The following is a 223,997-nucleotide window of genomic DNA, read 5'->3' as shown; positions in this document are numbered from 1 at the left end:
GGCGTCGGGGTCCCGGTGGGGGTCGGGGTGTCCGTGGGGCTCGGGGTGACGGCGGGGCCCGCCATGAACGTCTCCAGGACCTGGCTGGGCGTGTAAGCGGCCGGGTCGGCGGGGGTGTACCGCGCGAGGACGGGGAAGGAGGCGTTGACCGTGTCGTGCATGGTGGCGGTGACCTCCGCCTTGCCGTCCACGAGGTCCTCGGTGCCGAGCTCCTTGATCTCGCCGGTCGCCTCGTCGAGGGTGAGGAAGGTGACGGTGCCCGCCGCGGCGGCCGGTTCGATCTCGGCCCGGATCGGGAAGGCGCGGCTCACGGGCGGGGTGGCGCTGTCGGAGCCGACCTTCAGGTTGGTCGCCTGCTGGCCGATGGAGGACCAGTTCTCCCCCGTGACCTCGATCATCCGGGAGAAGTACGCGGCCCGCGCCTCGGAGTCCGCCGTCTCGCAGGAGAGCCGCAGCTCGTACCGGCCGTCCAGGGGCCCGGAGGGCACGAGCTCGCGCAGCCGGTCCTGGAGGGTGGCGTGGCCGGCGCCGGAGCCGGTGAGCGGGCCGGATATCGGGGTGGTGCCGAGCGGCCCGCCGGGGGCGACCTCGGCGATCGGCGCGGTGAGCGTCGGGTCGCCGGGATCGACCAGGGCCAGGACGCCCTTCACGTACGGCTTGTCGGCCTCGGCGGGCGTGGGGCAGGGCCCGTCGGCGGTGACGGAGGTCAGGCCGGCCGCGAGGGTGCCGGTGGCGGGGTCCGCCGTGAAGCCGCCGTGCCGGGTGACGGCGGAGGCGGGCGTGGACAGGCCCAGGACGAGGGCGAGGGCCCCGCAGAGGAGGGCGAGGGCCGTGAGCAGTGCCACGGGTGATCTGAGGGGCGTGACCTGGTGCATGGGACGGATGTCCTCCGGGGCGGATGGTGGCCGGCGACGCGGACGCGGCACGGGAGGTCGCGGGCGGTGGGCGGGGGTACGCCGTGGGGCCGGGCACCCTGGGGTGCCCGGCCGGCGCGCGGTCAGGGGAGCGTGGTGGTCAGCGCTCGCCCTTGAGGGTCGTGGTGCCGCAGTTGGCGCCGAGGGTGCCGAAGCCGTAGTTGGCGATCGTCGTGCCGGCGGCGCAGACCTTGGAGGTCGAGCCGACGAAGGTGGAGGCGATCGTGGCGTTCGTCAGCTTCGCGGTCGGGACGACGTTGTAGACGTCACGCGTGAAGGGGAAGGAGAGGTTGAGCGTCTTGTCGGCGTTGCGCGGGGCGATGGTGGCGACGGAACCGAGCACGGCGGCGCCGCGGCGGTCGGCGACGACGGCCTTCTCCTGCGCCGTGTACGGGGCGACCGAGTACGGGGCGATGTCGCCGGCGGTGTCGAGGACGGTGCCGTCGTTCTCCTGGACGCCCTGGGTGACGCAGGCGCCCGGGGTGGTCACGCCGATGGAGGAGAGGAAGAACTGGCGGGTGCCGGAGTTGGCCTGCGGCAGGATCGGGGTGAGGGCCACACCGTTGAGGGAGGTGGTGGTGCACTCGTAGATCGCCTTGAGCTGCGCGGCCGTCAGGTCGGACGGCAGGGCGCTGTCGGAGCGCTTGGCCCAGGACACCGCGTCCTTGGCGAAGGGGATCCAGGTGAGGTCCGTGGTGCTGCTGTCGGCCGGGCCGCGCGAGGAGCGGGCGAAGTCGAGGCAGCCGGAGTTGGTGTCCACGGCGTTGCGGAGCGCGTCGATGCCGGCCGAGGAGCCGTTCGGGCGGTTGATCACGCAGCCGGTGGCCTTGGTCTTGATGGTGGCCGTGCCCGTGGCGTTCCAGGAGGCGATGATCTTCTGGCCGAAGGCGTTGACGACGACGTCGCCGAGGCCGTTCATGACGTCCTGGGTCGTGTCCGAGCCGGCACCGGCCAGGGTGCGGTACTGGGTGACCGGGTTGGGGTCGGCCTGGGCCGCCGGGGCGAAGGCGGCACCGAGACCGAGGGCGGCCACACCGAGGGCGGCACCGAGACGAGCGCGGGACTTGACGTTCACTTCTGATCTCCTCCGTGAAAACGGATGTCATGGAATGGACGCACAAGCAGAATCCGGATTCTCAATTCCCGGCCGGTCCGTCGACCGGCCGGGAACAACAATTCCGCACGGGCGGATCCGGGAACCACCACGTTCAGTCGCTCTTTAGGTGACGAATTCCTGTCCTAGGTGAATCCGAGGGCGTCGGGCGGCGGCCGGTGAATCCCAGGAGTGCGGGTCCGGCGAGGCCGGCCGCGCCGCCGACGAGGAGGACCGCCAGAAGGACCCAGCGGACGGCGCCGAGGAGCTGGGACGGGGTGCTGCCGGTGCCGGCGAGCTTCTCCGGCGGGGCTCCCCCGGAGCCGTTCCCGGCCCCGCCGGACGCCGGCGGCGCCGAGGACGGCGGGGCGGAGGCGTCCGTACCCGCCGTCGCGTCCCCGGCCGTACCGCCGCTCGCGCCGCCGCCCGGTCCGGTGCCGTCGCCCGGGCCCGGGGAGCCCGCGGCCCCGCCCGGTCCGGACGCGGAGCCCGTCCCCCCGCCGGACGAGGTGCCGGAGCCGGTGCCCGTCCCGCCGTCGGAGCCGGAACCCGAGGCGGAGCCGGCGGACGTGCCTCCGGCCGTGTCGCCGGGTCCGGCCGGCGCCCCGCGCTCCAGGCGGTCGGCGGCCGCGACGGCCTGGAGCCTCAGCTTCCGGGGCAGCGGGGCGTAGCCGGGCGGCAGCTGGCCGGGGGCGGTGCCCTGGCGCTGTCCGGCGTCGGCCGCGTACCGGATGACCCGGGCGTAGTCCTTGCGGGCGTCGGCGGGGAGGCTGGTGGAGGCGGCGGCGTAGCCGACCACGGTCAGCGGGTAGGCGCCCTTCCCGGCCCGCGCCGGGTCGGGGGCGAGGACGCCGCCGACGGAGGAGTCCTCGAACTGCTCGACGGCCTGGATCATGGAGCCGGTGGCGGGCAGGACGAAGGCGCCGTCGGCGTTGGCCAGGGCGGCGGTCTGCAGCTGGTAGCGGGAGGCGGAGGCGCTGTCGGTGATGCCGTAGGCGCGCCGGGAGCCGACCAGGACGTCGGCGGAGACGAGGCGCAGGGCGTTGCTGACCGAGTCGCGGGAGACGTTGTCCTTGGCCCCGTTGGTGCCGCGCCGGATCCAGCGCGCGGCGTCGTGCATGTCGTTCGCGTACGGGGAGCGCTCGACGATGCCGTAGCTGATGGCCTCCTCGCCCTCCACGAGCCGGAGCTCGGTGAGGGTGGGGTCCGCCTTGGGGAACTCGTCGCTGCTGCGGGAGGCGAGCCCCAGCTCCTTGAAGTAGGGGTTGATCCTCATGCCCCAGGGATCCGGCTTTCCTTCGAGGAAGGCACGTGCGTCGGCATTGCTCCGCAGATAATCCCAGACGACCTTCGTGGTGTCCGAGCGTTCGACGGAAAGGAGGATTCCGCCGGGGTAGACCTGCGGCGGCTGCGGGACCTCCTCGAATTTCGGATTGAGCTTGAGGAATTCCGGGTCCCTGACGATGGACTGCGGATTGTCCTTCAGGTGCTCCGGTGCGGGCGCCTTGTCGGTGAGCATCCGGACGTCGTACGGGTACGAGGCGGTGAGCAGCTTCGCGAGGAGGCGCTGGTTCAGCCGGATCTCCTTGACGAGCCCCATCGCGTTGGCCTCCCAGTAGAAGCCGACGGTGAGCGCGTTGACGGCCACGGGGGCGTGGACGAAGCCCGATTTCTCCCCGTCCGCGACCGGTTCGACGGTGAAGGCGAGCCCCGGGGAGGTGGACGTCGGGGCGAGCAGGCTGCTGCGGGCCAGTTCCTCGCCCCGCTGGGAGAAGGTGAAGCGGCTCGTGCCGGTGGCGCACAGGGACGCCTGCCAGGAGGTGACGGCGTCGGTGACCAGCTCGGAGCCGGTCATCCGGCGTTCGGCCTTGTCGGCCGGGCAGGCGTCGCCGACGGGCAGGAAGTCGAGCGGGAAGACGATCCGCTGGTCCCAGTTGGCGGTGGAGAGCGGTGAGGTGACCGGGAAGCCCCGGGTCCCGTTCGGGTCGTGGGAACCGCGCGGCACCACGACGAGCCAGCACTTCCGGCCGCGCGGCTCGGCGCCCGTGCCGAGCGGGTCGCCGCAGCCGAGGTGCGGGGCCTCCCGGGTGGACTGGAGGTTGAAGCCCGCCTCGCCGGTGCCGTCGGGCTGGGTGACGGCGAAGAACTCCTCGTTGGTGTCGCTGGGGCTGTAGTAGGTCCAGTCGGTGATCTTCGTCGTCGGCGGGCCCGAGACGGGCGTGAAGGGGACGAACGGGTCCGCCATCTGCCCGGGGTACTCGGGGCTCGGGACGAGTTCGTCGTACTCCGTCTCCCGGGGGTCGCTGCCGACCGGGATCAGCCGCTGCGCGACGAAGCTGCCGAAGCCGCCGTTGCCGGTGGCGCCGGCCCCGAACTGGCACTGCTCGCGCCGGGGTCCGGCCGGGTCGTCGCCCCAGCACTGCATGAGCTGGAGGTAGTCGGTCCGGTTGGAGTTCGTCGGCTTCCCGCCCTTCCAGCTGACCCGCACTCCCTGCCCGCGCAGGTTCCTGGTCTGGTGGACGGTCACCTCCAGGGCGGAGAAGTCGTCGTACGGGCCCGCCGTGCCGCGCTTCGTCATCGCCGAGCTCTCCGGCTCGGCGGCGACCGCGGCGGTGTCCCGGGGCAGCGGGAGGAGGGCGAGGACGACGGCGGCGAGGAGGGCTCCGAGGCCGCCGGCGCGGGCGCGGTTCCGCCTCATCGGAGGCCTCCCCGGCGGTCGGCGCGGTGGGTCATGAGCCGGCCGACGAGCGGCGGGGCGATGACCGTGGCGAGGAGCAGGAAGGCCGAGAGGACCATCAGGAGGCCCCGCAGGCCGGCGCCCGAGTCGGCGGCGAGGGTGACGGGGGTGCCGACGACGGTGGTCCCGCCGCCGAGGCCGCCCGCGTCGGTGCCGGCGCCGCCCGCGCCGCCGTCGGCGATGATCTCGCCGGTGTCGGGGTCGACGGCGGCGCCGCCGGTGCCCGTGGCGCCGGTGCCGGAACCGGCCCCGGAGCCGGAGCCGGAGGCCGCACCCGCGCCGGCCGTGGACCCGCCGGTGCCCGAGGTGCCGGTCGCGCCGGTGGACCCCGTACCCGTGCCCGTGCCGCCGCCGTTCGCGCCGCCGCCCGGACCCGAGCCCGTACCGCCGACCGAACCGCCGCCGGAGCCGGAGCCGTTGGCGCCGCCCGAGGCGGAACCGCCGGTGGCCGAACCGCCGGTGGCGCCGCCGGACGACGATCCGCCGGAGGAGGAGCCGCCGCCGACGTGGGTCGGGACGCCCCGGGCCCCGCCGGTGCCGTCCGCGCACTGCTGCGCGCCCTGCTTGTCGCAGGCCTTCGGCCTGGGGGCGTTCTTGGCCAGGGTGTTGGAGCCGTCGGCGGAGAAGGTGGGGTTGCGGCAGGTGGAGAGGTCCACGGCGCCGGTCGGGGCGCCGGGGATGCGGCGGACCTGGTCGAAGCCGGCCTGGACGAGGTTCTTCGGGAGCGGCGAGTAGCCCAGCTCCTCGGCCTGCTGCTGGCCCTCGCAGAGGAAGTAGCGGGCGAAGGTGCCGAGCGAGCGGCCCTTGTCGGCGGTGTGCGGGGCGGTCTGCGAGGTGGGCACGACCATGTAGCTGTAACTGGACAGCGGATAGGCGCGGTTGTCGCCGGAGCGGTACACGCCGTCGAGGATCTGGGTGAGGTGGTCCGGGGAGGAGCGGTCGGTGTTGATGCGGGCCTGGAGGAGGGCGACGGCGACGGCCTGGGCGGTCGGCTCGACGTAGTGGCCGGAGCGGTTGAGGACCTTGGCGACCGGGAAGTGCGCGTTGACGGCGTACGAGTACTCGACGTAGGTGATCGCGCCCTCGCCCTGCGGCTGGCGGACGTGCGCGGAGACGCCGAGGGAGCCGGACTTGGCGACCGTCGTCGTGCCGGGCACGACGGGGAAGTAGGAGGTCATCCCGCAGGGGGTGGAGCGGCCGGCGCGGCGGCAGTGGTCGTTCCAGACCGAGCCGTGCTCCTTGGCCAGCCAGGTCGTGAACTGGGCGGTGGTGCCCGAGCCGTCGGAGCGGACGACCGGCACGATCCGGCGGGCGGGGAGGACCAGGCCGGGGTTGTCGGCCTTGATCTCCGGGGCGTTCCACATGGTCAGCTGCCCGGTGAAGATCTTCGCGAGGACGGGGCCGGAGAGGCGCAGGTTGGTGACCTGGCGGCCGCCGATGCGGAGGTTGTACATGAAGGCGGTGCCGCCGGCGACGATCGGCATGTAGGCGTAGCCGCGGCTCGGCGGGACGTCGGTGGCGCCGCCGTCGGTGAGCCCGTAGGGGATCTCGGAGACGGCGAAGTCGACGGTGCCGTTCTTGAACTGCTCGCGGCCCTGGGAGGAGCCGTTGGCGTTGAAGTTGACGGTGAGTCCGGCGTTGGCGCCGATGTTGCGGCGCCACTGCTCGACGGCGTTGGAGCTCCAGGTGGAGCCGGATCCGGTGATCTTGGTGTAGCCGGCGGCCTGGGCGGCGGGCGGGCCCGCGAGGAGGGCGAGCAGCGCGCAGAGCACGGTGCCCAGGCCCAGGAGGGTGCGGGTGAGCGGGACGGGCGATCTCACGACGTGCTCCTCGGAGGTACGGGCGGGGAAGGTGCGAGGGGGGCGCGGGCGAACCGGGCCGCGTCCTGGCGGGAGGCCGCCGCCCGCCGCCGCTCCTGGCGTTTCGTCAGCTGCCCGGGTCCGCGCCCGCCGGCGATCCGGGCGAGCACGAAGAGCAGCAGGACGAGGAGCATCAGCACGGCGGCGGTGCCGAAGCCGCGGGCGATCATGTTCGGTTCGGGCGACTTGACCAGTTCGAAGGTGGCGAGCGGCAGGGAGACCTGGGCGCCGGAGGTCGGCAGCGCGTTGAGCTCGGCGGTGAAGCCGGCCGTGAGCAGCACCGGGGAGGTCTCGCCCACCCCGCGCGCGGTGCCGAGGATGACGGCGGTGGTGAGCCCGGAACGGGCGGTGGGGAGCACGACGTGCCGGACGGTGCGCCAGCGGGAGGCGCCCATGGCGTACGAGGCCTCGCGCAGCGTGCCGGGGACGAGCCGGATGACGACGTCGGAGGCGCGGATGACGATCGGCAGCATCATCACGGCGAGGGCGAGGGCGGCGGCGAACCCGGAGCGCTCCATGCCGAGCGCCAGGATGACGGTCGCGTAGACGAAGAGTCCCGCGACGATCGACGGCAGGGCGGTCATCGCCTCGACGATCGTGCGGACCAGCCGGGCGAACGCGCCGGGGACCTCGTTGAGGAAGACGGCGCAGACGATGCCGGCGGGGACGGTGAGGACGAGCGCGATGCCGACCTGTTCGAGGGTGCCGACGACGGCGTGCAGGACGCCGCCGACGTCGAGGGGTTCGAGCGGCCCGGCGAGGCTCATGTCCTCGGTGAAGAAGTTGAGGTGGGCGAGGGCCTCGCGGCCCTCCCAGAGGGTGAAGGCGACGACGAAGACGAGGACGGCGAGGAGGACGAGCCCGAGGGTGCGGACGACCACGCCGGCGACCCGGTCGCGGACGGTGGGCCCGTCCTCGTCGAAGGAGACGAGCAGGGCGTAGAGGCCGAGGAAGAGGGCGTACGCGACGAGGACGAAGCCGACGGTGCCGCTGAAGGGCAGCAGCCGGGCGAAGAGCAGCCAGGCGAGGGCGAGCGCGGCGGCGCCCGCGCCGAGGACGGCGTACACGTCGGTGGCGCGCGTGCCGCCCGTGGCGCGGCGCCGTTCGGATCCCGGCGGCGGGTCCTCCTTGGCGGCCGGCCGCACGGTCGGCCGCTCCGGGGCGATGGTCATGGGGTTCCCCTGTTACGCGTCGCTGGAGGCGCCGGAGCGGCTGCGGGCGACGATGGACGAGGCGGCGAAGTTGACGATCAGGGTCATGACGAAGAGCGCGAAGCCGGCCGCCATCAGGGCGGACATGCCGAAGGCGGTGGCCTCGCCGTAGCGCAGGGCGATGAGCGAGGAGACCGAGCTGGTGCCGGTCTGCAGGACGTGCCACTGGATCGTGAAGACCTGCGAGATGACCATGTAGACGGCGATGGTCTCGCCGAGGGCGCGGCCGAGGCCGAGCATGGTGCCGCCGATCATGCCGCCCTTGCCGAAGGGCAGGACGACGGCGCGGATCATGCCCCAGCGGGTGGCGCCGAGCGCGTAGGCGCCCTCGCGTTCGCCGGCGGGGGCCTGGGAGAAGACCTCGCGCATGATCGAGCAGATGATCGGCGCCACCATCATCGCGACGACGAGGCCGGCGACGAAGGTGGAGGAGGTGTAGACGGTGGGCGGGGCGAGCGGGTCGTCGGGGTCGGCGCCGTCGACGCGCAGGAAGGGGATCCAGCCGAGGTAGGCGGAGATCCAGCGGGCGATCGGCAGGATCGATTCCTCCAGCCAGAACACGCCCCACAGGCCGTAGACGACCGAGGGCACGGCGGCCATCAGGTCGACGGTGGAGATCAGGGTGCGGCGCAGCCGGGGCGGGGCGTACTCGGAGATGTAGAGCGCGGCGCCGGTGGCGAGCGGCACGGCGACGGCGATCGCGACGAGGGCGATGAGGACGGTGCCGAGGAGCACGGCGGCGATGCCGAACCGTCCGGCGTCCGGCTCCCAGTTCTCGGTGGTGAGGAAGGAGCCGCCGGCCCGGTCGAGGGCCTGCCAGGCGCGGTGCAGCAGGAAGCCGCCGACGAGGAGCATCACGGCGAGGACGAGACCGCCGCCGGCGCGGGCGACGCCGCGGAAGACGCGGTCGGCGGGGCCGGGGTCGGCGTACAGCCGCCGCGGCGTGTCGTGCGGGGCCCCGTGCCGCGGGCCGGCGGCGCCGGGAAGCACGGTCGGATCATTCGGATCGGTCGTCGCGGTCGTCACGTCCCTGACGTAAGTCCCGCCTGGTTGACATGCGCGCCACGAGACGTGAACGAGGGACTCCTGCGAGGCAACTTCCGTTCACCATAAGGCAGTTGATGTCCACTGCGTCGCCTCGGCGGTCAGCAGCGCGCGGAAGCGGGCGTAGGCGGCACGACAGGTGGAGTGGCGCTCGTACGCCCTCCCGGAGTAGGCCACGGGGTGTCCGTCGGCGTCCCTCAGCAGCCACACCCAGCCGTTGCCGGTGGCGGTGTGCTGCACCCCGCCGCCCATGGCCGCGTGCCCTTCGCAGAGCGCCGCGAACGCCGCCCGGCAGGCGGCGTGGTCGGCGAAGCACTGCCCCGACCGCGCCACCACCCGCCCGTTCTGCGCGACCAGCCGCCAGCCGTATCGTCCGTCGGCTCTGACGTCCACCAGACAGCGCGTCCCGGACACACCGGTGCCCTTGGCCATTGCCCCCACCCCCACAGTCTCGGCACAGGCAATCTAGGGACACGGCCGGGATCGTTGGGGGCTAAACCAACGGCCGGGGGCATGCTTCACCCCGCCGTTGCCCCTAGGACACCGGCGGGGTGAGGGAGGACGCGGGCCGGGGCTCAGCCGGTCGCGCCGAGCACCACCAGGAGGACCAGGCCGACGACGGCCGGCGCCATGATCTCGTACGCCCACCGGACCGCCGGCGCGCCCTGCGCACCGTCCCGGCCCTGGTACCGCTCGGCCATCTCCCGCAGGTCGGCGACGTTCTGGTCGCCGACCGCGACGCGCGAGGCGGAGTCCCGGACGTCGGCGGTCACGGAGGTGCGCCCGTGGGGGTCGTCCTGGGAGGCGCGGGCGGCCTGGCGCGCCGCCTTCTTCCGCTGGCGCAGCGAGACGGGCATGGCCCACAGCTGGTACTTGGCGCCCTCGTGCGTGAACACCTCGCTGGAGTACCCGGCCCGGACGTCGGCGACGGCGGCCCAGGGCAGCACGATCGACCGGAACGGGTTGCGGATCCGGAGCCGGTCCTCGTTGGCGTGGACGGCGGGCCGGAGCGTGAAGGCGGTGATCAGCGGCACGGCGAGCAGCAGTCCGGCCAGCGCCAGCCAGGGCGCCCGCCCCTCGCCGCGCACCAGCGCGTCGCCCGCGAAGACGAGCGCCAGGGCGATCAGGAAGACGCCTCCCGCGATCCCGAAGGAGGAACGGTAGACGCGATCGGCGGAGGTCGGCTCGGGGTTCGACCCGGAGTTCGGCTCGGAGGGCGCGGGGCTCGTCATGCCGCCGATTCTGCCTCAGGAGGCGGCGCGGGGCGCTCCCCGGGGGCTCAGCCCCGCCGGACCTCGGCCAGGTCCGCGTACAGGATGATGTTGTCCGGCCGGTGGCCGTCGACGAGCTCGCCGCCGCAGGTGATCAGGCGCAGCTCGGGCCGGCGGGTGTTCCCGTACACCTTCTCCGTCGGGAAGGCGCCCTTGTCGACCTGCTCCAGCTCGCGGACCCGGAAGACCGCGACGGTGCCGTCGGCCCGGGTCACGGTGACCGGGTCGCCGACCCGGACCTTGGCGACGTCCTTCAGGACGGCGGGCCCGCGCTCGGTGTCGAAGTGCCCGATGAGGACGGCGGGGCCGGTCTCGCCGGGCGTGACGCCCTTCCCGTACCAGCCGATCCGCTCGGCCTGGGCGACCGACGGCACCTCGACGGTCCCGTCGGCGTTCAGCCCGAGCTCCAGGACGCCCCGCGCGTCCACCCCGGCCGCCGGCAGCTCGACCCGCACCGGCAGCGAACGGGCGAGCGGCTTCACGGGCGCGGCGGTGGCGGCGGGCGCCGGCGCGGCCGACTCCACGATCCGGGCGGGCGGGGTGACGGCGTCGGGCGCGCCCCCGGCCGAACAGCCGGCGAGGGCGGCCACGAGGAGGACGGCGGCGGTGACGGTACGACGGCGGCGCATGCGGGGCTCCGGGAGGACGGGGTGCGGCCGGCCGCCGCGTGGAGAGCGACGGCCGGCCGGGGGTGGGGTGGAGACGCTCCGAGCTCGGGTCAAGGGGCGGGGAGCGGGGTACGACGGGGCGGGTACGGGCCCGTGCGGGGTCAGCCGCGGTCGCCGGCGGTGCGGCGGCGCATCGCCAGGAAGCCGAGCCCGGCGGCGGTCAGCGCGGCGGCACCGGCGCCGGCGGCGACCAGCGTGCCGGACCCCTCCTCGGCGGCGAACTCGGCACCGGCCGCGACGCCGCCCCTCGGCACGACGGAGGTCTGGCCGCCCTGGGTCTGGGTGCCGTTCGAGGTGCCGTTCGAGGTGCCGTTGCCGTTCTCGTTGCCGTGGGCCTGCCCGGCCGGGGCCGGGCCCTCCACGGAGCAGCCCTTCGGGAGCGCGGGGAAGGAGTAGGTGCCGCCCTTGGCCTCGCCGCCCTCCAGCTTGGCGTACAGGGTCGGGGTGGCGGTGAAGGCGCCGTCGATCCGGGCGACGATGCCGGCGCTCGCGGGCAGCGAGGGGTGGGCGCGGTCGAGGACGCCGATGACCTTCTCGTCGCCGGCGGTGACGAGCTTCGCCTTCGGGCCCTTGGTGGTCATGGTCAGCTCGGCCATGGTGCCCGCGCCGATGGCGACGCCGAGGGTCTGCGGCAGGCAGTGGTCGACCTTGCCGGTCTCCATGTTGTAGGGCTGCGGGGCGGACTGCCGGGCCGCGCCGGGGACGTAGGCGGCGAAGTGCCCGGTGGCCTCCAGGACGACGACGGCCTTGCCGTAGAAGAGGATCTTGCGGCCGTGGTCGTAGGGGTAGGTGAAGCCGCTGCCCTTGCCCGTGGCCGGGTCGACGGTCTGGAGACCGGTGGCCGTGCCGTTGTAGCGGGCCTCCAGGATCGTGCCGTCGACGAGACGGTAGAAGCCGTACTTGAGGGGAGCGGTGGTGCCGGTCCAGTTGTAGGTGGTGCCGTCCGGGTTGAGGACGAAGTACTCGGTGCTGGGCTCCCAGTCGGCGACGGGACGGCCGACCGACTGGAGCTCGCCGACCTTGCGGCCGTCGAGGAAGAGCTCCGCGATGTGGTGCTGGTCCTTGAGCTTGTAGATCTTGGCGGTCCGGCCGCCGATCAGCTTCTCGGTGCGGACCAGCGTGGCGTGCTCCGCGCCCGCCTCGACGGCGGTGACCTTGCCCTCGGCGTCCAGGGTCACGGCGTACCCGGAGAAGATCCCGGTGTCGGTGGCGTCGTAGCCGCCGCCGGCCTTCAGCTCGCCCAGGACGGTGGTGCCGCGCAGGACGGTCGCGGTGAAGTACCGGTGCTGGGTGCCCTTGTCGTACACCTTCGCCGTCAGGCCCCCGTCGAGCTCCACGGTGCGGACCAGGACGTCGGCGTCGGGGGCGGCCTCGGCGGCCGGAGCCGTGGTGGCAGCAGCCGGCGCGGCGGTCTTCGCGGGAGCGGTCGCGGCGGTCTTCGCGGGAGCGGTCGCGGCGGCCTTCGCGGGAGCGGTCGCGGTCGCGGTGGCCGTCGGCGCCGGGGTCGTACCGGCGGCGAAGGCGCTGCCCGCCGCGAGGACCGGAGTGGCGGCGACGCCGGCGACGAGCGCGGCGGCGAGGGCGGTGCGGAGGGCGGTGCGCATAACGACTCCCGAGAAGATTCGGTGGCGGATGGAAGAGCCGCATGCCTGGCTGATGTCTCGATCGGGGAGGGCCGGTGAGTTCTCGCTGGCTGCTGATAAAGAATCTAAAGATCTCGTATGGGGGAGCGGTCCGCTCCGTGTCACAGGCATGTGACAGCCGCCCCCCGCCCCTGCGAACCGCTCCTGACCTCGCCTTTCACGGGACCGAACACGGAAAGGCCGGCCGTCACGGAAGACGTGACGGCCGGCCTGGGGTGGGGTGGGGCGGGGTGGAAACGCTCCGGGCTCGGGTCAAGGGGCGAGGAGCGGGATACGGCAGGGGTGCGACAGGGACGGGCCAGGGACGCGGGTCAGCCGCGGGCGGCGGCGGAGCGGCGGCGCAGCACCGTGAAACCGAGCCCGGCGGCGGCCAGCGAGGCGGCCCCGGCACCGGCCGCGACCAGCGCGCCGGAGCCCTCCTCGGCACCGGACTCGGCACCGGCCGCGACGCCGCCCTTCGGCACGACGGAGGTCTGACCGCCCTGCGCCGAGTTCGCGGGCGCGGAGGCGGAGGGGGCCGAGGGGGCGGGCGCGGCGGCCGCGTCGCAGTCCTTCGGCAGGGCGGGGAAGGCGTTGTAGCGGTAGGGCGTGTCGCCGCCCTGGGTGCGCTGACCGAGGCGCGGGGTGGCGGTGTCCGCGCCGTCGATGCGCAGGCCGTTGGCCCCGTCGACGGGGTGCGCGCGGTCGACCCGGGAGACCACCTCGTGCCGCGGGTCCTTGAGGACGGCCCAGGGGCCCTTCTCGGGGTCGTTGGTCATGACGAGGAGCCAGCCCGCCCCGTAGGAGGAACGGATCTCCTGGGTGATCGCGCACTTCCCGACGACGAACGGCCCCTCCAGGACCTCGGCCGCGGGAAGGGACGCCGGGACGGTCGCGGCGGGCGTCGGCACGAAGAGGGCGCCCAGGTACTCGGGCGCGGCGGGACGCCCGGACCGGAGGTCGTACGCGGCGAGGGTGCGGTCCGCCTCGACGACGAGGAGGACGGAGTCGAAGGCGTAGACGGAGTTGTTCGCGTACAGGTAGGAGAAGCCGTTGCCCTTGCCGGTGGCGGGGTCGATGGCCTGGATGCCGGGGCGGCCGTCCTGCGGGTGCCTGCCGAACTCCAGGACGGTGCCGTCGGCCAGCCGGTAGAAGCCGTGCGCGGCGCGGACCGTCCGGCCGCCGCTCCAGTGGTGGACCTCGCCCTCGTTGGTGAGGACGAAGATGCTGCCGTTGTCGTCGAGGGCGGCCGGGCGGTTGCCGGTCTCCAGGGAGCCGATGCCCGTGGTCAAGCCGGAGATCTCGGCGCGGTGCCAGACGGCGCCGAGCTTGTAGACCTTGACGGAGGTGCCGTCCGGAAAGCGGTCGGTGCGGACGTAGGTGCCGCGGGGCGTCTCGGCGGGCGCGGACGACGAGGTGGGCTCGGCGGAGGCGGCCGGCTTCGCCGGGGCGGTGGTGGCAGCGGCAGCGGGCTTCTCGGCGGCCTTCGCGGCGGCCTTCGCGGGCGCGGCGACGGGCGCCGTGGCGCTCGCGGTCGCCGTCGGGGCCGGGGTGGTCCCGGCGGCGAAGGCGCTGCCGGCGGTGAGGACCGGGGTGGCGGCGACGCCGGCGACGAGCGCGGCGGCGAGGGCGGTGCGGAGGGCGGTGCGCATAACGACTCCCGAGAAGATTCGGTGGTGGGTGGAAGAGCCGCATGCCTGGCTGATGTCTCGATCGGGAAGGGCCGGTGAGTTCTCGCTGGCTGCTGTGGAAAAAACTAAAGATCTTGTATGGAGAATCGATCCGCCGCGCGTCACAGGCATGTGACAGCCGTCACGGCCGCACCGGCCCTCTGCGGCGGGAGCCGCGACGAGACACACGACACCCCGCCTCGGACACCCTCCCCTGTACAGGTCGCTACGCGCGTAGATATGCTCGACTGGTGACCATGCCCACCACTGCATCCGCAGCAGCAGCTTTCGCCGACGTGACCGCGTCCGAGAGCACGCTGCGCCGCTTCCTCCACGGGCTGCCCGGCGTCGACGCCGTGGGCCTGGAGGCGCGCGCCGCGTCCCTCGGCACCCGCTCGATCAAGACCACGTCCAAGGCGTACGCCATCGACCTGGCCATCTCCATGATCGACCTGACGACGCTCGAAGGCGCGGACACCCCGGGCAAGGTCCGGGCCCTCGCCGCCAAGGCCGTCCGCCCCGATCCGACCGACCGCACGACCCCGACGACCGCCGCCGTCTGCGTCTACCCCGACATGGTGGCCACGGCCAAGGCCGCCCTCGCGGGCTCGGACGTCAAGGTCGCCTCGGTCGCCACCGCCTTCCCGGCCGGCCGGGCCGCCCTCCCCGTGAAGCTGGCCGACACCGCCGACGCGATCGCCGCGGGCGCGGACGAGATCGACATGGTCATCGACCGGGGCGCCTTCCTCGCCGGCCGCTACCTGGAGGTCTTCGAGCAGATCGCCGCGATCAGGGCCGAGTGCGGCGACCGCGCCCGGCTCAAGGTGATCTTCGAGACCGGCGAGCTGTCCACGTACGACAACATCCGCCGCGCCTCCTGGCTCGGCATGATGGCCGGCGCCGACTTCATCAAGACCTCGACCGGCAAGGTCGCGGTCAACGCCACCCCGGCGAACACCCTGCTCATGCTGGAGGCGGTGCGCGACTTCCGCGCCCAGACCGGCGTGCAGATCGGCGTGAAGCCGGCCGGCGGCATCCGCAACACCAAGGAGGCCATCAAGTTCCTGGTGCTGGTCAACGAGACCGTCGGCGCGGACTGGCTGGACAACCACTGGTTCCGCTTCGGCGCCTCCAGCCTGCTCAACGACCTGCTGATGCAGCGCCAGAAGATGGCCACCGGCCACTACTCCGGCCCCGATTACGTGACGGTGGACTGATCGACATGACCTCCCCCTTCGAGTACGCCCCCGCGCCCGAGTCGCGCGCGGTCGTCGACATCGCCCCGAGCTACGGCCTGTTCATCGACGGCGAGTTCACCGACGCGGCCGACGGCAAGGTCTTCAAGACCGTCTCCCCCTCCACCGAGGAGGTCCTCTCCGAGATCGCCCAGGCGGGCGAGGCGGACGTGGACCGCGCGGTGAAGGCCGCCCGCAAGGCCTTCGAGAAGTGGTCGGCGCTGCCCGGCGCCGAGCGCGCCAAGTACCTCTTCCGGATCGCCCGGATCATCCAGGAGCGCAGCCGCGAGCTGGCCGTCCTGGAGACCCTGGACAACGGCAAGCCGATCAAGGAGACCCGCGACGCGGACCTCCCGCTGGTCGCCGCGCACTTCTTCTACTACGCGGGCTGGGCCGACAAGCTCGACCACGCCGGCTACGGCCCCGCGCCGAAGCCGCTGGGCGTGGCCGGCCAGGTCATCCCGTGGAACTTCCCGCTGCTGATGCTGGCGTGGAAGATCGCCCCGGCGCTGGCGACCGGCAACACGGTCGTCCTGAAGCCGGCCGAGACGACCCCGCTCTCCGCCCTGTTCTTCGCGGACATCTGCCGCCAGGCGGGCCTGCCGAAGGGCGTCGTCAACATCCTCCCCGGGTACGGCGACACCGGCGCCGCCCTGGTCGCGCACCCGGACGTGAACAAGGTCGCCTTCACCGGCTCGACCGCCGTCGGCAAGCTGATCGCCCGCACGGTCGCCGGCACCGACAAGAAGGTCACCCTGGAGCTGGGCGGCAAGGGCGCCAACATCGTCTTCGACGACGCCCCCATCGACCAGGCCGTCGAGGGCATCGTCAACGGCATCTTCTTCAACCAGGGCCAGGTCTGCTGCGCGGGCTCCCGCCTCCTGGTCCAGGAGTCGATCCAGGACGAGCTCCTGGACAGCCTCAAGCGGCGTCTGTCGACGCTCCGCCTCGGCGACCCGCTCGACAAGAACACCGACATCGGCGCCATCAACTCCGAGGAGCAGCTGGCCCGCATCACCTCCCTCGTGGAGCAGGGCGAGGCGGAGGGCGCCGAGCGCTGGACCGCCGCCTGCGACATCCCGGAGTCCGGCTACTGGTTCGCCCCGACGCTCTTCACGAACGTCACCCAGGCGCACACCATCGCCCGCGACGAGGTCTTCGGCCCGGTCCTCTCCGTCCTCACCTTCCGCACCCCGGACGAGGCCGTCGCCAAGGCCAACAACAGCCAGTACGGCCTCTCCGCCGGCATCTGGACGGAGAAGGGCTCCCGCATCCTCGCGGTCGCGAACAAGCTCCGCGCCGGCGTCGTCTGGGCCAACACGTTCAACAAGTTCGACCCGACCTCGCCCTTCGGCGGCTACAAGGAGTCGGGCTTCGGCCGCGAGGGCGGCCGTCACGGTCTGGAGGCCTACCTCGATGTCCGATAAGACCGAGCAGAGCCGTCTGGGCGTCTTCAAGACCTACAAGCTGTACGTCGGGGGCAAGTTCCCCCGCTCCGAGAGCGGCCGGGTGTACGAGGTGACCGACTCCAAGGGCAACTGGCTGGCGAACGCCCCGCTCTCCTCCCGCAAGGACGCCCGTGACGCGGTCGTCGCCGCCCGCAAGGCGCAGGGCGGCTGGGCCGGCGCGACCGCGTACCTGCGCGGCCAGATCCTCTACCGCGTCGCCGAGATGCTGGAGGGCCGCCGGGACCAGTTCGTCCGCGAGGTCGCCGAGGCCGAGGGCCTGTCGAAGTCGAAGGCGGCGGCCCAGGTGGACGCGGCCATCGACCGCTGGGTCTGGTACGCGGGCTGGACCGACAAGATCGCCCAGGTCGTCGGCGGCGCCAACCCCGTCGCGGGCCCGTTCTTCAACCTCTCCACCCCGGAGCCGACCGGCGTCGTCACCGTGCTCGCCCCCCAGGAGTCGTCCTTCCTGGGTCTGGTCTCGGTGATCGCCCCGGTCATCGCGACCGGCAACACCGCCGTCGTCATCGCCTCGGAGAAGGCCCCGCTCCCCGCCCTCTCCCTGGGCGAGGTCCTGGCCACCTCCGACCTCCCCGGCGGCGTGGTCAACATCCTCTCCGGCAAGGCCTCCGAGATGGGCCCGCACCTCGCGGCCCACCTGGACGTCAACGCGATCGACCTGACGGGCGCGGACGCCGACCTGGCCCGCGACCTGGAGATCGCGGCGGCGGAGAACCTGAAGCGCGTCCTGCGCCCCCGCACCGAGGACTTCGCCGAGTCCCCCGGCACGGACCGCATGACCGCGTTCCTGGAGACGAAGACCGTCTGGCACCCCACGGGCTCCCTGGGCGCGAGCGGCTCCTCGTACTAGACGGGGTACGGCACGGCCCCCGGGCAGCAGCACTGCCCGGGGGCCGTCCGGCATGCCCGCGCTACGGCAGCAGCTTCTGCGTCAGCGGGCCGGCGACCGGCAGGTCCGCGACCGCGCCGCCCTGGGTGACGTGGTCGGTGACCAGGTTGGTGCCGACCGGCTTGAAGTCGGCGACCTGGGTGCCGATGCCGTTGGCGAGCGGGTCGACGCCGGTGTTGGCCAGCGGGTCCAGCTGGAGCCGGGTCAGCGGGCCGATCCCGTGGGTGACGCCGGTCAGCGCGCCCGCGCCGGCCGCGCCGGCGTCCGTGCGGGTCAGCGAGTCCACCGGCAGCGGCACGGCGGGGACCGGCGCGGCCTGGGCGGCGGCGGCCGCCCCGAACACGGCGGCGCCGGCCGCGGTGACGCCGAGGCCTGCCTTGAACAGGAGACCGCGACGGGGGTCCTTCGGCTCTGCGTGACGCGCCATGAGGGTCCTTCCAGGGGGTGAGCGGGCGGCCACCGACAGTAGTGGAGGTGTGATGCTCGATACCAACGGCCCTCCTCGGTGGTCCCCTGGACGGGGTAATGCCTCACACTGGTGTTCCGTGAGTTCCCTACCGATCCCGACCCGGGTCGTCCTGCTCGCGGGCCCCTCCGGCTCCGGCAAGTCGTCCCTCGCCGCCGTCACCGGCCTCCCGGTCCTGCGCCTCGACGACTTCTACAAGGAAGCCGGCGACCCGTCGCTCCCGCTCGTCGAAGGCAGCGGTGACGTCGACTGGGACTCCCCGCGCTCCTGGGACGCGGACACCGCCGTCGACGCGATCGTCGAGCTGTGCCGCACGGGCCGCACCGACGTCCCGGTGTACGACATCGCCAGCAGCTCCCGCACCGGCAGCGACCGCCTCGACATCGGGCGGACCCCGCTCTTCGTCGCCGAGGGCATCTTCGCCGCCGAGATCGTGACCCGCTGCCGGGAGCTCGACGTGCTCGCCGACGCGCTCTGCCTGCGCGGCCGCCCGTCCACCACCTTCCGCCGCCGTCTCCTGCGCGATCTGCGGGAGGGCCGGAAGTCGGTCCCGATGCTGCTGCGCCGCGGCTGGCGCCTGATGCGCGCCGAGCGGGCCATCGTGGCCCGCCAGGCCGCGCTGGGCGCCCACCCGTGCGCCAAGCCGGAGGCCCTCGGCCGCCTCGCCGCCGCCGCGGCCGGCCGTCACCGGACCCCGGCGAACAGCGCCGGGTGACACGACGAAGCGGGCCGCACGAGACCCCCCGGACTCGTACGACCCGCTTCGCTTCTTTCCTCAGGCCCCGTTTCCCCCGTGGGACCTCCCCCGTGCTTCCCCCGTGTCCCCCCGATCCTCAGGCGACCAGCTCGCCGAAGGACTCCTCCTGGTCACGGCCGAAGCTCAGCACCTCGTCCTCGCGCAGCCGCCGCAGCGACCGCCAGATGCTCGACTTCACCGTGCCGACACTGATGTCCAGGATCTCCGCGATCTCCGGATCGGTCCGGCCCTCGTAGTAGCGCAGCACCAGCATGGTCCGCTGGAGCTCGGGCAGCCGGGCCAGCGCCTGCCACAGCACCGCGCGCAGCTCGGTGCCGCGCATCGCGTCCGTCTCGCCGACCGTCTCCGGCAGCTCCTCGGTCGGGTACTCGTTGACCTTGCGCCGGCGCCAGGCGCTGATGTGCAGGTTGGTCATCGTGCGGCGCAGATAGCCGCCGACGGCCGCCTTGTCGCTGATCCGGTCCCAGGCGCGGTACGTGGAGAACAGCGCGCTCTGGAGCAGGTCCTCGGCCTCGAAACGGTCACCGGTCAGGTGGTAGGCGGTGGCGTACAGGGAGGCCCGGCGCTCCTGGACGTAGGCCGTGAACTCGGCCTCCGACCCGGAACGCTCCCCCGTGGCCTCCCCGTACGCCGCTCCCCCGTCAGCGATGGCGACCATGTACGGCGCCTTGCGCTGACGCCCGACGGTACGAACGCACCCCCGTCCGCTCACACCCCCGGACTTCTCGGTGCTCCGCACGACGTCGTGGAGCCGCGTGACGACTGCGCTGGAGGTGGTGCTGTGCAGTGCGTTCATCTCGCGCCCCCCTGTCGGTCGGAGTCTGTGTTTCGGTCCGTGTGCCAAGAAGCTTGCCCGGCGGACTTCATGGCGTTGTCCGCCGACTGTCACAGACGTGTCACAGGGGCCGTCGCGGAAGCGCGCCTCCGGGCGGTCGAACTCGGACGGCTCATGAGCCAGAATGACGTCCGTGCCTTTTCTGTTGCTGATCGAGGACGACGACGCCATCCGCACGGCCCTCGAACTCTCCCTGTCCCGGCAGGGCCACCGGGTGGCCACCGCCGCGTCGGGCGAGGACGGCCTGCAGTTGCTCAAGGAGCAGCGCCCCGACCTGGTGGTGCTCGACGTCATGCTGCCCGGCATCGACGGCTTCGAGGTGTGCCGGCGCATCCGCCGCACCGACCAGCTGCCGATCATCCTGCTCACCGCGCGCAGCGATGACATCGACGTCGTCGTGGGCCTGGAGTCCGGCGCCGACGACTACGTGGTGAAGCCGGTGCAGGGACGGGTCCTCGACGCCCGGATCCGGGCGGTGCTGCGGCGCGGCGAGCGGGAGTCGACGGATTCGGCGAGCTTCGGGTCGCTGGTCATCGACCGGGCCGCGATGACGGTGACGAAGAACGGCCAGGACCTGCAACTGACCCCGACCGAGCTGCGGCTGCTGCTCGAACTGAGCCGGCGGCCCGGACAGGCGCTGTCCCGGCAGCAGTTGCTGCGCCTCGTGTGGGAGCACGACTACCTGGGCGACTCGCGCCTGGTGGACGCTTGTGTGCAGCGGCTGCGGGCGAAGGTGGAGGACGTGCCGTCCTCGCCGACCCTGATCCGTACCGTGCGGGGTGTCGGTTACCGGCTGGACGTCCCTGCGTGACCGGGGGGAACAGGGGGGTCTTCGCGCGGCTGCGGCTGTCCAGCCTGCGCCTGCGCCTCGTCGTGGTGTTCGCGCTCGTGGCGCTGACGGCGGCGGTGTCGGCTTCGGGCATCGCGTACTGGCTGAACCGGGAGGCGGTCCTCGGGCGCACCCAGGACAGCGCGCTGAACGGCTTCCGGCAGGAGATGCAGAACCGGGTGGCGACGCTGCCGCTGCGGCCGACCCAGGAGGATCTGCGGCGCACGGCCGAGGAGATGACGGCGGGCAGCGCCGGCTACCAGGTGCTGCTGCTCGGTGAGCGGGCCGTGGGCAAGCCGATCGTGGCGGCCTCGGACCCGGACGTGTTCACGCTGGCCGACGTGCCGGTGTCGCTGCGGGAGGCGGTGGACACCCGGCGCCCGGTGACGGACGCGAACCCGTATCCGTACCACCTGTTCTGGCAGCGGATCGAGCGCGGCGGGACGCCGTACCTCGTGGGCGGGACGCGGATCGACGGCGGCGGGCCCGCCGGTTACATGTTCAAGTCGCTGGCGGCGGAGAAGGCGGACCTCAATTCGCTCGCGTGGTCGCTGGGGATCGCGACCGGGCTCGCGGTGATCGGTTCGGTGCTGCTCGCGCAGGTGGCGGCGACGACCGTGCTGCGGCCGGTGCGCAGGCTGGGCGAGGCGGCCCGGCAGCTCGGCGAGGGCAAGCTGGACACCCGGCTGCGGGTCTCCGGCGCGGACGAACTGTCCGATCTGTCGCGGACGTTCAACAGCGCCGCGGAGAACCTGCAGAAGAAGGTGGCGGACATGAGCGCCCGGGAGGAGTCCTCCCGGCGGTTCGTCGCCGACATGTCGCACGAGCTGCGGACCCCGCTGACCGCACTGACGGCGGTGACGGAGGTCCTGGAGGACGAGCAGGACTCCCTGGACCCGATGATCGCCCCGGCGGTGGCGCTCGTGGTGTCCGAGACCCGGCGGCTCAACGACCTGGTGGAGAACCTGATGGAGGTGACCCGCTTCGACGCGGGCACCGCCCGGCTCGTCCTGGACGACGTGGACATCGCCGACCAGATCACCGCGTGCATCGACGCGCGGGCCTGGCTGGACGCGGTGGACCTCGACGCGGAGCGCGGCATCGTGGTGCCGCTCGACCCTCGGCGCCTGGACGTGATCCTGGCGAACCTGATCGGCAACGCGCTGAAGCACGGCGGATCGCCGGTGCGGGTGTCGGTGCGCACCGACGACCACGAGCTGGTCATCGCGGTGCGCGACCACGGGCCCGGCATCCCCGAGGAGGTGCTGCCGCACGTCTTCGACCGCTTCTACAAGGCGAGCGCCCAGCGCCCCCGGTCGGACGGCTCCGGTCTCGGCCTGTCGATCGCCATGGAGAACGCGCTCATCCACGGTGGAACGATCTCCGCCGCCAACTCGGTGGGCGCGGACGGCGCCGTGGACGGCGCGGTGTTCACCCTGCGGCTGCCCCGGGACGCGTCGGCGGCCGACCGCACGGGAGACACCGGGCCCCGGCCGGGCGAAGGAGTGGACGAGTGAGGGCGCGTACGGCGCTGACGACGGTGGCGCTCGCGCTGCTGGCGCTGCCGGTCACGGGGTGCGGGATCCGGACGACCTCGGTGCCGGTGGACGCGGGCGCTGCCCCGTCCCGGGTGCCGTGCAACGTGGCGGAGGCGGCGGCGCCCGCGACGGGGGTGCCGGTGCGGGCCTTCCTGGTGTGCGGCTCGCAGCTGGAGCCGGTGGACCGCAGGTCGCCGCAGCCGGAGGACAAGGCGAGCGGCGATCCGGTGCGGACGGCGTCGGCGCTGCTCGCGCAGCTCCTCGCGGAGCCCTCGGAGGCCGAGCGGCAGGCCGGTTTCACCACGGCGGTGCGGGCTCCGCTGTCGGTGGCGGGCGGCCGGGCGGGCGACCCGGAGGGGACGCTGCGGCTGAGCCGGCAGCCGGAGGACCTGGCGCCGGCGGCGCTGTCGCAGCTGGTGTGCACCTTCGCGGAGAGCTCGGCGGGCGCGGGCGGGCACACGGTGCTCCTCGCGGGCCCGGGGGCGTACCCGCCGAAGCGCTACCGCTGTACGACGGAGCTGCGGGAGCGGCCGGAGTCGGCCCCTCCGACGGCGCCCGCTCCGACGCCCGCGGGCTGAACCGGAACCGTTCGCGGCGCGGGCGGCGTCTTGGGGGGCGTGCAGCGTCAAGGTTCGGGCGGGAACGCCGCCGTGGTCGTCCGCGTGATCGGGTCCGTGCTCCTGGTCGCGCATCTGCTGCTCGTCGCCTGGGGCGGTCTGCTCCCACGGGACGTGGCCTGGGTGACCGCCCCGAACACGGTGCCGCTGGCCGGGCTCCGGGCCGATCTGGCGCTTGGACCGGCCGAGGCGGCCCGGCTGATCGCCGAGGGACTGCTGCTGCTCGCCCCGCTGGGGGTGCTGCTCCCGATGTGCGAGGGGCGGCTCGACGTCTCGGGGTGGGGTTCGCTGATCCGGACGACGGCGGCGGGGGCGCTGGTGTCGCTGGCCCTGGAGCTGCTGCAGACGGCGGTGCCGGGGCAGGTCGTGGACGTGGACTCGGTGCTCCTGAACACCCTCGGGGTGGCGCTCGCGCACGTCCTGGTGGTGCCGGTGGCGCGGAGGCGGATGCGGCGCCGTCAGGCGTCCCGTGAGGGGCGCCCTCAGGGGCGTGTCGTGACCGGGAACGAGCGGGCTCAGGGTCGCACCCCGAGGATTCCCAGGGTTCCGATCGCCCGGTAGACCGACGTCGAAGGGCGGGCCCGGGCGGCACCATGGAGTCATCGGGAGGCCCGTCGGAGCGGCCGCCCGGATCCGACGAAGGAGCCCACCATGGCCGCACTTGTCCGCCCGCGTGAAGGCCGGATGATCGGCGGGGTGTGCGCGGCGCTCGCCCGGCGCTTCGGCACCTCCGCCCTGACGATGCGGGTGATCTTCCTGGCCTCGTGCCTGCTGCCCGGCCCGCAGTTCCTCCTCTACCTGGCGCTCTGGCTGCTGCTGCCGAGCGAGTCGCGGACGAAGGCGGCGGCCTGGTAGCCGTCACGACCCCGCCGTACGCCGAAGGGGCGCGGACCCGGATGGACCGGGTGCGCGCCCCTTCGGCGTGGGGTGGTGCGGGTCAGCCGATCGGCAGGCCGCCGGCGCCGAGCGGGAGGCCGCCGAGGAGGCCGGTGACAGCGCCGAGCGGGGTGGCGCCGAGGGCGCCGGTGGCGGCGTCGGTCGGCAGGTTCTGGGTGGCCTGGCCGGCCGCCTCGGGGAGGGTCTTCACACCCTGGTCGAGGCCCTGGCCGAGGGCGCCCTGACCGGCGGCGAGGGACTCTCCGGCGCCGTCGGGGAGCTGGGTGAGACCGCTGCCCAGCGGGGCGACCTGGCCCACGGTGGACAGGGCGTCCACGCCGTCCAGCGGGGCCGCGGAGGCCGTGCCGGCGGCGGCAGCGGCGAAAGCGGCACCGAGGGCGGCGACACCGAGCTTCTTGGCGGCAGACTGCTTCATCTGAAAATCATCCTTGGCTTGGAGGGCTGAGCTTCGGGCCATCAGGAGAACAAATCCGGAACAGGGGAATCCGGACATGCAGAGCAGCTCCGCAAACTAACCGCCCCGCCCCCGCTCCGCAAACACCGGAAAGCCGCCGGGTGTCGTGCTCCCCGGCGGCCTCCGGCCCCTCCCCCACGCCTTTCTCAGCCCTCCTGGCCGGAAGAACCGCTGGTCGTGGCGGTCTGACGGAAAAGCCACTCGGATTTCAGTTCGGCATATCCGGGCTTGATCACGTCGTTGATCATGGCCAGTCGTTCATCGAAAGGAATGAACGCTGATTTCATCGCATTGACCGTGAACCACTGGATATCGTCGAGCGTGTACTCGAATGCGTCGACCAGGAGCTCGAATTCCCGGCTCATGCTGGTGCCGCTCATGAGCCGGTTGTCGGTGTTCACCGTCGCCCGGAAGTGGAGCTTGCGGAGCAGCCCGATGGGGTGCTCGGCGTACGAGGCGGCGGCGCCGGTCTGGAGGTTGGAGGTGGGGCACATCTCCAGCGGGATCCGCTTGTCGCGGACGTACGCGGCGAGGCGGCCGAGCCGCACCGAGCCGTCCTCGCCCACCTCGATGTCGTCGATGATCCGGACGCCGTGGCCGAGCCGGTCGGCGCCGCACCACTGGAGCGCCTGCCAGATCGAGGGCAGGCCGAAGGCCTCGCCGGCGTGGATGGTGAAGTGGTTGTTCTCCCGCTTGAGGTACTCGAAGGCGTCGAGGTGGCGGGTGGGCGGGAAGCCGGCCTCGGCGCCCGCGATGTCGAAGCCGACGACGCCGTCGTCCCGGTAGCGGTTGGCCAGCTCGGCGATCTCCAGGGCGCGGGCCGCGTGCCGCATCGCGGTCAGCAGGGCGCCGACCCGGATCCGGTGGCCGGACTCGCGGGCCCGCCGCTCGCCCTCGCGGAAGCCCTCGTTGACCGCCTCGACGACCTCCTCCAGGGTCAGGCCGGCCTCCAGGTGCTGCTCGGGGGCGTACCGCACCTCGGCGTAGACGACGCCGTCCTCGGCGAGGTCCACGGCGCACTCGGCGGCGACGCGGAAGAGCGCCTCGCGGGTCTGCATGACGGCGCAGGTGTGCGCGAAGGTCTCCAGGTACCGCTCCAGGGAGCCGGAGTCGGCGGCCTCGCGGAACCAGATGCCGAGCTTGTCGGGTTCGGTCTCGGGCAGCCTCGAATAGCCCTGCTCACGGGCGAGTTCGATGATCGTGCCGGGGCGCAGTCCGCCGTCGAGGTGGTCGTGGAGCAGCACCTTCGGGGCACGGCGGATCTGGTCCGCGGTGGGGACGTGGGATGTCTGGCTCGTCATTGCCGCACTCTAGCCCCTACGCGCGTAGAACGCCCCCTGTCGGCGCCGGAGATGAGGCGGCTTTCTCGGGTGCGCGGCCGGGTGCGGGCTGCCTACGCTGGCCGCATGAGCACCCCGTCCGGCCCGGCCGCCGACCCCGCCGCGCCCTCCGCCGGCGCCGGCACGCCCTCCGTGGCCGACCCCGCGCCCTCCGCCGTCGACCCCGCCGAACTCCGGCGCATCCACGGCTTCGTGTCCGCCTTCACCCGCCGGCAGGCCGCCCGGACCGTCGACTTCCCCGGCGGGTTCGCCGCGCTCGACGACGCCTACGCCCTGTCCCACGGCAACAACCACCTCCTCGTGGACGGACCGACCGACCCCGAGGCCCTGCCCGGCCGCGCCGAGGAACTCCTCGCGCACCTCCCCCACCGGACCGTGTACGTGCTCGACGGGCCGGCCGCGGCGGCGTGCGCGGAGCCGCTGGCACGGGCCGGGTACACCCGCGAGACCGTCCTCCTCATGCGCCACGAAGGGCCGGTGCCGGAGCTCGGCGGGGCGCGCGAGGTGGACCTGCCGGCCCTCAGGGGGCCCGTCGCCGAGAGCTGGCGCCGTTTCCTGCCGGAGGCGGGCGACGAGGTGATCCGGGACCTGGTCGACCGCCGGGCCGCCCGCCTCCGGGGCGCACCCGACGTCCGCTTCCTCGCCTCGCACGACGAGTGGGGCGAGGTGGCCTCCTGGGGCGACCTGTACCTGGACCCGGCCTCGGGGGTGGCGCAGATCGAGGACCTGGTGACGGCCGCCTCCCACCTGCGGCAGGGCCATGCCGGAGTCGTCCTGGACACGGCGCTGCGCATCGCCGCCGGCGCGGGCTGCGCCACCGTCTTCCTCACCGCGCTCGGGGACGACTGGCCGCGCCGCTGGTACGAGCGGCGCGGCTTCGTCCCCGTCGGTTCCGTGCACTGCTTCGAACGGGCATAGACCGGAGGGAAGTTCGCCCCGGGGACGATACGTAACAGAGACCGCGCGTACGACTGCCGTACACCTCCGCTTCTGAGACTGTTCTGTCATGGCGCAGTACGCACTCGTGGGGACTGCCGACGGCCGGAGACCCCGGCTCGGTCGGCCTGTCGGGGTTTCTCGGTCCGCGGCGGCGGTGGGGGGCGTGGCGCTGCTCCTCCCGGACGGCGACCCGGTCTCGGGCCGCCGGGCGTCGGCCCGGGCGCACGCGGCCGTGCTGCCGCTCGGGCGTGAACTCGCCCGCGCGGGACGGCCGGAGGGACTGGTCCCGCAGGTGGTGCGCTACCGGGGGCGGGGCTGGAACGGCACGGACGCCGAGCTCGCGGTGGACGCCTCCTGGGCGGTCGCCGAGGCGGTACGCCGCTACGGCGACGTCCCGGTCTGCCTGATCGGCCACGGCATGGGCGCCCGGGCGGCGCTGCGGGCGGCCGGGCACCCGGCGGTCGGCGCGGTCCTGGCGCTCGCCCCCTGGCTTCCCGAGGACGACGTGGCCGCCGAACCCGAGCCCGTGCGGCAGCTGGTGGGGCGGCGGGTGCTCATCGTGCACGGCACGAACGACGCCCGCACCGACCCCGAACTGTCCTTCCGCTTCGCGGCCCGCGCCAAGAAGGCGAACCGCGAGACCTGCCGCTTCGAGGTGCACACGGACGGGCACGGGCTGCGCCAGTACGCCGACGAGGTGCGGGCGCTCGCCGCCGACTTCGTCCTCGGCGCGCTCTTCGCCCGCCCGGTCGCCCGGCCGCTGACGGACGCGATGGCGGCCCCGCCACCGATCGGCCTCCGGATGCCGCTGGCGGCCGGCTTCAGGTCCGGCTCACGCCGGGCCTAGGGGTCCTCCGGCGGTGGCTGGGACCCCTTCGGGAGGAGGTGGCCCCGGCGGCTCAGGAGGAACTTCTTGAAGGCGGCCACCGGGGGCGTGTCCGGGTGGCCGTCCAGCCAGGCCACCCCGACCTCGCGGACCGCGCGCGGCGCGGTCACGGTCAGTTCGACGACGCCGGGGCGGGCCACGGCCGGCGGCGGCAGGAGCGCCACCCCGAGCCCCGCGGCGACCAGGCCGCGCAGGGTCTCGGCCTCCTCGCCCTCGAAGGCGACGCGGGGCGTGAAGCCGGCCTCCGCGCACAGGTCGTCGGTGATGCGGCGGAGCCCGTAGCCGGGTTCGAGGGTCACGAAGGTCTCCTCGGCGGCCTCGGCGAGCCGGATCCGGCGGCGGCCGGCGAGCCGGTGGTCGTCGGGGACGACGAGCCGCAGCCGCTGCTCGTCGAGCCGGCGGCCGACCAGGTCGGGGGCGTCCGGCACCGGCGAGGTCAGACAGAGGTCGAGCTCGCCGGCGCGGAGCCGTTCGATCATCGCCTCGCCGTAGTTCTGGACGAGGGTGAAGCGGACCCGGGGGTGGTCCACCCGGAAGGCCCGGATCAGCGCCGGGACGGTCTCCGAGCCCATGGTGTGGAGGAAGCCGAAGGCGACCCGCCCCGCGGCGGGGTCGGCGTCGGCCCGTACGGTGTCGGCGGCCCGCTCGACCTCGGCGAGGGCCCGCTCGGCGGCGGTGAGGAAGCGGCGGCCGGCCGGGGTCAGCGCCACGGTCCGGCCGCGCCGGGCGAACAGCGCGACGCCCAGGTCCGCTTCGAGCCGGACCATCGCCCGCGACAGCGTCGACTGGGGCACGCCCAGCTCGGCCGCGGCCCGGGTCACGTGCTCGTGCCGGGCGACCGCGGCGAAGTACGCGAGCCGCGGAGCCAGTACCGGCCCCATGTCTTCTTCGTTACTGTTCGGTGACAGCCACGGCTGTGACCTGTACTCATGCGCCACGGGAACGATTACAGCAGATCCATGCATTGGACGCATGAAACGGAGCGTCCTACGTTCGTGGCATGCCTTCCGCCAGTACCAAGGCGGACGCCGCCACCCCCGCGTCCGCCGACACCGCAGCCGACACCCGCCTCGCCCCCGGCGCCCCCGGCCACCGCCGGATGAGCCTCGCGCTCTTCGCCGCCGGACTCGCCGCCTTCGCGCTCCTCTACTCCACCCAGGCCCTCCTCCCGGCGATCTCCGCCGAGTTCGGCGCGACCGCCTCGGCCGCCTCCTGGACCGTCTCCGCCGCGACCGGCGCGCTCGCCCTGTGCGTGCTGCCGCTCAGCGCGCTGTCGGAGCGCTTCGGCCGGCGCACGATGATGACCGCCTCCCTGACGGTCGCGGTCGGCGTGGCGCTCCTGGTGCCCCTCGCGCCGAACCTGGAGGTGCTGATCGCGCTGCGGGCGCTGCAGGGCGCGGCGCTGGCCGGACTGCCGGCCTCGGCGATGGCGTACCTGGCCGAGGAGGTGCGGCCCCGGGCGCTGATCGGCGCCATCGGCCTCTTCGTCGCGGGCAACTCGATCGGCGGCATGAGCGGCCGGATCGTCACCGGCTGGATCGCCCAGCTGTGGGGCTGGCGGGCCGGACTCGCCGCGGTGGGCCTGACCTCGCTGCTGTGCGTGCTCGCCTTCCGGGCGCTGCTGCCGAAGGCCCGCCACTTCACCCCGGGCACCCTGAACCCGAAGGCGCTCGCGGCCACGGTGAAGGGCCACCTGGCGGACCCGCTCCTGATGCGTCTGTACGGGATCGGCGCGCTGTTCATGACGGTCTTCGGCGCGGTGTACACGGTGATCGGCTACCGGCTCGCGGAGGCGCCGTTCTCGCTGCCGCAGGGCGTGATCGGCTCGATCTTCCTGGTCTACCTGGTGGGCACGGTCTCCTCGGCGGCGGCCGGGAAGCTGGTCGGCCGGCTCGGCCGGCGCGGGGCGCTGTACCTGGCGGTCTCCACGACCGCGGCGGGCCTGCTGCTCTCGCTCTCCGACTCCCTCACGGCGGTCCTCGCGGGCCTGGTCCTCATCACGGCCGGTTTCTTCGCGGGCCACGCGGTGGCGTCCTCCTCGGTGAGCCGGACGGCGAAGACAGGCCGCACGCAGGCCTCGGCGCTCTACCAGTCCGCGTACTACCTGGGCTCCAGCGCGGGCGGCACGCTCGGCGCGATCGCCTTCCACGCGGGCGGCTGGGCCGGGACCGTGGCCATCGGTCTGGTGGCGGTGCTCGGCGTCGTCTCGATCACCCTGTACGGCTCGCACAGCGCGCGCGTCGAGGCCCGTCGGATCCGTCCGGTGACGGCCTGAGCGCGCCCGTGTGACCGTACGGTCACGGGTCCGGCCTCGGTGCAACCGGTCCGCTCCCCCGCTCGTCCCATATTTCAGGACTCTAGGGGGAGTTGACGATCATGAACCGATTCGCGCACCGGGCGGGGAAGAGAGCCGGCATAGCCGCCGGCCTCACCTCGCTGCTCGTGCCCGCCGCCCTCGTGCTGGGCGCCTCGCCGGCCCAGGCCGCGTCGTGCAACGTGACGACGGGGCCGTACCAGAAGCAGGTCGAGAAGTTCCTCGGCCGCACCGTCGACGGGCGCCAGTCGTCCGCCGACTGCAAGGCCATCCAGGACTTCCAGCGCAAGCACGGCATCACCCCGACCATGGGGTACGCCGGCCCGCTGACCTGGCGCACCATGAACACGATGATCCAGCAGAAGGCGGCCGGGACCAACCCGAACAAGGACCGCAAGTGCCCGACCAACAAGGGCCGGATCGCCTGTGTGGACCTCACCCGCCAGCTCAGCTGGATCCAGGACGGCTCCCGCCTGAAGTACGGCCCGGTGCCGGTGCGCACCGGCAAGGACGGCACCGAGACCCGTACCGGCCTGAAGAAGATCTACTGGCGGAACATCAACCACTGGTCGACGATCTACCACGTCTCCATGCCGTACTCGCAGTTCTTCGACGGCGGGCAGGCCTTCCACTCGACGACCAAGTCCATGTGGAACCCGCCCGGTTCGGGCGGCTGCGTCAACATGCGCTCGGCCGACGCCAAGGCGTACTGGAACCTCCTGCGCAACGGCGACGACGTCTACGTCTACGGCCGCAAGCCGGGAACCTGACCCCGGCTGTCGGCGCGCTGCGGTAGCTTCGCTCTCACCGGTGCCGAACCCCGGCGCCGGTGAGGGGTGAGTGGGGACGCGATGGGCGAGACCGCCGTGGTGACGACCGATGAACTCGACAAGTACCGGCGCGAGCTGACCGGTTACTGCTACCGGATGCTGGGCTCCTCCTTCGAGGCGGAGGACGCGGTGCAGGACACGATGGTGCGGGCGTGGAAGGCGCTCGACTCCTTCGAGGGGCGGTCGTCGCTGCGGTCCTGGCTCTACCGGATCGCCACCAACGTCTGCCTCGACGCGCTCAGCGCGGGCAACAAGCGGGCCCGGCCCATGGACCTGTCCGGGCCGACGCCGGTCGCGCAGGCGCAGCTCGTGAAGCAGCCGGAGATCACCTGGCTGGAGCCGGTCCCGGACGGCCGCGTGCTGCCGGCCGCCGGCGACCCGGCGGAGGCGGCGCTGCACCGGGAGACCGTGCGGCTCGCGTTCGTCGCCGCGCTCCAGCACCTGGCGCCGAAGCAGCGGGCCGTCCTGATCCTGCGCGAGGTCCTCGCGTGGAAGGCCGCCGAGGTCGCCGAACTGCTCGACACCTCGGTCGCCTCGGTGAACAGCGCGCTCCAGCGGGCCCGGGCCACCATCGCCGAGCAGGCCCCCGCCGAGTCCGACGCGGCGAACCCGCTCGACGAGGAGCAGCAGGCGCTCCTGGAGCGGTACGTGGCGGCGTTCGAGGGCTACGACATGCAGGCCCTGACCGCGCTCCTCCACGAGGACGCGACCATGACCATGCCGCCGTTCGACCTCTGGCTCCGGGGCCACGACGACATCGTGGGCTGGATGCTGGGCGTCGGCGACGTGTGCCGCGGCTCGAAGCTGGTGCCGACGGTCGCCAACGGCTCCCCGGCCTTCGCGCACTACCACCCGGACCCGGAGGGCGGCTACAGCCCGTGGGCGCTGATCGTCCTGGAGCTGCGGGACGGCAAGGTGGCCGGGATGGACTTCTTCCTGGACACCCCGCGCTGGTTCCCGCTCTTCGACCTGCCGGAGCGCCTGGAGGCGTAGCTAGAGGACCTCGTCGAGGCCGGTGAGACGGAGCAGGGCGGTGAGCTCGGGCCCCGCTCCGTCGAAGGTCAGCCGGTGGCCGTGGCGGCGGGCGGTGAGCGCGAGGCGGGCCAGGGCGTCGACGGCCGCGAGGCCGTACGCCTCGGCGTCGACCAGGCACCGCACCTCCCCCGGCGGCGCGGCGGCGAGCCCCGCGCAGAGCCGGGCGACCTCCTCGCGGGTGGGCGCGGCGGGCAGGGTCACGACGAGCGGCTGACTGGTGTCCACGCCATGGTGACCGGGCGGGACGCCGGAACTCATCGCGTGAGAGGCTCGTGATCATGACTTCTCACCCCGTCGAACTGGTGATCTTCGACTGTGACGGCGTTCTGGTGGACAGCGAGCGGCTCTACTGCCGGGTGGACCGTGAGGTCTTCGCCGAGCTGGGGGCCGAGTTCTCCGAGGCGGAGCTGGTGGAGCACTTCGTCGGCTCCCCGCACGAAATCTGGACGGCCCTCGTGGAGGAGCGCCGGGGCCGCCCGCTGGAGCCGGGCTGGCAGGAGCCGTACCGCGTCCGCTACGAGACGGTGCTCGACGCCGAGCTGACGGCGGTCGAGGGCGTCACGGAGGCGCTGGACGCGCTGGCGGTCCCGTACTGCCTGGCCTCCAACGGCAGCCACCCCGAGATCCGCCGCAACCTCACCCGCACCGGCCTGCTCGACCGCTTCGAGGGCCGGATCTTCAGCGCCCGCGACGTCGCCCGCGGCAAGCCCGCCCCGGACCTCTTCCTGCACGCCGCCGCCACGATGGGCGTCCCGCCGGAGCGGTGCGCGGTGGTGGAGGACAGCCCGTACGGCGTCCGGGCGGCGCGCGCGGCCGGCATGCGCGCGTACGGCTACACGGGCGGCCTGACCCCGGCCCACCGCCTGGAGGGCCCCGGCACGGTCGTCTTCACGGACATGCGGGAGCTGACGGGGCTGCTGGCCGGCTGAGGACGGGAACGCGTACGGGCCCGGCGCGGGGTGCGCCGGGCCCGTACGCGTCGCGGCCAGCCGTTACGCGATGCGGTCCAGGACGATCGGGCTCGGGGTGAAGGCGGTGCCCTCGGGGGCGATGTCCCAGGCGGCGTCCAGGGACTTCAGGGCGTAGTCGAACTTCTCCGGGGTGTCCGTGTGGAGGGTCAGCAGGGGCTGGCCCGCCGTCACCGTGTCACCCGGCTTGGCGTGCAGCTCGACGCCCGCGCCGGCCTGCACCGGGTCCTCCTTGCGGGCGCGGCCGGCGCCGAGGCGCCAGGCGGCGATGCCGATGTCGTACGCGTCGAGGCGGGTCAGGACGCCGGAGGCGGGGGCCGTGACGACGTGCTGCTCGCGGGCGACCGGGAGGGTCGCGTCCGGGTCGCCGCCCTGCGCCGCGATCATCCGGCGCCAGACGTCCATCGCCGAGCCGTCCTTGAGGGCCTTCGCCGGGTCGGCGTCCTTGATGCCGGCCGCGGCGAGCATCTCGGCGGCGAGGGCGACCGTCAGGTCGACGACGTCCTTCGGGCCGCCGCCCGCGAGGACCTCGACGGACTCGCGGACCTCCAGGGCGTTGCCGGCCGTCAGGCCGAGCGGGGTCGACATGTCGGTGAGGAGCGCGACCGTCTTCACGCCGCTGTCGGTGCCGAGCGCGACCATGGTGGAGGCCAGCTCGCGGGCGTCCTCGATGGTCTTCATGAAGGCGCCGGTGCCGACCTTGACGTCGAGGACGAGGGAGCCGGTGCCCTCGGCGATCTTCTTCGACATGATCGAGGAGGCGATGAGCGGGATCGCCTCGACGGTGCCGGTCACGTCGCGGAGCGCGTACAGCTTCTTGTCCGCGGGGGCCAGGCCGTCGCCGGCCGCGCAGATGACCGCGCCGGTGGTGTCGAGGACGTGCAGCATCTCCTCGTTGGAGAGCAGGGCGCGCCAGCCGGGGATGGACTCCAGCTTGTCGAGGGTGCCGCCGGTGTGGCCGAGGCCGCGGCCGGAGAGCTGCGGGACGGCCGCGCCGCAGGCGGCGACGAGCGGGGCGAGCGGGAGGGTGATCTTGTCGCCGACGCCGCCGGTGGAGTGCTTGTCGGCGGTCGGGCGGGAGAGCGCGTCGAAGTTCATGCGCTCGCCGGAGGCGATCATGGCCGCCGTCCAGCGGGCGATCTCGTCGCGGTTCATGCCGTTGAGCAGGATCGCCATCGCCAGGGCGGACATCTGCTCGTCGGCGACCGCGCCGCGGGTGTAGGCGTCGATGACCCAGTCGATCTGCTCCGGGCTCAGCTCGCCCTTGTCCCGCTTGGTGCGGATGACGGAGATGACGTCCATGTCGTGGTGCCTCTTTCTACGCGCATAGAGGGGGGAACGGAAGGAGCGGCCCTTCCATCGTGCCGGAAGGGCCGCTCCGGTGTGCTACTTGGCGAGGTGATCGGGGCCGAACGCCTGCGGCAGCATCTCCGCCAGGGTGAGGAACCCGGCGGGCGTCTCCAGGACGAGCTCGGCGCCGCCGAACTCGTACAGGAGCTGCCGGCACCGGCCGCAGGGGACCAGCGGCTCGCCCCGGCCGTCCACGCACACGAAGTGGGTGAGCCGGCCGCCGCCGGTGGCCTGGAGCTGCGAGACCAGGCCGCACTCGGCGCAGAGGCCGAGCCCGAAGGAGGCGTTCTCGACGTTGCAGCCGGAGACCGTCCGGCCGTCGTCGACGCGGGCGGCCGCGCCGACCGGGTAGCCCGAGTACGGGGCGTAGGCGCGGGCCATCGCGGCCCGGGCCTCCGTCCGCAGGGCCTCCCAGTCGGGCCCGTCGGCGGGCGTCGTCACTTGCCCTGGCCCTTCCGGTAGGGCAGGCCGTCCGCCTTGGGCATCCTCAGCCGCTGTGCCGACAGGGCGAGCACGAGCAGGGTGGTGACGTACGGGGCGGCGTCGACGAACTGGCTCGGGACCTCGTCGGTGAGGGCGTACCAGAGGAAGAAGCCGACCGCGAAGACCGCGGAGATCACGGCGGGCACGTACCTCTTCTTGTACAGCTGCCAGGCGGCGGCGAGCACCAGGAGCAGGGCGACGAGCAGCAGCAGCGCGTGGACGTTCTCGGCGCCGCCGCGCAGCTTGAGGCTGTCGGTGAAGCCGAAGAGGCCGGCGCCGAGCGCCATGCCGCCGGGCATCCAGTTGCCGAAGATCATCGCGGCGAGGCCGATGTAACCGCGGCCGCCGGTCTGGCCCTCCTGGTAGATGCCGGTGGCGACGATCGCGAGGAAGGCGCCGCCGAGGCCGGCGAGGGCGCCGGAGGCGGTGACCGCGATGTACTTGTACTTGTAGACGTTGACGCCGAGGGACTCGGCGGCGACCGGGTTCTCACCGCAGGAGCGGAGCCGCAGGCCGAAGGCCGTGCGCCACAGCAGCCACCAGGTGGCCGGGATCAGCAGGATCGCGACGACGGTGAGCAGCGACAGGTTGGTGACCAGGCCGCCGAGGATGCCGGCGATGTCGGAGATCAGGAACCAGTGCTTCTGCTGGAGGTCCTGGAGCCAGTCCGACAACCCCGGGATGGTGATCTGGGTGATCTGGTCGATGCGCGGGGACTGCTTGGAGGAGCCGCCCTCGGCCTCGCCGAACGTGAAGTTCGACAGGTACATCGTGAAGCCGGCCGCGAGGATGTTGATCGCCACACCGGAGACGATGTGGTTCACGTTGAAGGTGACCGTGATGATCGCGTGCAGCAGACCGCCGATGGCGCCGCCGATCAGGCCGAAGAGGACGCCCACCCAGGGGCCCCACTGGTAGCCGGCCCAGGCACCGAACCAGGTGCCGAGGATCATCATGCCTTCGAGGCCGATGTTGACGACGCCCGCGCGCTCGGACCACAGGCCGCCGAGGCCGGCGAGGCCGATCGGGACGGCGAGCTGGAGCGCGCCGGAGACCTGGCCGACGGAGGTCAGGTCGTCGGCGCCGGAGATGACGCGGACGAGCGAGAAGAGGACGAGGCCGGCCGCGACGATCAGCAGGATCCACGGCCAGGTGAGCTTGCGGCGCCCGGTCTTCTTCGGTGCGGCGCTCGGCTTGGCGGCGGTGGCGGTGCTCATGCCGAGACCTCCTTGTCGGTCTTGAGGGCACCACCGGCGGCGAGCTCCTCGCCGACCTTCTGCTGCTGGCGGCGGGTGCCGTAACGGCGGACGAGTTCGTAGGAGACGACCACGGCGATCACGATGATGCCCTGCATGATCTGCGTGATCTCCTTCGGGTAGCCCGAGACGTCCAGGTTCGAGGACGCCTTGTCGAGGAACGCGAAGAGCAGGGCCGCGAAGAGGATGCCGACCGGGTGGTTGCGGCCGAGCAGCGCGATCGTGATCGCGGTGAAGCCGACGCCGACCGGGAAGGAGAGGCTGTACGTGTGGGTGTCGCCGAGCAGCGTCGGCATGCCGGAGAGGCCGGCGAGCCCGCCCGAGATGAGCATCGAGGTGAGGATCATCCGCTTGGCGTCGACGCCGCTGGCCTGGGCCGCCGACTCGCTCTCGCCGGTGGCGCGCAGGTCGAAGCCGAAGCGGGTGCGGTTGAGGACGAACCAGTAGACGACGCCGAGGGCGAGGGCGACGAAGGTGAAGCCGTAGATCACGCCGTTGCCCTGGCCCATGTCGATGCCGGGGAACCAGCCGGACTCGGCGATCTCACCGGTGGTGAGGTCGTTGGAGCCCTCCGGCTGGACGCCGAAGTTGTCCGGCAGGATCAGCCAGGCGATCAGGGAGGTCGCGATGGCGTTCAGCATGATCGTCGAGACGACCTCGGAGACGCCGCGGGTGGTCTTCAGGATGCCGGCGATGCCGGCCCAGAAGGCACCGGTGAGGATCGCGACGACCACGATCAGCAGGATGTGCAGCGGGCCGGGCAGCTCGACCGCGGCGCCGACCACGGCCGAGACCATCGCGGCGAGGCGGTACTGGCCGTCGACGCCGATGTTGAAGAGGTTCATCCGGAAGCCGATGGCGACGGCCAGGGCTGCCAGGTAGTAGATCCCCGTCTGGTTGACGATCAGGACCTGGATGTCCGAGTAGCCGGCGTTCTCGATCATCAGCTGGATCGGCTCGATCGGGTCGAGACCCGTCGCGAGCAGCACCAGCATGGTGAGCACGAACGAGGAGACGAGCGCGAGCACCGGGCCGGCGGCCCCGATGATCAGCTTGTCCTTGTCGATCTTCATCATCGGGCGTCACCGTCTTCGGACTGCTCGGACTGCTCGGGCTGCTCTTCGCCGCCTTCGAGGTGGCCGCTGGCCGCGCCGGTCATGGCGGAGCCCAGCTGCTCGGGCGTGATGGTGGCGGGGTCCGCGTCCGCGACGAGCTTGCCGCGGTACATGACCCGGAGGGTGTCGGAGAGGCCGATCAGCTCGTCGAGGTCGGCCGAGATCAGCAGGACGGCCAGGCCCTCGCGGCGGGCGTCGCGGATCGCGTCCCAGATCTGCGCCTGCGCGCCGACGTCCACACCGCGGGTGGGGTGGGCGGCGATCAGGAACTTGGGGTTGTGGCTCATCTCGCGGCCGACGATCAGCTTCTGCTGGTTGCCGCCGGAGAGGGAGGCCGCGGTCACGTCGATGCCCGGGGTGCGGACGTCGTACTCGCGGACGATCCGCTCGGTGTCCTGGCGGGCGGCCTTCGGGTCGAGGATGCCGCGCTTGGAGTTGGGCGCCTCGGTGACGTGGCCGAGGATCCGGTTCTCCCAGAGCGGGGCCTCCAGGAGCAGGCCGTGGCGGTGGCGGTCCTCGGGGATGTAGCCGATGCCGCCCTCGCGGCGCTTGCGCACCGGGAGCGCCGAGATGTCCGCGCCGTCCAGGCTGATGGCGCCGGCGTCGGGCGAGCGCAGGCCCATCAGGGCCTCGATCAGCTCGGTCTGGCCGTTGCCCTCCACGCCCGCGATGCCGAGGATCTCGCCCTTGTGGATGGTGAGCGAGACGTCGTCGAGGAGCTTGCGGCCGACCGCGACCTCCTCGTGCACCGTCACGGCGGCGGCCGGGTCGGCCGGGGCGGCGGTGGTCAGCGGGGCGCCGGTGGTGCCGCCCTCCAGGAGGGTCAGCCCCTTCACCTGGAGCATGGCGACGTCGGTGACGGTCGACTCGCGGGTCTCCGGGGAGGGCAGCTCGCTGCCGACCATCAGCTCGGCGAGCTGCTTGGTGGTGGCGGTCCTGGGGTCGGCGGTGCCGACGGTGGTGCCGCGCCGGATGACGGTGATGTCGTCGGCGACCTTCAGGACCTCGCCCAGCTTGTGCGAGATGAAGATGACGGTGAGGCCCTCGGCCTTGAGCTCGCGCAGGTTGTCGAAGAGCGCGTCGACCTCCTGCGGGACGAGCACGGCGGTCGGCTCGTCGAGGATGAGGATCTTGGCGCCGCGGTAGAGCACCTTGAGGATCTCGACGCGCTGCCGGTCGGCGACGCCGAGGTCCTCGACGAGGGCGTCGGGGCGGACGCCGAGGCCGTACGCGTCGGAGATCTCCTGGATCTTCCTGCGGGCCTTGGCGCCGATCCCGTACAGCTTCTCGCCGCCGAGGACGACGTTCTCCAGGACGGTGAGGTTGTCGGCGAGCATGAAGTGCTGGTGCACCATGCCGATGCCGCGCGCGATGGCGTCACCGGGGCTGGAGAAGGTGACCTGCTCCCCGTCGATGGCGATGGTGCCCTCGTCCGGCTTCTGCATGCCGTAGAGGATCTTCATGAGGGTCGACTTGCCGGCGCCGTTCTCGCCGATCAGAGCATGGACCGTGCCCTTGCGGACGGTGATCGCGATGTCCTTGTTGGCGACGACGCCGGGGAAGCGCTTGGTGATGCCGTGGAGTTCCACGGCAGGGGGGCTGGACGCGTTGATGACGCACTCTCCTTGGCCGAAAGGAGTGGGAGCGGAGGGCAGGGCGGGGCGAAGTTATCGTGCCGGTGCGACATCTACACGCGTAGCGCTGCCGAAAAGTGAAAACCCGTACGGGAATGGGCCCGGGGCCCGGTCCTGGTGGGAGTCCCACCGGGGCCGGGCCCGCGGGCAACTGGTCTGGAGCCGCGCGCCTTACGGGGCGGTCTTGACCGTGATCTTGCCGTCGATGATGTCCTGCTTCGCCTTGTTGACCGCGGCGATGAGGTCCGTCATCTCCTTGTACTTCGGGTTCGAGTCGGCGAGGCCGACACCGTCGGTGGCGAGGCCGTAGCGGACCTCACCGGTCTGCGGCTTGCCGTCCTTGACCGACTTGATCAGGTTGTAGACGGAGTCGGAGACGTCCTTGGTGACCGAGGTCAGGATCGAGTCCTTGTACGCGGCGAGACCGGCCTGGTTGTACTGGTCGGAGTCGACGCCGATGGACCACTTGCCGGCCTTGGAGGCGGCCTCGATCGCGCCGGAGCCGGCGAGACCGGCGGCGGCGTAGACCACGTCGGCGCCCTTGTCGAGCTGGCCCTGGGCGGCGGCCTTGCCGAGGTCGGGCTTGGCGAAGCCGTCGAAGTTCGGCGGCTGGGTCAGGTACTGGGTGAGCACCTTCGCCTTGGGGTTGGTGTCCTTGACGCCCTGGACGTAGCCCGCCTCGAACTTCTTGATCAGCGGGACCTCGACACCGCCGATGAAGCCGACCGTGCCGGTCTTGGACGCCTTGGCGGCGGCGACGCCGGCCAGGTAGGAGCCCTGCTCCTCGTTGAAGACGAGGTTGGCGACGTTCGCGCCGGTCACCGAGGTGTCGTCGATGATGCCGAAGGTGGTCTTCGGGAACTGCGCGGCGACCTTCTTGATGGCCGGGGCGTAGGCGAAGCCGACACCGATGACCGGGTTGTTGCCGGCGCGGGCCAGCGAGGTGAGGCGCTGCACCTTGTCGGCGTCGCTCTCGCCGGACGACGGCTCGGCCTCGGCGCCCTTGACGCCCAGGTCGTCCTCGGCCTTCTTCAGACCCGCGTAGGCGGCGTCGTTGAAGGACTGGTCGCCGCGGCCGCCGATGTCGTACGCGATGGCGGCCTTGGCCGTCTCCGAGTCGGAGCCGGAGCCGCCCTCGGAAGAGGACTTGCCACAGGCGGTGACGGAAAGCGCGAGCGCCGCGGAGGCGATGCCCACGGTGGTGATCCTGGTGATCCGGCGCAAGAGGAGGGTCCCTTCAAGACTGACCGAAAGCGCCTCTTCCGGCGCTGGCTTTGCGGCGATCGTAACGCGCGTAGATGTCAGTTAAAGACCCGTTCATGAGTCGTTACCGTATCGACGCGAACCCACGGGTCACAGTACCCGTGCACACTTCGCGATCAAGGCGCAACCCCGTGTCATCAGCCGAGATGGGGGTGCCGCCCCCTCGCCTGGCGGGAGGGGGCGGCACAGGTCCCGGCCGGATTCAGCGCGCGCCGTCGGCGTCGATCAGGGCGGCGGCGGTGAAGAGCTCCACGGCGGTCTGGACGCACCGCTCGTCGACGTCGAAGTCGCCCGCGTGCAGGTCGCGGACGCGGGGGTCGCCGGGGGTGCGGACGCCGAGCCGGGCCATCGCGCCGGGCACGTGCTCCAGGTACCAGGAGAAGTCCTCGCCGCCGAGGCTCTGCTCGGTGTCCTCGACCGAGTCGAGGCCGCGGCGGGCGGTCATGGCGTCCCGGAGCAGCTCCACGATCACCGGGTCGTTGACGACCGGGGGGACGCCGCGGACGTAGTTCACGGTGGACTTGGCCCGGTGCAGGGCCGCGACCTCGTCGACGGCGGCGTGCACCAGGTCGGGCGCGTCGTGCCAGGCGGGCAGGTCGAGGCAGCGGACGGTGCCGGAGAGTTCGGCGTGCTGCGGGATGACGTTGGGCGCGTGGCCGGCCTCGATCCGGCCCCAGGTGACCGAGAGGCCGGAGCGGGCGTCGACCCGGCGGGCGAGGACGGCGGGCACGTCGGTGGCGATCCGGGCGGCGGCCGTGACCAGGTCGGTGGTGAGGTGCGGGCGGGCGGTGTGGCCGCCGGGGCCGTCGAGGGTGATCTCCAGACGGTCGCAGGCCGAGGTGATGGGGCCGGTGCGGATGCCGATCTTCCCGACGTCGACCTTCGGGTCGCAGTGGACGGCGATGATCCGGCCGACGCCGTCGAGGACGCCGGCCGCGACCGCGTCGGCCGCGCCGCCGGGCAGCACCTCCTCGGCGGGCTGGAAGATCAGCCGCACCGGGCGCGGCAGCCGGCCCTCGCGCGCCAGCTCGGCGAGGACGAGCCCGGCGCCGAGGACGGTGGTGGTGTGCACGTCGTGGCCGCAGGCGTGGGCGCGGTTGGGCACGGTGGAGCGGTACGCGACGGTCTTGGCGTCCGGGATCGGCAGGGCGTCGAGGTCGGCGCGGACGGCGAGCATGGGGCGCCCGCCGTCCCAGGTGCCGATGTCACACATGAGTCCCGTGCCGCCCGGGAGGACGCGCGGCGCCAGGCCGGCCGCCTCCAGGCGGGCCTTGAGCGCGGCGGTGGTACGGAACTCCTGGTTGCCGAGCTCGGGGTGCATGTGCAAGTCCCTGCGGAAGGCGATGAGTTCGCCGCGCAGGGAGGAGGACAGCGTTCCGGGCAGGGTGACGGATCCGGGCTCACGGGACTTCAACTGGTTCACCCTTTGAAGCGTAGGCCCATCCGGTGATCAACTGCCTGTCGATCACGAAAAGTTCAGCCCGTTAGGGTAAAGAATCTCGGTTTACCGCGCATGGGACACACTCCGTATGGGTATGGTCACCCGAATTCGAGCCGGTCGACCGCGGAAGCGTTCCGCGGAGTGAGCCGGTCCGCCCCCGACGCCGTACCGGCGACGCCCGCCAGGAAGCCCTGCGCGCGCGGCGAGGCGGTGGCCTTCAGCCACTCGGGCGCGATCTCGCAGACCGCGACCTTCACCCCGGTGCCCGCCAGGGCGAGCGGCAGGGTGTGCACGACGGTGGACGGGAAGCTGACGATGGTGGCGCCGATCGGGCCGCGCCGGGCGATCAGCTCCAGCGGCAGCTCGGGACGGACCACCTGGAGCCCGGCCTCGACCGCGATCCGGTGCAGCTTCTCCGGGCTCTCGCGGCGGTGCGCGAAGTAGCGGGTGGCGCCGTGGGCGCGGGCGAGCTGCCCGACGACCCGCAGATAGTGGTCCGCGTCGATCACCCCGGTCTCGACGAGCGAGGTGCCCACGAGATCGGCGCCGCCGGTGAGCGGCGGCGGGCCGAACCGCTCCCGCGTCCACGCGTAGGCGTTCTCGGTGACCTCGGTGCCGGGCGGCGCCTGCACGGGCAGCGAGGTGAAGATCTCGACGGTCCTGCCGGGGCCCGGGGCGAGCCGGCGCCGGGCCAGCGAGGTGACCGGGGCGAGCAGCAGCTCGCGCGGCCCCAGGTCGCCCTTGCGGTGCCAGCGGACCAGCCGCTCCCCGCCCGCGAGCTGGGCGGCGAACTCCATGGTCGCGGTGCCGTCGTCGACGACGGTGACGTGCCGCGGCCCGAAGAGCGTCAGCAGCAGCTGGACGTAGCGGGAGAAGGGATCGCCGACGACCACCCGCTCGGCGGCGCGCAGCGGCCCGCCGAGCTCCCGCAGGGTGCGCACCAGCGCGCCGCGGCCGGCCCGCGCCTCCTGCCAGTGCACCTCGAAGCCCTCGTCCCGGGCGAGCTGGGCCATCCGGCGCAGCTGGCCGCGCGACATCGGGTCGTTCGGCGAGAGGACGACGATCCTGAGGTCGTCGGGGGTGCCGGGTTCCGGCGCCGGGACGGTGCCCGGCGCCGGGGAAGGAGCGGGCGCGGGGGCGGCGGCCGGGGCGTGACCCCGGCCGCGCGCGTGCGCCCACTCCAGGACGTTCAGGAGCTGGACGGGGCTCTCGACGAACGCCAGGCGGCCGGTCATGCGGAGACGGGCTCCAGGACGCGGCGGAGCTTCTTCATCGGGCCGAGCTCCGACTCGTACACCTTCTTCACGCCGTCGCCGAGGGCGGTCTCGATGGTGCGGATGTCGCGGACGAGGCGCTCCAGGCCCTGCGGCTCGACGGAGGCGGCCTGGTCCGAGCCCCACATGGCGCGGTCGAGGGTGATGTGGCGCTCGACGAAGGTGGCGCCGAGGGCGACGGCGGCGAGGGTGGTCTGGAGGCCGGTCTCGTGGCCGGAGTAGCCGATCGGGACGTTCGGGTACTCCTCCTGCAGCGTCTGGATGACGCGCAGGTTCAGCTCCTCGGCCTTGGCCGGGTAGGTGGAGGTGGCGTGGCAGAGCAGGATGTTGTCGCTGCCCAGGACCTCGACGGCGTGGCGGATCTGCTTCGGCGTCGACATGCCGGTGGAGAGGATGACGGTGCGGCCGGTGGCGCGCAGCTCGCGCAGCAGCTCGTCGTCGGTGAGGGAGGCGGAGGCGACCTTGTGGGCGGGGACGTCGAACTTCTCCAGGAAGGCGACGGCCTCGGTGTCCCACGGGGAGGCGAACCAGTCGATGCCGCGCTTCCTGCAGTGCTCGTCGATCTGGCGGTACTCGTCCTCGCCGAACTCCACGCGGTGGCGGTAGTCGATGTACGTCATCCGGCCCCAGGGGGTGTCGCGCTCGATGTCCCACTGGTCGCGCGGGGTGCAGATCTCCGGGGTGCGCTTCTGGAACTTGACGGCGTCACAGCCGGCCTCGGCGGCCACGTCGATCAGCTTGAAGGCGTTCTCGAGGTCGCCGTTGTGGTTGATGCCGATCTCGCCGGTGATGTACACGGGCTGACCCGGGCCGGCGGTCTTCGAGCCGAGGGTGCGCAGACGGGAGTTCATGGTGGTGCTTCCTTCAGTTCGGGAGAGGGGTGGGGGTGGGGGTGTTCAGCTCGGGTCCGAGGAGCCAGGCGGCGATCTCGCGGATCGCTCCGAAGCCGCCCGGGGTGGCGGTGACCGCGCGGGCGGCCGCCCGGACGGAGTCGTGGGCGCTGCTCACCGCGACGGGCCAGCCGACGAGGTGGAAGCAGGGCAGGTCGTTCACGTCGTTGCCGGCGTAGAGGACGCGCGCCGGGTCGATCCCCTCGGCCTCGCACCACTCCTTGAGGGCGAGGTCCTTGCGGTCGATGCCGTGCAGGACGGGGATCTTCAGCTTCCGGGCGCGGGCGGCGACGACGGGGTTCTGCTCGGTGGAGAGGATGAGGACGGGCAGTCCGGCGCGGCGCAGGGCCGCGATGCCGAGGCCGTCGCCGCGGTGGGCGGAGACGAACTCCCGTCCCTCCGCGTCGAGGTGGACCCGGTCGTCGGTCTGGGTGCCGTCGAAGTCGAGGACGACCGCGTCGACGTCGGCGAAGGACGGGGTGGCCGGCTCGTCGAGGAGCGGGGCCAGGGCCTTCGCGCGGGCCAGGTCGTGCGGGTCGTCGATCTCCAGGACGCGGGCCGGGTCGGTGACGACGAGCGCGGTGCGGCCGAAGAAGCGGTGCCCGTGGGTACGGAACCCGGCCGCGTCCATCGCGTAGACGGCGCCCGTCTCCAGGTACTCGGCCTCGCGGTCCTGGCGGCGCGGGCGGTGCGCCTTGTCGTGGTTGACGCCGGTGGCGCCGTCCGCCGTCCCCCGCCAGAGGAAGCCGTGCGAGGGGGCGGCGGTGAAGGCGGTGTCGGCCTCCCCGTCGACGATCCGGGCGACGGCCTCGGCGACCTCGCCGGAGGTCAGGAAGGGGCTGGTGCACTGGACGAGGAGGACCACGTCGGCGGTGCGGCCCGCGGTGGCCTCGAAGGCGTCCAGGGCGTGCAGCACGGCGGACTCGCTGGTGGCGGTGTCGCCGGCGATGGCGGCGGGGCGCTGCACCGCCTCGGCGCCGAAGGAGCGGGCGGCGGCGGCGATGGCGTGGTCGTCGGTGGAGACGACGACGTCGGTGACGCCGACCGCGCCGAGGCAGGCCCGGACGGCCCGGCCGACCAGCGGGATCCCGGCGACCGGGGCGAGGTTCTTGGCGGGGACGCCCTTGGAGCCGCCCCGCGCGGGGATGACGGCGAGCACGGTGGGGCTCGGCTTCTTCACGGTCATCACAGTTCTCCCAGGCGTCGGACGACGGGGGCCACGCGCTGCACGCCGTGGCGGTAGGCGCCGCGCGCCGCCTCGCGGACGATCCGGCGCAGCCCGCTGTCGCGGACCGGCGGCGCGGTGACGTCCAGGCGGTGGCGGGCGAGGATCCCCGGCAGGTAGCCGGGGGCCGTCTCCGCGGTGTAGTAGGGGCTGATCGGGGGCAGGCCGGGCAGCGCGAGGAGCTTCGCGACGCGCTCCCGGGCGGCGTCGAAGGCGGAGTCGTACCCGCCGTCGGAGGCGACGCCCTGCCGGGACAGCCACTCCTCGTCGGGCTCGGGCACCTCGCCCCGGTCGAGCCGGTCGAAGGAGGTGAGGAGGCCGGAGCCGATGAAGTGGTGGTTGCCGTTCACCTCGCGGACCCCGCAGTCGGTCAGGATCGCGGTGGGGATCCGCCGGTGCAGGGCCTCCAGGGCGGCCGTGGAGGAGACGGTGACCAGCAGGTCGGTGCGGTCCAGGACCTCGCCCATGTGCCCGTACACCAGACGGAAGTTGGCGGGCGGATCGAGGTCGCGCACCAGCCGCTGGTACGGGTGCTCCTCCAGGTGCGTGGTGTGCTCGCCCGGCTTGGAGCGGAGCTTGAGGAGGACCTCGCGCTCCGGGTGCAGCCGGGCGTGCCGGACCAGGCGCTCCAGGACGTACGCCCGCTCGTTCCGGGTGACCGGGACGGACGGCTGGGCGGCGAACACCAGGGTGTCGCGGCCCTCCTCGCGGCGGTGCGGGGCGCCGCCGAGGAACGGCAGGGCGGCCTCGACGACCGACTCGGCGCCCGCGCCGACCCCTTCGTACACGGCGCGGAACCGCTCCGCGTCGTGACGGGAGTTGGCGAGGACCACGTCGGCGCCGTGGCGCAGGAGCAGCCCGTCGGCCAGCTTCTCGTAGACGACGCCGACGTAGCCGGTGACGATCACCGGCCGGCGGTCGAGACCGAGGTCGGCGAGGCCCTGGAGGACGGCCCGGACGGTGCCGCCGACCAGCGCGAGGACCACGACGTCGTACCGCTCGCCGCGCGCCTCCGCGTCCCGCACCTCGCGCAGGAACTCCGCGCCGGTCACCTCGCGCGGGGCGGCCGTGGAGGCCCCCGTCTCGGCGAGCTGGCGGGCGGTGGGGGTGGCCCGGCCGCGGAGGACGAAACCGGTCGGCTCCTTCTCGGAACCTGAGGCGTCCGCCGGGGTGATGCGGCGCGCGGTGAGCGCACCCCATTTCCACCGGGTGTCGGAATCCGCGAGTACGGCGACCCGTACCGCTTCACTGGAACTTGCTGGCACGTCGAGGACGCTAGAAGTCCATTCCGGTCAGCGGCCCAACTGGGCCACAACAAACGGTGAACAGCACCTCTCCGTGATCTGAAGCGGCCCGGGATTCAGCCGTTGGACGGCCCGAAATCCCCTCGGGTAAAGGCGGTTAATCAGCCCGCCGCTTCGTGTTCACCGAAAGTCCCCCGGCCGGTCGGCGAAGCGGCCGGGGCGGCGCCTAGCGTCGGCCGCGTGGTCAAGCTCTCCGTCGTCGTGCCGTTCTTCAACGTGCAGACATACGCCCCCGACACCCTCGCCAGTCTGCGCGCCAACGCCCGCGAGGACGTCGAGTTCCTCCTCGTCGACGACTGCTCGTCCGACGACACCTCCGACATCCTCGAACGGGCCGCCCGCACCCTGCCCGGCGCCGTCCTGATCCGGCACGAGCGGAACGAGGGCCTGGCGACCGCCCGCAACACCGGCCTGGACGCCGCCCGCGGCGAGTACCTCACCTTCCTCGACGGGGACGACTGGCTCTCCCCCGGCTACTACGGGCGGCTGCTCGCCGCCGCCGAAGGCCTCGGCTGCGACTTCCTGCGCACCGACCACACCTCCGTGACGGGCCGCGCCCGCTCGGTCCGCCGGGTGCCCGTGCCCCGCCGCGGCGAGGTCCTCGACCCGCGCGAGGCGATCCTCCCCGCCCACCGCACCACCTCCGTCGACTACCCCTTCGCCTGGGCCGGCGTCTACCACCGCCGCCTCCTCGACCAGGGCCTGCTGCACTTCCCGCACGGGCTGCGCACCGCCGAGGACCGGCCCTGGATCTGGCGGCTGCACCGCGAGGCGAAATCCTTCGCCGCCATCGGGGAACTCGGCGTCTTCTACCGGCGCGGAGTGACGACTTCCCTCACCCAGATCGGCGACGTCCGGCAATTGGATTTCATCCGCGCCTTCGACCTCGTCGTCGAGGAGACCGCCAAGGACAAGGACGCGGACCGCTTTCTCCCGAAAGCCGTCCGCACCTATTGCGCGGTGATCGCCCACCACATCGGCTCCATCGAGAAGTTCGAGCCCGACGTGGCCCGGCAGCTGAAGGCGATGAGCGCGGGCGCGCTGCGCCGCATGCCCCAGGACGTCCTCGACGCGGCGCTGACCGCGATGGGCGGCGACCGGGCCGCCGTCCTGCGCAAGCTGCGCCGCCGGCGCCCCGCACCGCCGCCGCCGGCCCCGCCGGGCGGCCGGGGCCCCTCGACCGGCCCGACCCCCTCGGAGGTGGCCGCGTGAGCACGGCCCGTACGACCCAGATCTTCGCCGCGTCCACCCTGTACGGCGCGGTCACCCTGGCCGCCGCCATAGACAGCGGCTGCTTCGGCGCCGCCGCCCGGCGGATCCTCCTCGTCACCAACAACGCGCCCATCCCGGAGACCACCCCCGCCTTCGTCGAGGCCGAGGGCTTCGACCGGATCCGCGGCCGCTTCGACGAGGTGATCTCCTGGAACGAGACCGTCTCGCCGCTCCACCCCGGCGGCTGGACCCCGCGCGGCCAGGACGTGCCGATGCTCCAGCGCCACCTCCACAAGCTGTGGGGGCTCGGCGACGACCGGCTCGAACTCGTCCTGGAGTCCATCCAGGTCACCCCGGCGCTCGCCATCGCCACCCTCCTCCCCGAGGCGGCGATCACCGTCTACGCCGACGGCCTGATGAGCTACGGCCCCACCCGCAACAAGATCGACCCGCTGATCGGCGGCCGCGCCGTCCGCCTCCTCCACCTCGACCTGGTGCCGGGCCTGCGGCCGCTGCTGCTCGGCGAGTTCGGCGCGGTGCCTCGGACCGTACCGGTGGAGGCCTTCACCAAGGCCGTCGAGGAGCTGGCCGGCACCGACGCGCCCGCCGGCGGCGGCGAGGGCCCCGCCCTCCTCCTCGGCCAGTACCTCGCGGCCATCAACCTGATGACGGCCGCCGAGGAGGAGGAGCTGCACCTGAGCATGGTGCGCGGCACGATCGCCCGCGGCCACCAGCGGCTCGTCTTCAAGCCGCACCCCAACGCCCCCGACTCCTGGACGGCCTCGCTCACCGAGGAGGCGGCCCGGCTCGGCGCCGAGCTGACCGTCGAGACCCGCCCGGTCCTCGCCGAGGTGCTCTACCGCGAGCTGCGGCCCGCCCTGGTCGTCGGCTGCTTCTCCACGGCGCTGATGACCGCCCGCACCTTCTACGGCCTGCCGGTCGCCCGGGTCGGCACCCGGGAGCTGCTGCAGCGGCTCACCCCGTTCCAGAACAGCAACCGGATCCCGCTGACGGTCGTCGACGCGGTCCTGCCGCCGCTGGTGCCGGGCCCGGACGACGAGGAGCCGGTGACGGACCCGGCCCGCCTCGACGACCTCGTCGCCGCCGTCGGATTCGCGATGCAGCCGAACATAAGGGCCGACCTGCGGGAGGCGGCGGTACGCCACCTGTCCGGGCCGTACGCCGAGCGCACCCGGCACCACTTCACCCGCCGCCGGCTCACCGTCCTGGACCTCCCGGGCGGCCTCCCGGTCCCCCGCCACCCGAGGGTCCGCCGCCTGGCCCGCCGGGCCCTGCGCCTGCGCAAGGCCCTGAAGAAGTAGGCGCACGGGACGGGCCCGGGACCCGTGCGGAGGTCCCGGGCCCTCCGGGTCACCGGCGGCTGATCGGCTCCTGGATCTCGGTCACCCACCCGGCCGGGTCCTCCGGGCACTCCAGGTACAGCTCACGGGCGTAGCCGGCGGAGGCGTACCCGTTGGTGTCGATCCAGGCGGCGAGCGCCTGCGAGGTCGCCAGGACGTCGTCCATCGAACCGCGGTGGACGATCGTCGCGGCCTCCTCCAGGCCGGCCAGCACGTGCACGAGCACGCCCTCCGCCTCGGTGCCCTCCGGCACGGTCGTGCCGGCGTGCACGACGACCGAGCCGTCGCCCTTCCCGGCGTCCTCGTAGTACGCGATCCCCGGCCCGAAGCCGGTGACCCCGGCCGCTTCGAGCCGGCCGCACAGCTCCTCGTACAGCGGCCCGATCACGGGCGTGATGTCCTCCGGCTCGAACCCGGCGGCCGACGCGCTCAGCTCGGCGATCCGGACGGCCGGGATCTTCTTGACGACGACGTCCTGCGTGGACATGCGTCCCTCGCTCTCGATGGCTCGGAGCCTCGCACCGACCTGGGCGAGCCGTGCCCGCGCCGCCTCCAGGGCCGCTTCGAGGTCGGCCTGGCGCAGCCGCAGCATCCCCCGCAGCTCCTCCGCGCCGATCTCCTCGTCGAGGATGGCCCCCACCTGTTCCAGCGTGAAGCCGAGGTCCTTGAGCGCGATGACGCGATTGAGCCGCGCGAGCTGGCCGGCCGTGTAGAAGCGGTAACCGCTGTGCGGGTCGACATGGGCCGGGCGCAGCAGTCCGAGCGCGTCGTAATGACGCAGCATCCGGACCGACACCCGCCCGTGCCGGGCGAAGTCTCCGATGGCAAACATGACGCCCCCTACGGAACGGCCTCACACGGTGTGAGGGTCAAGCTGCGTCAGGCGGCGCTGCTCAGGGAGAGCTTCACGGCGAAGCCCAGGAAGAGGGCGCCGGCGGCGGAGGTGGCGCCGGCGGAGAGGCGCTTGCGGCGGCGGAAGGCGGCGGAGAGGCGGGTGCCGCTGAAGATCAGGGTCGTCAGGTAGAGGAAGCTGCCGAGCTGGAGCAGGGTGCCGAGGACCAGGAAGGAGAGCGCCGGGTAGGCGTAGGAGGGGTCCACGAACTGCACGAAGAAGGAGATCAGGAAGAGGATCGCCTTCGGGTTGAAGAGGCTGATGACGAGCGCCCGGCGGTACGGGTGCTCGGAGGGGCCGGTCTCGGCCGCCTCGGCCGTGGCCCCGGTGGGTTCGCGGCGGGAGCGCCACATGGCGAGGGCGGCGCGGAGCATGCCGTACGCCATCCAGGCCAGGTAGCCGGCGCCCGCGTACTTGACGACGGTGAAGAGGACCGGGGTGGTCTGGAGCAGGGAGGCCGCGCCGAGGGCGGCCAGGGTCATCAGGATCGTGTCGCCGGTGAAGACGCCGGCGGCGGCCTTGTATCCGGTCCGGGTGCCCTTGCGGGCGGCGACGGACAGCACGTAGAGCGAGTTCGGCCCCGGGAGGAGGATGATGAGGACGAGCCCGGCGAGATAGGTCGGCAGATCGGTGACACCCAGCATGAAGCGGAGTGTCGCACACCGGTACCGATAAGACGCTTATGGGGTTGGTCACCTCGTCATGCCCCCGCGACTCACGGGCTCGGTGGGTGCACGACCATCGGGGCAACGCTCAGCCTCCAGGCCGCACTGACCTCGCTGCGGCTGCACCCGAACGGCGGGCGCCGCCACGGCCTTCATCGCAGACCGGCGCCGACAGGGCTGACCCCGTGAACACCGCCCCCACCTTCTGGGCGGCTTCGTCGTCTCCAGGGTCAGTCGTCGAGCGGCTCGGCGAGGTGTGCGGCGGCGATGGCGTCGATGCGGCGGGCGAGGTCGAAGTCAGCGGCCGTGAGCTTGCGGCCGGCGTCGTGGGTGGTGATGCCGAACCGAACACGCCCCCACCTGAGGTCGATGTCGGCGTGGTGGCTGATGAGCCGCTCGACGTCAGCGACGTGCACAATCATGGCGACGCCACCGTGGTAGCGGATGGCGTAGCTGCGGGTGATCTCGTCCCCTTCACGTCGCCAGCCGGGCACACTGGCGAGTGCTTCCTCGATCTCGGTCTCCGTCATCGGCACCTTCTCGTCCGACATCAGGCCCCCTCCGTCATCGGCGCCAGGGCTTCGGCGAGATCCTGGCCTACGGGCGCATCGTGCCACGGCCGCATCGCCCGCTCCAGCGTCTCCAGCTCCCTCCGCATCCGGGCCGAGCCGGTCTCCACCGCGATGGCCGCCACCTCCCGCACGATCTCCACAGCCTGTTCCGGCTCGCGTGCGGTGGCAGCGGCGGTGGCGTACCGCGCCATGTAGACACCACGGTCTCGGCGTGCGGTCGCAGGTACGACGGTGAGCACTTCCTCCCACAGAGCACTCGCCTCGACGCCCAGGCCGAGCCGCCCGTAGCAGGTGGCGCGTTGCACCTCCAGATAGCCGGGCGTCCGCCTGCACGCGTTGCCCCAGGGGAGGTCGTCGTCGACCTGGGGCAGGAGCCTTCCTGCCTGGTCGATGAGCCGGTCGACCTCGGCCCGGTCGCGTAGCAGGCTGGCGCCGTGGGCCTGTTGCTGCATGGCCATGACGTGGATCTTCGGAACGACGGCCGCTGGTTCGTCGAGAGCCGCCTCGCACAGGTCGACGACTCCGGCCCCGTCGCCGAGGTCCGTACTCACGACGGCGGAGTTGACCATGGCGTAGCCGATAAGGTGCGGGTCTCGAGCGCGGAGCGCAATCTCCTGGGTGATGCCCCGCCAGAACGCGGCCGCGCTCATGTCGCCGGCGTCCTGATAGAGCCAGCCGACGAGCGCGGCGCAGGCGGCGCCGACGCGGAGCAGGCCGCGACGGGTCTCTCCGGTCGCACTGCGGGTGAGCTTGTCGATGAGCTGGTACTGGGGGCCGAGGGTGCCGATCAGGTCGTGCGGGCCGAGGATCATGTCGGCGCGGTAGTGGCCTTCAAGCTGGGACTCGAAGTAGTCGACGAGCGCAGGGTCGACCTGCTGCCGGGAAAGCGGTCCGGGAACGAGCGCGGTGGCGGCGACGTCGAGAAAGCGGACGGCTTGCACGCTGGTCTCTTCGTGGTGCTCGGGCCTGATCCAGCCCGGCGGGGTGGTGAATCCGAGGCTCTCGGGCCACTTCCCGAAGGCGTCATGAAGGACGAGCGCGGTCTCCTCGGAAGGCCATCCCGGGCGAGGCCCTTCCCATCGGCGCCAGGTCCTCGGTGACACGGTGAAGTGCGGGTCGTCGAGCAGTTGCCGACCGTGCGCCGTGAGGGCGGTGGCCGCAGCGTCAGCAGATCTCCAGCCGGACTTCAGGCGGGCGGCTCGGAGAGCGTCGTTGCGGCTCATGCCGCCAGTGCGAGGTGTCACGCCGGTCCCTCAGGGCCGTGGCCGCGACGTGGCCGTACGTGGCCACTCGATGGCCTGTCTGTGCGGTGCCGTGTCCGCCCATCATCGAGCCACAGCCACCGGGGCGTACGACGCATTGCGGGAATGCCCCCGACGGAGGGAGCACCCATGCCTGAGCACAACCGGACACGCGAGACCACCATGGAGGTTCACCTCGGCGCGCTCCTGGTCCAGGACCGCGCCTCGGTAGACCGGCGAGTTGAGCGGCAGGCGAAGGCGACCATCCGTACCGTCCTCGCCTTGCGGGACCACCCCGGCGAGTCCGAAGTGGCCCGCTTGACGGACACCCTGCTCACGTACTGCGCCGTCCTGGCCAACGGCGTTGCCGCCGTCCCCGAGGCCGACCGGTGCGCGCGGGGCCGAGCGGCCCTGATCGTCTGGGACGGCCTACGTGAGTCCGGTCCGGCCGACGGGCCTCTCGGTACGTGGTCGTACCCACGGCACCTCGCTGTCTGCGCCCGGGACATGCTGCTCTCGGTCCGCGACTACCGGGAGACGGCTGCGCCGGCCTCGTTCATCGGCCGGACCGGTCTGCCGCCCGTACGCACGGACACTCCGTGACGGAGCACGGGCGGCAGGTCCTGTACGCACTCACCGTCCTCGGGCTCCTCGCCGCCCTCGTCTACGGCATCACCCGCTGAGGTCCAGGACCATCGCCCCTCAGTCCATAGGATGGACGGGCCGCCCGCGAGAGGAATGATCACAAATGCGCCCCCAGCGATTCACCGACTATGTCCTCGACCTCGTGAAGAACCATCCGACGGTCAGCCGCGTGCAGACGCTCGCCGAGGCCGGTGACACCAAGCATCCCTTCGGGCTGGCGATCACGACGAGCAGCGGCGAGACCCGGTGGCAGTTCGCCGGCCAGCTCCCCGACGGAGCCAAGCACGAAGGCTTCACCGACGAGCCGGTGACCGGGGCGCCGGTGGCCCCGCTGGGTGACCCCGCGTCGGCCGACTCCCCCGAGGAGTGGCTCGCGGCCCTGCTCGCTCAGGCCGAATGCCCGGAGATCTCACAGATCGAGCGGTGGTCCACCCGCGAGGGCGCGGGACCTCAGCGCGGCGCCACCATCAGCTTCTACGACGGCTCGCGCATCTTCGCGCGCCAGTTTTAGACCCTCCCCGGCATCGCCCGGGGAGCGCACGTCGCACCACCGTCAGCACCGCCTATCCCAAGGAGGACTGCACTGTGACCAAGCGATTCGACCCCGGCATGTGTGAGGGGAACTGCCCAGTCTGCGGGGCCGGAGTGGGCGCCGAGCCCGGCCAGCCGACCGCTATGCACCAGCGTGCGGGCACCGGCACCGAGACATGCCCGGGGAGCGGCGCGCCCGCCGTGTAGCCGACCGTAGAACGCCCCCGGCCGGAGCTCCGACCGGGGGCCACTCCGGCTCCGCGTCCCTGACCGGGAGACGGGGCCGTGGTGTGATCAGAACACGTCGCTGGGCGTGTACGTGCCCCAGACCTCGCGGAGCGCGTCGCAGACCTCGCCGACGGTGGCGCGGGCCTTGAGGGCGTCCTTCATCGGGTAGAGGACGTTGTCGGTTCCCTCGGCGGCCTTCTTCAGGGCGGCGAGGGCGGCGTCGACGGCCGGCTGGTCGCGCTCGGCGCGCAGCTTGGCGAGGCGGTCGGCCTGCTGGGCCTCGATCGCCGGGTCGACGCGCAGCGGCTCGTACGGCTCCTCGACGTCGATCGTGTAGCGGTTGACGCCGACGACGACCCGCTCGCCGGAGTCGGTGTCCTGCGCGATGCGGTAGGCCGAGCGCTCGATCTCGCTCTTCTGGAAGCCGCGCTCGATGGCGTTGACCGCGCCGCCCAGCTCCTCGACCTTCGCCATCAGTTCGAGGGTGGCCGCCTCGACGTCGTCCGTCATCTTCTCGACCACGTACGAGCCGGCGAAGGGGTCGACCGTGGCCGTCACGTCGGTCTCGTACGCCAGGACCTGCTGGGTGCGCAGCGCCAGGCGGGCGGACTTGTCCGTCGGCAGCGCGATGGCCTCGTCGAAGGAGTTGGTGTGCAGCGACTGCGTGCCGCCGAGGACGGCCGCCAGGCCCTGGACGGCGACGCGCACGAGGTTGACCTCGGGCTGCTGGGCCGTCAGCTGCACGCCGGCGGTCTGGGTGTGGAAGCGGAGCATCAGCGACTTGGGGTTCTTCGCGCCGAACTCCTCCTTCATCACCCGCGCCCAGATCCGGCGGGCGGCGCGGAACTTCGCCACCTCCTCCAGGATCGTCGTGCGGGCCACGAAGAAGAAGGAGAGCCGGGGGGCGAAGTCGTCGACGTCCATGCCGGCCGCGACGGCGGTGCGGACGTACTCGATGCCGTCGGCGAGGGTGAACGCGATCTCCTGCGCGGGCGAGGCGCCGGCCTCGGCCATGTGGTAGCCGGAGATCGAGATCGTGTTCCACTTCGGGATCTCGGCCTTGCAGTACTTGAAGATGTCGGCGATCAGCCGCAGCGAGGGCTTCGGCGGGAAGATGTACGTGCCGCGGGCGATGTACTCCTTCAGCACGTCGTTCTGGATCGTGCCGGTGAGCTTCTCGGCCGGCACGCCCTGCTCCTCGCCGACCAGCTGGTACATCAGGAGGAGGAGGGAGGCGGGGGCGTTGATCGTCATCGACGTCGACACCTTGTCGAGCGGGATGCCGTCGAAGAGGACCCGCATGTCGTCGACGGAGTCGATCGCCACGCCGACCTTGCCGACCTCGCCGCTGGCGATCGCCGCGTCGGAGTCGTGGCCCATCTGGGTGGGCAGGTCGAAGGCGACCGAGAGGCCCATCGTGCCGTTGTCGATCAGCTGCTTGTACCGGGCGTTGGACTCCACGGCGGTGCCGAAGCCGGCGTACTGCCGCATCGTCCACGGCCGTCCGGTGTACATCGACGGGTACACGCCGCGCGTGAAGGGGTACGCACCCGGTTCGCCCAGCTTCTCCGCCGGGTCCCAGCCCTCCAGGGCGTCCTCGCCGTAGACCGGCTCGATGGGCAGTCCCGACTCCGACTCGCGTGCCATGTGCTGTGCCTCCCGTTGGGTGTGCTGCCGCGCTCCTGTACCGACCCTCGCGACGGACTGTAGCCGCGGGTGCGCGGTCCGGTGGAGGCCAGCAGGCTGGGACCTTGCTCACAGCATCGGAGCTTCGCCCGGCCGGGTGCGCAACCAAGGGCGAACGGGAAGCATCCCTATGGGCACAGTCGAGTTCCCGGGGGGCCACCATGAAGCGTTCGTCCGTCATACGCAGAGCCGTGCTCGCGACCGCCGCCGTCGCGCTCGTCGCGACGGGCTGTACGGCCCAGGCGGCCGGATCAGGGAGCGGGGGGCGGGGCTCCACGGCGCCGGCCACGGGCGCGCCGGTGACCACGGCGCCCTCCGCGTCCGGCGGGTCCGGCGGGTCCGGCGGGTCCGGCGGGTCCGGCGGGTCCGACGCCAAGCCGTCGTCTCCCGCGCCCACGTCCGCGCCCGCGTCCGCGCCCACGCCCGCCGCGAAGGTCCTCATGAAGGACGGCGACGAGAACGAGCAGGTGCGGGAGCTCCAGGCGCGGCTGCGGCAGCTGGACTACTTCGACCGGGCGCCCACCGGCTTCTACGGTTCGATCACGGGGAAGGCGGTCGCGGCCTTCCAGAAGAAGCGGGGGCTGCCCGCGACGGGCTCGGTGGACGAGACGACCTGGCAGCGGCTACTCGGCATGTCGAGGAAGCCGACGGCGGACGAGCTGAAGCCGTCCACCACCAACAAGCTGGACACCCCGGACGCGCGCTGCATGAAGGGCCGGGTGCTCTGCATCAGCAAGGAGAGCCGGACGCTGGCCTGGATGATCGACGGCCGGGTGGTGTCGTCGATGGACGTGCGCTTCGGTTCGGAGAACACGCCGACGCGCGAGGGCACCTTCGCGGTGGGCTGGAAGGCGAAGGACTGGACGTCGACGATCTACCACACGCCCATGCCGTACGCGATGTTCTTCAGCGGCGGCCAGGCGGTGCACTACTCGTCGGACTTCGCGGCCCGCGGCTACAACGGGGCCTCGCACGGCTGCGTGAACGTCCGGGACCGGGCGAAGATCTCGGCCCTCTTCGACCAGGTGAAGGTCGGCGACAAGGTCGTCGTCCACTGGTAGCGGACGGGAAGGGAAGAAGGGGCGCGGGTGGGGCCGGGGGAACGTGCCCCACCCGCGCCGGGTGCGCGGAGCCGTAGGTACGGGGGGAACCCCGGCTCTCTGCGCGGCCGATGACCAGTCGGCTCACTCAGTACTGCGCCGACGGGCCCGAAAGTGTCACACCCGCGTCGCCGGGGCGGGCACGGGACGCTCCGAAACCGCTGTGACCTGCGACTTCACCTTCGGCTTGGCTTTGGGCCGGTCCTTCGGGTCGGGCCTGTCCGCGCCGCCGCTCCGGCCGCGCTTGCGGCTGGGGTCGGAGGGGGTGGGGACGGTGCCGTGGCCGAGGTCCGTGCCGGCGTCCCGGCTCTCCTCGTCCCCGTCCTTGCCCGGGTCGCCGTTCTCCGCGTCCTCGCCGCTCTCCCCGTCGTGTCCGTCCCCGCCCTTGTCCGTGGCGGGGCCGAGGAGCGCGTCGCAGTAGGCGCGCAGGGACTCGCCGGTGCGCAGGGCGGCGGCGAGCCGGCGGCGGCCGGCGTCGTCGAGGCTGCCGTCGCGGTAGGCGCGGCAGGCCTTGGTCCTGGTCTCGCGGGTGTCGGCGTCCCGGTCCCCGGTGGCGTCGTCGTCCCCGGGGTGGCCGGTGCGCTTGCCGGAGGGGGTGACGCCGGGGCGGGGGGTCGCGAGGGTGCCGTCCTCGGGTCCGGCCGTGGGGCCGGTACCGGGGGCGGGCGTGGTGGTGGGCCGGCCCGGGTCCGCGTTCCCGGACGGGTCCGGGCGGCCTTCGATTCCGGCGGTGGGTTCGCCCGGGTCGCCGGTCGGGATCGCGGGGTCGGCGGCGGTGACCGTACGGGACGGTTCCTTGTCGACCAGCGGGAGGACTCCGGTCCCGGCGGCGACGGCGACCCCGCCGACGGTGACGGCGGCGAGCGCGGCGGTGAGCCCGTACCGCAGGGAGCGTCCCCAGCGGCGGCCCGCGCCGGGGGCGGCCGCGCGGGCGGCGGCGGCCGTGCGGGCGGTGGTGGCGGTGCGGAAGGCGGCGAGGGCGGCCTCCTCCCCGGCGAGCGGTACGCCGGGGGCGGGGGCGACGGGGACGCGGACCGTGTCGAGGGCGTCGGCGAGGGCCGCGGCGCCGGTGCGGGCGGCGGGTTCTGCGGGGTCGACGGGCTCACCCCGGAGCAGCCGCTCCGCGGCGTCGGGATCGAGCCATTGGTACCGCTCGTCGGCCATCACATGTCCTTCTGCGTACGCGGACGCCAATGCGTCACACCGCCGGGCGCCGTGAACCCGGGATTCCGGCCGCGCTGGGGTGGCACTCCGTCGAGGCCCGGCGCCCCGCCGTCGGCTCCCTCGCCGGTGTCCGCTCCGGCGGCGGCCGGGTCGACGCCGAGGAGTTCGGCGAGCTTCTTCAGACCGCGGTGGGCGGCGGTGCGCACCGCGCCGGGGCGCTTGCCGAGGGCGTCGGCGGCGGACTTGGCGTCGAGGCCGACGACCACGCGCAGGACGACGGCCTCGGCCTGGTCCTGCGGGAGGCGGGCGATGAGCCGCAGGGTGTCGCCGGTGGAGAGCGCCTCCAGGGCCTCGCCCGCGGTGTCGGAGTCGGCGGGCTTGTCGGTCAGCTCGGTCTCGTCGCCGCCGGAGGCGGGGCGGCGGCCGCGCATCCGGATGTGGTCGAGGGCGCGGTTGCGGGCGATGCGGGCCGCCCAGCCGCGGAAGCGGTCCGCGTCGCCCGCGAAGCGGTCGAGGTCGCGGGCGATCTGGAGCCAGGCCTCCGAGGTGACGTCCTCGGCGTCGGCCTCTCCGACCAGCGTGCGCATGTAGCCCAGCAGACGGGGGTGCACGGCGCGGTACACAGTACGGAAGGCGTCTTCGTCCCCGTTCTGCGCAGCGAGCACCGCGGCCGTCAGCTCCGCGTCGTCCCCCAGCACTCCCCAAACCCTGTTCGTCGGTCGCGTTCTGCGCGCGCGTCAGCACGTCGCCGGCGGAGTCGGGGCTGGTCATCGCCGCCGGGTCCGCTTCGCGCTCCAGCACGCTACGTCGATTCCCGGTGTCACGTCCACGCGGTACGGGCACCTTGTGCAACTTGCAACCTTCGCTCCGGCGCGGGCGGTGTGACAGAAACCGCACGCCCGGCGCTGTATGGAGTACGGAGCCGTGCTGCGGCTCCGTGGACGACGACCGGGGCCTCTCCTGTGGGGGGTGGCGGCCCCGGTCGTCTCCCTTTTCCCGGAACCTTCCCAGGGTGTGACGCACCCTCAGCGGGTCGATTTATCCCACCTTCATGCAGTATGACCATCACCCGAAAGAAGTCATCCCTGGAGGGGCCCCGAGAGTGTCAACCGATCGTTGACAGTCGAGGGGTGTCAACCTAAGGTTGCCTCATGACGCAGCCCGCAGTTCCTCAGATCAGCATCCGTCTCGACGAACTCATCGAAGCGATCAAGAAGGTCCACCCCGACACGCTGGACCAGCTCTCCGGCGCGGTCATCGCGGCGGACTACCTCGGCGAGATCGCCGACCACCTCATCGGCCACTTCGTCGACCAGGCCCGCCGCTCCGGCGCCTCCTGGACCGACATCGGCCGCAGCATGGGCGTCACCCGCCAGGCCGCGCAGAAGCGCTTCGTCCCCAAGGACCCCGACGCCGAGAAGATGGACCCGAACGCCGGCTTCGCCCGCTTCACCCCGCGCGCCCGCGCGGTCGTCGTCGCCGCGCAGAACGAGGCGATCGCCGCGCGGAACGCGGAGACCGTCCCCGGCCACCTCGCCCTCGGCCTGCTCGCCGAGCCCGAGGGGCTCGCCGTCCTGTGGATCACCTCGCAGGGCGTCACCGCCGAACAGCTGCGCGAGGCCGTCACGCCGACGCTGCCGCCGGCCGCCGAGGAGGTGCCCTCGCTCGTCCCCTACGACGCGGCGGCGAAGAAGGTGCTCGAACTGACCTTCCGCGAGGCGCTGCGGCTCGGCCACAACTACGTGGGCACCGAGCACATCCTCCTCGCGCTCCTGGAGCACGAGGACGGCAAGGGCGTGCTGAGCGGCCTCGGCCTGGAAAAGGCGGAGGCGGAGCGGCAGCTCGCCGAGCTGATCGCCTCCGCGACGGTCGAGGCGCCCGTCGAGGGCTGAGCCCGGCTCAGGCGGTACGGGCCCGGCGGGAGACCACCGCGCGCAGCACCCGGCCGCCCTCGACGGAGAGCTCGCGCGCCCGGCGCAGTCCGGTCGGGCCGTGGGCGGCCGCGTCGAGGACGGCCAGCTGCCGGCGGAGCTCACCGGCGTGCAGGGGGCCGTCCTCGTTGACGTCGTACAGCCGGTGCACGGTGAGCGCGACGGTCGAGCACCGCTCGGCCCAGGCGCGGAGGGGCTCCTCGGCCCACTCGGCGGGCATCCCGTCGACCATCGCGCGCACCAGGGTGACGACCCCGCCGTCGTCGGCGGCCTCGCCGCCCGCGCCGTCCAGCTCGACCCGCGCCTTGCCGACGGCCTCGGCCCAGGCAGTGGCGTCCGCGCGCGCGACCGCCGCCCAGACCGGCCGCAGCACCTCGGCACCGTCGGGCGCGAGCAGCGGCAGGCACCGGTCCAGACAGGCGAGCCCGGAGGCGGCGAGGCCGCGCCCGTCGGTCCCGCCGATCAGTTCCACCAGACTCCGACCCGTACTCGACGTCATGGACGCCTCCTCGCCACCCGATGCGGACTCTCTACGTCCACTTCTGCGCCGAAGGGCGCTTTCTCGTCACTTGGCGGCCGAAAGCATGCCAGTGGCCTTGGTGTGCTGCATAGAGGTCAGACGGCGTACGAACAGGAGGGCGAGGACGCCGGCGGCGACGACGAAGGCGTACCCGGCCAGGGACCAGGTCGCGGCGGTGGACAGCGCGTCCAAGGTCTCGGCCTGCCGGTAGAGCCCGGTGGACAGCCGATCGAGGATCAGTCCCAGCACGAAACAGGCCCACCACGAGTTGAGCAGCGTGAGCTCCCGGGCGCCGTCGGCGGCGTACGGGTCCTGACGGCTGGCCCGCCAGACGTCCACGGCGATCTGCCGCGGGATCCACAGGTTGCCGATCGGGACGAACCAGCCGCCGATGGCCCACCCCGGCTTGCGGCCCTGGAGATCGGCCGCCCAGACGCTCGCGTTCGACGCGACCCGGTGGAACCAGATGATGAAGACGACGGCGGTCGCAAGGTAGACGAGGTAGCCGACGGCCATCAGCAAGTCGAAGGCCTCGACGGTGGCGTAGGAGTCGACGGCGGCCAGCGGGTCGGCGACGATCCACGCCTCGGAGCCCGCGCCGATCAGGAAGAGCAGGACGTCGACGCCCAGCAGGACGGTCACGGCCGTCGCCAGGCCGTTGGGATTGCGCAGCATGAAGGGTCCCCCCAGGAACACGTGAACGGAACAACACCCCCTCCCCCAGGGGGTCGCGCCGGAACCTATGCCAGGCGGAAGCGTTCCGTCCAGGGAAAACCGCAGCTCAGCCGCGTACCTTCGTGGCCAGGGCGCGGAATTCGGACCAGGTCTGCGCGGGTTTGCGGGGGTCCCAGACCTTCTGGGAGAGGGCCGCGAGCGGGAGGCGGATGCCGGCGGCGACCTGGTCCTGGGTCTGGGCGTTGGAGAAGTCGCACCAGACGGCGAACCGGGCGCCCTGGATCTGCGCGTCGTAGCGGGCCGGGACCGGGGTGGTGCCGCGGACGACCAGCGGGGTCCACTGCTCGTAGATGCGGCGGCCGGTCGGGTAGGTGAACTGATTGGGCTCGCCGAGCACGTAGTAGAGGTACTCGTCGTTGAGGTTGACCAGCCTGCGGCCCGCCTGGAGGTACGGGAGCGGCGGCCTGGCCCCGTACTCCTTGCCCGTCCAGTACTCGACCTCGATGTCCTTCGCCGCGCTCACCACCCCGCCGGCGAAGAAGCCGTCGTTCCACGCCTTGAGGGTCTTGCCGGTCGGCCGGACGGTCGCGGCGCGGTCGTTGAGCCAGTCGGTCGCCAGGTCCTGGACGCGCCCCGAGGGGCCGTACGCCTCGCGCGCCGCGCGGGCGAGCTGCGGGTAGGTCGCCTCGGGGTCCTTCGCCATCAGGGCGACGTACTCGTCGGCGCCGAGGTGCCAGTAGGCGCCGGGGAAGAGGGCGGTGTACTCGCGCAGCAGGTCGTCGACGATCCGGGCGGCGGCCGGGTCGGAGATGTCGACGGCGCCGCGCGGGGTGCGGCCGCTGACGCTGACCAGCTGGAGGTCCGGGTGGGCGGCGATGACCGCGCCGAGGTGTCCGGGCGAGTCGATCTCGGGGACGACGGTGACGTGCCGGCTCGCGGCGAGCGCGAGGATCCGGCGGACCTCCGCCTTGGTGAGGTGCTGCTCCGACACGACCTCGGGGTGCGAGTCGGACTCGATCCGGAAGCCCTGGTCGTCGGAGAAGTGCAGCCCCAGCTGGTTGAGCTTGAGGTCGCCCATCTCCCGGATCCGGTCCTCCAGCCAGGCGGCGGTGAAGTGCTTGCGGGCGATGTCGACGTTGAGTCCGCGCTGCGGCTTCGCCGGGCGGTCGGCGACCGTGCCCTCGGGCATCGCGCCGCTCCCCTTCACCGACTGCTTGAGGGTGCGGGTGCCGTAGAAGACGCCAGCCTCGTCGGGGCCGGTGATGCGGACCCGGTCGTCCTTCACGGTGAGCGTGTACGACTCGGCGGCGCCCTTCCCGCCGAGCGCCAGCTCGACGTCGCCCGGTCCGGCGGCGGCCTCGCCGCGGTAGCGCAGGCCCAGCTCCCCGGCGAGCAGCCGGCCCTCGTCGGCGAGGCCCGCGCTGTTCGCGCCGAGGACGACCCCGGCGCTCGCGGCGGGCTTCCAGCCGGGGCCGCGGGCCGGCTCGTGGGAGCGGACGGCGGGGACGGTGCGGGGGGCCCGGGAGAGCGGGTAGGTCCGGGTCGGCGTCGGGCTGGGGGTCGTCGTGGCGGGCTTCGCGGCCGAGGTCGTCGCGGCCGGGGCCGTACCGGAGGGTGACGGGGAGTCCGCGCCGGAGGGGGAGCCGTTCGAGCAGGCCGCCACGGTGGTCAACGCCACCGCGGCCGCCAGGAGAGCCGGGCCGCGCAGGGGGCCTCGTGGGGAGTGCCGCATCCCACGCATCCTCCCCCACCCGAGCCGACCCGGCCAATCGCCGGGCGCACTCCCCCACCCGTCGGAACGGAACCTTCACGTCCATCACACGTTCCTAAACTCTCCCTTCCGGGTGAAATTCGCGCACTCGTCGGACACTTCCCCCGTCCCGTCGATAACGTTGCGTCACGTCCACCCCATTCGTCCCGCCGTCCCGGAGCCCACGCTGACCAGCGACACCCACGCCCCCTGCCGCAAGCCGGGTCCGGCGGACGCGCCTGCCATACCCGCCCAGAAGTCCACCGGCGCCCCGCACGGCCTGCTGCCGCTCAACGCCGCCGCCCCGGCAGAGGCCGTGGAGCTGCTGCTCTCCTGCTGCCACAGCCGCCGCTGGGCCGAGCGGATCGCCGCCCACCGGCCCTATCCCACGGTGGACGCCCTGCTCGCCGCCGCCGAGGAGGCCGGGTACGACCTGACCGGCGCCGACCTCGACGAGGCGCTGGCCGCCGAGTCCTCCGCGCTGCCGCACCCGGACGCGCCGCCGGCCGCCCGGACCGCGCTGCGCGCCGCCCACGCCGCGTACGAGAGCCGCTTCGGCCACGCGTTCGTCATCAGCCTGGACGGGGTGCGTCCGGACGAGCGACTTGACGTGGTCCTCGCCGGAATCCGGTCACGTCTCGGCAACGAACCGGAGGAGGAACGCGCCGTCGCGGCCGACGAACTGCGCCGGCTCGCCCGGTCGCGGCTCGCCTTCGCGCTCGCCCGCGGGCTCACTCACACCCCTTGGAACCTGTGATTCTCCCCGGAATAGCCCGAATCCGCCTCGGACGATAGCCCGTCCGTGCCTGTTTGATCACACTGAAGGACCCCGGGCGAGCGAACCGACAAGTCGTCGCTACGATGACCGGGGCCGGTGGACCGTACCCGGCCGGGCCAGACCGACAGAGAAGCCGGCCGGGCCCCGATCCCCGCTCCCGGAGGGTTTTTCCGTGCCGGCTGGAACGCTGTACCGCGGCCGGGAAGGAATGTGGTCCTGGGTGGCTCATCGAGTCACCGGCGTCCTCATCTTCTTCTTCCTGTTCGTACACGTGCTGGACACCGCTCTCGTCCGCGTCTCCCCCGAGGCGTACGACGAGGTCGTCGCGACCTACAAGACGCCGATCGTCGCTCTTCTGGAGTACGGCCTGGTCGCCGCCATCCTCTTCCACGCGCTGAACGGCCTGCGGGTCATCGCCGTGGACTTCTGGTCCAAGGGCCCCCGCTACCAGAAGCAGATGCTCTGGACCGTCGTGGGCGTCTGGGTCGTGCTGATGGCCTTCTCGCTGTACCCGATCCTCGGGCACGCCGCACGTGAACTGTTCGGGAGCTGATCTCAGACATGTCTGCTGACACCACCTCCGCGATCGGTCCCGTCAAGGACACGTCCTTCGACGCGGACAACCCCGCCCCCTACATCGAGGCCCCCCGCAAGCGCACGGGCAAGACCCCGCGCGCGACCCGCGGCAACTTCGAGATGGCCGCGTGGCTCTTCATGCGCCTCTCGGGCGTGGTCCTCGTGGTCCTCGTCCTCGGCCACCTGCTGATCCAGCTCTTCCTGGACGGCGGCGTCTCCAAGATCGGCTTCGCCTTCGTGGCCGGCCGCTGGGCGTCCCCGTTCTGGCAGGTCTGGGACCTGCTGATGCTGTGGCTGGCCATGCTCCACGGCGCCAACGGCCTCCGCACGGTCATCAACGACTACGCGGAGCGTGCCAACACGCGCCTGTGGCTCAAGGGCCTGCTGTACACCGCCACGGTGTTCACCATCCTTCTGGGCACGCTGGTGATCTTCACCTTCGACCCGAACATCCGCTAGGCACGGGGCTGAGGTAACCACGCCATGAAGATCCACAAGTACGACACCGTCATCGTCGGCGCCGGCGGCGCCGGCATGCGCGCCGCCATCGAGGCGACGAAGCGCAGCCGCACCGCCGTGCTGACGAAGCTCTACCCCACCCGCTCCCACACGGGCGCCGCGCAGGGCGGCATGGCCGCCGCGCTGGCCAACGTGGAGGAGGACAACTGGGAGTGGCACACCTTCGACACGGTCAAGGGCGGTGACTACCTGGTCGACCAGGACGCCGCCGAGATCCTGGCGAAGGAGGCCATCGACGCCGTCCTCGACCTGGAGAAGATGGGCCTGCCGTTCGGCCGCACGCCCGAGGGTCAGATCGACCAGCGCCGTTTCGGCGGTCACTCCCGCAACCACGGCGAGGCCCCGGTCCGCCGGTCCTGCTACTCGGGCGACCGCACCGGCCACATGATCCTCCAGACCCTCTACCAGAACTGCATCAAGGAGGGCGTGGAGTTCTTCAACGAGTTCTACGTCCTCGATCAGCTCATCGTGGAGGAGGACGGCGTCAGGAAGTCGGCGGGCGTCGTCGCGTACGAGCTGGCCACCGGCGAGATCCACGTCTTCCAGGCCAAGTCGGTCATCTACGCCTCCGGCGGCACCGGCAAGTTCTTCAAGGTGACGTCGAACGCCCACACCCTGACCGGTGACGGCCAGGCCGCCTGCTACCGCCGCGGTCTGCCCCTGGAGGACATGGAGTTCTTCCAGTTCCACCCGACGGGCATCTGGCGCATGGGCATCCTGCTGACGGAGGGCGCCCGCGGTGAGGGCGGCATCCTCCGCAACAAGGACGGCGAGCGCTTCATGGAGAAGTACGCGCCGGTCATGAAGGACCTCGCGTCCCGTGACGTCGTCTCCCGCTCCATCTACACGGAGATCCGCGAGGGCCGCGGCTGCGGTCCCGAGGGCGACCACGTCTACCTGGACCTGACGCACCTCCCGCCGGAGCAGCTCGACGCCAAGCTCCCGGACATCACCGAGTTCGCCCGTACGTACCTCGGCATCGAGCCGTACACGGACCCGATCCCGATCCAGCCCACCGCGCACTACGCCATGGGCGGCATCCCGACCAACGTCGAGGGTGAGGTCCTGTCGGACAACACCACCGTCGTCCCGGGCCTGTACGCGGCCGGCGAGGTCGCCTGCGTGTCGGTGCACGGCGCCAACCGCCTCGGCACCAACTCGCTGCTCGACATCAACGTCTTCGGACGTCGCGCGGGCATCGCCGCCGCCGAGTACTCCCACAAGCACGACTACGTCGAGCTGCCGGAGAACCCGGAGGCCATGGTCGTCACGCAGATCGAGAACCTGCGCAACTCCACGGGCACCGAGCGGGTCGCCGACCTGCGCCGCGAGCTCCAGGAGACGATGGACGCCAACGTGATGGTGTTCCGCACGGAGCAGACCATCAAGACGGCCGTCGAGAAGATCGCCGAGCTGCGCGAGCGCTACAAGAACGTGTCCATCCAGGACAAGGGCAAGCGCTTCAACACCGACCTCCTGGAGGCCATCGAGCTGGGCAACCTGCTCGAACTGGCCGAGGTCATGGCCGTCTCGGCCCTGGCGCGCAAGGAGTCCCGCGGCGGTCACTACCGCGAGGACTACCCGAACCGCGACGACGTCAACTTCATGCGCCACACGATGGCGTACCGCGAGGTCGGCGAGGACGGCTCCGAGACCGTGCGTCTCGACTACAAGCCGGTCGTGACGACCCGCTACCAGCCGATGGAGCGTAAGTACTGATGGCCACCCCCGTTCTGGACAAGGTCGAGGCGGAGTCCGCCGCCTCCCCGTACATCACGGTCACCTTCCGGATCCGCCGCTTCAACCCCGAGATCTCGGACGCGGTGGTCTGGGAGGACTTCCAGGTCGAGATCGACCCGAAGGAGCGCGTGCTCGACGGTCTCCACAAGATCAAGTGGGACCTGGACGGCACGCTCACCTTCCGTCGCTCCTGCGCGCACGGCATCTGCGGTTCCGACGCCATGCGGATCAACGGCAAGAACAGGCTCGCCTGCAAGACGCTGATCAAGGACCTGAACCCCGAGAAGCCGATCACCGTCGAGCCCATCAAGGGCCTCACGGTGCTGAAGGACCTCGTGGTCGACATGGAGCCCTTCTTCCAGGCCTACCGCGACGTCATGCCCTTCCTCATCACCAAGGGGAACGAGCCGACCCGCGAGCGCAAGCAGTCCCCCGAGGACCGCGAGCGCTTCGACGACACCACCAAGTGCATCCTGTGCGCCGCGTGCACGTCGTCCTGCCCGGTCTTCTGGAACGACGGCCAGTACTTCGGTCCGGCCGCGATCGTCAACGCGCACCGCTTCATCTTCGACTCGCGCGACGAGGGCGGCGAGCAGCGCCTGGAGATCCTGAACGACAAGGACGGCGTGTGGCGCTGCCGCACCACGTTCAACTGCACGGACGCCTGCCCGCGTGGCATCGAGATCACCAAGGCGATCCAGGAGGTGAAGCGCGCGCTCATCACGCGTCGCTTCTGATCCCGGGTCTCTTCCGATCCCGTCGCAGTGCCGTGGAAGGCCCCGTCTCCCCTGGGAGGCGGGGCCTTCCCGCGTGCGGAGCCACGCGGGGGGGGCGTCAGCCGCCGACCAGGGGGACGAGTCTGAGGAAGACGACCTCGGTGTCCGGGCCGAGCGCCACCGTCTCGTCCGGGTCCTCGATCTGGCGGTCGCCGACGAGGACGAGGAAGCCGTTGCGGGCGAAGGCGTCGAGGGCGCGGGCGAGCGCGGCCTCGTAGCCGTCCGGCCCGGTCTCCAGGGCGACCCGGCGGGCGATCAGCTCGCGCAGCGGCAGCCGCTCCTCGGGGACGGCGAGGGGCGCGGAGGCGGTGCGGTCGCCGAGGGTCGTCTCGTCGACGAAGGTCACTGTTCCCATGGCGCCGAGGGTAGGCACCGCCACTGACAGGCCACTGGCAGCGGGTCAGTGCGGCCAGTGGGAGTGGTCCGGGTCGGCCTCGGCGGCGAGCATGACGCGGCGGAGGAGGTCGTTGAGGGTGGCGCGTTCGGCGGGGGCGAGGACGCCGAGGAGGCGCTCCTCCTCGTGGCCGAGGACGTCCATGGCGCCGAGCCAGGTGGTGCGGCCGGACTCGGTGAGCTCGACGACGACCCGGCGGCGGTCGGCGGTGGAGGGGGTGCGGCGGACGAAGCCGCGCTTCTCCAGGGCGTCGAGGCGGCCGGTGACCGAGGCGGGGGCCAGGTCGAGGTCCTCGGCCAGCTCGGAGGGGGCGGCGGAGCCGCCGCGGCCGGCCAGCTTGTGCAGGGTGTCGAACTCGTGGCGCTCCACGTCGAAGTCGAGGAGCGACTGCTCGCGGATCCGCCGGAGGTGGACGGAGAGCTTCTTCATCCGGGTGACCGCGCCTTCGACGACGGGGTCGAGTCCGGGCAGGACGGGCAGCCAGCGGGCCACGTGTCCGTCGGTCCAGTCCTGTTCCTGGGGCGCTGCGGGGTCCGGCTGGTTCATGGGGCGATCGTACGTGCGGGCGCCGCTCCTGCCCCCCGTTGGATATTTCGTTGCCGAATTATTCGATACCGAAATACTCTCCGCGCATGGCCGCTTCCCTCACCGCCCCGCCTCCCGTCCGCCACCCCCTGCGCACCCGCCCCTTCCGGCTGCTCTTCACTGGACGGGTCCTCTCCCTCACCGGCGACGCCGTCATCCCCGCCGCGCTCGCCCTCGCCGTCCTGGAGGCCACCGGCTCCACCGGCGCGCTCGCCCTGGTCCTCGCCTGCGCGATGGTCCCCAAGCTGCTCCTGCTGCCGGTCGGCGGGGTGCTCGCCGACCGCTTCGACGCCCGCGCCATCGCGCTCGTCACGGACCTCGTCCGGTGCGCCGCCCAACTCCTCGTCGGCGCCCAGCTCCTCGGCGGCAGCCCCACGCTGTGGCTGATCGCCGCGGCCTCCGCCGCCGGCGGCGCGGCCGGGGCCTTCGCCATGCCGACCGGCGCCCCGCTGGTGCGCGGCACCGTCGCCACGGAGGCCCTGCACCGGGCCAACGCCGCCATGGGCATCGCGCAGAGCGCCGCCCGCGTCGGCGGGCCCGCGCTCGCCGGCGCGCTCGTCCTCACCGTCGGCCCCGGCTGGGCCTTCGTCCTCGACGCCGGCTCCTTCGCCCTCAGCGCCGCGCTCCTCGCCGTCCTGCGGATCGACCGGGTCCCGGTCCCCCACCGCTCCTTCCTCGCCGACCTGCGCGAGGGCTGGCGGGAGGTCGGGTCCCGCGACTGGTACTGGACCAGCCTCGTCGCGCACAGCGCCTGGAACGGCGCCGCCGCCGTCCTGATGACCCTCGGCCCCGCCCTCGCCCTCGACCGGCTCGGCGGGGCGGGCGCCTGGGTGCTGCTCCTCCAGGTGGGCGCGGTGGGGCTGCTCGCCGGCTCGCTCCTCGCCGACCGGCTCAGCCCCTCCCGGCCCGTCCTCGCCGCCAACCTCGCCCTCGCGAGCTACGCGCTGCCGCTGCTGCTGCTCGCCACCGGGGCGCCCGCCTGGGCCGTCATCGCCGCGTACGGGCTCGCGCAGGCCGGCCTCGGCTTCCTCACCCCCCTGTGGGACACCGTCGTCCAGCGGACGATCCCGGAGCAGGTGCTGGCCCGGGTCGTCTCCTACGACTGGCTCCTCTCGCTCGCCGCGATGCCGGTCGGGTACGCGCTCGCGCCGCTCGCAGCCGACCTGTGGGGCCCGGGCGTCCCCCTGGTCGTCGCGGCCGTCCTGGTCGGCGGCTGCTGCCTGGCGACGGCCCTGGTCCCGGGGGTGCGCAAGGTCCGCTGAGGGCGTTGTCGGCGGGTGGCCCTACCGTGGTCGGCATGGTGGGGACGACGGGTGAGACGGTGGCGCGCGCGGTGGCCGAAGGGCCGGACGCGCTGCGGGGGTTGCTGGACGGCCTGGAGGGGGCGGAGCTGCGGGAGGCGGCGCTCGCCGTGCACCTGCGCGCGTGCCGCAGGCCCGGCCAGGAGACGGTGACGACCGCCCTCGCCGCCCTGGCCCGCCGGGACCTGGGCTGGTCCGCCGAGGAGGCCGATCTGCTGCTGATCCGTCTCCTGGGCGGCGAGGCGGGCGTGGCCCCGCACGAACTCCAGCTGCACTTCACCGAACTGGTGCCGCTCGCGCTGGCGGCCTGCGAGCAGGCGGAGGACTTCTCGCGCACCCACCTCCGGACCCTGCTGCGGCTCGCCGAGTACGCGCGCGGGTACCACCAGGACGCCCTCGGCCCGCTCCGCGACCGGCTGAGCGCCCTGCTGGGGCGCGAGGTGCCGGTCGTGCCCGGGGTGCTGCCCCGCCACGTCCTGGACGGCTTCGACCGGTACGGCCCGGCGATGCGGGCCGCGCACGCGGAGCTGCTCGCGGGGGCCGGGGTGGCCGCCCTCCTGGCGCACTGCGCGCCGATGGACCGGCCGCGGGCGACCCTGGCCTGGCGGAAGCGGGCGGCCGCGCTGCTCGCCGGGGCGGAGTCCGGCCCGGAGGTAGTACGGCGGCTGCTGGAGGGGATCGCCGTACAGGAGGAGCACCGGGTGAACGACCCGGACCTCGTCGGGATGGGGCTCTCCACCCTGGCGAGCGCCGCCAACACCTCCCTCGTCCGGGGGCTGTTGTGGGCGGCGCTCGGCGTCCGGGAGGAGTGGGTGGTGCCGCTGGTGGGGGCGGTGGCGCTGCACGCGGGGACGGGGCTCGGCGGGTCCGGGGGGATGTGCCGGAGCCAGCCGATCGCGACGGCGGCCGTCGCGGTGCTCGGGGAGTGCCCGGCAGACCGGGCCGAGGCGGCCGTCGCCGAGCTGGGGCGGCTGCCGAAGCGGGTGGTCAACCGCACGGTGGCGAAGGGGATCGCGCGCGCCACGGAGACGGTCTCGGCCCGCGCCGGGATGACCGCGTCGATGCTCCGCGAGCGGGCCGTGCCGGCGCTCGGCCTGGACGGGCGCGGGGCGCGGGAGGTGGCGCTCGGGGCGTACACGGCGGAGCTGGCGGTACGGGAGCCGGGCACGGCGCTGCTCTCCTTCAGGGGCCCGGAGGGGAGGCTCCTGAAGACCGCGCCGAAGGAGGTGCGGGAGGCGCGCGCCGGCGAGCTGAAGGAGGTCAGGGCGGGGCTGCGGAAGCTGTCGGCGCTGCTCTCCGAGGAGCGGGCGCGCCTGGAGGAGCACCTGGCGGCGGGCACGGAGTGGCCGGCGGCGGACTGGCGGCGGTACTACGCGGACCATCCGGTGACGGGCGCCGTGGCGCGGGCGCTGGTCTGGGAGGCGGGGGACGGCGCCGGGGGCTGGACGGCCGGGCGGCCGGAGCGGGCGGGCGGCGGCTGGGTGCTCGCGGCGGCCGACGGCACCGCGCGGCCGGTGGGGGCGGGCGACCGGCTGCGGCTGTGGCATCCGCTGCGGGCCGGGGACGGGGAGGTCGCCCGGTGGCGGGCGGCGCTGCTCGACCGGGAGCAGCGGCAGCCGTTCAAGCAGGTGTTCCGGGAGGTGTACCCGCTGACGCCGGCGGAGCGGGAGACCGCCACGTACTCGAACCGCTTCGCGGGGCACGTGCTGCGGTACGGGCAGGCGCGGGCGCTGATGACGGCCAGGGGCTGGGCCGGACGGCACCTGGGGCACTTCTCGGAGGGGTACTCCTCCGAGATGGTGAAGGAGCTGCCCCCGCCGGGCGAGCTGCCGGCGGCGGAGGGGACGCGGTGGCGGGCCCGCTTCTTCGTGGACCTGGCCGACGACGGGGCGTACGCGGACGGGGCGGCCCTGCTCTGCGCGACGGACCAGGTGCGGTTCGAGCGGCGGGCGGGGGCGGCGGGGCCGCGCGGGCCCTGGGAGCGGGCGCCGCTGGAGGAGGTGCCGGCGCTGGTGCTGTCGGAGGCGCTGCGGGACGTGGACCTGTTCACGGGGGTGGCGTCGGTCGGGGCGGACCCGGACTGGCGGGACCGGGGCGCGGACCGGGCCTACGGCGACTACTGGATGCGCTGGGGCTTCGGCGAGCTGGGCGAGGGGGCGCGGGTGCGGCGGGAGACGCTGGGCCGGCTGCTGCCGCGGACCCGGATCGCGGACCGGGTGGAGCTGACGGACCGGTTCCTGCGGGTGCGGGGGGAGCTGGGGGCGTACCGGATCCATCTGGGCTCGGGGAACGTGCTGATGGAGCCCTCGGACGCGTATCTGTGCGTGGTGGTGGACCGTTCGCCGGAGGCCGGGCGGGCGGCGGGGAAGGTGTTCCTGCCGTTCGAGGAGGACGGCGGGATGCTGTCGGTGATCCTGTCGAAGGCGTTCCTGCTGGCCGCCGACGACCGGATCACCGACCCGACGATCACCGCGCAGCTGCGGCGGGGGCGCTGAGTCCGGACAGGAAACCGGTCAGCAGGGCCAGGGTCTCCTCGGGGCGCTCCAGGGGCGGCAGGTGGCCGGCCCAGTCGAGTGCGACGCGGCGGGCGTCCGGGAGGAGGGCGGCGGTCTTCTCGCCGAGGACGCGGAAGTCGGGGACGTCGTGGGCGCCGGTGACGACGAGGGCGGGCACGGTGACGCCCTTGAGGTCGTCCTGGGTGACGCCGGACGGCTGGGCGCCGTGCTCGTCGGGGGCGGCGAGCTGGAGCTCGAAGGCGCGGCGCTGCATGGTGTGGACGAGGGCGCGGGCCTCGGGTCCCGCCTCGGGGCCGCACCACAGGTCGACGTTGAGGGCGGTGGCGGCCTCGACGTCGCCGGCTTCGAGGAGGGCGTCCTCCTGCTCGAAGAAGGCGCGGAGTCCGGCGCTCGCCTCGTGCTCGACGGGGGCGGCGGCGCAGAGCAGGGCCAGCGCGGCCGTGCGGCCGGGGTGGCGCACGGCGAAGTCGAGGGCGACCTCGCCGCCGAAGGAGGAGCCGACGAGGACGGCCCGGTCGACGCCGAGGGCGTCGAGGAGGTCGCGCACGTCGTCCGCGTGGACGTGCGGCGCGTCGACGGGGGTCTCGCCGAAGCCCCTCAGGTCGCAGCGGACGACCCGGTACCCGGCGTCGGCGAGGGCCTGGAACTGTCCGTCCCACATCCGGCGGTCGCAGACCCCGGAGTGCAGCAGGACGACGGTGCGGGGGCCGGTTCCGGCCAGGTCGTGAGAGAGCGTCATCCGCGTGACTCTAGACGCTCCTGACGCACCCGGCCATCCCTTTCCCCGGCGACTTGAACACGTTCAAGAGGAGGTCTACAGTCATGCCTGCCAGCATTTGAACGCGTTCAAGGGAGCGTGGGGCATGGACCTCACTGTCGTCGCGTACATCGCCTACCTGCTGATCGGCGTGGCCCTCACCATCTGGGTCGCCCGCACCCTCAGCCGCAACGGAAGGATCTTCCTCGCCGACGTGCTGCACGGGAACGAGAAGCTCGCCGACGCCGTCAACCACCTCCTGGTGGTCGGCTTCTACCTCGTCAACCTCGGCTTCGTCGCCCTCTACCTGCGCCAGGACCAGACCGTCGCCGACGCCCGGGAGCTCTTCGAGGCGCTCTCCGTCAAACTCGGCGTCGTCCTCCTCGTCCTCGGCGTGATGCACCTCGGCAACGTCTACGTCCTCAACAAGATCCGCCGCCGCGGCGCCATGGAGCGCGAGCAGGTCCCGCCGGTCGCCCCGCAGGGCTGGACCACCGGCCCCAAGAGCGGCCCCTGGGCCCCGCCCGCCCCGCAGGCGTGACCACCGTGTCCACGCCGGCGCACCCCACGACCCCCGTCCGGCGCCTGACCGTCCTGTACGACGCCGAGTGCCCGCTCTGCGTGCACCTCAGGCACTGGCTGCTGCGCCAGCGGCAGCTCGTGCCGCTGGACCTCGTCCCGGCCGGCTCGCAGCGGGCCAGGGAGCTCTTCCCCGGCCTCGACCACGCCGCCACCCTGCGCGAGATCACCGTGATCGGGGACAGGGGCCAGGTCTACACCGCCTCGGCCGCCTGGATCGTCTGCCTGTGGGCACTGGCCGAACACCGGCCCAGGGCCCATTGGCTCGCCACCCCCGCCGGACAGCCCCTCGCCCGCGCCGCGGTCCTCGCCGCCTCGAAGTGGCGGGAGGCGCTCAAGGGTTCCGGCGGCGGGGCCGGGGACTCCTCCGCCGGGGACCGCTCCGCGGGGGACTGCTCCGCCGGGGACTGCTCCGACGGGCGCTGCGAGGTGCCCGGCACGCCCGGTTAGGCTCGACCACGTGACGGAAGAGAAGAAGGCCCCGGACACCCCGAAGGCCCCGAAGAGCGAGCAGACCCGGACGCTCATCCTGGAGACCGCGCTGCGGCTCTTCCGGGAGCGGGGGTACGACAAGACCACCATGCGGGCGATCGCCCAGGAGGCCGGGGTCTCGGTCGGGAACGCCTACTACTACTTCGCGTCCAAGGAGCACCTGGTCCAGGGCTTCTACGACCGGATCGCCGAGGAGCACCAGGCGGCCGTCGAACCCGTCCTGGAGGGCGGCGAGAAGGAACTCGTCGCCCGCATCAGGGGCGTCCTGCTCGCCTGGCTCGACATCGCGGAGCCGTACCACGAGTTCGCGGCGCAGTTCTTCAAGAACGCCGCCGACCCGGACAGCCCGCTCTCGCCGTTCTCCCCCGAGTCGGAGGGGCCGCGCGAGGCGGCGATCGAGGTTCACCGGAGGGTGATCTCCGGCGCCTCGGTCAAGGTCGACCCCGAACTGTCCGAGGCCCTGCCCCAGCTGCTGTGGCTCCAGCAGATGGGGCTCGTCCTCTTCTGGGTGTACGACCGCTCCGAGGGCGCCGCCAACAGCCGTCGCCTGGTGGAGCGCCTGGCGCCGGTGACCGCGCGGGCGATCTCGCTCTCGCGCTTCCGGATCCTGCGCCCGCTGGTGAAGGAGACCCACGAGCTGCTCGCCGACTTCATGCCGACGGCGGCCGGGATGGCGGCGTCGGGGCGGCCCCGAAGGACCGCCCCGAAGAAGGACTGACCGGAGGACCGGCCGAAGGGCCGGCCGCTCGGGTCAGATCCAGGAGAGTTCCCACAGCCGCCAGATGCCGGTGCCGTCGGAGAGGTTCTGCGAGCCGCCGACGGCCTCGGTGGCGAGGACGTAGTCGTTCTTCTGCCAGAGCGGGACCAACGGCACGTCCTGGGCGACCACGTCCTGGATCGCCTTGAAGTCCCGGGTGGCGCGGGCGCGTTCGCCGTACTGCTGGGTGTCGGCGATCAGCTTGTCGACGGTCTTGCTGGAGTAGCCGCTGGAGAGGGCGTTCCCGGTGCCGACGAGCGGGGCGGTGAAGCTGTCGGAGTCGGGGAAGTCGGGGAGCCAGCCGACGGTGTAGGCGTCGTAGGCGCCGCTGGTGTAGCCCTTCTGGAAGGCCTGCCAGTCGGCCTCCACCACCTTCACCTCGAAGAGGCCGGTCTTCTCCAGCTGCTTCTTGATCTCGGCGGTCTCCGCCTTGTACGTGGCGTCCTGGCGGTAGCCGAAGGTGAAGCGGACCGGCGTGGCCACGCCGGCGTCCTCCAGGAGCTTCGCCGCCTTCGCCTGGTCCGGCGCCGGGTAGCGGTCGTAGAAGGCCGTGCTGTGGCCGACGAAGCCCTGCGGGATCAGCGAGTACAGCGGCTCGACCGTGCCCTTGTAGGCGCCGGTGGTGATGGCCGGGCGGTCGAGGACGGCCGCGATCGCCTGGCGCACCGCCTTCTCCGCCATCACCGAGCCGGGCCGGGTGTTGAAGTTGATGTTGCGGATCTCGGCGCTCTCCGCCTGGGTGAGCCGGGTGCCGCCGTTGGTGTCGAGGCCGTCCACGAAGGACGGCGGGAGCTGGCGGTGCGTCACCTGCACGGCGCCCGACTTCCAGGCCTCCGCCAGGTCCTCGGACTGCTTGTAGTACTTCACGAGGACCGTGCGGCCCGTCCCCGCCAGCGCGCCCCGGTACTTCGGGTTGGGCTCCAGGAGGGCGCTCTCGCCGGGCTTGTACTCCTTGAGGAGGTACGGCCCGGTGCCGTCGACGGCGTTGTCCTGGCGGAGGGTGTCGGCCTGGTAGCGGTCGCGGTCGACGATCGACCCGGCGCCGGTGGCCAGCTTCAGCGGGAAGGTCGCGTCCCGGGCACCGAGGTTGAAGGTGACCGTGCGACCGTCGGCCACGACGCTCTTCAGGGTGGGGAAGAGCGGGGCCGGACCGACCTCGGCCTTGATCTTCAGCATCCGGTCGAAGGAGTACTTGACGTCCTCGGCCGTGACCTTGCGCCCGCTGGAGAAGCTGAGGTCGTCCCGGAGGGTGCACTGGTACGTGGTGAGCCTGTCGCCCACGAACTTGCAGCTCTCGGCGGCGTCCGGGGTCGGCGTGGTGAAGCCGGGCTTGAACGTCAGCAGCGACTGGTAGACGTTGCCGTAGAGGGCCCAGGAGCCGGCGTCGTACGCGCCGGCCGGGTCGAGCGAGGTGACCTCGTCGGTGGTGCCCACGGGGATGGGGTCGGTACGGCCCTCGTCGGAGGGCAGGAGTTGCCAGCCCCCCACCCCCGCGGCCACCAGTACTCCACAAGTGATGAGGATCCGGAGACGGACCGTCGACCGCATTGCCGTGCTTCCTTTTTTTCGTACAAACGCCCCAAAGAGCGACGGCCCCCGAATCGTCGCGTTTGCGCCACCCAATCACACGGGTTTCACATGGGGAAGAGGAAATCTTCACACGGCATGCATATGTCCGGGAAATGCGAATTTAAGTCGATGAGCAGCACGTATCGACCCCGGCGCATGGAGTGACAGTCGCCGATTACGCCTGTTTCGAGGCGAGTTGGACGACGGTGATGTCGGACGGCGCGCCGACCCGGACCGGGGGTCCCCAGGCGCCCGCGCCGCGGGAGACGTACAGCTGGGTGTCGCCGTACCGCTCCAGACCGGCCACGGTCGGGTTGGCGAGCTCGGCGAGGTAGTTGCCGGGCCAGAGCTGGCCGCCGTGGGTGTGGCCGGAGAGCTGGAGGTCGACGCCGTGGGCGACGGCGTCGTCGATCACGATCGGCTGGTGGGCGAGGAGGACCGCCGCGCGCGACCGGTCGCGGTCCCCGAGCGCCCGCCCGAAATCGGGCCCCTGCCCCTCGCTCTCGCCCGCCACGTCGTCCACGCCGGCGAGGTCGAAGCCCGCGGCGATCTCCAGGCGCTCGTTGCGCAGCGGCCGCATGCCGAGCTCGCGGACGTGGTCGACCCAGGCGTCGGCGCCGGAGAAGTACTCGTGGTTGCCGGTGACGAAGAAGGAACCGTGCCGGGCGCGCAGCCCCGCGAGCGGCTCGGCGGCCGGCCCGAGGTCCGCCACAGTGCCGTCGACGAGGTCGCCGACGACGGCGATCAGATCGGGCTGGGTGGCGTTGATCGCGTCGACGATCCGCTGCGAGTGGGCCCGCCCGAGGATCGGCCCGAGGTGGATGTCGGAGACGACCGCGATCCGGTACCCGTGCGCGGCCCTCGGCAGCTTCGCCAGCGGCACGGTCACCCGCTTCACCCGGGGCCCGCGCAGCACCCCGTACGCCCCGTTCGCCACCGTCCCCGCGGCGACGGCGACGGCGGCCCCGCCGACGACCCGGGAGACGAACAGCCGCCGCGACACGTCGGCGGCCGGTACGGCGACCACCGGCGGCCCGTCCTCCGCCTCGGCCTCGGCCTCCGCCTCGGCCTCCGCCTCCGGCAACCGCTCCGGTACGGGAACGGGCGCGGGCGCCGGCACGGGCGCGGTCACGGCGGCCTCGGCACCCGCCGCCCGCCGCGCGAGCCACCGCGACAGCAGCGGCCGCACCGCCTCCCCCACGACCAGCGCGAGCACCAGGTAGAGCAGCGTCGCGAGCCACAGGAATCCGGGCCAGGCCACCACCTGCTGCACCACGAACGGCGCCCCCGCCCGCCCCGAGACGAGCGCCGCGACCGCCAGCACGGGCAGCGCGACCACCACCCCCGTCCCGATCCGCCGCGCGAGACCGCCGGGCGCGGTGACGTCCCGGACCAGTCGGCGCCACACGTACCAGTGCACGAGGACGAGCAAGGCGAGAACCACGACCAGGAAGAAGGCGATCACGCCCGGAACCTCACTTGTGTCAGTCGGTGGAGCGACGGCAAGCACATGGGGAACCCCCGCCACCGAACCGAGAGGACCGCGTCGGATACTGGCAGAGCCGACCCCCTCACCTCTCGGAAGGGCACCCGTGAAACTCAACCGGCCCACGTCCTGGTTCCTGCTCGCGTTCGGCGCCTGGTCTTGGGTGATCTGGATCACCTTCGCCCGCAACCTCGCCAAGGATGCGAGCGGGCTCGCCTTCGACGACGCGGGCGACCCGACCGCCTACTTCTGGGTCCACCTGGCTCTGGCGATCACGTCCTTCGTTCTGGGAACCGCTGTCGGCGTGATCGGCCTGCGAGGGGTACGAGCGAACGCGGGCAAGTAGAAGGCCCCGGAACCGACTGCCCGCCCCTCACACCGGGAACCGCGCCCGCTTCATTCCGCGCGGCTCACTCGGGCGTGGTCGGTGAAGACACGCCGGAAGAGGTCGTGACCGGGGTTCAGGCCGGTATGCCTCAGCGCCCAGTCCTGCGCCGCTTCCTGCCCCTCCTGCGGGGCGGATGTCTCCTCGCAGCCGGGGGTGGTGCAGAACAGTTCCTCACCATGGCGGGCGGAGGATGGACCTTCGCAGCTCTCGCCGAAGCAACAGGAGTTGACCCGAAGAGCGTCGAGCGATGGGTGAACCTGGGGCGCGTTCCCAGACGAGCAACGGCGCTCAAGGCCGCCAAGGCCCTGGGAGAGGACGTTCACGCGCTGTGGCCGGCGCTCAGGCAGGCTCGCGCCGCACGGGCCGTCAGTCCGGAGCTGGTCACACTGTACGACCAGCGGGCAGACCTTCCCGTATCCGTGTTCGTCGATCTCCTCGCCGCAGCACGCGAGCGCATCGACGTGCTCGTCTATGCCGCCGTCTTCCTGCATGAGGCGTACCCCCCGACTGAATGACCTGCTGCGCGAACGCGCCGCCGAGGGCTGCACGGTCCGTATCGCCCTCGGGGATGCCGACAGCGAGAACGTTCGGCTCAGGGGCCAGGAAGAAGAGTTCGGTCACGGCATCGAGTCCCGGTGCCGTCTCGCGGTGATGCACTGTGTGGCACCTGCGGCGGAACCGCTCAGGAGGGATGTTCGACACCTACGCGGACAGCTTCCACGCCGTATGGGAGACCGCCCGTCCCGTGGAAGGGTGAGCCCATGTCACGGACCGAGTACTACGACGACCCCGACGCCCCGAAGCCCAACAGCCTGGTCGTGGCGGCGTCCGCCGTCGTGACCGATGACCGGGGCCGGATCCTGCTCCAGCGCCGTCGGGACAACGGCCTGTGGGCACTGCCGGGCGGCGGAATGGATATGGGCGACTCGCTGCCGGGTACGGCCGTCCGGGAGGTCAAGGAAGAGACCGGCCTGGACGTGGAGATCACGGGACTCGTCGGCACCTACACCGACCCGCGCCACGTGATCGCGTACAGCGACGGGGAGGTGCGCCGACAGTTCAACGTGTGCTTTCGAGCACGCGTGACCGGCGGAGACCTGCGAATCTCCGACGAGTCGACCGAGTTGCGTTTCGTGGACCGGGAAGAACTCGACGCGCTGCCGATGCACCACACGCAGCGGCTACGGCTGTCCCACTTCCTGGAGGATCGCCCGGCGCCGTACTTGGGGTAGGGCGGCGCTCCAGGAGCGTCACCCCCCTCCGAACCTTCGCATGCTCTCTGCGGGCATCAGAATGCGGCAAGCGCCTCTTCGTTCTCCTCCTGGACCTCCGTCTCACGTTGCCGCCAGTGGAGCGTCACGCGGTTCTCGATCGCGATGTACTTCCGGGTCTCCGGGTCCCGGCCAGGGCCGACCGAGATTCCGGAGAGGAAGAGGCCGAGGAACTCACGGCGCTTGAAGACGTCCCAGGATGCCCAGGGAGAACCGGGGCCCAAGGGGTCCTTGCCTGGCTCGAACCAGTCGGCCGGCACCTGGAGCGCTGCCTTGGTCTGCTCGTCCAGCTCTTCCAACCTGGCCGTGCACTGGTCTTCGAACGCCCGGTACTGGGTCATCGTCGCCCGCCACATGGCCAGTTCGTCGCGCCCCCGGTAGAGACCGGCTCGGCGATCGGCCTGGAGTTCTGCGATGGAGTTCCGGACGTGCTCAAGCTGCGCCGCCGTCTCGCGCCGCTCTTCCTGGACTCCCGACAGATCCCGCTGCGTCGCGAGGCGGAGTGCTGCCCCGGCCACCCATTCCCTGTCGGTGTCGTCGTTCATGTCCGCGCCGGCGAGGCGTGCCCAGACTCGTCCGGCGACGTAGTCATCGGCCTCCTTGCGCTTGATGGCGAGACCACCGTGCCCCTTGGGGTTGGAGCACATGTAGTAGTCCTGTCCGCCGTTGTTCTTGGTCTGCCCCATGGATCCCGTGCAGATTCCGCAGGTGGTGAACCGCCACCCGCTCAGGAGCGTGGGCGTGGCCTCTCCGCCGGGCTGCCTGTCGTTCCTGGCGCGCTTGCTCCGCCTCTCCTGGAGCTCCAGCCACCTGGCTCCTGGTACCACTCCCCGGTGAGGTGTCAGAGGTGTCCCCGCCTCGTTCCGGGCGATCACGTTCACATACGCCTTGCCCCGCTTCACTCGCTCGCTCGCGAAGCCTCCGACGGCGGGATGGGAGAGGATCCAGCGCACTGTCTGGGCGCGCCACCGGATGGGGCTGTCGTCCTTCGCCACGCGTCGCTTCTTGATGGACTCCATCCGTTTCTCGGTGGCGCGTCGGGCGGCCTCGCCCGGCGCGGGTACGTCCTCCGAGTCCAACGTCGTCGCGATCTTGTTGTCGGAGACTCCGGCGAACGACATCTCCACCATGCGTTCCACGATCGTCACGTGATCCGGGTTGTCCTCGTCCGGCTCAAGGACGGAGACGACAAGATTGCCGATCTTCTCGCGCACGGCCCGCATGCCGTACGGAGCGGAGCTGGAGTGCCTGCCGCCGACCGCCCTGATCTCGTTCTTGGCCCCGCGCAGACGCTCTGCCTTGATGTCGCTGTCCTGCTTCGCGAGGGCTGCGATGAGCGTGAAGATCGCGACCCCGATCGCGTTCGACGTGTCCCGGAACGGTTCGAGGACGGAGGCGAAGCGGACTCCGTACGTCTTGAACTCGTTGTCGATCTCCAGAGCGTCGTGTGCGCCCTTGCGGGTCAGTCGAGACAGCTCGTTGACCACCACCACGTCGACCTCGCCCGCGCGCACGGCGGACAGAAGCTCTTCGAAAGCCGGGCGCACGGCGTTGGGATCCCAACCGGACCTACCGACGTCTTTGAACGTGTGAACGACCTCCCAACCCCGGCTCGCCGCGAGCGCCTCACCAGCCGCCACCTGCGCCTCCGGAGACGCCTCGGAAGAGTCGGGGCGCGCTTTGGACTGTCGGGCGTATACGGCCGCCCGCACGGTGTCCAGTTGCTTCGCCCCCACGGCCGACATAAACGGAGACACGCTCTCTCACCTGCCCCTTTCGCCCCCCAGGGCCTACCGGTTCACTCCATATGGAAAGCAGTCCAGATGAACCTGCTCCACCTCTCCAACGAAGCACAGAGCCGGCGGGCACGACCTCCGGGCGGGCCGCGCTCGGAGGCGCCGGACGCTGCCGCGACCCCGCGTCCGGGTGGACGGGTGGGGGTGAGAGGGGGCGCGGGGTTCGGTTCGGCGGGGCGGGCATGTACGTTCTCGGTCGTGTCTGTTTCGAACAGGACCGCTGGTGCGGTCGCCGCCGCTCTGTTGCTTCCGTTCGCGATCGGTGTCGGGCCCGCCCACGCCGACGAGCCGGTGAAGCCGGGGGGCACGCCGACCGCCACGCCCACCGCCACGGCCTCCGTCACTCCGACCGCTTCGCCGCAGCCCACGCCGCCGGCGAACATGTCGTCGGTGGGCGGGGCGTTGCTGGGGCTGCCGGGGACCCAGGTGAAGCTGGGGACCGGGGCGCCGGTGCTGCCGAAGGAGCTGTCGGCGCGGTCGTGGATCGTCGCGGACGCGGAGAGCGGCGCGGTGCTCGCCTCGCACAACGCGCACTGGCGGCTCGCGCCCGCCTCCACGCTGAAGATGCTCTTCGCGGACACCCTGCTGCCGAAGTTCACGGACCCGAAGCAGACGCGCCTGGTGACCGCCCAGGACCTGGCGGGGATCGGCGAGGGGTCGAGCCTCGTCGGGATAAAGGAGAAGCAGAGCTACACGGTCCGTGACCTGTGGCTGGGCGTCTTCCTGCGGTCCGGCAACGACGCCGTGCACGTGCTGACGCAGATGAACCAGGGGCTCGGCAAGACCGTCGCCGAGATGAACGCGCACGCGGCGGAGCTCCAGGCGCTCGACACCCAGGTGAAGTCGCCGGACGGCTACGACGCCCCGGGGCAGGTCTCGTCCGCGTACGACCTGACGCTGATCGCCCGCAGCGGCATGCAGAAGCCGGCGTTCCGGGAGTACGCGGCGACCGCGCGCGCCGCCTTCCCCGGCGAGGCGAAGCCGGGCAAGAAGCGCGAGACCTTCGAGATCCAGAACACCAACCGGCTGCTGACCGGCGACTTCGGCATCGCCCCGTACCAGGGCATCGCCGGGGTGAAGAACGGCAACACCACGCACGCGGGCGCCACCTTCACGGGGGTCGCCGAGCGGAACGGGCGGGTGCTGCTCGTGACGGTGATGAACCCCTCGTCGAAGGAGCAGCACGCGGTCTACAAGGAGGCCGCGCGGCTGCTCGACTGGGGCTTCGCGGCGTCCGGGAAGGTGACGCCGGTCGGCGAGCTGGTGGCGCCGCGCAACGTGGTGCCGGTGGCGCGGCCTTCGGGTGGTGCGGAGTCCGGGGCGGCGGCCGCGCCGGGCAAGGAGCACCCGACGTCGGCCGGTCCCGCCGTCGCGGCCGGTGCCCAGGGGGGCTCGGGCGGCGTCGGGATCGCGCTGGCGATCGCGGGCGGGGTGCTGGTGCTGCTCGCGGGCGCGGTGTTCCTGGTCAACCGGCGCTGGCCGGCGGCGGGGAGGGGTTCCCGGTCCCGTCCGCAGACGGACGAGCCGTCCGCGGCTCCTGCTGCCGATCCGGCTCCGGCTCCGGCTCCGTCTCCGACTGCTGATCCCGAGGTGAATCCTTAGCGTCCGCGGCCGTCCAGGCCGAGCAGAACAGCAGGAGTTTCGCGGTGAAGTTGATCCACAGGAGCAGGGCCACCGGCACGCCGAAGGCCCCGTACATCGACTTCGCCGCGACCTCGCGCATGTAGCCGCCGAGCAGCAGCTTGAGGAGTTCGAAGCCGGCCGCGCCGATCAGGGCGGCCACCACGAGCCGGCGGCGCGGCGGTTCGACGCCGGGCAGCAGCTTGAGGACGTAGAGCAGGATCAGGAAGTCGGCGGCCATCGCCACGAGGACGGCGGCGGTCTGGAGGAGTACGCCGCCCGCGCCGCCGCCGGAGATGCCGAGCCGGTCGGCGCTCCAGCCGACGGCCGTGGAGCCGAGCCAGGAGGCGGCGAGCGAGGCGAGGGCGACGCCGCCGAGGCCGCAGAGGACGAGCGCGTCCTTGCCCTTGCGGACCACCGGGTTGCCCTCGTCGGCGTCGTCGAGCCGCCAGACGGCGCGCAGGCAGTCCCGCATCGCGCCGATCCAGCTGATGCCGGTGAAGAGCAGCACGGCGCCGGCGACGAGGCCGACGGTGCCGGCGTTGGCGACGAGGCCGCCGATGTCGAGCTGGTCGGAGATGCCGGGGACCTGGTCGGAGAGCTTGTCCTCGATCTTCTGGAGCTGGTCGTCGGTGAGCAGCGCGGCGCCGATCGCGGCGGCGACCGTGATCAGCGGGAAGAGGGCGAGGAAGGAGAGGAAGGTGATGGCGGCCGCGAGCCGGGTCCAGTGGACCTCGTCGAGCCGCTCGTAGGAGCGCCAGGCGTGCGTCTTCATCAGCCGGGCGACCGCGGGGCCGATGACGGGGAGCTTGGTCAGCCAGTCCATGCCCCGAGCATCCCCCGGTCGCGGGCGGGGCGCGGGGACCGACACCGGGCCATAGCGACGGCAATACCGGCATAAGAGACAGACACGGCGATACCGTCACCCTCATGGCTGTCGAACCCCTCGTCCTGGACGACGACTTCGTGCCCCTCACGGGCGCCGGGCGCACCGCACCCTCGCTCGCGCTGCTCGCCCGGCCCCGCACGGCCGCCGAGGTCGCCGGGGCGGTCCTGGCCCGGGGGCCGCGCGGCGCGGTGGCCCGTGGCCGCGGCCGGTCCTGCGGCGACGCGGCGCAGAACGCGGGCGGGACCGTCCTGGACCTGACCGCGCTGGACCGGATCCGCGGCCTGGACGCGGCGGCGGGCCTCGTGGTCTGCGAGGCCGGGACGGAACCGGGCGCGCTCGCCCGGGCCTTGCTGCCGTACGGGCTCCACCCGCGGACCGGCGGGGGCGGCTGGACGGCGGGCGGGGCGGTCGCGTCGGGATACGGGAACGGGGTCGAGGCGCTCGAACTCCTCGGCGCCGACGGGGAGTCCAGGACCGTGCGGCGCGGTGACCCGCTCTTCGACGCGACCGTCGGCGGGCTGGGCCTCACCGGCGTGGTCCTGGCGGTGACGCTGGCGCTGCGGCCCGTGGAGACGGCGTTCCTGCGGGAGCGGACCGTCCGTTTCCGGGACGTCGACGCGCTGCTCGCGCACTGGACCGCGCCCGGCGCCGTCCCGGAGCCGTACGCGCGCGCCCGGGTCGAGGCGGCCGGACGGGGCCGCGCCGTCCTCACGGCCGCCGCCCCGGTGCCGTACGCGGCTCTGCCCCGGGGCCACCGGGCCCGCCGCGCGCCGCTGGCCCCGCCGTCCTTCCCGGGGCTGCTGCAGGGCGGGCTGCGGCCGCTGCCGGGCCTGGCACGCGCGCGTGGGGGGCCGGCGTACGGCCGTGGCTCCCGGGCGGGCTTCGTGCGGTACCGGTGCGCCGTCCCGGAGGGGCGGGAGGAGGCGCTGCGCGGGCTCCTGGCCCTGCTCGCCGACCGGCGCTCCCCCGCCCGGGGCGCCCGGCACGCGCGCGTGGAGCGGGTGTACGCGGACGGGGCGGGCCCGCTGGCGTTCCCGGTGCGCGGCTGGTGCCTGACCGTCGACGTGCCCGCCGGGGCGCGGGGGCTCGGGCGGTTCCTGGACGTGCTCGACGAGCGGGTGGCGGCGGCCGGCGGGCGGGTCTGCCTCGCCGAGGACGCCCGGCTGCGGCCCGCGCTGCTTCCCGTGATGTATCCGCGGCTCGACGCCTTCCGGGGGCTGCGGGCCGCCCTCGATCCCCGGTCCGTGTTCCGCTCGGACCTCTCCCGCCGTCTCGGCCTCTGAAACCGTTCGACCCGTCAGGAGTGATGCGCCGTGAAGGACGCCTTCGGTGCCCCCCAGTCCCTGCTGCTGCTCGGCGGCACGTCCGCGATCGGGCTGGCCACCGCGCGCCGGCTGATCGCCCGCAGGACCCGTACGGTCTGGCTGGCCGGCCGCCCCTCCCCCGAGCTGGCCGCCGCGGCCGGCTCGCTGCGCGCCCTGGGGGCCGAGGTGCACGTCGTGCCCTTCGACGCGCTGGACACGGACGTCCACGCGGAGCGGCTCGGTCGGGTCTTCGCGGAGGGGGACGTCGATCTGGTGCTGCTGGCCTTCGGGGTCCCCGGCGACCAGGCGCGCGACGAGTCCGATCCGGCGGGGGCGGTGCGGGTCGCGCAGACCAACTACACGGGCGCCGTCTCGGCGGCCCTGGTGTGCGCGGGCGCACTCCAGGCGCAGGGGCACGGTTCGCTGGTGGTGCTGTCGTCGGTGGCGGGCGAGCGGGGGCGCCGCGCGGACTTCATCTACGGCTCGTCGAAGGCGGGGCTCGACGTCTTCGCGCAGGGGCTGGGCGACGCGCTGCACGGGACGGGGGTGCACGTGATGGTGGTGCGGCCCGGGGCGGTACGCCCGGCGGGGCGGCCGGAGGGCCGGACGGAGGGGCCGCCGGCGGGTCGGCCGGAGCCGGTGTCGCCGCTGTCGACGACCCCGGAGGCGGTCGCGGGCGCGATCGAGCTGGGTCTGCGGCGCCGCTCGGAGACGGTGTGGGTACCCGCTCCGCTCCGCCTGGTGGCCTCCGCGCTGCGGCACGTGCCGCGCCCGCTGCACCGGCGGCTGCCGGTGTGAGTCCGTACGGCTCCTAGGAGGTCGTGTGGACCGGGCTGCCGCCCTGGCAGGGGACGGCGGCGATGGGGCGGCCGCTGCCGAACTCGTAGTCGTACAGCTTCCGCCAGACGCCGTCCGCGCCCTGCTCGTACAGGGCGAAGGAGGAGCAGGTCCAGGCGGCCTCGTAGCCGGCCAGTTCCTCGTACGCCCGGTCCATGGCCTCCTCGGCGATGCCGTGGGCGACGGTGACGTGCGGGTGGTAGGGGAACTGGAGCTCGCGGACGAGCGGCCCGGCCTCCTCGCGGAGGCGGGCCTGGAGCCGGTCGCAGCCGGCCGTGCCCTCGGCGAGGGTGACGAAGACCACCGGGGAGAGCGGGCGGAAGGTACCGGTGCCGCTCAGCCGGATCGCGAAGGGCAGCCAGTCGGCGGCGACGCCGGCGAGGTGGGCCTCGATCTCCGGCAGCCGGTCCTGGTCGACCTCGGTGGGCGGGACGAGGGTGACGTGGGTCGGGATGGCGTGCGCGGCGGGATCCCCGAAGCCCGCGCGCCGCTCCTGGAGCAGGCTGCCGTGAGGCTCCGGGACCGCGATCGAAACGCCGAGCGTTACGGTCCCCACGTCGTTCTCCTCCGTCGTCCGTCGAAACGTGTACGTGTGTGGTGGTGCAGCCGCCAGTGTGCGGCCTGCACCACCCTTTCGGCCAGGGCCCTCGGACCCTGCCGCCCGGCTCAGTGCTTCGCGGGCAGGAAGCCGATCCTCTCGTACGTCTGCGCCAGGGTCTCGGCGGCGACCGCGCGGGCCTTCTCCGCGCCCTTGGCCAGGAGCGAGTCCAGCGTCTCCGGGTCGTCCAGGTATTCCTGGGTGCGGGCCCGGAAGGGAGTGACGAAGTCCACCATGACCTCGGCGAGGTCGGTCTTGAGGGCGCCGTACATCTTGCCCTCGTAGCTCTTCTCCAGGTCCGCGATGCTGGTCTCCGTGAGGGTGGCCATGATCGTGAGGAGGTTGGAGACGCCGGCCTTGTTCTCCGGGTCGAAGCGGATCACCGTGTCGGTGTCGGTGACGGCGCTCTTGACCTTCTTGGCGGTGACCTTCGGGTCGTCCAGGAGGTTGATGAGGCCCTTCGGCGTGGACGCCGACTTGCTCATCTTGATCGTCGGGTCCTGGAGGTCGTAGATCTTCCCGGTCTCCTTGACGATGTACGGCGCCGGGACGGTGAAGGTGTCGCCGAAGCGGCCGTTGAAGCGCTCCGCGAGGTCGCGGGTGAGCTCGATGTGCTGGCGCTGGTCCTCGCCGACCGGCACGTGCGTGGCCTGGTAGAGCAGGATGTCCGCGACCTGGAGGATCGGGTAGGTGAAGAGCCCGACCGTGGCGCGGTCGGCGCCGTGCTTGGCGGACTTGTCCTTGAACTGGGTCATGCGGGAGGCCTCGCCGAAGCCGGTGAGGCAGTTCATGACCCAGCCGAGCTGCGCGTGCTCGGGGACGTGGCTCTGGACGAAGAGGGTGCAGCGCTCCGGGTCGAGACCGGCGGCGAGGAGCTGCGCGGCGGCGAACCGGGTGTTGGCGCGGAGCTCGGCCGGGTCCTGCGGGACCGTGATGGCGTGCAGGTCGACGACCATGTAGAAGGCGTCGTGGGACTCCTGCAGCGCGACGTACTGGCGGATCGCACCGAGGTAGTTGCCGAGGTGGAACGAGCCCGCGGTGGGCTGGATTCCGGACAGCGCGCGAGGACGAGCATCAGAGGCCATGCACATCATTCTCTCAGGTGTGGGACCCGGTCCCGGACTGCCGGTGCGCCGGGAGTACGCGGTCGGCGGTGTGCTGAGACGAGGAACACACCGCCGTCCGCGCCGCCCGCTCCGTCCGGCGGGGATCCGGGATCCGGGATCCGGGATCCGGGATCCGGGATCCGGGATCCGGGATCAGACGGGCAGGCCGGGGGCCGGGTGGGCCGCCATCAGCTCGGCGACCTCGCCGCGGATCTTGACGAGGGCGGGCTCGTCCCCGGCCGCCGCGGCGGCGACGGCGCGGCCGATCCAGTCGGCGACCTGGTCCATGTGGGCGGGGGTGAGGCCGCGGGAGGTGAGGGAGGGGGTGCCGATGCGGATGCCGGAGGGGTCGAAGGGCTTCCGGGGGTCGTAGGGGACGGTGTTGTAGTTGACGACGATGCCGGCGCGGTCGAGCGCCTTGGCGGCGGTCTTGCCGGGGACCTGCTGGGGGGTGAGGTCCATCAGGATCAGGTGGTTGTCGGTGCCGCCGGAGACCAGGTCGAAGCCGCGGGCGAGGAGGGCGTCGGCGAGGGCCCCGGCGTTGGCGACGACGGCGTGGGCGTAGTCGCGGAAGGACGGCAGGGAGGCCTCGCGCAGCGCGACGGCGATGGCGGCGGTCGTCTGGTTGTGCGGGCCGCCCTGGAGGCCGGGGAAGACCGCCTTGTCGAGGGCCTTGGCGTGCTCCTCGGTGGACATCAGCATGGCGCCGCGCGGGCCGCGGAGGGTCTTGTGGGTGGTCGTGGAGACGACGTCGACGTGGCCCACCGGGGAGGGGTGGGCGCCGCCGGCGATCAGCCCGGCGATGTGGGCGACGTCGGCGACGAGGACGGCGCCGGCCTCGCGGGCGATCTCGCCGAAGGCGGCGAAGTCGATGGTGCGGGGCAGGGCGGTGCCGCCGCAGAAGATCACCTTGGGGCGCTCGGCGAGGGCGAGGTCGCGGACCTGGTCGTAGTCGATGAGACCGGTGTCCCGGTGGACGCCGTACTGGACGCCGCGGAACCAGGAGCCGGTGGCGGAGACGCCCCAGCCGTGGGTGAGGTGGCCGCCCATGGGGAGCGCCATGCCCATGACGGTGTCGCCGGGCCGTGCGAAGGCGAGGAGGACGGCGAGGTTGGCCGGGGAGCCGGAGTAGGGCTGGACGTTGGCGTGGTCGACGCCGAAGAGGGCCTTGGCGCGCTCGACCGCGAGGGTCTCGACCTGGTCGACGACCTGCTGGCCCTCGTAGTAGCGGCGGCCGGCGTAGCCCTCGCTGTACTTGTTCTGCAGGACGGTGCCGGAGGCTTCGAGGACGGCGGCGGAGACGTAGTTCTCGCTGGGGATGAGGCGGAGGGTGTCGGCCTGCAACCGTTCCTCGGCGCCGACGAGGGCGGCGAGCTCGGGGTCGGCGGCGGAGAGGGCCGGGTGCCGGGGCGGGGTGGTGGTCACGTGTTCCTCCGGGAGTACGTCGGAACGTCCCGGGGCGGGTGCCGCACGGGACGCGGGGCGGTCCCGTGATGCCCAGGCGAGCGGCACCTCGTGTGGTGGAGCGCGCGCGGCTCCCCCGGGGTCGGTTCCCCGTACGCCAGTCGCCGCGCGTGTTCACAGCCTAGCGGGCGCGCCGTCGACCGAGGTTTCTTCGTCCGGCATGCGAGCGACGATAAGAAAGGGGCCACAAGACTCCCCCGGCCGCAGGACGATCGGAGATCCCGTGTCGAGAACGCAAGACGAGATCGCTGCCTCGGAGGCGCACAGCGCCCACAACTACCACCCGCTGCCCGTCGTCGTCGCCTCCGCCGAGGGGGCATGGATGACGGACGTCGAGGGACGCCGCTTCCTCGACATGCTCGCCGGCTACTCGGCGCTGAACTTCGGGCACGGCAACCGCCGGCTGATCGAGGCGGCGAAGGCCCAGCTGGAGCGGGTGACGCTCACCTCGCGGGCCTTCCACCACGACCGGTTCGCCGAATTCTGCGCACGGCTCGCGGAGCTGTGCGGCAAGGAGACGGTGCTGCCGATGAACACCGGGGCGGAGGCGGTCGAGACGGCCGTGAAGACGGCCCGGAAGTGGGGGTACGAGGTGAAGGGCGTGCCGGACGGGCACGCGAAGATCGTGGTGGCCGGGAACAACTTCCACGGCCGGACGACGACGATCGTGTCGTTCTCGACCGATCACGAGGCCCGGGACCACTTCGGCCCGTACACGCCCGGCTTCGAGATCGTGCCGTACGGCGATCTGACGGCCCTGGAGGCGGCGGTCACCGAGAACACGGTGGCGGTGCTGCTCGAACCGATCCAGGGCGAGGCGGGCGTCCTCGTCCCGCCGGCCGGCTATCTGCGCGGGGTGCGGGAACTGACGGCGCGGCGGAACGTGCTGTTCATGGCCGACGAGATCCAGTCCGGCCTGGGCAGGACCGGGCGGACCTTCGCCTGCGAGCACGAGGGCGTCGTCCCCGACGTGTACATCCTGGGCAAGGCGCTCGGCGGCGGTGTGGTGCCGGTGTCGGCGGTCGTCGCGGACGCGGACGTGCTCGGGGTCTTCCGCCCCGGCGAGCACGGCTCGACCTTCGGCGGCAACCCGCTGGCGTGCGCGGTCGCCCTGGAGGTCGTCGCGATGCTGCGGACCGGGGAGTACCAGCAGCGGGCGGCGGAGCTCGGCGAGCACCTCCACGCGGAGCTGGGGCTGCTCGTGGGCGGCGGCGCTGTGGAGGCGGTGCGGGGGCGCGGGCTGTGGGCGGGGGTGGACATCGCGCCGGCGCGCGGTACGGGGCGTGAGATCTCGGAACGGCTCATGGCCCGGGGCGTCCTGGTGAAGGACACCCACGGCTCCACGATCCGCATCGCCCCGCCCCTGGTGATCTCGAAGGAGGACCTGGACTGGGGCCTGGAGCAGCTGCGGGCGGTTCTCTCGGACTGACCGGGTCCGCTTCCGGGGCGGCGGCGGGACCGCCGCCCCGGGGCAACTCGGGCCATTGACACCACAGTTGGTCTAGGCCAATGATGCGGCCATGCCGAGACTCCGTCTGCGTCACGCCGTGCGTGGCGCGCTCGCCGCCCTCCTCCCGCTCGCCCTCCTGGGGGCCGTCGGCGGGACCGCGAACGCCGCCCCGCAGGGGGCCTGGCCCGAGCCCGCACCCGTGGTCTCCCGGGTCGAGACGACGGACCCGGTCGTCTTCATCACCATCGACGACGGCTGGTTCCACGACCCCGCCGCCGCCGAGCTGCTGCTCGACCGCCGCGTGCCGGCCTCGCTGTTCCTGCTGCCGGGGGCGTACTCGTACGACTCGGGGTACTTCCACCGGCTGCTCGACCACGGCCGGGTGCGGATCGAGAACCACACGGTCGGCCACCCGGACCTCACGACGCTCGACGCGGCCGGCCAGCGGGCCGAGGTCTGCGGGGCGCGGGACGCGCACCTCACGGAGTTCGGCGACGGCCCTCGGCTGCTGCGCCCGCCGTACGGGGCGTACGACGCGACCACGCGGACCACCGCCCGCGCCTGCGGCGCGAAGGCCGTGGTGACGTGGACGTACGACCTGACGACCTGGGGCGGGTGGACGCCGCCGGCCCCGGAGCTCAAGGCCGGCGACATCATCCTGCTGCACTTCAACGAGACGCTGGAGCAGGACCTGGAGCGGGCCCTGGCCCTGGCCGACGCGGCGGGGCTCAAGCCCGCGCCGCTGCGGGACTACGTACCGGAGTGAGCGTCAGAGGATGACGTGCGGGAGGAAGCGGGCGTACTCGTCGGTGATCGCGCCCGCCGACTCCCGGATGCCGAGCCCCGCGGCCTCGTCCTCGACGACCCACGCGCCGAGCAGCGTGCGGTTGCCGTCGAAGTCGGGGAGCGGGGCGAGCCCCTGGTAGCAGCAGGGCTCGTCGCGGACGGCGACCTCGCTGCCGGGCTCGTGCAGGGTGACGCCGGCGCCCTCCCGGCCGAGCAGCGGCTTGGCCGCCCAGCCGGTGGTCGTCGCCAGCTCGCGCGGCCCGTCGAGGTAGGCGGGCAGCAGGTTGGGGTGACCGGGGTAGAGCTCCCAGAGGATCGCGAGGAGCGCCTTGTTGGAGAGCAGCATCTTCCAGGCGGGCTCGATCCAGCAGGTGGTGCCGGTGGAGCCGCCGTTGTCCAGGGTGGACAGGACGTGCTTGCCGAAGGGGTCGGTGACCAGCCACTCCCACGGGTAGAGCTTGAAGCAGCTGCGGATGAAGCGCAGTTTCTCGTCGACGAAGCGGCGGGAGAGCCGGTCCCAGCCGATCCGCTCCACGGAGAGCGCCTCGGTGGCGAGCCCGGCCTGTTCGGCGGTCTCGCGGAGGTACGCGACCGTCATCAGGTCCTCGCCGAGCTCGTCGGTCTCGGAGTGGGCGAAGTGGACGGGGCCGGCCGGCAGCAGCGGCGCCTGCCGCTTCCAGGCGTCGACGAGCCGCTCGTGGAGCGAGTTCCACTGGTCGGCACCGGGGAAGCGCTCCTCCATCCAGAACCACTGCGGGCTCGCCGCCTCCACCAGGGAGGTCGGGGTGTCCGCGTTGTACTCCAGCATCTTCGCCGGGCCCGTGCCGTCGTAGACGAGGTCGAAGCGGGCGTAGAGGGAGGGGAGTTCGGAGCGGCGGCGCCAGGACTCGGCGACCCGGCCGGCGACCTTCGGGTCGGTGATCCCGAGGTCGGCGAAACGGTTCCGCTCGACGATGTGCGCGGCCGCCGCGAGGCACATGGCGTGCAGCTCCTCGACGACCTCCTCCAGCGCCTCGACCTCGGGCAGCGTGAAGGAGTAGTACGCGCTCTCGTCCCAGTACGGACGCAGCGAACCGTCCGGGTAGCGGGTCAGCGGATAGACGAGCCCCTGCTCCTCGACGATCTCCTGCCAGCCCGGGCGGGGTTCGATGGTGTGCCGTTCCATGGTGCCGGTCCGTCCGTCCGTCGGTCCTGCGTCTCAGCCGCCGCTCGACCCGGAGGACGAGCAGCCGAAGCCGCCGGTCTCGACGGCCTTCCGGTCGAAGCTGCCGCCGGCCACGCGCGCCTCGCGGACGTAGCCGCCGTAGTAGTAGGCGGGACGGACGGTCGTGCCGTCATCGTCGTCGTCGTCGCCGCCGGTCTCGCACCGGTAGCTCGGCAGCTCCTCCAGTGTGACCGGGTCCGCGCACCTGCGGTCGGGTTCGGCGCCGCAGGCGGTGATCGTCGCCGCGAGCACGCCCATACCGCCGAGCACCACCGTGCTCGACCTGAGCCTCCGCATGTCCCTCGCCCTCCCCTTCGCGTGACCGCGCACCCCTGTGCGCGCTGCGCGCCCGCGCGACCATACGTATGACCGCGCGCCTCGCGACCGCACAGTGTAGGCCGCCTCTTTCCGCCCCCGACACCTAGAGTCGCTATGTGCTCTTGGGTATGGTTTGCGCGCTCGGATCGGCGCTCTGTTTCGGTGCGGCGACCGTGTTCCAGGCCGCCGCCGCCCGCGCGGCCGCGCCCGGGACGGGCAGCGGGGTGGACGTCGGGCTGCTCTGGCGGGCGGTGCGGCAGTGGCGGTACGCGGTCGGGCTCGCGCTCGACGGACTCGGCTTCGTCCTGGAGGTCGTGGCGCTGCGGACGCTCCCCCTGTACGCGGTCGGCGCCGCGCTCGCCGCGAGCCTCGCCGTCACCGCCGCGCTGGCCTCCCGGATGCTCGCGGTGCGCCTCGGCCGGGCCGAGTGGGGCGCGGTGGCCACGGTCTGCGCCGGACTCGCCCTGCTGGCGCTCGCCGCCGGCCGGGAGGGCCACCGGGAGGGGCCCGAGGCGCTGCCGTGGGTCCTGCTCGGCATCGCCGCCGGGGTGCTGCTGCTCGGCGCGGCGGCCGGTCACCTCCCCGACCGGCCCCGGGCGCTGGTCCTCGGCCTCGGCTCCGGGCTCGGCTTCGGGGTGGTGGAGGTGGCGGTACGGCTCCTGGACGGCGTCGACCTCACGGATCCGGCGCTGTGGGCGCTGCTGCTCGGCGGCGGCGCGGCGTTCCTGCTCCTCACCTCGGCGTTCCAGCGGGGCGCGGTGACGACGGCGACGGCCGGCATGGTCCTGGGCGAGACGCTGGGCCCGGCGGCCGCCGGGCTCCTCTGGCTGGGCGACGAGACCCGCGAGGGCCTCGGCGGGCTCGCGCTCACCGGCTTCGCCCTGGCCGTCGCCGCCTCCCTGGCCCTCGCCCGCTTCGGCGAACCGCCGGTGCCCGAGGCCGTACCCGGGACCGGCCCCGGCCGGGAGCGGGCCGCGGACTGACCGTCAGGTCTCCATTGGCCCGGCCGTCAGGCCCCCGCGTCCCGCGCCTTCAGGTACTGCTCGAAGGTGACCCGGCCGGTGGCGTGTCCCGGGGCCAGGTGGCCGCCCGCGCGGAAGGCCCGGTACGCACGGCCGGCGAGGGGGACGGGCAGCAGGCGGCGACTGCGGCCGCCGGCGGCGAGGTGGGCGCGGGCCAGGTCGGCGAAGGTACGCACCTCCGGACCGCCCATGTCGGGGACCCGGCCGGCGGGGTCGCCGGCCGCGAGCTCCGCCAGCCGCTCGGCCACCTCGGTCACCTCCACCGGCTGGTCCGACACGCCGGCCGGCAGCGGCAGCACCAGCGGGACCTTCTCGGCGGCCGCCAGGACCTGCGCCACCAGGTCGTGGAACTGGGTGGCCCGCAGCACGGTCCAGCCGATCCCGGACTCCTCGACCAGCCGCTCCACCGCGTGCTTGGCGCGGTAGTAGCCGAGCGGCACCCGGTCGACGCCGACGATCGAGATGTAGACGAGGTGCCGGACCCCGGCGCGGCGGGCCGCCGCGATCAGCGTCCGGGCGGCGTCCTCGTCGCCGCCGCGCGGCGAGGAGGCGCAGTGGACGACGGTGTCGACGCCCGCGAGGGCCTCGTCGAGACCGGTGCCGTTCCGCAGGTCCACGGGGTGGTGCGGCGAGCGGCGGCTCAGTTCGCGCACCTCGTGCCCGGCGGCGGCGAGCCGGGCGCACAGCGGCCTGCCGAGGGTGCCGGTGGCTCCCGTCACCAGGATCGTCTTCGTCATGTCCGGTCTCCCTCTCGACGCGGACGCCCCCCCGCGGAGCGCCCTCGCGTACAAGGACCGACGGGACCCCGCGTCTGTGACGGCCTCAGCCGCCGGCCTCCGCACGCGCGGCGAACTGCCGGCCCGCGAAGACGAGCTTGTCCGGGTTCATCACCATCCGCACGTCGGTGATGCGGCCGTCGGCGCCCGTCTCCACCTCGGCGACGCCGATGAGCCGGGCGCCGACGTGCAGCACGAGCCCGGGCGCGCCGTTGACCTCGGCGACGGTGAGCACGGAGCCCGGCTCGCGCCGGTCGGCGACGCCGGCGAGGAAGCGGAGGACGCGATCGCGGCCGCGGACGGGACGGAGGGCGGACCTGACCTTGCCGCCGCCGTCGCCCCACCAGACGACGTCCGCCGCGAGGACCTTCTCCAGGCCCGCGAGGTCGCCCTCGCGGGAGGCCGCGACGAAGGACGCGACGAACTCCCGGTGCCGCTCGGGCGCGGGCGGCTCGGCGCGGACGGCGGCCCCGTCGTCGCCGGGCGCGGCGACCCGCCGGGCGGCCCGGACGTACAGCTGGCGGCAGTTGGCCTCGCCGAGGTCGAGCAGGCCGGCGATCTCCCGGTGCGGATAGCCGAAGGCCTCGCGGAGCACGTACACGGCCCGCTCGGCCGGGGTGAGCCGCTCCAGGAGCAGCAGGAGCGCCATGGAGACGTCGTCGCCCCGCTCGGCGGCCTCCAGCGGCCCCGCGCCGGGCGGGCCGAGCGGGCCCCGGACGTCGGTGAGCACCGGTTCCGGCAGCCAGGTCCCGGTGTACCGCTCGCGGGTGGCGCGGGCGGAGGTGAGCCGGGTGAGGCAGAGGTTGGTGACGACCCTGGTGAGCCAGGCGCCCGGCTGGACGATGACGGCCCGGTCGGCGCCGTCCCACCGCAGATAGGCGTCCTGGACGGTGTCCTCGGCCTCCTCGGCGGACCCGAGCATGCGGTAGGCGAGCCCGAAGAGCCGCGGCCGGTAGGTGGTGAACTCCCGCGCGGCGGCCTCCGCGTCGCCGTGCGGCCGCTCGTCCGGAGTGGAGTACGACATCACGCCCCCACCCTGCCAGACCACGGCCCCGGCCTCCCCGGCACCCGGCCGCTCCCGGCACGCGGCGACCTCCTCCCGCCGCCCGCCCGGCACCGAGGCCGCCCCTCCCCCGTCGCCTCACCAGTCCTCCGGGTCCCGCCCCACGTCCAGGCCCTCCAGGACCCCGCACAGGGCCTGGAGGGCGCCTTGCCAGGCGCTGTCGGGCGGGGTGGCGTAGCCGACCACCAGGCCCTCCAGGGTCTGCCGGGCCTCCGGGTGGCGGAAGTGGCCCAGGCCCTGGACCGCCAGGCCGTGCCAGGCGGCGGAGCGGAGTGCGGCGGCCTCGGTGCCGGGCGGGAGGGGGAGGACCGCGTGGAGGCCGGCCGCGATGCCGCCGACCCGGATGCCGGGGGCGCGCTCGGCGAGCGCGGCGACGAGCTGGTCGCGGCGGTGCCGGTAGCGCAGCCGCATGGCGCGGACGTGCCGGTCGTGCGCGCCGGTGGCGAGGAAGTCCGCGAAGGCGAGCTGGTCGGGGGTGCCGCACATCCAGTCCACCACCGCCCCCTTGGCGGCGACGACGTCGTCCACCAGGCCCTCCGGCAGCACCATCCAGGCGAGCCGCAGTCCGGGCGCGAGGGACTTGCTCGCGGTGCCGAGGTAGACGACCCGCTCCGGGTCGAGGCCCTGGAGCGCGCCGACGGGCTGCCGGTCGTACCGGAACTCCCCGTCGTAGTCGTCCTCCAGGACGTAACCGCCGGTCGCCCGCGCCCAGTCGACGACGGCCGTCCGCCGGTCCGGCGGCAGCGCCCCGCCGAGCGGGAACTGGTGGGCGGCGGTCAGCAGCACCGCGTCCGGGGCGAAGGACGCCGACTCCTCGACGCGGGTGCCGCGTTCGTCGAAGGGCAGCGGCGGGGTGGCGAGCCCGGCGTCCCGCAGCAGCGCGGCGTGCGGGCCGAGGCCGTACGACTCCACGCCGACGGTCCGGGCCCCGCGCCCGCGCAGGGCGCGGGCGATCAGCATCAGGCCGTGCGCGAACCCGGCGCAGACCACGATCCGTTCGGGCCGCGCGTGGACGCCCCTGGCGCGGGCCAGGTACTCGGCGAGGACCGTCCGCAGCTCCTCCCGGCCGTGCGGATCCCCGTACCCGAAGGCCTCGTTGGGCGCGGCGGTGAGCGCCCGCCGGTACGCCTTGAGCCACGCGGCGCGCGGGAAGGAGGCGAGGTCCGGGGTGCCGCTCCGGAGGTCGTACGCGGGCGGGCTCGTCCGCCGCCGCGAGACCCGCCACGCGGTGCCGCCGGGCGTCGGGCCCGCGGGGCCCGCGGGGGGCGCGGGCGGGGCCGGGGGCGGCTCGGCCTCCCGCGCACCGGGCGCCGTCCCCGCCGGTGGCCGGGGGTCCGCCCGGCGGGCCACCCGGGTGCCGGAACCCTGGCGCGCCGTGAGCCACCCCTCGGCCACCAGTTCGGCGTACGCGTCGGCGACGGTGTTCCGGGCCACCCCGAGGTCCGCCGCGAGCTGGCGCGAGGACGGCAGCCGGGTGCCCGGGGCGAGGCGTCCGCTCCGCACGGCCTCGCGCAAGGCGTCCATGAGGCCGGCCCTGAGCCGGGTGCCGCGCAGGTCCAGGTGGAGGTCGGCGCCGAAAGTGGCCCAGTCGTCCCGCATGGGATTGGACCATACCCGCATGCCATCCGCTGCGTACGGTGGCTCTCATGACCACCACCACCGTGCACTCCCCCGCCCGGGCCCTCGCCCACGAGCACACCCCGCGCATGCCGTTCGCCGAGCGGGTCCCCGACTTCTACCGGGCGATGATCCGCCTGGAGCAGGAGGCCGCGAAGGGCGTGGACCCGGCGCTCTACCACCTGATCAAGATCCGCGCCTCGCAGCTCAACCACTGCGCCTTCTGCCTCGACATGCACACCAAGGACGCGCTCGCCGAGGGCGAGTCGGTCGAGCGGGTCGTCCAGCTCTCCGCCTGGGAGGAGTCGAAGCACTTCTACACCGAGCGCGAGCTGGCCGCGATCGCCCTCACCGAGGCGGTCACCGTCCTCACCGACGGCTTCGTCCCCGACGAGGTGTACGCCGCGGCCGCCGCGCACTTCGACGAGGAGGAGCTCGCCAAGGTGATCGGCGCGATCGTCGTCATCAACTCCTGGAACCGCATCGCCGTCACGACCCGCATGGTCCCCGGCCACTACACCCCGCGCGGGCACTGAACCCGGACGCGGGAAAGGGCGGAGCCCCCGGTCGTCCGACCGGGGGCTCCGTCACGCGTCAGGTCACGCGTCACGTCACGCGTCAGGCGCGAGGGCTCAGATGAGGCCGAGCTCGCGGACCGCGTCGCGCTCCTCCGACAGCTCCTTGACGGAGGCGTCGATGCGGGCGCGGGAGAAGTCGTTGATCTCCAGGCCCTGGACGATCTCGTACGCGCCGTCCTTGCAGGTGACGGGGAAGGAGGAGATCAGGCCCTCCGGGACGCCGTAGGAGCCGTCGGACGGGACGCCCATGGAGGTCCAGTCGCCCTCGGCGGTGCCGTTGACCCACGTGTACACGTGGTCGATGGCGGCGTTGGCGGCCGAGGCGGCGGAGGAGGCGCCACGGGCGTCGATGATCGCGGCGCCGCGCTTGGCGACGGTCGGGATGAAGGTGTCGGCCAGCCACGCCTCGTCGTTGACGACCTCGGCGGCGTTCTTGCCGGCGATCTGCGCCTGGAAGATGTCCGGGTACTGGGTCGCGGAGTGGTTGCCCCAGATGGTGAGGCGCTTGATGTCCGTGACGGAGGAGCCGGTCTTCTGGGCCAGCTGCGTCAGCGCGCGGTTGTGGTCCAGGCGGGTCATCGCGGTGAAGCGCTCGGCCGGGACGCCCTTGGCGGCCGACTGGGCGATCAGGGCGTTGGTGTTGGCCGGGTTGCCGACGACCAGGATCTTGACGTCGTCCGCGGCGTGGGCGGCGATGGCCTCGCCCTGCGGCTTGAAGATGCCGCCGTTGGCGGCGAGCAGGTCGCCGCGCTCCATGCCCGGGCCGCGCGGGCGGGCGCCGACGAGCAGGCCGATGTTCGCGCCCTCGAAGCCCTTGTTCGGGTCGTCGAAGATGTCGATGCCCTTGAGCAGCGGGAACGCGCAGTCGTCGAGCTCCATGGCGGTGCCCTCGGCGGCCTTCACGCCCTGCGGGATCTCGAGGAGGCGCAGCTTGACCGGCACGTCCGCGCCGAGCAGGTGGCCGGAGGCGATGCGGAAGAGCAGCGCGTAGCCGATCTGGCCGGCCGCGCCGGTCACGGTGACATTCACGGGAGTGCGGGTCATGGCGATCTCCGTAAGACAGCTGGCGGTGGGGTTCCCTGCCCCTGAGGCTGGATATCGCTCACTTGATCGATCGATGTCTCGATGTGAAGAGATATCCGGCGGTCAGGCTATCGGACCTTGGCCCCGCTGCACCCCCACCCCCTTGTGGTGCGGCTCACCTCCCGCCCCGTTTCACCCTCCCGTGCAGCCGTCCTCGCCGCCGGAGAGGGCCGCGCAGGCGCGTGCGGCGCTCCCGGAGGGGACCGGGATCATCGCGGTGTACGCGCCGCCGTCCCCGTCCGCGGCGACGTTGGCGACCCGGACGGCGGTGCCCGACTGCACGCTGACCTCGTCCCCGGCGGCGGCCCCGCTGATCCGCGCCCAGGCCGCGGCGCAGACCTCGCTGTGCCGGACCTCGACGAGGGCGGCGCCGAGGCGGGTGCGGGCGACCGTGGTGGCGAGCGGCCCGCCGCACCCCATGTCCTCGGGGTCGAGCCCGCCGCAGTCCGCGCCGGTGCAGCGGACGCCCTCGGGGAGGCTGGGGCCGGGCGCCGGAGCGGTGGTGGCGGCGGGCGGGGGCGGGGCGGCCGCGGGCGGCTTCCCGGTCCCGCCGAGGTCGACGAGGAGCACGGCGGCGGTGACGACGAGCGCGGCGCCGACGATCCCGGCGGCGTAGAGCAGCGGCGAGCCCCGCCGGGGCGCGCGGGCGGCGGGACGCCCTGCTTCCGGCGCCGGAGGTACGGCCCTGATGCGCATGGTCCGGTCGGCGGGATCGGCCGGGGCGGGCCCACCGGCCGGGGCGGCCTCCGGGGCCGGGCCCCGCGCCCCCGGCAGCCGTTTCCAGGCGCGGTCGGCGTGCTCCCAGTGGGCGGTCAGGGGGCCGAGGTCGGCGCCGGTCACGTCGGAGAGCGCGACGACGGCGCTCCTCGGTACGGGCCTGGCGGCGTTCGCGTACGCCTCCCAGTCGGACGGCTCGTGGCCGGTGCGCTCGGCGACGGCGGCGACGCCGAGTCCGCTGCGGTCGATGACCAGCCGGAGCCGTTCCGCGAACGTCCGTACGTCCGGATCGAGTTCGCCGGACAGCGCCTTCCACGCCGGCATGCGCACCCCCTCGTCGATGTTCCTCGAAGGATGGCAGTTCCGGACGGTGAACGGGACCCGACCGGTGGGCGCGGATGTACCGGAATGGTCACCTCCGTGCCACAGCGGACGGCGTGAACTTGCCCTTCCTTGGCGCGTACATGACCCTTGATCACAGGACGGCGCCCGCCCTCCCACGGGGGAGAGGGCGGGCGCCGTCGTCGTACGAGCGTGGAGAACGGTCAGGTCACCGTCAGATGGAGGACGTCCTCCAGGAACGGGATCCGGAGCCAGGGCCTCGGCTGCACCATGAGCGCGAGCAGCACGATGAGCGAGCCCATCACCCCGTACGTGATCATGTCGGTGAAGCGCGAGCGGACCGCGAGCATGCCCACCGAGGGCAGCAGGCGGCGGAGCACCGCGCCGAGCAGCAGCGCGACGCCCACCAGCATCGTCCCGACCCGGAAGGACTGCCAGAAGGGGTCCGTCCCCACCACGAGCAGTCCGAGCGCCGCCGTCCCCAGGACGAGGAGCAGCGGCCACTGACGGGCCGGCGCCGGGGCGTCGCCGGCCGCCGCCCGGCCGCCGCCCTCGGGGCGGGCCGTGTCGGTGGTGACCGTCGGCGGCCGGCGCGAGCCCCGCACCCTGCGGACCTTCGACACCCGGCCGCGCGGCAGCTCCCGCGGACCGTCAGGGCTCCCGGGGGCGGCCGGGCTCCCCGAGGTCATCTCAGAGCGCCGCGGCCGCGCGCTCCGCGGCCTCGACGACGTTCACGAGCAGCTGCGCGCGGGTCATCGGGCCCACGCCGCCGGGGTTCGGGGAGATCCAGCCGGCCACCTCGGAGACGTCCGGGTGGACGTCTCCGAGGATCTTGCCCTCGGCGTTGCGCGAGACGCCGACGTCGAGGACGGCCGCGCCGGGCTTCACGTCCTCCGGCTTGATCAGGTGCGGCACGCCGGCGGCGGCCACGATGATGTCGGCGTTCCGCAGGTGCGCCGAGAGGTCGCGGGTGCCGGTGTGGCACTGGGTCACGGTGGCGTTCTCGGAGCGGCGGGTCAGGATGAGCGGCATCGGGCGGCCGATGGTCACGCCGCGGCCGACGACGACGACCTCGGCGCCGTTGATCTCCACGCCGTGGGCGCGGAGCAGGGTGACGATGCCGTTCGGCGTGCAGGGCAGCGGGGCGGGCTCGTTGAGCACCAGCCGGCCGAGGTTGGTCGGGTGCAGGCCGTCGGCGTCCTTCGCCGGGTCCATCAGCTCCAGGACGCGGTTCTCGTCGATGCCCTTCGGCAGCGGCAGCTGGACGATGTAACCGGTGCACGCCGGGTCCTCGTTGAGCTCCCGGACGACCGCCTCGATCTCCTCCTGCGTGGCGGACGCGGGGAGTTCGCGCTGGATGGAGGCGATGCCGACCTGCGCGCAGTCGCGGTGCTTGCCGGCCACGTACTTCTGGCTGGCCGGGTCGTCGCCGACCAGGACGGTACCGAGACCGGGCGTCACGCCCTTCTCCTTGAGGGCCGCCACGCGGACGGCGAGTTCGGACTTGATCGCGGCCGCGGTGGCCTTGCCATCGAGAATCTGGGCGCTCATGGGGACATCCTCCCGGATGACCCCCGCCGAGTTCCAATTCGGTCCCGCCCGGCTCCCGCCAGGGGTTCCCGGGGGAGCCCGGCGGGCCGGAACGAAGAGTTGCACTTGCACAACTCCGGTGCGTATCGACTGGACAACACGTCGGAGCTACGGAGACGATGACCAGCGCAGTGCCGCGGAAAGTGCCGGGGGGAGTCCGCTCACAGGCCGTGAAAGTTCCTCCGCGCGGGCCGCGTCGTCCCCGCACGAGAACATTCACGGAGGAATGCCCCGATGAGCTTCGGCGAACCGAACAACCCCTACGGCCAGCCGCCGCAGGGCCAGCAGCCGGGCTACGGCTACCCGCAGGCCCCCCAGGGCGTCCCGCAGCAGGGCAACTACGGCGGCTACCCGCCCGCCCCGCCCGCCTCCCCGTACGGCGCGTACCCGGGCGGCCCGGGCATGGTGCCGCAGACCATGCCGGGCCTGCTGACGACGGCGCGCGTCTTCCTGTACCTGATCTCGGCGGTGCAGATCATCGGCGGCCTGATCTGGCTGTACATCGGGGCCGTCGCGAGCGACGCCTCGGACCTGTCGTCCACCTACGGCGAGGACAACCCGTTCGAGTCGCTCGCCTCCGCCGCCGCCGGCGTCCTGATCATCGTCGGGCTGATCTTCCTCGGCCTCGCCGCGCTGTCGATCACCCTCGGCGTGAAGTTCGGCAACGGCGGTCAGGGCATCCGGATCACGACCATCGTGTACGGCGCGCTCGGCACCGTCGTCGGCGCCCTGTACCTCTTCGCCGCCCTCGACACCGGCCTCGCCTCGGCGATGATCTTCCCGCTGATCTGGGTGGTGTTCGCGGTGATCATCACGATCGCCCCCGCCGTCTCCAGCGGCTCCGCCTGGTTCTCCCGCCCGCGCTACTGATCCGCGCGGTACGCCGAAGGGCCCGGCTCCTCGACAGGAGCCGGGCCCTTCGGCGTACCCGCTACTTCTTCTTCAGCACCGCGAAGCCGTCCGAGCGGTGGACGATCTCGTACGCCGCCTCCGGGTGCAACTGCGAAGCCGTCACGGCCGGGTCCGAGGTCTGGCCGGACCAGCCGCGCAGGTCGAGCGCGAGGTAGTCGGGGGTGGCGCCCTTCGCGGTGCCCACCCAGTAGACGGTGTGGCCGGCCGTGAGGTGCGCGAGGAGCGGGACGTCCGCCTCCACGGAGGCGCCCTCGGGGACCGCCGCGACGGCCGCGCGGGCCTGCTCGGCGCGGACGTCGGCGGCGTACGTCTCCGGCTTCAGCAGCTCCCGCAGCGGCAGGTTCGCGGCGAGGGCGAGCGCGACGGCCGTGGCGGCGGCGACGGCGACCTTGCCGTACGCGGCGAGCCAGGGGCGCGACGAGGTGCGCACCGCGCGGACCGCGTCGACCAGGGCCAGGAAGACGACCGGCATCAGGACGGCGCTGTAGTGCCAGTGCATGCCCCAGTGGTTGGCGTCCTGGGAGACGAACCGCCAGCCGAGGGTGGGCAGGGCGATCAGCACCAGCGGGGAGCGCAGCGCGAGGAAACCGGTGATCGCGAGGAGGTAGAGGACCATCTCCCAGCGCTCGCCGGAGGTCAGCGCGTCCGTGACGATCTGGACGAGGGAGGTCTCCGCGCCGCCGCCGGTCTTCTCGATCTTGGCCCAGTAGTCGTACTGGCCGAGCTTGCTGGCGGTCGGGATGAGGACGAGCACGGTCAGCGCGAAGAAGGCGGTGCCGAAGGCGGCGAGGGCCGCGCCGAGCTTCCGCTGCCCCTTGAGGGCGAGGACGACGCCGACCATGGCGACGGTCAGCCCCATGTCCTCCTTGACGAGGACGAGCGGCGCCGACCAGGCGACTGCGGCGGTCCAGCGGCCGAGGAGCAGCGCCCGGCAGGTGAGGGCGAGCAGCGGGACGGCGAAGGCGATCTCGTGGAAGTCGGACTTCACCGCCTCCTGGAGGCCCCAGGAGAGGCCGTAGGCGACGGTGAGGGCGATGCCGGTGGCGCGGCTGCCGAGGATCTGCTGGGCGGTGCGGCCGACGATCACGGCGGAGCCGGCGAAGAGCGCGGCCTGCGCGAAGAGCAGCGAGACCGGCGAGGGCCAGAGCCAGTAGAGCGGGGCGAGGAGCGCCGTCACGGGGCTGAAGTGGTCGCCGAGTATGGGGAAGCCGGGCCCCTTGATGTCGGCGACGGGGACCCTGAACTCGGCGTAGGAGCGGACGGCCTGCCCGAAGATGCCGAGGTCCCAGGAGGGGGTGCGGAAGTGGTCGTACTGCACCCAGGAGTAGAGGAAGTACGCGGTGGTGAGGAGGACGGCGACGAGCGCGTACGGGAGGTACGGGACGGGTGCCGGGTCCTGGCCGTCGGCGGGCCGCTCGTCGGCGGGGTCCGCAGCGGGCTTGCTCAGTACGTCCAACACCACGTCTCCACTACTGCCGGTCGGCCCGGGGCCTGACCATTAGACCAGAGACGGGCTCCGGGACCCCCTGACGAGGAAGGTCCCGGAGCCCGTGCCCCGTCAGTGGAAGAAGTGGCGGGTGCCGGTGAAGTACATCGTCACGCCGGCCTTCTTCGCGGCCTCGACGACGAGCTCGTCGCGCATCGAGCCGCCGGGCTGGACGACCGCCTTGACGCCGGCCGCGGTGAGGATCTCCAGGCCGTCGGGGAAGGGGAAGAAGGCGTCGGAGGCCGCGTACGCACCGCGGGCGCGCTCCTCGCCGGCCCGCTCGACGGCGAGCTTGGCGGAGTCGACGCGGTTGACCTGGCCCATGCCGACGCCGACGGAGGCGCCGTCCTTGGCGAGGAGGATCGCGTTGGACTTGACCGCGCGGCAGGCCTTCCAGGCGAAGGCGAGCTCGGCGAGCTCGGCCTCGGAGAGGGCGTCGCCGGTGGCCAGGGTCCAGTTCGCCGGGTCGTCGCCCTCGGCCTGGAGGCGGTCGGTGACCTGGAGGAGGGCGCCGCCGTCGACGGGCTTGACCTCGACCGGGTTGCTGGGGGCGCCCTCGGCGCGCAGCACGCGGATGTTCTTCTTCTTGGCGAGGACCTCGACGGCGCCGTCCTCGTACGCCGGGGCGACGATGACCTCGGTGAAGATCTCGGCGACCTGCTCGGCCATCTCCACGGAGACCGGGCGGTTGACGGCGATGACGCCGCCGAAGGCGGACAGCGGGTCGCAGGCGTGGGCCTTGCGGTGGGCCTCGGCGACGTCGGCGCCGACCGCGATGCCGCACGGGTTGGCGTGCTTGATGATCGCGACGCAGGGCTCGGCGTGGTCGTACGCGGCCCGGCGCGCGGCGTCGGTGTCCGTGTAGTTGTTGTACGACATCTCCTTGCCGTGCAGCTGCTCGGCCTCGGCGAGGCCGCCCGTGCCGTCGACGTAGAGCGCGGCGCCCTGGTGCGGGTTCTCGCCGTAGCGCAGGACGTTCTTGCGCGCGTAGGTGGCGCCCAGGAAGTCGGGGAAGCCCGAGTCGTCGGCGGCGGCGTAGTCGTCGGCGAACCAGGAGGCGACGGCCACGTCGTACGCGGCGGTGTGCTGGAAGGCCTCGCCGGCGAGCCGCTTGCGGGCGGTCAGGTCGAAGCCGCCGGCCTGGACGGCGGCGAGCACGTCCGCGTACCGGTCGGGGCTGGTGACGATGGCGACCGACGGGTGGTTCTTGGCGGCGGCGCGGACCATCGACGGGCCGCCGATGTCGATCTGCTCGACGCACTCGTCCGGGGTGGCGCCGGAGGCGACGGTCTCGCGGAACGGGTAGAGGTTCACGACGACCAGGTCGAAGGGCTCCACGCCGAGCTCGGCGAGCTGCTCGCGGTGCGACTCCAGGCGCAGGTCGGCGAGGATGCCGGCGTGCACGCGCGGGTGCAGCGTCTTGACGCGGCCGTCCAGGCACTCGGGGAAGCCGGTGAGCTCCTCGACCTTGGTGACCGGGACGCCGGCGGCGGCGATCTTCCCGGCGGTGGAGCCGGTGGAGACGAGCTCGACACCGGCCTCGTGCAGACCGCGCGCCAGCTCCTCCAGACCGGTCTTGTCGTAGACGCTGACCAGCGCGCGGCGGATGGGCTTAACGGTGTCCGTGTTCACCGATCTGAACCTTTCGTCCCTCAATGCGGTAGCCGTGCCGGGCGAGACGCCCCACGACGTCGACGAGCAGCGAGCGCTCGACTTCCTTGATGCGCTCGTGCAGAGCGGCTTCATCGTCCGACTCCCGGACCTCGACCGCGCCCTGGGCGATGATCGGGCCGGTGTCGACGCCGTCGTCGACGAAGTGGACGGTGCACCCGGTGACCTTCACGCCGTGGGCGAGCGCGTCACGCACCCCGTGGGCACCGGGAAAACTGGGGAGGAGCGCCGGGTGGGTGTTGACGACCCGGCCGCCGAAGCGGGCGAGGAACTCCTTGCCGAGGATCTTCATGAACCCGGCCGAGACGACGAGGTCCGGTGCGTACGCGGCGGTGGCCTGGGCCAGGGCGCGGTCCCACTCCTCGCGGCTCGCGTGGTCCTTCACCCGGCACACGAAGGTGGGGATCCCGGCCCGCTCGGCCCGCTCCAGACCGGCGATGGCCTCGCGGTCGGCGCCGACGGCGACGATCTCCGCGCCGTAGCCCTCGGGGTCGGCGGCGATGCCGTCGAGCAGGGCCTGGAGGTTGGTACCGGACCCGGAGACCAGGACGACAAGGCGGGCGGCAGCCACAGGGTCACTCTTTCCGTGGTGTTTGTGCGGTCCTACGAACGAATCGTGCCCGTCTATACGGGGAACCCTACGAATGGCTCGACCGTCAGCAACGATACCGGCACACCGGACGGCCCCCACGGGACGGGGGCGGAGCAGGGGGGTAGCGTCAGGGTCCGACGCCGGTCACGCCGCCCGGTGCGAAGCGGTCACGACGACAGAGGGAAGACGTCCAGCAGATGCCGGATCGCCAGTCCACGAACGACAACAACCCGTTCGCCCCGCCGCCCGAGGGCACTCCCGACCAGCCGTGGCAGCCGCGCCGGCCGGACGGTTCCGCAGGCTCCGGCGGCCCGGACGGATCGGGCGCTTCGGGCGGCGCCGACGGCTCGGACGGCGACGACGCGGGCTCCTCGTCGCCCGTGACGGGCGGCGCCGACGGGCGCTGGAGCCCGCGCCAGCCGGGCCGGTCCTCGGCCGGCTTCGGGCGCGGCCCGGAGCGCGGGGCCGACCGCCAGGGCGGTCAGGGCGGCTCCGGACCCGAGCGGCCCGGACTGCGCTGGGACCCCACGGACCCGGCGCAGCGGCGCGCGCGGTACGCGGTCCTCGGCGGCATGTGGGCCTTCTTCTTCGCGATCTTCGACATCCCGGAGCTGGCCCTGCTGCTCGGCGCGCTCTCGCTGTACTGGGCGGTCAGCTCGCTGCGCGCCAAGCCGAAGGCGGCGACGGAGACCGCGGCGCGGGTGTCGCCGGAATCACAGGACGCGTCCCAGCCCTCGGGACAGCCGTCCGCGGCGCCGGGCACCCCGAACGCGGCCCGCTCGATGCGGACGGCGGCGATCAGCGGCCTGGTGGCCTCGTCCGTGGCCCTGCTGATCGTGGGCTTCGGCTTCACGATGCAGCTGGTCTACAAGGACTTCTACGAGTGCCGGGACGACGCCCTCACCCACGCGGGCGCGGTCGCCTGCAACGACCTGCTGCCCAAGCCGCTGCGGGACGGGTTCGGGGTGCGCGACTAGCCAGGCGCCCGGCCTCCGGCTCCTCCCCCTCCGGTCACTCCGCCCCGGTCGTCCCCGACGGCCGGGGCGGTTCCACGTGCGGGGGCAGTCCGGTGGGCGGGGGCAGTTCCGTGTGGAGGGGCGTCTCCCAGGAGGCGGGGAAGTAGTCGTACGGGACGTAGCCCTCGTCCTCCTCGTCGGCGTCCTCGTGGGGGAAGCCGGGGGCGGGCGCGGGCGCGGTGACGGCCGCCAGGGCCGGTTCCGATGCCGCGGCCTTGGCCTCCTTGGCCGACTTGGCCTGCTTGGCCGGCTTCGAGGCCTTCGGCGGCTTCGGTTCCTTCGGCTGCTTCGGGCGGGGTACCCGGCGGCCCCAGGCCCGTACCGTCAGCGCCGTCGGCAGGCCGACGGCGACGCCCCACAGCACCGCCGCCGCGCCCGCCTGCCACCACACCGGGCCGAAGGCGAGCAGCCGGCCCGAGCCCAGCGGGCCGCCGGCCGCGCCCGCGAGGACGGCGACCGCCGCCCCGGACGCCCAGGCCGCGCCCAGCGCCGCGAGGGCCGTCTCCCGGGTGGGGCCGGTGCCGGTGGAACGGCCCACCGAGCGGCCGAGGGCCACCGCCGCGAGCAGCGGCACGGCCGCCGCCGCCCACTGCGGCCAGCCGCCGGGCCCCTGCGGCGGCAGCGCCGCCAGGAGCGGGAAGGGCGGCACCGCGGGGTCGCCGACGAGGCCGAGCGGGGTCGCGAGCGCGCCCGTGCCGAGGGCGAAGCCGGGGCCGAGCCCGTACGCGGCGGCCCACACGGCGGCGTTCGGCAGCAGCGCGAGGAGGAGCAGCGCCAGCGCCACCCGTCCGGACCACTCCCCCGCGATTCCCTCGTACGAGGCCCGCGCCGCGCCCGCGCGCCAGACCAGCGCGGTCCCGGCGAGGACCGCGCCGCCCGCGAGCAGCGTCACCAGTCCGGTGGCCGCCCCGCGCAGCGCCGCGGCGGTCTCCTCCCGGCCCGGCAGGGGCCGCCCCAGTGCCGTCCAGACGCCCGCGCCGGTCGCGCCGAGGACGACACCGGGCAGCCACAGGCCGGCGGTGACGAGGTCGGCGGGGAGCGGGCCGCTCGCGCTGTAGACCACGATCACGGCCGCGACCAGCAGATATCCCCCGGACACCGCGCCGAGCGCGCCGGCCGGCGAAGGCCTCGGACGGTTCTCGTCGGCGGGGTCGAGGGTGGACCGGGCGGTCCGGTAGAGCAGCCAGACCGGCAGCACGGACGGCAGCAGCGGCACGATGCCCAGCGGCGCGGGGAGTCCGCCGAGGGTGTCGGTGCGGATCAGGTCCACGCCGTGGGCGAGCAGCCAGAGCCCGGCGGCGAGGTGGAGGGCGCCGCCGGCGCCGCTGTCGGGGAAGGGCGAGCTGATCCAGGCCACGATCACCAGGACCGCGAGCGCGCCGACGCCGAGTCCGGCGGCGACCCCGCCGCGGACGCAGGCGGTGGCGAACGCGGCGGAACGCCCGCCCTGGACCAGGGAGTGCTCGGTCAGGTGGGTCACGGGGGCCATGCTGCCAACGACACGCGCTTTCGCGGCGTAACAGGCAAACATCCGTTGTGTCGCTCAAGATACGTTTATGTACTTTTCCGCCCAGAGGTGCTCTGCGGGAGGTCGACACCGATGAGCCAGACGAGCCGGGGCGGCGACACCGCGCCCCCCTCCACCGCCACCGCGCTGCCGACACCGAAGGAGCGGCGCCGGCTGCGCGAGGCGCTCTCCCTGAGCGAGGAGCAGGTCGCCGAGGCGATGGGCGTCACGAAGGCCACCGTCAAGGCCTGGGAGACCGGCCGCTCCGCCCCGCGCGGCCGCAAGCGCGAGGCGTACGCGAAGCTGCTCGACGGCGCGCCGGACACCGTTCCGGACGCCGTCGCGGACGCCGTTCGGGACGCCGTCGCGGAGACCGCTTCGGACACCGCTTCGGACACCGTTTCGAAGGAGACCCCGGGTCCCGCCGCCGGGAAACCGGCTCCCGCGCCCACTCCCCCGCCCGCCAACGTGCGGCCCAAGGCCGCCGTCAAACGGGCCGCCAAGCCCCCGAAGTCCCCCTCCCGGCCCGAGCAGCGCAAGAAACCGGAGCAGGTACAACCGCCGGAGGAGCCCGTCGCGCCCGTGCCCGGGCTCACGCCCGAGGAGGCGTTCGACGCGCTGTACGGGTACGCGGCCCCCGGCCTCGTCCACCAGGCGTATCTGCTGACCGGGCGCCGGCAGCTCTCCCGGGAGGCCGTCGAGCACGCCTTCCGGCACGCCTGGGAGCACTGGCCCGAGGTGGCCACGGACGCCGACCCGGTCGGCTGGGTGCGGGCGGCGGCGTACGAGTACGCCCTCTCGCCCTGGCACCGGCTGCGCCGCGCCCACCGGCATCCCGACGCCCCGCCGACCGAGGCCGGGCGGCGGGCGCTGCTCGGCGCGCTGCTCGATCTGCCGGCGCCGTACCGCCGTACCGTCCTGCTCTACGACGGGCTCGGGCTCGATCTGCCCGAGACGGCCGCCGAGACGGAGGCGAGCACCCCGGCCGCCGCGAACCGGCTGCTGTACGCGCACGCCGAGATCGGCCGGCGGGTGCCCGAACTGGCCGAGCCCGAGGCGCTCCAGCGGCGGCTCGCCGCGCTGGTCGCGGAGGCCCCGACGGCGACGCTGCCGGGGGCCCGCTCGGTCCGCGGCGGCAGCGAGCGGCGGACCCGGCGGTTGACCCGGACGGTGGTCGGGGCGACGGCGGTCCTGGTGTGCGTCACCGCCCTGACGGCGGCGACGGCGCCGACCCGCTACATCCCGGACGTCGCGCCGGGCCAGACCGTCAACGGCGTGCCGGTGCGCGGCGGGCCGCAGAAGCTCGGCCAGGAGGACGTGGAGCTGCGCGACCGGCTGCGCTCCGAGCCGAATCCGGGTCCCGAGCGGCTGATCCCGACCGCCGAGTAGCCGGCGGACTCCCCCCGGGTACGCGCGTGGGCCCCGCCCTTCCGGTCTCCCGGAGGGACGGGGCCCACGCGCTTACGGCCTGTGCGGTGCCGTTCCTCAGCCCGCGAGGATGGCGCGCGCCAGCTTGGCGGTCTCGGTGGGGGTCTTGCCGACCTTCACACCGGCGGCCTCCAGGGCCTCCTTCTTCGCCGCGGCGGTGCCGGAGGAGCCGGAGACGATGGCGCCGGCGTGGCCCATGGTCTTGCCCTCGGGGGCGGTGAAGCCCGCGACGTAGCCGACGACCGGCTTGGTGACGTTGGCCTTGATGAAGTCGGCCGCACGCTCCTCGGCGTCGCCGCCGATCTCGCCGATCATGACGATCAGGTCGGTGTCGGGGTCCGCCTCGAAGGCCGCGAGGGCGTCGATGTGCGTGGTGCCGATGACCGGGTCGCCACCGATGCCGACGGCGGACGAGAAGCCGATGTCACGGAGCTCGTACATCATCTGGTACGTCAGCGTGCCGGACTTCGAGACCAGGCCGATGCGGCCCGGCTTGGTGATGTCGCCCGGGATGATGCCGGCGTTGGACTGGCCCGGGGTGATGAGACCGGGGCAGTTCGGGCCGATGAGGCGGGTCTTGTTGCCCTTCTCCACGGCGTACGCGTAGAACGCGGCGGAGTCGTGGACGGCGATGCCCTCGGTGATGACGACGGCGAGGGGGATCTCGGCGTCGATCGCCTCGACGACGGCGGCCTTGGCGAAGGCCGGCGGCACGAAGAGGACCGAGACGTTGGCGCCGGTCTCCTTCATGGCCTCGGCGACGGAGCCGAAGACGGGGACCTCGGTGCCGTCGAAGTCGACCTTGGTGCCGGCCTTGCGCGGGTTCACGCCGCCGACGATGTTGGTGCCGTCACCCAGCATGAGCTTGGTGTGCTTCATGCCCGTGGCACCGGTCATGCCCTGGACGATGACCTTGCTGTCCTTGTTGAGGAAGATAGCCATGGCTGTTCTGTCCCTCTTCCCTTACTTCGCGGCCGCGAGCTCGGCGGCCTTGTCGGCCGCGCCGTCCATGGTGTCCACACGCTGCACGAGCGGGTGGTTGGCGTCCGACAGGATCTTGCGACCCAGCTCCGCGTTGTTGCCGTCGAGACGGACGACGAGCGGCTTGTTGACCTCTTCGCCCTTCGAGGCGAGGAGCTCCAGGGCCTGCACGATGCCGTTGGCGACCTCGTCACAGGCGGTGATGCCGCCGAAGACGTTGACGAACACGGACTTGACGTCCGCGTCGCCGAGGATGATCTCCAGGCCGTTCGCCATGACCTCGGCGGAGGCGCCGCCGCCGATGTCGAGGAAGTTGGCCGGCTTCACGCCGCCGTGGTTCTCACCGGCGTACGCGACGACGTCCAGGGTCGACATGACCAGACCGGCGCCGTTGCCGATGATGCCGACCTCGCCGTCCAGCTTGACGTAGTTGAGGCCCTTGGCCTTGGCGGCGGCCTCCAGCGGGTTGGCCGCGGCCTTGTCCTCCAGGGCCTCGTGCTCCGGCTGGCGGAAGTCGGCGTTCTCGTCGAGCGAGACCTTGCCGTCGAGGGCCAGGATGCGGCCGTCCTTGGTCTTGACCAGCGGGTTGACCTCGACGAGGAGGGCGTCCTCGGCGACGAAGGTGTCCCACAGGGTGACCAGGACCTCGGCGACGCCCTCGGCGACCTCGGCCGGGAACTTCGCCTGGGCGACGATCTCGCGGGCCTTCTCCAGCGTGACGCCGTCGTTGGCGTTGACCGGGACCTTCGCGAGGGCCTCGGGGGTCTTCTCCGCGACCTCCTCGATGTCCATGCCGCCCTGCACCGAGGCCATGGCCAGGAAGGTGCGGTTGGTGCGGTCGAGGAGGTACGAGACGTAGTACTCGGCCTCGATCTCCGGGGACAGCTCGGCGATCATCACCTTGTGGACCGTGTGGCCCTTGATGTCCATGCCCAGGATGTCCGTCGCGCGGGCGACGGCCTCGTCCGGGGTGGCGGCGAGCTTGACGCCGCCGGCCTTGCCGCGGCCGCCGACCTTCACCTGGGCCTTGACGACCGACTTGCCGCCAAGACGCTCGGTGGCCTCGCGCGCCGCCTCAGGCGTGTCGATGACTTCACCGGCCAGCACCGGTACACCGTGCTTGGCGAAGAGGTCCCTCGCCTGGTACTCGAACAGGTCCACGCGCGTCCCTTTTCTAGATGATCGCGGTTCGTTGTCTGCGTGGGCGTGCCGCGAAGGGCAACGTGACTGCGCTGTCACTAGGGAGGCGTACACGGTGTCCGTGGACGCGGCATGTCCGTCCCGCAGGTTATCCCCGTGGGCCGTTGGTCCCTAAATCGCAGATCACAACCCAGCGGTGATACGGGTCACAGAACGTAGGGGCGAACGGGCTGTCCGTGGGCATCGAGGGGCCCCCACCCGGTCCTCATCGGGCAGGCGGGGGGCGGGGTTTGCCCCCCTCACGCCACGCCGGTCCGCCGGGTGAGGGCCACCTGGCCGCTGATGTGATATGGGCCTCAGTGGGGCCCGGCGCGCCCGTCCGGGTGGCCGGGCGGCGACGGAATCCGCACGGGACCGGGCTCAGACGGTGTCGGGTATCGGCAGCGGCCGCTTCTCCAGGGCGGCGGCCATCACCTCCGGGAACAGATCGGGCGTACAGGCGAAGGCGGGGGCGCCGAGGGCGGCGAGCGCGGCGGCGTGCTCCCGGTCGTAGGCGGGCGCGCCCTCGTCGGAGAGCGCGAGCAGGGCGACGAACTGCACCCCGGACGCCTTCATCGCCGCGACCCGCTTCAGCATCTCGTCGCGGATGCCGCCCTCGTAGAGGTCGCTGACGAGGACGACGACGGTGTCGGCGGGGCGGGTGATCCGCGACTGGCAGTAGGCGAGCGCGCGGTTGATGTCGGTGCCGCCGCCGAGCCGGGTGCCGAAGAGGACGTCGACGGGGTCGTCGAGCGCGTCGGTGAGGTCCACGACGGAGGTGTCGAAGACGACGAGCCGGGTGGCGACGGCCCGGAGCGAGGCGAGGACGGCGCCGAAGACGGAGGCGTACACGACGGAGGCGGCCATCGAGCCCGACTGGTCGACGCAGAGCACGATCTCCTTGCGGACCGCCCGGGAGGTGCGGCCGTGGCCGATCAGCCGCTCGGGGACGACCGTGCGGTGCTCGGGGAGGTAGTGCTTGAGGTTGGCCCGCAGGGTGCGGTCCCAGTCGATGTCCCGGTGGCGGGGGCGGCTGATCCGGGCCGAGCGGTCGAGGGCGCCGGTGACGGTCGCCCGGGTGCGCGCCGAGAGCCGGGCCTCCAGGTCGTCGACGACTCTGCGGACGACGGCCCGTGCGGTCTCCCGGGTGGTCTCCGGCAGCGCCTTGTTCAGCGACAGCAGGGTGCCGACGAGGTGGACGTCGGGCTCGACGGCCTCCAGCATCTCCGGCTCCAGGAGGAGCGTGGCGAGCCCGAGCCGCTCGATGGCGTCCCGCTGCATGACCTGCACGACGGAGGCGGGGAAGTAGCCGCGGATGTCGCCGAGCCAGCGGGCGACGGAGGGCGCGGAGCCGCCGAGCCCGCCCCTGCGCTCCCCGCCGTCCCCGGTGTCGTAGAGGGCGGCGAGCGCGGCGTCCATGCCGGCGTCGGCGCCGGTCGGGGCGCGGCCCGGCATGCCGGCGCCGCCGCCCAGGACGAGCCGCCAGCGGCGCAGCCGCTCGTCCGCCGTGGGGGTGCGGGTGCTCATGCGGGGACCTCCGTGCCGAGGACGAGGGCGAGCAGGGGGAGGACGCCGTCGGCCCGCTCCTCGTCGAGGGCGGCGGCGAAGCCGGGGACGAGGGCGGCGGAGCCGGGACCGGGGGCCTCGGGTCCCCGGGCGACGAGCTCGCCGAGGGTCCGCCGCACCCCCGGCTCGTACGCCCCGAAGGTGCGCCGCAGCAGCGGCAGCACGGCGGTGAACGCCTCGGCCGGTACGCCGGTGAGCCAGCCGTCCAGGAGGGCGAGGAGGCGCTCGTCGTGGACGAGCAGCAGCCCGCCGCCGGGGCCGCCGACGAAGCCGTCGATCCAGGCGGCGGCGTCGGCGGGCGGGGTGCCGGGCGAGAGGGCGAGGCCCATGAGCCGCGCCGTCCCGTCGTCACCGAGCCGCCCCTCGTCGAGGAGGATCCGCACGGCGCGGCCCCGGACGACGCCGGGCACCCGCTCCCCGTCGGCGAGCCGGCGCAGGGCGCCGGCCCAGCGGGAGGCGAGGGCGGCCGGGTCGTCGGCCGGCGCCGGGTCGGGCAGGAGGGCGATCGCGGTGTGGACGGCGTCCAGGCGCTCGCGCATGCGGTCGGCGGCGTCCGCGTCGAGCCCGGCGCAGGCGGGCGGGAGGCCGACGCGGATCCGCTCGGCCAGGCCGGTGGCGACGTCGGCGAGGGCGGCGGTGTCGGTGCCGCGCACGTCGCCGTAGCGCAGGGCGCGGGCGAGGGCCGGGAGGGCGTCGGCGAGGTGGGCCACGTCGGTGTCGAGGGCGGCCCGCTCGGCGAGGGCGCCGAGGACGGCGGGGAGGGCGTCGGTGAGGCCGCCGAGGAGGCAGCGCTCGGCGAGGCCGGTGATCTCGCCGAGGCCGGCCGCGGTGAGGGCCAGGGACTCGGCCCGGGCCGTGGCGGCCGCCTCGACGGTGGTGCCCCAGACACCGGCCTCGGCGACCCTGACGTGCAGTTCGGGCTGCCAGCGCAGCCGCCAGGACTCGCGGAAGGTGCCGGTGCCGGTGCGGCCGGCGGCGGGCAGGCCCCAGTCGACGCCGAGGAGCCGGAGCCGGTGGAGGAGGCGGCTGCGGGCGGCGTCGGTGTCGCCGCGCAGGTCGAGGTCGAGCTCGCGCTCCTCGGCCTCGGGTTTGAGGCGGAGGCTCCGGCGGAGCCGGTCGAGGTCGCGCTGGAGCGGGACGGCGGGCGCGGCGGCCGGGACCTCGCCGAGGGCGTCGCCGACGACGAGCCGGTCCCTGACGAGGGCGAGCGGCACGTCGGAGCCCTCGCAGAGGACGGCCCTGATGGCGTCGGTGGTCTCGGCGAGGCCGGGGCGCGGCCGGCCGCGCAGGGCGGCGAGGGTCTCGGCGAGGCGCACGGCCTCGATGACGTGGGCGGGGGAGACGGGGTGGTCGGCCTCCCTGAGGAGGCCCGCGACCTTGGTCATCCACCGCTCGACGGGCCGGTCGGGGGCGGCGAAGAGGTGGCCGTACCAGCCGGGGGACTCGATCCCGGCGCCGTATCCGGAGCGGCGGGCGAGCCGGCGGTGGGTCCAGGGGACCCAGGTCAGCTCGGCCTTCGCCTTGGGCAGGCCCTTGAGGAGGGCGCGGTCGGCGGTGACGGTGGTGCGGCGGGCGAGGGCGGGGACGTGCCAGGCGCCGCAGACGACGGCGACGGCGTCCCCGAACTCCTTGCGGGCGGCGCGCAGCTTCAGCCGCATGTGGGCCTCGCGGACCAGGTCGCGCGGCCGGCCGCCGTGCCCGTACCGCTCGCGCAGGGCGGTCATGGCCTCGGCGAGGGCCTCGAAGGGGACGAGGGGGTCGCTGTCGCCGCGGAGTTCGACGACGTCCTCCCACCACTGCTCGGGGTCCTCACGGCCGGCGGCCCGGGCGAGTGCGGCGAGGGGGTCGACGCGGGCGGAGCCGTCCGCCTCGTCCTCGCCGTCGCCCCAGGTGGGGTCGGCGGCGAGGGTGTGGGCGGCGGGCAGGTCGACGAAGCGGACGGGGACTCCGTGGCCGAGGGCCCAGCGCAGCGCGGTCCACTCGGGCGAGAAGGCCGCGAAGGGCCAGAAGGCGGCCCGGCCGGGGTCGTCGACGGCGTGGGCGAGGAGGGCGACGGGCGGCCGCATCTCCGGGTCGGCGGCGAGCGCGGCCAGCGCGTCGGCCTCGGCGGGGCCCTCGATCAGGACCGCGTCGGGCCGGGCCGCGTCCAGGGCGGCGGCCACCCCGCGCGCGGAGCCGGGCCCGTGGTGCCGGACCCCGAGCAGCAGCGGCCGGGCCGTCGCGCGCGCCCGGAGCTCCGCGGGCGCCGCGGCGAGGGCGGTCATGCGCTCACCTCGCGGCAGGCGCGGTAGAAGTCCTTCCAGCCGTCGCGCTCTCTCACCACCGTCTCCAGGTACTCCTGCCAGACGACCCGGTCGGCCGCCGGGTCGCGGACGACGGCGCCGAGGATGCCGGCGGCGACGTCCGAGGGGCGCAGCACGCCGTCCCCGAAGTGGGCGGCGAGCGCGAGGCCGCCGGTGACGACGGAGATGGCCTCGGCGGTGGAGAGGGTCCCCGAGGGGGACTTGAGCCTGGTGCGGCCGTCGGCGGTGACGCCGTCGCGCAGCTCGCGGAAGACGGTGACGACCCGCCGGATCTCCTCGACGCCCTCGGGCGGGGCGGGCAGTTCGAGGGAGCGGCCCAGCTGCTCGACCCGGCGGGCGACGATGTCCACCTCGTCCTCGGGGGTGGCGGGCAGCGGCAGCACGACGGTGTTGAAGCGGCGCCGGAGCGCGCTGGACAGCTCGTTGACGCCCCGGTCGCGGTCGTTGGCGGTGGCGATGAGGTTGAAGCCGGGGACGGCCTGGACCTCCTCGCCGAGTTCGGGGACGGGCAGGGTCTTCTCGGACAGGATCGTGATGAGCGTGTCCTGCACGTCGGCGGGGACGCGGGTCAGCTCCTCGACGCGGGCGGTCGCCCCGCGCTCCATGGCGCGCATGACGGGGCTGGGGACGAGCGCGGCGCGGCTGGGGCCCTCGGCGAGCAGCCGGGCGTAGTTCCAGCCGTACCGGATGGCTTCCTCGGGGGTGCCGGCGGTGCCCTGCACGAGGAGGGTGGAGTCGCCGCTGACGGCGGCGGCGAGGTGCTCGGAGACCCAGGTCTTGGCGGTGCCGGGGACACCGAGGAGGAGCAGCGCCCGGTCGGTGGCGAGCGTGGTGACGGCGACCTCGACGATGCGCCGGGGGCCGACGTACTTGGGTGTGATCACGGTGCCGTCGGGGAGCGTGCCGCCGAGGAGGTAGGTGGCGACGGCCCAGGGAGAGAGGCGCCAGCGGGCGGGCCGGGGGCGGTCGTCGGCGGCGGCGAGCGCGGCGAGCTCATGGGCGAAGGCGTGTTCGGCGTGGGGCCGCAGGGCCTCGGCGGGCCCCGGGCGGCCCGGGCCGGTGTCCGTCACGGCACCGGCGCCGGGCCGCTCGTCGGTGGTTGCGGGCACGGTCATGGATCCCCCTCCAGATCGTTCGACCTGCTGTGCGATCCACGGTGCACCACGCCACTGACAATCGGCTTGCGCCGCAGGTCAGCGGCGCGATGAAGGGGTTTCGGCGGTCAGTTGAAGACCGGGGAGACGGCGACGCAGCCGCCGGACATGGCCTGCTCGCCCTTGGCCTCCTTGATGACCTTGCCCTGGTAGACGACCTTGCAGGTGAGGTCGGCGGGCTTGGTCGAGACGGGCATGACGGCGGGCGGCATGATGCCGTGCAGCTTCACGGTCCTGGTCCACGGCACGGCGGGCTTCTTGTCGCTCTCGACCTGCGGCTGCATCGCGGTGCCGTCGCCGGCGTGGTACTCGATCGACTCCACGGCCGAGCCGGTGACCTCGTAGGTCACCTCGTAGCTTTCGGTGACGGCCTTGTCGACCTGGTCGGCGGCCTTGTCGGCCGCTTCTGAACAGGCCCCGAGCCCGAACGCGAGGCCGGCGACGGCGAGGGCCGAGACGGCGGTGCGGACGGTGCGGTTCATGGTGGTACTCCCCCTGCACGGTGGTGCGGTCGAAGGGCTCACGCTGGTTCGCGCGAGCTCGCACAGCACCGTAAAGGACCGGTAAAACCAAGGTGTCGCCGGGGTCCTCCTCCGACGGTGAATCCCCAGGTCAACTGCGTTGTCAGTGGCGGAGAATACCGTCAGGTACATGAATGCGACGGGGACGCGCTGGACGGTTGAGCAGGTGCGGGCACTGGCTCCTGACGAGGCGTCGCGCAGAGCGGGCGGCGGGCTCGGCACGGCCGGCCCGTGGAGCGGCGCGGGCGGCCGCGACGGGGTCGTCTGGGGGCAGTGCGCGGGCAGCGGCCGCACGCCGTACCGCACGGTCGTGGACACCAAGGGGCCCGTGTACGCGTGCTCCTGCCCGAGCCGCAGGTCCCCCTGCAAACACGCGCTCGGTCTGCTGCTGCTCTGGGCGGCGGGCGACCCGGCCGTGCCGGACGGGGCCGAACCGCCCGGCTGGGCCTCCCGCCGGCTCGCGCCGCGCCCGGCGCCGGGGGCGGCACCGGCCGACCCCGAGGCGGCCCGCCGCCGGGCCGAGCGCCGGGCGGCCCGGGTGACGGCGGGCGCGGAGGAGCTGGAGCGGCGGCTCGCGGACCTGGTGCGCGGCGGTCTCGCGGCGGCCGGCCGCCAGGGGTACGGCCTGTGGGAGGAGACCGCGGCCCGCATGGTCGACGCGCAGGCGCCCGGACTCGCGGCCCGCGTCCGCGAGCTCGGCGCGATACCGGGCTCGGGCCCGGGCTGGCCGGTGCGGCTCCTGGAGGAGTGCGCGCTCGCCCACCTCCTGGACCGCGCGTGGCTGGCCGCCGACCGGCTGCCCGCCGCTCTCGCGGCCACGGTACGGACCCGGGTCGGCCTCCCGTCCGTCCCGGCCGGCCCGGCGGTGAGGGACCGCTGGCTGGTCCTCTCCCGGCACGACACCGGGGACGGCCGGCTGACGACCCGTCGCATCTGGCTGTACGGCACGGCCGGGGGTCGCACGGCCCTGCTGCTCTCGTTCGGCGCGGCGGGCCGCGCACCCTCCCTCGCCCTGCCGGTCGGCGCCCTGCTGGACGGCGAACTGACCCCGCACGCGGGCGCCGGGCAGCTCCGCGCGGACCCCGGCGAGCTGGTCCCCGCCCCCGGTCCGGCCGCTCCGCCGCCGGGCGGAGGGGTCGGCGAGGCCCTCGACGCGTACGGCCGCGCCCTGCGCGAGGACCCCTGGCTGGAGTCCTGGCCGGTGACGCTCGGCCAGGTCGTCCCCGCCCCGGCGGAGTACGGCTGGCAGCTCGCCGACGCCGACGGCCACGAGGCCCTCCCCCTGACGACCCCGGACCGCCCCGCCCTCTGGCGCCTCCTGGCCCTGTCGGGCGGCGCCCCCCTGACGGTCTTCGGCGAATGCGGCCCCCGGGGCTTCACCCCCCTGACGGCCTGGTCCCAGGAAACGCCGGGGGACCCGGTCCCCCTGACCTGAGCGGCTCCGCCCCCACCGTGCGGGCAGGCGTTCCGCTTGGGGGTCCCCCTGGACGAAGTCCTTGGGGGAGGAACGGGTGGGCACGCGGAACGGCGCGCTCGGCCGCGCCCGGGCCCCCGCACCGGAACCCGAGCCCCGGGCACGCCGCCGTACCGATGCCGGATCAGCCCCCTCACCGAGAGGCGCACACCGTGACGACGACAGACACCGACTGGGAGCGCCTGGTCTCCGCCGCCCTCCTGGGCACCGACCGCCGCCCGCCCGCGGCCGCACGCGGGCCCGAGGCCGCCGCCACCCTGCTCGACGCCGCCGCCCGCCACACCCTCCGCCGCCGCGCAGGCCTCCGCCCCGGCCCCGCCGCCGTACGCCCCGAACCCGCGCCGCACGACCCCCGCCCCGCGCTGCCCGAAGCGGCCCGCCGCCGCCTCGACGGCCTGCTCGCGGGCCGGGGGGCCACCCCCGCCGCCGGCCGCCGCGGCACGGCGCCGGACCTCGCCGAACTGCTTCCGCAGTGGCTGGCGCTGGCCGGCGAGCGCGGCTACCGGGCGCCGCCGGCCTCCCTGCCGGCCCTGCTCGACGCGGCCAGGGCCCGTACCGATCTGCGCCCGCAGGCCCTGGCGTTCGCCGGACCGCGCGGGCTGTGGCTGGCCCGGTTCAACCCGGAGTGGCGGTTCGCGCTGCGCGGCGCCGGGGCCGGCGGCGCCCTGCCGGACCCCGGGGACGCCGAGGCGGTGCGGAAGCTGTGGGAGGAGGGCCTGTTCGCCGAGCGGGTCGCCCTCCTCGGAGCCGTACGGGCGAAGGATCCGGCCGCGGGACGGGCCCTGCTCGCCACGACCTGGTCCGGCGAACGGGCCGAGGACCGGCTGATGTTCCTGGACTCGCTGCGCTCCGGTCTGTCGCCGGCCGACGAGGAGTTCCTGGAGGCCGCCCTCGCCGACCGCAGCCGCAACGTCCGCGCGACCGCCGCCGAACTGCTCTCCGCGCTCCCGGACTCCGCGCTCTCGGGCCGCATGGCGGGACGGGCGCTCACCTGCGTGGGCCTGGACCGGACGGCGCCCGTGCCGACGGTCGTCGTGGAGGCCCCGCACGAGTGCGACGAGGAGATGCGGCGGGACGGCGTGGCCGCGGTGCCCCCGGCGGGCCGGGGCGAGCGGTCCTGGTGGCTGGGCCGGCTGGTGGAGGCCGCCCCGCTGAGCTGCTGGCCGGCCCGGTTCGGCGGGCGGTCCCCGGAGGAGATCGTGGCGCTGCCGGTCGCCGACGACTGGCAGCCGGAGCTGCACGCGGCCTGGTGCCGGGCGGCGGTGCGCCAGCGGGACGCGGCCTGGTCGCGGGCGCTGCTCGGCGCCCCTTCGACGCCGCCCGCGACGGGCCCCGGCACCTCGTCGCTGGCCGAGCGGGCGCAGCTGCTGTCGACGCTCGGCCCGGCGGAGCGGGCCGGCTGGGTGGCGGCGTTCGTGGCGGCGCACGGCCTGTCCGAGGCCTTCCAGCTGCTCGGGGTGTGCACGGTGCCGTGGGCGGAGCCGCTGGGCGAGGCGGTGATCGACGCCCTGGACACCGCCCGGGACGCGGGCAGCTATCCGTGGAGTTTCAGCGGGGTGATGGGGCTCGCTGAGCGCTGCCTCTCCCCCGCCGCGGCCGGCCGTCTGGCCTCGCCGGCGGCGGCGGTCCGGGAGGCGGAGGACGCCTCTCCGGGCGCGGGCGCCTACTGGTCCGAGGCGTTCCAGCGCCTGGTGGCCACGCTCGACCTGCGCGCCCGCATGCGCGCCGAACTGGACGGCGCGCCGGCCCGGCCCGCCGCGTGAGGACACACGGGAGGACGGACGGCCGGGAGCCCGTCGGAGGGGGCCCCCGGCCGTCCGGTGCGTACGGCGCGCGCGGCCGTCAGGCGGCCACGCGTACGTTGGCGTTGACCCAGTCGACGATCGACGCGGTCGTGGCGCCCGGGGTGAAGATCTCCGCGACGCCCTTCTCCTTGAGCGGCGGGATGTCCGCGTCGGGGATGATGCCGCCGCCGAAGACCTTGATGTCCTCCGCGTCGCGCTCCTTGAGGAGCTCGATGACCTTGACGAAGAGCGTGTTGTGCGCGCCCGAGAGGATCGAGAGGCCGATCGCGTCGGCGTCCTCCTGGATCGCGGTGTCGACGATCTGCTCGGGCGTCTGGTGCAGCCCGGTGTAGATCACCTCCATGCCGGCGTCGCGCAGGGCCCGCGCGATGACCTTGGCCCCACGATCGTGGCCGTCGAGACCCGGCTTGGCGACGACCACGCGGATCGGACCGGTCACACCCATCACTGCCTCCACATGCGACCCCCGCGCGTCTGTGCCGGGGAGGTGAACGAACGTTATCGACAGCATCCCGCAACGGGCCGTTTCGCGGTGCCCGGCGAGGGGGAAATCACACGTGGGACACGTTCGTTCCGCGGCCTGCCCCGCTCCGGGCCCCCCTCCTGGGCCCTCCAGCCGCCCGCGGGGCCGGTCGCGCAAGGAGCCGCGACGCCGGTCGCCGGGGTCCCGTGCCGTCGTCCGTGCGGCGCGGGACCCCGGCGTCCCGGCGTATCGCGCCCCGGGCGCCGCACGGGAGGTCGGCGATGGAGCTCGCCAAGGTCACCGCCCTGTTGAAGGCCACCACGCTGGAGGCCGCGGTCCTCACCGGCCGTCTCGTCCTCTATCCGTCCGGAATCGTCCCGGAGCGCCTCGCCGCCGCGGGCCCGGACGACGCCCCCGTCCCCCTCGCGGGTGACGGCGGCCGTCCGGTGGTGCTGCTGCACGGCTTCGTCGACAACCGCTCCGTCTTCCTGCTGCTGCGCCGCGCGCTCGCCCGGCACGGCCGTCACCACGTGGTGCCCCTGGACTACTCGCCGCTCATGGGGGACCTGCGGACCGCCGCCGAGGCCCTGGGGCGGCGGATCGAGGCCGTGCTGGCGCGCACCGGCCGGACCGAGGTGGACCTGGTGGGCCACAGTCTGGGCGGGCTCGTCGCCCGTTATTACGTACAGCGTCTCGACGGTGACGCGCGGGTGCGGACCGTGGTCACCCTCGGCACCCCGCACGCGGGCACGTCCGTGGCGGCGCCGCTCGCCGACGCGCACCCGCTGGTGCGGCAGATGCGCCCGGGGTCGGAGGTGCTGCGGGAGCTGGCCGCGCCGGCGCCGGGCTGCCGGACGCGGTTCGTCAGCTTCTGGAGCGACCTGGACCGGATCATGGTGCCGGTGGAGACGGCCCGCCTCGACCACCCCGACCTGCTGGTGCACAACGTGCGGGTGAGCGGCATCGGCCATCTGGCGCTGCCGGTGCACCCGACGGTGGCGTCCGGGATCCTCAGGGCCCTCGACGCGGGCGAGGGGATGGAGGAGGGAACGGCCGAAGGGGCTTCCTCTGTGGCTTGAAGTCGCCAGTCGACGGCGACACCCCCGGCCCGTTCTTCGAACGTTCCTCGAACACAAGGCCAAAGGTCTGTGCACGAGCTGGCGAAACACTGCCGATTGCCCGTTTCCTGCGCCGTCCGACCCCTCCGAAGATTGTCGGCCCCGTGTACCGCCGGGTACAGTCGCGCCACTGCTTCCCCCCGGGACACCCCCTGTCGGGCCCGCCCCGGACTGGTCCTGCTGCCGAGGCGAGAGAGACGTTGGTGAACGACCAGCACCCCCACGCCGGGTACGCCGGAGACGGCGCCCACCTCACCGGCGGCTTCGCGGCCGACCCGCTCTTCGGGGCCTGGTCCGACGCCGGTCAGGCCGGCCACAGCGGCCAGTGGGACCTCGGGCAGTACGCCGCCGCCGGCGCGTACGACACGACGGGCCAGTGGAACACCACCGGCCAGTGGAACACCGCCCCGGACGCCTACGCGGCACAGGACGCGTACGGGCAGCACCAGCCGTACGACACGACGGGCCAGTGGGACGCCTCCGCCTGGACCGAGGCCCAGCACACCGGCCAGTACGAGACCCTGCACTCCGGCGCCTACGCGGCGCAGGGCGCGTACGGCCAGGAGGCGTACGACGTCACCGGCCAGTGGGCCGCCCCCGCCTTCGCGACCGACACCGGCGCGTACGACGCCACCGCCTGGAACCAGGCGGCGGAGCAGGTCGAGCCGGTCGTCCCCCAGCAGTACGTCCCCGCGGCCGAACAGATCGACCACACCGCCGAGTTCGAGTTCGCCTACGAGCCGGCCCCGGAGCCGGAGCCGGTGTACGAGCCGGAGCCGGCGTACGAGACCGAGGGCGCGTACGAGACCGAGGGCGCGTACGAGCCCGAGACGGCGTACGAGACCGAGCATGGCTACGCCGACGAGGCTCCCGAGGCCCACGAGCCCGTCGCCGAGGTCCGTACCGACGCCGCCGCTGCCCGCCCCGTCCGCCGCTCCTCCGGCGGCAGCCGCGCCCGGCGGCGTACCCCCGCCAAGCGTTCCGCGCTGCTGACCGTCGCCGTCCCCTCCGCCTGCGTCATGGGCGTGGCCGGGATCGCGGCCGCCTCCGTCGGCGGGCTCACCGGCGGCACCGAGAGCCCGAAGCAGAAGGACACCACCGCGCTCGCCGCCGCCGACCCGGCCGCCGTGAAGCAGATGGCGGCCAACACCGCGCTCGACACCCAGCTCAGCGCCCTCGACGCCGACGTCCGCGACTTCGGCGACCGCGCCAGCCGCACCCAGGAGCGCATCGACCTCAAGGCCCGCCAGGCCGCCGAGAAGAAGAAGCGCGAGGAGGAAGCGGCCCGCAAGGAGGCCATGCGCCCCAAGTTCATGCTTCCGGTGAAGCTGCACCAGCTCAGCGCCCGCTACGGCCAGTCCGGCGTCAACTGGATGTCCCTGCACACCGGCATCGACTTCCCCGTGCAGTACGGCACCCCCGTCATGGCCGCGACCGACGGCACCGTCCGCACCCAGTGGAACCCCGCCTACGGCAACATGGCGATCGTGACCGCCGCCGACGGCACCGAGACCTGGTACTGCCACCTCAGCAGCACCAAGATCCGCTGGGGCCAGGTCAAGGCCGGCGACGTCATCGCCTACTCCGGCAACTCCGGCAACTCCACCGGCCCGCACCTCCACTTCGAGGTCCGGCCCGGCGGCGGCTCCGCGATCGACCCGCTGACCTGGCTCCGCAACAAGGGCCTCGACCCCACGAGCTGAGGCGCGCACACGCACGCGTCGGGGCCCGGTCCAGTGGACCGGGCCCCGACGCGTACCGCCGTACCGCTCGCTACAGCTTCTCGACCGGCGCGTACCGCAGCACCAGCCGCTTCGGCTTCTCGTCGCCGAAGTCGATCGTCGCCTGGGCCTTGTCGCCCTCGCCCGTCACCGCCAGGACGGTGCCCAGACCGAACTGGTCGTGCGTGACCCGGTCGCCGACCGTCAGCGAGACCACCGGCTTGTCCGAGCCCGCGCGGCGCGTCGCGAAGCCGGACGGACCGGAGCGGGCGCGGGAGGAGGAGAGCGAGGCCGTCAGCGAGGAGGCGATCCCCGACGTCGGCCCGGCGGGCTTCGCCACCGGCCCGGTCCGCTTCCACTCCAGGTACGCGGGCGGGATCTCCTCCAGGAAGCGGGAGGCCGGGTTGTACGAGGGCTGGCCCCAGGCGCTGCGCATCGACGAGCGCGTGAGGTACAGCCGCTCGCGGGCGCGGGTGATGCCCACGTACGCCAGGCGCCGCTCCTCCTCCAGCTCCTTCGTCTGGCCGAGGGCGCGCATGTGCGGGAAGACGCCGTCCTCCATGCCGGTGAGGAAGACCACCGGGAACTCCAGGCCCTTCGCGGTGTGCAGGGTCATCAGCGTGATGACGCCGGAACCCTCCTCGTCCTCGTCGGGGATCTGGTCGGAGTCGGCGACGAGCGCGACCCTCTCCAGGAACTCGGCGAGCGTGCCCGCGCCGGCCCCTTCCTGTCCGCCGGACTCCCCGCGCTCCTGCTCGAACTCCAGGGCCACCGCGGCGAGCTCCTGGAGGTTCTCGATCCGGGTCTCGTCCTGCGGGTCGGTGGAGGCCTGGAGCTCGGCGAGGTAGCCGGTCCGCTCCAGGACGGCCTCCAGGACGACGGCGGGGCCCGCGCCGGACTCGGCGATGGTGCGCAGCTCGTCCATGAGGACGTTGAACCGCTTCACGGCGTTGGCCGAGCGGGCGGCCATGCCGTAGGCCTCGTCGACCCGCTTGAGGGCCTGCGGGAAGGTGATCTTCTCGCGGAGCGAGAGGGCGTCGATCATCGCCTCGGCGCGCTCGCCGATGCCCCGCTTGGGGACGTTGAGGATCCGGCGCAGCGGGACGTTGTCCTCGGGGTTGGCGAGGACGCGCAGGTAGGCGAGGACGTCCCGGACCTCCTTGCGCTCGTAGAAGCGCACGCCGCCGACGACCTTGTAGGGCAGGCCGACGCGGATGAAGATCTCTTCGAAGACGCGGGACTGGGCGTTGGTCCGGTAGAAGACCGCCACGTCGCCGGCCTTCGCCTCGCCCTTGTCGGTGAGCCGGTCGATCTCGTCGGCGACGAACTGGGCCTCGTCGTGCTCGGTGTCCGCGACGTAGCCGGTGATCTGGGCGCCCGCGCCGGCGTTGGTCCACAGGTTCTTGGGGCGGCGGGACTCGTTGCGCTCGATGACCGCGTTGGCGGCCGAGAGGATCGTCTGGGTGGAGCGGTAGTTCTGCTCCAGGAGGATCGTCGTCGCGTCCGGGTAGTCCTCCTCGAACTGGAGGATGTTGCGGATCGTCGCGCCGCGGAAGGCGTAGATCGACTGGTCGGCGTCGCCGACGACGCACAGCTCGGCCGGGCCGAGGTCCTCGTAGCCGGTGCCGACCAGCTCGCGCACCAGGGTGTACTGGGCGTGGTTGGTGTCCTGGTACTCGTCGACGAGGACGTGGCGGAAGCGGCGCCGGTAGTGCTCGGCGACGTCCGGGAACGCCTGGAGCAGGTGGACCGTCGTCATGATGATGTCGTCGAAGTCCAGCGCGTTCGCCTCGCGCAGGCGCGCCTGGTACATCCGGTACGCCTCGGCCAGCGTCTTCTCGAAGCCGTCGGCGGCCTGGTCGGCGAAGGTCTCCTCGTCGATCAGCTCGTTCTTCAGGTTGGAGATCTTGGCGCTGAAGGACTTCGGCGGGAACTTCTTCGGGTCGAGGTCCAGGTCGCGGCAGACCAGCGCCATCAGGCGCTTGGAGTCGGCGGCGTCGTAGATCGAGAAGGAGGAGGTGAAGCCGAGCCGCTTGCTCTCGCGGCGCAGGATGCGGACGCAGGCGCTGTGGAAGGTCATCACCCACATCGCGTTGGCCCGCGGGCCGACGAGCTGCTCGACGCGCTCCTTCATCTCGCCGGCGGCCTTGTTGGTGAAGGTGATCGCCAGTATCTGGCCGGGGTGCACGTGCCGCGTGCCCAGGAGGTGGGCGATGCGGTGGGTGAGGACCCGGGTCTTGCCGGAGCCCGCGCCGGCCACGATGAGCAGCGGGGAACCCGTGTGGACGACGGCGGCCCGCTGCTGCTCGTTGAGCCCCTCCAGGAGGGCGGCCGGGTCCACGGCCGGGCGGTGGGCGCCGTCCCGGTAGTACGGGTCGCGGGGCGGGGGCGCGTCGAAGTGCTCCCCGAACAGGTCGTGCGGAACCTCCTCCGCCGGGGCGCCGTGCTCGTCGTCCTCGGGCGGGGGCGGGGCGTCCTCCGGGGAGTGGGACTGGAGGCCGGCCAGGAAGCTGTCGTCAAAGAGGCTGCTCATCGCCTCACGAGTCTAGGACGCCGCACCGACATCCGGTCCCGCCTTCGTCAGGTCGCGGGCGTGACGGCCCGCACCCCGGCCCCGCCGGAGGCCGCTCCCCGGGGGTCCGGAATCACACCCAGAGGGTCGCGATGAAGATGTTCGCCGTGGTCAGGCCGCCGACGGCGGCGAAGAGGCCCTTGTCGGCCGTCTCGTCGTCGCGCTTGACGTAGACGATGCCGAGGATCACCACGAGGATCGCCAGCTTGATGCCGATCTTGAGGTTGTTGACCGTCTGGTCGTCGGCCTGGTTGAGGCCGACGAGCGCGACGCCGGTGACCAGCATGGTCAGCGCGCCGTGCAGCATGGCGGGCGTGAAGCGGGCCGTACCGGCCCCGATCGCCTTCATCTGGGTGAGGAAACCGCCCAGGAGGGAGGCGATGCCGATGATGTGCAGCGCGACGAAGACATTGATGAGGACGTCCATGGGGCGGAGCCTAACCGTGCCCCTAGCACCGCTCTCCGGCCGGGTCCACCCACTCCCGCGCTTCGGTCGCCCGCCCCACGGAAACCTCCACCGACCGCCCGCGCCGGCGAAAGAGAACGGTCCCCGGGGGTCATCCGACGCCAATAGCGGTCAAACCCCGGCCGGGGCGTGACGGCCGGGTCTAGCGTCCTGCCCCAGGTGGTCGGCGCCCCACCCCGCCGGTCCACCCGGCGGTGCCTGCCACCCGCCGGAGAACCCCGGCGGCGGCCCGTCTCCCCTGTGCGGTCCGCCGCCGGCCCCGGCCGGCACCGTCCCCCACAGGCAGAGGATGTGACCCGCCCTCGTGGCAGCGCACCGAAAACCCAGGCCGTTCCCGCTCGGCCGCCCCGCGGCCCGCACGGCCGCCACGCTCGCCCTCGCCTCCGCGGCCACCGCGACCCTCTTCGAGGGCTCCGGGCACGCCGACCCGGCCGGCCCCGGCCGCACCCCCGCCCAGGTCAGGACCGAGGTCGACCGCCTCTATCAGGAGGCCGAGGTCGCCACCGAGCGGTACAACGGCGCGAAGGAACGGGCCGACGCCGCCCGCGTCTCCTACGACCGGCTCCGCGACGAGGCCGCCCGCCGCACCGAGCGGCTGAACACCGCCCGCCACAGCCTCGGCGCCGTCGCCGCGGCCCAGTACCGCTCCGGCGGCCTCGACCCGGCCGTCCAGCTCGCCCTCACCTCGGACCCGGACGACTACCTGGAGCGGGCCGCCCTCGTCCAGAAGGCCGGCGACCGCCAGGCCGCCGCGATCACCGCCGTACGCCGGGAGATCGCCGGACTCGCCCAGCTGCGCGCCGAGTCCGCCGACCGGCTCACCGCCCTGCGCGGCCACGAGGCCGAACTGCGCCGGCAGAAGGCCACCGTCCTCGACAAGCTCGCCGCCGCCCGCCGCCTGCTCGCCCGCCTCACCGCCGAGGAACGCGCCCGGTACGAGGCCGCCGTCGCCGCCCGCACCACCCCCAGGGCCTCCGGGGGCGGCGCCACGGCCCGGGCGGACCTCTCCTCCGGCGACCGGACCACGGCCGCCTCGGCCGGAACCACCCCCGCCGCCGCCTCCGCCTCCGCTCCGGCCACCGGCCGCGCCTCGGCCGCCCTCTCCTTCGCCCGCGCCCAGCTCGGCAAGCCGTACGTCTGGGGCGCCACCGGCCCCTCGGCCTACGACTGCTCGGGGCTCACCCAGGCCGCCTGGCGCGCCGCCGGAGTCTCCCTGCCCCGCACCACGTACACCCAGATCAACGCCGGGCGCCGGGTCTCCCGCTCCGAGCTGGCCCCGGGCGACCTGGTCTTCTTCTACTCGGGGATCAGCCACGTGGGCCTCTACATCGGCGGCGGCCAGATGATCCACGCGCCCCGGCCCGGCGCCCCCGTCCGGATCGCGCCGATCGACGAGATGCCCTTCGCGGGCGCCACCCGTGTCGCCTGAGAGGCCTCAGACCAGCCGGCGGGCTGTCGCCCAGCGGGTCAGCTCGTGCCGGTTGGAGAGCTGGAGCTTGCGGAGCACCGCGGAGACGTGCGACTCGACGGTCTTCACCGAGATGTACAGCTGCTTGGCGACCTCCTTGTACGCGTAGCCGCGGGCGATCAGCCGGAGCACCTCCCGCTCCCGCTGGGTCAGCCGGTCCAGGTCCTCGTCCACCGGCGGCGCGTCGGTGGACGCGAAGGCGTCGAGGACGAAGCCGGCGAGGCGCGGGGAGAACACGGCGTCGCCCTCCTGCACCCGGAAGATCGAGTCCACCAGGTCGGTGCCCGTGATCGTCTTGGTCACATAGCCGCGGGCACCGCCCCGGATCACGCCGATCACGTCCTCCGCCGCGTCCGAGACGGAGAGCGCGAGGAAGCGGACCGGGTCCTCGGCGGCGGCCATCAGCCCGGCGCAGCGGCGCAACACCTCGACCCCGCCGCCGCCGGGCAGATGGACGTCGAGGAGGACGACCTCCGGCCTGGTCGCGGTGATCACGGTGACGGCCTGGTCGACGTCGGCGGCCTCGCCGACGACCTCGACGCCCGTGACGTCGGTCCGCCCGATCTCGGCCTGCACGCCGGTGCGGAACATCCGGTGGTCGTCGACGAGGACGACCCGTACCCGGCGCCCGGCGCCACCCGAACCGCCCGTGCCACCCGCCGTGCCCGCGCCCGTCTCCCCGCCGGCTCCGGCCGTCGCCCCGGTCTCGTCGCTCATGCGTCCGCCCTCTCCATCTCCAGCTCGACCTCGGTGCCCCCGCCCGGTACGGCCCGCAGACGAGCCGTACCGCCGTTGCGCTGCATCCGGCCGATGATCGATTCCCGTACGCCCATTCTGTCCTCGGGGACCTGGTCCAGGTCGAAACCGGGGCCTCGGTCGCGCACGGACACGAACACCGTGCGCCCCTCCACCTCGGCGTACACCTGCACCGCCCCGCCCTCGCCACCGTACTTCGCGGCGTTGACCATCGCCTCGCGCGCGGCCTGCATCTGCGCGGCCAGCTTCTCGTCGAGCGGGCAGTCGCCGACGACGACCACCTCCAGCGGCACGCCGTGGTTGTCCTCGACCTCGGCGGCGGCCCGCTTCACGGCCTCGGCGAGGGTCTCGGGCTCCTCGTCCTTGCCGGTGCCCTCGGGTTTGTAGAGCCAGTTCCGCAGCTCCCGCTCCTGGGCGCGGGCGAGCCGGCGGACCTCGCCCGCGTCGTCGGCGTTGCGCTGGATCAGGGTGAGGGTGTGCAGGACGGAGTCGTGGACGTGAGCGGCGACCTCGGCCCGCTCCTGGGCGCGGATGCGCAGGGTCCGCTCCGCGGTGAGGTCCTGCGACATCCGTATCAGCCAGGGGCCCGCGAGCAGCGCTATGCCGGTGAGGACGGCCACGGAGGCGGTCAGCGCGGTGCCGATCTGGGCGATGGAGCCGCGCACGACGACGAAGACGGCGAGGCCGGTGCCGACCAGGGCCACGCCGACGAGCCCCCGCACGAGGTGGAAGCTGCGCCGTCGCCGCGTGTCCCCCCGGCCGGTCCAGACCTCGGCGCGGGCGTTGTCCGCCTGGCGCCAGACCAGGACGACACCGACGCCGATGAGCAGCGTCGGCCACACGTACCGCCCGGTCTCGCCGTCGACCCGCAGGTTCGCGATGAAGACGGACGCGCCGATCGCCAGGGCGACGAGGGCGAGGATCTGGCCGCGGTCGGGCTTGCGGAGCCGGCGTCTGCCGTCCTCGGAGAGCTCGAAGAGGGGACGGGACTCGGCCTTGCCGCCGACGCCGAGCGGGACCACGATCCAGAACACCGCGTACAGCAGCAGCCCGAGGCCCTCGGTGAGGACGAGCACCGCGAAGACGGCGCGCACCCACGCGACGGGCAGACCGAGGTGTCCGGCGAGACCGCGCGCGACACCGCCGAGCCACCGCCCGTCGGCGCTCCGGTAGAGCCTGCGCACGGGCGGTTCGTCGGTGTCGGTGACACGAGCGGTTGCGGACATGCACCGATCGTCACACGCCCTGCGCGTCCGGGGCATCAGGGTCCGCCCTGAGATCGGCCCCGGGTTCGCCTCGGGGTGGCGCGGCCGTCGAATATCAGGGTCGTGCCAGGGTCGTTCCCGGTGCCGTCCTGGGGTCACGGGCGGTCACCATGGACGCATGACGAGTTCGACGCCTTCGCAGCACACGCAGGACGAGGCCCCGCCGGCGGCGGGTGCCGCGCCGGCCGCTCCCCTGCGCCGCTCGCACACGAGCCGCGTGGTCGGCGGGGTCTGCGGCGGTCTCGGCCGGCACTTCGACATGGATCCGGTGATCTTCCGGATCGTGCTGTCGGTGCTGGCGGTGACCGGTGGCATAGGACTGGTCTTCTACGGCTTCGCGTGGCTGGTGATCCCGCTCGCGGGCGAGGAGGAGAGCGAGGGCCGGCGGCTGCTGACCGGCCGGGTGTCGGGTGCCTCGCTCGCGGCGATACTCATGGCGCTGGTGGGCTGCGGCATCTTCCTGTCGACGCTGCGGACGGGCTCGCTGATGGGCTTCGCGGTGACGCTGACGCTGGTGACGGCCGGTGCCGCGTACTGGTCGCAGCGGCGCGGGGTCGACGGGGAGGCCGAGGGCGCCGCGGCGGCGAAGCCCGCGGCGCCGCACGGCCGGGTCCCGGTGCCGCCGGAGACGAAGGCCCCGCCGCTGACGTTCGTCGAGCGGGAGATGAGCTCGTGGTGGCGGGACCCGATCGTGAAGGACGGGTCGACGGGCAAGGTGGCCATCGGCTACCTGTGGGGCCCGCACGGCATCGTCGACGAGCAGGGCCGGGTGGGCGGCGAGGTGCCGAAGCCGGGCAGCCAGTGGGGCCCGCCCGTCGATCCCGGGCGGCCGGCACCGTCGGTGCGGCGCAGCCCGTACTCGATCGCCGGTCTCGTCGATCTGCTCTCGATCGCCGCCGCGATCACGGGCACGGCCCTGACGTGGGAGTCGCAGCCGCTGGGCACCAGTCTGGCGACGGGGCTCGCGGCCGCGCTCGCGGTGCTCGGTCTGGGTCTGGTCGTCAGCAGTTTCCTGGGGCGCACCGGCTTCGGGACGATCTTCCAGACGGTGGTGACGGCGGCGCTCCTCGCCGGGGCGGTCGCCCTGCCGGACAAGATCACCACGGACTGGACGCGCGAGACGTGGACGCCGGCCTCGGTGGCGGCCGTGCAGCCGCAGTACGACCTGGGCGCGGGGGTGGGGACGCTGGATCTGTCCCGGCTCTCGGTGCCCGAGGGGAAGACGGTGACGACGGCGGTGGACGTGGGCGCGGGGAAGCTGGAGGTGATCGTGCCGCAGGACGTGGTGGTGAAGCTCCACGCCCAGGTGGGTCTCGGTGATCTGCAGCTGCCGGGGCAGGCGCCGGACGACATCGACGTCGCCCCGGACCGCGACGAGACGCGGACGCTGAACCCTCCGGCCGGGACGGACCCGGCGGGGACGCTGGACCTCTCGCTGGAGGTCGGACTTGGACAGGTGGAGGTCACCCGTGCTGCTTCATGAGTTCCGTCCGGGCCGGCTGGTCGTCGGCGTGGCCGCGCTCGGCCTGGCCGGGGCGTACGGCGGGAAGCTGGCGGGCTTCTGGCCGGCCCCGTGGTGGCTGGCGATCCCGGTGATGTGGTGTGCGCTGTGGGTGGCCGGCCTGGTGACGTGGGTGGCCTACGGCATCCGGCGGCGTTCGGCGAGGAGCCGGTCGGCGGAGAGCACGGGCGCACCGGCGAGCAGCAGTGGCAGCCAGGCCATGAGATAGGCGAGGTCGTTGCCGAGGTAGTAGGGCTCGACCTGCCAGCTCACGGTGAGCCAGAGGCTCAGGGAGATCAGCGCGCCGCCGAGGGCGGCGACCCTGGCGAAGAGGCCGATGAGGGTGCCGAGGCCGACGGCGAGCTCGCCGAAGGCGATGGCGTAGCCGAAGCCGGTGGGGCTGTTGAGGGCGAGGTCGACGAGGCCGGGGATGGCGGAGGAGTCACGGACGCCGCGCATGGTCTCGCCGATGGAGCCGGTGCCGGTGTCGGCGAGGAAGGCCGGGTCGGTGAGCTTGTCGAGGCCGGCGTAGACGAAGGTGACGCCGAGGAAGATCCGGAGCGGGAGGAGCGCGTAGCGGGAGGCGGTGGCCCGCCAGACGTCCATGCGGCTCTCCAGGCCGAACCGGGTCCTTCGGGGGCGGTCCGCGTACTGACTCATGATCGGTCACCTCTCCACACCCCGTACGACTGTTCGCGGACCGATTGTCTCCGCTTGTCCTGTGAGGGGACACAGGGAGGGGACCGGATGCTCAGTCGGCGACGTCGATCGTCACCCGGTTGGTCTCGAAGCCGGCGGCGGTGACGACGGAGATCTCGACCCGGCCGGGCTCGACGTCGGCGGGGAGGGGGACGGTGAGGACGGTGTCGGTGGGGTTGGCGAAGCCGCCGGGGACCGGCACCAGGGGCACGTGGGCGTGGACGGGGCCGATGCGGACGACGAGCCGGGTGAGCGGGTCCGGGGCGGCGGCGCCGGGAGGGACGAAGCCGAGGCCGCGGATCTCGATGTCGTCGCCGGTGCGGATGGGGGCGTCGAGGTCGCCGGCCTCGCGGGCGCGGACCACGGCGTGGACGGCGGGCGGTCCGCCCTCGGTGCACTTGGCGGCCAGGTGCCAGACGGCGGAGACGGCGAGGAGGAGGGCGAGGGACCAGGGCAGTTCGGGCAGGCGGGCCGGGTCGGCGGCGAGCCGGACGGCGGCGAAGGCGAGGACGGCGCCGGAGACCAGGACGTACTGGACGTCGGCGAGGTCGGCCCGGCCGTTGTCGTCGCAGAGGAGGTCGGCGGCACGGGGCCGGTCGGCGCGGACCTTCTGGAGCCGGCGGCCGGCGATGCGGGTGGAGACCACGAGGCGGGCGGTGACGGCGACGGCGGAGACCAGGGCGAGGACGGTGACGAGACCGGCGGCGCGGGCGAGGCCGAAGGCGGCGGGGGTGGCGGTGAGCGCGCGGGAGGTGAGGAAGAGGAGGGCGTAGCAGAGGAAGAGGAGCCAGGCGGCGGCGACGGCGCGGGTGGTGGAGAGCCGGTTGTCCTCGCCGGTGAGGGGGGCGAGGAGGCCGCCGCGGGCACGGTGGGCGTGGGCGGCGGCAGTGAGCGGGACGGCGAGGAGGAGGGCGGTGCAGAGGCCGGTGGTGCGGGTGGTGGTCCAGCCGGTGCCGAGGGCGGTGAGGGCCTGGCCGAGGAGGAGGGCGAGGACGGCGGCCCAGATCGCGGCGAGGCTGCCGGTGCGGACGCGGGCGAGCCAGGCGAGTCCGGCCTCCCGGCCGTGGGCGGTGACGGCGCGGGCGGACTGGGCGAGTTCGTCGGAGACCCACTGGCGGGCGGCGACCGGGGAGTGCGCGACGGCGACGGGGACGCCGTGGCCGGCGGCGAGTTCCTCCCGGCGGGCGAGGAAGGCGGCGACGGCCCGCCGGTGGCCGGTCTCGCCGCAGTGGGCGCAGCCGGCGCAGGCCGTCGGGTGGGCGTCGGCGCCGTGGCGCCCGCCGTAGTGTCTCGCCTCTTGGACCGCCACCGTGCTGTCACTTCCCGAGTTCGAGGTTTCGACCTCAACCTGCCGCCGTTTTCTCGGAATTGTGCCGCACCGAGGGTGCTCGCGAGGGCCGCGCGCGCCCCGCCGAAGAGTGATTGCCGAGCCATCTCATTGACGTACAGAAGGGTGAAGCGATGGTGTTACGACAGGAGTTCGGGCTCCGCTCGGCTGATCCTGCGCCAGAGGGGCTGGTAGTTGATCCAGGCGACGAGGTCGCTGCCGAGCTGTTCGCGGGTGGCGACGGCGTCCTTGTGGTCGATGAGGACGGGTTTGCCGGCGGCGCGGGCGGCGAGCTGGATGCGGGCGCAGCGGTCCATGGCGATGAACCACCAGGCGGCCGCGTCGACGGAGGCGCCGACGGTGAGGAGGCCGTGGTTGCGCAGGACGATGCCCTTGAAGGGGCCGAGGGCGAGGGCGATCCGGCGGGCTTCCTCGGCGTCGACGGTGACGCCGGTGTAGGCGTCGTAGAGGGCGTGGTCCTGGTAGAAGGCGCAGGCCTCCTGGGTGAGGGGGTCGAGGAGTTCGCCGAGGGCGGCGAGCGCGCGGCCGTGGGTGGAGTGGGTGTGCGCGACGGCGACGGCGTCCGGGCGGGCGCGGTGGACCTGGGCGTGGACGGTGAAGGCGGCCTGGTTGACGTGCTGGCCGCCGAGGACGACCTGCCCGTCGCCGTTGGCGAGGACGAGGTCGCTCGCGGTGAGGTCGCCGAAGGGGGCGCCGAAGGGGTTCACCCAGTAGCAGTCGTCGTACTCGGGGTCGCGGACGGTGATGTGACCCGAGACGCCCTCCTCGTACCCGAGCCGTCCGAAGAGGCGGAGCGCGCCGGCGAGCCGCTGCTTGCGGTGGACGCGCTCCTCCTCGGCCGTCGCGTGGACGGGCGGCATGGCGAAGTGGAGCCGGTCGACGGGGACGGGGGCCGGTGTCTCGGTCATGCGCCGGAAGGTAACGCCCGGCCGGTCAAGTCACCAGAGGCCGGACGGGACGGGTCTGGGCGGACGGGCCGGGAAGCGGCGAGGCCGCCGCCCGCGGGGTGCGGGGACGGCGGCCTCGTGCGCGTGCGGGAGGGGTCACTCCCACTCGATGGTGCCCGGGGGCTTGCTGGTGACGTCGAGGACGACGCGGTTGACGTCGGCGACCTCGTTGGTGATCCGGGTGGAGATCTTGGCGAGGACCTCGTACGGCAGGCGCGACCAGTCGGCCGTCATGGCGTCCTCGGAGGAGACCGGGCGCAGGACGATCGGGTGACCGTAGGTGCGGCCGTCGCCCTGGACGCCGACGGAGCGGACGTCGGCGAGCAGCACGACCGGGCACTGCCAGATCTCGCGGTCGAGACCGGCGGCGGTCAGCTCCTCGCGGGCGATGGCGTCGGCCTCGCGGAGCAGGTCCAGGCGCTCCTTGGTGACCTCGCCGACGATGCGGATGCCGAGGCCGGGGCCCGGGAAGGGCTGGCGCTGGACGATCTCCTCGGGCAGGCCGAGCTCCTGGCCGACCATCCGGACCTCGTCCTTGAAGAGCTGCCGCAGCGGCTCGACGAGCTCGAACTCGATGTCGTCGGGGAGGCCGCCCACGTTGTGGTGCGACTTGATGTTGGCGGTGCCGGTGCCGCCGCCGGACTCGACGATGTCCGGGTAGAGGGTGCCCTGCACCAGGAAGGCGACCTCGGGGCCCTCCTCCTGGAGGATCTCCAGCTGGGCCTGCTCGAAGACGCGGATGAACTCGCGGCCGATGATCTTCCGCTTGGTCTCCGGGTCGGAGACGCCGGCGAGGGCGTCGAGGAAGCGCTTCTCCGCGTCGACGACGACCAGGCGGGCGCCGGTCGCGGCCACGAAGTCCTTCTCGACCTGCTGGGTCTCGCCCTTGCGCATCAGGCCGTGGTCGACGTAGACGCAGGTGAGCTGGTCGCCGATGGCCTTCTGGACGAGGGCCGCGGCCACGGCGGAGTCGACGCCGCCGGAGAGGCCGCAGATGGCGCGCTTGTCGCCGACCTGGGCACGGATGGCCGCGACCTGCTCCTCGATCACGTTGCCGGTCGTCCACGAGGGCTCGATGCCGGCGCCGCGGTAGAGGAAGTGCTCCAGGACCTGCTGGCCGTGCGTGGAGTGCAGCACCTCGGGGTGGTACTGGACGCCGTAGAGCTTCTTCTCGTCGTTCTCGAAGGCGGCGACCGGGACCACGTCGGTGGAGGCGGTGACGGCGAAGCCCTCGGGGGCGGCGGAGCAGGCGTCGCCGTGCGACATCCACACGGACTGCTCGACCGGGGTGCCCTCGAAGAGGGTGGAGCCGGCCTTGGAGACGTGCAGCGGGGTGCGGCCGTACTCGCGGGCTCCGGTGTTGTCGACGGTGCCGCCGAGCGTGGTCGCCATCAGCTGGAAGCCGTAGCACATGCCGAAGACGGGGACGCCGGCGTCGAAGATCGCACGGTCGAGGCGCGGGGCGCCCTCGGCGTACACGGAGGACGGGCCGCCGGAGAGGATGATCGCCTTCGGGTTCTTGGCCAGCATCTCGGCCACCGGCATGGTGGACGGGACGATCTCGCTGTAGACCCGCGCCTCACGGACGCGACGGGCGATGAGCTGGGCGTACTGGGCGCCGAAGTCGACAACGAGGACTACGTCCGGGTTGGTGACGTCGGGCGCGGCAGCGGGGGACGCTGATGACACTTCGGCGGCCTTCCGGCGGTAGGAGGGTTCCCGAGGGAGGGGGCTATTTGTCGATTCTACCGGCGCGCGCGTGTCTCTTTTCGTCTCACCATCCGAACGTGGGTGGCCTTCGTCTCACCATCCGGGCCCGGCTTGCCCCGGTACGGAGGGCGGGGTCCATACTGGGCGCCATGCGCAAGCACTCGACCTTCGTGTTTACCTATGGCAACCGGCCCACCGGCTGCCATGGTCGTGCTGCTTGAGCAACTGACAAGCGACTTCCCAGGCGCCCCGGGCCGACAAGGCCCGGGGCGTCTGGCGTTTCCCGGGCCGTGCCGATCCGGGGCCTCCACACCACCCAGGAGCCCCGCATGACCGCGCAGACCGCCACCACGAAGACCCTCCCCGCGAAGACCCTCGCCGAGCAGACCGGCGCCCGCACCGACGAGGCGGCCTCGCTGATCGGCGACGCCCGCGAGCGGATCGACGCGCTGGACGACCGGATCATCGGTCTCATCCAGGAACGGATGGCGATCTCGGCGGTGATCCAGGAGGCCCGGATCTCCTCCGGCGGCCGGCGGGTGAACCTGGCCCGCGAGATGGACGTGCTCGCCCACTACCGGGACGCGCTGGGCAAGCCGGGCACGGCGCTGGCGATGACGATGCTGGAGCTGTGCCGGGGCCGCGTCTGAGACCGCCTGCGGTCGAAGCCCCCACGGCCGAGGCCCCCGCGGCCGAGGCCGCCCGTCCCCCAGACCCCGCCCCCCAGGCCCCGCCCGCAGCCCCGCTCGCACCCGACGAGTGGGGCCCCGCACCCCCGTTCGGTGCCGGACTCACCCGTACGGCGCGTGACCGGCCCCCGCCGGGCCTCGTTGAGCGGGGTGTCCGTGCCAGCCAGGGGCGGGCCCGCAGGAAACCACGCGTGGCTTCGCTGGGGCGTGTGACGTGCTTCTGGCACGTCGTGGGACCTCGCCCCAGCGCGCGTGACCGGACGGCAGGGGACAGCAGCCCGGTCACCCATAAAGGGCGGTCGGTCCCGGGGACGCCCGGGGCCGACCGCAACCGGCTCACCCTCCCCCACCGCCTCAGCCCCGTCCCCACGGTCGTCCCTCCCCCGACTTTCCTCCCCGACGCGGCGCGACCCCCCGGCGCCGCTCCGCTCGGCACCGCCGCTGCCCTGACACCGGTGCCGACCCAGGGCCCGTGCCGCGACCGGAATCGCGGCACGGGCCCTCTTCACGCTCCGCCATCACGACGTGACGCGCGTCACACAAAGATCCCGTACAACGCCTACAACCAAAGGCGGGGCCCGGTGGTCATCTATGCAGCAACACCGAAAAGCCGGAAGGGCGCTGCACTCGGAGGGGGGTGCAGCGCCCTTTCTGTCTGTCCGGGGCCCGAGCCCCCCGTCCGGGGTCGGAGCCCCTCCGTCCGGGACCGGAGCGTCAGGCCGTCTTCTTCGGCGGGACCGCCGGCATCCCGAGGAAGGGCAGCCGCAGGGCGCCGAACGCCTCGGCCGGGACCGCCGGGGACTTCGGCTCGACCGCCGCCACGCGCGCGTACGCCTCGCCCTGCCGCGGCCGCGGGTCCTCCTCGCCCTTGTTCGGCCAGAAGGACATGGCCCGCTCCGCCTGCGCGGTGATCGTCAGCGACGGGTTCACACCGAGGTTGGCGGAGACCGCCGCGCCGTCCACGACCGAGATGCCCGGGTGGCCGTAGAGCCGGTGGTACGGGTCGATGACGCCGGACTCGGCGTCGGCGCCGATGGGGCAGCCGCCGAGGAAGTGCGCGGTCAGCGGGGTGCCCATCACCTCGCCGATGTTGGAACCGGCGAAGCCGTTGATCTCCTCGGAGATCAGGGTCGCGGCCCGGGTCGCCGCCTCGATCTGCGTCGGGTTCGGCGCCCCGTGCCCCTGGCGGGCGGTGAGCAGGCCCTTCCCGAGGCCGCCGGGCTTGCGGTAGGTCGTCAGCGAGTTGTCGAGGGACTGCATGACGAGGCCGATGATGGTCCGCTCGGACCAGCGCCGGTTGGAGAGCGAGCGGAGCGCCAGCAGCGGGTGCCGGGCCATGTTGAGGGCCCAGTTGCGCACCCGGTGGGCGCCGTAGGGGACCTGGAGGACGGTGAGGCCGCCCATCGAGTTGGAGCCCTTGCCGTAGCGGACCGGCTCGATGTGGGTGTTCTCGTCCGGGTGGACGGACGAGGTGATGGCGACGCCCCGGGTGAAGTCGGCCTTCTGCCCGCCGTGCCTGCGCCGGTAGCGCCGGTCGGTGGTCTGCGCGCCGACCAGGCCCTCCGAGTTGGTGCGGGTCAGCTCGCCGAGCCGGGCGGAGATCCGGGGCAGCAGCCCGCTGTCCTTCATCCGGTGGAGCAGGGTCTGGGTGCCGTACGTACCGGCGGCGATGACCACCTCGCGGGCGGTGAAGGTGCGGCCCCTGCCCTTCTTCCGGTCGTCGGTCGGGAGGGTCTTGACCGCGAAGCCGCCGCGCGAGTCCTCGGTGACCGCGACGACCGAGGTCATCGGGTGGACGGCCGCGCCCGCCTTCTCGGCGAGGTAGAGGTAGTTCTCGTTGAGGGTGTTCTTGGCGCCGTGGCGGCAGCCGGTCATGCACTCGCCGCACTCGGTGCAGGCCTTGCGGGAGGGGCCCGCGCCGCCGAAGAAGGGGTCGGCCACCTCGCCGCCCGGCTTCGCCTTCGCCGTCCCGTCGCCGTCGTCGCCGTCCCCGAAGAAGACGCCGACGGGCGCCATGTGGAAGGTGTCGCCGATCCCCATGGCCTGGGCGGCGGCCTTCAGGTGCACGTCGGAGGGGGTCATCGTCGGGTTGAGCCGGACGCCCAGCATCCGCTTCGCCTGGTCGTAGTACGGGGCGAGCTCGGCGCGCCAGTCGGTGATGTCCTTCCACTGCGGGTCGTCGAAGAACGGCGCCAGCGGCTCGTACAGCGTGTTCGCGTAGTTGAGGGAGCCGCCGCCGACGCCCGCGCCCGCGAGGACCATCACGTTGCCGAGCAGGTGGATGCGCTGGATGCCGTACAGGCCGAGGGCCGGCGCCCACAGGAAGTTCTTCAGGTCCCAGGAGTTCTTCGGCAGGGTCTCCCGGGTGAAGCGGCGGCCGGCCTCCAGGACGCCGACCCGGTAGCCCTTCTCGGTGAGCCGGAGGGCGGTGACCGAACCGCCGAAGCCGGAGCCGACCACGAGGACGTCGTAGTCGTACGCGTCTTCCTCGTCCTGGTTTCGGGCAGGGGATACCGCGGTCATGGCTCTCCTCGTGAGGAAAAGGACGAAAACGGGCAGGAACGGAACGGCGTCGAGCGGGGGTCAGCTCAGGCGCAGGGCCTTCAGCGCCTTCAGGGAGAGGCTCATCACCGCCGCGTACTTCTCGTCGTCCATCCCGAAGGAGGGCGCCAGCGGCATCAGCCGCTGCTGGGCGACGGTCTGGGCCTCGGTGTACTTGAGGATGCCCTCGGAGCCGTGGCGGCGGCCGAGGCCGGAGTCCTTCATGCCGCCCATCGGCGCGCGGACGCTGCCGTACGCGGGCGCGTACCCCTCGTTGATGTTGACCGTGCCGGTGCGCAGCCGGGCGGCGACGGCGTGGCCGCGGCGCGCGTCGGTGGTCCAGACGGAGGAGTTGAGGCCGTACGCGGTGGCGTTGGCGCGTTCGATCACCTCGTCCTCGTCGGTGAAGCGGTAGATCGAGACGACCGGGCCGAAGGTCTCCTCGGCGCAGACGGCCATCGGGGCCTCGACGCCGTCGAGGATGGTCGGCTCGTAGAAGAGCGGGCCGAGGTCGGGGCGGGCGACGCCGCCGGCGACGAGCGTGGCGCCCTTGGCGACGGCCTCGTCGACGTGCCGGGTGACGGCCTCCAGCTGGCGCTCGCCGACGAGGGAGCCCATGTCGGCGCCGTACGCGAGGGAGTTGCCGAGGCGCATGGCCTTGGTGCGGGCGGCGAAGCGCTCGACGAAGGCGTCGGCGATCGACTCGTGGACGTACAGGCGCTCGATGGAGATGCAGAGCTGGCCGGCGGAGGAGAAGCAGGCGCGGACGGCGCCCTCGGCGGCCTTCTCGATGTCGGCGTCCTTCAGCACCAGCATGGCGTTCTTGCCGCCGAGTTCGAGGGAGACGCCGACGAGCCGGGCGGCGGCGCCCTTGGCGACCTCGATGCCGGTGCGGGTGGAGCCGGTGAAGGAGACGTAGTCGGCGTGGCGGACGACCTCGGGGCCGACGACCGGGCCCTCGCCGAGCACGACCTGGAAGACCTCGGCGGGCAGACCGGCCTCGATCAGGAGCTCACGGGCCCACAGGGCGGTGAGCGCGGTCTCGGTGTCGGGCTTCATGACGAGCGCGTTGCCCGCCACGAAGGCGGGCAGGGCGTCGCCGACGGAGAGCTCGAAGGGGTAGTTCCAGGGCGCGATCTGGCCGACGACCCCGCGCGGCTGGCGCAGCTCGGTGACCTTGGTGAGGGTCGGGACGACGCCGGTGTGCCGCTTGGGACGAAGGTACGAGGGCGCCTTGCGGCCGTAGTGACGGGCGGCGACGGCGACCGCGAGGACCTCTTCGTGGGCGTGCAGCCGGGCCTTGCCGGTCTCCAGCTGGATGAGGTCGAGGACCTCGGACTGGCGGGCGAGGACCAGGTCGTGGAAGCGCAGCAGGACGGCGGCGCGGGCCCGGACGGGGGTGGCGGCCCAGGCGGCCTGCGCGGCGCGGGCGCGGTCGAAGGCCTCGGCGACGTCCTCGGGCGTGGCCTCCGGCAGGTCCGCCAGCTTCGCCCCGGTGAAGGGCGTGTGGTTGGCGGTGCGGCCGGAGCCGACGACACCCCGGGTGAGCCGGGCGACGAGCTCCGGCGTCACGACGTCGGCGGCGGTCCGGGCTCCGGCCGGCGCGGGGGCGACCGGGTTGGTCGCACCGGCCGGGGCGGCGGGGCGGGCCGCCGGGGCGGGGTCGGCGGCGATCGTGAGGGCGGCGGGGGCCTGCGAGTCCGTCATGACGCCGAGGGTAGGCCTCGTTCCGGTCTTTGGGTACCCGCCGGTAACGCGTTTTCACCCCACGCACACATCACGCCAGTGATCACTGGCATATAAGCCCTGATCAGCGGCTTACGGCCCTGCGCAGGCCCCTCACGAAGATTTTTCCGGGGTCAGGTGCCGGGTGCCCGCCAGTGCTGGAGGACGAGGTCGAACTGCTCGCGCGTCGTGTCCCAGCTCGACTCCGGCGAGGTCATGTAGATCGCGTACTCGGTGCCGTCGTCGGCGTAGTACAGCCGGTCGATCGCGTGCCGGGGGCCCGGGAAGTTCTGCTTCTCGGTCCAGGTGAACTCCCAGAGCGCGGACTTCACGTGATCGCGGTAGGTGCTCTGGTTCAGCCACACCCGCTGGTAGTCCATCCGCTTCTTGAGCGTCTTCTCCAGGTCCAGGAGGTGGGCGTACGGCGTCTCGAAGTCGGGGCTCGGGTCGATGCTGATCCGGAGACGGTGCCGGCCGCGGTCCGGGGTGTAGTCGATGTTGTCGTCCTCCACCTGACGCTTCCAGCCCTCGGGGACGATCAGGGAGAACCCCGCCGGGTCGTCGACCCGCTTCCAGCCCGCCGGGACCTCGTCCGCCGCGACGCCCTTGCGGTCGCCCGCGGTGGGACCGGGGGCGACACCGCTGCTCGCCACGGGGCCCGGCTCGACCCCGCCGTCCCCACCCCCGCCGTACTGCATCACGGCGAAGACGGCGCCGCCCGCGACGGCGGCGGCGAGCACGGCGGTGAGGACCGCGGAGCGCCAGCGGCCCTTCCCCGCGGAGGCGGAGGGACGCGGCCCCGCCGCGGCAGTCCCGGACGGCGGCGCGAAGGCCCCGCCCGAGGTCCCGCCCGAGGTCCCCGCCGGGTCGGGCCACTCGACGGTACGCGGGGTCAGGGGCGACGCCGAGGTCGGTACGCCCTCCGGGACGGCGGCCGCACCGGAGGCCGTGCCCGACGGACCGGAGGCCGTACCGGGAGCACCGGAGGCCGCGCCGGGAGTACCGGGGGGCATGACGATCTGCTCCCGGTCCATCCGCTGCGTCGGCACGTACGCCTGCGCGGTCTGCGGGCTGCGGCCCTCCATCGCGTCGAGCAGCATCCGCTCGGCCTCGTCCGCGCGCGGCCGCTGCTCCGGGTCCTTGCGCAGCAGCGCCACGATGACGGCGGCCAGCGGCCCCGCGTTCGCCGGGTGCGGCGGCTCCTCGCCGACGACGGCCTGCATGGTGCTGATCGGGGAGGTGCGGCGGAACGGCGAGGTGCCCTCGACGGCCGTGTACAGGGTGGCGCCGAGCGACCAGAGGTCGGAGGCCGGGCCGGGGTCGCCGCCCCGGACCCGCTCGGGCGCCAGATAGTCGATGGAGCCGACGAGTTCGCCGGTCCGGGTGATGGTGGAGTCGCCCTCGATCGCCGCGATGCCGAAGTCGGTGATGAGGACCCGCCCGTCCCGCGCGAGCAGGACGTTTCCGGGCTTCACGTCCCGGTGCAGCACGCCGGCCGCGTGCGCGGCCCGCAGCGCGCCGACGACGTGCAGGCCGACCCGGGCCGCCTCGCGGGGCTCGACCGTCCCGGCCTCCTTGACGGCGTCGGCGAGCGACGGGCCGTCGACGAACTGCATGACGATCCAGGGCCGGTCGTCGTGTTCGAGGACGTCGTGGACGGTCACCACGCCGGGGTGGGTGATCCGGGCGGCGGCCCGCGCCTCCTTCTGGGTGCGGGCGTGCAGCACCAGCCGGTCGGCCTCCGCCACGAACCGGCCGGCCGTCAGCTCCTTGACCGCCACCACGCGGTGCAGCACCTCGTCGTGCGCGCGCCAGACCCTGCCCATGCCGCCGCGTCCGATGGACTCGACGAGCCGGTACCGTCCGGCGAGCAACAGCCCCGCGCCTGTGCCCTGAGAATGTTCCACTTGCCCCCGCCCCGTAGCTTCCGATGCCAGGTTACGGAGGAGGGGACGGCGGACGGAACCGCGGGGCCCGCAAAGGAACCGCACTGTGACCGCCGCGGGTGAATCGACACCGGCTCGGGGCCGGATCGGGGCCGGCTCAACGGCCCGGGCGGAAGCCCTTCACGGCCTCGCCGTAGATCTCCGCGACCCGGTCCCGGTCGCTGTCCGGACCGATCACCTGGACCACGTGGTACCGGCCGCCGTCGATGAGCGCGAGGTTGTGGACGAAGACCTTGCGGCCCGCGCCGTCGTACCAGGTGTACTGGCCCTCGGCGGTGGGCGTGCGGCCGATGTCCACCCGCCGCGACCTCACCAACTCGGACCAGCTGGACTGCCGGTAGGGCTCCAGCTCCCGCTCCTTGGTGTTCTGGTACTCCAGCGGATCGGAGCCGTTGTCCCGGACGCTGTCCCGGCCGGGGACGACGATCAGCGTGAAGTCGCCGCCGGTGTAGCGGACTTGGCCGGCGGCGTTGACGGGGCTGCGCCGCCAGTCGCGCGGCACCCCGATCCGGAACCCCTCCGGGTCCTCGCGCAGCACGTAACCGGAGGCCAGGGCGGGGCCGGAGGCGGACGCGGACGCGGAGGGGGGCGTGGACGGGGGCGCGGAGGCCGGGGTCGACGTCGGGGTGGCAGGGGGTGGGGTGGTCGCGGTCGCGGTCGCCGTGGGCTTCGCGGGCGGCGGTGCCGTGGTCGCCGTCGGGCGGGCGCCGGCGGGCTGCTCGCCGCCCCGGGGCAGGGCGACGGCGACGTACGCGAGCGCGGCACCGAGCAGCAGGAGTCCGACGAGCAGCACGCGCCGGCCACGGGAGCGCGGCGCGGTCCGGGGGCGCGGCGGCTCGGGCTCCGCGTCCTCGTAGCCGTACGCGTACTCCTGGCGGGGCTCGTACTCCCTGGGCTCGTACTCCTCCTGGCGGGGCTCGTGCTCCCGGGGTTCGAACAGCTCCTGGGGCTCGAAGGGCTCCTCGGGTACGGGGGCGGGGGTGGTGGCGGGCGCGGGTGTCCTGCCGCCCCGGGGTTCCTTGCCGCGGCGGTGGCGGTGGCGATTGCGGCCCGCGCCGGCGGCGCGGCGGCGGCGCACCAGCTCGCCCCTGCGGCGCAGGATCGGCAGCCGCTTCGCGTCGAACGGCGGCGGGGGCGCGGCGGCGAACTCCGCCTCCGGCTCCGGCGCGGAGCGGACCAGCGACCGCAGCCAGCCGCGCAGCTCCTCGAAGTCCGGGCGTTCGGTGGGGTCCTGGCGCAGCAGCGACTCCACCACCGGGCGCAGCGGGCCGCACTCCTCGGCGAAGGCGGGCGGTTCGGCGCAGACCAGCTGGACGAGCTCGGCGGCGTTGTCCTCGGGATAGGGGGCGTGGCCCTGGACGGCCCGGTAGAGCAGCGCGCCGAGCGCCCACAGGTCGGTGGCGGGGCCGATCGGCGGGGCGAGCCGCCAGTTCTCGTGGACGGGGCCGGCCTGTTCGGGCGCCCAGCGCTCGGTGACGGCGCCGACGACCGCGATCCGGGTCTGCCGGGCCCGTTCGGCGGCGAGCCGGGTGGCCGGACCCCGGTACCGCTCCCCCGCCGGAACCTGCTGCGCGGGTACGGCGGCGACGGCGTCCGGCCGGGCCGCGCGGGCGGACTCCGGGGCGGCGGCCGTGTACCCGGCGGGCAGCGCGGGCCGCCCGGAGCCGGGCAGCACCGGGCTCCCGCCGGCCGGGACGGGCGGCGAACCGTCCCGGGAGGCGTGCGGGCCGTCGGTCCAGCTGCCCTTGAGCATCAGGCGGGGCGGGTACGGGCCGCCGCCGTACGGCCGCCGGCCGTCCGCGGCGGCGCCTTCCCCGTCCCCGTCCTCGTCCTCGTCGTCCTCGTCGTCCTCGCCGTCCGCCGCGCGTGCCCACCACTGGGGCGCGGGCCCGGGCCTGGTGGCCTCCGGAAGGACCGCTTCGGCTGGGGACTCCGCCCCCGACTCGGGCTCGGGAGCGGGCTCGGGCTCGGGAGCGGGGCCCGGCTCGGGGGTGCGCTGGACCGGCAGCGGCCCGGTGTCGCCGATGCGCGCGGCGGCGGCGCGGGTGGCCGCTCGGTAGGCGGCGATGGCCCCCGCCCGGGCCGCCCGCAGATCGGCGCTGGGCGGCACCGCCGGGGCCTCCGGCGGGCTCGCGGGGCGCGGCACGGGCGTCGCGAGCCCGTAGGGATCGACCCCGTACGGGACGGGCTCGGCGGCGGGCGGCAGTTCGGGGACGCCACCCCCGCCCTCCGGCGCCACGAACTCCCCGGTCTCGTACCCGTCGTGCTCGTACGCCTGCACGGTGTACGGCTCGGGCTCGTACGCCTCGGGCCCGTCCGCCTCGGGCTCGTAGGCCGCCTCGGGCTCGTAGGTCGCCTCGGGCTCGTAGGTCTCCTCCGCGGGCGCGTCGTACGCCTCGTACTCCCCCTCCGCCTCGTACTCCTCGTACTCCTCGTACGCCCCCTGCTCCTCGTATTGCCCTCGCTCCCCGTACTCCTCCTCCGGGGCCCGGAAGGCCGGGTCGTCGGGGTCCGGGACGGGGGCGTAGCCGCAGAGAGCCTCCTCGGCGGCGCCGGCGGCGAGGCCGGTGAGGAGGACGCGGCCGTCGTCGCAGACGAGGACCGTGCGGGCGGTGATGTTGCGGTGGACCCAGCCGTGGGCGTGGAGGGCGCGCAGGGCGGTGAGGAGATCCGCGGCGATCTCGGCGGCGCGGAAGGGGTTGAGCGGGCCCTCGTCGAGGAGGGCGGAGAGCGGGCGCGCGGCGACGTACTCGCTGACTATCCACAGCGAGCCGGCCTCCGCGAAGACGTCGAAGACCTGGTCGAGTAAGGGGTGGTCGGGGATCTGCGCGGCGGCCTGGGCGGCCTCGATCGCCCGGCGGACGACCGGCTCGGCCGGTCTGCGGGTGGCGCCGCCCGCGGCGCCGTACGCTCCGGTGGGCGCGGGTCCCTCGCCGAGGACCTCCGCGTCGACGATCTCGGGCAGCGGGACCTGACGGACCCGCACCTCCTGCCCGCTGTACGTGTCGAAGGCGCGGGTCTCGACGAGCTCGACGAGACCCGCGGAGCCGGCGGGCGGCAGCGGAAGGCGATAGCGCTCCGCGAGCACTCTTCCCGCGTACTCGTCCACGGCGCCTCCCCCTGCGCATTGGTCGTGCCCCGTCGCTCACGATACGGGGCCGCGGTCAGTCCTTGGGGCTGAACGTGGCGAACGCCGTCTCGCGCAGCGTCTTGCACTCCGCGCCGTTCCACTCCTCGGCCTTGCAGCTGACCATGATCGAGTAACCGTGCTTGGCGTCCACCTTGAAGCCGCGGTTGAGGACGTGGACGCGCATGCCCTTCTGGGTCCGCTCGAACTCCCAGTCCGCGACGGTCGGGTAGCCGTTGTACGGGACGGAGTCGACGCGGATGTGCTTGTAGCCGGTGCTGCTGGCGCGGACGGCGCCCACGGCGGCGAGCCAGGCCGCCCTCGCGTCGTCCTTCGGGCTGGCGTTGAAGTCGACCTGGACGCGCGGGAAGCCGCCGCTCTCGCTCCATATGGCGCCCCCGCTGTAGCCGTCTATGGGGCGCATGGAGAAGGAGGCGGGCATGGCCATGGAGAACTTGAAGCGGTCGTTGGTGACCAGGGTGTAGCCGGCCGGGAGCGCGGCGCCGGTGCCGGCGCTGGGCTTGGCGGTGGGCGTGGTGGTGCCGGTCTGGCCGGTGGACGCGTCCGTGGCGCCGTTCGCGCCGTTCGCGCCGCCGTTGTCCGTGGCGCCGGTGTCACCGGGCTGGGCGCCGCCCTGCTCGGTGGGGTCGCCCGACGTGCCGCCCTTGCCGCCGTCGGTGCCGGAGCCGCCGTCGCCGCCCGCGGTGGTCCCGGCCGAGGCGGTGGTCTCGCCGCCCTTGCCCTCGGAGCCCTTCTCGCCGCCGTTCAGGGAGACGGCGAGGATGGTGCCGAGGATGGCGAGGACGGCCACCGCGGCGATGATCACCAGGGTGCGCCGGGGGACGACGTCCGTGAGCGGGGCGCGGGCCGGCGCGGGCCGGGCGCCGCCCTGCGCGGGCACGGGCCGGGGCCGCTGCCCGCCCTGCTCGCGGGGCTCGCGGGGCTTCTCCTTGGCGCGGTCCTTCGCCTTCGCCTCGGCCTTGGCCGCCGCGGCCGCGTTCCGTACGGAGGCGAGGGCGCCCCGCATCCGCTCGGCGGTGGGCTCGGGGGCCTTCTCCTGGGCGACGGCCGCGGCCTCCGGGTCCCGCTCGGGGCGGGCCGGCAGCGGAACGATCCTGGTCACCTCGGGCGAGGGCTCCGGCGCCGCCTCGGGCGCGTCGAGCACGGCGCGCAGCAGCACCCGGGCGCGGGCGTCGTCGAGCCGCTGCGCCGGGTCCTTGGCGAGCAGCCCGTAGATGACCTGCTCCAGCTCCGGGCCCGCGTTCTTCGGCGGGTCGACGGGCTCGGTCATGACGGCGGTGAGGGTCGCGATCGCGGAGCCCTTGTCGTACGGCGGGGAGCCCTCGACCGCCGCGTAGAGCAGACCGCCGAGCGACCACAGGTCGGCGGCGGGGCCGGGCTTGTGGCCGCGGGCACGCTCGGGCGAGATGTACGAGGGGGCGCCGACGAGCATGCCGGTGGAGGTGATGGACGGGTCGCCCTCCACCTGGGCGATGCCGAAGTCGGTGAGGACGACGCGGCCGTCGTCGGAGATGAGGACGTTGGACGGCTTCACGTCGCGGTGCAGGATGCCCTCGCGGTGCGCGGAGCGCAGCACGTCGAGGATGGCGAGGCCGACCTCGGCGGCGCGGCGCGGGGTGAGGACGCCGTCCTCGCGCACGGCGTCGGCGAGCGACTTGCCCTCGATGAGCTCCATGACGATCCAGGGGCGGTCGTCCTCGTCGACGACGTCGTAGACGGTCACGGCGCCGTTGTTGCGGATCTTGGCGATGGCCTTGGCCTCGCGCAGGGTCCGGGTGATGAGGCGGCGCTTCTCGTCCTCGTCGATGCTGTTGGGGAAGCGGAGTTCCTTGACGGCGACGGTGCGGCCGAGGGTCTCGTCGACGGCGCGCCAGACGGTGCCCATGCCGCCGCGGCCGAGGAGGGCGCCGAGCCGGTAGCGGCCGGCGAGCAGCCGGCCCTCGGTCTCGGTGGCCGAGGAGGAGCCGGCGCCCTTGCGGAGCCGGTCGGCAGGGGGCCGCTGCCCGTCGCCGTCCCCGGCGCCGAAACCGGCCCGTCCGGTCGAGGGCTCGGTCCCGGGCACGCGGTCCCGGGGCGCGGCCGCGGCCCGCTCGGCCCGCGGGTCGGCGGACGCGCCGCCCCGCGGCTTCGCGTCCTGCGGCTTCGCGTCCTGCGGCTCGGCCTCCGGGGAGTCCGTGCCCCGGTCCCGCGCGTCCTGGGACTTCGCGTCCCGAGGCGCCGCGTCATCCGGCGCGGCGTCTCCCGGCGCGGTGTCCCCCGGCGTGGTGTCCTGGAGCTTCGCCCCCTGGGGCTTCGCGTCCTGGGGCCTGGTGTCCTGAGGCTTCCCGTCCTCGGGCTGCGCCGTGTCCCGCGACTGCTCCGACTCCGACATGCGTCCCCTCTGCGTTCCCTGATCTCCGCCGCGCCCGCCGCACTCCACACGCTGCGGCAACCCGCCCTGGAAGAGAGGCCATTGTCCCTCACCTCAGGACGGGTGGCGCCCCCGGGTCCGTACTCCGGTATGACGACGCGCCACACGCGCCCCCGGGTTCCCCCTCGTCACGGACGTACCGTCAGGCGGATCCCCCGTCAGATCGGGACGATGTCGGGCGCACCGAGCCGTGCGGCGTCCGCCGTCAGGTCGTCGGGCTGCCGCTGGGACTCGCGCTCGGCCTCGACCCGCTTCTCGTAGTGTTCGACCTCTCTCTCGATCTGCCCCTCGTCCCAGCCGAGGACCGGGGCCATCAGTAGGGCGGCCTCGCGCGCGCTGCGGGTGCCGCGGTCGAAGGTCTCGATGGAGACGCGGGTGCGGCGGGTGAGGACGTCGTCGAGGTGGCGGGCGCCCTCGTGGGAGGCGGCGTAGACGACCTCGGCGCGCAGGTAGTCGTCGGCCCCGGCGAGCGGTTCGCCGAGGGAGGGGTCCTCGGCGATCAGCGCGAGGAGTTCCTCGGCGAGGGAGCCGTAGCGGTCGAGGAGGTGCTCGACGCGGACGACGTGGAGGCCGGAGCGGGCGGCGATCCTCGCCCGGGCGTTCCACAGCGCGCGGTAGCCCTCGGCGCCGATCAGCGGGGTGTCCTCGGTGACGCAGGGGGCGACCCCTCCCCAGCCGCCCCGTCCGGGGGACGCGCCGAGGCCGAGGCCGTGCACGGCCTCGTCGACGGCGTCCTTCGCCATCACCCGGTAGGTCGTGTACTTGCCGCCCGCGACGACGACGAGGCCGGGGACCGGGTGGGCGACGGTGTGCTCGCGGGAGAGCTTGCTGGTGGCGTCGGACTCGCCGGCGAGCAGCGGGCGCAGGCCCGCGTAGACCCCCTGGACGTCGTCGCGGGAGAGCGGGGTGGCGAGCACGGTGTTGACGTGCTCCAGGAGGTAGTCGATGTCGGCGCTGGAGGCGGCGGGGTGGGCCTTGTCGAGGTCCCAGTCGGTGTCGGTGGTGCCGATGATCCAGTGCCGCCCCCAGGGGATGACGAAGAGGACGGACTTCTCGGTGCGCAGGATGAGGCCGGTGGTGGAGTGGATCCGGTCCTTGGGGACGACGAGGTGGATGCCCTTGGAGGCGCGGACGTGGAACTGGCCGCGCTCCCCGATGAGGGCCTGGGTGTCGTCGGTCCACACCCCGGTGGCGTTGACGATCTGCTTGGCCCGGATGACGTACTCGCCGCCGGTCTCGACGTCCTGGACGCGGGCGCCGACGACCCGCTCGCCCTCGCGGAGGAAGCCGGTGACCCGGGCCCGGGCGGCGGCCAGGGCGCCGTAGGAGGCGGCGGTGCGGACGAGGGTGAGGACGAAGCGGGCGTCGTCCATCTGGGCGTCGTAGTACTGGAGGGCGCCGGTGAGGGCGTCCTTGCGCAGGCAGGGGGCGACGCGGAGGGCGCCCTTGCGGCTGAGGTGGCGGTGGGCGGGGAGGCCGCGGCCGTGCCCGGAGGAGACGGACATGGCGTCGTACAGGGCGACGCCGGAGCCCGCGTAGAGCCGCTCCCAGCCGCGGTGCTGGAGGGGGTAGAGGAACGGCACCGGTTTCACCAGGTGGGGCGCGAGCCGCTCCAGGAGCAGGCCGCGCTCCTTGAGGGCCTCGCGGACGAGGGCGAAGTCGAGCATCTCCAGATAGCGCAGTCCGCCGTGGATGAGCTTGCTGGAGCGGCTGGAGGTGCCGGAGGCCCAGTCGCGGGCCTCGACGATGCCGGTGGAGAGCCCGCGCGTGACCGCGTCGAGGGCGGTGCCCGCGCCGACGACGCCTCCGCCGACGACCAGCAGGTCCAGCTCGTGCTCGGCCATGGCCGACAGCGCCGCGGCGCGCTCGGCGGGTCCCAGTGTCGCTGTCCTCACGGCTGCCGCCTCCCGTCGTCGTGTCCGTCCCGGTGTCCCTCGTCGTCGCAGCGGCGAACCGGACCGCCTGTGGCCCGGTTCACAGTCCCGATTCTGGACCGGGCGGGCGGCTTCGGCCACCGGCCCCGTGCGGACCTGTGGATAACACTCGGCGACCTCCGATCATGCAATGCCGCATATCGGTCATATTTACTCCTAGTCTGACATTGGTTACCTGTTGCACACGCAACGGACAACGGCTACCGGGAAGGACGGCCCACCCCCATGCCCGCAGACCTCGCCGTCATCGGCCTCGGCCACCACGGACTCCCCCTCGCCCAGGCCGCGACCGCCGCGGGCATCGCCACCGTCGGCTTCGACACCGACCCCCGCCCGGTCGCCGACCTCGCCGCCGGCCGCCCACCGGTCGACGGCTCCCTCACCGCCTCCGAGATCCGCCGCATGCTCTCCGGCGGCTTCCGGGCCACCACCAGCCCGGTCGAGCTCGGCCGGGTCCGCACCGCCGTCCTCTGCGCCCCGACCCCCCTCGGCCCCGACGGCGCCCTCGACCTCACCGCCGTCGCCGACGCCGCCCGCGCGCTCGCCGCCCGGCTCCGCCCGCACACCACCGTCGTCCTGGAGTCCCCCGTCCCGCCCGGCACCACCGAGGGCCTCCTCCGCGAGCTCCTGGAGGACGGCTCCGGCCTGCGGGCCGGCCGCGACTTCCACCTCGCGTACTCCCCCGGCCGCCTCGACCCCGGGCGCGTCGACCCCGGCACCCGGCCCGGCCCCGCCGGCACCCCGAAGGTCATCGGCGGCCTCACGCCCGCGTGCACCGAGTCCGCCGCCGCCTTCTACGGCCGCTTCACCGACAAGGTGGTACGCGCGCGTGGCCCCCGCGAAGCGGAGACGGTCAAACTCCTGGAGACCAACTTCCGGCACGTCAACATCGCCCTCGTCAACGAGATGGCGGTGCTCTGCCACGAACTCGGCGTCGACCTCTGGGACGTCATCCGCTGCGCCGAGACCAAGCCCTTCGGCTTCCAGGCCTTCCGCCCCGGCCCCGGCGTCGGCGGCCACGGCGTCCCCGTCGAGCACCTCGGCGTCCACGGCCCGCTCCGCCTCGTCGAACTCGCCGGCCAGGTCAACCAGCGGATGCCCCGGTACGTCGTCCAGCGCGCCGCCGCCCTCCTCAACGAACACGGCAAGTCCGCCCGCGGCGCCCGGATCCTGCTCCTCGGCATCACGTACAAGCCCGACCTCGCCGACCGCGAGGGCTCCCCCGCCGACGAGATCGCCGGCCGGCTCATGGACCTCGGCGCGGCGGTCAGCTTCCACGACCCGCACGTCCCCGACTGGCGGGTGCGCGACCTGCCCGTCCCCCGCGCCGACTCGCTGTACGAGGCCGCCGCCCACGCCGACCTGACCGTCCTGCTCCAGCACCACCGCGTCTACGACCTCCAGGGCCTCGCGGTGAAGGCCCAGCTCCTCCTCGACACCCGGGGCGCCACCCCCGCCGGCACCGCGCACCGCCTCTGAGCCACGGGCGACGGCTCACGCAGCGGGCAGCGGGTAACGGGTGGGCCACTGTCGGGGCGGGCTGCTAGTGTCCGGCCCCATTGATCGCACGCCCGTGCGGCATCCGTCTTGGGGGACCATCACCATGAGCCAGCCCGTTCCGCCGCCCGGCAACCCGTACGCCCAGGGAACTCCCGGCCAGCCCGACGGCCAGAACCCGTACGCCCAGGGCGCTCCCGGCCAGCAGCCGGCCGGGCAGAACCCGTTCGCCCAGGGCGTGCCGCAGCAGCCCGCCGGGCAGAACCCGTTCGGCGCCTACCCGCCGGCGCCGGCGCCCGCGCCCCGCCGGAACAACGTCGGCCTCGGCATCCTCGCCGCCGTCGTCGCCGCGCTGGTCACCGCCGGCATCTACGGCGCCATCCTCGGCGGCACCGAGACCGAGATCGGCTGGGCCGCCATCGGCGTCGGCTTCGCGGTCGGCTTCGCCGCCGGCAAGGTCGGCGGCTCGAACCCGGCGCTGCCGGTCGTCTCCGCGATCCTCTCGCTCGGCGCCGTCTACCTCGGCCAGCTCGTCGGCATCGCGGTCTTCGCCTCCAACCAGTTCCACGTCTCCTTCACCGAGATCTTCTTCGAGGACTTCGGCGGGCTGACGGAGGCGTGGAGCGAGGGCAAGGACGCGATGACCTTCCTCTTCCTCGCGCTCGGCGCGGCCGCCGCCTTCTCCGGCGCCAAGAAGGCCTCCTGATCCGTACGGACACGCGCGAGGGGCCCCGCACCGGTCGGTGCGGGGCCCCTCGCGTGCGTACGGGAAGGCGTCAGCGGCGGTGCTGCGAGTCCGCGACGGTGACCTCGACGCGCTGGAACTCCTTGAGCTCGCTGTAGCCCGTGGTGGCCATCGCGCGGCGCAGGGCGCCGAAGAAGTTCATCGAGCCGTCCGGGGTGTGCGACGGACCGGTGAGGACCTCCTCGGTGGTGCCGACGATGCCCAGGTCGACCAGCTTGCCGCGCGGCACGTCCTCGTGGACGGCCTCCATGCCCCAGTGGTGGCCCTTGCCGGGCGCGTCCGTGGCACGGGCCAGCGGGGAGCCCATCATGACGGCGTCGGCACCACAGGCGATGGCCTTCGGGAGGTCGCCGGACCAGCCCACGCCGCCGTCGGCGATGACGTGCACGTACCGGCCGCCGGACTCGTCCATGTAGTCGCGGCGGGCCGCGGCCACGTCGGCGACGGCGGTCGCCATCGGGACCTGGATGCCCAGGACGTTGCGGGTGGTGTGCGCGGCGCCGCCGCCGAAGCCGACCAGGACGCCCGCGGCGCCGGTCCGCATCAGGTGCAGGGCGGCGGTGTACGTGGCGCAGCCGCCGACGATGACCGGGACGTCCAGCTCGTAGATGAACTGCTTCAGGTTCAGCGGCTCGGCCGCGCCGGAGACGTGCTCGGCGGAGACCGTGGTGCCGCGGATGACGAAGATGTCCACGCCGGCGTCGACGACGGCCTTGGAGAACTGCGCGGTGCGCTGCGGGGAGAGCGCGGCGGCGGTGACGACGCCGGAGTCGCGCACCTCCTTGATGCGCTGCCCGATCAGCTCCTCCTTGATCGGAGCGGCGTAGATCTCCTGCAGACGGCGGGTGGCGGTGGCCTCGTCCAGCTCGGCGATCTCGTCGAGCAGCGGCTGCGGGTCCTCGTACCGGGTCCACAGGCCTTCGAGGTTCAGCACGCCCAGGCCGCCCAGCTCGCCGATCCGGATGGCGGTCTGCGGGGAGACGACCGAGTCCATCGGGGCGGCCAGGAAGGGCAGCTCGAAGCGGTAGGCGTCGATCTGCCAGGCGATCGAGACCTCCTTCGGGTCCCGGGTGCGCCGGCTCGGTACGACGGCGATGTCGTCGAACGCGTACGCCCTGCGGCCGCGCTTGCCGCGCCCGATCTCGATCTCAGTCACGATGTGTGGCCTTTCCCTCTATGTCTGCGCCTACCAGTATCCCCGACACACGCGCGAGGGGCGGCTCCGGCCACATGCCGGAACCGCCCCCTGGGTCACGCGGTGTTACTTCCTGCTGTAGTTCGGCGCCTCGACCGTCATCTGGATGTCGTGCGGGTGGCTCTCCTTGAGGCCCGCGGAGGTGATCCGGACGAAGCGGCCGTTCGCCTGAAGCTCCGGCACCGTGCGCCCGCCGACGTAGAACATCGACTGACGCAGACCGCCCACCAGCTGGTGGACGACGGCCGAGAGCGGGCCGCGGTAGGGCACCTGGCCCTCGATGCCCTCGGGGACGAGCTTCTCGTCGGAGGCGACGCCCTCCTGGAAGTAGCGGTCCTTGGAGAAGGAGCGCTGCTCGCCGCGGGACTGCATGGCGCCCAGCGAGCCCATGCCGCGGTACGACTTGAACTGCTTGCCGTTGATGAAGAGCAGCTCGCCCGGGGACTCCTCGCAGCCCGCGAGCAGCGAGCCGAGCATCACCGTGTCGGCGCCGGCGACCAGGGCCTTCGCGATGTCGCCGGAGTACTGCAGACCGCCGTCGCCGATGACCGGGACGCCGGCCGCCTTGGCGGCGAGGGAGGCCTCGTAGATCGCGGTGACCTGCGGGACGCCGATGCCGGCGACCACGCGGGTGGTGCAGATGGAGCCGGGGCCGACACCGACCTTGATGCCGTCGACACCGGCGTCGATCAGCGCCTGGGCGCCGTCGCGGGTGGCGATGTTGCCGCCGATGACGTCGACCGAGGAGTTCGACTTGATCTTGGCGACCATGTCGCCGACCAGGCGGGAGTGGCCGTGGGCGGTGTCGACGACGATGAAGTCGACGCCCGCCTCGATCAGGGCCTGGGCGCGCTCGTACGCGTCACCGGCGACACCGACGGCCGCGCCGACGAGCAGCCGGCCCGCCTTGTCCTTGGCGGCGTTCGGGTACTTCTCGGCCTTGACGAAGTCCTTGACCGTGATGAGGCCCTTGAGGATGCCGGCGTCGTCGACGAGCGGCAGCTTCTCGATCTTGTGGCGGCGCAGCAGCTCCATGGCGTCCACGCCGGAGATGCCGACCTTGCCGGTGACCAGCGGCATCGGGGTCATGACCTCGCGCACCTGGCGGCTGCGGTCCGACTCGAAGGCCATGTCGCGGTTGGTGACGATGCCGAGCAGCTTGCCGGCCGGGTCGGTCACCGGGACGCCGCTGATGCGGAACTTGGCGCAGATCGCGTCGGCCTCGGCGAGCGTGGCGTCCGGGTGGACGGTGATCGGGTCGGTCACCATGCCGGACTCGGAGCGCTTCACCAGGTCGACCTGGTTCGCCTGGTCGGCGATGGAGAGATTGCGGTGCAGAACACCGACACCACCCTGTCGGGCCATGGCGATCGCCATGCGCGACTCGGTGACCTTGTCCATCGCGGCGGAGAGCAGCGGGATGTTCACCCGCACGTTCTTCGAGATGTACGAGGCGGTGTCGATCTGGTCGGGCGCCATGTCGGACGCGCCGGGCAGCAGCAGCACGTCGTCGTAGGTCAGCCCGAGTGTCGCGAATTTACCGGGCACTCCGTCGACGTTGGCAGTCATGACACCTTCCCAAATGGCCTTGATCGGTGCGGGATGTCCATGCTAACGGGCCGGAGCGGTGTCTCATTCCACGATCAAGATCAGCGGGAAGCTTTGGACTTTCGTACGTGTACGAAAGGGATGATCGGGCGTGGTGAGGCTTACTGCTCGGCCAGGGCACGGAGTCGGCTGAGGGCGCGGTGCTGGGCGACCCGGACGGCGCCCGGGGACATGCCGAGCATCTGCCCGGTCTCCTCGGCGGTCAGTCCGACGGCGACCCTGAGGACGAGGAGCTCGCGCTGGTTCTCGGGGAGGTTGGCGAGGAGCTTCTTGGCCCATTCGGCGTCGTCGCTGAGGAGGGCGCGCTCCTCGGGGCCGAGGGAGTCGTCGGGCCGCTCGGGCATCTCGTCGGAGGGCACGGCGGTGGAGCCGGGGTGGCGCATGGCGGCCCGCTGGAGGTCGGCGACCTTGTGTCCGGCGATGGCGAAGACGAAGGCCTCGAAGGGGCGGCCGGTGTGCTTGTAGCGGGGCAGGGCCATCAGGACGGCGACGCAGACCTCCTGCGCGAGGTCCTCGACGAAGTGGCGGGCGTCACCGGGCAGGCGGTTGAGCCGGGTGCGGCAGTAGCGCAGCGCGAGCGGGTGGACGCGCGCCAGCAGGTCGTGGGTGGCCTGCGCGTCCCCTTCGACGGCGCGGTGGACGAGCGCACCGATCTCCCCCTGCCCGGCAGGCATGGGTGAACCCATGGTCTCGTCGTCGCGCATCGCTCCATGGTGCCTTGACGTCTGTCCGTCCGTGGCACCCTGTCCGTAGTTGTGCACCGAAGCGTTATGAGCAGGTGCGCCGGGATTCATCTCTGGCGCCCTCCCCTTCCGCTCGATCGACTCGTCCCCGAGGAACTCCACATCTCAAGGATGCGGCATCGGGCGGGGAAGTGACACAGGCCCGCCCCGTCCGCCCCTCGCGGACGGGGGTACGGACGGGGAGACGGCCGGTGCGCGGCGGCTCAGCGGACCAGGCCCCACCGGAATCCGAGCGCGACGGCGTGCGCGCGGTCGGAGGCGCCGAGCTTCTTGAAGAGGCGTCGGGCGTGGGTCTTGACGGTGTCCTCGGAGAGGAAGAGCTCGCGCCCGATCTCCGCGTTGGACCGGCCGTGGCTCATGCCTTCGAGGACCTGGATCTCGCGCGCGGTGAGGGTGGGCGCGGCGCCCATCTCGGCCGAGCGGAGCCGGCGCGGGGCGAGCCGCCACGTCGGGTCGGCGAGCGCCTGGGTGACGGTGGCCCGCAGCTCGGCGCGCGAGGCGTCCTTGTGCAGGTAGCCGCGGGCGCCGGCGGCGACCGCGAGCGCCACGCCGTCGAGGTCCTCGGCGACGGTGAGCATGATGATCCGGGCGCCGGGGTCGGCGGAGAGCAGCCGGCGGACGGTTTCCACACCGCCGAGGCCGGGCATGCGCACGTCCATCAGGATGAGGTCCGAGCGGTCCGCACCCCAGCGGCGGAGGACTTCCTCGCCGTTGGCCGCGGTGGTCACGCGCTCCACGCCGGGCACGGTCGCGACCGCGCGGCGAAGCGCCTCTCGGGCAAGCGGGGAGTCGTCGCAGACGAGAACGGACGTCATGACTGACCTCCGCGGCTCTCGCAGCTGATGCGCGTCACCTTGAGCCTCCAGGGCTGGTACGTATCGTCACCTGTGCGGTTGACGCTCCCGGACACCTGCCCGATCGCTTGTTCATTCAACCGCCTCGCACTCTCAACGATGGTCACTCGAAAGAGTTACGGGTCGGACGGGACCTTCGGCACTCCTTGTGAGGGGCCGTGCACGGAGAAGAGCGTCGCAGGTCGTTGCGTCCACCATCAGAAGCTATGCCCCATTTAGCGGGTTTTCTTCCCTTTTCGCGGTGTCTGTGGCTAGATTCGCAATGAGTCATATTTACATCTACTTCGACAGTAGTCGGACACATCCGGCCCACCGGGGTCCGAGGAGCCCCGGACCGACAGCCGATACCCGCCCACCCACCAACCCGTCTCGACACGGTTTCAAGGGGACTAGCGCAATGGCAGATTTCTCCCGCCTTCCCGGACCCAACGCCGATCTGTGGGACTGGCAACTGCTCGCGGCCTGCCGCGGGGTCGACAGCTCCCTGTTCTTCCACCCCGAGGGAGAGCGCGGCGCGGCACGGAGTGCGCGTGAGAACTCGGCGAAAGAGGTCTGCATGCGGTGCCCGGTCCGCGCGCAGTGCGCGGCACACGCACTCGCCGTGCGGGAGCCCTACGGCGTATGGGGCGGCCTCACCGAGGACGAACGCGAAGAACTCATGGGCCGAGCGCGCAACCGTCTGATCACGACGGCGCCGGCTCCGGCCGCGACCGCCGGCCGATCGATCATGGGACATGCATGAAGGAACGTTTCCCCTCATGAGCCGGGACCCGAGCCCGGCGTGAGCCGGGGCCCAGGGTCCGGCTGAACCCCCGAGAGGCCTCCGGAGGCCCGGGGGGGCGGGCTACGCGCGCGTGGCGGCGCGGGCCAGCTCGTCGAGGGTGGCCGCGACCGCCGGGACCTGGGCCAGGTCCGGCAGGGTCAGCGCCACGATCTCCCGCTCCACGGCGGGCTCGACGGCGACGGTCCGCGCCCCCTTGGGCCGTACGGACTCGATGGCCAGCTCCGGCAGGACGGCCACGCCGAGCCCCGCGCCGACCAGGCCCACCACCGCCGGGTAGTCGTCGGTGGCGAAGTCGATGCGCGGGGCGAAGCCGGCCTCCTCGCAGACGTCGACGAGCTGGCGGCGGCAGCGCGGGCAGCCCGCGATCCAGGAGTCGCCGGCCAGCTCGGCGATGGAGACGGAGCCGGCGTCCGCGAGCGGGTGGGCCTCCGGGACCAGGCCGACGAGCCGGTCGGTGAGGAGCGGGCGGACCACCAGGTCGTCCCACTCGCCGGGCGCGTGGGACGAGCCGTACCGGAAGGCGAGGGCGATGTCGCAGTCGCCCTCGCGGAGCATCTCGACGGAGCGCGGCGGTTCGGCCTCGACCAGGGAGACCCGGGTGCCGGGGTGGGCGGCGCGCAGGGCGGCGAGGGCGGTGGGGACGAGGGTCGAGCTGCCGCTGGGGAACGAGACCAGGCGGACCCGGCCGGCCCGGAGGCCCGCGATGGCGGCGACCTCCTCCTCGGCGGCCGTGAGTCCGGCGAGGATGCCGGCGGCGTGCCGGACCAGGACCTCGCCGGCCTGGGTGAGGCGCATCTCGCGGCCGGTGCGGATGAGCAGGGGGGTGCCGGCCGAGCCCTCCAGGGCCTTCATCTGCTGGCTGACGGCGGGCTGGGTGCAGCCCAGTTCGCGTGCGGCGGCGGAGAAGGAGCCGGTGGCGGCGACGGCGCGCAGGACGCGGAGGTGGCGTGCCTCGATCATGGATCGAGCATAAGCGACACTTGGATCCGGCCGCGAATGTTCGATCAAAACTTTGAGGTCGGGTGGAAGGGGCCCGCCTAGGCTGCCCCGTATGACCTTGTTGAGTGTGAACGCGGGCCGGGCGAAGAACGTCGGCTACACCGACTCCCCCGCCGGGAGGACGGGCATCGACAAGCGGCCCGTCGACGGGCCCGTACGGATCGAGTCGCCCGGGCCCGCCGGCGTCGGGGCGAGCGGCGTGGCCGGGGACGACGTGTGCGACCTGCGCTTCCACGGCGGCGCCGACCGGGCGGTGTACGCCTTCGCCCGCGAGGACCTGGACCGCTGGGAGCGGGAGCTGGGCCGCGAGCTGGCGAACGGCTCCTTCGGCGAGAACCTGACGACGAGCGGCGTGGACGTGAACGGGGCGCTGATCGGCGAGCGCTGGCGGATCGGCGAGGACGTGGTCGTCGAGGTGACCGGCGGCCGCATCCCCTGCCGCACCTTCCAGGGCCATCTGGAGGAGAAGGGGGGCGACGCCCGGGGCTGGGTGAAGCGGTTCACCCGGGCGGAGGCCGGTCCCGGCGCGCTGCTGCGGGTGATCGAGCCGGGCGAGGTGCGGGCCGGCGACCCGGTCACGGTGGTGCACCGGCCGGACCACACCGTCACCGTCGCCTTCCTGCACCGCGCGGCGACCGTCGAGCGGGAGCGGCTGGCGGAGACGCTGGTGGCCGCCGAGTGGATGGAGTCCGGACTGCTCGACCTCGCCCGCACGTACGCGGACAAGTACGCGGAGCGGGACGCGCGGAAGGACGCGGACGGGCACGACGGCTGAGGCGGGGTCGTACGGGGCCGGGGGGCGCGCTTGCGGGCACTACGGTTCCGGTATGACCACTGCACTGATCACGGGAGCCACCGCCGGCATCGGAGCCGCCTTCGCGCGCAGGCTGGCGGCCGACGGCCACGATGTCGTCCTGGTGGCGCGGGACCTGACGCGCCTTCGGGAGCAGGCCACCGAGCTGCACGACCGGCACGGGGTGGAGGCCGAGGTGCTCGCCGCGGACCTCTCCGAGGAGAAGGGGATCGCCGCGGTCGAGGCCCGGCTCTCCGACCCGCGCCGCCCGGTCGACCTGCTGGTGAACAACGCGGGCTTCGGCAACAAGGGCCGCTTCCTCGACGTGTCGATGGCCGACGAGCTGAAGATGCTGACCGTGCACTGCGAGGCGGTGCTCCGGCTGACCTCGGCGGCGGCCGCCGCGATGCGGGAGCGCGGGCGGGGCGGGGTGGTGAACGTGGCCTCGGTGGCCGCCTTCGTGCCGCGCGGCACCTACGGCGCCTCGAAGGCGTGGGTCGTGCAGTTCACCCAGGGCGCGGCCAAGGACCTCGCGGGCAGCGGGGTGCGGCTGATGGCGCTCTGCCCCGGTTTCGTGCGCACCGAGTTCCACGAGCGGGCCGGGATGGGCACGGACAACATCCCGGGCTGGATGTGGCTCGACGCGGACAAGCTGGTGTCGGCGGCCCTGTCGGACCTGGCGCGGGGGAAGACCCTGTCGATCCCGGACCCGCGCTACAAGGCCCTCATGGGTGTGGTGAAGCTGGCCCCGCGCTCGCTGCTCGGCGGCGTGTCGTCGAAGGCGGGACGCAAGTACGGCCCTCAGTAGTCCGTCACCGGTGCTCCGTCAGGGGCGGTCGAGGCCGGTCGCCTCGTGGTCCGGCCGGCGGGCGCCGCGTCGAGGCGCGTGGACGCCCCGTCCCGCCATCTGACGTACAGCCCGGTGCCGTCGGTGACCCGGACCTCCGCGAGGGCGGCGGCCGGGGCCGGGTCGGGCCCGGCGGTGAGCGAGGCGAGGGCGGCGAAGAGCGAGACGGGCCCCCGGGTGGTGCCGTGGACGGCGGGGGTACGGGTCGGGGCCGGGCCCTGGAGGGTGGCCCCGGTGGCCAGGGCGGTGACCTCGGGGTCGTAGCCGTGGACGGGGTGGAGCTGGGAGACCGGCGCTCCGGGTCCTTCGGCGACGGCCCAGCCGGTCTGCCGTACGGGGGTCCCCTCGGGGGCGTCCAGGACGAGGTGGACGCGGAGTTCGGCGCGGCCGTGGACCACGGTGGTGGAGACGACCCGGACGCCGGGGAGCGGGCTGTGCGCGGAGGCGGCGCGGTCGGGGCCCGCGGCGAGCGGTTCGGCGGGGCCCCGGTGGGTGGCCGTGCCGTCGGGGCCGAGCAGCGCGAAGTGGTTGTCCGCCGGGTCGGGGGCGCCGGTGGGGCCGGTGCGGGTGGCGTAGGCGAAGCGGGCGTAGCCGGGGTCGTCGCCGTCCTCGCCACCGGCGGCGACGTGGTTGCTGCCGTGGTTGTGGAGGCGGACGAGACCGTCGGCGGCGGTGGTCTGGACGAGGAGTCCGGTGGGGCCGAAGGGGCGGGCGGTGTCGGCGCGTTCGGCCGGGAGGGGTTCCTCGGGGTCGGTCCAGGCGGGGTGGTCCGGCGGGAGCAGCAGCCCGAGGAAGCCCTTGGCCGCCCAGTAGGGGGAGCCCGGTCCCGAGTACGCCTGGACCAGCGGCGGGTGGGGGCCGTGCCAGCCGAGGGTGAGCAGCCCTCCGGCGTCGGTGGCGCCCCGGTCGAGGAAGTACCGCAGGCTTCCGGAGGCGAGGCGGCGGGTGGCGCCGGGGGTGAGCGGGGTGTGGCCGGTGAGGGTGCCGAGCCAGGGGGCGGCGGCCGCGGCGAAGCGGTAGATCAGGGAGCGTCCGTAGGGGACGGGGGCGCCGTTCGCGTCGAAGAGGTGGGCGTGGTCGGCGAGGTGGGCGCGGAGCCGGGGCCCGTAGCGGGCGAGGAGGGCGCGGTCGCCGGCGAGGTGGGCGTGGAGCACCGGATAGAGGTGCAGGGCCCAGGAGTTGTAGTGGTCGAAGGCGCGGTTGTCGCCGTCGCTGTACCAGCCGTCGCCGAGGTACCACTCCTCGATCCGGGCGAGGGAGCGGTCTGCGGTGGCAGCGGCGCGGTCGGTCTCGACGCCGGCGTCCTGGAGGAAACCGGCGACGGTGAGGCCGAAGAGCCACCAGTTGTTGTCGACGGGGGACGGGCCGAGGGCGGGGAGCAGCCACCGGACGAGGCGTTCGCGGGCCGGGGTGCCGAGGCGGTCCCAGAGCCAGGGGCGGGTGAGGCGCAGGGCGAGGGCGATCGAGGCGGACTCGACGACCGCCTGGCGGGTGTCGGCCATCAGGGGCCAGGACTCGCGGTCCCCGCGGCCGGGGTGCGCGGTGCCGGCGGCGAGGCTGGAGGCGTACCGGTCGAGGTGGCCGTGCGGGTCGGCCCCGCGGGCCCCGGCGACGCGGAGGGCGGCGAGGAGGAACGTACGGGCGAAGCCCTCCAGGCCGTCGGAGCGGGCGCCGGACCAGCTGGGGCGGGGGCCCGGCAGGTCGACGAGGGCGCCGCGCGGGGAGGCGTGGGGCCGGACCGCGAGGAGGAGCCGGTCGGCGGCGTCCTCCCAGTGGGCGCGGGTCCAGCCGGTGTACGGACTGAGGCCACGGTCCTCGGGTGGCGTGGGCATGATGCTCCCTGACGATCCGCGGGGCGCCGGCCGCTGTGCCGGAGCCCGGCGGGCTCCGGTCGGCTGTCGGTCCTCGGCCGGTCGGGCCTCGGCCGGTCGGGCCCTCTGCCGGTCGGCCCTCTGTCGGTCGGGCCCCCTGTCGGTCGGGCCCTCTGTCGGGCCTCGGTCGGTCGGAATCCTCGGCGGGGCCGCTCGAATCGTCAAGAGAATCGGATCGAATGATCGAAACTCCCGCCGTTCGATCATTTTCATCTAAGGTCGGGGAACCACCACCACCGCGAGGGGGAACCGCACGTGCGCGAGAGTGCCGCCGAACGACACGCCCGACTGCTGGACCTGGTGCGCGAGCGCGGCACGGTCCGCGTCGCCGAGCTGGCCGGCCTCCTGGGGGTCTCCCCCGTGACCGCCCGCCGCGACGCCGAGGCGCTCGCCTCGCGCGGACTGCTCGACCGGGTGCACGGCCAGGTCTCCTGGCCCCGGGCCGCCGCGCCCGGCGCCCCGGCCGGCGAGGGCCTGGTGCTCGGCCTGCTCGCGCCCTCCGCCACGTACTACTTCGCCGAGGTCATCCGGGGCGCGCACGAGGCGGCGGCCCGGGCGGGCGCCCGGCTCGTGCTGCGGATCTCGGACTACCGCCCCGAGGAGGACCGGGCCCGCACCGAGGGGCTGCTCGCGGCCGGCGCCGAGGGCGTGCTCGTGGCGCCCGGCTGGCGCGGGCCGGAGGACCGGCTCGCGTACGGCGACTGGCTGGCGGAGCTGCCCGTGCCGGCCGTGCTCCTGGAGCGGCGCGCCGAGCCCGGCAGCCCGCTCGACGGCCTGGACCGGGTCTCCTCCGACCACGCCCACGGGGTGCTGCTCGCCCTGCGCCATCTGCTGGGGCTCGGGCACGCGACCCCGCTGCTCGTGGCGCGCGGGGACTCGCCGACCGCGCTCGCGGTGCGGGCCGGGTACGCGGAGGCGCTGGCGGTGCTCGGCCTGGAGCAGCCGCTCCCGGTCGTCGAGTCCGTGCCGGCCGAGGCGGATCCGGAGGGTTTCGAGCGGGCGGTGCGGGCGCTGTACGAGGCGGTCCGCTCGGGCCTGGCGAGCGCGGCGCTCGTCCACAACGACGTGGACGCGATCGAGATCACCCAGCGGCTCGCCCCGCTCGGCGTGCGGGTCCCGCAGGACCTCGCCCTCGTCGCGTACGACGACGAGGTCGCCGCGCTGGCCGACACCCCGCTGACGGCGGTCGCCCCGCCGAAGCGGCAGGTGGGCCGGCACGCCGCGGAGCTGCTCGTCGAGCGGCTCCGCGGCGGCGCGGACGAGGAGGAGGCGGCGGCCCGTCACGTGAGCCTGCTGCCGCGGCTGCGGGTCCGGGCGTCCTGCGGGGCCACCGCGCGGTAGACGGGGGCCGCCCGGCGCTCCCGAACGGCCCGCGCCTCCCCCGTACCGCACCCCTCTGATCGATCTGATCTATTTTCGATCATTCAATCTTTCGCTCTTGACTTCGCTCAGGAACGGTCCCAGGATCACGGCCAACCCCGTCCACGCCCTTCCACCAGGAGCCGTGCCGTGAGCCTCAGCTGGAGCAGAACGACCCGCGTCATAGCCGGCACCGCCACCGCCCTCGCCGTCCTCACGGCCTGCGGCGGCGGCGGTGACGACACCGCGGACAAGCCGGACGGTCCCGTCACGATCACCTTCTGGGGCTGGGCCAAGGGCACGAAGGACGTCGTCGACGCCTTCAACGCCTCCCACACCGACATCCGGGTGACCTTCGAGGAGATCCCCTCCGGCAACGCCGGCGGCTACGCCAAGATCTCCAACGCCGTGAAGGCGGGCAACGCCCCCGACCTCGTCTCCCTGGAGTACCCCTCGCTCCCCGAGTTCGTCTCCTCCGGCGCCCTCCAGGACATCGGCGACGCCTTCACCGAGGCCGACCGCGCGAAGTTCCTCCCCCAGGCCGTCGAGCTGACCACCCTCGGCGGCCGGTCCTGGGCCGTCCCCTTCGACGCCGCCCCGCAGGCCTTCTACTACCGCAAGGACCTCTTCGCGAAGCACCGGATCGAGGTCCCCACCACCTGGGACGCCTTCAGGAAGGCCGCCGAGCAGGTCAGGAAGGCCGACGCCGGGGCCCGGATCGCCACCTTCTTCCCCGACGACCCCACCACCTTCGAGGCCATGGCCTGGCAGGCCGGCGCCCAGTGGTTCAAGGCCGAGAACGACACCTGGAAGATCGACACCACCGACCCGGCCACCGCCAAGGTCACGGCCTACTGGCAGGGCCTCCTCGACGACGGACTCGTCCACAAGAACGCCTCCTTCAGCCCCGAATGGACCGGCTCCCTCAAGAACGGCACCACCCTCGGCTACCTCGGCGCCTCCTGGGGCGCCGGCGTCCTCAAGGGCACCCTCCCCGAACAGTCCGGCAAGTGGGCCGTCGCCCCCATGCCGAGCTGGGACGGCAAGCCCGCCTCCGGGATGCTCGGCGGCTCCACCTTCGCCGTGCCGAAGAACAGCGCGAAGAAGGCGGCGGCCGTCGAGTTCGCGAAGTGGATGACCACCACCGAGGAAGGCGTGAGGGCGCGCATCGCCTCCGGCACCTCCAGCGCCTTCCCCGCCGCGACCGCCCTGCGCCCCGTCGCCAGGAAGGCCTTCGACGCCGGCTACTACGGCGGCCAGGACATCTACGCCCTCTTCGAGGCGGCCGGCGCCTCCATCTCCCCGCAGTGGTCCTGGGGCCCGACCACCGGCACCACCAACACCACCATCAAGGACCGCTTCGGCGCCGTCGCCCCCGGCGGCCCCACCCTCGCCGAGGCGGTGAAGGCCGGCCACGACGCCACCGTCGCCGAACTCACCAAGCGCGGCCTGAAGGTCGAGGGCTGAGCACGTGAAGGCCCGCACCCGTGCCGCGGCACTCCTGCTGACCCCGTTCCTCCTGCTCTTCACCGCGGTGCTGGTGGTGCCGATCGGCTACGCGGTCTGGCTGAGCCTCTTCACCGAGAAGCAGTCGGGACTGGGCTTCGGCGGCTCCGAGACCGTCTTCACCGGCCTCGGCAACTACGCCACGGCACTGGGTGACCGGGCCTTCCGCGAGGGCTTCGGCGTGCTGCTCGGCTACTGCCTGCTCTATCTGCCGCTGCTGCTCGGCGGCGCCCTCGGCCTCGCCCTCCTCCTCGACTCCGCCCTCGCCCGCGCCCGCCGCTTCTTCCAGCTCGCGCTCTTCCTGCCGCACGCCGTGCCCGGCATCATCGCCGCGCTGATCTGGGTCTACCTCTACACGCCCCAACTCAGCCCGGTCGTCCGGGCGATGGAGGCCGGCGGGATCGGCTTCGACTTCTTCTCCCCCGAGGGCGCCCTGCCGTCCGTCGTCAACATCGCCCTCTGGGAGTGGCTCGGCTACAACCTGATCATCTTCTACGCCGCCCTCCAGGCCATCGACCGCTCCGTCCTCGAAGCCGCCACCGTCGACGGCGCCGGCGCCTGGCGCACCGCCTTCGCCGTCAAGATCCCGCTGCTCCGCGGCTCCCTGGCGATGGTCGGCCTCTTCACCGTCATCGGCTCCCTCCAGCTCTTCACCGAACCGCTGATCCTCAGCAGGGGCACGGGCTCCGCCGTCACCTCCACCTGGACGCCGAACATGTACGCGTACTCCGCCGCCTTCGACCGCAACGACTACGGCCTGGCCGCGGCCGCCTCGATCCTGCTGGCCCTGACGGCCGCGCTGCTCTCCTTCGCCGTCACCCGCCTGACCGGCCGCCGGAAGGAGAAGGCCGCATGAGCGCCCCCCGCTCCCGCCTGCTGTCGAGGACCGCCGTCAACGGCGTCCTCGCCCTCGCCACCTGCTACATGCTCTTCCCGCTCGTCTGGCTGGTCACCGCCGCCACCAAGGACGCCGGCGGCCTCCTCGCCGGAAACGCCTTCTCCTTCGAGGGCTTCGACCTCGGCGGCAACCTCGCCCGGCTCGCCGAGTACAACGACGGCGTCTACTTCCGCTGGTACCTCAACAGCCTCCTGTACGCCGGAGCCGGCGCCGCCGCCTGCGCGCTGATCAGCGTCGCCGCCGGATACGCCTTCCACGTCTACGACTTCCGCGGCAAGGAGAAGCTCTTCGGGCTCGTCCTGCTCGGCGTCCTCGTCCCCACCACCGCGCTCGCCCTGCCGATGTACCTGCTCGCCAGCGAACTCGGCATCGTCAACACCTACGCCGCCGTGCTCCTGCCGGTCCTCGTCAACCCCTTCGGGGTCTACCTCTCCCGGGTGCTGTGCGCCGCCTACGTCCCCGACGAGGTCCTGGAGGCCGCCCGCGTCGACGGCGCCGGCGAGCTGCGGGTCTTCTGGTCGATCGGTCTGCGCACGGTCATGCCGGGCTTCGTGACCGTCTTCCTCTTCCAGTTCACCGCCGTCTGGAACAACTTCTTCCTCCCCCTGGTGATGCTCTCGGACCAGAAGCTCTTCCCGCTGAGCCTCGGCCTGTACGCGTGGAACAGCAACGCCCACGCCGAACCGGACTACTACCCCCTGGTCGTCACCGGCTCCCTGCTCGCCGTCGTCCCCCTCGTCCTCGCCTTCGTCTCGCTCCAGCGCCACTGGAAGGCCGGCCTCACCGCCGGCAGCGTCAGGTGAGGAGCCCCGTCACGTGAGGAGCTCACCTCCCACCATGCACCCGACCACCGACAACCGCCCCGCGCTGCTGCTCGCGATGGGCCCCGGCGTCGCCGACCGCCTCCTCACCGACGCCCACCGCACCCGCCTCTCGGCCCTCACCCGCACCGATCCGCACCTGGTCGCCCACGACCTGACCGCCCCCGACCGGCGCACCGCCGCCGCCCTCGCCGAGGCCGAACTCCTCCTCACCTGCTGGGGCGCCACCCCGCTCACCCCGGAGGTGCTGGCCCGCGCCCCCCGCCTCAAGGCCGTGGTCCACGCGGCCGGTTCGGTCAAGCACCACATCACCGACGCCTGCTGGGAGCGCGGCCTGAAGGTCACCAGCGCCGCCGCCGCCAACGCGCTCCCGGTCGCCGAGTACACCCTCGCCGCGATCCTCTTCGCCGGGAAGCGGGTGCTGCGCTCGGCCCGCCGGTACGCCGAACTCCGCGCCGGCCACGGCTGGCTCGCCGAGTCCGCCGCCTGGGGCAACTACCGCCGCACGGTCGGCATCGTCGGCGCCTCCCGGATCGGCCGCCGGGTCGTCGACCTCCTGCGCCCCTTCGACGTCGAGGTGCTGCTCCACGACCCGTATCTGACGACTCCCCCGCCGGGCGCGGCCCTCGCCGGTCTGGACGAGCTCTGCGCCCGCAGCTCGGTGGTCTCCGTGCACGCGCCGCAGCTCCCGTCCACGTACCGCATGATCGGTCCCCGCCAGCTCGCCGCCCTGCCCGACGGCGCCACCCTGATCAACACCTCCCGGGGCTCCCTGGTCGACGAGGACGCCCTCCTCCCGCACCTCGCCGCGGGCCGCCTCCACGCGGTCCTCGACGTCACCGACCCCGAGCTGCCGCCGCCCGACTCCCCGCTCTACACCCTCCCCAACGTCCTGCTCACCCCGCACGTCGCCGGCTCCCTCGGCAACGAGCTGCACCGGATGACCGACCAGGCCCTGGACGAGATCGTCCGCTACACCCGCGGCGAGCCGTTCGCGGAGGAGGTAAGAGCCGCCGACCTCGGCCACTCGGCCTAGACTGGAGGGGTCCATCCGCGGCTTCGCCCGGTCGGAGGCGGCCATGACCTTCGTGCAGATCATCGATTGCAGGACGAGCCAGGTCGAGGAGCTCAACCGGCTCATGGACCGCTGGGTCGAGCAGACCCGGGGGAAGCGGACCGCCACCCACTCCATCGTCGGGACCGACCGGTCCGACGCCCAGCACGTCGTGGAGATCGTGGAGTTCCCCTCGTACGACGTGGCGATGCGCAACTCCCAGCTGCCGGAGACCGACCGGATCTTCCGGGAGATGGTCGCCCTCTGCGACGAGATGCCGACCTTCACCGACCTGGACGTGGTCCGGGACGAGGCGCTGTACAAGGCGAACGCGCGGCAGCTGTTCGAGCGGCTGGCGGACGGCTCGGACCTGGCGCTGCTCGACGTCCTGCTCGCCGAGGGCTATCACGACCACGACCCGACCAGCCCGCAGGACGCCATCGGGCTCGACGCGGTCCGACGCGAGGTGGAGATGTGGCGCGCGGGCTTCGACTTCGCGTTCGAGATCGAGGACCAGATCGCCGACGGCGACCGCGTCTGCACCCGCTGGACGTGGACCGGCTCCCACGTCGGGGACTTCATGGGCCTCCAGCCCACCGGCATGGAGGTCACCATGACCGGCACCACCATCCACCGCTTCCGTGACGACGGGAAGATGATCGAGGGCTGGTGGCAGTACGACCTGCTCGGGCTGATGGGCCAGCTCGGCGCGGTCGAGGCGTGAAAACACCGAGGCCCGGTGCCCCCGCGACGGGGGCACCGGGCCTCGGTGATCACTCAGTCAGTGGCCTCAGTGGGAGTGGCCGTGCGAGTGGCCGTGGCCCGCGTCCGCCGGCTCCTCCTCCTTCTTCTCCACCACGAGGGTCTCGGTGGTGAGGAGCAGGGAGGCGATCGACGCGGCGTTCTCCAGGGCGGAGCGCGTGACCTTCACCGGGTCGATGACGCCGGCCTTGACCAGGTCGCCGTACTCGCCGGTGGCGGCGTTGAAGCCCTGGCCCTTGTCGAGCTCGGCGACCTTGGAGGTGATGACGTAGCCCTCCAGGCCGGCGTTCTCGGCGATCCAGCGCAGCGGCTCGACGGCGGCGCGGCGGACGACGGCGACACCGGTGGCCTCGTCGCCGGTCTTGCCGAGGTTGCCCTCCAGGACCTTGACGGCGTGGACGAGCGCGGAGCCACCACCGGAGACGATGCCCTCCTCGACCGCGGCGCGGGTCGCGGAGATGGCGTCCTCCAGACGGTGCTTCTTCTCCTTCAGCTCCACCTCGGTGGCGGCGCCGACCTTGATCACGCACACGCCGCCGGCCAGCTTCGCGAGGCGCTCCTGGAGCTTCTCGCGGTCCCAGTCGGAGTCCGTGGACTCGATCTCGGCCTTGATCTGGGCGACGCGGCCCGCGACGTCGGCGGACTCGCCGCCGCCGTCGACGATGGTGGTGTCGTCCTTGGTGACGGTGACGCGGCGGGCGGTGCCCAGCACGTCGAGACCGGCCTGGTCGAGCTTGAGGCCGACCTCCTCGGCGATGACGGTGGCACCGGTGAGGGTGGCCATGTCCTGGAGCATCGCCTTGCGGCGGTCGCCGAAGCCGGGGGCCTTGACGGCCACGGCGTTGAAGGTGCCGCGGATCTTGTTGACGACGAGGGTGGAGAGCGCCTCGCCCTCGACGTCCTCGGCGATGATCAGCAGCGGCTTCGAGCCACCGGCCTGGATGACCTTCTCCAGGAGCGGCAGGAGGTCCTGGATCGAGGAGATCTTGCCCTGGTTGATCAGGATGTACGGGTCGTCGAGGACGGCCTCCATACGCTCCTGGTCGGAGACCATGTACGGCGAGAGGTAGCCCTTGTCGAAGGCCATGCCCTCGGTGAACTCCAGCTCCAGGCCGAAGGTGTTGGACTCCTCGACGGTGATGACACCGTCCTTGCCGACCTTGTCCATGGCCTCGGCGATGAGCTCGCCGACCTGCTGGTCCTGGGCGGAGAGCGCGGCGACGGCGGCGATGTCCGACTTGTCGTCGATCGGGCGCGCGGTGGCGAGCAGCTCGTCGGAGACGGCCTTGACGGCGGCGTCGATGCCCTTCTTCAGGGAGGCCGGGGAGGCGCCGGCGGCGACGTTGCGCAGACCCTCGCGGACGAGCGCCTGGGCGAGCACGGTGGCGGTGGTGGTGCCGTCACCCGCGATGTCGTTGGTCTTGGTCGCCACCTCCTTGACGAGCTGGGCGCCGAGGTTCTCGTACGGGTCGTCGATCTCGACCTCGCGGGCGATCGTGACACCGTCGTTGGTGATGGTGGGGGCGCCGAACTTCTTGTCGATGACGACGTTGCGGCCCTTGGGGCCGATCGTCACCTTCACCGTGTCGGCAAGCTTGTTGACGCCGCGCTCAAGGGCGCGACGGGCGTCCTCGTCGAACTTCAGGATCTTCGCCATGGGAGCGGTTCAGCCCTCTCGGAAATCGTGTGGGAAAACGAACCGCGCCCCTGGACGCCCAAGAGATCAAGGGGTCAGGGGCGCGGTCAAAGCAGGTACGTCGTCTTACTTCTCGATGATCGCGAGCACGTCGCGGGCCGAGAGGACGAGGTACTCGTCGCCGTTGTACTTCACCTCGGTGCCGCCGTACTTGCTGTAGAGCACGACGTCGCCGACCTTGACGTCGAGCGGCAGGCGCTCGCCGTTCTCGAAGCGGCCCGGGCCCACGGCGAGGACGGCGCCCTCCTGGGGCTTCTCCTTCGCGGTGTCCGGGATGACCAGGCCGGAGGCCGTGGTCTGCTCGGCGTCGAGCGGCTGGACCACGATGCGGTCCTCAAGCGGCTTGATGGCAACCTTGGAGCTGGCGGTCGTCACGATCCGACCTCCCCCTTCGGAGATCTCGCGGGGTTAACTGTCTGGGGTCGCGACCAGCTGGGATCCGTCGTCGCGGGTGCCGGACCTGCCCGTCGCTGTTCTGGCACTCTCCTGCGGGGAGTGCCAGAGCCGAGACTATGACCGCGATTAGCACTCGGTCAAGCGGAGTGCCAATTCCTCACCCCGTGGCGCCCTCCGCGCGGACGGCGCCGGCGGCCGGTCCGCCGTCGCCGACCCGCTCGACGGCCTTGCGGCCGAGGCGTTCCAGGGGGTCGACCGTGGCGGCGCAGCCGGTGAGGGCGAGGAGGAGGGCGGCGATCAGCAGGGGCCGCAGGCGGTTCATACGTAGTCCTCCAGCTTGGCGACGGCGTAGCCCTTCGAGGTGATCACGTTCATCACCCGCCGGATCATGTCCGGCATGCTGCCCTTCCAGTCCTCCTCGCCGCGGAAATGGGTGAGGACGATGTCGCCGGGGTGGAGGTCGCGGTCCCACTCGCGCCACTCCATGTGGTCGGGGAAGGCCTCGGAGGCCCAGAGCGGGACGGCCTCGACGCCGCAGGACTTGGCGGCGCGCAGGGTGTCCTCGTTGTAGTTGCCGTAGGGCGGGCGGAAGAGTTCGGGGCGCTTGCCGTACTTCTTCTCGATGACGTCCTGCATGCCGCAGATCTCGCGCTTCTGGCGGGCGTAGGAGAGTCCGGGCAGGTACTTGTGGTTGAGGGTGTGGTTGTGGAGGGCGACGCCGCGCGACTGGGACTTCTGCATCCTCCCGAAGTAGCCGTAGTCGTCGCTGACCACGTAGTCGCTGAGGAAGGCGCTGTACGGGATGTCCAGGTCGGCCATCATCCGGATGAGCGCGGGGTCCTTCTCGGCGCCGTCGTCGATCGTCAGGAAGACGATCTTCTCCTTGGTGGGGACGGTGGTGAAGACGGGCGGCAGGCCCTTCCCGTCGGTCTCGAAGCCCTTGCGGGTGGTGATCCTCGGCTTGGTCTTCGGCGGGGCGGGGGCTTCGAGGGGGGTCAGCTTGAGCCCCCACTTCTTCGCGGCGGCGGCCCGCGCGGCCCGTCGCTTCGCCAGCGCGGCCTTCTCGGCGGCGGCCTTCTCGGCGGCGAGCCGGGCGGCGGTCTTCGCCGGGGCCTGCTGGCCGGCGGCGGGCGCGGGGGCGCCGCCGGTGCCCGGTCCGGAGGCGGTGTCGGAGCCGCCGGAGCAGGCGGCGGTGGAGGTGAGCGCGGCGACGAGGAGTGCGGCCCCCAGGGCACGGCGCGAGCCACCCTTTGTCATCATTTCTTCCTTTTGTCGTACGAGTCGTATGGCGCCGCATCCTGTCAGCGCGACCCGCCCCTCCGGCCGCGACACCGCCGAGCCGGCCCCACCGTCCCCCACCCGGCCCACAGGGAGAATGGGACGGTGACCGACCTCGCCGCCTTCACCGCCCTGCTCGCCCCCGAGGGCCAGACGCTCCTCGCCGCCCTGCGCGACTACGACCCCGCCCAGGAACTGGCGGTCGCCTCCCGGCTGCGCCGCGACCACCCCGCCGAACTCGTCTCGGCCGCCCTCGGGCAGGCCCGGCTGCGGCAGCGCGCGGTGGCGAAGTTCGGCGCCGAGGACGCGTACCGCATGTACTTCACGCCGAACGGCGTCGAGCAGTCCACCCGCGCGACCGTCGGCACCTACCGCGCGGCCCGCCTCAAGGCCCTCGGCGTCGGCTCGGTCGCCGACCTCTGCTCCGGCATCGGCGGCGACGCGCTCGCGCTCGCCCGCGCCGGCATCTCCGTCCTCGCCGTCGACCGCGACCCGCTCACCGCCGAGGTCGCCCGCGCCAACGCCGCCGCGCTCGGCCTCGACGGCCTGATCGAGGTGCGCTGCGCCGACGTCACCGAGATCGACACGGCGCCGTACGACGCCGTCTTCGTCGACCCGGCCCGGCGCGGCGGGCGGGGCCGCATCTTCGACCCGGAGGCCTACTCGCCGCCGCTCTCCTGGGCCATGGAGGCCGCCCGCAAGGCCCCGCGCGCCGCCCTGAAGATCGCCCCCGGCATCCCGCACGAGACCGTCCCGGACGAGGCCGAGGCCGAATGGATCTCGGACGGCGGGGACGTGAAGGAGGCCGTCCTCTGGTTCGGTACGGAGCCGGGCGCGCGCCGGGCCACCCTGCTGCCCTCCGGCGCGAGCCTCACCGGCCGGGGCCTGCCCGACCCGGCGGTCCGCCCCGTCGGCCGGTACCTCTACGAGCCCGACGGCGCCGTCATCCGCGCCCACCTGGTCGCCGAGGTCGCCGAGGAGCTGGACGGGGGCCTGATCGACGGGACGATCGCGTACGTCACCGCGGACGAGCTGCGCCCCACCCCGTACGCCTCCGCCTACGAGATCACCGACGTCCTGCCCTTCAACCTCAAGAAGCTGAAGGCCCTGCTGCGCGAGCGCGAGGTCGGCACCCTGACGGTGAAGAAGCGCGGCTCGGCCGTCGAGCCCGAGGAGATCCGCCGCAAGGTGCGGCCGAAGGGCCCGAACGCGGCGACGGTCCTGCTCACACGTGTCGCGGGGGCCCCGACGATGCTGATCGGCCGGCCGGCCGCACAGGCCCGAGCCTGACCGCCGTCCGGTAGTGCCCGACGGCCTTGAAGAGCCCGGTCAGGCCGTTGATCCAGAGGATGAGCGCGACGCCCATGCCGTACGCGACCAGGCCGTAGCCGTTCGCCGGGTCCGCCCCGGCGGGCACGGCGAAGCCCAGCCACAGCCCCAGACCGCACAGGACGGCGGAGACCGCCATCCAGCAGGCGCTCGCGACGGGCGCGCGCAGCCGCGCGTCCGTCGGCCCGTGCCGGTCCAGGGCGGCCCAGCCGAGCAGCCGTGCCCGCGCCACGCGGTCCCGGCGCACCCCGCGCACCGCGAGCCAGACGCCCGGGACCATCACCCCGAGGCCGAGGACGGCGATGACAAGCCCGATGAGGAAGGTGATCGGGTCGAGGATCGCCCCGTGGCCGAGGTCGACGAGGAGCACCCCGACCATGCCCCAGCCGAGCTGGAGCACCAGCACCGCCCCGGCGAACAGCGCGAACCTCGCCCCGCCGAGCAGCCGCCGGGTCAACTCCCCCATCGCGAGGGCCCGGTCCGCGAGCAGCGCCTCCCGGTCGGCCCAGCTGCGGAGCTCGGCGGGCGGGGGCGGCGGGGGCAGCGGTATGCGCGGGGACATGATCAGCACCCTAGGCGGTCCCGTCCGCCGACTTCCTTTCGCGGCCCCGGAGCAGCGTCCGCTCCCGCTCGTTCCTGGTCAGCTCCGCCGCCCGCGCGAACTCGGCCCGCGCCTCCTCCGTCCGTCCGAGGCGGGCGAGCAGGTCGCCGCGGACGCTGGGCAGCAAGTGGTAGCGCTCCAGGGCGGGTTCGGCGGCGAGCGCGTCGACGATCGGGAGCGCGGCGGCCGGGCCCTCGGCCATGGAGACGGCCACCGCCCGGTTCAGTTCGACCACCGGTGACGGGGCCAGCTCCATCAGCCGCCCGTACAGTCCGGCGATGGTCGTCCAGTCGGTCTCCTCGTAGGAGCGGGCCCGCGCGTGGCAGGCGGCGATCGCGGCCTGGAGGGCGTACGGGCCGTAGGCGCGGCCTCCCCCGGACTCCGTCCGGGGGGACCCCCAGGCGCGGGCGAGGGCCGCGTATCCGCGCCGGACGAGGAGGCGGTTCCAGCGCCGCCGGTCCTGCTCGGCGAGGAGCACAGGGCGTCCGTCGGGGCCGGTGCGGGCGAGCGTGCGGGAGGCCTGGAGTTCGAGGAGCGCGGCGAGGCCGTGGACCTCGCTCTCGCCCGGCATGAGGGCGGCGAGCCCCCGGGCCAGCCGGAGCGCGTCCTCGCAGAGCCCGGGCCGCAGCAGGTCGTCGCCGGCGGTGGCCGCGTACCCCTCGTTGAAGACCAGGTAGACGACCTCCAGGACGGAGCCGAGGCGGGCCGCCCGGTCCTCCCCGTACGGCACCTCGAACGCCACCCCCGCCTTCGCGAGCGCCCGCTTGGCGCGGGTGATCCGGGCGGCGACGGTGGCCTCCGGGACGAGGAAGGCGCGGGCGATCTCGTCCGTCCGCAGCCCGCCGACGAGCCGCAGGGTGAGCGCCGCCCGGGCCTCGGCGGAGAGCACCGGGTGGCAGGTGGTGAAGACGAGCCGCAGCACGTCGTCGTCGATGTCGCCGGGGCCGGAGGGCTCGGGGTCGTACGACTCCTCGGGCAGGTTCCGGCCGACCTCGGCGAGCTTGCGCGCGTACGTCTCGCGGCGCCGCACGAGGTCGACGGCCCGGTGCTTGGCGGTGGCCGTCAGCCAGGCACCGGGCCGGTCCGGGACGCCGTCGCGCCGCCACTGTTCGAGCGCGGCGACGAGGGCGTCCTGGGCGATCTCCTCGGCGATGCCGACGTCCCGGACGATCCGCGCCACCGTGGCGATGATCCGCGCCGACTCCATCCGGAAGACCGTCTCCAGCGTGCTCTCCACCGTCACGCCTCACATGACAGCACGGCGCGGGTCAGCCTTCCGGCATCTCCTCGACCTCGCGGACCTCCAGGCCGACCTTCCACTGCGGCGGGTGGACGGCGAGGAAGCGCTTCCCCCACTCGACGGCCTCGGCCATGTCCTTGCACTGGAGCATCGCGTAGCCGCCGACGACCTCCTTGGTCTCGGTGAAGGGGCCGTCGGTGAAGGACAGCTTCCCGTCCGACCAGGTGATCCGGGTGGCCTCGGCGGTCGGCTTCAGGCCGGCGGTGTCCACCATGGCGCCGGCCTTGGTGATCTCCTCGAAGAGGGCGCCCATCCGCTCCTCGAAGCCGGGGTCGGCGCTCTCCATGTCGATGGTGTTCTCCTCGATGCGGACGAGGGAGAGGAAGCGGGGCATGGTGACTCCTGGGGGTGCGGTGGCGGGGCCGTTCCCCGCCTTCCACACATACGTCGAACGGGCCGGGCCCGCATCGACACCGCGCCCGGACTTTTCTCAGACGTAGTCCTCCAGGCGGGCCACCGTGAAGCCCTGCTCCTGGATCCTGCGCAGCATGGTCGCGGTCATCTCGGTCATCGTGCGGCCCTTGAGCTCGCCGGGGCCGCGGAAGTGGGCGAGGACGATGTCACCGGGGTGGAGCTTCCGGTCGCCGCGCTGGTACTGCATGTCGTTGATCTGCATGGACTCGCGCCAGAGGACGATCGCGTCGACGCCGCAGCTGCCGGCGACGGCGCGGGTGGCCTCGTTCCAGTTGCCGAACGGCGGGCGGAAGAGGCGCGGGGCGGTGCCGTAGCGCTCGCGCAGCCTCTTCTGCTGCCCGCAGATCTCGCGGCGCTGGGCCTCCGGGGAGAGGGTGGGCAGGTTCGGGTGGGTGAGGGTGTGGTTGGCGACGCCGTGGCCCTGGGCGACGAGCGGCTCGAAATAGCCGTAGTCGCCGCTGATCGCCGAGTCGGTGAGGAACATCGTGAAGGGGATGCCGAGCTCGTCCATCATCCGCACGAACGCGGGGTCCTTCTCGGCGCCGTCGTCGATGGTGAGGAAGACGACCTTGTCGGTGGTCGGGATGTCGCTGATCACCGGGACCGGACCGCCCGGCTTGCGCTGCACCGGCTTGACGGCGGGCGGGGCGGGCGGCGCGGGGAGGGGCTTGATCCCCCACTTGCGGTACGCGGCCGCCCTGGCGGCCTCCGTGGCGGGCGCCGGTTCCGGGGCGGCGGCCTTCTTCGAGGGCGTCGGCGCGGGGGCCTTCTTCGAGGGCGTCGCCGGGGCGGGGGCGGCCGCCAGGGGCGGGGTCTCGGCCGTGCAGCCCGTCATCAGGAGGGTCACCGCGGTCAGCGCCGCCCACACCGCGATCTGCTTCTTCACGGGCTGTGGGATGCCCGATCGAATCGAAAGGTTGCCCGATCGTCGAACTATTCGCCTATTCGACCGATTCGAAGCGCCAGCGGTGGACCGGACGGGTGATCAGCTCCGCGTCCGGCTCCGGCAGCTCGGGCAGCTCGGCGTCGAGGGCGTCCGCCTCCCACCAGGTGAGCACGAGGACCCGGTCCTGGGGGGCGCGGAAGACCTCCCGGCGGAGCGGCTCGCGCGCCAGGACCCGGGCCCGGGCCCGCGCCCACTCCAGGAGCTCGGCCCCGCGGCCCTGCACCGCCCGGGCCTCCCACATCAGCGCGACCCTCACGAGTAGAGGTTCTCCTTGCTGATCTCGTGCACGTGATCGTGGTCGTGGGTGTGGGCGCGCCCGGGGACGTGCGGGTCGGTCACCGGAAGCGACGAGTCCGCCGACAGCTCCAGGTCGGAGGCGGCACGGTTGCGGGCGACCATCTCGGCACCGAGCGCCGCGACCATCGCGCCGTTGTCGGTGCACAGGCCCGGCCGGGGCACCCGGAGCCGGATGCCGGCCCGCTCGCAGCGCTCCTCGGCGAGCGCCCGGAGCCGCGAGTTCGCGGCGACGCCGCCGCCGATCATCAGGTGGTCGACGCCCTCGTCCTTGCAGGCCCGGACGGCCTTGCGGGTGAGCACGTCGACGACGGCCTCCTGGAAGGAGGCGGCCACGTCCCGCACCGGCACCTCCTCGCCGGCCGCCCGCTTCGCCTCGATCCAGCGGGCCACGGCGGTCTTGAGCCCGGAGAAGGAGAAGTCGTACGCGGGGTCCTTGGCGCCCGACAGGCCGCGCGGGAACGCGATGGCGGCCGGGTCGCCCTCCCGGGCGAGCCGGTCGATGACCGGGCCGCCGGGGAAGCCCAGGTCGAGGACGCGGGCGATCTTGTCGAAGGCCTCGCCGGCCGCGTCGTCGATCGTCGCGCCCAGCGGCCGCACGTCGGAGGTGATGTCGGCGGAGAGCAGCAGCGAGGAGTGCCCGCCGGAGACGAGCAGCGCCATCGTCGGCTCGGGCAGCCTGCCGTGCTCCAGCTGGTCGACGCAGATGTGCGAGGCCAGGTGGTTGACGCCGTACAGCGGCTTGCCGAGCGCGAAGGCGTACGCCTTGGCGGCGGAGACGCCGACGAGCAGGGCGCCCGCGAGGCCGGGGCCCGCGGTGACCGCGATGCCGTCGAGGTCCTTCGCGGAGACGCCGGCGGTCTTCAGGGCCCGCTCGATCGTCGGGACCATCGCCTCCAGGTGGGCCCGGGAGGCGATCTCGGGCACGACGCCGCCGAAGCGGGCGTGGGTGTCGACGCTGGAGGCCACGGCGTCGGCGAGGAGGGTGGTGCCGTGCACGATGCCGACGCCGGTCTCGTCGCAGGAGGTCTCGATGCCGAGCACGAGGGGTTCGTCAGCAGCCATCAGATTTCGGTCCCAGTTCCTTGAACAGTCAGTCGCATCACGAGCGCGTCGACGTTGCCCGGCTGGTAGTAGCCGCGGCGGAAGCCGATGGGCTCGAAGCCGAAGCGCTCGTACAGCTTCTGCGCCCGGGTGTTGTCCACGCGCACTTCGAGCAGGACCTCGTCGCACTCGAAGGCGGTGGCGTGCTGGAGGAGGTCGGCGAGGAGCCGGGCACCGAGCCCGGTGCCCCACTGCTCGCGGGCGACGGCGATGGTCTGTACGTCCCCGAGCCCGCCGGCCGCCGCCAGGCCGGCGTACCCCGCGAGGCGCGCGGTGCCGTCCGGGGCGGTCTCCTCGGCGACGACGTACCGCCGGGTGGCCCGGGGCCCGCGCGCGTGCGCCAGCTCGGACCAGAACATCCCCTCGGACCAGGCGTCCTCGGGGAAGAGCCCGGCTTCGAGCTCCAGCACCCGCGGCAGGTCCCACCAGCGCATCTCGCGCAGTACGGCCTCGCCGCCCGCCACGTCCCCGCTCACTGGGGGGTGACCACCTTGTAGTTCTTCGGCACCTGCGCGTCGGGCCGCCGCAGGTACATCGGCTGCGGGTCGAGGAAGCCCTCGCCGCCCGCCGCGATCCGCTCCGCCGCGAGGGCGGCGAGCGCGCCGGCGGACTGGTGCTCGGGGCCGCGGGCGTCGGGGAAGGCGTCCGGGTAGAGCAGGGCGCCCGCGCCGACCACCGGGAGCCCGGCCAGCCGCTCGGCGATGTCGGCGGGCCGGTCGACGGAGGCGTCGGTGACGCGGGTGCGGGCGTCGTCGTACCGCGCCCAGTAGACCTCCTTGCGGCGGGCGTCGGTCGCCACCGCGAAGGGGCCCTCGATGCCGGAGGCGTACGCGAGGCCGTCGAGGGTGCACAGGCCGTGCACGGGCACCCCGCCGAGCGCGGACGAGAAGGCGGCGGCCGTGACGAGCCCCACCCGCAGCCCGGTGTAGGGGCCGGGGCCGACCCCGACCACGATGCCGGTCACCGCGTCGAGCGCGGTCCCGGCCTCCTTGAGGACCCGGTCGACGGCGGGGAGCAGCAGCTCCCCGTGACGGCGGGCGTCGACGCGGGTCGACTCGGCGACGACGGCCGTGCCGTCGTGGAGGGCGACGGTGACGGCGGGGGTGGCGGTATCCATGGCGAGCAACAGCACGCGAACAGCCTACGGCGCCACGGGCGGGCGATGCGGCGCGCGGCCCTCCGGGGACCCGGCTGCTACCGTCAGGCGCGACAGCTCGTCAGGCTCGGCACGTACGTACGAAGAGGTGGAGACGGTGGCAAGGAGCAGCTCGGGATTCGTGGCCGGGCTCACCGCGGCGGCGATCGCCGCGGTCGCCTTCCTCGCCTACCAGGCGTCGGCGAGCGTGCCGGCGGACCTCGCGGAGCCGTCCCGGACGCCGGGCGCGGTCGCCCCGTCGGCCTCGGCCTCGGCTGGTGCGAAGAAGCCGGCGAAGAACCCGCTGGCGGTGCCGGCGGCCTCGGGCAAGGGCGAGCGCGTGGTGTACGCGCTCGGGGACCGCCGGGTGTGGCTGGTCGACGAGAAGAACAAGGCGGTCCGCACGTTCACGGTGACGCCGAGCTCGGTGAGCCCGGCGCCGGGGGCGTACGCGGTGACCTCCCGGTCCAATTCGGTGCGCGGCTCCGACGGGGTGCAGATCGAGCACGTGGTCCGCTTCGCGACCGTGGAGAGCGTGACGATCGGCTTCAGCGCGGCCGTCGACGGCTCGACGCCCGTGGCCGACCCGTCGCGGAGGACCGGCGGCATCCGGATGAAGCGGGCGGACGGCGACGCGATGTGGACCTTCGCGTCGATCGGCGCGAAGGTCGTCGTCGTCTCCTGACGTCCGCCGTCCTCTGACGCCGGCGTCTTCCGAGGTACCCCCGTAAGGGTTACGCGGCCTCGTCCCTGAGGTCGGCTTCCGCCTCCTCCTCCGCGGGCGCGAGTACGCGCCCCGGCGGGGTCGAGACGGCGCTGGCCGCGGCGCAGGAGGCCAGCAGCTCGCTCATCGAGACGCGCTCCTCGGCGGTGCGGTCGTCGCGCTCCGGCATCTGCGTCGCCATGCATGCCTCCCGTAGGTTAGGTGCACCTAACCAGCTCGTGCATCCATGTCACCACGGCGCGGAGCGGCGGCGCAACATTTTCCCGACATGCTGTCGGAACCTACGTACGTCCACGGCCGCCGTCCACGGCCGCCGTTCAGAGCGACGCAAGGTCCTCGTCGGCCCAGCGCCCGCCGATCCCGCGCAGCACGACCGTGCGCCGGTCGTCGTCGGTGTCGCCGGCGACGCGGTGGATGAGGACGTGCAGCCGGTCGTCGGTCAGCTCCTCGACCTTGCCGTCGCCCCACTCCACGACCACCACGGACTCGGGCAGCGAGACGTCGAGGTCCAGGTCCTCCATCTCGTCGAGCCCGCCGCCGAGCCGGTACGCGTCCACGTGGACGAGGGCCGGGCCGCCGGTGAGCGAGGGGTGGACGCGGGCGATCACGAAGGTCGGCGAGGTGACCGCGCCGCGCACGCCCAGGCCCTCGCCGAGGCCGCGGGTCATGGTCGTCTTCCCGGCGCCCAGCTCGCCGGTGAGCATGACGAGGTCGCCGGGGCGGAGGATTTTCGCGAGCCGGCGGCCGAGCTCCTGCATGCGCTCGGGGGAGTCGACGGAGACGGTGGCGCCGGAGACGGGCGGGTGCGCTGCTTCCATACCCGCCAACCTATCCGTTGTCCGGGCCCTCCCCGGCCCTGGCCAGCAGGGCGGCGAGCGCCTCGCCGACGGCCCCGGGCCGCTCCAGCATCACCAGGTGCCCGGCGTCGGGGACGACGACCGCCGCGGCGCCGGGCAGGGCCTCGACGATGGCCTCGGTGTGCGCGGCCGGGGTGACGAGGTCCTGGTCGCCGACGAGGGCGAGGGCGGGCAGGCCGCGGAAGGCGGCGAGAGCGGCGAGCTTGTCGTGCGCGCCGAAGGCCGGGTAGAACTCCGCCACCACGTCGACCGGCACGGACTCGATCATCCGCTCGGCGAAGCGGACGACGGCCGGGTCCACGTCCTTCGAGGCGAAGGAGTACTTCCGCACGAGCCCGGCGAAGAGGTCGGCGGTGGCCCGGCGGCCCTTCTCGACCAGTTCGGCCTGGGAGCCGAGGGCACGCAGCACCCCCGGCAGGACCCGGCGGACCGCGTTGACGCCGGCGAGCGGAAGCCCGTACGAGACCTCCTCCAGGCGGCCCGGGGAGGTGCCGACGAAGGCGACGCCGACGACCCGGTCGCGGACCAGCTCCGGGTACTGCTCGGCGAGCGCCATCACCGTCATCCCGCCCATCGAGTGCCCGACGAGCACCAGCGGCCCCTCGGGCGCGGCGGCGTCGATCACGGCCTTGAGGTCGCGGCCGAGCAGCTCGATGCCGACCGGCTGCCCTTCCCCGCGCTCCGAGCGGCCGTGGCCCCGCTGGTCCCAGAAGACGGTCCTGACCCGGCCGCGCAGGGCGGCCCGCTGGTAGTGCCAGGAGTCCTGGTTCAGGCAGAAGCCGTGCGAGAAGACGACGGTGAGGGGCCCGCCGGCGCCCTCGCCGGCCCGGCCGGCTTCGGCTTCGCCCGCGGCGTCGGCTTCGTCGGTCTCGTACGCGAGGATCGTGCCGTCGTCGGCGAGCGCCCGGCCCGGGGTGCCGCGCAGGGTGCCGTACGGGCCGGTGGCGTCCAGGGCGAGCCGGGCCTTGCGGCGTACCGAGCGGCTCACGGTCAGCCGCTCGACGGCGACGCCCGCCGCCGCGCCCGCCGCGAGCACGCCTATCGCCGCGCCCGCGATCCCGGCGCGCCGCCAGCCCCCGCCCTGCTCCCCCACGGCCGCCTACTCCCCGACGTACACGCGCGGGACGCGCGCGCCGATCCGGGTGACGATCTCGTACGCGATGGTGTCGGCGGCCTCCGCCCAGTCCTGGGCCGTCGGCTCGCCGTGCTCGCCGGAGCCGAAGAGGACGGCCTCGGTGCCGGGCGCGGGCCGGTCGCCGCCGAGGTCGACCACGAACTGGTCCATGGCGACCCGCCCGGCGACCGTGCGGACCTTGCCGCCGACGAGGACCGGGCCGCGGCCCGAGGCGTGCCGGGGGACGCCGTCGGCGTACCCCACCGGGACCAGGCCGAGGGTGGTCTCGCCGCCGGTGACGTAGTGGTGGCCGTAGGAGACGCCGTGGCCGGACGGCACCTCCTTCACCAGGGCGACGCTCGCCTTCAGCGACATCACCGGGCGCAGGCCGAGCTCGGCGGAGGTGCCCAGCTCGGGCGCGGGCGAGACGCCGTACATCGCGATGCCCGGGCGGACCAGGTCGAAGTGGGCCTCGGGGAGGGTGAGGGTGGCCGGCGAGTTGGCGATGTGCCGGACCTCGGGCTCGATCCCGGCCTTCTCCGCGTAGTCGAGCATCGAGCGGAAGACGTCGAGTTGGGCGGCGATCGAAGGATGCCCCGGCTCGTCCGCGCAGGCGAAGTGGGACCAGAGGCCGGTGACCTTGACCAGCCCCTCCTTCTCGGCCTTCAGGGCCTCGGCGACGAGCTCCGGCCAGTCGGCGGGCTGGCAGCCGTTGCGGCCGAGGCCGGTGTCGGCCTTGAGCTGGATGCGGGCCGTGCCGCCGGTGCGGCGGGCGGCGGCGGTGACCTCGTCGAGGGCCCACCGGCCGCTCACCGCCATGTCGAGCCCGGCCTCGATGCCGGCGTCCCACGGGTCGCCGGGCGTCCACAGCCAGCACATGACCGGGACGCCGGTGATCCCGGCGGCGCGTAGCGCGAGCGCCTCCTGCGGGGTGGCCGTACCGAGCCACTCCGCGCCCGCGTCGAGGGCGGCGCGGGCGCAGCGCACGGCGCCGTGACCGTACGCGTCGGCCTTGACCACGGCCATGATGCGGACGTGGGGGGCGACGCGGGCGCGCAGCGCGCGGACGTTGGCGCGCAGCGCCCCGAGGTCGATCTCGGCGCGGGCTCGGCGGGGCGGCGGTGCTGTCTCACTCATCGCGCCCAGTCTCTCAGGTGGTCACAGCCCCGGCCGCTTGCCCCAGATGTAGACCCGGTCACCCTTGCGGAGGACCGACCACAGCTTCTCCGCGTTCTTGTAGGTCAGGTTCACACAACCGCGGCTTCCGGTGGGGGTGGCGATGGCCCCGTAGACACCGTGGAAGGCCTGGCCGCCGTCGAAGAACTGGGAGAACGGCATCGGCGTGTCGTAGATGGACGACCAGTGGTCCTTGTGGCGCCAGTAGACGGAGTGCCAGCCGGTGCGGGTGCGGTAGCCGGCCCGGCCGCTGCGGATGTTGACCACGGCGTAGGTGATCTTCTTGCCCTTCTGCACCCACATCAGCTCGCGGTTCAGGTCGACGCAGGCGACCGGGTAGGAGCGGACGGGGCACTTCCTGGCGGCGTTGGGGTTCTTCCGCGCGGCGAGGAGTTCGGCGCGGGCCCAGGTGACGGGCCCGGCGTAGCCGTTGGCGGGCTTGATCTTCTGCTTGGTCTGGAAGGCGCGGATGGCCTTGCAGTCGGCGGCGGACTGCTTCCCGTCGGCCTTGAGTCCCAGCAGCCGTTCGACCTGCCGCTGGTACATCCCGGTCTGGGAGGTGCAGGCGGCCTTGACGGCGTTGCGCGGGAGGTACTCGACGAGTTCGTCGACCTCCTCCTCCGGCACGGGGACGGGGATCTCGCCGTCGGGGGCGGTCGGCGGGAGGACCTGGTCGGGGGTGTCCATGGGGTACTCGGGGCGTCCGGCGCCGACGATGCCGGGGACGAGGACCTCGGCGGCGGGATCGGGCTCCACCCCGTGCGCGGGGGCGGCGGACGCGGGGGCGCCACCGCCCAGGAGCGCGGCGGCGAGCAGGGGCGGCAGGATGCGGTGTCTCCATCTGATCACCCGTCCATCCGACCCGCCCGGGTCCGGCCCGGCACGCGCTGCCCCCCGCCCGGCGCAACGCGGTTGGGCCGACCGGCGGCGCGTCCCCCCGGCCGACCGGCGGCGCGTCCTACGGTTCCCGCACGTCCTGCCAGGCGCCGGACAGGGCGTCGGCGACCTCGGTCGCGGTGATCGGCCCGCCCCGGCCGGTGGCCCGCCGGGCGGCGAGTCCGTGCAGGTAGGCGGCGCAGGAGGCGGCGTCCACGGCGTGGAGTCCGGCGGCGAGGAGGGAGCCGGCCAGGCCGGCGAGGACGTCGCCGGAGCCGGCGGTGGCGAGCCACGGGGTGCCGGTCGGATTGATCCGCACGGGGCCGGTGCCGCCGGGCCCGGCGACCAGGGTGGTGGAGCCCTTGAGGAGGACGGTCGCGCCGTACCGGCCGGCGAGCTCGCGGACGGCGGCGAGCCGCCGCGCCTCCACGTCCGCCCGGTCGGTGCCGAGCAGCGCCGCCGCCTCGCCCGCGTGCGGGGTGAGCAGGGTGGGCGCGGACCGCTCCCGTACGGCGTCGGGGTCGAGGCCGCGCAGTCCGTCGGCGTCGACGAGGACCGGCACCTCCGAGGCGAGGACCTCGGCGACGGCGACCTCCGCGCCGGGCCCGTCGCCGAGGCCGGGCCCGACGACCCAGGCCTGGACGCGGCCGGCCTTGTCCGGCGGCCCCGCGTGCACCAGGGTCTCCGGGTGGGCGGCGATCACCGCCTCGCGGACGTGGCCCACGTACCGCACGGCCCCGGCGCCGCCGCGCAGGGCGCCCGCGACGGTGAGGACGGCCGCGCCGGGGTAGCGGGAGGAGCCGGCGACGACGCCGAGGACGCCCCGCCGGTACTTGTCGCTCTCCGCGCCGGGCGCGGGCAGCAGCCGGGCCACGTCCTGGTGCTGGAGCGCCTCGGCGGCGGGCACGGAGGGGAGGGTGGCGGCGAGCCCGATGTCCACGAGCCGCAGCGCGCCCGCGTACTCCCGCGCCGGGTCGACGAGCAGCCCCGTCTTGTACGTGCCGAAGGTGACGGTCACGTCGGCGGGCAGGGCCTCGCCGGCGACCTCGCCGGTGTCGGCGTCGACGCCGCTGGGCAGGTCGACGGCGACGACGACCGCGTCGGAGCCGCGCGCGGCGCGGGCGACGGGCACGGCCTCGGGGCGCAGTCCGCCGAGCCCGCCGATGCCGGTGATGCCGTCGAGGACGAGGTCGGCGGCGGCCAGCGCCTCGTACGGGTCCTCGGTGACGCGTCCGCCGGCCGCCCGCAGCGCGGCGAGTCCGGCGCCGTGGGCGCGGGCGCCGAGGAGCACGGCGGTGACCCCGGCGCCGCGCCGGGCGAGCCGGGCGCCGGCGTAGAGGGCGTCGCCGCCGTTGTCCCCGCTGCCGACCAGGAGGACGACCCGGGACCCGTACACCCGGCCCTTGCCGAGCAGCGAGCAGCAGGCGGCGGCGAGTCCGGCGGCGGCCCGCTGCATCAGGGCGCCCTCGGGCAGCCCCGCCATCAGCTCGGCCTCGGCGGCCCGGACGGTCTCCACGTGGTGAGCGGTACGCATGGGGAGCAGTCTGCCCCAGGTGCGGGACGACCGCCGGAGGAACGGCCGAGCCGAGGACTTGGCGGAAGACCGAGCGGAGGAAGGAGCGGAGGACTTGGGCGGAGCGCCCGGGGGAGCCGTCAAGCGCCGTCCGCAAGACCGCCCGCTGACGACGCACGGGCGGGGCGGACACCGACCCCGCACGCGGCACTCGCATCCGACGCCGGCCCTGGCAGCCGCGTGCGGCACGGTACGGGCCCGGCACCGCCTCCTCGCGGCCGGGCCCGTACCCGTACCCGTACGCGTACCGCTCAGCCCTCGGCGATCACCACCGCCGAGGCGACCCCGGCGTCATGGCTCAGCGAGATGTGCCAGTGCTTCACGCCCAGCTCGGCCGCCCGGGCCGCCACCGTGCCGCGCACCCGCAGCCGGGGCTGGCCGGTGGACTCGGCGTACACCTCGGCGTCCGTCCAGTGCAGGTTCCCGGGCGCGCCGAGCGCCTTGGCCAGGGCCTCCTTCGCGGCGAAGCGCACCGCCAGGGAGGCCGGGCCCCGGCGCTCCCCGCTGGGCAGCACCAGCTCCTCGCGCACGAAGAGCCGCTCCACCAGCGCCGGCGTCCGTTCGAGCGACGCGGCGAAGCGGTCGATCTCCGCCACGTCGATCCCCACCCCGATGATCATTTCTCTCCTCACTCCACCGTCACGGACTTGGCCAGGTTGCGCGGCTGGTCCACCTCGTTGCCCCGGGCGGTGGCCAGCTCGCAGGCGAAGACCTGGAGCGGCACCGTGGAGACGAGCGGCTGGAGCAGCGTGGGCGTGGCGGGGACGCGGACGAGGTGGTCGGCGAAGGGGACGACGGCCTCGTCGCCCTCTTCCGCGATCACGATCGTCCGGGCGCCACGGGCCCGGATCTCCTGGATATTGGAGACGATCTTGTCGTGGAGGACCGAGCGCCCCTTGGGCGAGGGCACCACGACGACGACCGGCAGGTCCTCCTCGATCAGGGCGATCGGCCCGTGCTTCAGCTCGCCCGCCGCGAAGCCCTCGGCGTGCATGTACGCCAGCTCCTTCAGCTTCAGCGCGCCTTCGAGGGCCACCGGGTAGCCGACGTGCCGGCCGAGGAAGAGGATCGTGTCCTTGTGGGCGAGGGAGCGGGCGAGGGCCCGTACGGGCTCCATGGTCTCCAGGACCCGCTCGACCTCCTCGCCGATCCGCGCCAGCTCGCGGACCACGTCCCGGATCTCGTCGCCCCACTTGGTGCCGCGCACCTGCCCCAGGTAGAGGGCGAGCAGATAACAGGCGACGAGCTGCGTGAGGAAGGCCTTCGTCGACGCCACGGCGACCTCGGGCCCGGCGTGCGTGTAGAGCACGGCGTCGGACTCGCGGGGGATGGTCGAGCCGTTGGTGTTGCAGACCGCGAGGACCTTGGCGCCCTGCTCCCGGGCGTGCCGCAGCGCCATCAGGGTGTCCATGGTCTCCCCGGACTGCGAGACGGCGATGACGAGCGTCCGCTGCCCGAGGATCGGGTCCCGGTAGCGGAACTCGCTGGCCAGCTCGACCTCGCAGGGGATGCGGGTCCAGTGCTCGATGGCGTACTTGGCGATCAGCCCGGCGTGGAAGGCGGTGCCGCAGGCGACGATGACGACCTTGTCGGCCTCGCGGAGCACCGCGTCGGGGATCCGCACCTCGTCGAGGGTCAGCCGCCCGTTCGCGTCGATCCGCCCGAGGAGGGTGTCGGCGACCGCCTTCGGCTGCTCGGCGATCTCCTTGAGCATGAAGTGGTCGTAGCCGCCCTTCTCGGCGGCGGAGGCGTCCCAGTCGACGTGGAAGGCCCGGACCTCGGCCGGCGCGCCCTCGAAGTCGGTGACGGTGACCCCGTCCCGGCTCAGCTCGACGACCTGGTCCTGCCCGAGCTCGATGGCGGACCGGGTGTGCGCGATGAAGGCGGAGACGTCGGAGGCGAGGAAGTGCTCCCCCTCCCCCACCCCGACGACCAGCGGCGAGTTCCGCCGCGCGCCGACGACCACGTCGGGCTGGTCGGCGTGGACGGCGACCAGCGTGAAGGCCCCGTCGAGCCGCCGGCAGACCAGCCGCATCGCCTCGGCCAGGTCACCGACGGACGAGAACTCCTCGGCCAGCAGATGGGCGACGACCTCGGTGTCGGTCTCGGAGAGCAGCTCGTGCCCCCGCTCCGCCAACTCCTCGCGCAGCGCCGCGAAGTTCTCGATGATCCCGTTGTGCACGACGGCGACCCGCCCCGCGTTGTCGAGGTGCGGGTGCGCGTTGGCGTCCGTCGGCCCGCCGTGGGTCGCCCACCGCGTGTGCCCGATCCCCACCGACCCCCCGGCCAGCGGCCGGTCGACCAGCTCCTTCTCCAGATTGACGAGCTTCCCGGCCTTCTTGGCCGCGGCGAGCCCCCCGTCCGCCAGGACGGCGACCCCGGCCGAGTCGTACCCCCGGTACTCCAGCCTCTTCAGCCCCGCGACGACCACATCGAGCGCCGACTGCCCACCGACGTATCCCACGATTCCGCACATGACGGCAGCCTACGGCCGAACCCCGCCCCCGGCCCGGACCCCCGCACGGAGTCGCGGGCCGCCGACCGGGGCGGCGCGCCACGTGACCCACCCCACCCCCCACGCCCCGCGTGGACCCGGGACAATGGGCGGGTGATCACTTCGCCGCCACGAAGCGCCAACGGCAACGGCAACGGAGCCGGGACCGGCACCGGGACCGGGGGGAGCCGTCGGGCGCCCGAGCCGACGCCGTACGTCGACCTCACACGGGCCGAGTGGAGCGCGCTGCGCGACAAGACGCCGCTGCCGCTCACCGCCGACGAGGTCGAGCGGCTCCAGGGCCTCGGCGACGTCATCGACCTCGACGAGGTGCGGGACGTGTACCTGCCGCTGTCGCGGCTGCTCAACCTCTACGTACAGGCCACCAGCGGGCTCCGCGGGGCGCTGAACACCTTCCTCGGGGAGAAGGCCGAGCAGCGCGGCACGCCGTTCGTCATAGGGGTCGCCGGGTCGGTCGCGGTCGGCAAGTCGACCGTGGCGCGCCTCCTCGAAGCGCTGCTCGCGCGGTGGCCCGAGCATCCCCGGGTGCAGCGGATCACCACCGACGGGTTCCTCTTCCCGATGGAGGAGCTGAAGGCGCGCGGGCTGATGTCCCGGAAGGGCTTCCCCGAGTCGTACGACCGGCGGGCGCTGACCCGCTTCGTCGCCGACGTGAAGGCGGGCAAGGACGAGGTCACCGCGCCCGTCTACTCGCACCTCATCTACGACCGGGTGCCGGGCGAGCGGCTCGTGGTGAGCCGGCCCGACATCCTCATCGTCGAGGGCCTGAACGTCCTCCAGCCGGCGCTGCCCGGCAAGGACGGGCGGACCCGGGTCGGCCTCGCCGACTACTTCGACTTCTCCGTGTACGTGGACGCCCGCGCGGAGGACATCGAGGGCTGGTACCTCAACCGCTTCCGGAAGCTGCGCGAGACCGCGTTCCAGGACCCGTCCTCGTACTTCCGCCGCTGGACGCAGGTCTCCGAGGAGGAGGCCCTGGACTACGCCCGCACGATGTGGCGGACCGTCAACAAGGTGAACCTCCTGGAGAACGTGGCGCCGACGCGCGGCCGGGCGACGCTCGTGCTGCGCAAGGGCCCGGACCACAAGGTGCAGCGGCTGAGCCTGCGGAAGCTCTGAGCCTCCGTAAGCTCTGACCATGCTGCATCTGCGGATGATCGTTCCCCCGGACCGCACCGAGGCCGTGGCCGGGCTGATCGGCTCGACCGTCGGCACCACCCACCTGGTGGTGCTGCCGGGAGCCGCCAGGGACCCGGCCGGGGACGTCGTCATGTGCGACGTGGCCCGGGAGGCGGGCGACGAACTCCTCCACGGGCTGCGGGAGCTGAAGCTCGATCAGGACGGGTCGATCGCCGTCGAGAACATCGACCTGTCGATGTCGGAACGGGCCGACGCGGCCGAGGAGGACGCCCCCGGCGAGGGCGCCGACGCGGTGCTCTGGGAGCAGCTGGCGAACGCCACCCACGAGGAGTCGACGCTCTCCTTCACGTACCTCGCCTTCATGCTGCTCGCGACGATGATCGCGGCCTGCGGCGTGGTCCTCGACAACGCGATCCTGATCGTGGGCGCGATGGCGGTGGGCCCGGAGTTCGGCCCGCTCGCCGGGGTGTGCACGGCGATCGTGAAGCGCGCCCCGCGGCTCGCGGTCCGCTCGCTGATGGCGCTGCTCATCGGCTTCCTGGTGGCGATCGCGGGCACGACGCTGTTCAGCCTGCTGATGGACGCGCTGGGCCAGTTCAGCAAGGAACGACTGGACGCCGAGCGGCCGCAGACCTCGTTCATCTGGCAGCCGGACCCGTTCTCCTTCGTGGTCGCCCTGCTCGCGGGCGCGGCCGGCACCCTCTCGCTGACCTCGTCGAAGGCGGGCGCCCTGGTGGGCGTGGCGATCTCGGTGACGACCGTCCCGGCGGCGGCCAACGCGGCGGTGGCGCTCAGCTACGGCGAGGTCGGCCAGACCTGGGGCTCGATCGAGCAGCTGCTCCTCAACCTGCTGGGGATCATGTTGGCGGGGACCCTGACGCTGTTCCTGCAGAAGTGGCTGTGGAACACCCAGCGCGGCAAGCTCAAACGGAAGCTGCGGAGGAGCTGAGCCCCGGATACGGAGAAGGGCCCCGCCGCACCGGAGTGCGCGGGGCCCTTCCTCGTACCGTCCGCGGGGTCTAGCCCAGCGCGGACTTCACGACGTCGGCGAGGCGCTGCGCGACCGAGCGGGCCTGCTCGATGTCGGCGGCCTCCACCATGACGCGGACCAGCGGCTCGGTGCCGGAGGAGCGGAGCAGCACCCGGCCGGTGGTGCCCAGCTCGCGCTCGGCGTCGGTGACGGCGGCGGCGAGTTCACCGGAGGTGGCGACGCGGGACTTGTCGACGTCCTTGACGTTGATCAGGATCTGCGGCAGCCGCTCCATGACGGAGGCCAGCTCGGCGAGGGACTTGCCGGTGGCGGCGACCCGGGCGGCCAGCATGAGGCCGGTGAGGGTGCCGTCGCCGGTGGTGGCGTGGTCGAGCACGATGACGTGCCCGGACTGCTCGCCGCCGAGGGCGTAGCCGTGCTCCTTCATGGACTCCAGGACGTAGCGGTCGCCGACCGCGGTCTGGAGGAGGGTGAGGCCCTCGCGCTCCATGGCGAGCTTGAAGCCCAGGTTGGACATGACGGTGGCGACGACGGTGTCGCCGCGCAGGGTGCCGGCCTCGCGCATGGCGAGGGAGAGCACGGCGAGGATCTGGTCGCCGTCCACCTCCGCGCCGGTGTGGTCGACGGCGAGGCAGCGGTCGGCGTCGCCGTCGTGGGCGATGCCGAGGTCGGCGCCGTGCTCGACGACGGCGGCCTTGAGCAGCTCCAGGTGGGTGGAGCCGCAGCCGTCGTTGATGTTGAGGCCGTCGGGGGCGGCGCCGATGGTGACGACCTGGGCGCCGGCGCGGGTGAAGGCCTCGGGCGAGACGCGGGCGGCGGCGCCGTGGGCCTCGTCGAGGACGATCTTCAGGCCGTCGAGGCGGTGGGGCAGCACGGCGAGGAGGTGGGCGACGTAGGTCTCGAAGCCCTCGGTGTAGTCGCGGACGCGGCCGACGCCGGCACCGGTCGGGCGGTCCCAGGGGGCGCCGGTGCGGTGCTCCTCGTAGACGGCCTCGATCTTGTCCTCCAGGTCGTCGGCGAGCTTGTGGCCGCCGCGGGCGAAGAACTTGATGCCGTTGTCGGGCATGGCGTTGTGGCTGGCGGAGAGCATCACGCCGAGGTCGGCGCCGAGGACGCCGGTGAGGTGGGCGACGGCCGGGGTCGGCAGGACGCCGACGCGCAGCACGTCGACACCGGCGCTGGCGAGACCGGCGACGACCGCGGCCTCCAGGAACTCTCCGGACGCCCGCGGGTCCCGTCCGACCACGGCCGTCGGCCGATGGCCCTCGAAGGTCCCCGCTTCGGCGAGCACGTGCGCCGCCGCGACCGACAGGCCGAGCGCGAGCTCCGCCGTCAGGTCGGCGTTGGCTACGCCGCGTACGCCGTCGGTGCCGAAGAGTCGTCCCACAGCTGTCCTCCGAAAATGCGTGCCCAAAGACTGGAAGGTGAAAAAGGTTAAGAAAAAACGTACGCCCCGACGGCACGCGCAGTGCGCCGGGGCGTACGTACAAGCAGTGCGGCAGGCGATTAACGCTTGCTGTACTGCGGAGCCTTACGGGCCTTCTTGAGACCGGCCTTCTTCCGCTCGACCGCGCGGTCGTCACGGGAGAGGAAGCCGGCCTTCTTCAGCGCCGGGCGGTTGTTCTCGACGTCGGCCTCGTTCAGGGCACGGGCCACGCCGAGGCGCAGGGCGCCGGCCTGGCCGGAGACACCGCCACCCGCGATGCGGGCGATGACGTCGTAGCGGTTGTCGAGCTCGAGCACCTTGAAGGGCTCGTTGACTTCCTGCTGGTGGACCTTGTTCGGGAAGTAGTCCTCGAGCGTACGCCCGTTGATCTTCCACTTGCCGGTGCCCGGGACGATCCGGACGCGGGCGATGGCGTTCTTGCGACGGCCCAGGCCGGCGGCCGGCTGCGGGTCGCCGAAGCGGGACGCGAGGGACTCGGAGGTGTAGTCACCCTCGACGATCTCGGTCTCGGTGGTGTACTCCTCGACGCCCTCGAACTCGTCGACGGGGGTCTCGGGGGTGGTCTCGGCCACGATGCTCCTCAGATTTCTTTCGTTCTTAGGGGGTGTGGCCGGAACTACTGCGCGACCTGGGTGATCTCGTACGGAACCGGCTGCTGGGCAGCGTGCGGGTGGTTCTCGCCCGCGTAGACCTTCAGCTTCGAGAGCATCTGGCGGCCCAGGGTGTTCTTCGGGATCATGCCCTTGATGGCCTTCTCGACGGCCTTCTCGGGGTTCTTGTCGAGCAGCTCGTCGTAACGCACCGAGCGCAGACCACCCGGGAAACCGGAGTGGCGGTACGCCATCTTCTGGGTCTTCTTGTTGCCGGACAGGTGGACCTTGTCAGCGTTGATGATGATGACGAAGTCGCCCATGTCCATGTGCGGGGCGTAGACCGGCTTGTGCTTGCCTCGCAGGAGGTTCGCAGCCGTCGTGGCCAGACGACCCAGGACGATGTCCTGCGCGTCGATGATGTGCCACTGGCGAGTGACATCGCCGGGCTTGGGGCTGTACGTACGCACTTCGTAGCCTTCGCTTCTTCAGTGGATGGAGTCCAGACACACCTGAAGCGATCATGCAGCTGGGGCCTGCACTGCCGGGTCGACGCCCGTATGCGAGCCACTGGTAACTGCTCCAGGGAACCTGCGCAAGGCCTCTTCGCGTGAGAACGACGAAGCCAATACGCATAACAAACCGCAACAGTACCCGCGCCACCCCCGACGGGTCAAAATGCCGCAGGCCCCCAGGTCACCGTGCCCTGTCGACCCGGCGCTCGTCCCACACCGGCTCGGTCGTCTCCCGTACGACGCCGTCGGAGCCGAAGACCAGGTAGCGGTCGAAGCTCTTGGCGAACCAGCGGTCGTGGGTGACGGCCAGGACCGTGCCCTCGTACGACTCCAGGCCGTCCTGGAGGGCCCCCGCCGACTCCAGGTCCAGGTTGTCCGTCGGCTCGTCCAGGAGCAGCGCGGTGGTGCCGGCCAACTCCAGGAGGAGGATCTGGAAGCGGGCCTGCTGGCCGCCGGAGAGCTTGTCGAAGGGCTGGTCGCCCTGGCGCTCCAGCTCGTACCGCCGCAGCATCGACATCGCCGCGCCCCGGTCCTTGGCGTGCTCCGTCCACAGGATGTCGACGAGCGGGCGCCCGGCGAGCTCGGGGTGGGCGTGGGTCTGCGCGAAGTGCCCGGGGACGACCCGCGCGCCCAGCTTCCACAGGCCCGTGTGCGCCACCGACGCGTCGCCGGCGAGCAGCCGCAGGAAGTGCGACTTGCCGGAGCCGTTCGAGCCGAGGACGGCGACCCGCTCCCCGTAGAAGATCTCCAGCGAGAAGGGCTTCATCAGGCCGGTGAGCTCAAGGTTCTCGCAGGTCACGGCGCGGACGCCGGTACGGCCGCCGCGCAGCCGCATCCGGATGTCCTGCTCGCGCGGCGGCTCCGGCGGCGGACCCGCCTCCTCGAACTTCCGCAGCCGGGTCTGGGCGGCGGCGTACCGCGAGGCCATCTCGTGGCTGACCGCGGCCGCCTGCCGCAGGTTGACGACCAGCTTCTTCAGCTGCGCGTGCTTCTCCTCCCAGCGCCGCTTCAGCTCCTCGAAGCGGGCGAACCGCTCCCGCCGCGCCTCGTGGAAGGTGTCGAAGCCGCCGCCGTGCACCCACACGTCGGAGCCGGCCGCGCCGGGCTCCACCGCGATGATCTTCTGCGCGGCCCGGGAGAGCAGCTCCCGGTCGTGGGAGATGAAGAGCACGGTCTTACGGGTCTCCCGCAGCCGCTCCTCCAGCCACCGCTTGCCCGGCACGTCCAGATAGTTGTCCGGCTCGTCGAGGAGCAGCACCTCGTCGGTGCCGCGCAGCAGCGACTCCAGGACCAGCCGCTTCTGCTCACCGCCGGAGAGCGTCCGCACCTGCCGGAACTGCGCCTTGTCGTACGGCACGCCGAGCGCGGCCATCGTGCAGATGTCCCACAGCGTCTCGGCCTCGTACCCCTGCACCTCGGCCCAGTCGGCGAGGGCCTGCGCGTACCTCATCTGCGCGGCCTCGTCGTCGACGGTCATGATCAGGTGCTCGGCCTCGTCGACGGCCTTCGCCGCCTCCCGGATCCGCGGGTGCGCCACGGAGACGAGCAGGTCGCGGACGGTGGACTCGTCCCGTACGGAGCCGATGAACTGCGGCATCACGCCGAGCCCGCCGCTGACGGTGACGGAGCCGCCGTGCGGCTGGAGGTCTCCCGCGATCATCCGCAGGAGGGTGGTCTTGCCGGCGCCGTTGGCCCCGACGAGCGCGACGACCGCCCCCTCCCCCACCCGGAAGGAGGCGTCCCCGAGCAGGACCCTCCCGTCGGGAAGGTAGTACTCCAGATGCGCGGCCTCGACGTGTCCCATGAGGTGCATTGTCACCGCCCGCGCCCGCTTCTCCCAAGCGGTTTAGGATGCGCGGCATGAGCTTTGGGGGACCGCAGTGGCCGCAGGAGCCGCAGCAGCAGGGGCAGCAGGGGCAGCAGGGGTACGGACAGCCGCAGGGGTACGGGTACCCGCAGCAGCCGGGACCGCCGTACGGACAGCAGCAGCCACCGCAGCACGGGTACGGCTACCCGCCGCCGCAGGACCCCTTCGCGGGCGGACAGGGCGGACAGGGCGGGCACGGCGACGGCACCCCTGACTGGGGCGCCCTCGCGGCCGCCTCCGAGGCCGGCGGCCGCCGCAAGCGCAGGCTGCTGATCGCCGGCGGCGTCGTCGCCACGCTCGCCGTCGGCGCCCTCGTCGCGACCGCCGTCGTCGCCACGAACAAGAAGAACGACGAGGCCAAGAACGGCGGCCCGACTCCCACGGGCACCGTCACCGCGACGGTCTCCCCGACCCCCGCGCCGACCTTCTCCTCCGTGGCCCCGCCGCCCCCGCCGGACCCGAAGGACTACATCACCGACCCGAAGAAGGACACGGCGCCGCTGACCGCCGAGGGCCTCTACCCGGGCACCAAGCTGACCATGTTCGGCCGCCCGTACAAGAAGGGCGCGACCTCGGCGACGAAGAACTGCGCCTCGGTCACCGTGGGCGGGCTCGGCTCGGTACTGCAGAAGAACGGCTGCGAGCGCGTGCTGCGCGCCACCTATGTCAAGGACGGCGTGGCGATCACCGTCGGCGTGGCCGTCTTCCCCTCCGAGAAGGCGGCCCTGGCCGCGAAGAAGCAGGCCACCGGCGGCATCGCGCCGCTCGCCGGCAAGGGCGTCGGCACCTTCTGCCACGCCACCGTCTGCCTGCGCCGCGCCAACTCGGTCGGCCGCTACGCCTACTTCACCCAGGCCGGCTTCGCGAACGGCAAGAAGGTCACCACCAAGGACAAGCCGGTCTTCCAGGCCAGCGACGACCTCGGCACCTTCGTCTTCAACCAGATCTACGCCCGCGGCAAGAGCCAGGCGAAGGCGGCGGCCGCCGCCTCGGCCCCGCCGCGCTAGCGGGCCGCTCCGGCGCGCCTCAGCAGCAGCCGGCGACGCCCGGCAGGGTCCGCTTGTTGCGGGCCTCGCGGCTGCGCGCGGCCAGCTGGTCGTCGGCCGGGTAGCCGACCTCTTCGAGGGTGAGCCCGTGCGGGCGTACGACGTGGACGGCGGAGTCCCGCACGCCGGCGGCCAGCACCTTCCCCGGCCACTCCACCGGCCGGTGCCCGTCGCCGACGAAGAGCAGCGCGCCGACCAGCGAGCGGACCATGTTGTGGCAGAAGGCGTCGGCCTTGACCGTGGCCTCCATGATCCCGTCGGGCCGCCGCTCCCAGCGCAGCTCCTGGAGCGTGCGGATGGTGGTCGCGCCCTCGCGCTTCTTGCAGTACGCGGCGAAGTCGTGCTCGCCGATGAGCGCGGCCGCGGCCTCGTTCATGGCGTCCATGTCGAGCGTCCAGTCGTGCCACAGGACGTGCCCGCGCAGCAGCGGGTCGACGCCGCCGGGGTGGTCGGTGACCCGGTAGGCGTACCGCCGCCAGATCGCCGAGAAGCGGGCGTTGAAGCCGTCGGGGGCCTCGGTGACGCTCCACACCCGGACGTCGTGCGGGAGCCGCCCCGCGAGCCGCCGCAGCAGCTTCTCGCGGTGCTCCTGCCACAGCCCCTCCGGCAGGTCCACGTGCGCGACCTGGCCGCGCGCGTGCACCCCGGCGTCGGTCCGGCCGGCGACGGTCAGCTCGAACGTCTCCGGGGACCGCGTCACGGTCTTCAGCGCGTCCTCGATCTCGCCCTGCACGGTCCGCTGCCCGCGGGCCTGCTTGGCCCACCCGGAGAAGTCCCGGCCGTCGTACGAAAGGTCGAGCCGTACCCGTACGAACCCGGGCTGCACGTCATCACTCACCAGAAAATCCTCTCAGACACACGGGAACGGGCCCGCACCCCAGGGGGTACGGGCCCGTCCGCGAGAAACGTCGCGGGAACGCTTACGCGTCCTTCGCCTCGTCCTCGGTCGCCTCGACGGCGGCGGCCTCGTCGGCCTCCTTGACGGCGCGCTTGGTGGCGGCCTCGGCCTCGGCGACGGTCGCCTTCTTGGCGATCTCGCCCTCGACCAGCTCGATCACGGCCATCGGGGCGTTGTCGCCACGACGGTTGCCGATCTTGGTGATACGGGTGTAACCACCCGGACGCTCCGAGTAGCGCGGGGCGATCTCGGTGAAGAGGGTGTGGACGATGCCCTTGTCGGTGATCGTCTGCAGCACCAGGCGACGGTTGTGGATGTCGCCCTTCTTCGCCTTGGTGATCAGGCGCTCGGCGACGGGACGCAGACGGCGGGCCTTGGCCTCGGTCGTCGTGATGCGGCCGTGCTCGAACAGCGACTTCGCCAGGTTGGCGAGGAGCAGCTTCTCGTGAGCGGCGGAACCGCCGAGGCGGGCACCCTTCGCGGGACGCGGCATGGTGTTTCTCCTTGTGATCTGCACCGGCCGTATGAGGTACCGGTGTCAGTGTCCGAGCGGGCGAGTGCCCGTCGGAGACCCCGCGCCCCGTCAGGGGCGCGGGGAACTGCGCGATCAGCCGAAGCGGACCCGCAGCAAGAACGTGACCGTCAGTACTGCTCGGTCTCGACGAACCCGGCGTCCGCGTCGTCGTCGGCGCCGAAGGCGTCGGCGGCGGCGGTCGGGTCGAATCCGGGCGGGCTGTCCTTGAGGGCCAGGCCCATGCCGGCCAGCTTCGCCTTGACCTCGTCGATCGACTTCGCACCGAAGTTGCGGATGTCGAGCAGGTCGGCCTCGGAGCGCGCCACGAGCTCACCCACGGAGTGGATGCCCTCACGCTTGAGGCAGTTGTAGGAGCGGACCGTGAGCTCCAGCTCCTCGATCGGCAGCGCGAGGTCGGCGGCCAGGGCGGCGTCCGTCGGGGACGGGCCCATGTCGATGCCCTCGGCGTCGATGTTCAGCTCGCGGGCGAGACCGAACAGCTCGACCAGGGTCTTGCCGGCGGACGCCATGGCGTCGCGCGGGCGCATGGCCTGCTTGGTCTCGACGTCGACGATGAGCTTGTCGAAGTCGGTGCGCTGCTCGACTCGGGTCGCCTCGACCTTGTAGGTGACCTTGAGAACCGGCGAGTAGATGGAGTCGACCGGGATACGGCCGATCTCCTGGCCCACCTGCTTGTTCTGGACGGCGGAGACGTAGCCGCGACCGCGCTCGACGGTCAGCTCCATCTCCAGCTTGCCCTTGGCGTTCAGGGTCGCCAGGACGAGGTCGGGGTTGTGCACCTCGACACCGGCCGGGGGCGCGATGTCGGCGGCGGTGACCAGACCCGGGCCCTGCTTGCGCAGGTACATCACGACCGGCTCGTCGTGCTCCGAGGAGACGACCAGCTGCTTGATGTTGAGGATGAGGTCGGTGACGTCCTCCTTGACACCCGGCACGGTGGTGAACTCGTGCAGGACGCCGTCGATCCGGATGCTGGTGACAGCGGCGCCCGGGATCGAGGAGAGGAGGGTGCGGCGGAGCGAGTTGCCGAGGGTGTAGCCGAAGCCCGGCTCCAGCGGCTCGATGACGAACCGGGAGCGGAACTCGTCGACGACCTCTTCGGTCAGCGACGGACGCTGAGCGATAAGCATGTGTGAATCCTTCAGTCGTGGGCGCCCACTATTTGACGCCCTCGGGTACTACAAGGGTACGGGCGGTACGGCCCCGGAGAAGGGGACGCACCGCCCGAAAGTCCTGCTCAAGCAGCCTGTGCGTCAGACGCGGCGGCGCTTGGGGGGACGGCAGCCGTTGTGCGGCGTGGGGGTGACGTCCTGGATCGAGCCGACCTCGAGGCCGGTGGCCTGGAGGGAGCGGATCGCGGTCTCACGGCCGGAGCCGGGACCCTTGACGAAGACGTCGACCTTGCGCATGCCGTGCTCCTGCGCGCGGCGGGCGGCCGACTCGGCGGCCATCTGCGCGGCGAAGGGGGTGGACTTGCGCGAGCCCTTGAAGCCGACGTGGCCGGCGGAGGCCCAGGAGATCACGTTGCCCGCGGGGTCCGTGATCGAGACGATCGTGTTGTTGAACGTGCTCTTGATGTGCGCGTGGCCGTGAGCGACGTTCTTCTTTTCCTTGCGGCGCACCTTCTTGGCAGCGCCCTGACGACCCTTGGGGGGCATCTCTTACTCCTACGGGAGGTGGTCGGTCCTACAGCGAAGACCGCTTGGTCAAGCGTCCGCTGAGGACTACTTCTTGCCCGGCTTCTTCTTGCCGGCGATGGCGCGACGCGGGCCCTTGCGGGTACGAGCGTTCGTGCTGGTGCGCTGGCCGCGGACGGGCAGGCCACGACGGTGGCGGAGGCCCTGGTAGCAGCCGATCTCGACCTTGCGGCGGATGTCGGCGGCGATCTCGCGGCGGAGGTCACCCTCGGTCTGGAGGTTGGCGTCCACGTACTCGCGGATCTTGACGAGGTCTTCCTCGGCAAGGTCGCGGACACGGGTGGACGGGTTCACGCCGGTGGCGGCGAGGATCTCCTCGGACCGGGTACGCCCGATGCCGAAGACGTAGGTGAGTGCGACCACCACACGCTTTTCGCGCGGGATGTCAACACCGGAAACGCGTGCCATTCAATGGCTCCTGTGTTCTCGGGGGTCTGCTGCAGAACCGTTCCCGGCTGCCGTATGAGGTACAGATCGGGTCCCCGGCCCCCGCCGGAGGTGCCGTCAGCCGTGGATCACGACCGGACGGGCTCTGCGTATGTACGTATTGCTATGCGTCGCGCGAAGAACTGCGAAGGTGCAGGTTCGGTCGGCGTGCGTCAGCCCTGGCGCTGCTTGTGGCGCAGGTTGTCGCAGATGACCATGACCCGGCCGTGACGGCGGATCACCTTGCACTTGTCGCAGATCTTCTTGACGCTCGGCTTGACCTTCATGGGATGTGAGGTTCTCCGGGTCAGTGCCACCACCCGCGCGCGGAGGCGGGGTGCGGGCAAGATCTACTTGTACCGGTAGACGATCCGGCCACGCGTCAGGTCGTACGGAGACAGCTCCACGACGACCCGGTCGTCCGGGAGGATTCGGATGTAGTGCATCCGCATCTTGCCGGAGATGTGCGCGAGGACCTTGTGACCGTTCTGGAGCTCCACCTTGAACATGGCGTTCGGCAGGGACTCGATCACGGTGCCCTCGATTTCGATGGCACCTTGCTTCTTGGCCACGCTTCGCCCTTCGAATCGGCTACCTTGATCGACTCTCACTCCCCGGTGCGGACACACGGGTACACGAGAGCCGACGCATCAGTCTACGCCAGGCCCCTGGAAAAGACGAATCCGGGGAGTCTGCCCAGCGCTGAAGATCGTTACGCCAGCGGGTCCGGCGCCGCCGTGACGCCCATTTCCGCCAGCTTGGCCTTGCCGCCGTCGACGGCGGTCAGGACCAGGGGGCCCTCCTCGGTGAGGGCGACGCTGTGCTCCCAGTGGGAGGACCAGGTGCCGTCGGTGGAGACGACCGTCCAGTCGTCCGCCAGGACCTCCGTGTGCGGGGTGCCGAGGGAGACCATCGGCTCGATCGCCAGGCACAGGCCGGGGACCAGCTTCGGGCCCTTGCCACGCTTGCGGGAGACGTAGTTCAGCAGGTGCGGGTCCATGTGCATCTCGGTGCCGATGCCGTGGCCGCCGTAGTCCTCGACGATGCCGTACTTCCCGAGGCTGTGGTCGCCCACGGCCGGCCGCGGCTGGCGCTTGATGTACGACTCGATCGCCTTCGAGATGTCGACCAGGCGCCCGCCCACCCGCATCGCCGCGATGCCGGCCCACATCGACTCCTCGGTCACCCGGGAGAGCTCGATCAGCTCCGGGGCGTGACCGGTGCCGACGAAGGCGGTGTACGCCGCGTCGCCGTGCCAGCCGTCGACGATCGCGCCGGCGTCGATCGAGATGATGTCGCCGTCCTTGAGGACGGTCTTCTCGTCGGGGATGCCGTGGACCACGACCTCGTTGACCGACGTGCAGATGGTCGCGGGGAAACCGCCGTACCCGAGGAAGTTCGACTTCGCCCCGTGGTCGGCGATGACCTTGCGGGCGACCTCGTCCAGGTCCTTCGTCGTGGCGCCCGGCACGGCCGCCTCGCGCGTCGCCGCGTGGATGGCGGCGACGACCAGCCCCGCCTCACGCATCTTCGCGATCTGCTCCGGGGTCTTGATCTGCACCATCGTCGGCGGGGCCTTTCCATCGAATACGGGGAACAGAACAACGATACGGCCGCGGCGCCCGTCAGGGGCACCGCGGCCGTACCGCGTGAGCGTGGGGTTACTTCTTCAGCGCGCCCATCGCGCGCGCCGTGACCTCGTCCACCTTGCCGAGCGCCGAGATCGTCACGACCAGGTTCTGCGCCCGGTAGTAGTCGATGATCGGCTCGGTCTGCGTGTGGTAGACCTCCAGGCGGGTGCGGACGGTCTCCTCGGAGTCGTCCGCGCGCTGGTAGAGCTCGCCACCGCAGGTGTCGCAGACGCCCTCGGTCTTGGGGGCGTTGTACTCGACGTGGAAGACGTGCGAGGAGTCGTTGCGGCAGATGCGGCGACCCGCGATCCGCTTCACGACCTCGTCCTCGGGGACCTCGAGGTCCAGAACCGCGTCCAGCTGCATGCCGTCCGCCTTGAGGGCGACATCCAGGGCCTCGGCCTGAGCCACGTTGCGCGGGAAACCGTCGAGCAGGAAGCCGTTCGCGGCGTCCGCCTGCTGCATGCGGTCCTGGGCCATCCCGATGGTCACCTCGTCCGGGACGAGCTCGCCCCGGTCCATGTAACCCTTCGCCTTCAGGCCCAGCTCCGTGCCCTGCGAGATGTTGGCACGGAACAGGTCACCCGTGGAGATGTGGGGAATGGCCAGGTTCTTGGCAAGGAACGCAGCCTGCGTTCCCTTGCCGGCCCCGGGCGGTCCGACGAGGACGATTCGCATCAGCGGAGGAACCCTTCGTAATTGCGCTGCTGGAGCTGGCTCTCGATCTGCTTCACGGTCTCCAGCCCCACACCCACGATGATGAGGATGCTCGTCCCACCGAAGGGGAAGTTGGCATTGGCACCGCCGAAGCCTGCCAACGCCATCGTCGGCACAAGAGCGATCAGACCCAAGTACAGCGAGCCCGGCCAAGTGATCCGGTTGAGCACGTAGCTCAGGTACTCGGCAGTAGGTCGACCAGCCCGGATACCCGGGATGAAGCCACCATACTTCTTCATGTTGTCCGCGACTTCCTCGGGGTTGAACGAGATCGCCACGTAGAAGAAGGCGAAGAACACGATCAGGAGGAAGTACGTCGCGATGTAGTAGGGGTGGTCACCCTTGACGAAGTGGGCTTCGATCCAGGTCTTCCAGCCCGCGGTGGAGCTGGAGAACTGCGCGATCAGCGCCGGGATGTAGAGCAGCGACGAGGCGAAGATGACAGGAATCACACCTGCCTGGTTCACCTTCAACGGGATGTAAGTGGACGTACCGCCGTACGACCTGCGGCCGATCATGCGCTTCGCGTACTGCACCGGGATCCGGCGCTGCGCCTGCTCGACGAAGACCACGAGGGCCACCATCACGAAGCCGATGAGGATGACGGTGCCGAACTCGATCCAGCCCTGGGCGAGCTTGCCGCTCTCCTTGATGGCCCACAGGGCGCCCGGGAAGCCGGCGGCGATCGAGATGAACATCAGGATCGACATGCCGTTGCCGATGCCGCGGTCGGTGATGAGCTCACCGAGCCACATGACGATGGCGGTGCCCGCGGTCATGGTGATGACCATGGTGGCGATGGTGAAGATCGACGGGTCCGGGACGACCTGGTCGGCGACGTTGCAGCCGCTGAAGAGGGCGCCGCTCTTGGCGGTGGCCACGAGGCCCGTGCCCTGGAGGATCGCGAGCGCGATCGTCAGGTAGCGGGTGTACTGCGTGATCTTCGCCGTACCGCTCTGGCCCTCCTTCTTGAGGGCTTCGAGACGCGGGATCACGACGGTGAGCAGCTGCAGGATGATGCTCGCCGTGATGTACGGCATGATGCCGAGCGCGAAGATGGTGATCTGCAGCAGTGCGCCGCCACTGAACATGTTCACCAGGCCGAACAGGCTGTTGTTGCCTTCGCTCGCCTGGTCCACGCACATCTGGACGGCCTCGTAGCTGACGCCGGGGACGGGGATGTGGGCCCCGAGGCGGTACAGCACGATGATCGCCAGCGTGAAGAGCAGCTTCTTGCGCAGGTCGGGCGTCTTGAACGCCCGGGCGAAGCCGGTGAGCACGGTGCCTCCTGCGACCCCCGCGCTATGCGTCAGAGGTGACGGTTTTGTGATTCGACAATGACTGGGTGGATCAGTCCCGGCCCCTGCGGTCTATACCGCATGAGCATGGACGGTGCACGCCACCTTACCGGCGACCATGCCCCCCTAGGAACGACCAACCGGGGATGCCCCTTTTGGGAGGCATCCCCGGTCGGATGTTCAGGCCATCGAGTCGTCTCAGACGAGCTCGGTGACGGTGCCGCCGGCGGCGGCGATCTTCTCCTTGGCGGAGCCGGAGACGGCGTCGACCGTCACCTGCAGCGCCACGGAGACCTCGCCCTGGCCCAGGACCTTGACGAGCTGGTTCTTACGAACGGCACCCTTGGCGACCAGATCGGCCACCGTGACCTCGCCACCCTGCGGGTAGAGCGCGGCCAGCTTGTCCAGGTTCACGACCTGGTACTCGGTGCGGAACGGGTTCTTGAAGCCCTTGAGCTTCGGGAGACGCATGTGGAGGGGCATCTGGCCACCCTCGAAGCGCTCCGGAACCTGGTAACGCGCCTTGGTGCCCTTGGTACCACGACCGGCCGTCTTACCCTTCGACGCCTCACCACGACCCACACGGGTCTTGGCGGTCTTGGCGCCCGGGGCGGGACGGAGGTTGTGGATCTTGAGCGGGTTGTTCTCCGCCATGATCAGTCGACCTCCTCAACCGTCACGAGGTGGCGGACGGTGTGCACCATGCCGCGGAACTCGGGGCGGTCCTCCTTGACGACCACGTCGTTCAGGCGCTTGAGCCCGAGCGAACGCAGCGTGTCGCGGTGGTTCTGCTTGCTGCCGATGTACGACTTCGTCTGCGTGATCTTGAGGCGAGCCATTACGCACCCGCTCCCGCACGCGCACGAAGCAGAGCCGCGGGGGCGACGTCCTCGAGCGGCAGACCACGGCGAGCCGCGATCTCCTCGGGACGCTGCAGGCCCTTCAGGGCCTCCACGGTCGCGTGCACGATGTTGATCGCGTTGTCGGAGCCGAGCGACTTCGACAGGATGTCGTGAACGCCGGCGCACTCGAGAACGGCGCGCACCGGGCCACCGGCGATAACACCGGTACCGGGGGAAGCCGGCTTGAGCAGGACGACGCCCGCAGCCTTCTCGCCCTGGATCGGGTGGGGGATGGTGCCCTGGATACGGGGGACCTTGAAGAAGTGCTTCTTGGCCTCCTCAACACCCTTGGCGATGGCGGCCGGCACCTCCTTGGCCTTGCCGTAACCGACACCCACGGTGCCGTCACCGTCACCCACCACGACGAGCGCGGTGAAGCTGAAGCGACGACCACCCTTGACAACCTTGGCGACGCGGTTGATCGCGACTACGCGCTCAACGTACGCGGTCTTCTCGGCGGCGGCAGCGCCACCGTCGCGGCCCTTCCGGTCCCGCCGCTCGCCGCCACCGGCACCGCTGCCGCGGCGCTGGGGTCCAGCCATTGGATTACCTCTCTCTGTTACGTCCGTTAGTCCCGGAACCGGGGCTTAGAACTTCAGCCCGGCTTCGCGGGCGGCGTCAGCCAGAGCGGCAATGCGCCCGGCGTACCTGTTGCCACCACGGTCGAACACGACGGCCTCGACACCGGCGGCCTTGGCGCGCTCGGCGACCAGGGCGCCGACCTGCTGGGCCTGCGAGGACTTGGAGCCCTCGCCACCGCGGATCGAAGCGTCCAGGTGGGACGCCGACGCGACGGTGTGACCCTTGAGGTCGTCGATGACCTGCGCGGTGATACCGCGGTTCGAACGCGTCACGACGAGGCGCGGACGCTCCGCCGTACCCGACACGTTCTTACGGATGCGCAGGTGACGGCGCGCCTTCGCGGCGCGCTTGTAAGCGTCGCCCTTGGCGATCTTGACACCGTATGCCATGGCTTACTTACCAGCCTTTCCGACCTTGCGGCGGATGACCTCGCCGGCGTACTTGACGCCCTTGGCCTTGTACGGGTCGGGCTTCCGCAGCTTGCGGATGTTCGCCGCGACCTCGCCGACCTTCTGCTTGTCGATGCCCTCGACCGAGAACTTGGTCGGGGACTCGACCTTGAACGAGATGCCCTCGGGGGCCTCGATCAGGATCGGGTGGCTGTAGCCGAGCTGGAACTCCAGACCGGAGCCCTTCGCGGCCACGCGGTAACCGACACCGCTGATCTCGAGCGCCTTGACGTACCCCGTGGTCACACCGGTGATCATGTTGGCCACCAGCGTGCGGGACAGGCCGTGGAGGGCCTTGTTCTGACGCTCGTCGTTCGGACGGGTGACGTTCAGAACGCCGTCCTCGCCCTTAACGATCTCGATCGGCGCGGCGACGGTGTGGGTCAGGGTGCCCTTGGAACCCTTCACCGTGACCGTGCGGCCCTCGATGGTGACGTCCACGCCGGCGGGAACCGTGATGGGGAGCTTGCCGATTCGCGACATTGCTATTCCTCCGTTCCCGACTACCAGACGTAGGCGAGGACTTCCCCACCCACGCCCTTCTTCTGCGCCTGCTGGCCGGTCAGGAGACCGTGGGACGTGGAGATGATCGCCACGCCCAGGCCGCCGAGAACCTTCGGCAGGTTGGTGGACTTCGCGTAAACCCGGAGGCCCGGCTTCGAGATCCGCTTGATGCCCGCGATGGAGCGCTCACGGTTCGGACCGAACTTGAGGTCGATGACGAGGTTCTTGCCGACCTCGGCGTCCTCGACCTTCCAGCCGGTGATGAAGCCCTCCTGCTGGAGGATTTCCGCGATGTGCGACTTGATCTTGCTGTGCGGCATCGTCACGGTGTCGTGGTACGCCGAGTTCGCGTTACGCAGACGCGTGAGCATGTCTGCGATCGGATCAGTCATGGTCATGAATTGGCCTTCGGCCTCTCTCGCCGGGGTTTCCTGGTGCACCATCCCTCTCCCCGATCCGAGACGGGGCGGGTGCGGTGCGGTGGACCTACGGCGTAGTAAGTCGTAAGGGCGGCGGACGCCCAACCCCACTAGCCTAAGCCATGTGAGGGTGGGAGTCCGCCATCCCAATGCCTACCGAGAGACTCCGGTCATTCACCAACGCCCAATGGGCGAGGGGGAATTACCAGGAGCTCTTGGTCACGCCCGGCAGCTCGCCACGGTGAGCCATCTCACGAAGGCACACGCGGCAGAGGCCGAACTTGCGGTACACGGAGTGGGGACGGCCGCAGCGCTGGCAGCGCGTGTACGCACGCACACCGAACTTGGGCTTGCGGGCAGCCTTCGCGATGAGAGCCTTCTTCGCCATCTCGCTTACGCCTCCTTGAACGGGAAGCCGAGGTGACGGAGAAGCGCGCGGCCCTCGTCGTCGTTGGTCGCCGTGGTGACCACGGTGATGTCCATACCCCGGGTACGGTCGATCTTGTCCTGGTCGATCTCGTGGAACATGACCTGCTCCGTGAGACCGAAGGTGTAGTTGCCCCGGCCGTCGAACTGCTTCGGGGACAGGCCGCGGAAGTCGCGGATGCGCGGCAGCGCGAGCGACAGGGTGCGGTCCAGGAACTCCCACATGCGGTCGCCACGGAGGGTGACGTGGGCACCGATCGGCTGGCCCTCGCGGAGCTTGAACTGCGCGATGGACTTGCGGGCCTTGGTGACGGCCGGCTTCTGACCGGTGATCGTGGTGAGGTCGCGGATGGCGCCCTCGATCAGCTTCGAGTCACGGGCGGCGTCGCCGACACCCATGTTGACCACGATCTTCACGAGGCCGGGGATCTGCATGACGTTCTCGTAGGAGAACTCGTCACGCAGCTTGCCCGCGATCTCCTCGCGGTACTTCGTCTTGAGACGCGGAGTGGTGGTAGCCATCAGATGTCCTCACCCGTCCGCTTGGCAACGCGGATCTTGTTGCCCTCGTCGTCGAAGCGGAAACCGACACGCGTGACGACCTTCTTGCCGTCCTTCTCCACGACCAGCTGGACGTTGGAGACGTGGACCGGCGCCTCGGTGGTCACGATGCCGCCGGCCTGGTTGGGGCCGGCCTTCGTGTGCTTCTTGACCCGGTTGACACCCTCGACCAGGACGCGGGAGTCGGCGGGGTAGGCCGCGATGACCTTGCCCTGCTTGCCCTTGTCCTTACCGGTGATGACCTGGACCAGGTCGCCCTTCTTGATCTTCATGCTTACAGCACCTCCGGCGCGAGCGAGATGATCTTCATGAACTTCTTCTCGCGCAGCTCACGGCCCACCGGGCCGAAGATACGGGTGCCGCGAGGGTCGCCGTCGTTCTTCAGAATGACGGCGGCGTTCTCGTCGAAGCGGATGTACGAGCCGTCCTGACGACGACGCTCCTTGACGGTGCGAACGATGACCGCCTTGACGACGTCACCCTTCTTCACGTTGCCACCGGGGATCGCGTCCTTGACGGTGGCGACGATGACGTCACCGATGCCCGCGTAGCGGCGACCCGAACCACCGAGAACACGGATGCAAAGGATCTCCTTGGCACCAGTGTTGTCGGCGACGCGAAGTCGCGACTCCTGCTGGATCACGTCTATCTCCTGATTGTCTGCCGGTTCCCGGCGGGGGCCGCTGGTCAGCGGCCCCCGCCGAGCCTGGCGGAACTGTTCCTAGGGGGTCCCCCTAGGAGGGATTACTTGGCCTTCTCGAGGATCTCGACGACGCGCCAGTGCTTCGTCGACGACAGCTTCCGGGTCTCCATCAGGAGGACGCGGTCGCCGATGCCGGCAGCGTTCTGCTCGTCGTGAGCCTTGAGCTTGTTCGTACGGCGGATGACCTTGCCGTACAGCGCGTGCTTCACGCGGTCCTCGACGGCGACGACGACGGTCTTGTCCATCTTGTCGCTGACGACCAGGCCCTCGCGGACCTTGCGAGCGTTGCGCTCGGTCTTCTCAGTCACGTTGTTCTCGCTCATCAGGCGTTCTCCACCGTCTCAATGCCGAGCTCACGCTCTCGCATGAGGGTGTAGATCCGGGCGATGTCCTTACGGACCGCCCGAAGACGGCCGTGGTTCTCGAGCTGACCCGTCGCCGCCTGGAAGCGGAGGTTGAACAGCTCTTCCTTGGCCTCGCGGAGCTTGGCCACAAGCTCCTCGTTGCCCAGCTCGCGCAGCTCGGACGCCTTGGTACCGGCCGACATCACAGCTCACCTGCCTCGCGCTTAACGATCTTGCACTTCATCGGCAGCTTGTGAGCCGCACGAGTCAGAGCCTCACGCGCGATCTTCTCGTTCGGGTAGGACAGCTCGAACATCACCCGACCGGGCTTGACGTTCGCGATCCACCACTCCGGAGAACCCTTACCGGAACCCATGCGGGTCTCGGCAGGCTTCTTCGTGAGCGGGCGGTCCGGGTAAATGTTGATCCAGACCTTGCCGCCACGCTTGATGTGGCGGGTCATCGCGATACGCGCGGCCTCGATCTGGCGGTTGGTCACGTAGGCCGGGGTGAGGGCCTGAATGCCGTACTCGCCGAACGCAACCTGCGTGCCACCCTTGGACATGCCGTTGCGCTTGGGGTGGTGCTGCTTGCGGTGCTTGACCCTACGGGGGATCAGCATTTCGGTCAGGCCTCCGTTCCGGTGCTCTCGGCAGCCGGAGCGGCAGCGGCGTCGGCCTTGGGGGCCTCGGCAGCGGGAGCCTGCTGCGGCTTGCGACCGCGACCGCCACGCTCGCCACCGCGGCCACCGCGGCCGGCCGGGCGGTCAGCACCGCCACGGGCCGGACGGTTGCCGGCGCGGGCGGCGGCGTTCTCGGCGCGGACCTCGGCGATGTTCTTGACGTCGCCCTTGTAGATCCAGACCTTCACGCCGATGCGGCCGAAGGTCGTCTTGGCCTCGAAGAAGCCGTACTCGACGTTCGCGCGGAGCGTGTGCAGCGGCACACGGCCCTCGCGGTAGAACTCCGAGCGGGACATCTCGGCGCCGCCGAGACGGCCACCACACTGGATCTTGATGCCCTTGGCGCCGGCCTTCATGGCGGACTGCATGCTCTTGCGCATGGCCCGACGGAAGGAGACGCGGGAGGAGAGCTGCTCGGCGACGGCCTGGGCCACGAGCTGAGCGTCGACCTCGGGGTTCTTGACCTCGAGGATGTTCAGCTGGACCTGCTTGCCGGTCAGCTTCTCCAGCTGGCCGCGGATCTTGTCGGCCTCGGCGCCACGGCGACCGATGACAATGCCCGGGCGAGCGGTGTGGATGTCCACGCGGACGCGGTCGCGGGTGCGCTCGATCTCAACCTTCGAGATGCCGGCGCGCTCCATGCCGGACGTCAGCATCCGACGGATGGCGACGTCTTCCTTGACGTAGTCCTTGTACAGCTTGTCGGCGTACCAGCGGGACTTGAAGTCCGTGGTGATGCCGAGCCGGAACCCATGCGGGTTAACCTTCTGGCCCATTACCGGGTTCCTTCCTTGCTGCTGACGACCACGGTGATGTGGCTGGTCCGCTTGCGGATCCGGTAGGCACGGCCCTGGGCACGCGGACGGAACCGCTTCAGGGTCGGACCCTCGTCGACGAACGCCTCGCTGATGAACAGCGAAGAGGCGTCCGTGTGGTCGTAGTTGTGCGCGGCGTTGGCAATGGCGCTGTCGAGCACCTTGCCGACCGGCACGGAGGCTGCCTGCGGGGCGAATCGCAGAACAGCCTGAGCCTCCGTGGCATCCATGCCACGGATAAGGTCCACCACGCGGCGGGCCTTCATGGGCGTAACGCGGATGTACCGCGCCTGGGCCCTGGCTTCCATGGTTGTCCCTCTCAGTTACTTACGTGTCTGAATGCGATCCGCTGCTAGCGGCGCTTCGACTTCCGGTCTTCCTTGACGTGACCCCGGAAGGTGCGCGTCGGCGAGAACTCGCCGAGCTTGTGCCCGACCATCGACTCGGTGACGAACACCGGGACGTGGGTCTTGCCGTTGTGCACCGCGATCGTGTGCCCGAGCATCGCCGGGATGATCATGGAGCGACGGGACCAGGTCTTGATGACGTTCTTGGTACCGGCCTCGTTCTGAGCGTCCACCTTCTTGATGAGGTGGCCGTCGACGAAGGGTCCCTTCTTGAGACTGCGCGGCATCTAAACCCGCTCCTAGCGCTTCTTGTTCGTCTTGCGGCGGCGGACGATGTACTTGTTCGAAGCCTTCTTCGGCGAACGAGTACGACCCTCCTTCTGACCCCACGGGGAGACCGGGTGGCGACCACCGGAGGTCTTGCCCTCACCACCACCGTGCGGGTGGTCAACCGGGTTCATCGCCACACCGCGAACGGTCGGGCGGACGCCCAGCCAGCGCTTACGGCCGGCCTTGCCCCAGTTGATGTTCGACTGCTCGGCGTTGCCGACCTCGCCGATCGTGGCGCGGCAGCGGGCGTCGACAAGACGGATCTCGCCGGACGGCATGCGGAGGTGGGCCATGGTGCCCTCCTTCGCCAGCAGCTGCACGGAGGCACCCGCGGAGCGGGCGAACTTGGCGCCACCGCCGGGACGGAGCTCGATCGCGTGGATCGTGGTACCGACCGGGATGTTGCGGAGGGCCAGGTTGTTGCCGGGCTTGATGTCGGCCGTGGGGCCGTTCTCCACCCGGTCACCCTGCGCGAGGCCGCGCGGGGCGATGATGTAGCGCTTCTCGCCGTCCGCGTAGTGCAGCAGCGCGATGCGAGCGGTGCGGTTGGGGTCGTACTCGATGTGAGCGACCTTGGCCGGCACGCCGTCCTTGTCGTGACGACGGAAGTCGATCACGCGGTAGGCGCGCTTGTGGCCACCGCCCTGGTGACGGACGGTCACACGACCGGTGTTGTTACGGCCGCCCTTGCTGTGCAGGGGGCGGACCAGCGACTTCTCCGGCGTGGACCGCGTGATCTCGACGAAGTCGGCTACGGAGGAGCCACGACGGCCCGGCGTAGTCGGCTTGTACTTGCGGATACCCATTTCTCAGTCCTCGTCCGATATCGGACGACTCGACCGCCGTCAGGCGGTCGGGCCGCCGAAGATGTCGATTCGGTTGCCCTCAGCAAGGGTCACGATGGCGCGCTTGGTGTTGGCGCGCTTGCCGAAACCGGTGCGGGTGCGCTTGCGCTTGCCCTGACGGTTGATCGTGTTGACCCCGGTGACCTTGACCGAGAAGACCGCCTCGACGGCCTGCTTGATCTGGGTCTTGTTGGAGCCGGGCGCGACGATGAACGTGTACTTGTTCTCGTCGAGCAGGGCGTAGCTCTTCTCGGAGACAACCGGCTTGACGAGGACGTCGCGCGGGTCCGTGAAGGTCTTGCTGGTGATCTCGGCCATCAGGCTTCGTTCCCCTCGTTGTCGTCGGCCTTGGGGCCAGACACGAAGGACTCGAGGGCGGCCTGGGTGAAGACCACGTCGTCGGATCGCATCACGTCGTACGTGTTCAGCTGGCCCGGCTCCAGGATGTGCACCTGGGGCAGGTTGCGGGCGGACAGCCACGCGGCCTCGTCCGAGCGCTCGACGACCAGGAGCAGGTTCTTGCGCTCCGAGATCTTGCCGAACAGCGTCTTGGCGGCCTTGGTGGAGATGCCACCCTCGACCACGCCGGTGACGACGTGGATGCGGGAGTGGTTCGCCCGGTCGGAGAGGGCACCGCGGAGGGCGGCGGCCTTCATCTTCTTCGGGGTCCGCTGCGAGTAGTCACGCGGCACGGGACCGTGCACGACGCCACCACCGGCGAACTGCGGGGCGCGGGTCGAACCCTGACGGGCGCGGCCGGTGCCCTTCTGACGGTACGGCTTCTTGCCACCACCGCGGACCTCGCCACGCGTCTTGGTCTTGTGGGTGCCCTGGCGGGCAGCCGCAAGCTGCGCGACGACGACCTGGTGGATCAGCGGGACGCTGACCTTGGCGTCGAAGATCTCGGCCGGGAGCTCGACGGTCCCGGTCTTGTCGCCGGAGGGCGACAGAATGTCAATGGTGCTCATATCCTCAGGCCCCCTTGGCCGCGGTGCGGACCAGGACGAGGCCGCCGTTCGGACCAGGAACCGCACCCTTGATCAGGAGCAGGCCCTTCTCCGCGTCAACGGCGTGAACGGTCAGGTTCTGGGTGGTCACGCGCTCGTTGCCCATGCGGCCGGCCATGCGCATGCCCTTGAAGACACGGCCCGGGGTGGCGCAGCCACCGATCGAACCGGGCTTGCGGTGCACGCGGTGGGCACCGTGGGAGGCCTTGCCACCACGGAAGTTGTGGCGCTTCATGACACCGGCGAAGCCCTTGCCCTTGCTCTTGCCGGTCACGTCGACCTTGATGCCCGCCTCGAAGACCTCGGCGGTGATCTCCTGGCCGAGGGTGTACTCGCTGGCGTCAGCGGTACGGATCTCGACGAGGTGACGGCGCGGGGTGACGTCGGCCTTGGCGAAGTGGCCCTTGAGGGGCTTGTTCACCTTGCGCGGGTCGATCTCGCCGAAGGCGATCTGGACCGACTCGTAGCCGTCGACGTCGTTCGTACGCACCTGGGTCACGACATTGGGGCCGGCCTTGACGACGGTCACCGGGACGACCCGGTTGTTCTCGTCCCAGACCTGCGTCATGCCGAGCTTCTCGCCCAGGATGCCCTTGATGTTCTTAGCCATCTCGCGCGCCCTCAGAGCTTGATCTCGATGTCGACACCGGCCGGGAGGTCGAGACGCATGAGCGAGTCAACCGTCTTCGGCGTGGGGTCGAGGATGTCGATGAGGCGCTTGTGCGTGCGCATCTCGAAGTGCTCGCGCGAGTCCTTGTACTTGTGCGGCGACTTGATGACGCAGTACACGTTCTTCTCAGTGGGCAGCGGCACCGGGCCCGCGACCGACGCACCAGTGCGGGTCACCGTCTCGACGATCTTCTTCGCCGAGGAGTCGATGACCTCGTGGTCGTAGGCCTTGAGCCGGATGCGGATCTTCTGTCCCGCCATGGCTACTCCGTAGTCCTGTCTTGTCGTTAAACGCTCTGGAGCCCGCCGGATCACCGTTCTCCTCCGACCCACGCGGTCGGGCGTGTCGCACTCCCTCTACGAAGAAGTCCCGAAGGATTTCCCAACCAAGGGGGTGCGGGCCGAAGACCGCGGAACGGGGGTGAACACCCACCGGGCGCCTGGCTGGTACCCCGCTGACACTTCCCGGAAGATTCCCGTACGTCCGCTCCTGAGAAGGGGCGACGAGTACTGTGGGACTCGCTTCCGGTCCTCCCGACGGGAGGCGCGCAGCATCGGCACTCAACCGAGCAACCCCGCTAGTCTGCCATACGGCCCCTGCGGGCCGCCAATCGGGGTCCAAGACTGTACCCCACGTCACGTATGGGTACACGCAGGGGGCGCGCGGGGTGCCGAACGCGCCGACTTCACCCTCCGGGGTGGTCATATCCCGAAGGCATATTCCGTGCCGCGCGGGCGGTCGTACGTTGCGCCCCATGGTCACTTCCTCCCACGAAGCGTCCCACCGGATCTTCCAGGACCGCCCGGAGCTGCTGGCGCCCGTCTTCCGGGTGCTGGGGCTACGGCTGCCGCCGAAGGCCGCGGTCGAGGTGCTGACGCCTTCTCCCCAGGTCGACAGCGTGCTGCGGATCAGCCCCTCCGAAGGGCCCGGCTTCCTGCTCGCGATCGAGGCACAGGGGCGACGGGACCCCGACAAGGCGTCGAGCTGGACGCACTACCTCGCCTACCTGAGCGCCACGTACGCCATCCCCGCCGTACTGCTTGTCATCTGTCAGGACCGGGCGACCGCCCGATGGGCCGCCGGCCCCTTCCTGACCGGCATCGACGGCTGGACGGCGCTGCGGACGCACCCCCTCGTCCTCGGGCCCGACAACGTGCCCGTCATCACCGACCCCGAGGAGGCCGGGCGGAACCTCGCCATGGCGGCCTTCTCCGCCATGGCCCACGCCCGCGACCAGGACGCCCCCACGAGGCTGGAAGCCCTGGCGCAGGCCCTCGCGACGGCCGAGCCCGACTCGGCCGCGTACTACTCGGAACTGCTGGAGATCGGGCTGGGCGACACCCCGGCCAGGAACACCTGGAGGCACCTGATGCGGCACGTGGGCAGCTTCTTCCCCGGGCGGGGCACGCTCGTCGAGGAGACCTTCCTGGAAGGCCAGGCCGAGGGCCTGGCCAGGGGCAAGGCCGAGGCCGTGCTCCGCTTCCTGCGCGCACGCGGGATCGACGTCCCCGAGGCCGTCGCCGAGCGGGTCACCGCCGTGACCGACCCCGACGAACTCGACCGCCTCCTCGACCGTGCGGTCACGGCCACCACGGCCACGGAGCTGTTCGACTAGCCGAGCCGCCGGGCGCGCTCCGTCAGGTGCCGGCGCTCCGGGGCGCTGGTGGTGCGGCGGGCCGCCTCGCGGTACGACTCCGCCGCCGCGGCCCGGTCCCCCGTCAGCTCCAGCAGGTGGGCCCGGGTGGCGAGGAGCCGGTGGTGGCGGGCGAGGCGCTTGTCGGCGGCGAGGGTGCCGAGGAGGGCGAGCCCGGCCTCGGGGCCCTGGACCATGGCGACGGCGACGGCCCGGTTCAAGGTGACCATGGGGTTCGGGGCCGCGTGCTCCAGGAGGTCGTACAGGGCGAGGATCTGCGGCCAGTCGGTCGCGTCCGCGGACTCCGCCTCGTCGTGGACGGCCGCGATCGCCGCCTGGAGCTGGTACGGGCCCACCCGGCCGCGCGGAAGGGTGCGGCTGATCAGGGCGACGCCCTCCGCGACCAGGGCCGCGTCCCAGCGGGTGCGGTCCTGCTCGGCCAGCGGGACGAGCTCGCCGTGCGGACCCGTACGGGCGGGGCGGCGGGCGTCCGTGAGCAGCATCAGGGACAGCAGGCCGGCGGTCTCGGTGTCGTCCGGGACGAGCCGGTGCAGCAGGCGGGCGAGGCGGATCGCCTCGGTGGAGAGTCCGGGCGCGGTCAGCTCCTCGCCGGCGCTCGCCGTGTACCCCTCGTTGAAGACGAGGTAGAGCACGTGCCGGACCTCGGCGAGGCGGGCGGTGCGGTCCTCGCCCTCGGGCAGCGCGAGCGCGTCGCCCGCGGCGCGGACGGTCTGCTTGGCGCGGCTGATCCGCTGCGCCATCGTCGCCTCCGGCACCAGGAACGCGGCGGCGATCTGCGCGGTGGTGAGGCCGCCGACCGCGCGCAGGGTGAGCGCGATCCGGCTGGGCGGCGACAGGTCCCGGTGGCAGCAGAGGAAGAGCAGCGCGAGCGAGTCGTCCGCTGCCCCCTCCCCCGCCTCGTCGGCGGCGGGCGCGAGCAGCTCCGCCGCCGGGGTGGCCAGGGCCACGGTGTCCTCGCGCCGCCGGCGGGCGGCCTCGCTGCGCACCTGGTCGACGTACTTGCGGTGGGCGACGGTGAGCAGCCAGGACGCCGGCCGCTCGGGCACTCCCTGCTCCGGCCACTGCCGCGCCGCCGCGATCAGCGCCTCCTGCACGGCGTCCTCACAGCCGTAGAAGTCCCCGTGCCGCCGCACCAGCACCCCGAGCACCCCCGGGGCACACGCCCGCAACACCTCCTCGACCCGCACCCGGTCGCCGCCCGCGGGCCGGTCGCCGGGCGTGGGGGCGTCGGGGGCCGGGGGGTCGGGGTGGGGGCTCACATGTCCGCCGTGGACTCGTGGAGGACCGGCCAGAGTTCGACCGGGTCGGTGTCCGCGAAGGGCATGTCGGCGGCGATCGCCTGGGCGCGTTCCAGGGAGTCGCAGTCGAGGAGGTAGAAGCTGGCCAGGTACTCCTTGGTCTCCAGGTAGGGGCCGTCGGTGACGGTGGGGGTGCCGGACTCGCGGCGTACCAGCATCGCGGCGGCCGCGTCGGCGAGGCCGTAGGCGCCGAGGAGTTCGCCGGTCTCGCGGTACCGGCGGTTGAAGGCCTCCTGGCGGGCGATCGCCTCGGGCCAGGCCTCGGCCGGGAAGGCGTCCCACTTGGCCTGGTTGCCGTAGATCATCGCGACGTACTTCATCCCGGGTGTCCTCCCCGTCCCCGCGCGCCCCTGCGGCGCGCTGTCACCCTATGGTCGGAGCCGCCGCGACGGTCTCGACATCGCCGGGAGGGATCTTCGGAAGAAGGTACCTCCCGGCGCGCGCGTCAGATCACGCCCTGCGCGAGCATCGCGTCCGCGACCCGCTCGAAGCCCGCGATGTTGGCGCCCGTGACGTAGTCGCCGGGGGTGCCGTACCGGTCGGCGGTCTCGACGCACGTGCGGTGGATGTCCGTCATGACGCCCGCCAGCTCCTCCTCGACGCGGGCCGCGGACCAGGACGTACGGGAGTGGTTCTGGGCCATCTCCAGGGCGCTGACCGCGACCCCGCCCGCGTTGGCCGCCTTGCCGGGGCCGAAGGCGACGCCGGCCTGCTGGAGGAGGTGGACGGCCTCGGCGGTGGTGGGCATGTTGGCGCCCTCGGCGACGGCCTTGACGCCGTTGCGGACGAGGGTCGCCGCGTCGGTCTCGTCGAGTTCGTTCTGGGTGGCGGAGGGGAGGGCCACGTCCGCGGGGACCTCCCAGACGCGGCCGCCCGGCACGTAGCGGGCGGAGGCGCCGCGCCGCTCGGCGTAGTCGGCGACCCGGCCGCGCTCGACCTCCTTGATCTGCTTCAGCAGGGCCAGGTCGATGCCCTTGTCGTCGTAGACGTACCCGCCGGAGTCGGAGCAGGTCACCGGGTTCGCGCCGAGCGCGAGGAGCTTCTCGATCGTGTACAGGGCGACGTTGCCGGAGCCGGAGACGACCGCGGTCCGGCCCTCCAGGTCCTCTCCGCGCTCGCGCAGCATCGCCGCGGCGAAGAGGACGCTGCCGTACCCCGTGGCCTCCGGCCGGATCGCGGAGCCGCCCCAGCCGGTGCCCTTGCCGGTGAGGACGCCGGCCTCCCAGCGGTTGGTGATGCGGCGGTACTGGCCGAAGAGGTAGCCGATCTCCCGGCCGCCGACGCCGATGTCGCCCGCGGGGACGTCGGTGTGCTCGCCGAGGTGGCGGTACAGCTCGGTCATGAACGACTGGCAGAAGCGCATGACCTCCGCGTCCGAGCGGCCGTGCGGATCGAAGTCGCTGCCGCCCTTGCCGCCGCCGATGCCGAGGCCGGTCAGCGCGTTCTTGAAGATCTGCTCGAAGCCGAGGAACTTCACGATGCCGAGGTTCACCGAGGGGTGGAAGCGCAGGCCGCCCTTGTAGGGGCCGAGGGCGCTGTTGAACTCGACGCGGAAGCCGCGGTTGACCCGCACGCGGCCCCGGTCGTCCTGCCACGGGACCCGGAAGACGATCTGCCGCTCGGGCTCGACGAGCCGCTCCAGGAGCCCGGGCTCGGCGTACTCGGGGCGCGCGGCGAGCACCGGCGCGAGGCTGTCGAGGACCTCGTGGACGGCCTGGTGGAACTCGGGCTGCGCCGGGTTGCGGTGCTCGATCTCGGCGCGCAGGGCGTCGAGCGCGGAGCGGGCGCCGGCGGCGGTGGTCTCGGCGGTGGGACGGGACGGCACGGAGTACCCCCTTCTGGCACGGCGGTACGCGCCAGGGAAGCGGTGCGGAGCTCGGCGCCGTTGCCGAGCGTTGACGGGCGGCGTCCTCGCGCGCCCCCGCACCTGGTGGGACCGCCGCCGGGCGCAGTGTTACATCGATGTGAATGCACGCACCAGTAAGCATTCCGGTCCGTCCGGGATGCGAGACGCCCACGGGCCCCGGCGGCACCACCCGGGGGCGGGCAACCCCGGCCCGGCACCGGCCGTCTAGCCAGGGACCGACCTTGGGGAAGGGCCATCCGCCGTGCACCGACCGTCCCGCCGTACGCTCCTGGCCGCCGCCGTGACCACGGCGCTCGCCACGGGCTGCTCCGTACCGGCCCCGCGCCGCGCCTCCCCGGCCGCCGACCCCGCACCGGGCAAGCCCTTCGCCGGCGGGGAGCCGCGCCGCGCGCTGCTGATGCAGGTCGTGGCACACCCGGACGACGACCTGTACTTCATGAACCCGGACGCGCAGCGGCTGCTCGACGCCGGGGTGCCGCTGGTCTCCGTCTACGTGACGGCCGGCGAGCACAACGGCGTCAACCGCGTCACGGGCATGCCGGGGACGCCGCCGGACCGGGCCGCCTACTCCTCAGCCCGCCGCCAGGGCCTGCGGCAGAGCTACGCGGCGGCCCTCGGCCTGCCGCTGTTCACGCCGTGGCGGCGGGAGGCGCTGGCCCTCGGCGGCGGCCGGACGGCCGAGCGGGCGGTGCTCGCGCACGGCGGGCGCCGGGTCGAGCTGATCCACCTCGACCTGCCGATGCACACCCCGCGCCGGTACCTGGCGCTGTCGGCGCTGTGGGGGGACCGGGCCCTGGAGCTGTCCGCGCACCGCTCGGCGGGCTCGCCGGTCCCGCGCCCGGGGACGTACGACCACGAGGGCCTGGTCACGGCGCTGACCGGGCTGCTGCGCCGCTACCGGCCCACCGTGGTGCACACCCTCGACCCGGACCCGGACGTCCAGCCGAGCCCCGAGGCGGTCCGCCTCCGGGACTCCGAGCAGCCGGGCTACTCGGATCACGGGGACCACACGGCGGCGGCCTGTTTCGCCTGGTCGGCGCTGGTGCGCTGGGTGGCGGAGGAGGTGCGGGCCGGGGCGCCGGTCCCGCTCTTCTCGGTGGCCGCCTTCCGCGGCTACTACAACCGCCACTGGCCGAAGAACCTGCCGCCCGGGGTGCTGGCGGGGAAGGCGGCCCGTCTGGTGCCGTACGGCGGCGATCCGTCCTGGGCGTGCGGGAACCCCTCGGGGTGCGGCGACTACGGCGTCGGCGGCGGGCGGCCGCTGACCAGCCGCAAGGGCTGGGTCCGCTCCACCCACCGCCGCTGGCCGGGCCCCGGTCTCGCGCTCGCCGCCGAGCCGGACGGGCGGCTCGCCGCGTACGGGGTCCTCGGGCTGCGCGCGGTGCGGTGGCGGGAGTCCGCTCCGGGGGTGTGGAGCGGTCCCGAGGACCTGGGCGGCGGCCCGCTGGCCCCGGGCCTCGGCGCGGCGGTGCTGCCGGACGGGCGGGTGCTGCTCGTCGGGGTGCGGTTCGCGGCCCTGGAGGGGTACGGCGGCCCCAACCGGCGGGAGGTGGTCCTCCTGGAGCAGCGCTCCCCCGGCGGCCCGTTCCTCGCGTGGCGCGGCCTCGGCACCCCGGACCTGGGGGCGGAGCGCAGCCGCCGGCTCGGCGTGCCGGTGGCGGTGACGGCTCCGGACGGCCGGGTGCGGCTGTACGTGCGGAACGCGGCGCGGGGCGTCGCCGAGCGGGTCCGCGAACCGGACGGCGGCTGGGGCCCGTGGCGGGCGCTGCCGGGGGACGCGGTGGTGCAGGACGGTCTCGCCGTCTCGACGGACGCGGCGGGGCGGACGCACGTGTACGCGCCGGGGCGGGAGTCCGTACGCCACTGGGTGGACGGCCGGGAGGCGCCGGGCGCGCTGCCGCTGTCGGGTTCGACGGTGGCGAGCGCGGGAGGCGGGCTCTACCACCGGGCGCCGGCCTCGGCGCGGCTGCTCGGCCCGGACGGCGGGGACGCGGGCCTGGACGGCTTCGGGGAGGTGCGGGCGGCGCGCTCGGCGGCACTCGGCACGGTGCTGCTCGGCACGGACGCCGAGGGCCGGGTGTGCGTGCGGGCCGGCGGGCGGCTGCGGATCCGGACGGAGGGGCCGGCGGCGGTGGCGGCGGCGCTGCACACGGGCGCCGACGGGGTGGCGGTGGTGGGGCTCGGCCCGGACGGCCGGCCCTGGTCCTGGCGGCCGTAGGAGGCGGCCGGGAACGCGAGAAGGCCCCGCACCTTCCGGTGCGGGGCCTTCCCTCACTGCTAGCAGCTCGTACGAGCTACCAGGTCAGTTCAAGATCAGGCAGTGATCTTGACGACCTGGCCGGCGCCGACGGTCCGGCCACCCTCACGGATGGCGAACTTGAGGCCCTCCTCCATGGCGACGGGCTGGATCAGCTCGACGGACATGGAGGTGTTGTCGCCCGGCATGACCATCTCGGTGCCCTCGGGGAGGGTCACGACGCCGGTCACGTCCGTGGTACGGAAGTAGAACTGCGGGCGGTAGTTGTTGAAGAACGGGGTGTGACGGCCACCCTCGTCCTTCGACAGGATGTAGGCCTGGGCCTCGAACTGGGTGTGCGGCGTGACCGAACCCGGCTTGATGATGACCTGGCCGCGCTCGACGTCCTCGCGCTTGATGCCACGGAGGAGCAGACCGACGTTCTCACCGGCCTGGCCCTCGTCGAGCAGCTTGCGGAACATCTCGATGCCGGTGACCGTGGTGGTGGTCTTCTCGGTCTTGATGCCGATGATGTCGACGGTCTCGTTGACCTTGAGGACACCACGCTCGATACGACCGGTGACGACGGTGCCACGACCGGTGATCGTGAAGACGTCCTCGATCGGCATCAGGAACGGCTTGTCGACGTCACGCTCGGGCTGCGGGATGGACTCGTCCACGGCCTTCATGAGGCCGAGGAGCTTCTCGCCCCACTCCTTGTCGCCCTCGAGCGCCTTGAGCGCCGAGACGCGGACGACCGGAAGGTCGTCGCCCGGGAACTCGTACTCGGAGAGGAGCTCACGGACCTCGAGCTCGACGAGCTCCAGGATCTCCTCGTCGTCCACCATGTCGGCCTTGTTCAGGGCGACGACGATGTACGGAACGCCGACCTGGCGGGCCAGGAGCACGTGCTCCTTGGTCTGCGGCATCGGGCCGTCGGTGGCGGCGACCACGAGGATGGCGCCGTCCATCTGCGCGGCACCCGTGATCATGTTCTTGATGTAGTCCGCGTGACCGGGGCAGTCGACGTGGGCGTAGTGACGCGACTCGGTCTGGTACTCGACGTGCGCGATCGAGATCGTGATACCGCGCTGGCGCTCCTCGGGAGCCTTGTCGATCTGGTCGAAGGCCGAGGCCTCGTTCAGGTCCGGGTACGCGTCGTGCAGCACCTTGGTAATGGCGGCCGTGAGGGTCGTCTTACCGTGGTCGATGTGACCGATGGTGCCGATGTTGACGTGCGGCTTAGTCCGCTCGAACTTCGCCTTCGCCACTGGGGTCCTCCTGTGGAGTGGTTCTGAACGCCTTGCTTCATCGGCGCCAGGTGATCTTTGCTGGGGTGCCGCCCGGCAGGGGGTATCCCTCTCGGGACGGCCCCCCACCGGTCGGTGTCAAGCCTAAAGCGTGTGGACGCGGTGCGTTGAACGCGGTGCGTTACTCGCCCTTGGCCTTCGCGATGATCTCCTCGGCGACGTTCCGCGGAACCTCGGCGTAGGAGTCGAACTGCATCGAGTAGCTTGCGCGACCCGAGGTCTTGCTGCGGAGGTCGCCGACGTAGCCGAACATCTCCGACAGGGGCACGAGGCCCTTCACGATGCGGGCACCGTGACGCTCCTCCATGGCCTGGATCTGGCCACGGCGGGAGTTGATGTCGCCGATGACCTCGCCCATGTAGTCCTCGGGCGTGGTGACCTCGACGGCCATCATCGGCTCAAGGAGCACGGGGGAAGCCTTGCGCGCGGCCTCCTTGAAGGCCTGCGAACCGGCGATCTTGAACGCGAGCTCGGAGGAGTCGACCTCGTGGTAGCCACCGTCGAGAAGAATGACGCGGACGCCCGTCATCTCGTAGCCGGCCAGGATGCCGAACTGCATGGCCTCCTGCGCACCCGCGTCGACCGAAGGGATGTACTCCTTCGGGATGCGGCCACCGGTGACCTTGTTCACGAACTCGTACGACGCCTCGCCGCCCTCGATGGGCTCGATCGCGATCTGCACCTTGGCGAACTGACCGGTACCACCGGTCTGCTTCTTGTGGGTGTAGTCGTGACGCTCGACGCCCTTGCGGATCGTCTCGCGGTACGCGACCTGCGGCTTGCCGACGTTGGCCTCGACCTTGAACTCGCGACGCATGCGGTCGACGAGGATGTCGAGGTGGAGCTCGCCCATGCCACCGATGATGGTCTGGCCGGTCTCCTCGTCCGAGTGGACCTGGAAGGAGGGGTCCTCCTCCGCGAGACGCTGGATGGCGACACCCAGCTTCTCCTGGTCACCCTTGGACTTGGGCTCGATCGCGACCTGAATGACCGGCGCCGGGAAGTCCATGGACTCCAGGATGACCGGGTTCTTCTCGTCGCACAGCGTCTCACCGGTGGTGGTCTGCTTCAGGCCCATGACGGCGACGATGTCGCCGGCGCCCACCGAGTCGATCTCCTCACGCTTGTTCGCGTGCATGCGGTAGATCTTGCCGATGCGCTCCTTCTTGCCCTTGACGGAGTTCAGCACCGCGGTGCCGGCCTCCAGGCGACCGGAGTAGATCCGGACGAAGGTGAGCTTGCCGAGGTGCGGGTCGCTCGCGATCTTGAACGCGAGGGCCGACAGCGGCTCGTCGTCGGACGGCTTGCGCTTGACGACAAGCTCGGCGTCCTTGACGTCGTGGCCCTCGATGGCCTCGACGTCGAGGGGCGACGGCAGGTAGCGGACGACGGCGTCGAGCAGGGGCTGGACGCCCTTGTTCTTGAACGCGGTGCCACAGAACACCGGGGTGACCGTGGTGTCGCCGCCCTTGCCGGAGGCGATGGTGATGCGACGGATCGCGGCGTAGAGCTGCTCCTCGGTGGGCTCGACGCCCTCGAGGAAGAGCTCCATGAGCTCCTCGTCGTTCTCGGCGACGGCCTCGACGAGCTTGCCGCGGTACTCGTCCGCGAGCTCCTGCTTGTCGGCCGGGATGTCGACGACGTCGTACATCTCGCCCTTGGTCGCCTCGGCGGACCAGACGAGGGCCTTCATCTTCACGAGGTCGATGACGCCCTCGAAGTCGGCCTCGGCACCGATCGGGAGCTGCATGACGATCGGAGTGGCGCCGAGGCGGCTCACGATCATGTCGACGCAGCGGAAGAAGTCGGCACCCGTACGGTCGAGCTTGTTGACGAAGCAGATACGCGGAACGCCGTAGCGGTCCGCCTGACGCCAGACGGTCTCGGACTGGGGCTCGACGCCGGCCACGCCGTCGAACACGGTGACAGCACCGTCGAGCACGCGCAGGGAACGCTCCACCTCGACGGTGAAGTCGACGTGACCCGGCGTGTCGATGATGTTGATCGTGTGGTCGACGTTCTCGAGCGGCCAGTGGCAGGTGGTGGCAGCGGACGTGATCGTGATGCCACGCTCCTGCTCCTGCTCCATCCAGTCCATCGTGGCAGCGCCGTCGTGGACCTCACCGATCTTGTACGAAACGCCGGTGTAGAACAGGATCCGCTCGGTGGTGGTCGTCTTGCCCGCGTCGATGTGGGCCATGATGCCGATGTTGCGCACCTTGGCCAGGTCAAGCGAAGTGGTAGCCATAAGGCTTCAGTCTTCTCTCGGTCTCGATGGGGGTTGCGACTACCAGCGGTAGTGCGCGAAGGCCTTGTTGGACTCGGCCATCTTGTGCGTGTCCTCGCGCTTCTTGACCGAAGCACCCAGGCCGTTCGAGGCGTCCAGGAGCTCGTTCATGAGGCGCTCGGTCATGGTCTTCTCGCGGCGGGCGCGGGAGTAACCGACGAGCCAGCGCAGCGCGAGGGTGGAGGCACGACCGGGCTTGACCTCGATCGGCACCTGGTAGGTGGCGCCACCGACACGGCGGGACTTGACCTCGAGAGCCGGCTTGACGTTCTCGAGGGCGCGCTTCAGCGTGACGACCGGGTCAGCACCGGTCTTCTCGCGCAGGCCCTCCATGGCGCCGTAGACGATGCGCTCAGCGGTGGAGCGCTTGCCGTCGAGCAGGATCTTGTTGATCAGCGACGTGACAAGAGGAGAACCGTAGACCGGGTCGATGATGACCGGGCGCTTCGGGGCGGGGCCCTTACGAGGCATTCTTACTTCTCCTTCTTGGCGCCGTAGCGGCTGCGGGCCTGCTTGCGGTTCTTGACACCCTGGGTGTCGAGGGAGCCGCGGATGATCTTGTAACGAACACCAGGCAGGTCCTTCACACGGCCGCCACGCACGAGCACGATGGAGTGCTCCTGCAGGTTGTGTCCCTCACCCGGGATGTAGGCCGTGACCTCGATGCCGCTGGTCAGACGCACACGCGCGACCTTACGGAGGGCCGAGTTCGGCTTCTTCGGGGTGGTCGTGAACACACGCGTGCAGACGCCACGGCGCTGGGGCGAACCCTCGAGAGCGGGCGTCTTGTTCTTCTCGACCTTGTCCTGCCGGCCCTTCCGGACCAGCTGCTGGATCGT

216 protein-coding genes, 3 pseudogenes and 1 riboswitch (2 of these 220 only partly in view) are annotated in these 223,997 nt (G+C 72.7%); of the genes and pseudogenes, 69 read left to right on the top strand and 150 right to left on the bottom strand.

Annotated elements, in window-relative coordinates; all coding sequences use genetic code 11:
* The 11 genes from ABZ621_RS07240 to ABZ621_RS07190 all read right to left on the bottom strand — a co-directional run.
* Positions 1-875, bottom strand: partial view of a hypothetical protein gene (locus tag ABZ621_RS07240; RefSeq protein ID WP_360601568.1) — the 5' portion only. It extends 406 nt beyond the left edge of the window; the window shows 875 of its 1,281 coding nt (coding positions 1-875); the start codon lies at positions 873-875; its stop codon lies beyond the left edge, outside the window.
* 139 nt (positions 876-1,014) lie between these two features.
* A complete protein-coding gene (locus ABZ621_RS07235; protein ID WP_360601566.1) occupies positions 1,015-1,989 on the bottom strand; it encodes a substrate-binding domain-containing protein in 975 nt (324 codons plus the stop codon).
* Between the two features lie 133 nt (positions 1,990-2,122).
* Positions 2,123-4,705, bottom strand: a complete 2,583-nt coding sequence (locus ABZ621_RS07230; protein WP_360601564.1) for a hypothetical protein — start codon at positions 4,703-4,705, stop codon at positions 2,123-2,125.
* Entirely contained in the window at positions 4,702-6,564 is a 1,863-nt protein-coding gene (gene pstS, locus ABZ621_RS07225; RefSeq protein ID WP_360601562.1) for a phosphate ABC transporter substrate-binding protein PstS, read from the bottom strand. Before pstS ends, ABZ621_RS07230 begins: the two co-directional genes overlap by 4 nt.
* A complete protein-coding gene (pstA, locus tag ABZ621_RS07220; protein WP_360601560.1) occupies positions 6,561-7,775 on the bottom strand; it encodes a phosphate ABC transporter permease PstA in 1,215 nt (404 codons plus the stop codon). The genes pstS and pstA overlap by 4 nt, the downstream gene beginning before the upstream one ends.
* Positions 7,776-7,787: 12 nt before the next feature.
* The gene (gene pstC / locus ABZ621_RS07215) at positions 7,788-8,840 is read right to left on the bottom strand and encodes a phosphate ABC transporter permease subunit PstC (RefSeq protein WP_360601558.1); all 1,053 of its coding nucleotides are present in this window, start codon (positions 8,838-8,840) and stop codon (positions 7,788-7,790) included.
* A 78-nt stretch (positions 8,841-8,918) separates the two neighbouring features.
* On the bottom strand, positions 8,919-9,290 hold the full coding sequence (locus tag ABZ621_RS07210; protein ID WP_360601556.1) for a DUF1508 domain-containing protein: 372 nt from the start codon (positions 9,288-9,290) through the stop codon (positions 8,919-8,921).
* 143 nt (positions 9,291-9,433) lie between these two features.
* Positions 9,434-10,090: a PH domain-containing protein gene (locus ABZ621_RS07205; protein ID WP_360601554.1), complete on the bottom strand. Its 657-nt coding sequence runs from the start codon at positions 10,088-10,090 to the stop codon at positions 9,434-9,436.
* Between the two features lie 47 nt (positions 10,091-10,137).
* Entirely contained in the window at positions 10,138-10,758 is a 621-nt protein-coding gene (locus tag ABZ621_RS07200; RefSeq protein WP_360601552.1) for a class F sortase, read from the bottom strand.
* 140 nt (positions 10,759-10,898) lie between these two features.
* A complete protein-coding gene (locus tag ABZ621_RS07195) occupies positions 10,899-12,401 on the bottom strand; it encodes a hypothetical protein (RefSeq protein ID WP_360601550.1) in 1,503 nt (500 codons plus the stop codon).
* A gap of 350 nt (positions 12,402-12,751) precedes the next feature.
* Positions 12,752-14,071, bottom strand: a complete 1,320-nt coding sequence (locus ABZ621_RS07190) for a hypothetical protein (RefSeq protein ID WP_360601548.1) — start codon at positions 14,069-14,071, stop codon at positions 12,752-12,754.
* A 275-nt stretch (positions 14,072-14,346) separates the two neighbouring features.
* Between ABZ621_RS07190 and deoC the strand changes: the two genes are divergently transcribed.
* The 3 genes from deoC to ABZ621_RS07175 are packed head-to-tail and all read left to right on the top strand — an operon-like array spanning position 14,347 to position 17,640.
* A complete protein-coding gene (gene deoC, locus ABZ621_RS07185) occupies positions 14,347-15,306 on the top strand; it encodes a deoxyribose-phosphate aldolase (protein ID WP_360601546.1) in 960 nt (319 codons plus the stop codon).
* Between the two features lie 5 nt (positions 15,307-15,311).
* On the top strand, positions 15,312-16,751 hold the full coding sequence (locus ABZ621_RS07180) for an aldehyde dehydrogenase family protein (protein ID WP_360601544.1): 1,440 nt from the start codon (positions 15,312-15,314) through the stop codon (positions 16,749-16,751).
* Positions 16,741-17,640: an aldehyde dehydrogenase family protein gene (locus tag ABZ621_RS07175; RefSeq protein ID WP_360601542.1), complete on the top strand. Its 900-nt coding sequence runs from the start codon at positions 16,741-16,743 to the stop codon at positions 17,638-17,640. Before ABZ621_RS07180 ends, ABZ621_RS07175 begins: the two co-directional genes overlap by 11 nt.
* Positions 17,641-17,701: 61 nt before the next feature.
* Here ABZ621_RS07175 and ABZ621_RS07170 read toward each other — a convergent pair whose 3' ends face one another.
* Positions 17,702-18,106 (bottom strand): hypothetical protein, encoded by a 405-nt coding sequence (locus ABZ621_RS07170; RefSeq protein WP_360601540.1) that lies wholly within the window; start codon positions 18,104-18,106, stop codon positions 17,702-17,704.
* A 52-nt stretch (positions 18,107-18,158) separates the two neighbouring features.
* Between ABZ621_RS07170 and ABZ621_RS07165 the strand changes: the two genes are divergently transcribed.
* The gene (locus ABZ621_RS07165; RefSeq protein ID WP_360601538.1) at positions 18,159-18,860 is read left to right on the top strand and encodes an ATP-binding protein; all 702 of its coding nucleotides are present in this window, start codon (positions 18,159-18,161) and stop codon (positions 18,858-18,860) included.
* Positions 18,861-18,978: 118 nt separating this feature from the next.
* Here ABZ621_RS07165 and ABZ621_RS07160 read toward each other — a convergent pair whose 3' ends face one another.
* Entirely contained in the window at positions 18,979-19,698 is a 720-nt protein-coding gene (locus tag ABZ621_RS07160; protein ID WP_360601536.1) for a SigE family RNA polymerase sigma factor, read from the bottom strand.
* A 172-nt stretch (positions 19,699-19,870) separates the two neighbouring features.
* On the opposite strand from ABZ621_RS07160, the gene afsQ1 reads away from it, so the two are divergent.
* From afsQ1 to ABZ621_RS07135, 5 genes are all read left to right on the top strand, one after another.
* Positions 19,871-20,548 carry a two-component system response regulator AfsQ1 gene (afsQ1, locus tag ABZ621_RS07155; protein WP_346768298.1) on the top strand — a complete coding sequence of 226 codons (678 nt, stop codon included), beginning with the start codon at positions 19,871-19,873 and terminating at the stop codon, positions 20,546-20,548.
* Positions 20,545-22,083 carry a HAMP domain-containing sensor histidine kinase gene (locus tag ABZ621_RS07150; RefSeq protein WP_360601534.1) on the top strand — a complete coding sequence of 513 codons (1,539 nt, stop codon included), beginning with the start codon at positions 20,545-20,547 and terminating at the stop codon, positions 22,081-22,083. The genes afsQ1 and ABZ621_RS07150 overlap by 4 nt, the downstream gene beginning before the upstream one ends.
* The gene (locus tag ABZ621_RS07145) at positions 22,080-22,682 is read left to right on the top strand and encodes a hypothetical protein (protein WP_360601532.1); all 603 of its coding nucleotides are present in this window, start codon (positions 22,080-22,082) and stop codon (positions 22,680-22,682) included. Before ABZ621_RS07150 ends, ABZ621_RS07145 begins: the two co-directional genes overlap by 4 nt.
* Before the next feature lie 39 nt (positions 22,683-22,721).
* On the top strand, positions 22,722-23,282 hold the full coding sequence (locus tag ABZ621_RS07140; RefSeq protein ID WP_360601530.1) for a VanZ family protein: 561 nt from the start codon (positions 22,722-22,724) through the stop codon (positions 23,280-23,282).
* A 90-nt stretch (positions 23,283-23,372) separates the two neighbouring features.
* Complete coding sequence (locus ABZ621_RS07135) at positions 23,373-23,576, top strand: PspC domain-containing protein (RefSeq protein WP_360601528.1); 204 nt, start codon at positions 23,373-23,375, stop codon at positions 23,574-23,576.
* Positions 23,577-23,658: 82 nt separating this feature from the next.
* On the opposite strand, the gene ABZ621_RS07130 is transcribed toward ABZ621_RS07135, so the two are convergent.
* Together ABZ621_RS07130 and ABZ621_RS07125 are read right to left on the bottom strand one after the other, a co-directional pair.
* On the bottom strand, positions 23,659-24,033 hold the full coding sequence (locus tag ABZ621_RS07130; RefSeq protein ID WP_360601527.1) for a hypothetical protein: 375 nt from the start codon (positions 24,031-24,033) through the stop codon (positions 23,659-23,661).
* Between the two features lie 185 nt (positions 24,034-24,218).
* Complete coding sequence (locus ABZ621_RS07125; RefSeq protein ID WP_360601525.1) at positions 24,219-25,373, bottom strand: adenosine deaminase; 1,155 nt, start codon at positions 25,371-25,373, stop codon at positions 24,219-24,221.
* 105 nt (positions 25,374-25,478) lie between these two features.
* Between ABZ621_RS07125 and ABZ621_RS07120 the strand changes: the two genes are divergently transcribed.
* Together ABZ621_RS07120 and ABZ621_RS07115 are read left to right on the top strand one after the other, a co-directional pair.
* Positions 25,479-26,330 carry a GNAT family N-acetyltransferase gene (locus ABZ621_RS07120; RefSeq protein ID WP_360601523.1) on the top strand — a complete coding sequence of 284 codons (852 nt, stop codon included), beginning with the start codon at positions 25,479-25,481 and terminating at the stop codon, positions 26,328-26,330.
* Between the two features lie 88 nt (positions 26,331-26,418).
* Positions 26,419-27,198, top strand: coding sequence for an alpha/beta hydrolase (locus tag ABZ621_RS07115; protein ID WP_360601521.1), 780 nt, complete (start codon positions 26,419-26,421; stop codon positions 27,196-27,198).
* Here the strand turns inward: ABZ621_RS07115 and ABZ621_RS07110 are convergent.
* Positions 27,195-28,175 (bottom strand): LysR family transcriptional regulator, encoded by a 981-nt coding sequence (locus ABZ621_RS07110; protein ID WP_360601519.1) that lies wholly within the window; start codon positions 28,173-28,175, stop codon positions 27,195-27,197. The genes ABZ621_RS07115 and ABZ621_RS07110 overlap by 4 nt on opposite strands.
* 62 nt (positions 28,176-28,237) lie before the next feature.
* Between ABZ621_RS07110 and ABZ621_RS07105 the strand changes: the two genes are divergently transcribed.
* The 3 genes from ABZ621_RS07105 (at position 28,238) to ABZ621_RS07095 (ending at position 31,374) form a co-directional block, all read left to right on the top strand.
* A complete protein-coding gene (locus ABZ621_RS07105; protein WP_360601517.1) occupies positions 28,238-29,512 on the top strand; it encodes an MFS transporter in 1,275 nt (424 codons plus the stop codon).
* Positions 29,513-29,613: 101 nt separating this feature from the next.
* On the top strand, positions 29,614-30,321 hold the full coding sequence (locus ABZ621_RS07100; RefSeq protein WP_360601515.1) for a L,D-transpeptidase: 708 nt from the start codon (positions 29,614-29,616) through the stop codon (positions 30,319-30,321).
* 81 nt (positions 30,322-30,402) lie between these two features.
* Entirely contained in the window at positions 30,403-31,374 is a 972-nt protein-coding gene (locus ABZ621_RS07095) for a sigma-70 family RNA polymerase sigma factor (RefSeq protein ID WP_360601513.1), read from the top strand.
* Here the strand turns inward: ABZ621_RS07095 and ABZ621_RS07090 are convergent, their stop codons facing one another.
* On the bottom strand, positions 31,375-31,641 hold the full coding sequence (locus ABZ621_RS07090; RefSeq protein WP_360601511.1) for an STAS domain-containing protein: 267 nt from the start codon (positions 31,639-31,641) through the stop codon (positions 31,375-31,377).
* 53 nt (positions 31,642-31,694) lie between these two features.
* Between ABZ621_RS07090 and ABZ621_RS07085 the strand changes: the two genes are divergently transcribed.
* A complete protein-coding gene (locus ABZ621_RS07085) occupies positions 31,695-32,345 on the top strand; it encodes an HAD family hydrolase (protein ID WP_360601510.1) in 651 nt (216 codons plus the stop codon).
* A gap of 63 nt (positions 32,346-32,408) precedes the next feature.
* Here the strand turns inward: ABZ621_RS07085 and ABZ621_RS07080 are convergent, their stop codons facing one another.
* From ABZ621_RS07080 to ABZ621_RS07030, 11 genes are all read right to left on the bottom strand, one after another.
* Positions 32,409-33,686, bottom strand: coding sequence for a thymidine phosphorylase (locus ABZ621_RS07080; RefSeq protein WP_360601509.1), 1,278 nt, complete (start codon positions 33,684-33,686; stop codon positions 32,409-32,411).
* Positions 33,687-33,770: 84 nt separating this feature from the next.
* Positions 33,771-34,175 (bottom strand): cytidine deaminase, encoded by a 405-nt coding sequence (locus ABZ621_RS07075; RefSeq protein ID WP_360601507.1) that lies wholly within the window; start codon positions 34,173-34,175, stop codon positions 33,771-33,773.
* Complete coding sequence (locus ABZ621_RS07070) at positions 34,172-35,434, bottom strand: ABC transporter permease (RefSeq protein WP_360601505.1); 1,263 nt, start codon at positions 35,432-35,434, stop codon at positions 34,172-34,174. Before ABZ621_RS07070 ends, ABZ621_RS07075 begins: the two co-directional genes overlap by 4 nt.
* A complete protein-coding gene (locus ABZ621_RS07065; RefSeq protein ID WP_360601503.1) occupies positions 35,431-36,549 on the bottom strand; it encodes an ABC transporter permease in 1,119 nt (372 codons plus the stop codon). The genes ABZ621_RS07070 and ABZ621_RS07065 overlap by 4 nt, the downstream gene beginning before the upstream one ends.
* The gene (locus tag ABZ621_RS07060) at positions 36,546-38,201 is read right to left on the bottom strand and encodes an ABC transporter ATP-binding protein (protein WP_360601609.1); all 1,656 of its coding nucleotides are present in this window, start codon (positions 38,199-38,201) and stop codon (positions 36,546-36,548) included. Before ABZ621_RS07060 ends, ABZ621_RS07065 begins: the two co-directional genes overlap by 4 nt.
* A gap of 192 nt (positions 38,202-38,393) precedes the next feature.
* Complete coding sequence (locus ABZ621_RS07055) at positions 38,394-39,446, bottom strand: BMP family ABC transporter substrate-binding protein (protein WP_360601501.1); 1,053 nt, start codon at positions 39,444-39,446, stop codon at positions 38,394-38,396.
* Between the two features lie 241 nt (positions 39,447-39,687).
* Complete coding sequence (locus ABZ621_RS07050; protein WP_360601499.1) at positions 39,688-40,908, bottom strand: amidohydrolase; 1,221 nt, start codon at positions 40,906-40,908, stop codon at positions 39,688-39,690.
* 116 nt (positions 40,909-41,024) lie between these two features.
* A complete protein-coding gene (locus ABZ621_RS07045) occupies positions 41,025-42,161 on the bottom strand; it encodes a hypothetical protein (RefSeq protein WP_360601497.1) in 1,137 nt (378 codons plus the stop codon).
* Positions 42,158-43,051, bottom strand: a complete 894-nt coding sequence (locus tag ABZ621_RS07040) for an N-acetylneuraminate synthase family protein (protein WP_360601495.1) — start codon at positions 43,049-43,051, stop codon at positions 42,158-42,160. The genes ABZ621_RS07045 and ABZ621_RS07040 overlap by 4 nt, the downstream gene beginning before the upstream one ends.
* A 13-nt stretch (positions 43,052-43,064) precedes the next feature.
* Positions 43,065-44,276 (bottom strand): acylneuraminate cytidylyltransferase, encoded by a 1,212-nt coding sequence (locus ABZ621_RS07035; protein WP_360601493.1) that lies wholly within the window; start codon positions 44,274-44,276, stop codon positions 43,065-43,067.
* Entirely contained in the window at positions 44,276-45,580 is a 1,305-nt protein-coding gene (locus ABZ621_RS07030; protein WP_360601491.1) for a DUF6716 putative glycosyltransferase, read from the bottom strand. Before ABZ621_RS07030 ends, ABZ621_RS07035 begins: the two co-directional genes overlap by 1 nt.
* A gap of 219 nt (positions 45,581-45,799) precedes the next feature.
* On the opposite strand from ABZ621_RS07030, the gene ABZ621_RS07025 reads away from it, so the two are divergent.
* Together ABZ621_RS07025 and ABZ621_RS07020 are read left to right on the top strand one after the other, a co-directional pair.
* Positions 45,800-46,831, top strand: coding sequence for a glycosyltransferase family 2 protein (locus ABZ621_RS07025; RefSeq protein ID WP_360601489.1), 1,032 nt, complete (start codon positions 45,800-45,802; stop codon positions 46,829-46,831).
* On the top strand, positions 46,828-48,153 hold the full coding sequence (locus tag ABZ621_RS07020) for a polysialyltransferase family glycosyltransferase (RefSeq protein WP_360601487.1): 1,326 nt from the start codon (positions 46,828-46,830) through the stop codon (positions 48,151-48,153). Before ABZ621_RS07025 ends, ABZ621_RS07020 begins: the two co-directional genes overlap by 4 nt.
* A 49-nt stretch (positions 48,154-48,202) precedes the next feature.
* Here the strand turns inward: ABZ621_RS07020 and ABZ621_RS07015 are convergent, their stop codons facing one another.
* From ABZ621_RS07015 to ABZ621_RS07000, 4 genes are all read right to left on the bottom strand, one after another.
* Positions 48,203-49,024: a MerR family transcriptional regulator gene (locus ABZ621_RS07015; protein ID WP_360601485.1), complete on the bottom strand. Its 822-nt coding sequence runs from the start codon at positions 49,022-49,024 to the stop codon at positions 48,203-48,205.
* A 47-nt stretch (positions 49,025-49,071) separates the two neighbouring features.
* Positions 49,072-49,728: a leucine efflux protein LeuE gene (gene leuE / locus ABZ621_RS07010; RefSeq protein ID WP_360601483.1), complete on the bottom strand. Its 657-nt coding sequence runs from the start codon at positions 49,726-49,728 to the stop codon at positions 49,072-49,074.
* Between the two features lie 251 nt (positions 49,729-49,979).
* Positions 49,980-50,300 (bottom strand): 4a-hydroxytetrahydrobiopterin dehydratase, encoded by a 321-nt coding sequence (locus ABZ621_RS07005; RefSeq protein WP_360601481.1) that lies wholly within the window; start codon positions 50,298-50,300, stop codon positions 49,980-49,982.
* Positions 50,300-51,544: a Twin-arginine translocation pathway signal gene (locus ABZ621_RS07000; RefSeq protein ID WP_360601479.1), complete on the bottom strand. Its 1,245-nt coding sequence runs from the start codon at positions 51,542-51,544 to the stop codon at positions 50,300-50,302. Before ABZ621_RS07000 ends, ABZ621_RS07005 begins: the two co-directional genes overlap by 1 nt.
* Before the next feature lie 168 nt (positions 51,545-51,712).
* Here ABZ621_RS07000 and ABZ621_RS06995 point away from each other — a divergent pair, with 168 nt between their 5' ends.
* Together ABZ621_RS06995 and ABZ621_RS06990 are read left to right on the top strand one after the other, a co-directional pair.
* The gene (locus tag ABZ621_RS06995; RefSeq protein WP_360601477.1) at positions 51,713-52,165 is read left to right on the top strand and encodes a DUF6415 family natural product biosynthesis protein; all 453 of its coding nucleotides are present in this window, start codon (positions 51,713-51,715) and stop codon (positions 52,163-52,165) included.
* 145 nt (positions 52,166-52,310) lie between these two features.
* The gene (locus ABZ621_RS06990) at positions 52,311-52,718 is read left to right on the top strand and encodes a hypothetical protein (RefSeq protein WP_360601475.1); all 408 of its coding nucleotides are present in this window, start codon (positions 52,311-52,313) and stop codon (positions 52,716-52,718) included.
* Between the two features lie 314 nt (positions 52,719-53,032).
* Here ABZ621_RS06990 and ABZ621_RS06985 read toward each other — a convergent pair whose 3' ends face one another.
* Complete coding sequence (locus ABZ621_RS06985) at positions 53,033-54,613, bottom strand: methylmalonyl-CoA mutase family protein (RefSeq protein ID WP_360601473.1); 1,581 nt, start codon at positions 54,611-54,613, stop codon at positions 53,033-53,035.
* Between the two features lie 200 nt (positions 54,614-54,813).
* On the opposite strand from ABZ621_RS06985, the gene ABZ621_RS06980 reads away from it, so the two are divergent.
* Positions 54,814-55,713 (top strand): L,D-transpeptidase family protein, encoded by a 900-nt coding sequence (locus tag ABZ621_RS06980; protein ID WP_360601471.1) that lies wholly within the window; start codon positions 54,814-54,816, stop codon positions 55,711-55,713.
* Positions 55,714-55,869: 156 nt separating this feature from the next.
* On the opposite strand, the gene ABZ621_RS06975 is transcribed toward ABZ621_RS06980, so the two are convergent.
* Together ABZ621_RS06975 and ABZ621_RS06970 are read right to left on the bottom strand one after the other, a co-directional pair.
* Positions 55,870-56,916 (bottom strand): hypothetical protein, encoded by a 1,047-nt coding sequence (locus ABZ621_RS06975; RefSeq protein ID WP_360601469.1) that lies wholly within the window; start codon positions 56,914-56,916, stop codon positions 55,870-55,872.
* Entirely contained in the window at positions 56,916-57,614 is a 699-nt protein-coding gene (locus ABZ621_RS06970) for an RNA polymerase sigma factor (RefSeq protein WP_360601467.1), read from the bottom strand. Before ABZ621_RS06970 ends, ABZ621_RS06975 begins: the two co-directional genes overlap by 1 nt.
* Positions 57,615-58,067: 453 nt before the next feature.
* Here ABZ621_RS06970 and ABZ621_RS06965 point away from each other — a divergent pair, with 453 nt between their 5' ends.
* Entirely contained in the window at positions 58,068-58,808 is a 741-nt protein-coding gene (locus ABZ621_RS06965) for a Clp protease N-terminal domain-containing protein (protein WP_360601465.1), read from the top strand.
* A 7-nt stretch (positions 58,809-58,815) separates the two neighbouring features.
* On the opposite strand, the gene ABZ621_RS06960 is transcribed toward ABZ621_RS06965, so the two are convergent.
* From ABZ621_RS06960 to ABZ621_RS06950, 3 genes are all read right to left on the bottom strand, one after another.
* The gene (locus ABZ621_RS06960; RefSeq protein ID WP_360601463.1) at positions 58,816-59,346 is read right to left on the bottom strand and encodes a hypothetical protein; all 531 of its coding nucleotides are present in this window, start codon (positions 59,344-59,346) and stop codon (positions 58,816-58,818) included.
* Between the two features lie 66 nt (positions 59,347-59,412).
* Positions 59,413-60,042, bottom strand: coding sequence for a DUF4328 domain-containing protein (locus ABZ621_RS06955; RefSeq protein WP_360601461.1), 630 nt, complete (start codon positions 60,040-60,042; stop codon positions 59,413-59,415).
* Positions 60,043-60,148: 106 nt separating this feature from the next.
* Positions 60,149-61,774: a glycoside hydrolase family 20 protein gene (locus ABZ621_RS06950; RefSeq protein ID WP_360601459.1), complete on the bottom strand. Its 1,626-nt coding sequence runs from the start codon at positions 61,772-61,774 to the stop codon at positions 60,149-60,151.
* A gap of 298 nt (positions 61,775-62,072) precedes the next feature.
* Here ABZ621_RS06950 and ABZ621_RS06945 point away from each other — a divergent pair, with 298 nt between their 5' ends.
* From ABZ621_RS06945 to ABZ621_RS06925, 5 genes are all read left to right on the top strand, one after another.
* Positions 62,073-62,549, top strand: coding sequence for a 2-oxo-4-hydroxy-4-carboxy-5-ureidoimidazoline decarboxylase (locus tag ABZ621_RS06945; protein WP_360601607.1), 477 nt, complete (start codon positions 62,073-62,075; stop codon positions 62,547-62,549).
* Between the two features lie 193 nt (positions 62,550-62,742).
* Entirely contained in the window at positions 62,743-63,123 is a 381-nt protein-coding gene (gene sdhC / locus ABZ621_RS06940; RefSeq protein WP_360601457.1) for a succinate dehydrogenase, cytochrome b556 subunit, read from the top strand.
* A gap of 8 nt (positions 63,124-63,131) precedes the next feature.
* A complete protein-coding gene (locus ABZ621_RS06935) occupies positions 63,132-63,605 on the top strand; it encodes a succinate dehydrogenase hydrophobic membrane anchor subunit (RefSeq protein ID WP_360601455.1) in 474 nt (157 codons plus the stop codon).
* Between the two features lie 24 nt (positions 63,606-63,629).
* Positions 63,630-65,384, top strand: coding sequence for a succinate dehydrogenase flavoprotein subunit (gene sdhA, locus ABZ621_RS06930; protein ID WP_360601453.1), 1,755 nt, complete (start codon positions 63,630-63,632; stop codon positions 65,382-65,384).
* Positions 65,384-66,142, top strand: a complete 759-nt coding sequence (locus tag ABZ621_RS06925) for a succinate dehydrogenase iron-sulfur subunit (RefSeq protein ID WP_360601451.1) — start codon at positions 65,384-65,386, stop codon at positions 66,140-66,142. Before sdhA ends, ABZ621_RS06925 begins: the two co-directional genes overlap by 1 nt.
* Before the next feature lie 97 nt (positions 66,143-66,239).
* Here ABZ621_RS06925 and ABZ621_RS06920 read toward each other — a convergent pair whose 3' ends face one another.
* Both ABZ621_RS06920 and ABZ621_RS06915 read right to left on the bottom strand, forming a co-directional pair.
* The gene (locus ABZ621_RS06920) at positions 66,240-66,536 is read right to left on the bottom strand and encodes a hypothetical protein (RefSeq protein WP_360601449.1); all 297 of its coding nucleotides are present in this window, start codon (positions 66,534-66,536) and stop codon (positions 66,240-66,242) included.
* A gap of 45 nt (positions 66,537-66,581) precedes the next feature.
* Complete coding sequence (locus tag ABZ621_RS06915) at positions 66,582-67,121, bottom strand: MarR family transcriptional regulator (RefSeq protein ID WP_360601447.1); 540 nt, start codon at positions 67,119-67,121, stop codon at positions 66,582-66,584.
* Between the two features lie 86 nt (positions 67,122-67,207).
* Here ABZ621_RS06915 and ABZ621_RS06910 point away from each other — a divergent pair, with 86 nt between their 5' ends.
* Both ABZ621_RS06910 and ABZ621_RS06905 read left to right on the top strand, forming a co-directional pair.
* Positions 67,208-68,422 (top strand): MFS transporter, encoded by a 1,215-nt coding sequence (locus tag ABZ621_RS06910; protein WP_360601445.1) that lies wholly within the window; start codon positions 67,208-67,210, stop codon positions 68,420-68,422.
* Between the two features lie 35 nt (positions 68,423-68,457).
* Positions 68,458-70,956 carry a DUF4132 domain-containing protein gene (locus tag ABZ621_RS06905; protein WP_360601443.1) on the top strand — a complete coding sequence of 833 codons (2,499 nt, stop codon included), beginning with the start codon at positions 68,458-68,460 and terminating at the stop codon, positions 70,954-70,956.
* Here the strand turns inward: ABZ621_RS06905 and ABZ621_RS06900 are convergent.
* Entirely contained in the window at positions 70,928-71,716 is a 789-nt protein-coding gene (locus ABZ621_RS06900; RefSeq protein ID WP_360601441.1) for an alpha/beta hydrolase, read from the bottom strand. The two genes, ABZ621_RS06905 and ABZ621_RS06900, sit on opposite strands and share 29 nt — an antisense overlap.
* A 124-nt stretch (positions 71,717-71,840) precedes the next feature.
* Here ABZ621_RS06900 and ABZ621_RS06895 point away from each other — a divergent pair, with 124 nt between their 5' ends.
* The 3 genes from ABZ621_RS06895 to ABZ621_RS06885 are packed head-to-tail and all read left to right on the top strand — an operon-like array spanning position 71,841 to position 73,523.
* On the top strand, positions 71,841-72,275 hold the full coding sequence (locus tag ABZ621_RS06895; RefSeq protein WP_360601439.1) for a hypothetical protein: 435 nt from the start codon (positions 71,841-71,843) through the stop codon (positions 72,273-72,275).
* Positions 72,276-72,280: 5 nt separating this feature from the next.
* Entirely contained in the window at positions 72,281-72,763 is a 483-nt protein-coding gene (locus ABZ621_RS06890) for a DCC1-like thiol-disulfide oxidoreductase family protein (RefSeq protein WP_360601437.1), read from the top strand.
* A gap of 10 nt (positions 72,764-72,773) precedes the next feature.
* A complete protein-coding gene (locus ABZ621_RS06885; protein WP_360601435.1) occupies positions 72,774-73,523 on the top strand; it encodes a TetR family transcriptional regulator in 750 nt (249 codons plus the stop codon).
* A gap of 33 nt (positions 73,524-73,556) precedes the next feature.
* Here the strand turns inward: ABZ621_RS06885 and ABZ621_RS06880 are convergent, their stop codons facing one another.
* Together ABZ621_RS06880 and ABZ621_RS06875 are read right to left on the bottom strand one after the other, a co-directional pair.
* Positions 73,557-75,110, bottom strand: a complete 1,554-nt coding sequence (locus ABZ621_RS06880) for an ABC transporter substrate-binding protein (RefSeq protein WP_360601433.1) — start codon at positions 75,108-75,110, stop codon at positions 73,557-73,559.
* A gap of 196 nt (positions 75,111-75,306) precedes the next feature.
* On the bottom strand, positions 75,307-76,596 hold the full coding sequence (locus ABZ621_RS06875) for a metallophosphoesterase (RefSeq protein WP_360601431.1): 1,290 nt from the start codon (positions 76,594-76,596) through the stop codon (positions 75,307-75,309).
* Positions 76,597-76,723: 127 nt separating this feature from the next.
* Here ABZ621_RS06875 and ABZ621_RS06870 point away from each other — a divergent pair, with 127 nt between their 5' ends.
* The 3 genes and pseudogenes from ABZ621_RS06870 to ABZ621_RS06860 all read left to right on the top strand — a co-directional run bounded on the left by ABZ621_RS06870 (position 76,724) and on the right by ABZ621_RS06860 (position 78,237).
* Positions 76,724-76,963 carry a hypothetical protein gene (locus ABZ621_RS06870; protein WP_360601429.1) on the top strand — a complete coding sequence of 80 codons (240 nt, stop codon included), beginning with the start codon at positions 76,724-76,726 and terminating at the stop codon, positions 76,961-76,963.
* Between the two features lie 218 nt (positions 76,964-77,181).
* Positions 77,182-77,762: pseudogene (locus tag ABZ621_RS06865) on the top strand (XRE family transcriptional regulator).
* Positions 77,763-77,766: 4 nt separating this feature from the next.
* Complete coding sequence (locus ABZ621_RS06860) at positions 77,767-78,237, top strand: NUDIX domain-containing protein (RefSeq protein WP_360601427.1); 471 nt, start codon at positions 77,767-77,769, stop codon at positions 78,235-78,237.
* Positions 78,238-78,293: 56 nt separating this feature from the next.
* Here ABZ621_RS06860 and ABZ621_RS06855 read toward each other — a convergent pair whose 3' ends face one another.
* Positions 78,294-80,021, bottom strand: coding sequence for a recombinase family protein (locus ABZ621_RS06855; RefSeq protein ID WP_360601605.1), 1,728 nt, complete (start codon positions 80,019-80,021; stop codon positions 78,294-78,296).
* 78 nt (positions 80,022-80,099) lie between these two features.
* Here ABZ621_RS06855 and ABZ621_RS06850 point away from each other — a divergent pair.
* Positions 80,100-81,179 (top strand): annotated as a pseudogene (locus tag ABZ621_RS06850) (D-alanyl-D-alanine carboxypeptidase); the annotation flags it as partial.
* A gap of 358 nt (positions 81,180-81,537) precedes the next feature.
* Here ABZ621_RS06850 and ABZ621_RS06845 read toward each other — a convergent pair.
* Entirely contained in the window at positions 81,538-82,518 is a 981-nt protein-coding gene (locus tag ABZ621_RS06845; RefSeq protein ID WP_360601425.1) for a YihY/virulence factor BrkB family protein, read from the bottom strand.
* 104 nt (positions 82,519-82,622) lie between these two features.
* Between ABZ621_RS06845 and ABZ621_RS06840 the strand changes: the two genes are divergently transcribed.
* Complete coding sequence (locus ABZ621_RS06840; RefSeq protein ID WP_360601423.1) at positions 82,623-83,864, top strand: FAD-binding protein; 1,242 nt, start codon at positions 82,623-82,625, stop codon at positions 83,862-83,864.
* Between the two features lie 30 nt (positions 83,865-83,894).
* Positions 83,895-84,683, top strand: a complete 789-nt coding sequence (locus ABZ621_RS06835) for an SDR family NAD(P)-dependent oxidoreductase (protein ID WP_360601421.1) — start codon at positions 83,895-83,897, stop codon at positions 84,681-84,683.
* Positions 84,684-84,696: 13 nt separating this feature from the next.
* Here the strand turns inward: ABZ621_RS06835 and ABZ621_RS06830 are convergent, their stop codons facing one another.
* The 3 genes from ABZ621_RS06830 to glyA form a co-directional block, all read right to left on the bottom strand.
* Complete coding sequence (locus tag ABZ621_RS06830) at positions 84,697-85,278, bottom strand: 2'-5' RNA ligase family protein (protein WP_360601419.1); 582 nt, start codon at positions 85,276-85,278, stop codon at positions 84,697-84,699.
* Positions 85,279-85,388: 110 nt separating this feature from the next.
* On the bottom strand, positions 85,389-86,405 hold the full coding sequence (gene trpS / locus ABZ621_RS06825; protein ID WP_360601417.1) for a tryptophan--tRNA ligase: 1,017 nt from the start codon (positions 86,403-86,405) through the stop codon (positions 85,389-85,391).
* 174 nt (positions 86,406-86,579) lie between these two features.
* A complete protein-coding gene (glyA, locus tag ABZ621_RS06820) occupies positions 86,580-87,851 on the bottom strand; it encodes a serine hydroxymethyltransferase (protein WP_360601415.1) in 1,272 nt (423 codons plus the stop codon).
* A gap of 63 nt (positions 87,852-87,914) precedes the next feature.
* A riboswitch (ZMP/ZTP riboswitch) is annotated at positions 87,915-88,005 on the bottom strand.
* Between the two features lie 108 nt (positions 88,006-88,113).
* Here glyA and rocD point away from each other — a divergent pair.
* Entirely contained in the window at positions 88,114-89,319 is a 1,206-nt protein-coding gene (rocD, locus tag ABZ621_RS06815) for an ornithine--oxo-acid transaminase (RefSeq protein WP_360601414.1), read from the top strand.
* Positions 89,320-89,410: 91 nt separating this feature from the next.
* Entirely contained in the window at positions 89,411-90,106 is a 696-nt protein-coding gene (locus ABZ621_RS06810) for a polysaccharide deacetylase family protein (RefSeq protein ID WP_360601412.1), read from the top strand.
* A gap of 3 nt (positions 90,107-90,109) precedes the next feature.
* Here the strand turns inward: ABZ621_RS06810 and ABZ621_RS06805 are convergent, their stop codons facing one another.
* Positions 90,110-91,291, bottom strand: coding sequence for a glutathionylspermidine synthase family protein (locus ABZ621_RS06805; RefSeq protein ID WP_360601410.1), 1,182 nt, complete (start codon positions 91,289-91,291; stop codon positions 90,110-90,112).
* 33 nt (positions 91,292-91,324) lie between these two features.
* Positions 91,325-91,627 (bottom strand): hypothetical protein, encoded by a 303-nt coding sequence (locus ABZ621_RS06800; protein ID WP_360601408.1) that lies wholly within the window; start codon positions 91,625-91,627, stop codon positions 91,325-91,327.
* A 149-nt stretch (positions 91,628-91,776) separates the two neighbouring features.
* Here ABZ621_RS06800 and ABZ621_RS06795 point away from each other — a divergent pair, with 149 nt between their 5' ends.
* Positions 91,777-92,631: a hypothetical protein gene (locus tag ABZ621_RS06795; protein ID WP_360601406.1), complete on the top strand. Its 855-nt coding sequence runs from the start codon at positions 91,777-91,779 to the stop codon at positions 92,629-92,631.
* Between the two features lie 26 nt (positions 92,632-92,657).
* Here the strand turns inward: ABZ621_RS06795 and ABZ621_RS06790 are convergent, their stop codons facing one another.
* The 3 genes from ABZ621_RS06790 to ABZ621_RS06780 all read right to left on the bottom strand — a co-directional run bounded on the left by ABZ621_RS06790 (position 92,658) and on the right by ABZ621_RS06780 (position 96,108).
* Positions 92,658-93,407, bottom strand: coding sequence for an NAD(P)H-binding protein (locus ABZ621_RS06790; RefSeq protein ID WP_360601404.1), 750 nt, complete (start codon positions 93,405-93,407; stop codon positions 92,658-92,660).
* A gap of 85 nt (positions 93,408-93,492) precedes the next feature.
* On the bottom strand, positions 93,493-94,470 hold the full coding sequence (gene sigJ, locus ABZ621_RS06785) for an RNA polymerase sigma factor SigJ (protein ID WP_360601402.1): 978 nt from the start codon (positions 94,468-94,470) through the stop codon (positions 93,493-93,495).
* Positions 94,471-94,587: 117 nt separating this feature from the next.
* A complete protein-coding gene (locus ABZ621_RS06780) occupies positions 94,588-96,108 on the bottom strand; it encodes a PLP-dependent aminotransferase family protein (protein WP_360601400.1) in 1,521 nt (506 codons plus the stop codon).
* Between the two features lie 47 nt (positions 96,109-96,155).
* Between ABZ621_RS06780 and ABZ621_RS06775 the strand changes: the two genes are divergently transcribed.
* Positions 96,156-96,662 carry a carboxymuconolactone decarboxylase family protein gene (locus ABZ621_RS06775; protein ID WP_360601398.1) on the top strand — a complete coding sequence of 169 codons (507 nt, stop codon included), beginning with the start codon at positions 96,156-96,158 and terminating at the stop codon, positions 96,660-96,662.
* 96 nt (positions 96,663-96,758) lie between these two features.
* On the opposite strand, the gene ABZ621_RS06770 is transcribed toward ABZ621_RS06775, so the two are convergent.
* The 4 genes and pseudogenes from ABZ621_RS06770 to ABZ621_RS06755 form a co-directional block, all read right to left on the bottom strand.
* Positions 96,759-97,748 carry a malate dehydrogenase gene (locus tag ABZ621_RS06770; RefSeq protein ID WP_360601396.1) on the bottom strand — a complete coding sequence of 330 codons (990 nt, stop codon included), beginning with the start codon at positions 97,746-97,748 and terminating at the stop codon, positions 96,759-96,761.
* 171 nt (positions 97,749-97,919) lie between these two features.
* Positions 97,920-98,828, bottom strand: a complete 909-nt coding sequence (locus ABZ621_RS06765) for a DUF2690 domain-containing protein (RefSeq protein WP_360601394.1) — start codon at positions 98,826-98,828, stop codon at positions 97,920-97,922.
* A 221-nt stretch (positions 98,829-99,049) separates the two neighbouring features.
* Positions 99,050-99,442: pseudogene (locus ABZ621_RS06760) on the bottom strand (DUF3017 domain-containing protein); the annotation flags it as partial.
* A gap of 94 nt (positions 99,443-99,536) precedes the next feature.
* Positions 99,537-100,397 (bottom strand): bifunctional methylenetetrahydrofolate dehydrogenase/methenyltetrahydrofolate cyclohydrolase, encoded by an 861-nt coding sequence (locus ABZ621_RS06755; protein WP_360601392.1) that lies wholly within the window; start codon positions 100,395-100,397, stop codon positions 99,537-99,539.
* 273 nt (positions 100,398-100,670) lie between these two features.
* Here ABZ621_RS06755 and ABZ621_RS06750 point away from each other — a divergent pair, with 273 nt between their 5' ends.
* Positions 100,671-101,306 carry a hypothetical protein gene (locus ABZ621_RS06750; RefSeq protein WP_360601390.1) on the top strand — a complete coding sequence of 212 codons (636 nt, stop codon included), beginning with the start codon at positions 100,671-100,673 and terminating at the stop codon, positions 101,304-101,306.
* 61 nt (positions 101,307-101,367) lie between these two features.
* Here ABZ621_RS06750 and ABZ621_RS06745 read toward each other — a convergent pair whose 3' ends face one another.
* The 3 genes from ABZ621_RS06745 to purN form a co-directional block, all read right to left on the bottom strand.
* Positions 101,368-102,804, bottom strand: a complete 1,437-nt coding sequence (locus tag ABZ621_RS06745) for a DUF2079 domain-containing protein (protein ID WP_360601603.1) — start codon at positions 102,802-102,804, stop codon at positions 101,368-101,370.
* A gap of 102 nt (positions 102,805-102,906) precedes the next feature.
* A complete protein-coding gene (purH, locus tag ABZ621_RS06740) occupies positions 102,907-104,466 on the bottom strand; it encodes a bifunctional phosphoribosylaminoimidazolecarboxamide formyltransferase/IMP cyclohydrolase (protein ID WP_360601388.1) in 1,560 nt (519 codons plus the stop codon).
* Positions 104,447-105,076 (bottom strand): phosphoribosylglycinamide formyltransferase, encoded by a 630-nt coding sequence (gene purN, locus ABZ621_RS06735; RefSeq protein WP_360601386.1) that lies wholly within the window; start codon positions 105,074-105,076, stop codon positions 104,447-104,449. Before purN ends, purH begins: the two co-directional genes overlap by 20 nt.
* A 218-nt stretch (positions 105,077-105,294) precedes the next feature.
* On the opposite strand from purN, the gene ABZ621_RS06730 reads away from it, so the two are divergent.
* Positions 105,295-106,074: a hypothetical protein gene (locus ABZ621_RS06730; protein ID WP_360601384.1), complete on the top strand. Its 780-nt coding sequence runs from the start codon at positions 105,295-105,297 to the stop codon at positions 106,072-106,074.
* A 34-nt stretch (positions 106,075-106,108) separates the two neighbouring features.
* On the opposite strand, the gene ABZ621_RS06725 is transcribed toward ABZ621_RS06730, so the two are convergent.
* Entirely contained in the window at positions 106,109-107,593 is a 1,485-nt protein-coding gene (locus tag ABZ621_RS06725) for a DUF6350 family protein (RefSeq protein WP_360601382.1), read from the bottom strand.
* 120 nt (positions 107,594-107,713) lie between these two features.
* On the opposite strand from ABZ621_RS06725, the gene ABZ621_RS06720 reads away from it, so the two are divergent.
* Positions 107,714-109,009, top strand: a complete 1,296-nt coding sequence (locus ABZ621_RS06720) for a helix-turn-helix domain-containing protein (RefSeq protein WP_360601380.1) — start codon at positions 107,714-107,716, stop codon at positions 109,007-109,009.
* Between the two features lie 96 nt (positions 109,010-109,105).
* On the opposite strand, the gene sucD is transcribed toward ABZ621_RS06720, so the two are convergent.
* The 6 genes from sucD to ABZ621_RS06690 form a co-directional block, all read right to left on the bottom strand.
* Positions 109,106-109,990 (bottom strand): succinate--CoA ligase subunit alpha, encoded by an 885-nt coding sequence (gene sucD / locus ABZ621_RS06715; RefSeq protein ID WP_360601378.1) that lies wholly within the window; start codon positions 109,988-109,990, stop codon positions 109,106-109,108.
* Between the two features lie 21 nt (positions 109,991-110,011).
* A complete protein-coding gene (gene sucC / locus ABZ621_RS06710) occupies positions 110,012-111,190 on the bottom strand; it encodes an ADP-forming succinate--CoA ligase subunit beta (RefSeq protein ID WP_360601376.1) in 1,179 nt (392 codons plus the stop codon).
* Between the two features lie 399 nt (positions 111,191-111,589).
* Entirely contained in the window at positions 111,590-112,735 is a 1,146-nt protein-coding gene (locus ABZ621_RS06705; protein WP_360601374.1) for a VWA domain-containing protein, read from the bottom strand.
* Positions 112,732-115,038, bottom strand: coding sequence for a DUF5682 family protein (locus ABZ621_RS06700; RefSeq protein WP_360601372.1), 2,307 nt, complete (start codon positions 115,036-115,038; stop codon positions 112,732-112,734). The genes ABZ621_RS06705 and ABZ621_RS06700 overlap by 4 nt, the downstream gene beginning before the upstream one ends.
* Positions 115,035-116,192, bottom strand: a complete 1,158-nt coding sequence (locus ABZ621_RS06695; protein WP_360601370.1) for an AAA family ATPase — start codon at positions 116,190-116,192, stop codon at positions 115,035-115,037. The genes ABZ621_RS06700 and ABZ621_RS06695 overlap by 4 nt, the downstream gene beginning before the upstream one ends.
* A 107-nt stretch (positions 116,193-116,299) precedes the next feature.
* On the bottom strand, positions 116,300-116,713 hold the full coding sequence (locus ABZ621_RS06690) for an MmpS family transport accessory protein (RefSeq protein WP_360601368.1): 414 nt from the start codon (positions 116,711-116,713) through the stop codon (positions 116,300-116,302).
* A 169-nt stretch (positions 116,714-116,882) separates the two neighbouring features.
* On the opposite strand from ABZ621_RS06690, the gene ABZ621_RS06685 reads away from it, so the two are divergent.
* Entirely contained in the window at positions 116,883-118,187 is a 1,305-nt protein-coding gene (locus ABZ621_RS06685; protein WP_360601366.1) for an SWIM zinc finger family protein, read from the top strand.
* A 155-nt stretch (positions 118,188-118,342) separates the two neighbouring features.
* Positions 118,343-119,989 carry a DUF5691 domain-containing protein gene (locus tag ABZ621_RS06680; protein WP_360601364.1) on the top strand — a complete coding sequence of 549 codons (1,647 nt, stop codon included), beginning with the start codon at positions 118,343-118,345 and terminating at the stop codon, positions 119,987-119,989.
* A 79-nt stretch (positions 119,990-120,068) separates the two neighbouring features.
* Here the strand turns inward: ABZ621_RS06680 and ABZ621_RS06675 are convergent, their stop codons facing one another.
* On the bottom strand, positions 120,069-120,476 hold the full coding sequence (locus tag ABZ621_RS06675; protein WP_169088618.1) for a cobalamin B12-binding domain-containing protein: 408 nt from the start codon (positions 120,474-120,476) through the stop codon (positions 120,069-120,071).
* Between the two features lie 299 nt (positions 120,477-120,775).
* On the opposite strand from ABZ621_RS06675, the gene ABZ621_RS06670 reads away from it, so the two are divergent.
* Positions 120,776-121,573 carry an alpha/beta fold hydrolase gene (locus ABZ621_RS06670; protein WP_360601362.1) on the top strand — a complete coding sequence of 266 codons (798 nt, stop codon included), beginning with the start codon at positions 120,776-120,778 and terminating at the stop codon, positions 121,571-121,573.
* Positions 121,574-121,815: 242 nt separating this feature from the next.
* A complete protein-coding gene (locus ABZ621_RS06665; protein WP_360601360.1) occupies positions 121,816-123,315 on the top strand; it encodes a M23 family metallopeptidase in 1,500 nt (499 codons plus the stop codon).
* A 70-nt stretch (positions 123,316-123,385) separates the two neighbouring features.
* On the opposite strand, the gene pcrA is transcribed toward ABZ621_RS06665, so the two are convergent.
* Positions 123,386-125,866 (bottom strand): DNA helicase PcrA, encoded by a 2,481-nt coding sequence (gene pcrA, locus ABZ621_RS06660; protein ID WP_360601358.1) that lies wholly within the window; start codon positions 125,864-125,866, stop codon positions 123,386-123,388.
* 112 nt (positions 125,867-125,978) lie between these two features.
* The gene (locus ABZ621_RS06655; RefSeq protein WP_169088611.1) at positions 125,979-126,332 is read right to left on the bottom strand and encodes a hypothetical protein; all 354 of its coding nucleotides are present in this window, start codon (positions 126,330-126,332) and stop codon (positions 125,979-125,981) included.
* Between the two features lie 343 nt (positions 126,333-126,675).
* Here ABZ621_RS06655 and ABZ621_RS06650 point away from each other — a divergent pair, with 343 nt between their 5' ends.
* Positions 126,676-127,800: a C40 family peptidase gene (locus tag ABZ621_RS06650; protein WP_360601356.1), complete on the top strand. Its 1,125-nt coding sequence runs from the start codon at positions 126,676-126,678 to the stop codon at positions 127,798-127,800.
* A gap of 6 nt (positions 127,801-127,806) precedes the next feature.
* On the opposite strand, the gene ABZ621_RS06645 is transcribed toward ABZ621_RS06650, so the two are convergent.
* Complete coding sequence (locus ABZ621_RS06645; RefSeq protein ID WP_360601354.1) at positions 127,807-128,556, bottom strand: response regulator transcription factor; 750 nt, start codon at positions 128,554-128,556, stop codon at positions 127,807-127,809.
* Positions 128,553-129,821: a PspC domain-containing protein gene (locus ABZ621_RS06640; RefSeq protein WP_360601352.1), complete on the bottom strand. Its 1,269-nt coding sequence runs from the start codon at positions 129,819-129,821 to the stop codon at positions 128,553-128,555. The genes ABZ621_RS06645 and ABZ621_RS06640 overlap by 4 nt, the downstream gene beginning before the upstream one ends.
* A 157-nt stretch (positions 129,822-129,978) precedes the next feature.
* On the opposite strand from ABZ621_RS06640, the gene ABZ621_RS06635 reads away from it, so the two are divergent.
* Positions 129,979-131,343: a PspC domain-containing protein gene (locus tag ABZ621_RS06635; protein ID WP_360601350.1), complete on the top strand. Its 1,365-nt coding sequence runs from the start codon at positions 129,979-129,981 to the stop codon at positions 131,341-131,343.
* A gap of 156 nt (positions 131,344-131,499) precedes the next feature.
* On the opposite strand, the gene ABZ621_RS06630 is transcribed toward ABZ621_RS06635, so the two are convergent.
* From ABZ621_RS06630 to guaA, 4 genes are all read right to left on the bottom strand, one after another.
* On the bottom strand, positions 131,500-131,967 hold the full coding sequence (locus tag ABZ621_RS06630) for a DoxX family protein (protein ID WP_360601601.1): 468 nt from the start codon (positions 131,965-131,967) through the stop codon (positions 131,500-131,502).
* Between the two features lie 145 nt (positions 131,968-132,112).
* Complete coding sequence (locus ABZ621_RS06625; RefSeq protein ID WP_360601348.1) at positions 132,113-133,369, bottom strand: hypothetical protein; 1,257 nt, start codon at positions 133,367-133,369, stop codon at positions 132,113-132,115.
* 158 nt (positions 133,370-133,527) lie between these two features.
* Positions 133,528-134,316 carry a class II aldolase/adducin family protein gene (locus ABZ621_RS06620; RefSeq protein ID WP_360601346.1) on the bottom strand — a complete coding sequence of 263 codons (789 nt, stop codon included), beginning with the start codon at positions 134,314-134,316 and terminating at the stop codon, positions 133,528-133,530.
* 135 nt (positions 134,317-134,451) lie between these two features.
* Positions 134,452-136,044, bottom strand: a complete 1,593-nt coding sequence (guaA, locus tag ABZ621_RS06615; protein WP_360601344.1) for a glutamine-hydrolyzing GMP synthase — start codon at positions 136,042-136,044, stop codon at positions 134,452-134,454.
* A 350-nt stretch (positions 136,045-136,394) separates the two neighbouring features.
* On the opposite strand from guaA, the gene ABZ621_RS06610 reads away from it, so the two are divergent.
* A complete protein-coding gene (locus ABZ621_RS06610; protein ID WP_360601342.1) occupies positions 136,395-136,715 on the top strand; it encodes a chorismate mutase in 321 nt (106 codons plus the stop codon).
* 753 nt (positions 136,716-137,468) lie between these two features.
* Here the strand turns inward: ABZ621_RS06610 and ABZ621_RS06605 are convergent.
* The 6 genes from ABZ621_RS06605 to ABZ621_RS06580 form a co-directional block, all read right to left on the bottom strand.
* A complete protein-coding gene (locus ABZ621_RS06605; RefSeq protein ID WP_360601340.1) occupies positions 137,469-139,277 on the bottom strand; it encodes a GMC family oxidoreductase in 1,809 nt (602 codons plus the stop codon).
* A 60-nt stretch (positions 139,278-139,337) separates the two neighbouring features.
* Positions 139,338-141,002, bottom strand: a complete 1,665-nt coding sequence (locus ABZ621_RS06600) for a succinic semialdehyde dehydrogenase (protein ID WP_360601338.1) — start codon at positions 141,000-141,002, stop codon at positions 139,338-139,340.
* 152 nt (positions 141,003-141,154) lie between these two features.
* Positions 141,155-142,927: a protein kinase gene (locus ABZ621_RS06595; RefSeq protein WP_360601336.1), complete on the bottom strand. Its 1,773-nt coding sequence runs from the start codon at positions 142,925-142,927 to the stop codon at positions 141,155-141,157.
* Between the two features lie 136 nt (positions 142,928-143,063).
* On the bottom strand, positions 143,064-146,075 hold the full coding sequence (locus ABZ621_RS06590; protein ID WP_360601334.1) for a protein kinase: 3,012 nt from the start codon (positions 146,073-146,075) through the stop codon (positions 143,064-143,066).
* Between the two features lie 55 nt (positions 146,076-146,130).
* On the bottom strand, positions 146,131-148,485 hold the full coding sequence (locus ABZ621_RS06585; RefSeq protein WP_360601332.1) for a protein kinase: 2,355 nt from the start codon (positions 148,483-148,485) through the stop codon (positions 146,131-146,133).
* Positions 148,486-148,682: 197 nt separating this feature from the next.
* Positions 148,683-150,419, bottom strand: a complete 1,737-nt coding sequence (locus tag ABZ621_RS06580) for a glycerol-3-phosphate dehydrogenase/oxidase (protein WP_360601330.1) — start codon at positions 150,417-150,419, stop codon at positions 148,683-148,685.
* Positions 150,420-150,683: 264 nt separating this feature from the next.
* On the opposite strand from ABZ621_RS06580, the gene ABZ621_RS06575 reads away from it, so the two are divergent.
* Together ABZ621_RS06575 and ABZ621_RS06570 are read left to right on the top strand one after the other, a co-directional pair.
* The gene (locus ABZ621_RS06575) at positions 150,684-151,937 is read left to right on the top strand and encodes a nucleotide sugar dehydrogenase (RefSeq protein ID WP_360601328.1); all 1,254 of its coding nucleotides are present in this window, start codon (positions 150,684-150,686) and stop codon (positions 151,935-151,937) included.
* A gap of 124 nt (positions 151,938-152,061) precedes the next feature.
* Positions 152,062-152,661 carry a hypothetical protein gene (locus tag ABZ621_RS06570; protein ID WP_360601326.1) on the top strand — a complete coding sequence of 200 codons (600 nt, stop codon included), beginning with the start codon at positions 152,062-152,064 and terminating at the stop codon, positions 152,659-152,661.
* 70 nt (positions 152,662-152,731) lie between these two features.
* Here the strand turns inward: ABZ621_RS06570 and ABZ621_RS06565 are convergent, their stop codons facing one another.
* The 4 genes from ABZ621_RS06565 to ABZ621_RS06550 all read right to left on the bottom strand — a co-directional run bounded on the left by ABZ621_RS06565 (position 152,732) and on the right by ABZ621_RS06550 (position 157,061).
* Entirely contained in the window at positions 152,732-153,856 is a 1,125-nt protein-coding gene (locus tag ABZ621_RS06565) for a GuaB3 family IMP dehydrogenase-related protein (RefSeq protein WP_360601324.1), read from the bottom strand.
* Between the two features lie 105 nt (positions 153,857-153,961).
* Positions 153,962-155,464 carry an IMP dehydrogenase gene (gene guaB, locus ABZ621_RS06560; RefSeq protein WP_360601322.1) on the bottom strand — a complete coding sequence of 501 codons (1,503 nt, stop codon included), beginning with the start codon at positions 155,462-155,464 and terminating at the stop codon, positions 153,962-153,964.
* Between the two features lie 140 nt (positions 155,465-155,604).
* Positions 155,605-156,207 carry a sigma-70 family RNA polymerase sigma factor gene (locus tag ABZ621_RS06555; RefSeq protein WP_360601320.1) on the bottom strand — a complete coding sequence of 201 codons (603 nt, stop codon included), beginning with the start codon at positions 156,205-156,207 and terminating at the stop codon, positions 155,605-155,607.
* A 242-nt stretch (positions 156,208-156,449) separates the two neighbouring features.
* Complete coding sequence (locus tag ABZ621_RS06550; protein WP_003948568.1) at positions 156,450-157,061, bottom strand: response regulator transcription factor; 612 nt, start codon at positions 157,059-157,061, stop codon at positions 156,450-156,452.
* A 436-nt stretch (positions 157,062-157,497) separates the two neighbouring features.
* Here ABZ621_RS06550 and ABZ621_RS06545 point away from each other — a divergent pair, with 436 nt between their 5' ends.
* Positions 157,498-157,842: a WhiB family transcriptional regulator gene (locus tag ABZ621_RS06545; protein WP_360601318.1), complete on the top strand. Its 345-nt coding sequence runs from the start codon at positions 157,498-157,500 to the stop codon at positions 157,840-157,842.
* A gap of 102 nt (positions 157,843-157,944) precedes the next feature.
* On the opposite strand, the gene ABZ621_RS06540 is transcribed toward ABZ621_RS06545, so the two are convergent.
* On the bottom strand, positions 157,945-158,844 hold the full coding sequence (locus ABZ621_RS06540; protein WP_360601315.1) for a LysR family transcriptional regulator: 900 nt from the start codon (positions 158,842-158,844) through the stop codon (positions 157,945-157,947).
* Positions 158,845-158,935: 91 nt separating this feature from the next.
* Here ABZ621_RS06540 and ABZ621_RS06535 point away from each other — a divergent pair, with 91 nt between their 5' ends.
* Complete coding sequence (locus tag ABZ621_RS06535; protein WP_360601313.1) at positions 158,936-159,658, top strand: MOSC domain-containing protein; 723 nt, start codon at positions 158,936-158,938, stop codon at positions 159,656-159,658.
* Between the two features lie 52 nt (positions 159,659-159,710).
* Positions 159,711-160,484, top strand: a complete 774-nt coding sequence (locus tag ABZ621_RS06530; protein ID WP_360601311.1) for an SDR family oxidoreductase — start codon at positions 159,711-159,713, stop codon at positions 160,482-160,484.
* Here the strand turns inward: ABZ621_RS06530 and ABZ621_RS06525 are convergent.
* Positions 160,478-162,355 carry a DUF2264 domain-containing protein gene (locus ABZ621_RS06525; RefSeq protein WP_360601309.1) on the bottom strand — a complete coding sequence of 626 codons (1,878 nt, stop codon included), beginning with the start codon at positions 162,353-162,355 and terminating at the stop codon, positions 160,478-160,480. The two genes, ABZ621_RS06530 and ABZ621_RS06525, sit on opposite strands and share 7 nt — an antisense overlap.
* A 294-nt stretch (positions 162,356-162,649) precedes the next feature.
* On the opposite strand from ABZ621_RS06525, the gene ABZ621_RS06520 reads away from it, so the two are divergent.
* From ABZ621_RS06520 to ABZ621_RS06495, 6 genes are all read left to right on the top strand, one after another.
* The gene (locus tag ABZ621_RS06520; protein ID WP_360601307.1) at positions 162,650-163,735 is read left to right on the top strand and encodes a substrate-binding domain-containing protein; all 1,086 of its coding nucleotides are present in this window, start codon (positions 162,650-162,652) and stop codon (positions 163,733-163,735) included.
* 168 nt (positions 163,736-163,903) lie between these two features.
* Positions 163,904-165,220: a sugar ABC transporter substrate-binding protein gene (locus ABZ621_RS06515; RefSeq protein WP_360601305.1), complete on the top strand. Its 1,317-nt coding sequence runs from the start codon at positions 163,904-163,906 to the stop codon at positions 165,218-165,220.
* A gap of 4 nt (positions 165,221-165,224) precedes the next feature.
* Complete coding sequence (locus ABZ621_RS06510) at positions 165,225-166,115, top strand: sugar ABC transporter permease (RefSeq protein WP_360601303.1); 891 nt, start codon at positions 165,225-165,227, stop codon at positions 166,113-166,115.
* The gene (locus ABZ621_RS06505; protein ID WP_360601301.1) at positions 166,112-166,960 is read left to right on the top strand and encodes a carbohydrate ABC transporter permease; all 849 of its coding nucleotides are present in this window, start codon (positions 166,112-166,114) and stop codon (positions 166,958-166,960) included. The genes ABZ621_RS06510 and ABZ621_RS06505 overlap by 4 nt, the downstream gene beginning before the upstream one ends.
* A 34-nt stretch (positions 166,961-166,994) precedes the next feature.
* A complete protein-coding gene (locus tag ABZ621_RS06500) occupies positions 166,995-168,014 on the top strand; it encodes a hydroxyacid dehydrogenase (protein ID WP_360601299.1) in 1,020 nt (339 codons plus the stop codon).
* Between the two features lie 43 nt (positions 168,015-168,057).
* Positions 168,058-168,756 carry an ester cyclase gene (locus ABZ621_RS06495; protein ID WP_360601297.1) on the top strand — a complete coding sequence of 233 codons (699 nt, stop codon included), beginning with the start codon at positions 168,058-168,060 and terminating at the stop codon, positions 168,754-168,756.
* Between the two features lie 66 nt (positions 168,757-168,822).
* Here ABZ621_RS06495 and groL read toward each other — a convergent pair whose 3' ends face one another.
* The 4 genes from groL to ABZ621_RS06475 form a co-directional block, all read right to left on the bottom strand.
* Positions 168,823-170,451 carry a chaperonin GroEL gene (gene groL, locus ABZ621_RS06490; protein ID WP_360601295.1) on the bottom strand — a complete coding sequence of 543 codons (1,629 nt, stop codon included), beginning with the start codon at positions 170,449-170,451 and terminating at the stop codon, positions 168,823-168,825.
* 105 nt (positions 170,452-170,556) lie between these two features.
* Positions 170,557-170,865 carry a co-chaperone GroES gene (gene groES / locus ABZ621_RS06485; protein WP_004955293.1) on the bottom strand — a complete coding sequence of 103 codons (309 nt, stop codon included), beginning with the start codon at positions 170,863-170,865 and terminating at the stop codon, positions 170,557-170,559.
* A gap of 178 nt (positions 170,866-171,043) precedes the next feature.
* Positions 171,044-171,208, bottom strand: coding sequence for a hypothetical protein (locus ABZ621_RS06480; RefSeq protein ID WP_360601293.1), 165 nt, complete (start codon positions 171,206-171,208; stop codon positions 171,044-171,046).
* Positions 171,205-172,143: a polysaccharide deacetylase family protein gene (locus tag ABZ621_RS06475; protein WP_360601291.1), complete on the bottom strand. Its 939-nt coding sequence runs from the start codon at positions 172,141-172,143 to the stop codon at positions 171,205-171,207. The genes ABZ621_RS06480 and ABZ621_RS06475 overlap by 4 nt, the downstream gene beginning before the upstream one ends.
* A 126-nt stretch (positions 172,144-172,269) precedes the next feature.
* Between ABZ621_RS06475 and ABZ621_RS06470 the strand changes: the two genes are divergently transcribed.
* Positions 172,270-173,454 (top strand): class I SAM-dependent methyltransferase, encoded by a 1,185-nt coding sequence (locus ABZ621_RS06470; RefSeq protein ID WP_360601289.1) that lies wholly within the window; start codon positions 172,270-172,272, stop codon positions 173,452-173,454.
* On the opposite strand, the gene ABZ621_RS06465 is transcribed toward ABZ621_RS06470, so the two are convergent.
* The 8 genes from ABZ621_RS06465 to tsaB form a co-directional block, all read right to left on the bottom strand.
* Positions 173,390-174,055, bottom strand: a complete 666-nt coding sequence (locus ABZ621_RS06465) for a hypothetical protein (protein ID WP_360601287.1) — start codon at positions 174,053-174,055, stop codon at positions 173,390-173,392. The genes ABZ621_RS06470 and ABZ621_RS06465 overlap by 65 nt on opposite strands.
* Before the next feature lie 10 nt (positions 174,056-174,065).
* Complete coding sequence (locus tag ABZ621_RS06460; protein WP_360601599.1) at positions 174,066-175,301, bottom strand: RNA polymerase sigma factor; 1,236 nt, start codon at positions 175,299-175,301, stop codon at positions 174,066-174,068.
* Positions 175,302-175,362: 61 nt separating this feature from the next.
* Positions 175,363-175,728 (bottom strand): YciI family protein, encoded by a 366-nt coding sequence (locus ABZ621_RS06455; RefSeq protein WP_360601285.1) that lies wholly within the window; start codon positions 175,726-175,728, stop codon positions 175,363-175,365.
* A 96-nt stretch (positions 175,729-175,824) separates the two neighbouring features.
* Positions 175,825-176,694, bottom strand: a complete 870-nt coding sequence (locus tag ABZ621_RS06450; RefSeq protein WP_360601283.1) for a polysaccharide deacetylase family protein — start codon at positions 176,692-176,694, stop codon at positions 175,825-175,827.
* Between the two features lie 55 nt (positions 176,695-176,749).
* Positions 176,750-177,010 (bottom strand): hypothetical protein, encoded by a 261-nt coding sequence (locus ABZ621_RS06445; RefSeq protein ID WP_359526346.1) that lies wholly within the window; start codon positions 177,008-177,010, stop codon positions 176,750-176,752.
* Entirely contained in the window at positions 177,007-178,113 is a 1,107-nt protein-coding gene (gene tsaD, locus ABZ621_RS06440) for a tRNA (adenosine(37)-N6)-threonylcarbamoyltransferase complex transferase subunit TsaD (RefSeq protein WP_360601281.1), read from the bottom strand. The genes ABZ621_RS06445 and tsaD overlap by 4 nt, the downstream gene beginning before the upstream one ends.
* Entirely contained in the window at positions 178,113-178,586 is a 474-nt protein-coding gene (rimI, locus tag ABZ621_RS06435; RefSeq protein ID WP_360601597.1) for a ribosomal protein S18-alanine N-acetyltransferase, read from the bottom strand. The genes tsaD and rimI overlap by 1 nt, the downstream gene beginning before the upstream one ends.
* Positions 178,587-178,624: 38 nt before the next feature.
* Positions 178,625-179,284 (bottom strand): tRNA (adenosine(37)-N6)-threonylcarbamoyltransferase complex dimerization subunit type 1 TsaB, encoded by a 660-nt coding sequence (gene tsaB, locus ABZ621_RS06430; protein WP_360601279.1) that lies wholly within the window; start codon positions 179,282-179,284, stop codon positions 178,625-178,627.
* A 145-nt stretch (positions 179,285-179,429) separates the two neighbouring features.
* Here tsaB and ABZ621_RS06425 point away from each other — a divergent pair, with 145 nt between their 5' ends.
* Entirely contained in the window at positions 179,430-179,972 is a 543-nt protein-coding gene (locus ABZ621_RS06425; protein WP_360601595.1) for a hypothetical protein, read from the top strand.
* A gap of 49 nt (positions 179,973-180,021) precedes the next feature.
* On the opposite strand, the gene ABZ621_RS06420 is transcribed toward ABZ621_RS06425, so the two are convergent.
* From ABZ621_RS06420 to glmS, 8 genes are all read right to left on the bottom strand, one after another.
* Positions 180,022-180,192, bottom strand: coding sequence for a hypothetical protein (locus ABZ621_RS06420; protein ID WP_360601277.1), 171 nt, complete (start codon positions 180,190-180,192; stop codon positions 180,022-180,024).
* 136 nt (positions 180,193-180,328) lie between these two features.
* Complete coding sequence (gene tsaE / locus ABZ621_RS06415; RefSeq protein ID WP_360601275.1) at positions 180,329-180,829, bottom strand: tRNA (adenosine(37)-N6)-threonylcarbamoyltransferase complex ATPase subunit type 1 TsaE; 501 nt, start codon at positions 180,827-180,829, stop codon at positions 180,329-180,331.
* A 10-nt stretch (positions 180,830-180,839) separates the two neighbouring features.
* A complete protein-coding gene (locus tag ABZ621_RS06410; protein WP_360601273.1) occupies positions 180,840-181,961 on the bottom strand; it encodes an alpha/beta hydrolase in 1,122 nt (373 codons plus the stop codon).
* 6 nt (positions 181,962-181,967) lie between these two features.
* Entirely contained in the window at positions 181,968-183,119 is a 1,152-nt protein-coding gene (alr, locus tag ABZ621_RS06405; protein WP_360601271.1) for an alanine racemase, read from the bottom strand.
* Between the two features lie 21 nt (positions 183,120-183,140).
* The gene (locus ABZ621_RS06400) at positions 183,141-184,007 is read right to left on the bottom strand and encodes a L,D-transpeptidase family protein (protein ID WP_360601269.1); all 867 of its coding nucleotides are present in this window, start codon (positions 184,005-184,007) and stop codon (positions 183,141-183,143) included.
* A gap of 109 nt (positions 184,008-184,116) precedes the next feature.
* Positions 184,117-185,568, bottom strand: a complete 1,452-nt coding sequence (locus ABZ621_RS06395) for an NAD(P)H-hydrate dehydratase (RefSeq protein WP_360601267.1) — start codon at positions 185,566-185,568, stop codon at positions 184,117-184,119.
* A gap of 290 nt (positions 185,569-185,858) precedes the next feature.
* The gene (locus ABZ621_RS06390; RefSeq protein ID WP_360601265.1) at positions 185,859-186,227 is read right to left on the bottom strand and encodes a holo-ACP synthase; all 369 of its coding nucleotides are present in this window, start codon (positions 186,225-186,227) and stop codon (positions 185,859-185,861) included.
* A gap of 8 nt (positions 186,228-186,235) precedes the next feature.
* Complete coding sequence (gene glmS, locus ABZ621_RS06385) at positions 186,236-188,083, bottom strand: glutamine--fructose-6-phosphate transaminase (isomerizing) (RefSeq protein ID WP_360601263.1); 1,848 nt, start codon at positions 188,081-188,083, stop codon at positions 186,236-186,238.
* A 132-nt stretch (positions 188,084-188,215) separates the two neighbouring features.
* Here glmS and coaA point away from each other — a divergent pair, with 132 nt between their 5' ends.
* Together coaA and ABZ621_RS06375 are read left to right on the top strand one after the other, a co-directional pair.
* Positions 188,216-189,241, top strand: a complete 1,026-nt coding sequence (coaA, locus tag ABZ621_RS06380; protein ID WP_360601260.1) for a type I pantothenate kinase — start codon at positions 188,216-188,218, stop codon at positions 189,239-189,241.
* Positions 189,242-189,260: 19 nt separating this feature from the next.
* Positions 189,261-190,211 (top strand): DUF389 domain-containing protein, encoded by a 951-nt coding sequence (locus ABZ621_RS06375; RefSeq protein WP_360601258.1) that lies wholly within the window; start codon positions 189,261-189,263, stop codon positions 190,209-190,211.
* Between the two features lie 70 nt (positions 190,212-190,281).
* Here the strand turns inward: ABZ621_RS06375 and glmM are convergent, their stop codons facing one another.
* From glmM to ABZ621_RS06355, 4 genes are all read right to left on the bottom strand, one after another.
* The gene (glmM, locus tag ABZ621_RS06370; RefSeq protein ID WP_360601256.1) at positions 190,282-191,640 is read right to left on the bottom strand and encodes a phosphoglucosamine mutase; all 1,359 of its coding nucleotides are present in this window, start codon (positions 191,638-191,640) and stop codon (positions 190,282-190,284) included.
* A 119-nt stretch (positions 191,641-191,759) separates the two neighbouring features.
* Positions 191,760-192,272 (bottom strand): 30S ribosomal protein S9, encoded by a 513-nt coding sequence (gene rpsI / locus ABZ621_RS06365; protein WP_030750225.1) that lies wholly within the window; start codon positions 192,270-192,272, stop codon positions 191,760-191,762.
* Positions 192,273-192,316: 44 nt separating this feature from the next.
* The gene (rplM, locus tag ABZ621_RS06360; RefSeq protein WP_189948219.1) at positions 192,317-192,760 is read right to left on the bottom strand and encodes a 50S ribosomal protein L13; all 444 of its coding nucleotides are present in this window, start codon (positions 192,758-192,760) and stop codon (positions 192,317-192,319) included.
* A gap of 226 nt (positions 192,761-192,986) precedes the next feature.
* Entirely contained in the window at positions 192,987-194,609 is a 1,623-nt protein-coding gene (locus tag ABZ621_RS06355) for an ATP-binding cassette domain-containing protein (RefSeq protein ID WP_360601254.1), read from the bottom strand.
* A gap of 56 nt (positions 194,610-194,665) precedes the next feature.
* Between ABZ621_RS06355 and ABZ621_RS06350 the strand changes: the two genes are divergently transcribed.
* The gene (locus ABZ621_RS06350) at positions 194,666-195,679 is read left to right on the top strand and encodes a hypothetical protein (protein ID WP_360601252.1); all 1,014 of its coding nucleotides are present in this window, start codon (positions 194,666-194,668) and stop codon (positions 195,677-195,679) included.
* 19 nt (positions 195,680-195,698) lie between these two features.
* Here ABZ621_RS06350 and truA read toward each other — a convergent pair whose 3' ends face one another.
* The 31 genes from truA to rpsJ all read right to left on the bottom strand — a co-directional run bounded on the left by truA (position 195,699) and on the right by rpsJ (position 212,766).
* Entirely contained in the window at positions 195,699-196,556 is an 858-nt protein-coding gene (gene truA / locus ABZ621_RS06345; protein WP_360601250.1) for a tRNA pseudouridine(38-40) synthase TruA, read from the bottom strand.
* A gap of 82 nt (positions 196,557-196,638) precedes the next feature.
* Positions 196,639-197,109 carry a 50S ribosomal protein L17 gene (gene rplQ, locus ABZ621_RS06340; RefSeq protein ID WP_031012120.1) on the bottom strand — a complete coding sequence of 157 codons (471 nt, stop codon included), beginning with the start codon at positions 197,107-197,109 and terminating at the stop codon, positions 196,639-196,641.
* Between the two features lie 149 nt (positions 197,110-197,258).
* Complete coding sequence (locus tag ABZ621_RS06335) at positions 197,259-198,281, bottom strand: DNA-directed RNA polymerase subunit alpha (RefSeq protein WP_004946635.1); 1,023 nt, start codon at positions 198,279-198,281, stop codon at positions 197,259-197,261.
* A 123-nt stretch (positions 198,282-198,404) separates the two neighbouring features.
* Positions 198,405-198,809, bottom strand: coding sequence for a 30S ribosomal protein S11 (gene rpsK, locus ABZ621_RS06330; RefSeq protein ID WP_006376016.1), 405 nt, complete (start codon positions 198,807-198,809; stop codon positions 198,405-198,407).
* Between the two features lie 66 nt (positions 198,810-198,875).
* Entirely contained in the window at positions 198,876-199,256 is a 381-nt protein-coding gene (gene rpsM / locus ABZ621_RS06325) for a 30S ribosomal protein S13 (RefSeq protein WP_015035595.1), read from the bottom strand.
* Between the two features lie 191 nt (positions 199,257-199,447).
* A complete protein-coding gene (rpmJ, locus tag ABZ621_RS06320; protein WP_003956441.1) occupies positions 199,448-199,561 on the bottom strand; it encodes a 50S ribosomal protein L36 in 114 nt (37 codons plus the stop codon).
* Between the two features lie 63 nt (positions 199,562-199,624).
* Positions 199,625-199,846 (bottom strand): translation initiation factor IF-1, encoded by a 222-nt coding sequence (infA, locus tag ABZ621_RS06315; protein WP_003956442.1) that lies wholly within the window; start codon positions 199,844-199,846, stop codon positions 199,625-199,627.
* 140 nt (positions 199,847-199,986) lie between these two features.
* Positions 199,987-200,838: a type I methionyl aminopeptidase gene (map, locus tag ABZ621_RS06310; protein WP_360601248.1), complete on the bottom strand. Its 852-nt coding sequence runs from the start codon at positions 200,836-200,838 to the stop codon at positions 199,987-199,989.
* A gap of 97 nt (positions 200,839-200,935) precedes the next feature.
* The gene (locus tag ABZ621_RS06305; RefSeq protein ID WP_360601246.1) at positions 200,936-201,583 is read right to left on the bottom strand and encodes an adenylate kinase; all 648 of its coding nucleotides are present in this window, start codon (positions 201,581-201,583) and stop codon (positions 200,936-200,938) included.
* Positions 201,583-202,902: a preprotein translocase subunit SecY gene (gene secY / locus ABZ621_RS06300; RefSeq protein ID WP_360601244.1), complete on the bottom strand. Its 1,320-nt coding sequence runs from the start codon at positions 202,900-202,902 to the stop codon at positions 201,583-201,585. Before secY ends, ABZ621_RS06305 begins: the two co-directional genes overlap by 1 nt.
* Before the next feature lie 216 nt (positions 202,903-203,118).
* Positions 203,119-203,574: a 50S ribosomal protein L15 gene (gene rplO, locus ABZ621_RS06295; RefSeq protein ID WP_169088488.1), complete on the bottom strand. Its 456-nt coding sequence runs from the start codon at positions 203,572-203,574 to the stop codon at positions 203,119-203,121.
* Positions 203,575-203,576: 2 nt separating this feature from the next.
* On the bottom strand, positions 203,577-203,759 hold the full coding sequence (gene rpmD / locus ABZ621_RS06290; protein ID WP_005313525.1) for a 50S ribosomal protein L30: 183 nt from the start codon (positions 203,757-203,759) through the stop codon (positions 203,577-203,579).
* Complete coding sequence (rpsE, locus tag ABZ621_RS06285) at positions 203,759-204,364, bottom strand: 30S ribosomal protein S5 (protein ID WP_030201551.1); 606 nt, start codon at positions 204,362-204,364, stop codon at positions 203,759-203,761. The genes rpmD and rpsE overlap by 1 nt, the downstream gene beginning before the upstream one ends.
* A gap of 45 nt (positions 204,365-204,409) precedes the next feature.
* Entirely contained in the window at positions 204,410-204,793 is a 384-nt protein-coding gene (gene rplR / locus ABZ621_RS06280; protein ID WP_030759358.1) for a 50S ribosomal protein L18, read from the bottom strand.
* Between the two features lie 3 nt (positions 204,794-204,796).
* Positions 204,797-205,336: a 50S ribosomal protein L6 gene (rplF, locus tag ABZ621_RS06275; protein ID WP_360601241.1), complete on the bottom strand. Its 540-nt coding sequence runs from the start codon at positions 205,334-205,336 to the stop codon at positions 204,797-204,799.
* Positions 205,337-205,356: 20 nt separating this feature from the next.
* Positions 205,357-205,755 (bottom strand): 30S ribosomal protein S8, encoded by a 399-nt coding sequence (rpsH, locus tag ABZ621_RS06270; protein WP_031012103.1) that lies wholly within the window; start codon positions 205,753-205,755, stop codon positions 205,357-205,359.
* Positions 205,756-205,978: 223 nt separating this feature from the next.
* Complete coding sequence (locus ABZ621_RS06265; protein WP_003956452.1) at positions 205,979-206,164, bottom strand: type Z 30S ribosomal protein S14; 186 nt, start codon at positions 206,162-206,164, stop codon at positions 205,979-205,981.
* Between the two features lie 5 nt (positions 206,165-206,169).
* Positions 206,170-206,727 (bottom strand): 50S ribosomal protein L5, encoded by a 558-nt coding sequence (rplE, locus tag ABZ621_RS06260; protein WP_360309124.1) that lies wholly within the window; start codon positions 206,725-206,727, stop codon positions 206,170-206,172.
* Entirely contained in the window at positions 206,724-207,035 is a 312-nt protein-coding gene (rplX, locus tag ABZ621_RS06255; RefSeq protein WP_043230276.1) for a 50S ribosomal protein L24, read from the bottom strand. The genes rplE and rplX overlap by 4 nt, the downstream gene beginning before the upstream one ends.
* A gap of 2 nt (positions 207,036-207,037) precedes the next feature.
* A complete protein-coding gene (rplN, locus tag ABZ621_RS06250; protein ID WP_003956455.1) occupies positions 207,038-207,406 on the bottom strand; it encodes a 50S ribosomal protein L14 in 369 nt (122 codons plus the stop codon).
* 101 nt (positions 207,407-207,507) lie between these two features.
* On the bottom strand, positions 207,508-207,789 hold the full coding sequence (gene rpsQ / locus ABZ621_RS06245) for a 30S ribosomal protein S17 (RefSeq protein ID WP_169088480.1): 282 nt from the start codon (positions 207,787-207,789) through the stop codon (positions 207,508-207,510).
* Positions 207,789-208,013, bottom strand: a complete 225-nt coding sequence (rpmC, locus tag ABZ621_RS06240) for a 50S ribosomal protein L29 (RefSeq protein WP_030494258.1) — start codon at positions 208,011-208,013, stop codon at positions 207,789-207,791. The genes rpsQ and rpmC overlap by 1 nt, the downstream gene beginning before the upstream one ends.
* Positions 208,013-208,432 (bottom strand): 50S ribosomal protein L16, encoded by a 420-nt coding sequence (rplP, locus tag ABZ621_RS06235; protein WP_030494257.1) that lies wholly within the window; start codon positions 208,430-208,432, stop codon positions 208,013-208,015. The genes rpmC and rplP overlap by 1 nt, the downstream gene beginning before the upstream one ends.
* Positions 208,433-208,437: 5 nt before the next feature.
* Complete coding sequence (gene rpsC / locus ABZ621_RS06230; RefSeq protein WP_360601239.1) at positions 208,438-209,268, bottom strand: 30S ribosomal protein S3; 831 nt, start codon at positions 209,266-209,268, stop codon at positions 208,438-208,440.
* Positions 209,268-209,615, bottom strand: a complete 348-nt coding sequence (gene rplV, locus ABZ621_RS06225; RefSeq protein ID WP_030359020.1) for a 50S ribosomal protein L22 — start codon at positions 209,613-209,615, stop codon at positions 209,268-209,270. The genes rpsC and rplV overlap by 1 nt, the downstream gene beginning before the upstream one ends.
* Before the next feature lie 44 nt (positions 209,616-209,659).
* A complete protein-coding gene (rpsS, locus tag ABZ621_RS06220) occupies positions 209,660-209,941 on the bottom strand; it encodes a 30S ribosomal protein S19 (protein WP_030759378.1) in 282 nt (93 codons plus the stop codon).
* Positions 209,942-209,953: 12 nt separating this feature from the next.
* Positions 209,954-210,790 (bottom strand): 50S ribosomal protein L2, encoded by an 837-nt coding sequence (gene rplB, locus ABZ621_RS06215; RefSeq protein WP_132912402.1) that lies wholly within the window; start codon positions 210,788-210,790, stop codon positions 209,954-209,956.
* Between the two features lie 39 nt (positions 210,791-210,829).
* Positions 210,830-211,147, bottom strand: a complete 318-nt coding sequence (gene rplW / locus ABZ621_RS06210; protein WP_030759382.1) for a 50S ribosomal protein L23 — start codon at positions 211,145-211,147, stop codon at positions 210,830-210,832.
* On the bottom strand, positions 211,147-211,797 hold the full coding sequence (gene rplD / locus ABZ621_RS06205; protein ID WP_360601235.1) for a 50S ribosomal protein L4: 651 nt from the start codon (positions 211,795-211,797) through the stop codon (positions 211,147-211,149). Before rplD ends, rplW begins: the two co-directional genes overlap by 1 nt.
* Before the next feature lie 4 nt (positions 211,798-211,801).
* Positions 211,802-212,446, bottom strand: coding sequence for a 50S ribosomal protein L3 (gene rplC, locus ABZ621_RS06200; RefSeq protein ID WP_189948240.1), 645 nt, complete (start codon positions 212,444-212,446; stop codon positions 211,802-211,804).
* Between the two features lie 11 nt (positions 212,447-212,457).
* Positions 212,458-212,766, bottom strand: a complete 309-nt coding sequence (gene rpsJ, locus ABZ621_RS06195; protein ID WP_003948644.1) for a 30S ribosomal protein S10 — start codon at positions 212,764-212,766, stop codon at positions 212,458-212,460.
* Positions 212,767-213,260: 494 nt separating this feature from the next.
* Between rpsJ and ABZ621_RS06190 the strand changes: the two genes are divergently transcribed.
* Positions 213,261-214,121: a hypothetical protein gene (locus ABZ621_RS06190; RefSeq protein ID WP_360601233.1), complete on the top strand. Its 861-nt coding sequence runs from the start codon at positions 213,261-213,263 to the stop codon at positions 214,119-214,121.
* Here the strand turns inward: ABZ621_RS06190 and ABZ621_RS06185 are convergent.
* The 3 genes from ABZ621_RS06185 to gdhA form a co-directional block, all read right to left on the bottom strand.
* On the bottom strand, positions 214,118-215,347 hold the full coding sequence (locus ABZ621_RS06185) for a DUF6596 domain-containing protein (protein WP_360601593.1): 1,230 nt from the start codon (positions 215,345-215,347) through the stop codon (positions 214,118-214,120). The genes ABZ621_RS06190 and ABZ621_RS06185 overlap by 4 nt on opposite strands.
* A gap of 68 nt (positions 215,348-215,415) precedes the next feature.
* On the bottom strand, positions 215,416-215,778 hold the full coding sequence (locus ABZ621_RS06180) for a YciI family protein (protein WP_360601232.1): 363 nt from the start codon (positions 215,776-215,778) through the stop codon (positions 215,416-215,418).
* Between the two features lie 125 nt (positions 215,779-215,903).
* Positions 215,904-217,283 carry an NADP-specific glutamate dehydrogenase gene (gene gdhA / locus ABZ621_RS06175; RefSeq protein WP_360601230.1) on the bottom strand — a complete coding sequence of 460 codons (1,380 nt, stop codon included), beginning with the start codon at positions 217,281-217,283 and terminating at the stop codon, positions 215,904-215,906.
* A gap of 283 nt (positions 217,284-217,566) precedes the next feature.
* Between gdhA and ABZ621_RS06170 the strand changes: the two genes are divergently transcribed.
* Positions 217,567-219,543, top strand: coding sequence for a PIG-L family deacetylase (locus ABZ621_RS06170; protein ID WP_360601228.1), 1,977 nt, complete (start codon positions 217,567-217,569; stop codon positions 219,541-219,543).
* Between the two features lie 95 nt (positions 219,544-219,638).
* On the opposite strand, the gene tuf is transcribed toward ABZ621_RS06170, so the two are convergent.
* From tuf to rpsL, 4 genes are all read right to left on the bottom strand, one after another.
* On the bottom strand, positions 219,639-220,832 hold the full coding sequence (gene tuf, locus ABZ621_RS06165) for an elongation factor Tu (RefSeq protein WP_360601226.1): 1,194 nt from the start codon (positions 220,830-220,832) through the stop codon (positions 219,639-219,641).
* A 160-nt stretch (positions 220,833-220,992) separates the two neighbouring features.
* Positions 220,993-223,119 carry an elongation factor G gene (gene fusA, locus ABZ621_RS06160; protein ID WP_360601224.1) on the bottom strand — a complete coding sequence of 709 codons (2,127 nt, stop codon included), beginning with the start codon at positions 223,117-223,119 and terminating at the stop codon, positions 220,993-220,995.
* Between the two features lie 39 nt (positions 223,120-223,158).
* On the bottom strand, positions 223,159-223,629 hold the full coding sequence (gene rpsG, locus ABZ621_RS06155; RefSeq protein ID WP_030494244.1) for a 30S ribosomal protein S7: 471 nt from the start codon (positions 223,627-223,629) through the stop codon (positions 223,159-223,161).
* Positions 223,630-223,631: 2 nt separating this feature from the next.
* On the bottom strand, positions 223,632-223,997 hold the 3' portion of the coding sequence (gene rpsL, locus ABZ621_RS06150) for a 30S ribosomal protein S12 (RefSeq protein ID WP_003948652.1). Its footprint extends 6 nt past the window's final position; only the last 366 of its 372 coding nucleotides appear in the window; its start codon lies beyond the right edge, outside the window; its stop codon occupies positions 223,632-223,634.

Source organism: Streptomyces sp. NPDC007863, from assembly GCF_040633895.1.
GTDB lineage: Bacteria > Actinomycetota > Actinomycetes > Streptomycetales > Streptomycetaceae > Streptomyces.
Note: the sequence above shows the minus strand (reverse complement) of the source record. Positions and strands in the feature narration are given on the sequence as shown.

Bases quoted from the DNA above. Each gene is read 5' to 3' on its own strand.
- ABZ621_RS07230 (WP_360601564.1), bottom strand. From the start codon at position 4,705: ATGAGGCGGAACCGCGCCCGCGCCGGCGGCCTCGGAGCCCTCCTCGCC.
- pstA (WP_360601560.1), bottom strand. From the start codon at position 7,775: ATGACCATCGCCCCGGAGCGGCCGACCGTGCGGCCGGCCGCCAAGGAG.
- ABZ621_RS07210 (WP_360601556.1), bottom strand. From the start codon at position 9,290: ATGGCCAAGGGCACCGGTGTGTCCGGGACGCGCTGTCTGGTGGACGTC.
- ABZ621_RS07205 (WP_360601554.1), bottom strand. From the start codon at position 10,090: ATGACGAGCCCCGCGCCCTCCGAGCCGAACTCCGGGTCGAACCCCGAG.
- ABZ621_RS07200 (WP_360601552.1), bottom strand. From the start codon at position 10,758: ATGCGCCGCCGTCGTACCGTCACCGCCGCCGTCCTCCTCGTGGCCGCC.
- ABZ621_RS07195 (WP_360601550.1), bottom strand. From the start codon at position 12,401: ATGCGCACCGCCCTCCGCACCGCCCTCGCCGCCGCGCTCGTCGCCGGC.
- ABZ621_RS07190 (WP_360601548.1), bottom strand. From the start codon at position 14,071: ATGCGCACCGCCCTCCGCACCGCCCTCGCCGCCGCGCTCGTCGCCGGC.
- deoC (WP_360601546.1), top strand. From the start codon at position 14,347: ATGCCCACCACTGCATCCGCAGCAGCAGCTTTCGCCGACGTGACCGCG.
- ABZ621_RS07180 (WP_360601544.1), top strand. From the start codon at position 15,312: ATGACCTCCCCCTTCGAGTACGCCCCCGCGCCCGAGTCGCGCGCGGTC.
- ABZ621_RS07175 (WP_360601542.1), top strand. From the start codon at position 16,741: ATGTCCGATAAGACCGAGCAGAGCCGTCTGGGCGTCTTCAAGACCTAC.
- ABZ621_RS07170 (WP_360601540.1), bottom strand. From the start codon at position 18,106: ATGGCGCGTCACGCAGAGCCGAAGGACCCCCGTCGCGGTCTCCTGTTC.
- ABZ621_RS07165 (WP_360601538.1), top strand. From the start codon at position 18,159: ATGCTCGATACCAACGGCCCTCCTCGGTGGTCCCCTGGACGGGGTAAT.
- ABZ621_RS07160 (WP_360601536.1), bottom strand. From the start codon at position 19,698: ATGAACGCACTGCACAGCACCACCTCCAGCGCAGTCGTCACGCGGCTC.
- ABZ621_RS07135 (WP_360601528.1), top strand. From the start codon at position 23,373: ATGGCCGCACTTGTCCGCCCGCGTGAAGGCCGGATGATCGGCGGGGTG.
- ABZ621_RS07130 (WP_360601527.1), bottom strand. From the start codon at position 24,033: ATGAAGCAGTCTGCCGCCAAGAAGCTCGGTGTCGCCGCCCTCGGTGCC.
- ABZ621_RS07125 (WP_360601525.1), bottom strand. From the start codon at position 25,373: ATGACGAGCCAGACATCCCACGTCCCCACCGCGGACCAGATCCGCCGT.
- ABZ621_RS07120 (WP_360601523.1), top strand. From the start codon at position 25,479: ATGAGCACCCCGTCCGGCCCGGCCGCCGACCCCGCCGCGCCCTCCGCC.
- ABZ621_RS07115 (WP_360601521.1), top strand. From the start codon at position 26,419: ATGGCGCAGTACGCACTCGTGGGGACTGCCGACGGCCGGAGACCCCGG.
- ABZ621_RS07105 (WP_360601517.1), top strand. From the start codon at position 28,238: ATGCCTTCCGCCAGTACCAAGGCGGACGCCGCCACCCCCGCGTCCGCC.
- ABZ621_RS07100 (WP_360601515.1), top strand. From the start codon at position 29,614: ATGAACCGATTCGCGCACCGGGCGGGGAAGAGAGCCGGCATAGCCGCC.
- ABZ621_RS07095 (WP_360601513.1), top strand. From the start codon at position 30,403: ATGGGCGAGACCGCCGTGGTGACGACCGATGAACTCGACAAGTACCGG.
- ABZ621_RS07085 (WP_360601510.1), top strand. From the start codon at position 31,695: ATGACTTCTCACCCCGTCGAACTGGTGATCTTCGACTGTGACGGCGTT.
- ABZ621_RS07080 (WP_360601509.1), bottom strand. From the start codon at position 33,686: ATGGACGTCATCTCCGTCATCCGCACCAAGCGGGACAAGGGCGAGCTG.
- ABZ621_RS07070 (WP_360601505.1), bottom strand. From the start codon at position 35,434: ATGAGCACCGCCACCGCCGCCAAGCCGAGCGCCGCACCGAAGAAGACC.
- ABZ621_RS07065 (WP_360601503.1), bottom strand. From the start codon at position 36,549: ATGATGAAGATCGACAAGGACAAGCTGATCATCGGGGCCGCCGGCCCG.
- ABZ621_RS07045 (WP_360601497.1), bottom strand. From the start codon at position 42,161: ATGACCGGCCGCCTGGCGTTCGTCGAGAGCCCCGTCCAGCTCCTGAAC.
- ABZ621_RS07040 (WP_360601495.1), bottom strand. From the start codon at position 43,051: ATGAACTCCCGTCTGCGCACCCTCGGCTCGAAGACCGCCGGCCCGGGT.
- ABZ621_RS07035 (WP_360601493.1), bottom strand. From the start codon at position 44,276: ATGACCGTGAAGAAGCCGAGCCCCACCGTGCTCGCCGTCATCCCCGCG.
- ABZ621_RS07015 (WP_360601485.1), bottom strand. From the start codon at position 49,024: ATGTTTGCCATCGGAGACTTCGCCCGGCACGGGCGGGTGTCGGTCCGG.
- leuE (WP_360601483.1), bottom strand. From the start codon at position 49,728: ATGCTGGGTGTCACCGATCTGCCGACCTATCTCGCCGGGCTCGTCCTC.
- ABZ621_RS07005 (WP_360601481.1), bottom strand. From the start codon at position 50,300: ATGTCGGACGAGAAGGTGCCGATGACGGAGACCGAGATCGAGGAAGCA.
- ABZ621_RS07000 (WP_360601479.1), bottom strand. From the start codon at position 51,544: ATGAGCCGCAACGACGCTCTCCGAGCCGCCCGCCTGAAGTCCGGCTGG.
- ABZ621_RS06995 (WP_360601477.1), top strand. From the start codon at position 51,713: ATGCCTGAGCACAACCGGACACGCGAGACCACCATGGAGGTTCACCTC.
- ABZ621_RS06990 (WP_360601475.1), top strand. From the start codon at position 52,311: ATGCGCCCCCAGCGATTCACCGACTATGTCCTCGACCTCGTGAAGAAC.
- ABZ621_RS06985 (WP_360601473.1), bottom strand. From the start codon at position 54,613: ATGGCACGCGAGTCGGAGTCGGGACTGCCCATCGAGCCGGTCTACGGC.
- ABZ621_RS06980 (WP_360601471.1), top strand. From the start codon at position 54,814: ATGAAGCGTTCGTCCGTCATACGCAGAGCCGTGCTCGCGACCGCCGCC.
- ABZ621_RS06975 (WP_360601469.1), bottom strand. From the start codon at position 56,916: ATGGCCGACGAGCGGTACCAATGGCTCGATCCCGACGCCGCGGAGCGG.
- ABZ621_RS06965 (WP_360601465.1), top strand. From the start codon at position 58,068: ATGACGCAGCCCGCAGTTCCTCAGATCAGCATCCGTCTCGACGAACTC.
- ABZ621_RS06960 (WP_360601463.1), bottom strand. From the start codon at position 59,346: ATGACGTCGAGTACGGGTCGGAGTCTGGTGGAACTGATCGGCGGGACC.
- ABZ621_RS06955 (WP_360601461.1), bottom strand. From the start codon at position 60,042: ATGCTGCGCAATCCCAACGGCCTGGCGACGGCCGTGACCGTCCTGCTG.
- ABZ621_RS06950 (WP_360601459.1), bottom strand. From the start codon at position 61,774: ATGCGGCACTCCCCACGAGGCCCCCTGCGCGGCCCGGCTCTCCTGGCG.
- ABZ621_RS06935 (WP_360601455.1), top strand. From the start codon at position 63,132: ATGTCTGCTGACACCACCTCCGCGATCGGTCCCGTCAAGGACACGTCC.
- sdhA (WP_360601453.1), top strand. From the start codon at position 63,630: ATGAAGATCCACAAGTACGACACCGTCATCGTCGGCGCCGGCGGCGCC.
- ABZ621_RS06925 (WP_360601451.1), top strand. From the start codon at position 65,384: ATGGCCACCCCCGTTCTGGACAAGGTCGAGGCGGAGTCCGCCGCCTCC.
- ABZ621_RS06920 (WP_360601449.1), bottom strand. From the start codon at position 66,536: ATGGGAACAGTGACCTTCGTCGACGAGACGACCCTCGGCGACCGCACC.
- ABZ621_RS06915 (WP_360601447.1), bottom strand. From the start codon at position 67,121: ATGAACCAGCCGGACCCCGCAGCGCCCCAGGAACAGGACTGGACCGAC.
- ABZ621_RS06910 (WP_360601445.1), top strand. From the start codon at position 67,208: ATGGCCGCTTCCCTCACCGCCCCGCCTCCCGTCCGCCACCCCCTGCGC.
- ABZ621_RS06905 (WP_360601443.1), top strand. From the start codon at position 68,458: ATGGTGGGGACGACGGGTGAGACGGTGGCGCGCGCGGTGGCCGAAGGG.
- ABZ621_RS06900 (WP_360601441.1), bottom strand. From the start codon at position 71,716: ATGACGCTCTCTCACGACCTGGCCGGAACCGGCCCCCGCACCGTCGTC.
- ABZ621_RS06895 (WP_360601439.1), top strand. From the start codon at position 71,841: ATGGACCTCACTGTCGTCGCGTACATCGCCTACCTGCTGATCGGCGTG.
- ABZ621_RS06880 (WP_360601433.1), bottom strand. From the start codon at position 75,110: ATGCGGTCGACGGTCCGTCTCCGGATCCTCATCACTTGTGGAGTACTG.
- ABZ621_RS06860 (WP_360601427.1), top strand. From the start codon at position 77,767: ATGTCACGGACCGAGTACTACGACGACCCCGACGCCCCGAAGCCCAAC.
- ABZ621_RS06855 (WP_360601605.1), bottom strand. From the start codon at position 80,021: ATGTCGGCCGTGGGGGCGAAGCAACTGGACACCGTGCGGGCGGCCGTA.
- ABZ621_RS06845 (WP_360601425.1), bottom strand. From the start codon at position 82,518: ATGGACTGGCTGACCAAGCTCCCCGTCATCGGCCCCGCGGTCGCCCGG.
- ABZ621_RS06840 (WP_360601423.1), top strand. From the start codon at position 82,623: ATGGCTGTCGAACCCCTCGTCCTGGACGACGACTTCGTGCCCCTCACG.
- trpS (WP_360601417.1), bottom strand. From the start codon at position 86,405: ATGGCCTCTGATGCTCGTCCTCGCGCGCTGTCCGGAATCCAGCCCACC.
- ABZ621_RS06810 (WP_360601412.1), top strand. From the start codon at position 89,411: ATGCCGAGACTCCGTCTGCGTCACGCCGTGCGTGGCGCGCTCGCCGCC.
- ABZ621_RS06805 (WP_360601410.1), bottom strand. From the start codon at position 91,291: ATGGAACGGCACACCATCGAACCCCGCCCGGGCTGGCAGGAGATCGTC.
- ABZ621_RS06800 (WP_360601408.1), bottom strand. From the start codon at position 91,627: ATGCGGAGGCTCAGGTCGAGCACGGTGGTGCTCGGCGGTATGGGCGTG.
- ABZ621_RS06795 (WP_360601406.1), top strand. From the start codon at position 91,777: ATGGTTTGCGCGCTCGGATCGGCGCTCTGTTTCGGTGCGGCGACCGTG.
- ABZ621_RS06790 (WP_360601404.1), bottom strand. From the start codon at position 93,407: ATGACGAAGACGATCCTGGTGACGGGAGCCACCGGCACCCTCGGCAGG.
- sigJ (WP_360601402.1), bottom strand. From the start codon at position 94,470: ATGTCGTACTCCACTCCGGACGAGCGGCCGCACGGCGACGCGGAGGCC.
- ABZ621_RS06780 (WP_360601400.1), bottom strand. From the start codon at position 96,108: ATGCGGGACGACTGGGCCACTTTCGGCGCCGACCTCCACCTGGACCTG.
- ABZ621_RS06775 (WP_360601398.1), top strand. From the start codon at position 96,156: ATGACCACCACCACCGTGCACTCCCCCGCCCGGGCCCTCGCCCACGAG.
- ABZ621_RS06770 (WP_360601396.1), bottom strand. From the start codon at position 97,748: ATGACCCGCACTCCCGTGAATGTCACCGTGACCGGCGCGGCCGGCCAG.
- ABZ621_RS06765 (WP_360601394.1), bottom strand. From the start codon at position 98,828: ATGCCGGCGTGGAAGGCGCTGTCCGGCGAACTCGATCCGGACGTACGG.
- ABZ621_RS06755 (WP_360601392.1), bottom strand. From the start codon at position 100,397: ATGAGCGCCCAGATTCTCGATGGCAAGGCCACCGCGGCCGCGATCAAG.
- ABZ621_RS06750 (WP_360601390.1), top strand. From the start codon at position 100,671: ATGAGCTTCGGCGAACCGAACAACCCCTACGGCCAGCCGCCGCAGGGC.
- ABZ621_RS06730 (WP_360601384.1), top strand. From the start codon at position 105,295: ATGCCGGATCGCCAGTCCACGAACGACAACAACCCGTTCGCCCCGCCG.
- ABZ621_RS06720 (WP_360601380.1), top strand. From the start codon at position 107,714: ATGAGCCAGACGAGCCGGGGCGGCGACACCGCGCCCCCCTCCACCGCC.
- sucD (WP_360601378.1), bottom strand. From the start codon at position 109,990: ATGGCTATCTTCCTCAACAAGGACAGCAAGGTCATCGTCCAGGGCATG.
- ABZ621_RS06705 (WP_360601374.1), bottom strand. From the start codon at position 112,735: ATGAGCACCCGCACCCCCACGGCGGACGAGCGGCTGCGCCGCTGGCGG.
- ABZ621_RS06700 (WP_360601372.1), bottom strand. From the start codon at position 115,038: ATGACCGCCCTCGCCGCGGCGCCCGCGGAGCTCCGGGCGCGCGCGACG.
- ABZ621_RS06695 (WP_360601370.1), bottom strand. From the start codon at position 116,192: ATGACCGTGCCCGCAACCACCGACGAGCGGCCCGGCGCCGGTGCCGTG.
- ABZ621_RS06690 (WP_360601368.1), bottom strand. From the start codon at position 116,713: ATGAACCGCACCGTCCGCACCGCCGTCTCGGCCCTCGCCGTCGCCGGC.
- ABZ621_RS06685 (WP_360601366.1), top strand. From the start codon at position 116,883: ATGAATGCGACGGGGACGCGCTGGACGGTTGAGCAGGTGCGGGCACTG.
- ABZ621_RS06680 (WP_360601364.1), top strand. From the start codon at position 118,343: ATGCCGGATCAGCCCCCTCACCGAGAGGCGCACACCGTGACGACGACA.
- ABZ621_RS06675 (WP_169088618.1), bottom strand. From the start codon at position 120,476: ATGGGTGTGACCGGTCCGATCCGCGTGGTCGTCGCCAAGCCGGGTCTC.
- ABZ621_RS06670 (WP_360601362.1), top strand. From the start codon at position 120,776: ATGGAGCTCGCCAAGGTCACCGCCCTGTTGAAGGCCACCACGCTGGAG.
- pcrA (WP_360601358.1), bottom strand. From the start codon at position 125,866: ATGAGCAGCCTCTTTGACGACAGCTTCCTGGCCGGCCTCCAGTCCCAC.
- ABZ621_RS06655 (WP_169088611.1), bottom strand. From the start codon at position 126,332: ATGGACGTCCTCATCAATGTCTTCGTCGCGCTGCACATCATCGGCATC.
- ABZ621_RS06645 (WP_360601354.1), bottom strand. From the start codon at position 128,556: ATGAGCGACGAGACCGGGGCGACGGCCGGAGCCGGCGGGGAGACGGGC.
- ABZ621_RS06640 (WP_360601352.1), bottom strand. From the start codon at position 129,821: ATGTCCGCAACCGCTCGTGTCACCGACACCGACGAACCGCCCGTGCGC.
- ABZ621_RS06635 (WP_360601350.1), top strand. From the start codon at position 129,979: ATGACGAGTTCGACGCCTTCGCAGCACACGCAGGACGAGGCCCCGCCG.
- ABZ621_RS06630 (WP_360601601.1), bottom strand. From the start codon at position 131,967: ATGGACGTCTGGCGGGCCACCGCCTCCCGCTACGCGCTCCTCCCGCTC.
- ABZ621_RS06620 (WP_360601346.1), bottom strand. From the start codon at position 134,316: ATGACCGAGACACCGGCCCCCGTCCCCGTCGACCGGCTCCACTTCGCC.
- ABZ621_RS06610 (WP_360601342.1), top strand. From the start codon at position 136,395: ATGACCGCGCAGACCGCCACCACGAAGACCCTCCCCGCGAAGACCCTC.
- ABZ621_RS06605 (WP_360601340.1), bottom strand. From the start codon at position 139,277: ATGACCGCGGTATCCCCTGCCCGAAACCAGGACGAGGAAGACGCGTAC.
- ABZ621_RS06600 (WP_360601338.1), bottom strand. From the start codon at position 141,002: ATGACGGACTCGCAGGCCCCCGCCGCCCTCACGATCGCCGCCGACCCC.
- ABZ621_RS06585 (WP_360601332.1), bottom strand. From the start codon at position 148,485: ATGTCGGAGTCGGAGCAGTCGCGGGACACGGCGCAGCCCGAGGACGGG.
- ABZ621_RS06575 (WP_360601328.1), top strand. From the start codon at position 150,684: ATGCCCGCAGACCTCGCCGTCATCGGCCTCGGCCACCACGGACTCCCC.
- ABZ621_RS06570 (WP_360601326.1), top strand. From the start codon at position 152,062: ATGAGCCAGCCCGTTCCGCCGCCCGGCAACCCGTACGCCCAGGGAACT.
- guaB (WP_360601322.1), bottom strand. From the start codon at position 155,464: ATGACTGCCAACGTCGACGGAGTGCCCGGTAAATTCGCGACACTCGGG.
- ABZ621_RS06555 (WP_360601320.1), bottom strand. From the start codon at position 156,207: ATGCGCGACGACGAGACCATGGGTTCACCCATGCCTGCCGGGCAGGGG.
- ABZ621_RS06550 (WP_003948568.1), bottom strand. From the start codon at position 157,061: ATGACGTCCGTTCTCGTCTGCGACGACTCCCCGCTTGCCCGAGAGGCG.
- ABZ621_RS06545 (WP_360601318.1), top strand. From the start codon at position 157,498: ATGGCAGATTTCTCCCGCCTTCCCGGACCCAACGCCGATCTGTGGGAC.
- ABZ621_RS06540 (WP_360601315.1), bottom strand. From the start codon at position 158,844: ATGATCGAGGCACGCCACCTCCGCGTCCTGCGCGCCGTCGCCGCCACC.
- ABZ621_RS06535 (WP_360601313.1), top strand. From the start codon at position 158,936: ATGACCTTGTTGAGTGTGAACGCGGGCCGGGCGAAGAACGTCGGCTAC.
- ABZ621_RS06530 (WP_360601311.1), top strand. From the start codon at position 159,711: ATGACCACTGCACTGATCACGGGAGCCACCGCCGGCATCGGAGCCGCC.
- ABZ621_RS06525 (WP_360601309.1), bottom strand. From the start codon at position 162,355: ATGCCCACGCCACCCGAGGACCGTGGCCTCAGTCCGTACACCGGCTGG.
- ABZ621_RS06505 (WP_360601301.1), top strand. From the start codon at position 166,112: ATGAGCGCCCCCCGCTCCCGCCTGCTGTCGAGGACCGCCGTCAACGGC.
- ABZ621_RS06500 (WP_360601299.1), top strand. From the start codon at position 166,995: ATGCACCCGACCACCGACAACCGCCCCGCGCTGCTGCTCGCGATGGGC.
- ABZ621_RS06495 (WP_360601297.1), top strand. From the start codon at position 168,058: ATGACCTTCGTGCAGATCATCGATTGCAGGACGAGCCAGGTCGAGGAG.
- groL (WP_360601295.1), bottom strand. From the start codon at position 170,451: ATGGCGAAGATCCTGAAGTTCGACGAGGACGCCCGTCGCGCCCTTGAG.
- ABZ621_RS06480 (WP_360601293.1), bottom strand. From the start codon at position 171,208: ATGAACCGCCTGCGGCCCCTGCTGATCGCCGCCCTCCTCCTCGCCCTC.
- ABZ621_RS06475 (WP_360601291.1), bottom strand. From the start codon at position 172,143: ATGACAAAGGGTGGCTCGCGCCGTGCCCTGGGGGCCGCACTCCTCGTC.
- ABZ621_RS06465 (WP_360601287.1), bottom strand. From the start codon at position 174,055: ATGTCCCCGCGCATACCGCTGCCCCCGCCGCCCCCGCCCGCCGAGCTC.
- ABZ621_RS06460 (WP_360601599.1), bottom strand. From the start codon at position 175,301: ATGGAGTCGGCGCGGATCATCGCCACGGTGGCGCGGATCGTCCGGGAC.
- ABZ621_RS06455 (WP_360601285.1), bottom strand. From the start codon at position 175,728: ATGCCCCGCTTCCTCTCCCTCGTCCGCATCGAGGAGAACACCATCGAC.
- tsaD (WP_360601281.1), bottom strand. From the start codon at position 178,113: ATGGCTGCTGACGAACCCCTCGTGCTCGGCATCGAGACCTCCTGCGAC.
- rimI (WP_360601597.1), bottom strand. From the start codon at position 178,586: ATGCGCTGGTGGGACCTGCCGCGGGTGCTGGAGCTCGAAGCCGGGCTC.
- ABZ621_RS06420 (WP_360601277.1), bottom strand. From the start codon at position 180,192: ATGGCGACGCAGATGCCGGAGCGCGACGACCGCACCGCCGAGGAGCGC.
- tsaE (WP_360601275.1), bottom strand. From the start codon at position 180,829: ATGGAAGCAGCGCACCCGCCCGTCTCCGGCGCCACCGTCTCCGTCGAC.
- alr (WP_360601271.1), bottom strand. From the start codon at position 183,119: ATGAGTGAGACAGCACCGCCGCCCCGCCGAGCCCGCGCCGAGATCGAC.
- ABZ621_RS06395 (WP_360601267.1), bottom strand. From the start codon at position 185,568: ATGCGTACCGCTCACCACGTGGAGACCGTCCGGGCCGCCGAGGCCGAG.
- ABZ621_RS06390 (WP_360601265.1), bottom strand. From the start codon at position 186,227: ATGATCATCGGGGTGGGGATCGACGTGGCGGAGATCGACCGCTTCGCC.
- glmS (WP_360601263.1), bottom strand. From the start codon at position 188,083: ATGTGCGGAATCGTGGGATACGTCGGTGGGCAGTCGGCGCTCGATGTG.
- ABZ621_RS06375 (WP_360601258.1), top strand. From the start codon at position 189,261: ATGCTGCATCTGCGGATGATCGTTCCCCCGGACCGCACCGAGGCCGTG.
- ABZ621_RS06355 (WP_360601254.1), bottom strand. From the start codon at position 194,609: ATGGGACACGTCGAGGCCGCGCATCTGGAGTACTACCTTCCCGACGGG.
- ABZ621_RS06350 (WP_360601252.1), top strand. From the start codon at position 194,666: ATGAGCTTTGGGGGACCGCAGTGGCCGCAGGAGCCGCAGCAGCAGGGG.
- rplQ (WP_031012120.1), bottom strand. From the start codon at position 197,109: ATGCCGCGTCCCGCGAAGGGTGCCCGCCTCGGCGGTTCCGCCGCTCAC.
- ABZ621_RS06335 (WP_004946635.1), bottom strand. From the start codon at position 198,281: ATGCTTATCGCTCAGCGTCCGTCGCTGACCGAAGAGGTCGTCGACGAG.
- rpsK (WP_006376016.1), bottom strand. From the start codon at position 198,809: ATGCCCCCCAAGGGTCGTCAGGGCGCTGCCAAGAAGGTGCGCCGCAAG.
- rpsM (WP_015035595.1), bottom strand. From the start codon at position 199,256: ATGGCACGCGTTTCCGGTGTTGACATCCCGCGCGAAAAGCGTGTGGTG.
- rpmJ (WP_003956441.1), bottom strand. From the start codon at position 199,561: ATGAAGGTCAAGCCGAGCGTCAAGAAGATCTGCGACAAGTGCAAGGTG.
- map (WP_360601248.1), bottom strand. From the start codon at position 200,838: ATGGTGCAGATCAAGACCCCGGAGCAGATCGCGAAGATGCGTGAGGCG.
- ABZ621_RS06305 (WP_360601246.1), bottom strand. From the start codon at position 201,583: ATGCGAATCGTCCTCGTCGGACCGCCCGGGGCCGGCAAGGGAACGCAG.
- rplO (WP_169088488.1), bottom strand. From the start codon at position 203,574: ATGGCGGAGAACAACCCGCTCAAGATCCACAACCTCCGTCCCGCCCCG.
- rpmD (WP_005313525.1), bottom strand. From the start codon at position 203,759: ATGGCTCGCCTCAAGATCACGCAGACGAAGTCGTACATCGGCAGCAAG.
- rpsE (WP_030201551.1), bottom strand. From the start codon at position 204,364: ATGGCTGGACCCCAGCGCCGCGGCAGCGGTGCCGGTGGCGGCGAGCGG.
- rplR (WP_030759358.1), bottom strand. From the start codon at position 204,793: ATGGCATACGGTGTCAAGATCGCCAAGGGCGACGCTTACAAGCGCGCC.
- rplF (WP_360601241.1), bottom strand. From the start codon at position 205,336: ATGTCGCGAATCGGCAAGCTCCCCATCACGGTTCCCGCCGGCGTGGAC.
- rpsH (WP_031012103.1), bottom strand. From the start codon at position 205,755: ATGACCATGACTGATCCGATCGCAGACATGCTCACGCGTCTGCGTAAC.
- ABZ621_RS06265 (WP_003956452.1), bottom strand. From the start codon at position 206,164: ATGGCGAAGAAGGCTCTCATCGCGAAGGCTGCCCGCAAGCCCAAGTTC.
- rplX (WP_043230276.1), bottom strand. From the start codon at position 207,035: ATGAAGATCAAGAAGGGCGACCTGGTCCAGGTCATCACCGGTAAGGAC.
- rpsQ (WP_169088480.1), bottom strand. From the start codon at position 207,789: ATGAGCGAGAACAACGTGACTGAGAAGACCGAGCGCAACGCTCGCAAG.
- rpmC (WP_030494258.1), bottom strand. From the start codon at position 208,013: ATGTCGGCCGGTACCAAGGCGTCCGAGCTGCGCGAGCTGGGCAACGAG.
- rplP (WP_030494257.1), bottom strand. From the start codon at position 208,432: ATGCTGATCCCCCGTAGGGTCAAGCACCGCAAGCAGCACCACCCCAAG.
- rpsC (WP_360601239.1), bottom strand. From the start codon at position 209,268: ATGGGCCAGAAGGTTAACCCGCATGGGTTCCGGCTCGGCATCACCACG.
- rplV (WP_030359020.1), bottom strand. From the start codon at position 209,615: ATGGAAGCCAGGGCCCAGGCGCGGTACATCCGCGTTACGCCCATGAAG.
- rpsS (WP_030759378.1), bottom strand. From the start codon at position 209,941: ATGCCGCGCAGTCTCAAGAAGGGACCCTTCGTCGACGGCCACCTCATC.
- rplB (WP_132912402.1), bottom strand. From the start codon at position 210,790: ATGGGTATCCGCAAGTACAAGCCGACTACGCCGGGCCGTCGTGGCTCC.
- rplW (WP_030759382.1), bottom strand. From the start codon at position 211,147: ATGGCCGAGATCACCAGCAAGACCTTCACGGACCCGCGCGACGTCCTC.
- rplD (WP_360601235.1), bottom strand. From the start codon at position 211,797: ATGAGCACCATTGACATTCTGTCGCCCTCCGGCGACAAGACCGGGACC.
- rplC (WP_189948240.1), bottom strand. From the start codon at position 212,446: ATGGCTAAGAACATCAAGGGCATCCTGGGCGAGAAGCTCGGCATGACG.
- rpsJ (WP_003948644.1), bottom strand. From the start codon at position 212,766: ATGGCGGGACAGAAGATCCGCATCCGGCTCAAGGCCTACGACCACGAG.
- ABZ621_RS06190 (WP_360601233.1), top strand. From the start codon at position 213,261: ATGGTCACTTCCTCCCACGAAGCGTCCCACCGGATCTTCCAGGACCGC.
- ABZ621_RS06180 (WP_360601232.1), bottom strand. From the start codon at position 215,778: ATGAAGTACGTCGCGATGATCTACGGCAACCAGGCCAAGTGGGACGCC.
- fusA (WP_360601224.1), bottom strand. From the start codon at position 223,119: ATGGCTACCACTTCGCTTGACCTGGCCAAGGTGCGCAACATCGGCATC.
- rpsG (WP_030494244.1), bottom strand. From the start codon at position 223,629: ATGCCTCGTAAGGGCCCCGCCCCGAAGCGCCCGGTCATCATCGACCCG.